The organism is Streptomyces sp. NBC_00012 (assembly GCF_045040875.1).
In the GTDB taxonomy this organism is placed as follows: Bacteria; Actinomycetota; Actinomycetes; order Streptomycetales; family Streptomycetaceae; genus Streptomyces.
In genome coordinates this window covers 8416362-8603417 of sequence record NZ_CP108309.1, presented here as the reverse complement: position 1 = coordinate 8603417, position 187056 = coordinate 8416362, and the positions used below count along the sequence as shown (strand labels likewise).

The following is a 187056-nucleotide window of genomic DNA, read 5'->3' as shown; positions in this document are numbered from 1 at the left end:
TTCGCAGACACGACGCGGTGCCGCTACGCGGCACTCTCCCGAGTTGCTTCGCAACTCGGGTTGCTGTGCCGCTCCGTGGCACAGGGTCATGGTCGGCGCTCCGCGCCACCCATGACGACCCGCCAAGGCGGATCAGGATCAGCCGCTCCGCGCCTGATCAGGGCCCGCTATGCGGGCGGCTGGCTAGGTGGCGGGGTAGCCTCGGTCGGAACGGAACGTAAGGAACGGGCCGGGCACCCACCCCTCCCCCACCATGCCCACTCAGACAGTGCGTCAAAATCTGACCCCAGATGAGATTGGGAATCAGCACGCACCACCTGAGCCACCTCACACACCCTCAAAAACCCCGCTCCCCCGAACTCACCCACCATCAGAAATGGCAACTCTTGGACACCCGGAAAAGCAACTGAATTCGGCTCCACCAACCAGCAATTCCGCTCCCGAAGGTGCGTCAAAAACCATCACCGATCCCTTTGGGAATCAGCGCCGCTCCCCTCTTCGATTACGTGATTTCACGAGTGCACGTTCAGGGGCACAGCCTGCGACACAGCGCAGGACACGGGAACACAGAACTAGTTACTCAACCAGTCGCGGCGCTTGTGGAGGGCGCCTGACGCCCAGAGCCGCTGTGCGCCGCCAGCGCTCCGGCTCCGCTTCAGAAACGGCCGGGCACCAGGCCCGGCCCGCGCGCGGCCCCGCCGACGCGCGAGAAGGGACTGGCCGGCCACCGATCCCCAAGGCGCTCCCGCCCACCCCGCCCCCACCCCACTGCGAGCCGAGGTCCGGAAGGATCCGGGCTGTGCACGCCCAGGGAGCACCGTGTTTTCGCACCCGCACTCGCCCTGCCCCTCTGGCGCAACGCCGCGCACGGGCGGCACCGGCTCCGCCCCAGAGGCGCTCTGCGGCGTCTCGAACCGGCGACAGCATCACCGTCAGTGCCCCTCGCAGTGGCCCTCAGTCCGTGAGGAAGGCTCCCTCGCGACAAGGGCGGCAGACGAAGACGTAGCCCAGCTGACCGCCGAGTTTCATCGCGGTCTCCCGGGTTATCCCCTCCTCCAGGTGTGCCGCGAACTCCATCGTGCCGGTGCAGGAGGGACACACGGGCAGGCGGTCGTCCTCAAGGTAGGAGGGACTGCCTCCGAGCGACCCGAGCACTTCGCGCTGCTTCCCGAATCCTTCTTCGGGTTCCCACTTCCATCCCGAGCGGGCAAGGTCGTAGGCGCCATCGATCCCTTCCTCGTCGCAGGCATCTTCGGGGTCGATCGTCACGACGTGGGTGCGGATGGCCGAGGTGGCCGGCAGCAGCGTCAATCCCGCCTCGGGTACGGCTACCGGCCGCAGTTCCTCCCGGGGAAACAGATAGACCCTGTTCGCGCTGGAGCTCGCGTCCCAGAACGCACACGCCCCGGGGTTGTTCTGGCACAGGAACACCGACAGGACACCGTCCTCGACGGGGAGATGGGCGAAGAACTGAAGCGGTCCCCCACAGCCGCACAGGGGCCAGGCGAATCCGGCAGGAGCCAGCGGCACGCCCCCGGTACGAGAGACGTCGGAATCGGCCGGTGCGGAGCCGTCGTAGATCATTAGCGCTATCTGCATGGCGAGAGGCTACTGGCCGCCTGTGACAGGCCCTGGGGAAGCGGGCGCCTTGCGCGGGACACCGCGGATCAGCCCTCGTCCTGGTCCTCGTCCGCAGGGTCGGCCTCGTCCGGGTCGCGCAGGGGCCGCAGGCCCTGGGCGGGCCCGCTGGCGGCGATGTTGAACCTGGGATCCCAGGTCGACGATGACGTCCTCCCAGGCGTCGTCCAGGCCCTGCTGGTCGCCGGCCGACCAGGCATCGACGATGCGGTCCCAGCGGCGGACGTTCATCGCGCGGTACTCCACCACCCGCTGGAGCGGACGCGGCACCTGCGACTGGTTCAGCGGATGGATCTCCACCCGCGTCCCGCCGCCGGCGTTCAGGCATCGCAGGAGGTGCCGGGCAACGTGTTCTGGCGGCGGACCTGGCGGTAGACCGCATCGATGCGCTCCAGGTTGGCGTTCGACGGCCGGCGCCGCCCCTCCAGCCACGCCTTCAACGTCCGGTCGGTCACCGTGAGCCCGGCGTCCCGGGCCGCCCGACGGCTGTGGTCGGTCCGGGGCAGGTAATGCAGCCGCGCCATCAGACCGCGCTTCACGGTCACGGGGGTGACGATGCCGTCCGCCAGGTCGTCGAGTTTCCCGCGACCAGCACGAGCATCCCGAACCGTACGCACACCAGACCCGTGACCTGCAGCTTCACGATGCGCAGTGCTCAGTGGTGGTCAAGTCGAAGAGGAAGGGGTAGGGCCCTTACCGACCACAGCTGTCATACGGGTGGAGGGTACGCATGGAAGCGGCTGACCTGGTCGTCGAATGCTCCCACGCCTGGGTCATGCACGCCCGCCGCCATGCCCGCGACTACGAACGGTCATCCAGCACTCGGAATCGCTCATCACCTGGGCCGCGATCACCCTCATGACCAGGCGTATCACCCGCCGGTCCTCTCGCCGCAGCGGACAACCGCCCTCCCGCGAAGGGCAACGGGACTGATCAATCCGGCGGTGGTCCCGGCCACCGCGACCATGAGCTCCGCGGCTCACCAGGGCATAGACCCCGCCCCACTCGGTCGGGAGTCTTCCCGTTTCTGCACCGCAAACGGAGTGGTGTCGGTCCGGACTACTGCTACCAGGGCGACGTCAGTACCAGGTCTGGACTGTACTGCTCTGCAAGATCGTGCTGGCGCTGCCGTTAACGCTGGCGATCGTAAAGTGGTACTTGCCCTTGGGCTGCCGTCCCCAATTCTGTGTGGACGAGTTGGTACAGTGGAAAGTCCTCTTGCCCCGGCTCTGATCAGGCCCGACGCGTTCCTTCGTGAGCACCATGACGACCGTGACACTCGCGGCATGCTTCACCCGGCAGGACGTGAGACGCAACGTAGTCCAGGTCCCGTCAGCATTGTTGTCTGTCCACGTGCGGCTCCTGTTCTGGGCCCACGCGTTGTTCCAGTAGCTCTTGAAATAGCCTTCAGCGTGCGCCTGCGGCACGGCCACGGTAAGCATCGCTACGGCGGCACCGGCAGCAGTGAGGGCGCGGGCTACGAATGAGGTACGCATCCAGAAGTCCTTTCGTTCCCCCTTGAGGATGCCTGCGAAAAGGTGGCGAATGAAGTCCATTTCCAGACGATTCGCTCCGCATGGAGCGGCTCAACGAGGTGCCGTAGGCAGGGCATCTAAAGAAATGTTCCCCGACCGGATACGCAAAGATCTTACTCTGCGCTGACGGCCCTTGATCTGCTGACGGGGGTTCAAAAACAGGCACTATTGATCCGAAACGCTTTGGGTGCAGGCCCGTTGACGGTGTGTGAGTGATCTGGTGGGGGATGCGCGGGCCTGGTCGCCGGACGCGCAGGAGGCCGTGCGGTTGCTGGCAGTGTCCGCGCTGGTGGAGGGCCGGGACCGGGTAGAGGTTGCCGCCCTGTTCAAGGTGTCGGTCAGGGCCGTGGACAACTGGTGGGCGAAGTGGCAGGCCGGCAGGCGGGGCGCACTGCTCTCCCGCGCGCGGGGTCGTCGCGTGGGTGAGCATCAGGTCCTGTCGGAGGCCGAGCAGGCCGCCGTGCGGCAGGCTGTCCTCGATCACATCCCCTCCGACCTGGGGCTTTCGGGTCAACTGCGGACACTGGGGCAGATAGGCGAGCTGATCTTCAAGCTGTACCGGGTCCGCTTCACCGAGCCCGGGGTGGGCAAGTACCTCAAGCGTTGGGGACTGACCTTCCAGCGTCCGGACAAGCGGGCGGTCGAGCAGGATCCGGAAGCGGTCCGCCTCTGGCACGAGGAGACCTGGCCGGCGATCCGGGCCAGGGCGAAGTCGGAGAACGCCGAGGTTCTCTTCGGCGACCAGGTCGGGATCCGCTCGGACCAGGTCACCGGCCGCACCTGGGGTGAGCAGGGGCGGACGCCGGTCGTCCGCCGCACCGGGAACCGGTTCTCCGTGAACGCAATGTCCGCGATCAGCACCCGCGGCCGGATGCACTTCATGGTCTTCACCGAGTCGTTCGACGCGAAGATCATGTGCCGCTTCCTCGCCCGGCTCGTCGGACACTTCGACCACAAGGTCCACCTGATCGTCGACCGGCACTCGGCCCACCGCTCGAAGAGCGTCCGGGCCTGGCTCGCCGGCCACAAGGACCAGATCGAGCTGCACTTCCTGCCTTCGTACTCACCCGAGCTGAACCCCGACGAGCTGGTCAACGCCGACCTCAAACGCAGCCTGCCCCACACCCACCGGGCCAGGAACCAGACCGAACTCGCCGCCGAAACCCGCAGGTTCTTCCATAGACGCCAGCGTCAACCACACATCGTCCGCGGCTACCTCGGCGGCCCGCACGTCCGCTACGTCCTGGACGAGAACCCTTTGAGTTTCTGATCAATAGGACAAACCGGCGCCCCGAGGTCTCCCCGGAGGGGGGATTCTCCCGCTGCGCCCTTTGTCGGGACCCCGCGGACTGGCAGGGCCCGTTCTGGTACGCAGGCCGGTCATCGCTGTCGCTCTACGCGCGCCGCCTGCAGGCCCATCTCACGCCGCGGTCGGTGTACTTCCAGAACGCCGTCCGGATCGCGCTGGCCCTGGCGGCCGGCCGGCTGATCGTGGGCGCGCTCGACCTGTCCCACGGCCTGTGGGCCCTGCTGGCCACTATCACCGTGATGGGGACCAGTGCCTCGGGCACCCGTACGGCGCTGTGGCCGGCGTTCGGCGGCACGCTCGCGGGGGCCGCCGTGACAGCTGTGATGCTGTACTCCGTGGGCGACCACCTGGCACGTGGCCCCGGCGGGCCGCATGGGGCCCACCGGGGAAGGTTCGGGGGCAGTTCGTAACCCGACCGTGTGAGGTGCCCGGTCGAAATACAGCTGCGTTGCGCGCCGGTCTACCCCGCCTACGGCCGAGGGTGCTTTCGTCTGAGGCAGGGTGTGCGACGGCTCCTGGATCTGTCCTGGCGGGCCCGCCGACACCTGGCCTTCCCCAGGAGCGACCATTCCCTGAGGGCGTGCCGTCCGAAACGCCGAGAGGAGAGATCGTGGTGGCAGGAAACTCCGACGAGAACCGTGGGGCGATGTCCGCGCAGCTGCTCAGGGGCCAGAAGGCGCTGGTGACCGGCGCCAACTCGGGTATCGGCAAGGCGACTGCCATTGCTTTGGGCCGGGCCGGAGCGGACGTGGTGGTGAATTACGTCGTCGGTGCGGAAGAGGCCGAGAAGGTCTGTGCGCAGATCGAGGGTTTCGGGGTTCGCGCCTACGCCCACGAGGCCGACGTGTCCAACGAGGACCAGGTGGTCGCCATAGTCGCCCGGATGGTCGAGGAGTTCGGAACCATCGACATCCTGGTGGCCAACGCCGGCCTCCAGCAGGACTCGGCCGTGACGGAGATGACTCTCGCCCAGTGGCAGAAGGTCATCGACGTCAACCTGACCGGGCAGTTCCTCTGTGCTCGGGAGGCCGCCAAGGAGTTCATGCGGCGCGGCGTGGTGGAAGAGGTGTCCCGGTCGGCAGGGAAGATCATCTGCATGAGCTCGGTCCACCAGATCATCCCCTGGTCGGGGCACGTGAACTACGCCTCCTCCAAGGGTGGTGTGGGAATGTTGATGCAGACCCTCGCCCAGGAGCTGGCCCCCCATCGGATCAGGGTCAACGCGGTTGCACCCGGCGCGATCCGCACACCGATCAATCGCGACGCCTGGTCAACCCCCGAGGCCGAGGCCGACCTGCTGCGGCTGATTCCGTACCGCCGCGTGGGCGACCCGGAAGACATCGCCAACGCCGTCGTCGCCGTGTCCTCAGACCTGCTCGACTACGTCGTCGGCAGCACGCTCTACGTCGACGGTGGCATGACTCTCTTCCCCGGCTTCGCCACCGGAGGCTGATCCCCTGTGCAAAACCACGTGACGCACCGGCGGGTGGTGATTTTCGGCCGCGGGTTCGCTGCTCGTGCGCTGCGGCTGTCACCGTCGCGGTGACCGTGGTAGACCGCCGCGCGCTGGCGGTGAGCGAGGGGTTCACCGCGCCGATGCTCGGTAAGAAGCCAAAGGTGCTTCCCGCACAGCCAGAAGTCGACGGCGTGGTGCGCCAGCATCTAGAACAGTATGTCGGGCGAGGCCGCACCGGCCCAGCGTGGCGCCTCGCCGTGGATCTGGTCGGCGTCCGACTTGCCGAGCATCTGGATGCCGCCGAGCGGGAAGTCCCAGTCGTCCGCTCCCAGATACCTGTCGTGCAGCGACCGGTTCTTCTGGAACCTGGTGGAGTTCGGTTCCTTCGACACCGCCATCAGCGCCAGGTTGTTGTGCCGCATGTAGTGGTGTCCCACTACTTCCGGGCTGTTGGCCAGGCCGCCGGGCTGCTTGTCGTTGGCCGAACGGAGCAGAAGGAGAGCCGAGTTGACCGTTCCGCAGGCGACCACGACGATTTCGGCGCTGTATGCCTCGGCCGTCCCCTTCCCGTACTCGGCCACGACGTTTGTGACGGTGCGTCCGGTTGGGTCGGTCTCCAGACGTCGCACATTGGCGCCCGTCACCATCGGCGTTGTCGTGCTTCAGCGCCGGGTCGACGCAGATCACCCGCGCGTCGGACTTGGCGCTCGGCGGCAGCTGAAGCTGCCGTCCTGTCCGGGAGGGGCACACCCCGTGCGCTGGCCGGCCGACCTCGCAGCCGGGTGGAGCGGTTGCTCCGCAGCCTGTGGCCCCGGTGGGGGAACGTGCCGGGCGATCGGGTCGGCAGGAACGTGTCGGGCTTGACCGGGCCGGTGCGGAGCCGCACGCTCCCAACGAGTGGGCCAAGACCGCAGGCCACCAAATTACGCCGCACGTCCGAGGACGTCGGCCGGGCGAACCGAGGAGGCCCCGCGTGCAGGAGAGCCGCACCGGTCGGCAGCTGACCCTGAGCTGCGGCGCGCAACGCGCGGTCGTCGTAGAGCTAGGCGCGGCGCTGCGGTCGTACTCGGTCGGTGAACGCGCCGTGGTCTACGGATTCGCTGCACAGGACCGGATCATCGCCGGGCGCGGCCAGATCCTGGTGCCGTGGCCCAACCGGATCCGGGACGGCCGGTACCGGTGGGACGCGCAGGACCTGCAGTTGCCGCTCACCGAGCCGGCCGGTGGCAACGCCATCCACGGACTGCTCCGGTGGACCTCGTGGCAGGTCGTGGAGGCGAGCAACAGCCGGGTCGTCCTGGACGCTTCGCTGTGGCCGCAGCCGGGCTACCCGTTCCATCTCCACGTCCGGGCCCAGTACGCCCTGGGTGAGGGCGGGCTCGAGGTAACTGTCACCGCGCGCAACCTCGACGAGAGCGCCGCGCCCTACGGCTTCGGCCAGCATCCCTATGTCACGGCGGGCACCGCGGTCGTCGACCAGTCGGTGCTGACCGTCCCCGCCCAGACGTGGCTGCGCACCGATGAACGCGGCCTGCCAGTGGCCGCCGAGCCGGTTGCCGGGACGCCGTACGACCTGCGTACGCCGCAGGCTGTCGGAGCGCGTCGACTGGACACCCCGTTCGCCGACCTCGACCGGGACACGGACGGGCGGGCCGTGGTTCGCCTGGCCCATCCGTCGGGTTCGTTCGGTACGGACGTGTGGCTCGGTGAGGGAGCCGACTACGTGCAGCTCTACACCGGCGACGCCCTCCCACCGGGGGAGCGCCGTCGCGCGATCGCCGTCGAACCGATGACCTGCCCGCCGGACGCCTTCCGCAGCGGCACGGCGCTCGTCAGCCTCAGCCCGGGCGAGCGGCACACCGTCCGGTGGGGGATCACGCCGTGGGGGGAATGACGGCGCAGCCATGGCCCTCGACCTGATACTCATCGGGCTGAGGACCACCTCACCCTTCGACGTGGCCATCGGAGGGACGCCTCACTCTCGTACAGCCCGGGTAGGCCTGATCGCCGCAGCTACGGCCGTCATTCGGTAGTCGCACGTCGTTCGGTAGACCTTCTTGCGGGCCCGCATAGGGGGCATGCTCGGCGGCGACCCGCAATTCCAGGTCCCCGGGAGTGCTTCCTGGATCGCAGTGGACAGCCCCTTCAGCAAGCCACATCCGCCCAGCTCAGAGGCATACTTCTCCTATTGGGTCAGCCCTCGGACGCCGGGGAGTATGGACGTCCGCACGTCCCTTTTTCCGGGGTGCGGACGCCGTGTGCGCGGGATAGGCTTTTGAGGGCAAGGTCAGGTTCTCCGGGTGGTTTTGCAGATGCCCGGTCCGCTTTCGCGGTGATCAATTCTGCCTGCGGAGACCTTTGACGTGCGTGGTGCACTCCTTCGTATTCGCAGGAGTGAGTATCAGCCGATTCCCTTCTTCGGAGGCGTGCCTCGCGCTTTGGGCGCCATGGTGGTGCTGCCTCAGGGTCCGCAGCTTCGTGTCCCTGAAATGGAGTTCGGGATGAGAGTTGTCGTTGATCTTTCCCGGTGTCAGGGGTATGCGCAGTGCGCGTTCCTGGCTCCGGACGCGTTCCGGATGCACGGTGAAGAAGCGCTGATGTACAACCCGAACCCCGACGATGCTCAGCGCGAGCAGGTGCTACGTGCCGCGGCAGCCTGCCCGCTCCAGGCGATTCTGGTCGACCAGTTGGAGGGGCGGGAGGCGCCGGTGGGGACGTCGCAGTCATGACCAGCGCCGATACCCTGAAGGGGTTCAAGCGCGACGGCCGCGTCGTGATCGTCGGGGCGTCGCTGGCGGGACTGCGAGCCGCGGAGGCTCTTCGCGATGAGGGGTTCACCGGATCCTTGACCATGATCGGTGACGAGTTGGGTGAGCCCTATGACCGTCCCCCGCTGTCCAAGCAGGTGCTGACCGGATGGGTGCCGGCCGGGGGCACCACGCTGCCGCGACGTCGTGACATCAATGCGGAATGGCTGCTGGGCGTGCCCGCCGACGGGCTGGACCTGGCAACCAACCATGTGCATCTCGCCGACGGCCGCGAGGTTCCCTTCGACCGAGTTCTGATCTCCACCGGGGTACGGGCCCGGCCTTGGTTCGTCGAGGCTGAGGCGGCCCTGGACGGAGTGTTCGTCGTGCGCACGCGCGAGGACGCCGACGGCCTGCAGCGAGCCCTCGCCGCCGGGCCCTCCCGCGTACTGGTCATCGGCGCGGGCTTCACCGGCTCCGAGATCGCCTCCATCTGCCGCGAGCGGGATATCCCTGTGACTGTCGCCGAGCTCGCGCCGGCCCCGCTGGTCGGGGCGCTCGGCGCCGTGATCGGTGATGTCGCGGCGGACATGCAGCGCGCCCACGGCGTGGACCTGCGCTGCGGTGTCAAGGTCACTCAACTGGAGGGCGACGCGCAGGGGCGCTTTCACCGCGCCCACTTCGACGACGGCAGCACCATCGACGCCGACGTGGCGGTGGTGGCGCTCGGCGGCATCCGCAACACCGAGTGGCTGCGCGACTCGGGACTGGCGGCAGGCCCATGGGGAATCGCCTGCGACACGGGTTGCCGCGCCCTCGATCTCAACGGCCTGATCACCGACGACATCTTCGTCGCCGGAGACGTGGCGCGCTGCCCGAACCCGATCTACGAGTACCGGCTCATCTCGCTGGAGCACTGGGTCAACGCCGTGGAGCAGGCCCAGGTAGCGGCGCACAACATGGTCAGCGCTCAGGCGGACCGCTGGCCGCACCTGTCCATCCCGACGTTCTGGTCGATCCAGTTCGGCGTCAACATCAAGTCCGTCGGTGTACCGACTTTCGCCGACGAGGTCGTCGTCACCCAGGGGTCGGTGCCCGACCACCGCTTCGTCGCCGCATACGGCTACCAGGGCCGCGTCACCGCGGCGGTCAGTTTCAACAACGCGAAGTGGCTGGACCACTACCGGCAGTTGATCGAGACGGCCGCGCCCTTCCCGCCCCCCTGCCCCACGCCCGACGAACCCGTCGACGCGAAGCCGGTGCCTGTCGACTTCCCCGGCCCCACTCTGCTCGCCCAGGGCGCCACGGTGGTCGTCACCGGCCACGACCCGAGCGAGCGGCGCGTCACGGCCGCGTGGCAGCACCGGTAGGAGGGAAAGCGACATGACCACGACCGAGTCGCCCGACATCCTGCGCCGGATCCTCGATTACTCGGCCCGGGCCGACCCGTATCCGCTGTACTCCGAGCTGCGCGAGACGCCGGTGGCCCTGCAGGAGGATGGCAGCTACGTCATCAGTACCTACCGCGAGCTCACCGGCATACTGCACGACCCGCACCTGAGCTCAGATGTCCGTAACCTGTCACGGCCGATGGCCGCGGCCGAGGCACGTACCACGCCGTCGTTCATCAACCTCGACCCGCCCGAGCACGACCGCCTGCGGCGCCTGGCGATGCGCCACTTCGGCCCCCCTCACACCCCTGGTCTGGTGACCGGCATGGAACCGGACCTGACCGCCACCGTCAGCGGCCTGATCGACGACTTCGCGGACAAACAGCAGATCGACATCGTCGACGACTTCGCCTACCCGTTCCCCGTCACCGTGATCTGCCACCTGCTCGGCGTGCCGCGCGAGGACGAACCGCAGTTCCACGTGTGGGTGAATGCCATCATCGACTCGCTCGACTACGACCCCAAGACCGACCCGAAGGAGAAACTGGACAACGGCATGCAGGCCACAACAGACCTGCGCGAGTACCTCGGCGGGCTGCTGGAACAACGTCATGGCCGGCCCGGCGACGACCTGCTGACACGGCTGGCCAACGACGACGGGCCCGACGGGCGGATGACCGACGACGAAATCGTCAGCACCGCGAACCTGCTGCTCATCGCCGGCCACGAGACCACCGTCAATCTCATCACCAACGGCATGCTGACGCTCCTGCGCCACCCGCAGGTGCTGCAACGACTGCGTGACGAACCGGACCTGATCGTGCCCCTGGTCGAGGAACTGCTGCGCTACGAACCTCCCGTGCACATCATTCCCTGGCGGGCGGCGTACAGCGACATCACCGTCGCCGACACCGTCATCCCCAAGGGCTCGCAGATCATGCTCATGCTGGCCTCGGGCAGCCGTGACCCGGACCGCTTCCACGATCCCGACCGCTTCGACCCCGATCGCCAGGACAACCAGCACCTGGGCTTCGGCAGCGGCATCCACCTGTGCTTCGGCGGCCCGCTGGCCCGGTTGGAAACCCAGATCGCACTGACCGAACTGGTACGCCGTCTGAACCGGCCCAGGCTGGTCGCCGACCCTCCACCGTACCGGCCCAGCCCCATCCTGCGAGGTCCCATCCATCTGCACATCGAACAGAGCTGATGGTGAACGCCGCAGCAGAGGGCGGCAGCAAATGCGTGCCGGCACGTCGCTCACCTCAGCGGTGACCTCTACCTGGAGAATTGATCCCTTCCGAGACTTCGGAGCCGCAATGGACCGCTACCCTCCCATCGCCGAGCACGGCCTGGTGGGCGACCTGCAGACCGCCGCGCTCGTCTCGTCGCAGGGCGTCGTCGACTGGTTCGCCGCTCCCAGGTTCGATTCGCCCAGCATCTTCGCGGCCCTGCTCGACCACGACCGCGGCGGGTACATGCGGCTGGCCCCCGAGCATTCCGACGGGACCTGCAAGCAGCTCTACTACCCCGACACCGCCATCCTCGTCACCCGATTCCTGTCGCCGGACGGCGTGGGCGAGGTGGTCGACTTCATGCCCCCGGACCGGACCCGCACCGCCACCGACCGGCACACCCTGGTCCGAGGCGTCCGTGCCGTTCGAGGGACCGTCGACTTCACCCTTGAGTGCCGGCCGCGCTTCGACTACGGCCGCGCCGAGCACGAACTCGAACTCGGAGAGAACAGCGCTCTGTTCCGGGCCCCCGGGATCGACGGGCATCTGCAGGCCACCTTTCCGCTGGAGCGGGATGGCCAGGACGTGCGCGGAAAGGTGACGCTGAGCGCCGGCGAGTCCGGCGGCGCCGTCTTCACCGTCTGCGCATCCGGCGGCGAGGCGCCCGCACCCCCCACGGTCGACGGGCTCAACGGGCAGTTCGCCGAAGTCGCCCTGTTCTGGCGGCACTGGCTGCGCCGGTCCCACTACCGGGGACGGTGGCCCGAGCTGGTGCACCGCTCGGCCATCACCCTCAAACTCCTCACCTACTCCCCCACCGGCGCACTGATCGCGGCGGCCACCACGGGCCTGCCCGAGCAGGTCGGCGGAGAGCGGAACTGGGACTACCGGTTCACCTGGATACGCGACGGCTCGCTGTCCGTGCGGGCCATGCTGGACCTCGGCTTCGTCGAGGAAGCCACCGCCTTCCTCCACTGGCTGACGGACAGGCTGCGTGAGCGCAAGGGGAAGGAGGGCGAGCCGCTCCAGACCATGTACCGGATCGACGGCAGCCCCGACCTGCCGGAAGAGACGCTCGATCACTTCGAGGGCTACCGCGGCTCCTTCCCCGTGCGCATCGGCAACGGCGCCGCAGACCAGCTCCAGCTGGACATCTACGGCGAAGCCCTCTACGCGGTGTCCCAGGGCGCCGAGATCGCGCAGCAGGCCAGCTTCGAGGGATGGCAGGCGCTCACCAGAACGCTGGACTGGTTCGCAGACGCCTGGGACCGGCCGGACGAGGGCATCTGGGAGACCCGCGGCGGTCGCCAGGACTTCACCTACAGCCGGGTGATGTCGTGGGTCGCCTTCGACCACGGGCTGCGCCTGGCCGAGAACTTCCGCAGGCCCGCCGACCTGGAGCGGTGGCGCAAGGCGAGGGACGTCGTATTCGAGCAGATCATGGAACGCGGCTGGAACGAGAAGGAGCACGCCTTCGTCCAGCACTACGACGGCGAGGTCCTGGACGCCTCGCTGCTGCTCATGCCCAGGGTCGGGTTCATCGCTCCCCGGGACCCGGCATGGCTCTCTACGCTCAACGCGATGGACCGCAAGCTTGTCTCCGACAGCCTTGTCTACCGCTACGACCCGGCAGCATCGCCGGACGGTCTCCGCGGCTCGGAGGGCACCTTCAGCCTGTGCACCTTCCTCTACGTCGACGCGCTGGCCCGGGCGGGGCGGCTGGACCAGGCCCGCTACACCTTCGAGAAGATGCAGACCTACGCCAACCACATAGGGCTGTTTGCCGAGGAGATCGGCCCGAGCGGGGAGCAACTGGGCAACTTCCCCCAGGCATTCACCCATCTGTCCCTGATCATGGCCGCGATCACCCTCGACGAGGCGCTCGACGCGGAGAACGGGCGCTGAACCATGGTCATGCACGCCCGGCCGGCAGGACCGCCACAGCTGACCGCGGCCGAGTTCCACGTGCTGTACCGGCGACTGCTCTCGTGGCCCGGGACTTCGCCGCGGCGAGCGGGCATAGGACGAGAAACGGGCCACCTTCAGCAGGCGGCAGAGGAAAGCAACACCGTGGGTGGTCTTCTCCGCCCCGATGAACGTGTACATCGCGTTCACCGATCGCTCTCCTTCGCGAAGAAGACCGCGGCTTTTCGCAGGACTCGATCGTCTTGGCCCGCTCGGCGTTCTGCCTGCGCAGCCGCTTGAGCTCCTCGCGCTCGGCAGTGGTGAGCTCACCCGGGGCTCCCTCGCCCCGGTCCGTCCTGGCCTGGCGGTACCAGCCGCGCAGGGACTTCGAGCTGATGCCGAGCTCCGAAACACCCTCGCCAACCACCCACCGGAAGCTGAGGCCCTGGAGTGACGGCACCCAGCCCGGATGGTGTCGTCGCAGCAGGACGTCGCGTTCGAGGAAGGCCTCGCCACTGCCCCTTCCCGGGGCGGCCGTCCACGGGCATCCGCTGCCGCCCGTGACTGCGGTCTGGGACGGGTACCCGGTCGGGGCCTGGACCAAGAACCAAGACGGGGGCACTGGCGGGATCTGGCCGTCGGGGTGAGCTCCTGACGCCGCCCCGGCACGAGACGGTTCTCGCCGAAAAGGCGCCCAAGACCGGACACCAAACTGAGAACCATCCTGGACACAGAAGCAGGAACTCCCACACGGACGCCTGTGCCACCTCGGTCCTCTCTCGCGAGACGCACGCGATCCCCGCCGGGCCGGACGTGCGTGCAGGCTCCGAACACGTGGAACCCGGCGGTCGACATAACCGGGCTGCGACCGACGCCTCCCCGGTCACGCCGTGACTGCCTCGACCTTGATGCGAGGGCCCACCGCTGTCCACACATAGCGCGCAGCTCCACGTCCCGAGGGGGCGGTTCGCCGTGCGGCACTCCCATGGGCGGACCGTGCCCACTCACGATGTCGTCCCTCATTGCCAAAACACTCGTGGCCCCATCGGTCACGGTCTTCCGGGCTTGGCGGGTTCAGGCGAGGACGTTGACGGCTCGGGCGATGATGAGTCCGAGGATGACCAGGGAGACGAGGGACTGGATGGCCATGACGATCTTGGCCCAAGGGGCCAGAGGCATGACGTCGGTAGGGCTGAACGCAGTGGAATTGGTCAATCCGAGGTAGAGGTAGTCGATGTAGCGGGGACGCCAGTGCGCGGGTTTCACTTCGGGGCTGAGGTGTTGAGGAAAGGCAAGGTCGGGGGTGGTGGGCATGTGATGGGCTCGGGCCGCTGCTCCGCCGCTGTCGAGTTCGAAGTACAGCAGGGAGAACGTGAGGACGCTGGAGATCCACACGCTGCCGCCGGCCTGCAGCAGGGCATCGGCGGAGTTGGTCTCTGTGCCACCGTGGATGAGATCGTCGATCAACTGGGCGGTCGACCAGATGGCGCCGCATGCCAACACGCTGACCAGGGCGATCGATACCGCGCGCATGGCAGCCGAGCGGCGGCTGATCCGAACCGGGTCGCCCGCGATCAACGCCACCAGGAGCAGTCCTTCGGCGAGAGGGAGCGCCCAGCGGGGTCCCAGCCGCAGGTCGTCGGGCAGCAGCAGGGTCAGCACCGCGGCGGCGATGACGGCTCCGGCCATCGGCCAGCGGGCCTCGGCGTACGCCGCCTGCCGCGGCTCCGGCCCGTGCGGACTGCTCGGATCGCCGGGATCGGTGGGATGACGTCCTGTCATGTTCGGCTGCCGCGCGTGGCGCCGTCATGCCCACTGGACAGGGGGCCGTCCGGCATTTCCTCACCCCAGTCTCCTCGGGGGCCGGGCGGCGCGTCCGCCCGCTCCGTCACTGAACGTACCTCGAAGCCAGGCGGGGGTATCTCTTGCCGGGCGCGTGTCCCGTACCCGACCGACGCGGGCCTGTCCGCCCCTGGTCTGGCCACCTCTTCTGGACCGCCCGGCGCACGTGCCGATACCCCGGCCACTCCCAGCTCAGAATGCCGATGTCCTCCCCGCCGACGCGGGGGCGTTCCGTTCCAGGCCGCGCTGACCGTCCATGCCGAGGCGTCACACTCAACTGTCTTTACCCGGGCGTGCCGGGTTGGGGGCGTCAGTAGCCGGTGCCGCGCTTGACCTGCGCCCGCTCGATCTCGGTGGTCGCACCCTTGTGATCCAAGGTGCCGCACGCGTCGGCGATGTCCTGGGTCAGGCGGTCGATCTGGTCGCGGCTCAGGGTCTCCTTGACCAGGGCACGAAGGATCTTCACCCGCTCCGCGTTGGGCGGGAGCGTGTACGCCGGCACCATCCAGCCGCGCTCGGCCGAGAGCTGCCAGGCAATGTCGGACTCGTCGTAGGCGTGCTTGCCGGCGAGGCGGAAGGCGACCAGCGGCAGCTGCTCGATGTCGCTGCCGATCACTTCGAAGCGGCCGCTGCTACGGAGGTTGTCTGCCAGCGCGCGGGCGTTCTCCTGCATCGTCTTCATGACGTAGGTGTAGCCCTGGCGCCCCAGCCTCACGAAGTTGTAGTACTGGGCGAGGACCATCGCCGCGCCGGTCGAGAAGTTCAGCGTGAACGTCGCGTCGGTCTTGCCCAGGTAGTTCTCGTAGAACACGAGGTTCTTGGGCAGGTCGGACTCCTCGCGGAAGACCAGCCAACCGATGCCGGGGTAGACCAGGCCGTACTTGTGTCCCGAGACGTTGATCGAGCGGACCTGCTCGAGCCGGAAGTCCCATTTCGAATCGGGGTACAGGAAGGGCCACACGAAGCCGCCGCTGGCGCCGTCAACGTGGATCGGGATGTCGAGGTCCCGCTCCTTGCGGACCTCCCGCAGGAGCTTGTCGATCCCGACGACGTCGTCCTTGTGGCCGGTGAACGTGGTGCCGACGACGGCGACGACGCCGATCGTGTTCTCGTCGAGGTGGGGCTCCACGTCCTCCGGGCCGATCGTGTACTTGTCCTCGGCAAGCGGCACGATCCGCGGCTCGACGTCGAAGTAGCGGCAGAACTTCTCCCACACGACGTGGACGTCGCCGCCGAAGACCAGGTTGGGCCGGTCGACCGACAGGTTGGCCGCCTGGCGCCGCTCCCGCCACTTCCACTTCAGCGACAGCGCGCCGAGCATGACCGCCTCGGACGAGCCCTGAGTCCGACATCCAATGGTCTTGCCCGGTGCGTGGAAGAGGTCGGCGAGCATGCGCACGCAGCGCTGCTCGATCTCGGCGGAGATGGGGTACTCCGCGTGGTCGATGAAGTTGCGGTGGAGGTTTTCGGCGATGATCCGTTGCGCCTCCGGCTCCATCCAGGTGGTGACGAACGTGGCGAGGTTGCGCTGCGGGTCGCCCTCCATGACGAGGTCCTCATCCAGCAGCCTCATGGCGTCCGTCGCGGTCATGCCCTCGTCGGGGAAGGTCTGCGAGGGAGCTGGCGCGGTCAGGAACCGGTTGCCGAACAGGGCCGCAACGTCTCTCTTGGTCATGCCGACGATTCAAACAGTCCCGGAGTATTCCTCGGCGAAGAACACGCCGCGGAAGGCCAGCCAGTCGCGTCTTCGTCGTATCCATCGTTATTGTCGCGCGGTCATCCCGAGATCAAAGCCCCGGGCGAGGGATTCGTCATAATGGCGGCCAAGAAGAATACCCGCTTGGGGCCGACGGCTATTCGGTCACCCACTGGAAGAGGTGCCGCTTTCAAGGATGCTGACAATGGAATAGAGCGAGAAGCAGATCGCTCCCAGCCCAACGAGCACCCGTGCGGCTATGAACGCGTTTGAGTCGACTACCGCTGCTTGGAACACGAACGCCGCCAGGAAGAGACACGCAAGTGCCGTGAGAATCGGGACCAAGGGCACCCGGTTGGCAAGGCTGAACGTCCGGCGCCACACGAGGGCGAGCAAACCCACCTTGCTGAGAATGCTGAAGCAGACGAGCCCCAAGCCGATCATTACGAAGCCAGGCGTCAAGTAGGACTCGTTGTCAACGGCGAGCACGACGATACCCCAGATCATGCTGAGCGATCCCATGGCGATCACGAGCCAGGGCCATATGATCCGATCCCGTTGATCGTACGTGTTTTGCACCTGGCGGAGGATGGTCAGGACCAAAGCGATCAGGCTCGTGCAGATTGCGGCCAGACCGGCGGTGATGTGGCCTACCGTGAACCGTCCTGGTGTGGTCGACATGGCCAAGTTGCCGATCGAGTAGTACCAAGCGACGATCGCCAGCACGACGGGTATGGCGCTCAGCACCAGCACGGTGGCCTGACGGAAGGCTGTCGGGGGAACCCGGTGTTGTCCTTCGGCTGACTGCGAGTTCTTCGGAATGAGCGAGAACTTGGTGGAGGCCGTTGCGACCGTCGCCACGCAACCGCTGATCAATCCCAGTCCGAAGACGACGTGACCGGCCACGTATCGCTCGTTCAGGCCGTTGCTCGGCGCTCCGATGAAAAGGTACGCGCCGTAGGCGGCCGTCCCTGCCGCCGCCACGTAGCCAATCGTCGGATAGACGACCCGATCAAGAGTGTTGTACCGGCCGATCAATTGACGAATGATGGTCGCTGCGGTGCAGAAGAGGCCTATGCAGATCGCACCAAGAAACGTGACCACCCGACCTGCGACAAAGTTCCCGGACGCCTCTCCTGCAGTCCAAACGTACAGACCAAACCCGACACAGACGGCCATCATGGCAAGGGGGATCGCCCGGAATATGACGCTCACCACGTAGTTCACAGCTCGGCATCCTTCAGCGATTCCATGAATTCACGGTCACGACCATGGGAAAATTTCAATAGATTACCGAGTGTCGATTGTCGGCTTACCGCGAAGACAGTGAAGCGTCGACCATTAAGTGCTCGTGCCGGTAGATTCATGCCTCGCTCCACTCACGGAGAGACTAAATAGCATGAGCCTGGTCAGCCAGGAGGCCGTGTGACGTCCAGTCGACTCATCCACCATTATCTCGCGGTGGTCAGGTTTCGCACTCCGGACGCCGACTCTCTGCAGCGCCGAGCCAACGGAACATCGGGCGTCGACACGTTCGTCGGCGGCACATTCGCGAGCACGAAGAGAATCGCCTTGCCGTTAGTACTCCAGCCGGACTTCTTCATTCGTGCTGGTCAGCGGCTTGGGTGTGGGGAGTGTAGCGGGCTGGAATGGGGGTGGGGCGGTCTTTGCCGGGCCGTCCCACGAAGGCATGGCCGCGCTGCCTGTAGTGGCAACGGCGGGCGCGTGCTTGGTGGCGGCGACGCCAGTGGGACCACGTCATCGCGTGGTCGCGGTCCGGAGCACGGCGGTAGGGTCCAACTGCCAGCAGACGTCGAATCTCGGCCGGTGTGAGGTCCACGAGGTCGGGTGTGTCCCGCTCACTGCCCCCTTTTCTCGTTCCTGGCTGGCCAGGACAGCGAGGAAAGCGTGCGCGAGCATGGCGAGTGTGATGTGCCGGTACCAGCCCACGTAGCGGCGGACTTCGTACTGGTCCAGGCCGCATTCGTTCTTCGCGCTCTGGAAGCATTCCTCGACCTTCCAGCGGCAGCCGGCGATGCGTACGAGGTCGGCGACGGTGGCTTCCAGGGGTGCGCTGGCGAGGTAGTAGGCGAGTTCGTCGGGCTTGGCGATGCTGCGGCGGGCCAGCATCCAGCGTTGCCGGGTGGGTTCGTCGCCGTCGAATTCCCACACAGCGGGCAGGCGGGCTGCGGCCCAGTCGTAGAAGCGCTCGCCCTTCGCGCCGCTTCCTGCGGATAGCCGCTGCCATGCTTCGGGCGGGGCCTGGCTGATGAGGTGGTCGATGCGCGGGCCGTGGACCTGCTGGGACTTCGGAACGGCCACGACGTAGGAGAGCTGGTGGTCTTCCAGGAAGCGGCGGAAGTGGGAGTCCTGGCCGTAGGCGGAGTCCGCGGTGACCCAGCCGACGGGCAGGGGTGAGGCGAGGGCCCGCAGGATGATGGCCCGCGCCAGTTCGCCCTTGGTGGCGAACACGCGGTCGTCGGGGACACGGGCGGCCCGACAGCGTTCGCGGTCCTCGGTCCAGGACTTGGGCAGGTAGAGCTCGCGGTCGACCAGGGTATGGCCGCGGAAGGTGGCGTAGGCGGCGAAGACCCCGATCTGGCAATTCTCGGTGCGGCCTGCGGTGCCGGAATACTGGCGCTGGACCCCGGCGGAAGTGGTGCCCTTCTTCACGAAGCCTGTGTCGTCAATGATCAGCACGCCGTTCTTCGCGCCGAGGTGCTCGGCGACGTAGGCGTGCAGGTCGTCGCGGACCTCGTCGGCCTCCCAGCGGCTCCGGGAGAGCAGGTGCTGCAGCCCGTCGGGGGTGGCGTGGCCGGCGTATTCGGCGAGCTGCCAGCCGTTCTTGCGGCCCACCGGGCCAAGGAGCCCACGGACGTAGTCCCGCATCCGTCGCCGGGATTCCACCCGGGCAAAACGTCCTCCGATCCGCAAGAGCAGCTCAGCAAGTCCCTCTTCCCACAGGCCCGTTGGTACATCACTCATGCGAGCGGCCTGCCCGGAAGGTTGCCACTACAAGCAGCGCGGCCACACGTTCGTGGGGCGACCCGGCAAAGACCGCCCCACCCCCATTCCAGCCCGCTACACTCCCCACACCCAAGCCGCTGACCAGCACGAATGAAGAAGTCCGGCTGGAGTATTAGCCTGCGCGTTTCACCTGCCGGGGCGTCCTGATCTTGATCGGAAAAGCGAAAGTTCCTTCTGAGCTGGGAAAATGAGACCTGTCGAAGATCTCTGTCATACCAGCAGACAGGCACTTTCTGCGTGCACACCCCGCCCTGCGCCCCAAGCTTCGTCTTCTCGTCCGGCGGCCACGGGGTGGTCAGCCACGCCGGGTGCCGTCTGCTGGCCGATTGCGGGGCGTCCGGGCTCACGAGGGTGCGTCGGTAGCTGTGTCGGGTAGCCGCCCTTGGCCGGTCCGGACTGCTCCGAAGAAAAGTCGAAAGCCAAGACCTAGGACGAGGAGATCGAGCAGTATCTGGACGGTGACGATCAGGTGGGCAGCTTCGCTGGTGGCGGTGATGTCGCCGAAGCCGACCGTGGTGAAGGTCGACACCGTGAAGTAGAGGGTGTCGGTGCGGGTGAGGGTGTGGGAACTGAAGTTCGCCGGGTCGTCTTGGGCGAGGATGTAGTACGCCGCAGCGAACAGCAGCAGGAATAGCGGTGTGGTGACCGAGAGTGCCTCGACCGCCCGGACGGCGGGGTAGTCGGCACGGGAGATCGAAAGGACCTGCCAGGCCACGGCTCCGGCAAGGACCAGCAGCGCGACGGACAATGACGCCGAGATCGGGACCGACATCTCCTCGAGTTGGTGCAGCGGGGCGAGGTAGTACAACGCGACCAGGCCCAGCAAGGTAGCCAGGATGCGCACGACCGCCAACAAGGTCAGGCGTCGCCGCTGTGCCGGGGCCAGGGAGCGGAGTGGTTTCGGGATACGCATCTAGCGGCCTCCGGTTCACACGGTCGCGTCCTCGGAGCGGTGTAAGAGGGCGTTTGATCTAGGCAGATTGCCCTTTCTGCCCTAGTAGGTTCCTCGCCAGGTAGGGGTGGCTTCGTCCGTTATGCGTTTGGCGAGGTTGTCGATCGAGGCGATGTGGATCATGGCTTCGGAGCTGGTGGTGAGGGTCTCGTAGTCGCGGGCGAGGCGGCGGTGCATCATGAGCCATCCGATGCTGCGCTCGACCACCCAGCGCCTTTTGACGACGTGGAAGCCGCGTTTCTCTGGGTTGCGGTTGACGACCTCGACGTCGATTCCGAGGGTGGCGCCGTGCTCGATGACGGCGTTCTTGAAGCCGGTGTCGACCCAGCTTTTCGCGATGGTCGGGTACGTCTTCTTGGCCTGGTCGAGGAGACGTATTCCCATGGCGTTCTCCGAGAGGCCGGCACCGGCGACGGTCACGGCGAGAATGAGGCCGATCGTGTCGGTCAGGATGCCGCGCTTTCTCCCGACGATCTTCTTGGCGGCGTCGGTTCCCTGGCTGGTCAGATGCACGTTGGTGGAGGTCTTGATGCTCTGGGTGTCGATTACGGAGGCGGTCGGTTCGGGCTTGCGTCCGTCCTTTACGCGCGCCAGTGCGGTGAGGTCGTAGTTGAGTTGGTTGAAGATTCCCTCGTCGCGCCAGGCGGCGTAGTAGAAGTAGACGGTGCGGTGTCCAGGGAAGTCGTGCGGGAGGTATTTCCAGGGTATTCCGGTGCGGTTGAGATAGAGGATCGCGTTGAACACGTCACGCAAGTCGACTTTCGCGGGCCTTCCGGTGGGTCTGCGTTCGAGTCGGGCATTTCGCCAGGCCGTCAACGTCGGCTCGATCAGGGCCCATCGGGCGTCGGACAGATCGCTCGGGTACGGCTTGCGCTCACTCACGACCCAGCGTGATCACGGCCGAGCCGGAAGGCTCCGTTCCGCAGGAGGTTGGGAGGTTCTGTTGAATTTCTACGTCAGACGGGTTTACGAGAACAGAAGCGGATGAGACGGGCGGCGAGGTTCGTGCCTTGCTGAGTGAAATTTAGCGCCTATAGGGCAAGCCATGCTGAAGTGGGGCACTCGCATAAGACGCATATGGGCCTTGACCTGCATAAACGCCCTCTAAGAGGGCGTTTGATCTAGGCGGATTGCCCTTTCTGCTCTAGTAGGTTCCTTGCCAGGTGGGGGTGGCTTCGTCCGTTATGCGTTTGGCGAGGTTGTCGATCGAGGCGATGTGGATCATGGCTTCGGAGCTGGTGGTGAGGGTCTCGTAGTCGCGGGCGAGGCGGCGGTGCATCATGAGCCATCCGATGCTGCGCTCGACCACCCAGCGCCTTTTGACGACGTGGAAGCCGCGTTTCTCTGGGTTGCGGTTGACGACCTCGACGTCGATTCCGAGGGTGGCGCCGTGCTCGATGACGGCGTTCTTGAAGCCGGTGTCGACCCAGCTTTTCGCGATGGTCGGGTACGTCTTCTTGGCCTGGTCGAGGAGACGTATTCCCATGGCGTTCTCCGAGAGGCCGGCACCGGCGACGGTCACGGCGAGAATGAGGCCGATCGTGTCGGTCAGGATGCCGCGCTTTCTCCCGACGATCTTCTTGGCGGCGTCGGTTCCCTGGCTGGTCAGATGCACGTTGGTGGAGGTCTTGATGCTCTGGGTGTCGATTACGGAGGCGGTCGGTTCGGGCTTGCGTCCGTCCTTTACGCGCGCCAGTGCGGTGAGGTCGTAGTTGAGTTGGTTGAAGATTCCCTCGTCGCGCCAGGCGGCGTAGTAGAAGTAGACGGTGCCGTGTCCAGGGAAGTCGTGCGGGAGGTATTTCCAGGGTATTCCGGTGCGGTTGAGATAGAGGATCGCGTTGAACACGTCACGCAAGTCGACTTTCGCGGGCCTTCCGGTGGGTCTGCGTTCGAGTCGGGCATTTCGCCAGGCCGTCAACGTCGGCTCGATCAGGGCCCATCGGGCGTCGGACAGATCGCTCGGGTACGGCTTGCGCTCACTCACGACCCAGCGTGATCACGGCCGAGCCGGAAGGCTCCGTTCCGCAGGAGGTTGGGAGGTTCTGTTGAATTTCTACGTCAGACGGGTTTACGAGAACAGAAGCGGATGAGACGGGCGGCGAGGTTCGTGCCTTGCTGAGTGAAATTTAGCGCCTATAGGGCAAGCCATGCTGAAGTGGGGCACTCGCATAAGACGCATATGGGCCTTGACCTGCATAAACGCCCTCTAAGAGGGCGGTTCGTGGCCATTTGGATGGTTTTGTGGTCGCCTGGCGGTGTGAGCGAGAGCGGAATCTGCTGGTCCGCTGGCCGTGGTCTGTTGGGGTGGCGTGGTGAGTGAACGCAAGCTGTACCCGTGCGATTTATCGGACGAGCAGTGGTTGTTGATCGAGCCGATGATCAGTGCATGGAAGGACCAGCACCGCTCGGTCAGCGGTCATCAGGGCGCCTACGCCATGCGGGAGATCGTGAACGCGATCCTCTACCAGGGTCGGACCGGCTGTCAGTGGGCCTATCTCCCGCACGACCTCCCGCAGAAGAGCGACGTACTACTACTTCGCGGCCTGGCGGGACGACGGGACCGACCAGTTCATTCATGAACTCCTGCGCTGCCAGGTGAGGGAGCGGGCCCGCCGATTAGAGGACCCGACCCTGGTGGTGCTGGACACGCAGAGTGTCCATGCGGCCGCCGGAGTCCCTGCCGCCACGACCGGCCTCGATCCGGCCAAGCGGGTGCCCGGCCGAAAGCGTGGACTGGCCATAGATGTGCCGGGCCTGGTCATCGCTGTGGTCGTCCTCGCCGCGAACACGCACGACAACGCCGCGGGCATCGCCCTGCTGGATCAGGTGGCCGAGCACGCCGGCGAAAATGTCGAGAAGGCACTGGTCGACCAAGGTTTCAAGAAGCAGGTCGTCGTGCACGGTGCAGCCTGGGCATCGACGTCGAGATCGTCGAACGTAACCCGCAGGACAAGGGCTTCGTGCCGCAGCCGAAGCGGTGGAGGCTCGAGCGGACCTACGGGATCCTAATCCTGCACCGGCGTACGGTCCGCGACTACGAGCACCATCCCTCCTCGTCCGCCTCCCGCGTCTACTGGGCGATGACCCACGTCATGATCCGCCGCCTCACCAGTGCGAACGCTCCCACCTGTCGCGACCGGCAGGCGGTGACCATGTGAGCATCCAACCCCTGCTCGAAGCGCTCGACGCCCAGGAGGACGCCGCCCGAACCCTGGCCGACGACCTCCGCACACAGATCGAGGAACTGCAGAGCCGGCTGAGGGACGCCGAGACCCATCTCGAACACCTCGCGATCGCCCGGAAGACCATCACCGCGCTCGCTGACCGGCTCCCTGCCCAGACCTCCGCGGCCGACCGGCCCGAACACCCGGACTACCCCCGCATTCTCGCCGTCTTCAACGAGGCCACCGGCGGCTCCGGGCCCGCGAAATGGGACTGTAAATCGTTCGGTGTAACTCCCGATCAAGGAGGATGCATCGATGACCAGTGAGAACGTGGCCGAGGCCCAGATAAGCGAGGCGGTAGAGCCGCAGCCGGCGAGGGTGGTGGATGACCGGCTGATCGACGAGCTGGTCTCCCGAGCTCAGGCCGAGGGACTGCAGCTGACCGGCGAGGGCGGACTGCTCCAGCAGCTGACGAAGCGGCTGCTGGAGTCCGCCCTGGAGGGCGAGATCACCGACCATCTCGGCTATGACAAGCACGATCCGGCCGGGAAGAACGGCGGGAACTCCCGCAACGGCACCCGGACGAAGACCGTGCTGACGGACGTCGGTCCGGTGGAGATATCCGTCCCTCGCGACCGGGACGGGGCGTTCGAGCCGAAGATCGTCAAGAAGCGGCAGAAGCGCCTGTCCGGGGTGGACGAGATGGTCATCTCCCTGTCGGCGAAGGGCCTGACCACGGGCGAGGTCCAGGCCCACCTCGCGGAGGTCTATGGCGCCGACGTCTCCCGCCAGACGATCTCCACGATCACCGACAAGGTCCTCGAGGGCATGGCCGAATGGCAGAACCGCCCGCTCGACCCGGTCTGTCCGGTCGTGTTCATCGACGCCATCCACGTGAAGATCCGCGACGGCGCCGTCGCCAACAGGCCGATCTACGTGGCCCTGGCCGTCACCGTCGAGGGCCGGCGCGAGATCCTCGGCTTGTGGGCCGGGGACGGCGGCGAGGGCGCCAAGCACTGGATGCACATCCTCACCGAGATCAAGAACCGCGGCGTCAACGACGTCCTCATGCTCGTCTGCGACGGGCTGAAGGGCCTGCCCGACGCGGTCGAGACCGTCTGGCCGAGGACGATCGTGCAGACCTGCGTGGTCCACCTGCTGCGGAACTCCTTCCGATATGCCGCCCGCCAGGACTGGGACAAGATCGCCAGGGCTCTCAAGCCGGTCTGTACGGCGCCGACCGAGGAGGCCGCGCTCGAACGATTCGCCGAGCTCGCCGACACGTGGGGCAGGAAGTATCCGGCGATCGTCAGACTCTGGGAGAACGCCTGGGAGGAGTTCACCCCGTTCCTCCGATTCGACACCGAGATCCGCCGCATCGTCTGCACGACCAACGCGATCGAATCGGTGAATGCCCGGATCCGGCGGGCGGTCAAGGCCCGCGGCCACTTCCCCAACGAGCAGGCCGCCCTGAAATGCGTCTACATGGCGATCATGTCCCTCGACCCCACCGGCAAGGGGCAAACCCGCTGGACCCTGCGCTGGAAGACCGCGCTGAACGCCTTCGACATCACCTTCGACCGCCGCCTCTCCGCACCCCGTCAGTAACCCCAAACACCCCTGATACACCGTTCGATTGACAGACCCCCGTTCGAAGCAGTGCGAGTGGCCGATGACGGAGAAGCCGCGACGCTCGTACCAGTGTCGTGGCCAGTCCGTCGCATCCGCGGTCAGGAACCGGGTACCGCAGTCCCTATCGGCCGCCAGGCGCAAGGCGGTGGTCAGGACGGCATCGGCGTAGCCGCGCCTGAGGTGGGCCTCTGAGGTGACCAGGTCCTCGATCTGGGCGGTGCCAGTTGCCGGGTCCAGATAGAGGTCGGCCCATGAGGCGACCTCGCCCTCCTCTGTGCGGGCACCGAGGAAATGAACGATGTCGGCCCCGCGGCGGCGAGCCTCACGTCGGTCGACGAGGTGGCGTATGACCTCGTCGACGACATCTGGAAGGAGGCCCCGCCATCGCCGGGCGAGTGGGATACGTATCGCGTCGAGGTCCACCTCCTCCGCAGGCCCGCCGACTGGCACTGGACCTGCGTGCAGCATGACCAGATAGGTGGAGTGGGTGTATCCAGCCCGGATCAGCGGCTCCGCGCACGCCATTCCGACTTCGTCGTGAAGGACGGAGATCAGTCGGTGTGGCAGATGCCCCAGTGCCTCCTCCGCGATGGCGGGCAGTGCCTCGGGATCAACGGCCGTGTCGATGATGACCTGGTTGTTCTCGTGGGAATGTGCGAAGGCGTCGTCATATACGGCGAACCCTCCCGGGAGGTCGACGATGCGCGCGGCCTGGCGGCGGGCGAAGGCCGACAGGAAGGAGTTGATCCGCTGTAGTTCTGAGTTTGGGATGGGGGGAGCGTAGGCAGCCGTGGACCATGGTCGCCTACGAATTACCCCCGGCGGGGCGAGGGTTCTCGGGGACCTTCAGGCCGCCACTTCCGCTTCGGGGCCCGCGTCGGGGTCGAGCTGGGGTGAACGACGTCGAGGTGCACTCTTCGTACCCCCCTCCGACCACCGCGGTGTGGGAGGGGCATCCGATCGGGGTGTGGGCGAAGAACGCGAGGGCGGCAGCCCGTAAGGCCGCGCAGGTCGCGGAGCTGCGCGCGGCCGGCCTCCCCGTCCCCTCGGCGGCCGGGGCGATGACCGAGGCCCGGCAGGATCAGCTGGACGCGATCGATCCGGGGTGGTGCCCTGCCTGGGAGACCGGGTGGCAGCGCTGCTACCGCCTCGTCCAGAACCACATCCAGGCCGGCGGCACACTCCCCACGCTCGACGGCGACGTCGTCGTCCAGGGCGAAGACCTCGGACGCTGGGTCACGGCGCAGCGGTTCGGGTGGGAGCAGCTCCTGCCCGTACAGCAGTGGATCCTGGAGAACACCCTCAAGGTCGCGCCGGCCGGGGAGGACGAACGGCCGGTGAAGCAGACACAGGACACCAAGTGGGCGGCCAACCTCGCCGCGGCACGACAGTTCCACGCCCGTGAAGGACACCTTCGAGTGCCCCGGAAGCACATCGAGCACCTGGAGACGGAGAACGGCCCGACAGGCCGTCAGGGCGGCGTTGATGGGAGTGTGGTGGTCAGGCTCGGCACCTGGCTCGACAACGCCCGCAAACGCGCCGCGAAACTTCCTGAGCAGCGCCGTGCGGATCTCGATGAGCTCAGCATGCGCTGGTAGACGGACACAGAGCGCGGGAAGGGCCCGGATCCCATGGGCCCTTCCCGCGGTCGTCGGCCCTATCGCTGCCAGTCACCCGGAACTGATTCCTGCCCTCGGTGTGGCGCTCGCCGCTTTCATGGCCCTCGCCGCCCTCCTGTTCCTTGTGACCTTCCAATGGGAAACGGGGGCGGAAACGACCGCTTACGCCCCCGGGTACCCATTGCTGCCTAGGGCGCTCCATCCTCACGCAGACGGCGGAACACCGTTCAGGTGTGCGCGGGCCGCCGTGACAAACGCGGGGATCGCGGCCTCGACCTCCCCGTACGCCCGTAGCAGGTGGTTGTTTCGCTCCCTGCGCTCCGCCGGTGTCCGTCCGCAATTGCTCCAGTTCCTGTAGGCGGCCAGTCGGAAAGCCTCCGCGCGTTGCTCGATGGCCTCAGCGAGCGGTACCAAGTGCTCAGGGCCCTCCAGCGACACGACTGCTACCGCATGACGCACAGGTTCCAGGTCCGCCTGGGCCCGGAAGCGCACGATTCGATCCTGCCGTTCGGAATTCGACAACTCCCGGAGGACGCCCTCAAGTCCGAGTTCGCGCGAGGCAGCGTTGTGCTCGGTCCTGCGTACGTACGCGCGCGCCGCGCTGAGCAGACCGGCGTAGGCATCCCTCTGGGCGCTACGACGGACCGAATCCACAGGCCCGCGGAGGGCAGCACGGGCCTGGGCCCCAGGGCCCCGGGGAGAGTCCTGTTCGCCCGGCTTGATCACGCGTCGGTGTGGCCCGGTCAGGTCCGGTTCAGGATCAGAGTTCAGCTGGTGGCAGGCCGAGGTGGTCGTGCAGTGCCCGGCGGCCGGCGGGTGTCACGAGGAGGGCGCGGGTGGTGCCGATGCGCGTCATCCACCCGGTGGCGAGTGCGTGGGCGGACAGGGCGGCGCCCACAGCGCCGGCCAGGTGGGGACGGCGCTCGGTCCAGTCGAGGCATGCGCGCACCGGTGGCCGGCGTGAGCCAGCGGGTACCGTGATGCCGACCTCGGCAAGCCAGAGGGCGCCCTTGCCAGTCAGGCCCGGCTCAGGTCCCCACTCCAGGAGTCCGCGTTCGACCATCGCGTCGGTGATGGCCAGAGCGGTGGTTCCGGCCAAATGGTCGTAGCACAGCCGGGCGCGGGCCAGTGCCTGCTGCCGGCCGGAGGCCGACAGCGAGCGTGGTGGGGCGCTGTGCTTCGGGGCCAGCGCGGCAAGGCTCTCGATCAGTTCGACCACTCTGCGGTCGGCCACCCGTACGTAGCGGTGGCGTCCGTGCCGCTCCTCGACGAGGAGCCCGCCGTTTACGAGCAGGTTCAGGTGCGAGGTCGCAGTGGACGGCGCGACTCCGGCATAGCGCGCGAGCTCGTTCGCCGTCCAGGCCCGGCCGTCGAGCAGCGCGAGGCAGAAGGCGGCCCGGGTGCCGTCGGCCAGCAGTCTGGCCACGCCCGCCAGGTCCACACCCACATCCTGGCCTGCGCGCTGAATGTCCACGGTGCCCATTGTCGCCGACGTCCCTTCGACGTCCGTCGAAGCGTCCCCGTCCTAGCGTCGGCCCGTGCGCCGGGCTCACCGGCCCCGCACCCGCATCCGCTCACGTACTGGAGCAACCATGCCTGCGTCCGACACTGCCGTCACCGTTTCCCGCCAGCCCGCCCCCCAGCCGGACTGCATGCTCACCGACGCCCCCAACCCGGAGGACGCCGCGGCAATCTCCGGCGCGCTGGACCGCTTCAACATCGAACACACGGGAATCGCCGACCGCAGACCTCTGGCTGTCCTGGTCCGTGATCCCGATACCCACCAGGTGGTCGGCGGACTGACCGGGCGTACCTCGCTCGGGCTGTTCTTCCTCGACCTCTTCTACCTGCCGACCCGGCTGCGTGGCAGCGGGCTGGGAACAGAGATCCTCCGGCAGGCCGAGGACGAGGCTCGTGCCCGTGGCTGCCGCACGGCCGTGCTCTACACCATCACCTTCCAGGCCCCCGGCTTCTACCAGAAACACGGGTGGAAGCGGCTGGGAGAGGTGCCCTGCGATCCGCCGGGCACCAGCCGCGTCTTCATGACCAAAGAACTCACCGCATCGACTGGTGAACCAGTCCGGTCCCGGTAAGGTCGCCGTGCTCGTTGCACCATCATCTGTTCCGTCCGCTATGCACCTGCCACAGGCCGCGTCCGGGGCGTCACGGCCCGAGGCGGTGGTGCCGTCCGGTCTGCTCGCCGCACTGTCCCTGGTGCCCGATCCGAGGAATCCGCGCGGCGTGCGGTTCCGGCTGGCAACGCTGCTCGCGGTCGGCGTGTGTGCACTCACCAGCGCCGGACACAACTCCCTGACCGCCATTGCCGAGTGGGTACGCCGCTGCGACCAGGATGTACTGGCCCGGCTGGGCTGCCCCTTCGATCCCTTTACCGGCCGGTTCAAGGCTCCGGGCGAGCGCACCCTGCGCGATGTATTCGCCCGCGTCGACCCCGCGCTACTCACCGCCGCCGGTTTCACCAGACTCACCACACTCCAGGCCCGCCCGGTGACCGCGACCGGCCCGGACGGGATCGTCGAGCGCGAACAGCGCCGCGCCCACCGGATCGCCCAGAACGAGACGGACCCGCCGCAACCGCGTCGTGCGGCCTTCGCCGTGGACGGCAAATGCCTGCGCGGAGCGGTCCGCGCGGACGGCAGCCGTGTCTTCGTCCTGTCCGCAGTGCGCCACCACGATGCGTTGACTGCTGCTCTGCGCGAGATCAGTGCGAAGACGAACGAGATACCCGAGTTCGCTCCGCTGCTGGACACCCTCGATGGTCAGGACCTGACCGGCTCCGTCGTCACCGTCGACGCCCTGCACGCCCAGACGAGCCACGCTCGCTACCTCGTCGAGGACCGACAGGCCCACTACCTGCTGTCGGTGAAGAACAACCAGCCCACCCTGGCCCGTCAGTTGACCAAACTGCCCTGGAAGCAGGTACCGGTCCTCGAGCAGTCCCGCGACCGCGGACACGGCCGTGAGGAGGTCCGCGAGGTGAAGGTGGTGAGCGTGAACGGTCTGCTGTTTCCCCACGCCCGCCAGGTTGTTCGCATCCACCGCAAACGCCGCCGAATCGGCACATCGAAGTGGCAGACCGAGACCGTCTACGCCGTCACCGATCTCGCGGCCCACCAGGCGTCTCCCGCTGAGATCGCTGCCTGGGCGCGCGGCCACTGGATCATCGAGAACACCGTCCACTGGACCAAAGACGTGACCTTCGCCGAAGACGCCAGTCAGATCCGCCGGCATCGCACCCCCGCCGTCATGAGCGCACTGCGCGACCTTGCCCGCGCCACCCTCCACCGCTCCGGATGGGCCAACATCGCCAGCGGCCGACGAGCCCACACGCACCCCGCAGCCACGCTCACCCTCCACGGGATTCCATGATCAAACCGGGCGAACGGGACTCTCCCCGGGGCCCTGGCCTGGGCCCGGCCGGCGAAAAAGGCTGCGCCCCCGGTGACGAGGACGGCAGGAGTGGCCACGAGAGCGGCAAGGACTTCGGCTTCCATCAGACGATCGTGCCTCGCCACTCGCCTGGGGGGGGGACCATTTCCGCCCCCTTGGGGCATGCGCGGACCGATGGGTTTGAGGCATAGCCGAAAAGGCGCTCTTCCACCTAGCGGGAGAACCCTGTTGCATTGAAGAGCTTGACTTGCACATCAAAATCGCCAGGCTCGGCAGCCCAGGGGGATGATCCCGGCATGGTGGTGAACACGACAAGCCGGATGCAACAGGTTCGATACCCGGCAACGCAGCTCATGAACCCACTACAGATAGGTGGAACGCCGTGAGATTGAGTGGTATGCCAGTAGTCACAGGTGTTGTTGGTGTGGTCCTAGCTCTGGGACTCTCCGTTGCCCCTGCACAGGCCGGAGAATCCTCTGCAGAGTCCTATTGTGGCTCTACCGGTGACTGGTCTTCAGACGGGGGGGCTTACGCCACTTTCACTCTGGATTGCTTCGTCGGCAGTGGTGGTCCCAGTACGGCAGGTGTTCTCGTAACCGGCACCCTGCACGACTACGCAAAGGACGGTCTGGGGCCCCGGCTTTACGGACAGGGGCTGACCTCCTCGGGTTCCTGGGGGGCGACTCAGGAAATGGCGAGGAACAGTAACGGCTATGACGGACCGCCGGCCTACTTCTCCTCCAGCATCGGTGCTTACGGGTTCAATGCCCGGTTCAAGGTGTGCAATGGTGGTGTTAACACCAACTGCTCTGGTTGGTTCGGGGGATAACGGACGGCCCCTCACAGAACGATAGGTGTCGTGCCGGACGGCGAGACAGAGCTCCTGTGAGTACGTCGCCAGGCGCCGAGCGGTGTCGGGTGTGTGCGGAGAACACAGTCGCTCCCGACCCGAAGTACGGGCACGCTTAGCCACGTCCGACCCAGACAGCACACGAGGGCGGCCCTGACGAACAGGGCCGCCCTCGACCGTTTCCGCCCCCACCGACCCATCGGACGCGAGACCTGTCGAGTGAGCTTTTCAGTCCAGCGGTTGAGCTATAGGGGCCCCGGGACGGCGAGCGGGTCTCGACTGGGACAAGAATGGTCGCGTACAGGACAAGTTCTGCCCGCTCGCCTTGTGGGTCGCGGTCAAGAACATAGGACCGTCCCCGCGCGTACGGGGTGCACGCTGATCACGAGAGGTGACGCAGCCAGTTGGAGGGACCGTCCCCCGCGCGTACGGGGTACACCGAGCGTGCCGCCCAGATGCAGCGTCGTCGTCAGGACCGTCCCCGCGCGTACGGGGTGCACAGCCCTTGCGTGCGGGGCCGGCACCATCCTCCGGGACCGTCCCCGCGCGTACGGGGTGCACAATACGGGCCGTGCTCTGCTCCTCCCGCCACTGGGACCGTCCCCGCGCGTACGGGGTGCACTCGTCATGCTCCGCTACTCCGTTCCGCCGACTGGGACCGTCCCCGCGCGTACGGGGTGCACCCAAAGCCCGCGCGCTGGTAAGCCGTGCCAGAGGGACCGTCCCCGCGCGTACGGGGTGCACTGCGGGGTCTGCGGGGCGGCCAGCAGGGGGGCTTGGGACCGTCCCCGCGCGTACGGGGTGCACCCTCGTCGACCTGCGTAGTTACCGGCCCGGTGGCAGTCTTTCAACCACTTCCGAGGATCCTGGCATTGCTCGCATATGTACGCGCTATGGATATGTGAGGACGGCTGGGAGGTTGCCCTCCCAGGGTGACCCGAAGGGTCTTCCCGCTTCGTCCTGCTGCCCCGGAGCTCTTGCGAGCTCTGGGGACTTCTGCAGTCCACGGGCGTTACAGCCCCTTTTCCAGGGGACTGGCCCGGCCTAGGGCCGGACAGGTGTCGCGTGGTTCTTGATGTTGCGGGCCGCGTTGGCGACCCGGTCGATGACCACTCGGCGAGCTCGCGGCAGGTGCGTCCGGCAGCCCGTTGATCGCGGAGCCAGTCGAGATCGATCTGACGCCAGCGGGTCGCTTTGCCCTCGCGGCTCATGCCGTACTCGCGGACCAGGACCTTGATGGCCTCCTCGTTCACGTCGACGTGCTTCGCGATCCACTTGAGCGTGCGGTACTCCCGCACCGCGGCCCGGCTCACGACGCGCTCCTCGGGGCGAAGTGCTGCGAAGTGACTGGTGCGGGTGCGGGCCCGGGGTGTGTCGGTGAGGTGGGCGTCGATGCGGACGAGGTTGATCGCGGCGCCGGTGAGCTGGTGCTGGAGGCTGGTCTTCGCGAGGCCGCGGTAGCGGGATCTGCGCAGGCCGCATCGCTGGACGCCCTGAGAGATGGTGCCCTCGACCCCGGCGCGGATCTTGTAACGGTCTTTCCAGGCATCGGTTTGCTGCTCGGCTCGGGCCGCCTGGACAACTTCGTGTTCATCCCGGTGCCGCAGGTTGAGCTCGCGGCGTTCGGCCTTGGGGGAGTTCACGCATGCGCGCAGGTGGGGGCAGCCACGGCAGTCGGCGGGGCTGAAACGGACCCGGATGACGGGTAGACCCTGCTGCGAGTGGCGGTGGTGCCACTGGGTACTGGTGGTCCCGTTCGGGCAGGTCACCTGCTCGCGGTCCCAGTCGATGGTGAACGCGTCCTGCCCGAAGGGGCCGCCGGCCGAAGCGGCGGTGTTGGCGGCCATCGGCCCGTGCAGAACGATCCCGTGGTCCCGGCGGGCGGCGACGACCTGGCCGGCGGTGGGGTATCCGGCATCAACCCAGTGCTCACCAGGCAGGCAGTCCCGTGCGGCCAGCGCGTCATGGATCTCAGGGACCGTCACGCTGTCGTGGACGGTGGCGACGGTGGTGGCCACGTTCGTGATCAGGTTCGGCGTGTCCGACTCGCAGGTCTCGGTCAGATGGACCTTGTATCCGTCCCACAGGGTGTCGCGTTTGACACTGCCGCGGGCCTCGGTGTCATAGGGGGTGACCAGGCGCGTCGCGCCCGGCGGACGGTCTTTTGGGCCCCGCCGCCTCATACGACGACGAGCCCACCGTCAGGGAATGGGCGGCAATCGCCCTGGCGAACCTGGAGATCGACGGAAGCTGTTCAGCTCCGCCTTCACCTACGCAGGAGTGGAGGGTGCGACCAAAACAGATGTCCGCGGGGAAAGCGCTGTTCCTGCGGTGACGGTCTGCCCATCATCACGCACTGGCTGCCCCCGGTCGGGCGCCGCAAAGTGGGTGTGCGCCAGATGTTCGCCTTGTTCGAAATCAGGTCCCGGCACCCACCCTTACGACGGACGAGCTACTTCCGCTGCGCCGCGTCATAACGTTCTCAGGGGTGCTGCGCGCACCGTGATAGGCCTGGCGGATGCTGAATCAGGAATCTCGCGCTGTGAGTGGACCGAAGACCGGGCTGACACGTCGAGGGCTACTGCGGGCATCTGCCGTCACGGGGCTTGTTCCACTTCTGGGAGCAGCTCCTGCACGCTCCCTGGCCACCCAGGGAACCCTTCTGCTGTGTGACCAGCGTTCGCAGTCGGTGATCCTCGTAGAGTCGCAGACGCTGCTGAGCACTCGGGGGCGATCGCTGGATCTGTCGCGGCTGTGGAGTTGGAATCCCGCGTCCGACCCCGGGCTTTCGGACCTCGCCCCGGCGCGGAGCTGGGTGAACGTCAGCGAGGCGACGCAAGCGGTGACGAGCAGGGGGGTGTTCCTCCTCGCCAGTGCGTCGGGGGGGCTGACGGTAGCTGTCAACCGGACCCGGGGCACCACGTACTGGGCGCAGGCCCTTCCGCGCGCCGACAACGTCCACAGCCTCGAGATGCTTCCGGACGGCAACGTCGCCATCGCTGCGAGCACCGGCGGGTACGTCCGTCTCTATGCGGCCTCGCAGGGGCCCCGGGCCAGCCGTTACGTGCAGTACAGGCTGGCCGGCGCTCACGCGGTTTCCTGGAGTGAGAGCCGGAACCTGCTGTGGGTCATCGGCACCAGCGAGCTCCACGGTCTGGCCCTCACCGGAACCGCCGCCCGGCCCGCCCTGACTCTGCGGTACCGCTACACGCTGCCCGCGACGGGGGGCCATGACCTGGCTCCGGTGCCGGGCAGCCCCGGCGACCGCTGGCTCAGTACGAGCAGGAACGTCTACCGTTTCTCGGTCGCCACGGGCACGTTCGCCAGGGCCACTCAGCCGCCCGGTCTCGACAGCTCCGGCGTCAAGAGCATCAGCCAGCATCCGGAGACCGGCCAGATCATCACGGTCAGGCCCGACGGACAGACCAGCTGCACCTGGTGCAGCTCGCAGGTCCGCTTCATCAACCCGGACCGCTACGACTCCCTGCCCTCGACGAGTATTTACAAAGCCCGTTGGTGGGTCTGACACTCCGGCCCGCGGCGGCACCTCCAACAGGCCGCCCTCAGGTGGTGGGTGCCTTGAAGATGTTCGGCGATCGTTCCATGCCGGTCAGGTAGACGGGTACCGCTCGATCGGACCGACGGAGCACATGTCCCTCCCCTCGTAGCGTGGAGTCCGTGATTGCAGGGGAAGTTGAGGTTCATGGGAACCGACAAGCGGACATACGACGCCGAGTTCCGTGAGGGTGCTGTACGCATCGTGATCGAGACGGGGAAGCCGATCCCGCAGGTCGCTGAGGAGCTCGGTGTCCATCCGGGCACGCTGCACAGCTGGGTCTCGCGGCGGCGCCGCAACGGGTCGGCATCGTCCGACCGGCCCGCGGCCGCGGAGAGTGGCGGGCGGGTGCGGGAGAGCGAGCGCGCGGAACTGGAGCGGCTGCGGCGGGAGATGGGCGAGAAGAACAAGCGCATCCGGGAGCTGGAGATGGAGCGTGATGTCTTCAAGCGATGCATGGCCCTCTGGGTGAAATGACCGAGTCCGATCCCGCGGCACTGGCCGCGTTCATCGGTAACCAGAGGGCCGAGCACCACGTCCCGCACCGCCTGGCCTGCCGGGTTCTTGGGGTGTCGGAGTCCTGGTTCTACAAGTGGCGCGGCAAGCCCATGACAACCCGCGAGGTCCGGCGCGGGAAGCTGGCCGAGGCCATCAAGCAGATCTTCGAGGGCTCGGGCGGCACCTATGGCTCACCGAAGGTCTGGATCAGGCTCCTGCGGGAAGGATGGCGCGTCTCGGTGAACACCGTCGCCAAGATCATGGCCGAGCTCGGCCTGGCCGGACGCAAGATCCGTCGGCGCCGCGGGCTGACCAGGCCCGGCAAACGGGCCGCGGCTCCGGACTTCGTGCGCCGGGACTTCACCGCGGACGCACCCGACCAGGTGTGGGCCGGCGACATGACGGAGATCGTCACCGGTGAGGGCAAGCTGTATCTGGCCACCGTGATCGATCTGTTCTCGCGGCGCCTGCTCGGCTATGCGATGGGCGAACGACACGACGCCGAGCTCGTCGTCGCGTCCATGAACATGGCTGCCGCCACCCGCGGTGGCGACGTGAAGGGCGTGCTCTTCCACTCGGATCGCGGCAGCGAATATGTGTCCCGGCGGTTCAAGCGCGCCTGCCGGCGCCTGGGCGTGACGCAGTCCATGGGCCGGGTCGGGTCATGTTTCGACTGTCAGTCTCTTCGTACCGGATCCCGCGAGGATCGGGTAGTCCCGGCCGTGACGGTCTGACTCTTGCTTACGACCGACCCCACGGGTGTCCTGGCGTTGATCTGTCGACCGTCCGGCCGGGCATGCAACAAGCGCTGCCGCCGGACGGACGTGACCTCATAGGAGCCTGGAGCCAACTCGTCAAAGCGTCCCCGTGACAGTCCTGTCCCTCCGGCCGGCGACAGCGTGCACCCCACGCTACCGACCGAAGGGAACGCGGTGGATAACAACGAGCAGCACAGGTCCGGGCACGTCGTGATCGGCGTCGACACACACAAGCATGTGCACGTCGCTGCAGTGATGGACACGATCGGCGGGATCCTGTCGACCTTGACGATCCCCACCGACACCGGCGGATTTCAGCAACTCCTGGACTGGGCAGGCTCATACGGCAGGATTCTGGCCTTCGGAATCGAGGGTACCGGCTCCTACGGCGCCACCCTGGCCTCGTTCCTTCGACGGGCCGGGCACAAGGTGGTCGAGGCCGGCCGCCCGGACCGGCGGCTGCGACGGATGAACGGCAAGTCCGACACCCTGGACGCCGAGAACGCCGCCCGAGCCGTCCTGGCAGGGTTCGCGACGGCCACGCCCAAGAGCGCCGACGGTGAAGCCGAGATGATCCGGCAGCTCAAGATCGCCCATGACCAGGCCGTCGAACAGCGCTCAGCGGCGATGGTCACCATGAAAGCGATGCTTGTCCACGCTCCTGATCTCTTGCGCAACGAGACCGCGGGCAAAACTCAAATCGCTCTGGCCCGGCGCCTGGCGGGCCTGCGTCCTCGACAGCTGGAGGGCCCCGAGGACGCACTGCGTCACGCCCTTCGAACACTGGCCAAACGGTGGCAGTACCTCGACGCCGAGGCCAGGGAACTGACGAAAATGATCGCTGAGCTGGTCCACCGTGCCGCCCCGCAACTACTCGAACCATTCGGCATCGGTGTGGACACCGCCGCGGAGATCCTCGTCGTGGCCGGCGACAACCCCGAACGCATCAAGTCCGAAGCCGCCCTCGCCAAGCTTGCGGGCATCGCTCCTGTGCCCACCGGCTCCGGCATGACCAGCGGCAGGCACCGCATCAACCACGGCGGCCACCGCCAGCTCAACGCCGCGATCTACCGCACCGTCATCGTCCGCATGCGATTCCACCAACCGACGATCGACTACGTCACCCGCCGCACCGCCGAGGGCAAGACGAAACGCGAGATCATCCGCTGCCTCAAACGCTACGTCATCCGCGAGGTCTACCACCTGATCCGACCCGCACCACGGACCGTCCCCACAGCGAGTTGACAACTATAGGAGCGTCAACGCCGATCACGACGTGCCCGGACCTGTGCTGCTCGTTGTTATCCACCGCGTTCCCTTCGGTCGGTAGCGTGGGGTGCACGCTGTCGCCGGCCGGAGGGACAGGACTGTCACGGGGACGCTTTGACGAGTTGGCTCCAGGCTCCTATGAGGTCACGTCCGTCCGGCGGCAGCGCTTGTTGCATGCCCGGCCGGACGGTCGACAGATCAACGCCAGGACACCCGTGGGGTCGGTCGTAAGCAAGAGTCAGACCGTCACGGCCGGGACTACCCGATCCTCGCGGGATCCGGTACGAAGAGACTGACAGTCGTAGGCGTCACCGACCGAGCCGATCGAAGCAGCGATGCCCACGGCGTCCAGATGCTCGGCAAGCCGGAAGCTCGTATATTGCGACCCGGCGTCGGAGTGATGTATCAACTCGCCTGCTGTGTGGGGGAATCCGTCCCGGTCGCGTTGCCACAGAGCCATCTCCAGGGCGTCCAGTACGAGCCTGGTCTCCTTCGATGTGGCGGCGGACCAGCCAACGATCCGGCGGGAGAAGGTGTCCACGACGAAGGCGACGTAGACGACTCCGGACCAAGACCTGACGTAGGTGAAGTCAGCGACCCAGCAGCGGTTCGGCGCCGGCGCGACGAACTTGCGGTCCAGCAGGTCCGGCGCCCGTTCGACTGAGCTGTCCGGGATCGTGGTGATGACCTTCTTTCCGCGGACGGCGCCGGTGATGCCGAGATCGCGCATCAGGCGTTCGACGGTGCACCGGGCTACTTCGTGGCCCTGGCGGTGCAGCTCACGCCAGACCTTCCTGGCGCCATAGACATGGAAGTTGGCCTCGTGGACCTCGTTGATCAGCTCCTTGAGGGCGGCATCCCGCACCTGCCTGGCCGAGGGGGTGACCGCGCGTTTCTCCGCCGCGTAGTAGGTGGACGGGGCGATCTTGAGCTCCGCTGGAAACTGTCCGCGGACTCCAAGGAACGGGCCGCACTGGACAAGCTCGCCACCGGCTCACCGTCGTGAAGTACCGCCTGACCAGTGGGCACGGCATCCTCACCGCATCCGGGTCACGGTGAGGGTGCCGTGCCGGCCGGACCCGGCCAGCACTTCCACGACCAGGTCCGTCTCCACTCGTGTGTACAGCTCGCCCTCCGCCAGACGTCCCCCCGCCACCGCCGCACCGCTCAAGGCCTCACCGACACGAGCCGCGAGGACAGGCTCCAGGCGCGCGGACACCCTGGCCGGCCCGCCCTCGTCCCCACCGCCAGGACCAGATGATGCGGTCTGAGCCGGGGACCGGTGAACCCCAGCACCAGGGTGTTGACCGTGTCCGCGTGCCGAACTTTCAACCTTACTGATTTCGGCGTTTCGGGGTCTGGATTTGTGTCGGGAGGGGTGACGCGGTCCGTTCGGGCTGGTACGCCGGAGGCATGCGGTATCCGGACGGGGGCGGGCTGACCGCCAAGCAGCGCAGGCGCCGGGAAGAGGTACGGATGCGGGCCGTTGACCTCTTCGATGAGGGCGTGGAAGTCCCGTGCATCACCCGGGAGTTACGGGTGAGTGAGAAGTCGGTCTACCAGTGGCGGCGCACCTGGAGGACGGGCGGACGCGAGGCGCTGCGTTCCAGAGGCCCCTGCGGCTACGGCTGTCGGCTCGGCCCACGGCTGCAGACCAAGCTCGCGATGTGGCTTGATGAGGGGCCGGCCGCGCACGGCTGGGCGGACGACCAGGTGTGGACCGCCGCGCGGGTACGCACGCTGATCGGGCGGAAGTTCCACCTCTCCTACAGCGTCTCCGGGGTCACTCGGCTGCTGCACCGCATGGGCTACAGCGTGCAGATGCCCGCCCGGCCCGCCGCCGAACGCGACGAGGACGCGATCACCGCATGGCGGGAGGCGACCTGGCAGGAGGTAAAACCCTCCGGGCGGCGACCGGCGCGTTCATCTGCTTCGAGGACGAAGCGGGCGTGACCGGTCGGCCGCCCAGGGGCCGCACCTGGGGCCGGCGCGGCATCACCCCGAGGGTCAAGGTGTCCGGCCGTAGCCGGGGACGTCTCTCGGTGGCCGGTCTGCTGTGCTTCCGGCCGGGCCTGCCCGCCCGTCTGTGCTACCGGCTGCGTCGGCATACCGGCCGCAAGGGCGAGCGTCGCTCGCTGGGCGAGGCGGACTGCATACGCCTGTTGGATGGCGCCCACCAACTGCGCTCGACCTCAACCCGGTCGAGGGCCTGTGGGCGCACATCAAGCGGAGCCTGGCCAACCTGGCCGCCCGCACCCTCAGCGAGCTGGAGACTCTGCTCCGCAGGCGGCTCAAAGCGCTGCAGTACCGGCACGGCATCCTCGGCGGATTCCTCGCCGGGACGGGCCTCGCTCTCGACAGACCGGACAGACCCTAATACGCCGAAGTCAGTAAGCAGCGATGACCGCAGATCTCAATCAGTAGCCAGAGCGTCCCGGAGGACCAGGTGGCCATTCAACGAAAGCCACAACAACGGCAACCGTGCATCAGCCATGCCTGGTCCTCCCGAACCACCACTAATTCTTAAGGGTGCGGTATGCGCATATCTGGCAAGGTCCGCTCTCAACTCACGGTGCGGTTTGAGGTGTTGTTCCCGCATCTGGACGAGCGGCAGCGCTGTCTGCTGTTGGGGGTCGAGGCCCGGATCCTGGGCCACGGCGGCGTCCGGGCGGTTGCCCGGGCAGCCGGGGTCAGCGAGACCACCATCCGCAAAGGCGTGGACGAGTTGGAGGCGGGGGCGAAGCCGCTGGGCAGGGTCCGCCGTCCCGGTGGCGGGCGCAAGCGGACGGCCGAGGTAGATCTGGGACTGCGGCCCGTGCTGTTGGCGCTGGTCGAGCCGGATGTGCGAGGGGATCCGATGTCGCCGCTGCGATGGACGACAATGTCCACGCGCAGACTCGCCGGCGAGCTCACCAGGCAGGGCCACCGTGTCTCGGCGGATACCGTCGCCGACCTGTTGTGGGAGGAAGGGTTCAGTCTGCAGGCCAACACCAAGACTCTCGAGGGCACTCAGCATCCTGACCGGGATGCTCGGTTTCGCTGCATCAACGACCGGGCCAAGGCACATATGAGTACCGGCGACCCGGGATCAGCGTGGACACCAAGAAGAAGGAGCTGGTCGGCCAGTACAAGAACGGAGGCCACGAGTGGCATCCGAAGGGAGCGCCGGCCCAGGTCAAGACCCATGACTTCCTTGCCCGGCAGGGATCGGGCAAGGCGATCCCGTACAGGATCTACGATGTCGCCGCGAATACCGGAAGGGTCAGGGTCAGACCGGTGCCTATGAGGCATCCGTCGATGCGGTGTGGTCGGCATTGGGTCTGCTCAAGGCTGCGCTTCACGGCGGTGGCGAGCTGGTCGAGGTTCGCGGCGACGAGGTTGCCGATGGTCCGCTTCACCAGGGACCAGATCGTGGGTATCCGCTCGGGCAGTGGATCGCCGAGCAGCGCCACGTCTACGGGGCCGGGGTCCTGGAAGCCGGGCGGGCGGCCGAGCTGGAGCAGTTCGGGATGGTGTGGTCGGAGCAGGAGGCGGCCTGGTCGGACGGGGTGGCCGTCGCCAAGGAGTACGCCGCAGTGCACGGCCACTTCCGGTCCCCGACCACCGCGATCCGGGAGGGGCATCCGATTGGGGTGTGTGGGCGAAGCTTGCGCGGCGGCCCGTACGGCGCGGGAGAACGAGGAACTGCGCGGGGTCGGCCGTCCCGTGCCTTCGGCGACCGGGGCGATGACCGAAGCGCGGCGCGATAAGCTGGACGCGATCGATCTGGGGTGGTGCCCTGCCTGGGGCACCGGGTGGTAGCGCTGCTACCGCCTCGTCCAGGCCGGCGGCCCGCTCCCCACGACCGCGGGCGACGTCGTCGTCCAGGGCGAAGACCTCTGACGCTGGGTCACTGCCCGCCGGTTCGGTTGGGAACAGCTGCTGCCTGTGCAGCAGTGGATCCTGGAGAACACCCTCAAGATCACACCGGCCGAGGAACATGCGCGGCCGGTGAAACGGACGCAGGACGCGAAGTGGGCGGTCAACCTCGCGGCGGCGCGGCAGTTCCACGCCCGGGAAGGACACCTGCGAGTGCCCCGGAAGCACGCTGAGCACCAGGAGTCGGCAGAGGCGCTGTCGGGCCGTCAGAACGGTACTGACGGGGCCGTGGTGGTCACGCTCGGCACCTGACTCGACAGCGCCCGCAACCGCGCCGGGAAACTCCCCGGACAGCACCGGGCCGACCTCGATGCCCTCGGCATGTGCTGGTAAACGCGGGTCTGGGAGGGCAGGTCTGGCCAGCGGCGTGGAGAGCAGTACTGCTAGTGCCGCATCAGGCAACGTTCGCCCGCTCTGTGCGTGTGGGGGCAAATGATGTGCTGGGTAAGGCCGTTGCTGGGTAACCTGCCTGGCTGTGGATATGGGACGCGCTGATCAACAGCTCCACGTGATCGCTGAGGCCGTGGAGGTTGCCAGAGCTCTTGGGATCCCGCTGTGGCTCCGAGGTGGATGGGCCATGGACTTCTTCCTCGGCGAGATCACGCGAGACCATGAGGACATCGACTGGTTCGCCTGGGCGGACGATGCCGGTGATCTGGCAGGAGGATTACTGAAACGCTGCTACGAACCGGTCCCGGGGTCGCCGCCTGACCTGCAGTTCGATTTCGTCAAGGACGGTCTGGAGAGCAGCTTTACGCTCCTGGACAGGGATACGGCCGGCCGTGTGGTGGTTGCCGGGGGCCCCTGGGCCGGTGCGCCCTGGCCCGAAGGAATGCTCGATGCCGGGCCGGGCCGTATCGGTGGTCTGCAGTGCGCGATCGTCAGTCCGCAGGCCCAGATCGAGATCAAACGAATGACGCCCGTCTGGGATCCTTCCCGGCCTCGGCGGGTCAAGGACACCAAAGACATCGCCCGTCTGGAGGCGGCCCTCCGCGCACAGGGCAAAGCGGTCTGAGTGAGGTTCTTGGGCATCGGCCGTCCGTTACCGTCCGACCGTGGCAGAACAAGTACGCGTCCGTGAGATCAACGACGACAAGGGGCGGCGGCTACTGCGGATCATCCGCAGGGGCACCGGGTCGGTGGTGACCTGGCGGCGGGCCCAGATGGTGCTGCTCTCCGCGCAGGGCATGCCGGTGGCGAAGATCGCCGAGGTGTCGTTCACCAGCGACGACCGGGTCCGGGATGTGATCCACAACTTCAACGCCGACGGCTTCGAGTCGCTGTATCCGAAGTACAAGGGCGGCCGCCCCAGGACGTTCACGCTGCCTGAGCGCCGCGAGATCAAGAAGATCGCCACGTCCAAGCCGACCGAACACGACCTGCCGTTCTCCACCTGGAGCCTGACCAAGTTGGCGGACTTCCTGGTCGCCGAGGGGGTGGTCGACGACATCAGCCACGAGGGCCTGCGCATCCTGCTCCGCGAGGAAGGCGTCTCGTTTCAACGCCTGAAGACCTGGAAGACCTCCCGCGATCCGGACTACGCGGCCAAGAAGGCCCGCGTCGAACACCTCTACGCGATCGCCGACGGCGAGGTGACACCCGAGGACGGCGAGCCGGAAGTCATCTTCTGCATGGACGAGTTCGGACCGCTCAATCTGATGCCCCACCCGGGCCGGCAATGGAGCGAGCGCGGCGGCAAGCACAAAGACCCCGACCGCGAGCCACGCCGACGACGGCGGGCGACCTACAACCGCTACGGCGGAGTGCGGCACCTGTTCGCCGCCCTGGACCTGGCCAAGGACAAGCTCTACGGCCACATCAAACCGGTCAAGAAGCGGACGCAGTTCCTGGAGTTCTGCCGCTACCTGCGCCGCCTCCACCCGGACAACGTCCGCATCGCGATCGTCTGCGACAACTTCTCCCCGCACCTGACCACGAAAAGGTGCCAGCGGGTCGGCACCTGGGCGGCCGCGAACAACGTCGAGATCGCCTACACCCCGACCAATAGCTCCTGGCTGAACCGCATCGAGGCCCAGTTCACCGCCCTGCGCTACTTCACCCTCGACGGCACCGACCATACCAACCACAAGGAACAGGGCAGCATGATCCGCCGCTACATCATCTGGCGAAACCGCCATGCCGACGACCGGCGCCTACGCGCCGTCGTCGACAGGGCAAACGTTGCCTGATGCGGCACTAGTTGACACGTCATGGTCACAGGGTGGGGGCGCGTGCTGCGCGTGGATCCGTTCCATGTCAGTACGGCTGTATACCGCCCTCTTCGGCGCCTCCGCGCGCTTCCGCGGTCTTGAGCTGGACGTTCAGAGAAGGGATATTCTTGGGCCGGGGGCCGGACGAGAATCCCGGCCCGATTACGGCGGGCCGGGATTCTCTGGCAAGCGCATCAGGTCGTTGCTGGTTTTAGTAGTCGCCGAATCCGCCGCCCTCGCCCTTCTCGTCGTGGTGGCGCTTGATGACGCGGAAGCTGGCGACGACTCCGTGCTTGACCTTCACTCCGTCATCCATCTTCTCGTGGTGCTTCTTCTCGTGGTGCTCGCCCTTCTCGCCCTTCTCGCAGTCCTCGTCCTCGTCCTCGTCCTCGTCCCTGCTGGGGAGGATGTTGTTGGCGGAGCTGTAGCGGCCGACGGTGGCGATGGGGGCACCGTTGTCGCACACGGCTCCGCGGAAGACCTCGACTTCGTTGCGGCTGTCGTTGCGGATGTTGATGCTCTTGGCGCCCAGGCCGCTGACGACGGTGATGCAGCCGTCGGGGCGGCCGGAGTATTCGCGCTCGTTGATGTGGATCCGGCCCTCCTCGTGATGGCGCTCGCCGCCGCGCTCGTTGCCGCCGCGCTCGTTTCCTTCATTGCCCTTGCCTTCATTGCCCTTGCCCGTGTTGCCACCCTCGCCACCCATGGGGGCCTGGGCGGGGAGGACGACCGGGGCCACCTGGGCCTGGGGGGCGGGGACCGCGGAGGCGTAGGTGATACCGGTCGCGGTCAGTGCCGCGGCGGCCGCGACGGCCGTGGCGATCGCGTGGGAACGGGTCATGATCATGTCGCTTGTTCTCCTTCTCGGACTCAGAGACAGTGCTCACTGTGACAGCCGGTGCGTGATCGAACGTACTAACACCCCCTAGTGCTGTCATATCGAGCAAATCGGGATCCCTGTTTTGGTAGGCCGATCGGGTCTGCAGAGCTCCCTTACGCCGCTCCGACGAGGAACTGATTAACCGTCAAAAATGCTTTGAGCATGGGTGATTGAAAGACAATTAGCCCTTGCAGGTGATCTTCTGACGCCTAGTCACCCGTTGGCAGTGGGAAGTGCCGGCAAGTCGCTGCTTGACATGTGGCTGCCTAGGTTCCAAGGAGGGGCCAGCCCAGAGTCATCTGAAGGAGCTCGTGGCGGCGGCCGTATCCGTTCGGGACCGGCCACGGGATCCCGAGGTCGCGCAGGCCGGTGAAGAGGTCGGTGAGGACATCGCCCGACCAGGCGACGACGGTCTTCCCGTCCAGCGCCGTACTGATCTCCTCGGTGGCCCGGAACGGGGCGACGACATCGTCGGGGATACCCCGGGAGCGGGGCGGGACGAGGCGCGGCCGGGTGTCGATCAGGTTTTCGCCGGTGGGGGCGAGCGCGATCACGTGTGCGGCTGAGGGTGAGCGGCACCGGCCGGAGTCGGTGGTGCCACGGTCGGTATAGGTGATGTGGAGAACGGCAAGGTCCTGGTCCAGGAGCTCCGCGGCCTGACGCTGGACGTGGGCGCGGCGGTCCGCGGCCTGGGGCTGGGCCAAGTCACCTGCCCGCCAACTGCCGATGACGACATGCCCAGCATCGGGTTATCCGATGGGCGTTCGCTGCTTCCGCCAGCGGGCCCGGTGAAAGATCGGCTCGACGGCGACGACGCAGAACGCGTGCATGGGCTGGTCCCTGCCCCTGGGGTCGAAGAAGCCAACCATGTCGCCGAGGAAGCTTTCGCCGTGCTGATGCACGTGGCGGTCTTGAGCGACGCGATCGCCGACGGCGGTGAGCCAGTCGCCAATCCAGAACAGAAGTTCGACACGGGCGGTGATGACGATAGTCGCGGCGTGCTCTGCGAAGCGGGCGGGGCAGCGATCGGCTCGGCGACGGACGTCGTCGGGACGGTCGGGAGACCGTGCCGCTGGGGCCGTCACCCTCAAAGGGGCCGAGGCGCGCCGCATCCTGTGCCGCAGATCCGGCCAGTCGGAAGGCCTCAGCCCCGTGTCCTCACGGGCCAGGAGCATAGGCAGCGGATGGGTGTCGCCGACGGCGGAGGCCATCGGTTGGGCACCCGGCCACTCGACCAGCTAACGGCCCGTGCCCCACACTCCTGTGCTCTTGTCGCTCACACCCGACCAGGTCGTGGCGTACCGCTCACGTGACAGGCGCCTGCTGTGCCACTCGTGCGCTCCGACGCCGGTCAGGTTCCCGACCGAGGCCCTGCCCGTGACCTCCGAGGAACTGGACGAGGGCGGGTTCTGCACCGAGTGCGATGTCGACGTGCTGATCGGCGGGACCAGCACTCGCCCCTGCCCCTCAACCGCAACGGCCGCAGGCCCGGGGGCCACCCGCCACGCGGAGGCAGCGGCCGTTGCCGGGGACGACGGCTGCCCGAGCGGTCAGGTCCAGGTCGAGACGGCAGCTCGCTGGCCAAGGGTGGGAGCGTCAAGGCGCCGAGGTCATGCGTGGTGGTCCGCCATGGGTCAGTTCGTCGGACCTCGCCCGTACGCTTCTGCCATCGCGCGGTCGGGAGATGGGGAGGGGTTCATGACACGGCAAAGGACATATGCACAGCGGCTCGCACTGATCAGTAAGACCCACCGGCAAATGGATCATTTGAGGCGTCGGGTGGTGGGGCGGCCGTCCCAGCGGTAGCGGCTCGTCGAGCGTCGAATGAGCATGCGGAGCGTGACAAGTGCGGCGGCGAGGTAGAGGTAGAGGTCCACGACATCGCCGCTCCTCTCGGTGCAGCGCCGCAGCTTGCCGTAGTCGTTCATCCACGAGTGTGTGCGCTCCACCACCCAGCGCTTGCCGGCCTGGATCGGGGCGGGCACGCCTTTGCGGGCGATCTCGGCCGAGAATCCCAACTCGCCGATCAACACACGTGACTTGGTGCTGTCGTACCCGCGGTCGAGGTTGACGTTGACAGCCTCCGGCATCGCACCAGCCTGCTCTTTGGCCGCTGCCAGGGTGGGGCCGAGCAGCGGCGAGTCGTGCCGGTTCGCCCCGGCGGATACGATCCCGAGTGGAACCCCGCACGCGTCGGAGGCGACCGAGCGCTTCAGTCCTTGCTTGCCCCGGTCGACAGGCGAGCGCCCCGCTTTCTCTCCGCCGCACGGCGCCTTGGTGATGCAGCCGTCGACCGAGATTTCATCGAGGTCAAGGCCGATCATGCGGTCGTACGCCTCCAGGGCGATCCGGTGCAGCGCTTGTGAGATCCCCATCTGAGCCCACAGCTTGACGCGGCGTGGGATCGTGCGGTCGGAGCATCCGGGCGAGGAGATGCGCTCGTATCCGGAGCCGTGGACCAGCGCTTGGACGACGTGGTCGAACACGACGCGGTCCGGTGTACGCCGCCGATGGCAGCCGAGCGGATGGTCGGGGTCAAACTCGGCCCGATCGGGCAGCAGGGCCCTGAACTGGTCCCAGGCGGGTTCAAGCAGGCATGATGGCAGCGCGGGCACAGTCGTCCTTCGCGGTCACAGAGCGTAGAGAACTCCATGATCACGCGGGCCTGTGCCCGTTCTGCTGCCACCCCTCATCGCGACCGTGCTCCACCACCTACTGCCGGTCGGTCTAAGTGGAAGAACCCTCCCGGGCCTTCTGAGCAGACCCGCTTGCAGAGGGCCGAGCGCATGGTGAAGGAGGCAGTCAGTCGGCACGAGCCGTTCCAGGGACTCGATATCACGGTCGCGGCGAAGGGCTCCTGCCCGAACAACACCAACGTCCGCGGTGACAGCGACGTGGACATCATGGTGCAGCTGAACGACCCTTTCCACGCCGATGGCGTGGCGACTTGGTGGTTTGGCCAGCCTGCCCGGTACACAGGACCGTGGACCAGGAGCTATCTCCGCAAGGAGGTCCACGTCGCTCCGACCGGCCATTTCGGGTGGGTGGACGCAGAACTGGCCCGTCGATTCGAGCCCGCGGGAGCTCGAATACGCGCTGTCCTACCTCTCGACCAGGATGGTCACCTACCCGGCGTTCGCCCAGCCAGTGATCCTCTTCGACGCCCACATGCGTCGGATCAACAACGCACTGATCTACTCCAGGACCGCCATGGTCGACCAGGCCGACGACAAGCCGATCCTCAGCATCTCCTTGGACGGACGCGGGCTGCGCCGCGCCAACCGGAACGCCCTGGAGATCCTCGCCGTCCTGGAAGCCGATCGCACACCTCTTGGCGCCATCGAAAGACGCGCTGACAACGAGAAGAAGCCCCTCGGCGACGCCAGGGAACGGGCGCAGAAGCCGTCCTTCATGATGCCTGCGCCCGGCATCGTCCGGCCCCTCGTCTCCAAGAAGCGCAGCTCCGCCGTCGGTGACGGGGCGGGCCTGCACCATCTGCGCATGCTCCTGGACCACGTGCAGTCCGTCTTTCAGGATGCCGCCGAGCCCTTCGTCCTCACGTCCGACGGGCACGTCTTCGCCAAGCGCCTCTTCGAAAAGCCCGACGAGGCAGCCGAGTTGGCGAAGAAGACTGCCAAGAGGCTGAAGAAGGAGAAGAAGGACGCGGCCGAATACAAGGCGCTGCCGTTCGTCGACATCTTCGGCCTCCCCTCCCCGCAGAGCGTACGCAACTCACTGAGCGCTGCCGGTTACGCCGGGGTGCGGTTCGTGTGCGGACCCTAAGTTCCAGACCTGGCGCGCCCTGTCCACCCAGCGTTCACCCTCGCAGTACCTCGTCGGTGTCAAGCGCCGCTACAAGAAGAAGGAGCAGCGTCAGGACGGCGAGCCGGCCTACGAGCTCAAGGCCATCAGCACACCGAAGGTGCCGTGGGAGGACCATCCGGTGTTCATGGGGCTGCTCGATCTGCACCGCTCCATCGGCGTCGTCGACGACCGCTTCGAAGAGGCCCTCTACGGCCCACAGGATGCCCGCCCGATCGCCCGCATGGCCTTCTGCGGCATCCACATCCGCAAACAGCAGGCCAACCGGCGCTTCCGTGGACAGCCCAAGCGCATACGCGGTACGGCCCACCGCGGCCGGCAGGTCGTGCGGGTGCCCACCGATGGTCAGCGTTGTCTCCAGGCCGGTCATTTGGAACTGTTTCACCAGCTGGGGGATGTGGTCGAGCCCGGGTGGCGGGGTGGTGTCGTCGTCGCGCAGTGCCTCAAGGGTCGCGCGCAGTTCCCGGCTCGCCTCTCTGCCGGCTTCCTGGATCGCGAGCAGGGCCTGCGACACCTCGCCCCGCCGCCGGGCCACGTGGACGGCGACCTCGGACTGCACTTTGATGACCGAGATCTGGTGGGTGAGCGAGTCGTGCAGCTGCCGCGCGATGCGCAGTCGCTCCTCGTCGGCCCGGCGCCTGGCAATTTCCTCGCGAGTGTGCTCGGCTTCGTCCGCCCTGCGTTCGGCCTGCCGCACCGCCTCGCCGGCGGAGAAGGCCGCGATCAGCCAGGCGATCTTCAGAGTGCTCCGGGCCTGTGTCACGGCCTCGCGCGCGGATCCGTCGTGCGAGACCAGGGCGGAGAGTTGCAGCACAGCCAGCAGGCCCACGGTTACGCCCAGTGTGGCGGAGCGGTGCCCGGCGCGTACGGCGCCGTAGACCGCGACCAGGTAGGAGACGGCGAGCACGTCGAACCCGGCCGCCTGGTAGCCCACCGCGGACAGCCCGCGGCGACGGCCAGGACCGCGAGCGGTGCCCGGCGACGTACGGCCAGCGCCAGCCCACCGACCCCCAGCAGCGCGGAGCCAAGCAGCTCCCGGCCCCCGGACGGATGGGGCCCGGACAGCCCGGAGCCCAGCAGCAGCGCCGCCACGCCCATGGCGATCAGCCAGTCGGTGACCCCGGCCGGAACAGCGAACCGCCCTTTGTCCATGGGCGCACCGTAGCCGGATGCTGCAGTGGGCGAGTCCGGCCCAGGGACGAGAGGTCACCTGCCGCGCGCGTGGTATCCGCGCGCCGCCTACCGCATCCGCAGTAGCCCGATGCCACAGCGGCGGCAGTGGAATGTGCCTGCGCCTGCCGGACGACTGGCAGGGGGCCGGGGCACATGCTCAAGGCGCGTCAGAGACCGCAATCAGCGACGGAGATGAGGGAGAACGGTACGAGTGCTTCAGCAGTACTGATGGCGGCAGCCGAGGGCGGGATCATCGGGGACGGACGGACCGGGTCCAACCTGGCCCTCGGGGCAGGACTGCTCGGCCTGGTGATCGGCTGGCTGGCCCTGACTCGCGCCGGCGGCCGGACCAGCACCGGCAACGTGCGCACCGGCGGTAGAGCGGCTATCGCGGTGGGGACGGCCGGCATGGTCCTTGCGGTGCTGCACCTGGCCACCTCCAATGGAGGTCCCGGGACCGGCAACGGGCTCGTCGGCGCCGTCGTGGCCGTCCCGTTGGGGCTGGGCGGCGTACTCGTCGGCCGTCGGGCACTGACCCGCTCCCGCGGAGCCGGGCAGCCGATCGGATGACCGGCTGGGCGACTCCGGGTCACGGCGTGCGCGCGGCCGCCGCGCGGCGCACGCCGTAGGCGGCGGCACCGACAGCCAGCACTGCGGCCCCGGCGACCGCCAAGGACAGCGGCAGGGCTAAGCGAAGAAGCAGCCTGAGAACCCTCCCCGTCGGGCAGGTCCTCGTCCGGAAGTGAGTCCGGGTTGTGCTGGCGCTGGTTCGGCAGGGCCGGGAAAGGCGCAGGCGAGGTGATTCCGCTCCGGGAAAGCACAAGGGTGTGAGGGGATACGCCGAGCGGCCCCCTGTCCGCGAAGCCGGACGACGCGGGGATCGCACCCACACGCACCACACTCTGTATGCACACCGTCACTCTCGTGTCACCATTGATCCCAAGAGATCAACCATTCAGCAGGGAGAGGACGCAACGGTGAATGCTTCCAAAGGCGACCGGCTCGTCGTACACGGTCGGGTCGTCGGGCAACAGGATCGCGTCGTTGAGATCGTCGAAGTTCTCGGCCCCGATGGAACGCCGCCATACCGCGTGCGCGCCGAGGACGGGCACGAGACCATCATGATGCCCGGACCCGATTCGGTGGTTGACCACCGCAAAGCGACCGACAACGCCTGACGCAGCGCACTCCCGCCTCATCAGGGCCCGCCACGGCGGGCCCTGATGCATGCCCGCGACGGCCACCAGGAGCGGCCCCACGGGCCTGCGGGAGCCGCCAAAGACGGAAGGGCCCCACCGCAACACCACACTCCCGCCAGGAGTGGGCCCAACACCGAACCAGGAGAGCGCCCACGAGCGAGAGGCCAGCAGGTCGACCCGGCAAACGAGCGGGCAGGACCCCACCGCCGAGCAGCCGAGCGGCGACCCGGCCACCGCGACCGGTGACGGACGGTAGAACGCCGCCGCAACGATCGCGCGACTCGAATCGGAACTGTCCACCGCCCGCAAGGACGCCGGGCACTCTCGCATCACCGCGAAGCAACAGGCCACCGACGAGGCGCGTTCGCGCCCCAGTCCCGGTGCGCGGTTCGCAGGACGGCGTGCTGTTGGACTCCGGGCTCGCCCTGCGGGCCAAGGCGCCGGACCAGCGGTGGGTACGGCGGGTCGGTTTTGGGCGTGCCGGGAAGGGCGAGGCGGTTCGGGAGGTGCCGGGGGTGGAGGTCAGTCCGGGTCCCTGATCAGGTATGCGAGTTGGCGCAGGCCGGGTGCGAACGCGGATTCGGGCGTGTTGCCGTATCCCAGGACGAGTCCGTTGTGGGCGGCGTCGGGGATCAGGGAGTGCGGGGACAGGGGCCGGGGGGCCATCCGGTGGCGGCGGGCGGCGCGGGCCAAGGGCTGGTCGGGGGCGTCCGGCGGCAGTCGTACGGTCAGGTGCATCCCGCTGTCCCCGCCGGTCACGGTGTGGGGCACGTCGAAGTGTTCGGTCAGTGCCGTCCTGAGCGCGTCGCGTCGACGGCGGTAGAGGCGGCGCATGCGGGCGAGGTGTCTGCTGTACTGGCCGCTCTCCATGAAGTGCGCGAGGGCGAGTTGTTCGTGGCGGTGCCCGCCGCGCAGCAGCTCGTCCACGACCGGTGCCGCCCGGTCGACCAGTTGCTCGGGCAAGACGAGGAACCCCAGGCGCAGGGAGGGGAAGAGGGTCTTACTGAAGGTGCCGACGTAGAACACGGGTGCGGCGGGTGTCAGGCCCTGCATGCAGGTGAGGGGTTCTCCGCTGTGGCGGAACTCGCTGTCGTAGTCGTCCTCGACGATCCAGGCGCCGTGTTGGCGGCACTTCTCGATCAGGTCGAGGCGTCTGGACGCGGTGAGGACGGCGCCCGTCGGGTACTGGTGCGCGGGGGTGGTGCACACCAGGCGGGGTGAGCGGTCCTCCCAGTCGGACGAGGAGGTCCGCAGGCCCTCCGCGTCGACCGGTACGGGCACCACGACCAGGTCGCCGCAGGCCAGCGCGGTCTGCGCGCCACGGTAGCCCGGGTCCTCGACCCAGGCAGTGTCCCCCGGGTCGGTGACCAGCCGGACGCACAGGGAGAGCGCCTCCTGCGCTCCTTCGGTGATGACGACCTGATCCGGGATGCAACGTATGCCGCGGGCGAGCGCGAGATGGCGCAGGACGGCTGTCCGCAGTTCCGGTTCGCCTTGTGGTGGGCCGTAGCCCAGCAGCTGGGTGCCGCCCTGTTGGAGCACCCGGTCCAAAGAACGGCGCCAGGCCGCCAGGGGGAACTGGGCCAGGGCGGGGACCCCGGGGGCGAAGGCGAAGGAGTCGGCGCCTCCCAGGTCGCGCTTGCGGATCCGCTCGGCGCGCCGGGCCAGCGTGGCCGGGGTCGGGTGCGCGCGGTTCTCCGGCTCGGGGCGGGCCAGCGCGGCGACGCGGGTGCCCTGTCTGCTGGGCTCGATGTAACCCTCCGTGCTCAGCACGTCGTACACGAGCGTCACGGTGTTGCGTGACACCCCGAGGCCCTCGGCCAGGGCGCGCGAGCCCGGCAGCCGGCTGCCCGCCGGGAGCCGGCCGTCGAGGACGGCGGCCCGGAGGCGGTGCAGGAGTTGCTTCTGCAGGGAGTCCCCGCCGCGGGCCCGGGACAGCGGCTCCTGGAGCAGGAAGTCGAACTGTGGCCCGAGGGCTTCGCTGCCAGCCGGCACCGCGCTGCTTTCTCTCACACGCCTATCCTCCATATGTACACGCTCCGTAACTGTGGCTCCATGGAATGACCCTATCGTGGACCTTATCGAGGAGCCACGCGGTGCCTAGCCTAGAAGGAACCGGCACACACCAGGAGAAGAGCATGTCCGCACGTCCCAACGAATACGGCCAGCCCGTCGGCCAGCCCCTGCCCGGTTGGACGGCGCGCCCGGCGCCCGCCCGGGTCGCCCTCGAGGGCCGCTTCTGCCAGGTGGAGCCCCTGGACGCGGACCGCCACGCCGACGACCTGTACGCCGCCTACGCCCTCGCGGCGGACGGCGGGGACTGGACCTACATGACGGCCGGCCCCTTCGAGTCCCCGGCCGACTACCGCGCCTACCTGACGGCGGCGACGCGGGTGGACGACCCTCTGCAGCACGCGGTCGTCGACCCGCGCACCGGCAAGGCCGTGGGCACCCTCGCCCTGATGCGCCAGGACCCGTCCAACGGCGTCGTCGAGGTCGGCAGCGTGGCCTTCTCACCGTTGCTGAAGCGGACCCCGGTGTCCACCGAGGCCCAGTTCCTGCTGATGTCCTACGCCTTCGACGAGCTCGGCTACCGCCGCTACGAGTGGAAGTGCGACAGCCTCAACGCGCCCTCGCGCAAGGCGGCCCTGCGGCTGGGCTTCACCTTCGAGGGGATCTTCCGCCAGGCCGTGGTCTACAAGAGCCGTAGCCGCGACACCGCCTGGTACTCCGTCATCGACTCCGAGTGGCCGCAGGTCGGCAAGGCACTGCGGGCGTGGCTCTCGCCCGACAACTTCGACGGGGAGGGCCGGCAGAAGCGGTCCCTGTCCGCCGTCCGCGCTTCCGAGGAGGAACCGGGACGCTGACGAACCGACACTGACGCGGCGTGTCCGGCGACAGCGGCAGTCAGCTCACCCACCCGGCGGCGCCCTCGCACCGCTGCGACCATGCCCGCATATGCGCTGGCCTCCGGGGCGACGCCCTGGCAGTGTGCCCACAAGGTGCTGGTCAGAGCACTTTTATCCACCCGAACCATTACCGAAGGACTGCATGAACACCCGTTTTGATGCCACGGCCTGGCGCTACGGACCACTGGCAACCCTGTTCTACGAACTCGACAAGCCGGTCGGCACCTCGTTCGGAGACGTCGAGTTCTACGCCGACCGCCTGCGGAACGTATCCGGCCCCGTACTGGAACCCGCCGTGGGCACCGGCCGCATCCTGATCCCCCTGCTCGAACGGGGACTGGCCGTGCGCGGCTACGACACCTCAGCCTCCATGCTGGAACAGTGCCGCGTCAACTGTGCCCGGCGAGGGCTGAAGGCCGATGTCTTCGAAAGCGACATGACCACGCACCGCGAACCCGGCGCCTTCAAAGCGATCGTGATCCCCACCGGTTCCTTCGCCCTGCTTCCCGACCGTGACAGCGCACAGACCGCGCTGTCCGCCATGTACGACTGCCTGGCTCCCGGAGGTCGGCTGATCGTCGACGTCGAACCGCCGTCCCTGGATACGGCCCCCGACACGGGACCGGTTCCGCAGCAGTGGAACGGCAACGAGCTGGTCACCCTCACCACCTGGCGCACGCACGTGGACCCGGTGGCCCAGCGCACCACCCGCTGGCTCCGCTACGAAGCCTGGACGGACGGCGCCCTGACGCGCACCGAACTCCAGATCTTCTCCCTGCTGTGGTTCGGGCTGGCCGAGTTCACCGCCATGCTGCACCAGGCGGGCTTCACCGACGTCACCGTCCACGGCGGCTACCGAGCAGACACCACACCAACAGCCGCAGACAACGTGTGGACCTTCGAGGCCACCCGCACATAGCGCGCCTGCCCTCACCGGAAAGCCGCCCGGGCAAACGTTGCTTGATACGGGGGCCGTGCGGCTTTGCGGCCCGCCGCGATGACCAGCTCCTTCACCGACCGGGCAGGAGTGGGGTACTTCGGCGCCGGCGGCCGTCCGGTCCCGGAGTACGGCTCGCACGTCGGCACCGCGTCGCCTGGCTGGGCCGACATGGTGGTGGAGATTCCCACCACGTAGCGCATGCCGCGGGCGTTCAGGCCGAGCCGGAAGGCCGCGGCGTCGCCGTATCCCGCCTCGCCGAAAGCGACCGCGGCTCGCAAGGTGGATTCAACTGATCGTCGCAACACCTCGACCCTGGAGGTGTTGGATGGGCCGGCCAGCGGGATGGGCCACGCGGCTGACGGGGCGTCCGGCAATGCGGTCGCCGGGGCGGCCCCCAATCCGTCGGGAGGTGGAGCGGGCTTTCTGGATGAAGATCGCCGAGGGGATGACCAGCGAGGCGGCGGCGGTCACGTGCGGCGTATCCCCAGTGGTGGGGTCCCGTTGGTTCCGTGAACGTGGCGGCATGCCGTCGATCCAGCTCAGCACGCCCTCGGGCAGATACCTGTCCTTCACGGAACGCGAAGAAATCGCGCTGCTCAACGCCCAGGGCCTGGGAGTCCGCGAGATTGCACGCCGCCTGGGCAGGGATCCGTCGACCATCTCGCGGGAGCTGCGACGCAACGCGGCCACCCGCGGCGGGCAGCTCGACTACCGGGCCTCGATCGCCCGGTGGAAGGCGGAACTGGCGGCACGGCGTCCGAAGACGCCGAAGCTCGTGGCCGATGAACGGCTGCGTGAGTATGTGCAGGACCGGCTCGCCGGGGATGTACGTCGTCCGGACGGAACACAGGTCACCGGGCCGAAGACGCCTCGGTGGAAGGGACGGAACAAGCCCCGCCGTCAGGACCGGCGGTGGGCGACGGCCTGGAGTCCCGAGCAGATCGCGGGCCGGCTCAGGACGGGTTTCCCCGATGATGAGTCCATGCGCATCTCGCACGAGGCGATCTACCAGGCGCTTTACATCCAAGGACGTGGAGCCCTCAAGCGTGAGCTGGTCGGCTGTCTGCGTACCGGGCGTGCGCTGCGGGTTCCCCGCGCCCGAGCCCGACGGCGGGCGAACGGGCACGTCACCCCCGAGGTGATGATCAGCCAACGACCGGCCGAGGCCGAGGACCGGGCAGTCCCGGGACACTGGGAAGGCGACCTCATCATCGGCACCGGCAAGTCCGCGATCGGCACTCTGGTCGAGCGCACGACCCGGTTTACCATGCTGCTGCACCTGCCCCGGATGGAAGGCTTTGGCACCGGGCCGAGGGTGAAGAACGGGCCGGCGCTGGCCGGTCTGGGTGCCGAGGCCGTCAGGGACGCGATCGCCTCCACGATCACCACGCTGCCCGAGCAGCTGCGTCGCTCGTTGACCTGGGACCGCGGCAAAGAACTGGCACAGCATGCCCGGCTCCGCGTCGACACCGGCCTCGAAATCTACTTCGCGGACCCGCACAGCCCGTGGCAACGCGGCACGAACGAGAATACGAATGGGTTGCTGCGGCAGTACTTTCCGAAGGGCACGGACTTGTCCCGATGGCAGACAGACGACCTCGCAGCCGTTGCACTCGCCCTCAACAGCCGCCCCCGCAAAACCCTCGGATGGAAGACACCCGCTGAAGCCCTCAACGAACACCTACTCTTGACTCAAGAAGCCGGTGTTGCGACAACCGATTGAGTCCGGGATTGAGTCCGGGTTGCGAGCCCGCGTCCGAGTGATGGACCAACTCGCCCGGCAGGGGCGGGTGTTGGTCGCGGTCGCGTTGCCACAGTCCCATGTCCAGGGCGTCCAGGACGAGCCGGGTCTGCTTCGTGGTCGAGGCGGACCAGCCGACGATCCGGCGGGAGAAGGTGTCCACGACGAAGGCGACGTAGACGACGCCGGAGAACGTGGCGACGTGGGTGAAGTCGGCGACCCAGCAGCGGTTCGGCGCGCTGGCGACGAAGTCGCGGTCGACCGGGTCCGGCGCCCTTGGCGAGGAGGGGTCCGGCATCGTGGTGATCACTCTCCTGCCGCGGACGGCGCCGGTGATGCCGAGCTCGCGCATGAGGCGTTCGACGGTGCAGCGGGCCACGGTCTGGCCCTGGCGGTTCAGGTGCCGCCAGATCTTCCTCGCGCCGTAGACACGGTAGTTGGCGTCGTATGCCTCCCGGATCAGGATCTTCAGTTCAGTGTCGCGGACGGTGCGGGCCGCCGGGGCGGCCTGGCGTTTGTGGTGTGCGTAGTAGGTGGACGGGGCGATCTTGCAGTCGTGGTCGGTCAGAACACGGCCCCCGCACCGCACGACGGCGCAGCTCAAGCGGGTACTGGGAAGGACGTGCGATGACTCGATCCTCTCAAATGATCGAGTCCCTACCGAACCCGGAACGGTTCACTTCCCAATCGGCGACCGAGTCGTCGTGGGGAGCCGGGCGGCCAAGCCACCAAAGCCACGGACGGCAGCGGCATGAAAGCCACACCCGGCTCCCCTGGGTGCCACAACCCTACGAATGGCTGGGGCGATCCCAGAAGGAAGGTAGAGCGGCATGACCGCACCGCCCGGCCGAGCTCTGCCTGGCACGGCTGGAGATCCGCCCCTCCGGCCCGCAGCCCTCGCGCCTGCCGATCAAACGACTCGCCGATCACTCATCAACGCGACGAAACGACCAAAGGTCTCGTCCCCGGCGCGACTGCCGCCGAGCTCCGCGCACAGCACAGGGAACTCGGCCCACGCCTCACCAGCGAGGGCCCACCGCACAAAGCTGCTCCGCCCGTCACGGATGCGCACCTCGTCAACCCACTGGTCGAGGCCGTCGCCCATCGAGTAGACGAAGAAGTGCGCGTCCTCCATGGCCGGTGCCAGGAGGTCGATGAGCTGGTGAAGGTTGCGTATGTCGATGTAGCAGATGTCCGCAAGCTGCTCCAGGCAGAGGTAGTCAGCCTCCGGTGGCCCCAGGTCGAATTCCCATCCTCTCCCGTGGACCTTCTGGTTGAGCAGATAGACCGGCCAGGTTTTCTGCCTGGGCACCTCGGTGGCCACCACCGAGAGCGTCTCCTCGACCAAAGACCGCCATCCCGGACGTACTCGAACAAACGTCGTGTACAGGTCGGACCACGGCGACACTTGAGGAAAACGCAACCGGAACCGCCCGTACCAACGATCATCGCGCCAACGATCATCACCTCTGGTGACAAACGTCCCGGATAGCTCGACCGGATGAGGCTCTATCATGGGCTGAGCATACGAGACACCGCCGTTGGCCCCCTGAAGCCCCGCGTCCCGTCGGCATGAGGTCGGCCGCGGCGATGTTCTTGGCGGCGCAGTCGGGGTTGTCCAAGCCGGGGATGAGGACGATGTAGTCCTTCTTCGCCAGCAGCCACGCCAGCGCCAGCTGTGCGAGGGCGGCGCTCTCGCTCTCGGCGAGCTCGGTCACCTTGTCCACGATGGCGACATTGGCGTCGAAGTTCTCCGGCTTCCACCAGGCCAGGTGCTGGCGGAAGTCGTCGGCGGTGTAATGGTTCGCGGGACTTCACCGCCCCGCTGAGAAAGCCGCGGGCGAGCGGGCTGCTACCCCGCGGCCTGGACTCTGTCGGCCTGCATACCCTTCTGCCCCTGGACCGCCTCGAAGGTGACCGCCTGGCCTTCCTTCAAAGACTTGAAGCCATTCCCCTCGATCGCACGGAAGTGGACGAAGAGATCAGGACCGGACTCCGGGGTGATGAAGCCGTAGCCCTTCTCGTCGTTGAACCACTTCACGGTGCCGTTCTGGCGCTCGGCCATATCTCCTCCTGATCGTGTACGGGTGACACGCACCCCAGAATCCTCCCACGCTACGCAACGACATCAATGCGAACAGTGATGATCTACCAGGCGGAACTCCGCGCGAACCGGGAACGCGGCACGGGAACAGGAGGCGGCCGGGTAGTGGCTGCGGGAGACCGGGAACAGTGTGCTGCGGGTGCCGTACACGGTCGTCACGCCCAAGGACTGGGGCGGGGTCGGCGGGTATCCGCTCGGGCAGTGGATCGCCGACCAGCGCCGCGCCTACACAGCCGGAACACTGGAAGCCGGACGGGTCACCGAGCTCGAAAAGCTGGGAATTGTGTGGTCCGAACAGGAAGCGGCCTGGGCGGACAGGGCCGCCGCCGCCCGCGGACACTTCTTTCCCCCTACCACCGCGACGTGGGAGGGGCATCCGATCGAGGTGTGGGCGAAGAACGCCCGCGGCAGCCCGAAAGGCGCGGGAGAACGCGAGCAGAGGCGGCCCCGGCCACCGCGCCCTGTCGTCGTCTACGACGAGTACGGGCCCGTCCGCATGATCCGTACCGCCGAGTGGAAGTACGTCCACCGCTACTCGCACGGTCCGCACGAGCTCTACCACTTGGCCACAGACCCCGGCGAACGCGACAACCTCGCCGCGGACGGTTCCCAGTCGAAGCGGATCGAGGAACTGCGCCGGCTGCTCGACAGCTGGTTCCAGGAGCACGGCGACCCAGCTCGGGACGGCAGCCGCCTGCCGGTCACCGGCGCCGGCCAGCGCGCCGCTCGACAGCGATCCGCTGGGCGCCTTCGACCAGCCCCCGGCGAGGGTGCGGCTGGCTGCTGTGACGCCGAGGTCCGCGTGGATTCGCCAGCCGCGGAACTGGTCCGGGAGTATGCCGAAGGCGTCGGGCGTGGGCGGCGGCGCGGGCCGACCTGGGATCAACAAGGCCCCTCGGAGCGGTCGAGACGGCTACCAGGTCACGAGCAGGTGCCTGGGGCTCCGGGTGAGAGCGCTCATGCGCCACTCAACGGCGTCGACCGGCACGGTCAACCGCAGGTTGGGGAGCCGGGCGGCCAGTCGGTGTAGAGCGAGGCGGAGTTCCGTACGGGCCAGAGAGGCACCCAGGCAGTAGTGCTGTCCACCGCCGAAGGCGAGGGTGGGGTGTTCCAACGGGGCGAACAGGTCGGCGAAGGGGTCACCGGGGAAGGCCGCGGGGTCACGGCTGGCCGCGCCTCGGTCGAGGGTGACGAGGTCTCCGGCCCGGATGGTCACCCCTCCGATCTCCACGTCTTCGGTGGCGCGCAGCGGGTTGAAGTGTTTCGCGGGGTCGTTGAGCGGGATCAGGTGGGTAAGGCGTTCGGCCAGTAAGCCGGCGGCCGTTTCGTCGGCGCCCAGGCGTGCCCAGTCCTCCGGGCATTCGTCCAGGAGGTAGAGAAGGGCGTTGCCCAGCATGGTCATGGTGGTGTCGTAGCCGGCCACCACGAGCGTACTGACGAAGTTCACGAGTTGGGGTTCGGGGATGCCGCCTTCGCGGTCGGCGGACTGTACGAGGGTGCTGATCAGGTCCGGGCCCGGGGTGCTTCGGCGGTCTGTCATGAGGCGGGATGCGAATTCAGTGAAGTCCTGGGTGGCCTTGGCGGTTTCGTTCTCGGGATCCGAGGAGTAGGGGAAGGCGAGTTCGGTCCAGCGCATGAGTCGGGTGTCGTCGACGTCGTGGATCCCCAAGAGCTTGTTCATGACTGTGATGGGCAGGGGCCGGGTGTAGTGGTCGACGAGGTCCATGGGCGGGCCGTGGTCGGCGAGGTTTTCGACCAGTTGGTCGGCGACCTCAGCGACCATGGGCGTAACGCGGTCGATCGCGTGAGGGTTGAAGACGCCCTTGGCGGTGCGGCGCAGCCGCATGTGTCCGGTGCCGTCCTGTTTAGCCATTGCGTCGGGGGTGTCGGTGAGCGGCGAGGTGGCCGTCGCGGGCAGGATGGCGCGGGTGAACCGGTCGTCGGCCAGTACCTGGCGGACGTGGTCGTAGCGGGTGAAGTGCCAGGCAGGGATGCCGCCGGGCAGCGTTGTGTGCCGGGGCCGGCCGGGGTCGGCGAACGTCAGCCGGTGCAGGGGAAGGGACTTCTCGTCGGCGGTCATGGTCCTCCTGGCCCTGGGGTACGCGGACGCCTCATCATCCTGACACCACTCGAACACACAGCGTGCAGATGACTACTGTCAGTGTGTCGCCGGTGCGGAGCGGCACCTCGTGTCCGTGAGTTGCGGCTCCGGTCCGCTTCTCACAACATCCGGAGCGCTGTGCCTGCAAGGCCATCCGGCAGCGTTTCACGGCGCCCAGCCAGGCCATCAGGGTCTGCAGGCGACGAACCGTACTCGAGTGGCAGATATCAGCGGAGCAGCCGTCAGCGCGGTCTCGAACTCTGTGGGCACTTGCCCCGACGCTGCCCGAACCGTTCAGTGCGTAAATACCCACGGATGGACGAGTCAGTGCCGCTAAGATCGTGGCCGTACGCGTGATACACGGCGTGCACGGGCACGGGGCTGCCGGACGCTGATCGAAGTGGTGAGGGTCTCGATCACGGTGTGCTGGTCGTTGTAGAGGCAGAACGCCTCCAGTGGCCACATGGTGCGCGGGACGCCGAACGGAATGATGCCGAGAGAGACAGAAGGCAGCGGCATCACCGCGAGCAGGTGCGCGAGTTGGCCGGCCATCGTGGCGGTGGTATCGATCTGGGTGCACCGGGCCCCCTCTTCGATCAGGACGACGAAGCGGTGGTCGCCCTCGTGGAGGAAGCGGGAACGGGCCAGGCGGGCGGCGACGGCTTCGGGGATGTCGTTGGGGGGCCTTCGGCATGGTGCAGGGTTCGACGCCTGCTTCGACGACAAGTTCAAGAGCCAGTCCCTCACCACGTCCGGCTCGGTCATTCCCAGCAATCTGGCACAGGCCAGCCAAGGCAACCGCATGTTCAGCGCCCAACAGCCCGAACTGTCGCAGGTGGCAGCCTAAGACCGACCGGCAGTAGGTGGTGGAGCACGGTCGCGATGAGGGGTGGCAGCAGAACGGGCACAGGCCCGCGTGATCATGGAGTTCTCTACGCTCTGTGACCGCGAAGGACGACTGTGCCCGCGCTGCCATCATGCCTGCTTGAACCCGCCTGGGACCAGTTCAGGGCCCTGCTGCCCGATCGGGCCGAGTTTGACCCCGACCATCCGCTCGGCTGCCATCGGCGGCGTACACCGGACCACGTCGTCCAAGCGCTGGTCCACGGCTCCGGATACGAGCGCATCTCCTCGCCCGGATGCTCCGACCGCACGATCCCACGCCGCGTCAAGCTGTGGGCTCAGATGGGGATCTCACAAGCGCTGCACCGGATCGCCCTGGAGGCGTACGACCGCATGATCGGCCTTGACCTCGATGAAATCTCGGTCGACGGCTGCATCACCAAGGCGCCGTGCGGCGGAGAGAAAGCGGGGCGCTCGCCTGTCGACCGGGGCAAGCAAGGACTGAAGCGCTCGGTCGCCTCCGACGCGTGCGGGGTTCCACTCGGGATCGTATCCGCCGGGGCGAACCGGCACGACTCGCCGCTGCTCGGCCCCACCCTGGCAGCGGCCAAAGAGCAGGCTGGTGCGATTCCGGAGGCTGTCAACGTCAACCTCGACCGCGGGTACGACAGCACCAAGTCACGTGTGTTGATCGGCGAGTTGGGATTCTCGGCCGAGATCGCCCGCAAAGGCGTGCCCGCCCCGATCCAGGCCGGCAAGCGCTGGGTGGTGGAGCGCACACACTCGTGGATGAACGACTACGGCAAGCTGCGGCGCTGCACCGAGAGGAGCGGCGATGTCGTGGACTTCTACCTCTACCTCGCCGCCGCACTCGTCACGCTCCGCATGCTCATTCGACGCTCGACGAGCCGCTACCGCTGGGACGGCCGCCCCACCACCCGACGCCTCAAATGATCCATTTGCCGGTGGGTCTAAGCCTCAATACCGTTCAGTTAAGTGCTTCTGGGTTATCGTGGGGGATGCCGCGTTCTGGTTGGGTGAAGCCGTCGTCTGATGTCCGGTTGTCGGATTTGGTGTCTGTGGGGTTGCTGACGCGGGTGTTTCCCGCGGATGTGGTTGACGCGGTGATCGAGGAGGCGGGGCGTACCGAGCGGCGTCACCGGTCGTTGCCCGCACGGGTGATGGCGTACTTCTCGATCGGGATGGCGCTGTATTCGGATGGCTCCTACGAGGATGTGTTCGCGCAGCTCACGGACGGGCTGTCGTGGGCGTCGGGGTGGTCGGAGTCGTTCACGCCGCCCTCGAAGTCGGCGATCTTCCAGGCCAGGTCTCGTCTGGGGTTCGAGCCGGTGCGGGATCTCTTCGCTCGGGTTGCGCGTCCGCTGGCGGGGCCTGGCACGCCGGGGTCGTGGCTGGCCGGGCGTCGCCTGGTGGCGATCGACGGGACGTGCCTGGATGTGGCAGACACGGCAGCCAACGCGGAGTTCTTCGGGCGGCCCGCTTCCAGCCGGGGGGAGCGGGCCGCGTTTCCGCAGGCCCGCCTGGTGGCATTGGCGGAATGCGGCACCCATGTGGTCTTCGACGCTGCCACCGGCCCGTGCAGCGTGTCGGAGATCGAGTTGTCCCGGCAGCTCGTCGGGCGGCTGGAGCCGGGCCAGCTGGTCCTGGCAGACCGGGGCTTCTACGGGTTCCGCCTCTGGCAGCAGGCCGCGGCCACGGGTGCGGATCTGCTCTGGCGAGTGAAGACGAACCTGCGGCCCCGGTATCTGGAAACCCTGGCCGATGGGTCCTGGCTGGCCCGGATCGTCCCGACGTCGGGCACGAACCGGGCCACGACGGAGCCGCTCACGGTCAGAGTGATCGACTACACGGTCGATGACGGCCGGGACAACGCCGAGGAGTACCGGCTGTTGACCACGATCCTCGACCCTGCCGAGGCCGGCGCCGAGGACCTCGCAGCCGCCTACGCCCAACGGTGGGAGATCGAGACCACCTTCGACGAGCTGAAAACCCACCAGCGCGGGCCCCGCGCGGTACTGAGCTCGAAAGCCCCCGACCTTGTCCAGCAAGAAATCTGGGGACACCTGTGCTGCCACTACGCCATCCGCACCCTGATGGCCGACACTGCCGCACTCTCCGGCCACGACCCCGACAGAGTTTCCTTCGTCAAAGCCCTCCGCATCGCTCGCCGTTCAGTCGCGCAGAGCGCATTTCCCCCCTCCGGGCGCTGACGCAGCCGACGCGATCTGGCATCACGCCATCCGATGGCTCACCCAACACCTCAACCCAACACGCCGAAAACGCTCACACCCCCGAGTCGTCAAACGCAAAGTCCTGAAATGGGCCGCGAAACGCTCCCACCACACACACTGGCCCCAGCCCAAACACAGCCCCCACATCACCATCCAAGCCACTAACTGAACGGTATTGGTCTAAGCCTGGATCCACCGGCTGTCCCGGGCCCTGTGGATAGAGAAATGAAGAGAGGTGCCTGCTGACCTGCGAAGATGGGAGTTACCACACCACCATCACGCACTATCAGCAAGGCACCTCGTAGATGAAAGTTTCCCATACTCCGGCGGCGGTCTCTGCTGCGTTCGATGACCGGAATCTGATCGCGTATGCGGGGCTGGTCCCGGTGATGCGGCTGGCCGAGCGGTGCGGTCCTTCGCGCCTGGTGGCCGAGAAGGTGAAGCTGCCCGGGGCGGGCAACGGTGCGGGTGCGGCGGCGGACGCCAAGGTCACCAGCATCGTGGGCGGTATGGCTGCAGGCGCGGACAGCATCGACGGCCTTCACCTGCTGCGGCACGGTGCGATGCCGGCCGTGTTCGACGGTATCCGTGCCCCGTCCACGCTGGGCACGTTCCTGCGCGCGTTCACCCACGGGCATGCGCTCCAACTCCACGCCGTGCACCGCAGGTTCCTCGGCGCGCTGGCCGCACACACGCCGCTGCTGCCGGGCGCTGGTGTGGTGGCGTTCATCGATGTCGACTCCATTCAACGGGTTTACGGGCGGGCCAAGCAGGGCGCGGAGTACGGCCGGTTCAAGGGCATCCGCACTCTGCACCCGTTGCTCGCCACGATCAGCACCCCTCACTCCCGGCCGGTGATCGCCGCGGTCCGGATGCGCCGCGGCAAGGCAGCCGACGCCCGCGGCGCCCCGAAACTCGTGAGCGAGGCCCTGGCCACCGCCGTCGAGGCGGGCTGCACCGGCATACGGATCCTGCGGGCGGACTCCCAGTTCTACAACGCCGGTGTGATCGCAGCCTGCCGCAGGGCCGGAGCCCGCTTCTCCATCACCACTGGCATGAACCCGTCCATCAAACGGGCCGTCCTCAGCATCCCCAACGATGCCTGGCAGAAGATCAGTTACCCGAACGCGGTGGAAGATCCAGACACCGGTGATCTCATCTCGGACGCCGAGGTCGCCGAGGTCGCCGAGATACCCGCATACACCGCGTTCGCCAGCCGCAAGAAGAGTGAGCACGTCACGGCCCGGCTGATCGTGCGCCGGGTCCGTGACCTGGCCAGACCCGCAGTCGTGGGAGAACAGGGCGAGCTGTTTCCCGTCTGGCGCTACCACCCCTTCTTCACCGACAACCCCGCCGGGACACTCCAAGCCGAACGGGAACACCGCCACCACGCGGTGGTGGAACAGGTCATCGCGGACAGCAAAGCCGGCGCTCTGGCCCACCTGCCCTCCGGGCACTTCCACGCCAACTCGGCCCGGCTCACCTTGTGGGCGATGGCCTACAACCTGCTGCGGGCCGCCGGAGCACACACCCCGGCCTTCCACGCGAAGGCGACCACCGCCACGATCCGTGCCCACCTGGTCCACGTCCCGGCCCGGATCGCCCGCTCCGCACGGCGCATCACCCTGCACCTGCCTCACAACTGGCCCTGGCAGCACGCCTGGACGCATATGTTCGCCATCACGCACGGCCCACCGGGACTGATCTGCCCCCCCTGTCCACCCCGCCCGCCAGGGCCCGACCGGAACCGAACCCGTGGAAAAGCTGGGCAGACCAGCAGATACCACGTGCCCCAAACCGAGCACCGACCCGGCACCAGCTCAGGAAACCGTTAGAAGATCCTTTTCAATCCAAGGCGGTGGATTCAGGCTTAGTTTGAGCGCATCCCCAAGTTCGTCCGGCACTGCTTCGTCATCGACACCGGGAGAGACACGAACGGATTGTGGGACCGTCGGAAGCCAGGTCAGCAACAGGGTCGCCGCAGCAGACGGGGGCCGCCGAGGAGGTCATGAGGAGAACAGCTGCCCCATGATGTATGGGCCGAAGTCATGGATCTAGGCTTCTCCGACCAGCAGGACAAACAAAAGGCACAGGGTGAAATCCTTGCCAGGGTCCGGGATGAGATGCGGGGCCTACTCGGGCTTCCCGACGACGCGGCATTCAGAATGGGGTTGAGGCGTGGCTGAGGAGCGCAACATCCGGATGGTGGTACGCCCTCCTGCGTGGCGGGAATCCGTGGAAATGGTGACGCGCGCCGGCGAATGGCAGCTCGTCGAGACCAACGAGGGCGAGGTGTCTGCTGCCTACATGGTCTTCAGGACCTGGGCACCGGCACCGGGCCTCTGGCTGAGTCTGGTGGAGGACACGACCACGCAGGCGTGCGTACTGATCGTCTTCGGTAACAACGACGAACAGGTCGCCGACCTCGCGCACCGTATGTCTGTCTTCGTGCCGGTCATGCCGAGAGAAGAGGTGGTGGCCGGACCCGGCACGGCCGAGGACCCGCAGAAGAGAATTCCGGCGGTCCTCCGCGTCGCGCTCGCGGCCGGGCCCGAGTTCGACGCCGAGCTCTTCCAGGTGCTGACCGACACGGCACAGGACCCCGACCCCTTCGTCAGGAACGCCACCGCCTGGTCGACCACCTACCTGGAGTGGCCGCAGTCGCTCGACCTGCTCCGCGACATGACGTCCCGGGATTCCGACGAACATGTACGGCAATCCGCCCGCGACCTGCTCAATGACTTCCAGAGCGGCGGCTCGTGACCCGCTACGCAGACATCCCCACAGCCATCTACTCCGCCCTGGACGCGCACTCCCCCGAGAACGGACGCGTCACCATCCACCCCTCCCCCGGCGCGTCCGCCCCGCCCGCTCTGGCCCAGGGCATCCTGTACGCGCTCGGCAAACGACTCCCGCCCCACGATATGGACGCGCCCCGGCACCGCGCCTTGTGGCAGATGTGGTGGGCCCCGCCTGGACCGCAGCCGCTTCCTGGATCAACGCCCACCGGACCCGACACCTGATCGTCCTGCGCACCCACACCCTCACCCCGACACGATGGGAACAACTCGACGCACTCCGAGCCCGCGCCGGAATCCACCTCACCCTCTTCTGGCACCGCGAACCAGCCACTCGTCTCACCGAACGCGCAGCCAGGCTCAGCACCGGCTACCAGAGGACCGACGACTTCGGCGCCGCCCGACGTACGCAAAGGCGCCCACAAACTCACCGAACAGCGCCGAACCGACCTCGACGCACTCCACATGCGCTGGTAACCGCGGGCGCGGCAGGAGAACGCGCAGGGGGCCGGGCCCGGCCCCGGGCTGGCCGCGGAGGCGGTTACACGCGTACGGGGAGGGTTTTCAGGTGCCAGTTGACAGGGTTGGTACCGCGTTGCAGGTGTTCGGGGTCGGTGGCCAGCCGCAGGTTGGGGACACGATTGAGCAGCGCGGTCAGAGCCACGGCGGTTTCTTCCTGGGCGAGATGCGCGCCCAGACAGCGGTGTGCGCCGTGCCCGAATCCGAGGTGAGGCTCCCTGCTGCTGCGGGTGCGGCCGAGGTCGAGGCGATCGGGGTCGGTGAAGGCGGCCGGGTCGCGGTTGGCCGCAGAAACGATCGGGAGGACGGCTTCCCCGGTATGTACAGGGGTGTTGCCGACAGTGGTGTCGCAGGTGGCGTATCGGGGCAGCGCACGTACGACGGGGCCGCAGTAGCGCATGAGTTCGTTGACGGCGTGTGGCATGAGGCTGGCGTCGTCGCGCAGCAGGGCAAGCTGGTCGGGGTGGGTGAGGAGTGCTGCGGTGCTGTTGGCGATGAGGTTGACGGTGGTGATGTGTCCCGCGACGACTAGGTTGGTGATGAGAGCGACCAACTCGTCGGTGCTCAGCGGGTCATGGTGATGGGGCGCGAGCAGTTCGGAGATGAGGTCGTTGCCGGGGTGGCCGGCATGGTGGTCGACGAGGGCGTGCGCGTCCTCGACCATGCCGGCGAGTGCGGCTCCCAGTTCGTCACCGCAGATACCGGCGGTCAGGGTGGCGCTCCGTGCCCGCCAGCGGTCCCGGTCGGCTTCGGGGACGGCGATGAGCTCACAGATGACGGTGATGGGCAACGGCCGGGCGAAGTGCCCGATGAGGTCGACGACTCCGTTCTCCGCGTGGCCCGGCAGACGGTCGAGCAGTTGGTCGGCGATTGCCTCGATCCTGGGGCGCAAGGCGGCCACACGGCCTGGGGAGAACGCCGCGGTGACCAGGCCTCGGAGACGTCGGTGATCGGCGCCATCCGCATCGAAGATTCCAGCGCGCAGGTATTTCTCGTGCCCCGGGTACATGCCGCGGGCCTGCCAGGTCTGTTCGGTGCGGTGAGCCACCGGCGCGCCGGGGACGGCCGCGGCGTCAATGGTGAAGCAAGAGCCGCTCATGACCATACGGATGTCGTCGTGGCGAGTGGCCACCCACATCGGGTCGACGCCTTGCACGCGCCCCCGCACCATCCGTTCCCGTTCACGGACGGGTGCGTAGGCGGTGAACGGATCACGAACCAACTCCTGATCGGCCAGGTCCAGTGGTTCTCCGTCGGTCTCGGTGCTGGCATGGTCCTGAGCAGTCACTTCGGAGCCTCCGAAGCACGTGATCGTCAGTGACGGCATCATGTGCAAGGACCGCCCTCCGCATTCCCCCAAGGGCACCAAACCCTCTGAACGAACGTAATTGCCGCAAGTGCACCATCTTGATCGACCTCGTCGGTCAGGGCCGCGATGGCCTGACAGCTGAAGTCGGCCGCCGGCCCGGGCAACGGGGTGAGCGAGGCGGCCCGAACCAGCGTCCCGCCGCATCTCACCCAACTCACCCGGCACGTCACCCTGACCCAGGCCCTTCGCTGCGCGCACCTGATGGTCGAGCACAGTGGCCTGCTCCCCGCCGTCGAGGCCGTACTGCCCGCACTCTGCCCGTGCGGCTGCCGCCACGAGCCGGTCTGCGTAAGCGGGTTCGCCGGGCGCTGCTGAACGCGTCCCTTCCCGAAGGCTTCCCTCTCACCGGGGTGATGGCGATCGACTCCACCGACTACGAGACTCGGGCGCGGCGCCGGGCCTGGACCCCAGAGCCCGACCTCGGCGCCGACCACGTTCCGGTCAAGCAACATGTCGCCGGCGCCCGCCGAACGAGCCCCGTTCGCCCCACGCCGAGGTGGAGGCCGGGTTGGCACCGTGGCGCATGACCTCCAGGCGCTCCAGGTGCTCCAGTCCGACGGCGGCGAGGGCAACCGGCCCTGGGACTGCACAACGCGTACGAGCACGACGTGTCCCTGCCCATCGCTCGCCTGACCCGTGGGAGGTCACCCCTGTCCCCGTGGGGAGTCGCCGTGGCAGGGACAGGTTTCCGGCCAGCTCACCGAAGCATCCCGGCCGCCGGAATATTCCGGCGCGACGCGTTCCAGGCCATGGCCCTCCTCAAACGCAAATTAGTTTTATGTTCAACTTTCTCGCAGTAGTGTCACAAATGCCCGATCCAAGGCAGCCCGCGACTCTGTCCATGCAGGTCACGGGGTAGGCAAGGAGGAAGAATCATGGCATTCACGTTTGCGCGTCGCGCTGCCGTCGCAATGACCTCTGTGGCAGTCGCGGTAGCCGGGCTCCTGGTCACCGGCGGTTCCGCCTCAGCCTCAGCCACAACCCCCACGACGGGCGACCGGCCGACCGCCGTCTCCCGCGCGTCGTCGCCCGCCGGCACCCACCACCAGGACGGGCCCGGCCGCTGGGACGAAGGATGGGGCAGGCTCGGCAGCGACCGTCACGCCTACCGCATCCGCCACGACGGCGGACATCACCACTGGGACCGGGACCACGACGACAACCGGTACGGGTACCGGACAAGTGATGACGACCTCCGCCGCCAGTGGGTCCTCGACCAGATCTACTGGATGCGGGACCACGACACCCGTCGCTGACAGGCACACGCACGCGATCCTCGTTCATACCCCGGCCCTGGGGAATCAGCTCCTGCACCGGTCCAACAGTCCGATGCAGGATCCACCGGCCTGGATGATCGCCGGTGGATGATCGGAGTACGGCTGGAGAAGCCGTACTCAACCGCGGGGCGGAATTCGCAGTCGCTTCAAGGGACGGCGGCGACTGGTACACCGGATACCGCCCTGCGGCTCCGACACACGAGGCCACGCGTGCCCCGCCGCAAGGCGTGAAGAACGCGGCACCCGCGCGACGTGCATCCCTCGGTCACTCCGAAGGCGTTCGACGCGCCCCCACCCGTCTCATTGCAGACGAGTGAACGCCGGCCCGCGGTCACGACCGCACGCCGGACAAGGAGCACGACCGTACGCCGGACAAGGAGAAGGACCATGGACCGGACCTCCGCTCACTGGGCGGCCACCACATCATCCGCGACGCAGGGCGGGCGACTGCCTGCGGGCGTCACGGCCTCCGTGATGGTTCCGGCCACCCGCCACGGCAAGGGCACCGCCGTTTCGGGCCACAGGACCGCCGGGCGCTCCTCGACGGGGGGCGCGTCGGCGGCTGCCGGTTCCATGAGGGGCATGTCGTCGTCGTGGATGGAGCGGGAGCCGGGAGCATGACCGCACACGCCCTCGCGCGAGGACAGGCCATCGCCGTGCGGCAGCGGAACGCGAGGCGGACCTGGTGGCTGCTGCGAGCCCTCCGGTCGGCACGGCCCGCAGCGGTACGGACCGCCAAGGCCCTGATCGCGGCCCTCCTGGCCTGGCAGACCGCCTCGTGGTGGCTTCCGGGCGAGCAGCGGTACCTCGCCGTGGCCACCGCGCTGGCCATGGTCAGCGCCCCCAGCGTCTACCGGTCCGTGACGCAGGCACTGCGCAACGTGGCGGCCCGGGCGACCGGACTTTCGGTGGCCGTGGCAGTCGTGTGGCTGCTCGGCCCGGCCGCGGGGAGCGCCGCCGCCATCCCGGCAATCGCACTTGTCGTCGCCGGCCGAAGGGGTTCCGACGGCCGTCTGCAGGTCGCCTCCACGGCAGTGCTCGCCCTGGCTGCGGCGACGGCCGTTCCGGCGGGCCACGTGGTCGCACTGACACTGGCGACGCTGACCGGTGCGGTGGTGGGCATCGTGGTGAACGCCCTCATCCTGCCTCCCGTGCACTTGAGCGCCTCCGACTCCGCGGTGCGCGGTCTCGCCGCGGCCACCGGGGAACTGCTCCTCGGCATGGGCAACGGGCTACGGGAACGGCAGCACGCGGACCGCGCGCAGACCTGGCTGGAGAAGGGCAGGCGTCTGGAGGACCTGGCGATGCGGGCGCACGAGGATGTCCGCGAGAGCCAGGAGAGCCTGCGCTGGAACACCCGGTGCGTCGTCGTCCGCGGACGGCACGAGCTGTCGGGCCATGGCACGGCACTGCACGCCCTGCACCGGATCACCTTCCAGGTTCGCGGCATCGCCCGGACACTGGCCGACACCGTCGACGACCAGGACACCAACCCCCGCCTGGGCCAGACGTTCCTCGACCGGTACGCGGCAACCCTGGAGGCGGCGGCCGAGGCGATGAAGTACTTCGCCGCCGCCGGACCGGCCGACGGCTCCACCGACGACGACGCCCGCCGGCGATTGCACAGGGCAATCGACGACGCTGCCGCGTGGCACACCATGATGACCGGCGATATCAAGCAGGGCACACTGCCCGAGCCGGGCGCGTGGCACGTGTACGGGTCGCTGATGACCGACGCCGAACGCCTGCTCGCCGACCTCGACCGCGCGGCCCGCTCCACCGCGCCCCCGCAGATCCCCCGCCCATAGACGAATGTGGCTCCGGGGCGCCACCGCCCGCTCCGACGAGCAGGCCTCCCCGAGCCGGAACAGTCCGGCGTGGTCCCAGTCGAATGCCGCACTGTTCAGGACGCTGCGACATTTCTGGCGGTCAGAGGCATCACTCGTACGCGCGGCCCGGCCCGAGGCTGCGAGAACACCCACAGTGTGCCGGACGTCCCGCTCCGTCACCGCCCGGGAGGGAGTGGCTACCTGCGCGGCCACCACCGCACCGAAGGGCGAGCCTTTCCTGCCAAAAATGTCTGGCCGTCTCAAGGCAACGGGGCCTCGAAACGGCACCCAGAGGCGCATGCCGCATAGATCCGACATGGTGTAAGGGGGTCTCACTGCGTCCAGGCGGGACAGTCATGAAGGAACCAGAAATCGACTACAGGGCAGTATTCCAGGCCCTTCCAGGAGCGGTCGCCCTCCTGACCCCACAGCTGTTCTTCGAGGACGCCAACGAGGAATGGCTGCACGTGATCAACCGCAGCCGCGAGCACGTGATCGGCCACTACATGCCCCATGACTACGCGGACAGGCCGAACCATCCCAACGCGGCCGTGGCGCGCAACATCGAGGAGTCTCTGCGCCGGGTCGCGAGGACCGGCAGGCCCGAGACCATGGAGTTGCAGCGATTCGATCCGACGGACACCACCGTCCGGCCCCGGGCGACGGAAGAGCGCTTCTGGAGCATGACCAACATCCCTGTCCCGGGCCCGGACGGACGGGTCGCGCTGCTGCTGCACCGGGTGGAGGAGGTCACTGAACTGATCCAGGCCCGTGTCGTCGCGTTGAGCCTGCAGGAGGCGATGCTGCCTGCGCCACGCGCGGTCGGACGCCATCCGGTGGCCGTGCGCTACCGGCCCGCCATCAGCGCACTGGAGGTGGGGGGCGACTGGTACGACCTGGTGGATGTGCCGGGCGACCGCCTCGGGGTCGCCGTGGGCGACGTGGTCGGTCACGGACTGTCCGCAGCCAGCGTCATGGGGCAACTGCGCAGCGCTCTCAGCGCCGCGTCGCGCTCCTGCGGCGGTCCAGCCCGCGCCCTGGAGATCCTGGAGCTGTACGCCCGCTCCGTCGTAGGAGCCGAGAACACGACAGTGGCCAACGCTCTCATCGACTGGAGCACCCACTGCATCACCTACAGCAGCGCCGGCCACCTGCCGCCGGCCCTGTTGCGGAGTGACGGCACCGTCGAGTTCCTGGACCAAGCCACCGATCCGCCACTCGGCGCCCGCCTCGAGCAAGGTCCCTGGTCGCAGGCCACGATGCCCTTCACCGAGGGCGCATTCCTTGTGCTGTACACCGATGGCCTGATCGAACGTCGGAGCGAGGACATCGACACGAGCCTTGCCCGGCTCGCCGACTCCCTGACCCGCCACTGCGGAGCCGAGGCCGAGAATCTCGCCGATGCCCTGCTGACGGAGCTGTTGTCATCGACAGGCATCAGGGATGACACCGCGCTCGTCATCGTGCCGCTGTAGGTGGCCCTCCTCCGCGAGGGGTACCAGGGCCCTTCGTCCAGGTCGTCGACTCCGCAGGCCGTGCACCAGGCTCGACGGCTTGCAGCCTGCGCCCGAAACGGGTTGCCGTCGCGTAGAGCTGGGTGTGTCGTTGGCATTGCCGATGGGGGCCATTCTCGCCACTTCGCTCTGTCCGTGCAGCGCCCGCAGGGGTATCGAGTCCTCTCAGCGGCTGGGCCGCCATCGTTGGACCGTTGAGCGGACGGTGTTGTGGCTGGGTGCCGCCGCCGCTACGAACGCAAGGCGGCTCACTTCCCTTCCCGGCCTCCGCCGGGATCGCCGCGACGCTCATCTGTTTCCGGCGCCCCTCGCGGCAGGTGTGCGGCAGCGGGCTGCCGCTACGAAACGTTCCATGCGGCGATGAAGGGCTGCTCGTCCTCGGTCGCCAGGAAGCTGAGCGTGCCCGGGTGCGGGTGGCCAAGCAGTCGGCTGGCAGACGCGTGGAGGCCGAGCCAGCGCACGGTGAGCACGCGCGCCAGATGACCGTGGGCGACGATGGCGACGTCTCCATCGTCCAACAGCGGCCGGATCCGGTCCAACACCGCGTCCGTGCGCGCGGCCACTTGCTGTAGCTCCTCGCCAGGATGGGCTGCGTCGCCGGGAATCACGCCGTCCCGCCACAGGTCCCAACCTGGCGTCGTCTCCTGGATCTGCGCCGCGGTCAGGCCCTCATACCCTCCGTAGTCCCACTCCATCAGGTCTGGATCGGGCTGGACGTCGGTCAGGCCGGCCAACTCGGCCGTCCGCATGGCGCGGCTCAGCGGGCTGCTGAACACGGCGACCGGATGACGTTGGGCAAGTCTTGGAGCAAGCGACGTGGCTGCGGCCTCGCCCGCGGCAGTCAGCGGGATGTCGGTACGTCCGGCGTGCTGGCCCGACAGGCTCCACTCGGTCTGGCCATGCCTGATCAATATCAGTTCACCCATGGCTGCGCACAGTACGTGATCACGCAAAACCGCCGAACGCTTCCTCGTCGCCATCGGCTGCCCCCTCGTCCACTACAGCCAACTCACCAAATGAGCTTGAGGACGTCTGAGCCCGGCTTCGCCCAAGAAGGGATCAGCCGTGCGGTCTGTCCCCATCACGGCCGCCGTCAGGGCCTTGCAGTGTTTCACTACTCCGTCCCGAAGGGGGAGAGCTGAACCGTCCTCGTACCTGGGACGCCTGGCCTGGGGACCGATGCGAAGAGCGTGGACTGTCGTCAGATCGAGTACTTCACGGCCGTCGTGGAGGCCGGTTCGGTTTCGCGGCTGCCAAGAACCCCAACATGACGCAGCCGCCGGTGAGTCATGCCGTCGCGAAGCTGGAGGGCGAGCTCGGGATTCGCCTCCTCGAACGCACGGCAAACTGCGCGTTGCCAGGCTCAAGCGGGCCGCGCGATTGCGGGTGGCGTGATTGGGGACCACACGCCGAACCACTGCTCGGCGCCCCACGCCTCGAAGCGTTGCACCTCTGTGAACCCCAGCTTCGCCGCGAGGCGCATCGAGCGGTCGTTGGCGGTCTGGGTGCAGAGCGCCACCGGCTCACCGGGAAGCGCGTCGGCGAACCATTCGAGCGCCGCCGCGCACGCCTCGGCGGCGTATCCGTGTCCCCATGCTTCTGGCAGGAGCAGGTAGCCCAGTTCGGCCTCCCCGGCATCCGGACGGACATGACTCCGATGCTCCGCGTCGCGCCGGTTGAGCTCGATGGTGCCGATCGCCGCTCCGTCGAGCTCGATCACGAAGAGGCCGGGGCGCCTCTCGGGCGTCTCGGGCAATGTGCGCTCGAGCTCATGACGTGGTCGAGGACCACCGAGGTAGGTGCCCACCTCGGGCGAGGTGAACAGTTCAATGAGCGCCGCACGGTCCCGGGCCTCGGACTCGCGGAGCACGAGCCGCTCGGTCCGTATCGGGGCAGGTGGCCAAGTGGCGGACCCTGGTTCGGTCATGGCGGGCAAGATATCGCACGCGCGCCGGGTCGGAGCCTCGGACGACCGACAGCGGCAGCGGCTTCCGGCCCCCTGCCGCCTTCTTCGACGCCAGGGGCCCACCGACAGCTGGCCAACTCGTTGAAGACCTACACCCCAGGCCGAACACGCAAGCTGAAAGCCCGGAATACCGCCCATCGCGCATGACACTCCCCTGCCAATCGAGGCCTCGAAGTGGGATGCGGACCGGCGAGAGCCGGTCGAGGCAGGTTGAGGCAAGGCCGCACCGGTCCATTTCGTCCTCACACGCGAATAACCTGTGCGGCCGCACCACATCATGCCCGAGGTGTTCGCCAGCCGATCCGGTCAGGTCAGCTCCTCGGCGAGCAGATCCATGAGCAGTGCGTCCTGCCAGGTGCCCGTCTGGTGGTCGCGCCCGTACGCTCGCATGATCCCCACGGGCTTGAATCCGACCTTGCGGTAACTGCAGATCGCCGCGGTGTTGGCCGCAGCGGGATCAATGGTCAGCCGGTGATAACCGCGTTCGCGCACCAACCACTTGGCCAGCGTGCGCACCGCGTCGGTACCCAGCCCCTTCCCGTGGTGTCGTGCTGTCAGGAAGATGTCGATGCCCGCACGGCGGAACTCCGGGTCGGTCTCTTCCTCGAACTGGACCGCTCCGATGACCTCCCCCTCGCAAACGACGGCGAGCATGCCCTCATAGTCGTCCGGGGGTGACCACCACGCCGCGACTTCCGGCTCTCTCACGATCCTGTCGAGGATCGCATCCTCACCGCTTGTCACGGGTCGCAGTACGACCTTGTCCCCGCTCAGCTCCATGCCCTCATTATCCCTTTGAGACGGAGGCCCTCTCAGAGACAGAACACGCCCGATGGCCGACCAGTTCGTAAGAGTCGTCCCCGCTGTGGATGAGCATGTCGTCGGTCAGGTCTTCATGGCTTCGCGAAGCTGTGCCGCGTTCCATACGTGCGGGGCGTGGTCAAGGTGTAGGTCGAGGCACAAGGTGCAGGACCGTGTTCGGAGTCCTCGTGACGGCACGGCTGCGCACCGGGCCAGGGCGCTGATCCGGGTCACAGGGGGCCTGGGCGCATGGCGTATAACCGGTGATGAACGAACCCAGCCGCGCCACACAGCACCGACTGGCCCTGCGGTCAGCCAGTTCCGGGGAGGTCCCGGTCTTCAGGAAGGTTGAACAGGCGCAGCGCCCGTCGTTTGTTCTCCTGTCGGAGCGCGGTGGTCCAAGGCCAAGGGTCTTCGGGCCTGAGATAGGGGCAGACCGTCCGGTGCGCGATCCGGCACCGGGTACCGGGGAGAGGTTCGGCGTCCCACAGGTTCATGGCGGCTCCGTCCGAGGTGATGATCCAGCGCCGGCGCGGGGGCACGGTATGGGCTGGGACGATGATGCGGGGTTCAAGGAGAACCCAGTGGCCTTCGTAGTGGGTGGAATAGCGGTCCTGCGGGAGGTCGCAGAACGGGCAGTCGGGTGGGGCGGGCGGTCGTGGAGCGGTGGCGCCTTCAAGGAGGGCGTGGAACGCGTTGTCGGTACTGTCCGGACCTGATGTGCTTTCGCTGTCCCCCATGCTTCTCAGGGTCCGGACGGGCCATCAGGGCGGGTAGGGCGCAATCCAGTCGTGCTGGGTGAGGCACAACTGGATCAATGTGATGTGGAGCGCCTTGTGAGGCACATATCGGCCCAGGATTTCCGCGGCGTCAGGCTGAACCGGTGTGCGCATGGGCCGCTGCGGTGAGCGTGCGGGTGACCGACGCGCCTGGTCCCTCTGCCGCTGGGGACCTCGTCCGCGAAGCGCCGTATCCGATGACCAGCTGGTGGGCGCCCTGGTTCCCCTGCTATGATGCGGATCACAACTCAAGCCTTCTCGGTGCGGACTCCGATCCGCCGGGGAGGCTTTTTTCGTGCCTGAGTCCAGCCCCGGCCCGGCACTGGTGGACCCGCTTCGAAGCTACCCACCTGCCAGGTACACGCCTGCCGGGCCACCTGAATCGTCACGACCCACCCGTTACACCTTCCGACCTGCAAGAGGAGATCCGTTTTCATGAGCTCGCAGACGAATACCGCGGCAGCCACGTATACACCTACTTGGCAACTCGGTGACCTGACCGTCAACCGTGTCGGTTTCGGCGCGATGCGCCTCACCGGTACAGCGCCCTTCGACCGCGGCGTGCCACGCGATCGCGAGCGGTCCATCGCCGTGCTCCGGCAGGCGGTCGAGCTCGGTGTCAACCACATCGACACCGCCGCGTTCTACTTCTCGGCGACGCGCTCCGCCAACGAGCTGATCAACCGCGCCCTGGCGCCGTACCCGGACGATCTGGTCATCACCACCAAGGTCTGGCCCGGCCGTGATGCCTCGGGCGCATGGTGGTGGGCCACCCCGGCGCAGTTGCGCGCCCAGGTCGAGGAGAACCTGCGCCAACTCGGTCGCGATCACCTGGATGTGGTGAACCTGCGCGTGCCGCCGAGTCGGCGGACCGGTTCGATCGGCGAGCACTTCGGCGCGTTGGCCGAACTCCGCGAAGCCGGGCTGATCCGCCACCTCGGCATCTCCAACGTCACGTCCGAGCAACTGGCCGAGGCCATGGCCATAGCCCCGGTTGTCTGCGTGCAGAACCCTTACGGGATAGGTGCGTCGAGCGAGGACCAGGCCCTCCTGCGGCACTGCGGTGAACTCGGCCTCGCTTTCGTCCCGTTCTTCGCCATCTCCGGTTCCGGGCGAGAGGTGGGTCCGGCTGCCCGTGACAGCGAGGAGGTGTGTGCCGTCGCCCGCGAGCACGGTGTGTCCGTCGCGCAGGTACGGCTGGCCTGGACCTTGCAGCAGGGGCCGCATGTGCTGGCGATCCCCGGCACCGGTGATCCGGACCACCTCGCGCAGAACGTGGCGGCCGGCAGGCTGCGGTTGTCGGAGGAGGAGATGGCACGCCTCACCTCGCTGGAACCGGCTGTGCGTAGTGGTCCGTCACCGGTCGGAACCGGTTCCACCGAACACCGCTCGGACTGAGGGGCCCGCCTGCCCCCGGCCGTTTGCCGGTTGCCAATGCCTCCTTCCGCATCCGGAACATGAGGAAGATGTTGCAGTCCACGCCGAGTACCACCAGGGACACAAATCCGTACAGCGGCACGGTGGTCGGCGCCACTTCGAGCAGCAGACCCGTCGATGGAGAGACACCGCTGCAGCTGACGGCGCCTGCCGTCCGTGACGCCGTCGCTGCGCGCTCAGGCGTAACCGTCCCCCTGGCAGAGATCTCTGACCGAATCGGCCTCGTGGCCGATTGTGGAACTCCGGTTGAGGGACGGCGTACTCGATGTCAGTGCTCTGCGATAGACACTCCGGCAGTAGCGTGAACGCGACATCGGAAGAGGCACCCCCCATGACAGACAGCGCAATCTCAGAAACCACACTGGGAGAAAACATGACGGATCCGGCGCGCGGGCTGACCGGCCGCATCGGCGTCGTCGGTGGTATCGAGTCGCTGCTCCTCGACGACCGCCGCCTTTGGTTCGGCTTCGATTTCACCTCCGACCAGGTGCTCTCCCCCCTGATCGGCGACGCAGAGGCCATGGCGCGGTACGCCGCACGGCACATGCGGCAGCGCACAGGTGCCCACGACGAGTCCTACTGGGCCCAGCTCGTCCAGGCCGCCGTGGAGAACTCAGATCTGGTGCGGTATGACGAGCAACGCACCTTCACCACGCAATCACTGGAAACAGGGGATGCCGGCCCCGCACAGGGACACCTGCTCTACCTCCTCGACGCGGCGACGGAGGACCCTGCTGACGGCGATCCCGCCCACACCGGAACCGGATCCCAGGAGCCGGTCACGCAGTCCGGCCTCCGGCCCGACAAGGCGACCCCCGATGACGAGGACGGGGAGTTGAGGGCGGCACTGGCCCGGACCACGGTCGGCAACTGGTCGCTGCTGTTCGCACCGTACGCCCGCAGCGCACAAACCACCTGACCCCGGCTCGGACCGCCGTTGGGACGGTCTGCGGACTCCGTAGAGGCAGTTTCGGCGCGCTCGACGCCCCCGTCGACCGTCCGGCGCGAACCCGGCGCGGGGCGGTCCTGCCTCTCAGCGGGCCGATGGCTGGACGGAACGGCCGCCCGGTACGCACCGTATGCCATGCCGGAGCACCCTGAACGCGGGGCCGGCTGCCACCTACCGGCATGCCAAGCCAGCGACTCCGGTCCGGCTCTCACGGTTCGACGCAGTCGACAGCCTGCATCATGCCGAGGTCCTCGTGGTGCGGTTGGTCGCAGTGGGCGATGGCACGACCGGTGAAGTCCTCGTACTTGACCAGGAAGGTGACGGAGTCTTCGGATACCATGTCGCGCCATGCGTTCTGCGGCATCTCGGCTCCGGGCGCATCCATGGCGCGGCGGAATCCTGACAGATCACTCGCAGCTACCCTCACCCGTATGACGACCGATTGGACAGCGGAAGACCAGCGCATGGCCCGGGGGCGGCGCACTGACCAGCTCAGCTGTCCACCCGCGAGGCAGGTCACCTCCCCACCGCCATTGTCCGAAGCGGAGATTTGCGAAGCGGAGGCGGCGCTTGGCATCACGTTCCCGGATCAGTACCGAGAGTATTTGCTCCGGCAGAGCGCCGGCGACGCGGTGAACCAACTATGCCGATCCGCGGCAGGCTGGGGCTGGCGTGGGGACTCGAGCACCAACTACGACCTGCTCACTACCGACTTCCCGCATCCCGACTCCTACCGCACTTACGAGGACGAACTGGACGCGCGCGAGCCGTTGCCACAGAACTTTCCGGACCACAACGCCTACCAAGCGGCATGGGAGCAGTGGGACGCCGAGTACGGAGTGTTTCAGGAACGCAAGACGTCCGGCGCTGTGTTCATCCAGGACAACGGCTGTGGCTTCTCGACCCTGCTCGTTGTCACCGGTCCGCACCGGGGCTCGCTGTGGTTCGACGGCCGGGCCACCTGCGACCAGATCCTTCCTCTGAACCTGGGCGGTCAGCCCGTGTCGTTCACGGACTGGCTCGCTCGCAGATCCATGGATCTGGTCGGCTGGTGAACGCTGCGGGGCCGACACCGGACGGAGCCGGTGCGGAGACGAGCGTCAGTCAGCCCGCGGGACGAAGGGCACCGGCCCCGATGCTCGCTCCTACGAAGACACCCCCGGCCGTCGGTACATCGCGGCCCTCCGCAACGACGCGAACCGGGCCGCTGGGAGGGAGTGGCAGAGCGCCCGGTCAGTACCGTGGAGAGGGCGGTATTCGGGGAGATCGCCGCGCCGCGTCCAGCAGCGTTGGCCGGGGCCCTCCCGCACTCGCTGCTCCGGCCGTCGGCCCGGTCGGTCGCGGACGGTCAGAACCTGCGGTGCACGGAAACGGCGTACTCCTCATCGGTGTAAGGATCTCGGGACCAGGTCGCGTATCTGGCTTCAAGGGTCAGTCCCGCCGCACGACAGTGAGCGTCGTAGTCGTCCAGCGTGTATCCGCGGTCCAGAGAGAACCCCGAAACGAGACGGCCGCGTGGGCGGACGTGGCCTGCCACCCCGGCCACCAGGGCCGGTTCCGTTCCCGGCGGGGTGAACAGGGGGACATTGCCCGCCATCACCACGACATCGAACGACAGCCCCAGATCAAGGCCGACCAGGTCGTGCTGGTGCCAGGAGATCTCCGGCGCCAGCCGCCGGGCGGTCGCGATCATCGACTCGTCGACGTCCACGCCGACCACGGCGATCCCGTAGCGGGCCAACTCGATGGCAACCCGGCCGGTGCCGCAGCCCGCATCGAGGACGGTGGCGGCCTCGAAGGAGCGGACCAGCGCGGCTTCGCCATGAACATCTCCGCCCTCTGCGGCGATGTGGTCGAACCGGGCCTGGTACTCATCACCGTTCCACGTCATGCGATCACCGTGGCACACCCGCCGCTCCGACCGCAGCCCGACATCCGAAGTCTGGCTGCTCCGCAGCGCATGCAGCACCGGTTCGGCCGGGCCAGGTGGGATGCCGGCACCCTGCGCGATGACGTGCGTGAGTACGTGTTGGAGCAGCTGCGCGACGAGGACGTGGTGCCGGCGGTCGACAAGAGCGGAAAGTGTCGTCTTCTCCCAGGGCGCGGCCGTTCGCCCTGACACGAAGGCCCTACCGCGTCACGGCGGGGGAATTCCAAAGCGCTGCGGGCGCACACGAATCGGACCGTCGGCCTTCGGTGGTCCGATTCGGTGGCCGGGTTCCGTGCGGTCAATGAGTGACGAAAGTGATCCGGCCCGGTGCCGGGGGAATGGCGGGGTTGTCGGCCGTCGTGGTCTTGAGTCCGTCGATCAGCGCTTCCAGTTCCGTGATGTCGCCCCCTTCTCGCGTGGTGATCTCGCCGAAGGAGGTGAAGCCATTGCCGCCGTTCGCCAGGAACTCGTTCAGGGCCACCTTGTACGTGGCGTCCCGGTCCACCGGCTGTCCGTTGACCCGCACGGTGTCCGCGAGGAGACGGTTTGCGCCGGTACGGCTCATGTCGACGGAGTAGTTGAGCTCCCGGGAGAGCTGGGAAGCGGGGGCTGTCCGCGTTCACGCCGGTGAACTGCTCCCGGAGCGCGGTAATGAGCTGTGCACCAGTCACCGGCAGGACATAGACCGGGCCTTCGAAGGGCTGGACCCGGTAGGCGTCCGCGTACGTGACGGCACCCCCGTCGTGGAAGGCGAGGTCGGCACGCATACTGCCGGGGTTCATGAGGGCGAGGCCGGCTCCATGGACCTTGCCCGCGGCGACCTGTGCGTCGGTGATAAAGCTGCCCAGCGGTGTCTCGGGCGGGGGTGAGCCACGGCCCGGCATGTCTACCGAGATGTGGCCGACGACCCGATTTGCCCGGTCAACTGCCGGCGGCGTCTGCCGGGCGATGTCCTTGATCCGGCCGCCGAGCCCGGCGCCGGGGGCACCGTCGTCGCGGCCCGCGCCGGCCTGACCGGGGACCGCCTCGCCCTCCCGTGCCTCAGCACCGCTCTTCTGACCTCGGCGTTGCTACTGACCCCCGCCCTGTCCGCCGAAGCCGTGGCGCCTGCCGCGTGCAAGGGGTCTTCGTGCACAGGGAAGAACCCTCAGAGCGAGGGGTGCGGCTCCGGGGCCAAGGTCATCGACCGGGTTCGGCCGGCGGGTGGCGGGCCGGAGGTGCAGTTGCGCAACTCGGCCCGGTGCAGTGCTGCCTGGGCGCGGATCGAAAAGGCGAACAGCTCCTGGCGGTTCAAGATTCAGATCCGGGGTGGTGCGTCGTACACGGCGAACGCCTCCCCCTCCTATGCCGCTTACACGCAGATGGTGGGGTCGAGCAACGCCTACCGTGCGTGCGTGGAGATCTATGACGGTCAAGGGGGCAGCTGGTCCTGTACCGGCTGGCACTGACCCGTAAGCCTCCTCCCCCGGCTTCGTGGCACCCCCATCACCCGCATCGCGGAAGTCTCCGGACCTCGGGGATGTCGTTGAGTGCGCAGCCGCGCCGGTGCGTTCGTTCACGAAGCCAGGATGACGAGACGGTCCTGCCGACCGGCGCACTGCCTTGTCGCACGGTGCCGGTCGGCAGGCCACGCATCCTCTCGCCACAACTCTTTCGGGCGGGCCGAGGAGCAGAGCTCACGCCTCCTCGTCGCGTCAGAGGTCGGGGTTCAGTACCGGGCTCTGCCGGCCCAGGATCATGTCCGTGCGCGAACGCAATGCCGCATCCACCATCTCCGGCTGCGGGAACACCCAGTAGCGTCCTTCGGCGATCTGCTCGAAGCATCGTCGTGCATGCTCCAGCGCCGTGATCCCGGCGGAGTCGGCCCGTGCCTGGAGCTGCGCGTTGAACGCGGCAACCTCCGGCTGGGCTGCCCGGCCGGGAGCGTCGACCCTGAAGATCTCGCTCTGGACGGAGTCCGGGAAGACGACCGATACCTGGATGTCCGACTGCTTCATCTGCAACTCGTATGCGAGCGACTCGGTCAGTGCCAGCGTGCCGAACTTCGTCACGCTGTAGGGCGCCATCAGCGGGCTCGGCAAGAACCCGCCGACGGACGACACGTTCACGACCCACGCCTTCCCACCCTCGGCGAGCATCCGCGGCACGAAGGCCCGGATGCCGTCGACGTAGCCGCCGATATTGATCCGCAGCGCGGCGTCCCACCGCTCGGCGGGGATCTCCCAGGAGTAGCCCATGGTCATGATCCCTGCATTGTTGAGCAACAGATCGACCGTGCCGAAGCGCTCGTACGCCTGCTCTGCGAGTGCCTCCACGGATGCCGGGTCGGCGACGTCGGTGACGACGCCCTCGACCTCGGCGCCGTCGGCGGCAAGTCCCTGCACCACGGCGGCCAGCCGGTCCTCGGCGATGTCGGCGAGGACCAGCTTCATTCCGAGGGAGGCGGCATGCTCGGCAAAGCCGGCGCCGATGCTCGCGGAGGCCCGGGTGATGACGGCTACCTCGCCTTGGAAGATGTCCTGTGAGGTGGTCATGAAAGGTCCTGTCCTGCGCAGAACCGAGGGCCGCGAACCTGCCGGAGCGCACACCCGTGAAAGTGCCGCGACGCCCGGAGCCGCGGCAGCCCCGCGCGAGTCCGGGGCGAGGCCGCGCCGGGGCGGCGGCCCTCAGGACGCATGTTCTGCACGGCCGCGAGTTCCTCGGTGTCCAGATCCCAGGTGATCGCCGCGGCGTTGGCAGCGACCTGCCGGGGTGTGGTGGCGCCGGCGATGACGGAGGCGACGCCGTCCTGTGCCAGGAGCCAGCCGAATGCGAGCTCGATGATGCTCCGCCCGTGTTCGCCCGCGAGCCGTGTCAGCTGTTCGACCTTGCGGTAGTTCTCCTCGGTCGCCACCTCGGCGAAGTACGGGATGAGCGCGAAGCCCGATCCTTCGGGGTAGGGCTTCCCTGCGGCGTACTTGCCTGTGAGCAGGCCGGAGGCGAGCGGGAGTAGGGCACGACGCCCATGCCCGCCGTCCTGGCCGCCGGAACGACACCGCGCCGCGTGAGAGCAGGTTCCACTCGGCCTGCACCCCGGTGAAGCGGGCGAGCCCGAGCTTCTCGGCAGCCCGGCGGGAGCCGTTGATGGTCCGGGTCGACGTTGGAGGTGGCCACGCGCAGCACCTTGCCGGCGCGCACCAGCTCGTCGAGTGTCTCCACAACCTCCTCGACCGGCGCCTCGGGGACCGGGTAGTGCTGGTAGTAGACGTCGATCCGGTCGGTGCCCAGGCGGCGCAGGCTCAACTCGCACGCCTCGCGGATGCGCGCCGCGAGAACGCCCGGCGTGTAGGCCTCGTCGTGGGGCCGCGGAAGGTACTTGGTGGCGATGACGGTCTCGTCGCGGTGCCCCGCGAGGGCGGCGCCGAGGTACTCCTCGGACTTGCCGTCGCCGTACATCTCAGCGGTGTCGAAGTGGGTGACACCCGCGTCCAGGGCGGCGGCTACCACCGCTCGGCTCGCTTCGGCGTCCAGCTTCATCCCGAAGTTGTTGCACCCCAGGCCCAGCACCGACAGCTTCGGGCCTCCGTCGCCGAACTCTGGAGGCCGTGCGCACCGCCTCCGACCCGCTCGAGGCCCTCGCCCGGCTCCGTAGCGAGGACCAGCGCAGCATGAACTGCGTACGTCTGGTCTCCTGGCTGTCGCTGAGCAACCGGACCACCCCTTCCTCGTTCCAGGAACGCTCGTCGGCGCTCGACGCCGTGGTGTCGCTGGGGGCGCGGGACACCACGGAAGTACGTGAGGCCTTTGCCATCGCCATCGCGCAGCTGCTGGGCTGGGAGCTGTTCGGGGCCTTCGCCCTCCGCGCTGCCGGCATCGACGGTGACCCGGCCCACCACCGCGAAGCGGTCCACCGAATCACCGACAACTACATGCGCTCTGCCATGGAGCGCCCCGACGACCGCTCCTGAAACGCCATACCCGCGAAGTCAGCGCTTTGGACGTACTCCAATGCTTTGACGAACTCCGGGTCACCGAGGCGAAGTTCCATCTCCTGAGGGCACGGCTCCGCAGCCGTCGGCCCCGCCCCGTCGGGCACTGCCTAGCGGCGACGTGCCGCAATCACCACTGAACTGTCCGGTGTCGTGAGTACCTCAGTGGCATCCAGGTCCGGATGACTCAGGTAGAACACGCGGAGCCCGTCGACCTCGCCCTCGAAACGAGGCGGCCAGTGGGGCGAGGGGGTGAAGTCGTCCAGGATGAGAATGCCGCCCGGAGCCAGCAGATCGACAACCCCCTGGGGGTCGTCGCGCTTGCCTCCGCCGTCGCAGAAGAAGACGTCGAAGGGGGCATGTTGCTTCAGCAGCCGCCAGTCCCCGGTGAGAACGCTGACGCGCTCGTCATCCGCGAACACACCGGCTGCCCGACGGGCCAGGTCCTCGTCGCGCTCCACCGTGACCAGGCGTGCGCCGTCGCCGAGGCCACTGTGCAGCCAGGCGGTGCCCACCCCCGAGCCGGTGCCGCTCTCCGCGATCGTCCCATGGGGTTTCGTGGCAGCGGTCAGCCTCAGCAGCCTTCCCACCTCAGGGACACAGCTCTTCTTGAACCCCGCCTCGGAGGCGTGACGCTCCGCCGCCACCACACGATCAGGAACAGCACGTTCAGCCATGGATGCACCTTTTCTTCGTCGTGGTCATGACCCTATTCGGGAGCAGAGGTCAGCGCACCGGCTTCCGGCCGACCTTTGGCTCGGGAAGCGCTGCGGGTCGCTCGGCCATCATGACGATCAAGACCTTCTCCCTCGGCGGAGACCTGACCGTCGACCGGTTCGGCTTCGGCGGGCAACACCAGATCAACACCGAGGCCCCGGGCGGTCCCGCCCGTCGCGACGGTGCAGAACCAGCACATCGGTGAGATCGCGCCGCTCGCGGAGTGCGAGGATGCGGGTATCGCGTACGTGCCGTGCATTCCGCTCGGCGGTGGCGGAATCCCACGCGACGCCGAACGGCTCGGCAAGGTCGCGAGGCGCCTGGGCGCGACCACGGCGAGGAGCAGATCGTCATCGCTGCCGGTGACGTCGCGGTCGGTGTCTGTGTCGGCGACATTGGACACCGGTTCTCGACCGGGCTGCGGTTCCCTGGACAACGCGCTTGCACGGGCTTCCGCCGGACGTCTAGCCTCATGTCCATCGGCGTGTAGCTCAGCAGCAGAGCACCGGGCTATGGACCCGGAGGGCGCAGGGGCGGAACCTGCCACGTCGGCCTATGAACGAAGACGCTGAACAGCAGCATTCTGCAGAGTCCAGGAATCCTGTGGCCTATCCCGAGGCCATGCAGGCCCAGGCTTTTCTGACCTGGCTGACCCATGGTGAAGCCGCTACCCGGACCCGTGCGGCGGATCGCGTCGAACGATGGCAGTCCGTGCTCTCGGGTATGGCCGACGGCCGCCTGACCATCGGCTCACGCGCCCCCGTGGCGGGACTGCCCGCCTGGGTGACCCCGGAAGTCGTACGCGGCGGGTACGTCACCTCCGCGGCAGGAGCCGAGGGCCCGCTCCAGCCGTACGAACGCGAGGCCGCGTCCCTGGCGGGGGTACCCGCCGATCGTCGGGCGCTGTTCGCGTACTGCCTCACCGAACCGGGTCTCGCCCGGCTGTACACGCTGCTCGACAGCGGACGTTACGAGATCCTCGTGCCCGAGGAGGCCGCGCTGCTTGTCGTGGCGTGGCTGGCGCGGGCCGGGGACGTGGCCGGTGCACTGGATCTCGTCGAGATCCTGGAGCCGTGGGCCGACCGGCTGCGCTTCCTGCCACGGCCGTCCGACCTACCTGCGCCCGACGTCCGGGCGGTCCACCGGCGCACGGTCGGCGACGTCGGCGCGTCCCTGTCCGCCCGACGACTCAACACCGCGGTGGAGACCCAGCGCGAGGCCCTCACCGTCTGGCTGCCCTTCGGCGACGAACTGCTCACCCATTGGCTGGAGACAGCAGGGACCGGCCGCGTGATGGACCACACGCCCGACGACGCGTGGCAGGAGCGCGGCGAGTTGCTCCTGCGCCGCTACCGCGACCTCGCGGCGGCCCACACACGGTGCACCAAGCACCGTGACCCGAAGGAGAACCTCGGCATCCTGCGCGCCGCCCTGGAGGAAACCGTCGAGGGCCGGCCGCTGGACGCGCGTCGGCTCGGGTTGCTGCGGCACTCGGTGGAGTCGATGGTCCGACGGCGCGGTCGTCCGGGCTCCGGGCAGCACGGCGAGTTGCGTGCCCGTCAGGCGGCGCAGGCTGCCCGTCCCTCGCACCACGCACTGGCCCAACTCGTTCTGCGCCGGCTCTCCGGACTCCCGCAGCAGACCGGTGCGTCCGATGTGGCACCACTGATCTCGGACGTCTCGCCCCGCGAGGCCGCCGAGACCGGGTTGCCGGCGGGGACGGTGGTCCCCGTAACGGTGCGACGTGTCGTGGAGGCGGCTCTGAGTGCCCCTGTCGGCACGCTTGTGGAACGTGGCGTGGTGCCCTCGGCCGAGGTCCTGGCCGAGTTGGTGCCGCAACTGGTCGCCGCAACCGGTTCGCAGGCGTATCAGAACCAGTCGCTGCGCACCCTGATGGCCGCGAACTACCGGGCGTTCCGCAACCGCCGCTCACTGCTGCTGCTCGACCTCGCCCGGCAGGTGCGGACGGAGGAGCTGCCCTGGGTGGGCGCAGTGGCCGGATACCGCGCCGCCGACCAGGAGCAGGAGGAGGTGGCACACACCGCGTTGCGTCAACTCGGCGAGCTGGCCGTGCAGGCCTTCCCCGGCACGCTCCTGCCCAACCCGCTGGTCCGGGAGCTCGGTGTGCTCGCTCGACAGGCCGATACCGGCGCTCCGTTCGTCGAGGAGCTGGCCTCGGACATCTTCATGGGCACCTTCACACCGAAGTTCCTTGCTGCGGCACGCGTCGCCGCCGAGTTGCTCGACGGCACTCTGTACGAGCGTTACTACGACATCGACTACGCGGCGGTCCGCAACCTCGCGATCATCGAGGCGAGCGACTCGCTGCGCCGTACCCGTCGGGCTCACACCTCGCCCGGCTTCGCGACGCTGTGCGCGGCGCGGGCCGGTGAGCCGGACGCCCGGACCTGGTCCGTAGCGGCCAACGGCAAGGTCATCGAACAGGCCCAGATCCTCACCACACACAATCTGGCCACCCTGGTCGGCCGGGTAGGCATCAGGCCCGAACCTGGATGGGCGGACCTGGCCCGGCGCTGCTTCACCACCGTGTGCCAGGCGACCGCCCGGACACAGGGCAATCCGAGGCCATTGTCGATGATCAAGGACGCGGCGTACGCATGGCGTCAGATGGTGTTCCACCTGTCGCTCTGCGGTCCTGCGGAACAGGCGCAGACGATCGCCTGCCTGGACGAGGAGACGGTCCGCCATCCAGCCCATGTCGCGGCCCGGCTCGCTCCGGCACTGACCGGCCTGCGCCAGGCCGCTGCCGGCGGCTCACCGGAAGCGGGCGAGGGACGCCGCCTCCTCGGCTGGACCACGGAGGCCCACTGGCTGGCCCGATGAGAAGCGGGACGGCGACGCCGCACAGGGGCCACCATCACGGGGCGGGCCGGGCAGGCAGGCCGCCGATCCGGTCGATCGGCAGTCGCCAACGTAGGGTGACGATGTGGACCGGCCGGAGGACCAGATGCGGGCTGTCCTGTGAATCTTCGTGGCAAACCGCTCACCTATGCTGAGGCGGCCGCTGTCGGCCTTTTCACCCCTCGAGGAACGACCAGTTGACTCCGCATTCCCTCGCGTTCTACGTCGATGTGATCACATCCGGAACGGTGCTCGGTGCCAAGCCGACGGACAGTCCCGACCGGGTGACCGCGATCCTGGGTTCCGACTTTGCCGAGAACTCCTTCGACGACCAGAGCATGTGGCGCGACTACGGATTGGTCGAGTTCTTCTGGGGTCGGGAATCGCGCGACCACCCGTGGGTGGGACACCACTTCACCCTGCAGGTGCATCGGCTCTCGTCCTGCTCGGGCGCCGGCATGGTCAACCGGACGATTCGCGAGCGGTACGGCCGCTTCGACCGTCATCTCCGGTTCGACAAGCTGGAGCGGCTGCTGGCCAAGCGCGGCGTACGTATGGAGGACGTCCCGGATTCCAACGCTCCGGCCTACACCCTGCACTGGCAACCTGTCTCTCAGGTGTCCGTCATGGCGTTCCGGGCTCATGAGAGGGGCAACCGTCTGCGTGGCGGCCAACGTATCGGCGACGTGCATGCCGTCGCTTCGTCCATGAGTGCCGAGCAGGTGGCCTGGTACAAATCCGTGGCCGGTCGTCGCACACCGTGACGGCGATGGCCGCGAGGGCACAGCAGTTGCTCTCCACCACCGGGCCTCACGCCGGCGGCGGAACGATCGCGAGGATGCGGCAATCGCCCGTGGTCGCGAGACGGGCCTCCTGTTCAGGTCCGGATCCGCGACAGCCTGGTCGATGACGCTCTGTACCGCGGTGAGCATCCCCACATCGATGCCATGACCGGTGGCAGTGTGGATGACGCTGCACCATGTCCCCTCGACGAACCGGGCTCGCCCGGAGACCTCGACCGGTCGTGCTGCGCTGAGCGATTTCAGCGGGGCCGAGTGCGCCCGCGCGGCCTGCCACGCAGGCCCGTTCGCATGGGTCGCCCCGGTGAGCGCACCCGCCTTGCACACCAGGGCCGCCAGACAGTGGGCCAGTCACAGTCGCGGCTGGACCACGGGTCCTGCTTCGGGCAGAAGAGCCGACGTGCACCGGCATCAGGATCCGGCGGTGGACACGTGGCGAACCAACTCGGTGGACAGGCGCCGCATGACCGTACGGTTGGCGCGCCGCATCGTGGCCCGGACGACGGGCGCCAGCAGGCGATCGGTGAGCGGCGCACGCGCCCAGGCGTACATGAACGACACGTGGCTTCCGCCGGTCCGCAGCGGCTCGACGGTATAGGTGCCGTGGGCCAGGCGTCGGCCGGCCGCGCTGACGTTCCGTTCGACGATGCGCCGCGGCGGGTCGGCCTCGACGACCTCGATGGTGACGTCGGTCTTCGTGCCGCCCAGCGCGGCTGTGACCGTGGCGCACGAACCGATGCCGCGCCCGGGACCGCTGTAACTCCATGCGGTCAGGTAGTGGTTGGTGAATCGCTCGTGGTGAGCCATGACATCGAGAAAGTCATAGACCTGCTCGGGCGTCTGCGGTACCTCGATCGACACGGTGACAGACTTCATGTACCACACGGTACGCAGCGCATGTACCAATTGGTACACTCACGACGTGGTGAATACGGGCGGCTCGCACCCTGAGGGCAAGGCCGCGCCCGGCATGGACGGAGACCGGCGCTCTCAGCTGGTGAACGCGGCCGTCGACCACGTCGCGGCATACGGCTTCGTGGACCTCAGCCTGCGCGTCCTGGGCGCCGCGATCGGCGTCAGCCACCGCATGCTGATCCATTATTTCGGCTCCAAGGAGCAGCTGCTCGTCGAGATCGTCCGGACGTCGGAGCAGCGCCAGCGTGATCTGCTGTCCCGGCTCCGTCCGGAACCCGGTCTCTCGCCCTCCGATGTCGCGAGGCTCCTCTGGCGGCAGCTGACAGATCCTCGACTGGCTGATCAGGAGCGTCTCTTCTTCGAAATCTGCGGGCAGGCGCTACGGGGCCGCCCCGAGGCCGCCCCGGTCCTCGACGGGCTCGTGAACGACTGGCTGGAGCCGCTCATGGCGGCAGAGGTCGCCGCAGGTGCGGACCCCGCCGTGGCCCGGAACCGCGCCAGACTGGGACTCGCCACCGTACGCGGGCTGCTGCTCGACCTGCTCGCCACCGGCGACCGCGCCGGCGTCGACGCGGCAATGGAGGAGTTCCTCCAGTTGTACTACGGCTCGAAGTGACGGCGCCGGTCAGGCCGAGTTCGGGTGGCAGCGCCATTCCCGCCTCGTCATCGGGTGACTTGTTCATGCGGTTGCATGTGCGTGGTGGAGGGCGTCCAGGACGGCCAGTTCGCCCTCGGAAAGGCGCAGCGAGCCTGCCGCCACGTTCTGGGCGAGGTGGTCGAGGTCGCCGGTGCCGGAATGGCCAGGACGTGCGGGCCGCGGTGCAGTGTCCACGCCAGCCGGACCCGGGCCGTGCTCACTCCGCGGACGCGGGCGATGGCGTGCACCTCACTGCTGTCGTCGGCAGGCGCGCCGGCCGTGCGTCCGCTGTCGGCGATCGAAGGAGTTCGCGTTGTCCCTGCGAACAAGGCCGCCGCGCAGATCCGTGACCACCTGGCCGATCCCCCGGCCGTCCCCGATGACGCGCTCGGCGCGACGCAGAAGGACTGGTCTTCCTGAGGTGTCCGTGCGATCGTGCCACCCGTTCCTCGACCGACGGACATCGGAGCACACATGCGTCGCCTCCTCACCGCCGCCGCCGCAACCGCCGCCTTGACCACGGCCCTGCTGGCCGGCCCCGGGACCATCACCCCGGCCCACGCGGACTCCGCGCCCGTCCCCGTCGTCCTCATCCACGGCCGCAACGCGGACTCCGGCGTATGGGACCGACTCAAGGCCTACCTCGTCCAGAACGGAGTCCCACAGAACGAGATCTTCACCTGGGACTACGACACCTCGCTGTCGACCAACGAGGTCCTGGCCGGGGAGCTCGCCGACTACGTGAACTCCATCGGTGCGGCCAAGGTGAACATCGTCGCTCACAGCCTGGGCAGCCTGCCGAGCCGCTGGTACATCAAGTACGGCGGCGGCAGCCAGAAGGTCGCCAAGTGGATTTCCCTCGCAGGCCCCAACAACGGCACCACCCTCGGGTACCTCTGCGCCCTGTGGGATCAAGGCTGCAAGGACATGACACCCAACTCATGGGTCATCAGCCACCTCAACCAGGACACCGCCACCCCGGGACCCACCCGCTACACGACTCTCTGGTCCCCCGACGACGAGCAGATCATCCCGGCCACCAGCACCAGACTGAGCGGCGCCACCAACATTGAGGTCGACGGGCTCAAGCACAACGACTTCCTGTCGAGCACGGTGGTCTTCAAGCAGATCGATGAGATCCTGACCCGCTGAGAGGCCGCTGCGGCTCCGCGCGCCGCCGGGAGCCGCTTGTGCTTCTCGATGATGTCGGCAGGGCTTCGTGGACGACGGCGGACGCCATCGCGCGAGATGCGCCGCCTTCGGCGTGGAGCACCTACGGCCGGTACTCAGGTGTCGCGCATACCGACCACGCAGGTGCCCTGACGTCCGCACCTCCTTCAACGGCACGATGTGGTCGATGCCGGTGCCAGAGGCGGAATCTACGATCCGGCGACCACCGGGGCGCCCGACAGTTCCACGCCCGCCTGCCGGAGCTCTTCGCATGCCTGCCTGATGGTGCCGTGGTTGACGCCGGCGGTCAGGTCCAGCAGGACACGAGTGGTGAAGCCTGCCGCGGCCGCGTCCAGGGCGGTGGCCTTCACACAGTGGTCGGTGGCGACACCCACCACATCCACCGCGGTGACGCCCCGCTCCCGAAGCCACGACGCGGTCCCTGTGCCTCCCTCGTCGGCACCCTCGAAGCCGCTGTAGGCAGCCGCGTAGGCGCCCTTGTAGAAGACCGCATCGACCGCGCCGGCTTCCACCGCGGGGATGAAGTCGGGATGGAAGTCAGAACCTTGGGTACCGGCCACGCAGTGCACCGGCCACGAGGTCTTGAAGTCGGGGGTGTCCGAGAAGTGGTCACCGGGATCGATGTGGTGGTCCCTCGTCGCCACCACATGCGTGTAGCCGGCCTCAGCTGCCCGCTGAACCAGGTCACACACCTTCACAGCGATCTCGGCGCCGCCGGCCACGGCGACACTGCCGCCCTCGCAGAAATCGTTCTGCACGTCTACCACGATCAGCGCATGTCCCATGGCGCTGCCTCCCGTTCCGCTCTCAGTGGGTGCACAGGGAAGAAAATCTGATGCCAGGTCACTCCAGCGATCGGTGACATTCGCACCAATGCGCACCTTACATTTTTCTTCATGGCCTTCCGGGGATCGACCTGCACGCCCGCGGGTCAGAGTGGTGGGGAAACCGGGCGCCCCCCGGCCGGCGGGGCTACGCCGATCGCCTACCTCGGAAGCACGGGCTGGGACACCTCCGCGAGCCAGGACGTCAGCAGGCGGTTGATCTCCTCAGGCCGTTCTTGCTGGAGCCAGTGGCCACAGCCGTCCAGGACGTGCGAGGAAACCAGCGCGGGAAGTGTGGCCGGGTAGGCGTTGATCGCGTCGGCCATCCAGGTCGTGGACGCGTCCAGGGCACCCCCGATGAACAGCGACGGCTGAGTGAGGGGGGAGCCGTTGAATTCGGCGAGGTCCTCCCAGTCGCGGTCCATGTTCCGGTAGCGGTTGAGGGCTCCGGTCATGCCGGTGCGCTCGAATTCTCCGGTGCAGTGGTCGAGGTCGGCTTCGGTGAGCCAGGAAGGCAGTTGACCTTTGGGGAATCGGTCGCGCAGCGTTCCACCGGTGCTGACGAAGTGCGGGTCGGGCTCGCCCTGCGCCGGCATGGTGTCGGCCGAGAGAGCCGCGTAGAAGCCGGAGAGCCAGCCCCGGACGTCGGGCTCGATCTCGGCCTCGGCGCGGCCCGGCTGCTGGAAGTACGAAACGTAGAACTCCTGGCCCCCGCCGTCCCCGCCCATCTGCGCAAAGACGTCGCTGGGGCGCGGTCCGCCGGGCGGGGTGTAGGGAACGCTCAGCAGGCCCACCGCGCGGAAGACCTCGGGGTGGAGCAGGGCAGAGGCAGCCGCGATGTTGGCGCCCCAGTCGTGTCCGATGATCACCGCCGTCTCCTCGCCCAGGGCCTGCACCAGGGCGAGGTTGTCCTCCACGAGGGCGCGCATCCGGTATTCCTGCGGTGCCGACGGCTTGGAGGACCGGCCGTAGCCCCGCACGTCGAAGGCGACTGCCCGGTATCCCGCCGCCGCGAGGGTCGGGAGCTGGTGGCGCCAGGAGTACCAGGACTCGGGGAAACCGTGGACGAGCAGGACCAGCGGCCCGGCTCCTTGCTCGACCAGGTGCAGCCGTCCGGCGGGTGCGTCGATGGTGCGGTGGCGCAGGTCTGCGGACTGTGCGGGCTGGTGCATGGCTTCTCCTCGGATTCCCTGGCTGGCCGCGGTACGCATCGATCATGCGTTGCGGCGGCCGGGGAGGCGACCAGCCTTGGCATTTTGGCAAACTGGCAGGACAGAGGCAGTGCGAGTGGATCTACAGAGGGGGAACGAGGCGAGATGACGGACGAGGGCATTGCCGATGCGCTGGCCGCCATGGGGCCCCGTCTGCGGGCCGTGCGCGAGCGGCACGGAAAATCGCTCACCGACGTCAGCCGGTCAGCCGGCATCTCCCTCAGCACGCTGTCACGGGTCGAGAACGGCCGACGCAAGCCGAACCTCGAGTTGCTGCTGCGCCTGGCCGAGGCATACGGCGCTTCCCTGGACGAGTTGGCCAGAACCACGCCCACAGGTGTCGAGGCACCGCACACCCCTCCTCCGGCCCACCCTCCGGTGGACGAAAAGACGGTGCTGCCTCTCACCCACTACGTCGGAGGCGTGCACGCCCACAAGCATGTCCTGCCCGCGACCGACGCCCCGCCGCCACGGCCACGCCAGGTGTCGCACGACGGGTACGAATGGCTCTGCGTGCTTTCCGGACGGCTCTGGCTGGCGCTCGGTGAGCACGACCTCGTCCTCACCGCCGGGGAAATCGCCGAGTTCGACACCCGTACCCCTCACGGAGTCGCCAACGCAAGCCCTGGCCGACCGGTCGAATACCTGGTCATGTTCGGGCCGCAGGGCGAACGCCTGCGCCACCGCGTCCGACCCACGGCCAACTGAGGCACCCTCACCATCCGGGCCGACTCGTGAAGGCCAGGATCAGCCCTCGCCGTCAGGCAGGTGGAAGTGGACGGTCCCCGACCGCCAGGGTCGGTGTGGCCGTCCATCGTGTACGCGGCGGCCGGATCAGGAGGCCTGCGCCGCGACCCCTGCAAAAGCCGTCACCGGGCGGCCAGTTCGTCGAGCGAGGGCATGCCCTCATCGGCCGCGGGACGCGCGAGATGCAGTGCGGTGTGGAATGGCCCGCCGATTCCTTGCCCGGCGTTGCGATACCCCCGTCCGTGAGGTCCTGGGGTGTCGCCGGCCAGGGTGCGGATCTGGATGCACTCGGGATGCGCCGGCAGAAGCGGGGCAAGGGCGGTTCGAACCCCGCCTAACAAGCACTTTATGTAATCGATCGAATACGCTTTGTGTCGTGCTGATGCGGACGGACCTTCGCGGCCCCCGGCCCGTGCTGTGGCGGCTGGTGCCGGTCATGGTGCTGGCCGGGCTGCTGCATCTGCTCGGTTGTGCCCATGGTGCGCAGGCTGCCGGTGCGCCGCGGGCCGATTCGCTGCCGGTCGTCACTGCCGTCCCCTTCTCACACCTGCGCCCTTCCGCGGCAGGCGTCTCGGCACTGTGCGATCACGGGATCACCGTGGAATGCGCGGCGGACGAACCTGCGGCCGTCGGTCCCCGGACGGATCCGCTCCTGCTCCCTGCGCTCGGCGGTGAGCCCCTCGGGGCCGACGCCGTCCGGGCATCACCGGTGCGAAGCCGAGCTCCGTGCTGCGGCAACTGCGGTGAGGGGCATGCGGAGCACGGTCGTACGCGTGCCGTGCTGGGGGTGTGGCGGACCTGAGCGGACCGTGCCGTCGGCCGCTACCCGCAAGGGCGTGCGACGGCGGCGTCGCGTCCCTCGACAGTTCCGTCCTCTCGAACATCCCGACTCGCCCCACCCTGCTCTGCTCTGCTCTGCTCCGAGCAGGAACGGTGACGGTCGGCAGGAGACCTGTGCGATGAACTCCATTCTCATGCCCTCTTCCGCCCCTGCCCCGGCGCAGCTGCTGAGCGGTGCCAGCCGCCGGGCCCATTGCCCGGCCTCCTTGGTCGGTGACACACCGGTGCTGTGGATCGGTGATCCCTTCGCAGAGGCGGGGCGCGGTTTCTGGGCCAAGCTCGAAGGCCACAATCCCGGCGGGATCAAGGACCGCACCGCTCTGTTCATGGTGGAACGCGCCCGGGAGCGGGGTGATCTGCTGCCCGGGGCGCGGATCGTGGAATCCACCTCCGGCACGCTGGGCCTGGGCCTGGCCCTGGCCGGGATCGTCCACGGGCACCCGGTCACCGTGGTCACCGACCCCGGGATGGAACCTCTGGTGTCGGGTCTGCTCACCGCCTACGGTGCCGATGTGCAGACCGTCGCGGAGCCTCATCCGGTCGGGGGCTGGCAGCAGGCCCGCCGTGACCGTGTCGGCGAACTCCTGTCGGGGCACCCGGGCGCATGGTGCCCGGACCAGTACCACAACCCCGACAATGTGTCCGCCTACGCGGGCCTGGCCCGGGAGCTGGTCGCCCAGCTCGGGCGGATCGACGCCCTGGTGGTCAGCGTGGGCACCGGGGGCCATTCCGCCGGGGTGGCCTCGGTACTACGCGGCTACTTCCCCACGTTGAAGGTGGTGGGTGTCGACACCTGCGGCTCCACCATCTTCGGGCAGAAGGCCACGCCACGGCTGATGCGGGGACTGGGCAGCAGCATCCACCCGCGCAACGTCGACCACGCCCTGTTCGACGAGGTGCACTGGGTCGCGGCCGGTGAGGCGGTGTGGGCGGCACGGGCGCTGGCCCGCGCCCGTTACGCCACCGGCGGGTGGAGCGTGGGAGCCGTTGCCCTGGTCGCCCGGCATCTCGCCGCGACCCTCCCGGCCGAGGCGCGGATCGCGGCCGTGTTCCCCGACGGTCCGCACCGCTACGCCGGCACCGTGTTCGACGACGCCTGGTGCCGGGAACACCGGCTGCTGGGCCGCGAACCAGCCGCCGTCCCCGACGAGATCGCCCACCCCGGGGAGAGGAGCGTCACCCGGTGGACGAAGTGCGAAACCGTCCTGGCCCCCGCCACGGCCGACGCGGGACGGTCCACCGGTGGCACGCGCCTGGCGGGAGCAGCCCTGTGAAGGCATTGCGGACCTCCACCCGGAGCTTTCCTCCGGCGGTGCGGCTGTTGATGGCCAACCAGTTCGCCATCAACCTCGCCTTCTACATGCTCATGCCCTACCTCGCCGCTCATCTCGCCGGTGAGCTCGGTCTGGCCGCGTGGGCGGTCGGCCTGGTCCTGGGCGTGCGCAACTTCTCCCAGCAGGGCATGTTCCTCCTCGGCGGCACGATCGCCGACCGCTACGGCTACAAGGCGCCGATCATGGCCGGATGTCTGCTGCGGACCGTGGGATTCGCCCTGCTGGGCATCGTGGACAGCCTGCCCGTCCTGGTCCTCGCCTCGGCGGCCACCGGATTCGCCGGTGCCCTGTTCAACCCGGCGGTGCGCGCCTACCTGGCCGCCGGGGCCGGGGAGCGGCGGGTGGAGGCGTTCGCAACGTTCAACGTCTACTACCAGGCCGGCATGCTGATCGGGCCGCTGGTCGGGCTGTCGCTGCTCGCTGCCGACTTCCGTCTGGTGTGCCTGGTGGCAGCGGGCATTTTCGCCGCCCTGACCGTCCTGCAGGGCCGAGCGCTGCCCGCCCGCGGGACCGCCGGACGGGAGGCAGAAGGGCGGAACAACGTGGCGGCGCAGTGGCGCACGGTGGTGACCAATCGGCCGTTCGTGCTGTTCTCCCTCGCGATGATCGGCTCGTATGTGCTGACCTTCCAGATCTATCTCGCGCTGCCGCTGGCCGCAGGGGAAGCGTTCGGCCCGGCGGGCACGAAGGCCACCAGCCTGCTGTTCGTACTCTCCGCGGCGGTGGCCGTGGCCGGGCAGTTGCGGCTGACCGGCTGGGCGGAGGCACGCTTCAGCGGCGACCGCGCCCTCATGCGCGGACTGGCCCTGATGGGCCTGGCGTTCGTACCGCTCGCCCTGGTCGCATTGAGCGGCAGGGCCGCACCGGCCGTTGCAGCGCCGGCCGCGCTGGCCATCGCCGTAATCGCTCTTTCGGCCAGCAGCGCGATCGTCTACCCCTTCGAGATGGACACCGTCGTAGCCCTCTCCGGGAACCGACTCATCGCCACCCACTACGGTCTCTACAACACCGTCTCCGGGCTCGGCATCACCCTGGGCAACCTGGCCATCGGCGCCCTGTGGGACTACGCCGCGCAGCACCACGCGCTGTGGCTGGTGTGGGCCGCCCTGGCCCTGACCGGGACCGCCTGCGCCGGGGCGGTGTTCGCGCTGTCCCGCACCGGGCGGCTGCACGCACCGCAGCAGCTGCAACAGCCCGTGATCGCCTGACCGTTCCCGTTCCGGTGGCAGCCGAGCGACCGGACGGCCGAACGGCCAGAATGCCCAGGTGCCCGGGTGCCGATCGTGACGGTCGCGCTCCTCGGCCTGGGCCTGTTGGTGGTCGGCCTCCGCTTCTCCCCGCCCTCACACCCACATCGACAGGGCGGGGAGAGAAGACCGGGGCGAACACTGTCGGCTCGGCCGGCTCTCCCTTTCCCATGCCACCACGGCGCCCCGGTCTCCCCACCACGGCGGCGGCCAGGAGTTGCATGGCCGGCCAAGGCAGGATGCGCCCCGGGAGGAAAGGACCGGGTGCGACCGGACAGGCAAAGGTCAAGCGAGCGCGAGAAAGAGTTTCTCCATCTCGTCCTGCGTCATGGGCGGGGTGTCGGAGTCGCCGGTGAGGCATTGACGCATTCCGCTGGCCACGATCTTGAAGCCGGCCCGGTCCAGAGCCTTGGAGACGGCGGCGAGCTGGGTGACGACGTCCTTGCAGTCCCGGCCGGACTCCACCATCGCGATCACGGCGCCCAGCTGCCCCTGCGCCCGCCTGAGACGGTTCAGGACCGGCTTCATCGATTCTTCGTCCACCTGCACGGAACTCTCCTTCACTCCCCCTGCCAAGAATACCCCAAGGGGTATAAATCACTTCGATGCCACGCTCGGCGAGGCGTATCAGGATCGGGACGGCCAGGACCGGACCGCCGCCAATGCCGCGGCTGACACCGATGAGCGGCGAGGCCTCGACGGCGAGGTGGTCACGGCGCGCTCCGCAGCTCGGCGATCACCGTGTTGATATCGATGCGGGGTCCGCGGTTGTAAGGCAGCTTGGAGAGCAGGACGCCCATGGCGCAGGAGTTGCTGAGCGCCGCGTAGGTCAGGCCCGCGCCGACCGCCGTACCGATGAGGTGTACACCCGGAACCAGGATGCCGATGAGACCGGTGGCGAGCACGATCGACCCGGCAACGAGGCGGACCTGGCGCTCCATGTCCCAGCGCTCGGTGCCCCGCTTCACAGGCGCGTCGGCCGCCTCCCAGGCATTCATGCCGCCGTCCAGTACGCGGAGGTTCGGAAGACCGACCCCCGCGAGCGCCTGTTCGGCCTGGGATGCGCGAGCTCCGGAGCGGCAGACGAGCACGATGTCCTCGTCCAGGTGGGACCGCAGTTCCGCGCAGTGCTCGCGCAGGGTGTGAAGCGGCACGTTGCAGGAGCCGGGGATGTGAGCGGTGCGGAACTCGGCCGGGGTCCGCACGTCGAGCAGGCGTGGGGCGCTTCCTTCGTCGGTGAGCTTGCGCAGTACGGCAGGGGTGATGGACCGAACGGTGTGCTTGGCACTCATGCATGACTCCAAGGCGAGGCATACCCATGGGGGTATAAGTGGGGTTGTGAAGGGCCCTGTCGTGCCCCCGATGGGGGGCGGTCAGGTGGAGACTCGGGGCCGTCGCGGACGAGGCGGTGCGACCCCGTCCAGCGAAGGACGCGGCCCGCAGTGGGCAGCACGGCTCCCGGCCCACCGAGGGCCGGCACTCTGTGGCGGGCGGGCCGTGCGGCTGCTGCCGATCGGCGGTTCGTGGGTGATCAGGCGCGGGTGGATTCCATGGCGAGGGCCCAGGCGGCGTAGCCACCGAGGATGTCGGAGACGTCCTCGGCACCGCGGTGGCGCAGCAGGCTGGCCGCGATGGAGGAACGGTGGCCGCCCGCGCAGTGCAGGACGATCGGCCGGTCCGTGGGGAGTTCGTCCGCCCGCGCGGGGAGTTCACTCAGCGGGATGTGCAGCGCCTCGGGAATGAAGCCGTTGGCCTCGCGCTCGCCGCAGGTGCGGACGTCCACGACGACGGGCGGATTGCTGCCTGCGAGGGCTGCCTTCAGGTGCGCCGCAGTGAGGCGGCTGGCGATGGCGACCTCGTCCTCCATGTCCTTGAGGGCATCCTCGGGGTTGCGCAGGTAGCCCACCACCCGGTCGAAGCCTATGCGGGCGAGACGCGTGACGACCTCCTCCTCACGGTTCTGCGGGGCCATGACGATCAGCTCGTCGGCCGGGTCGAGGACGGTGCCGGCCTGCTCGGCGAACCTGCCATCGGCGGGTACGTTCACCGCACCACGCAGGTGCCCGGCGGCGAACTCCTGCGGGTCACGGGCGTCGACGACGACCGCCTCGCCAGCACGCAGCTCGGCGAACTCGGCGAGCGCCAGCGGCCGGGCCGCAACCGTCGCGTCATAGCGGACGCGATCCTTGCGGTTCAGCTCCGCGTCGTAGGCGAAGTAGCCGGGTGCGGCGGACTGACCGGCGGTGACGAGCGCGACGAACTCCTCACGACTCATCGGCGTGCAGGCGTAGTTGGTGGCCCGCTGTTCACCGATGGTCGACTGCTTCTCGGTGGACAGGTTCTTGCCGCAGGCGGATCCGGCGCCATGCGCGGGGAAGACGCGGACCTCATCGGGCAGGCCCATGAGCCTGTGCTGGACACTGCCGTGGAGCATCGCGCCGAGCTCCTCGGCCGTCACGCCCACCGAGGCGAGCAGGTCGGGGCGGCCGACGTCGCCGATGAACAGGGCGTCCCCGGTGAGCACGCCGTACGGCACGGTGTCATCGGCGTGCCCGTACACGAGGACACTGATCGATTCCGGCGTGTGCCCCGGGGTCTCCATGACCTCCAGGACGACGTCGCCGAGCGCGATGCGCTCGCCGTCCGCGAGCTTGCGGATGGGGTACTCGGTCTCGGCGCGGCGGCCGTACCCGATCCAGGCACCGGTCTCATCGGCCATCTCCAGGTGGCCGGCGACAAAGTCGGCGTGGAAGTGGGTGTTGATCACACCGACGACTGTGAAGCCGTGGGCCCGGGCGTCGGCCAGGTACTCCGAGACGTCCCGGCGCGGGTCGACGACCACCGCCCGCCCGGTCTTCTCGTCGGCGATCATGTACGACGCCTGGGAGAGGCAGTCGAGGTAGTACTGGCTGAAGAACACAGCAGATCCTTTCCTGAGGAACGCACACCCACAGTGGGTGCGAAGGACTGGGTACGGGGCGGTTGTGCGCCCAATGGGTTGAGGCAAGGAGCGACCGGGGCCCGGTCGCTCAGGCGGCCGCGCCGCTCACCAGCGGTCACCGGCGGGCAGCCCGTCGACGACAGAGCTGAACGCGGACAGTGGCGCGCTGTGGACGCCGGGCACGTGGCCGGCCACGTACTCCTCGGGCTCTCGGACGTCGATGACGAACACGCCGACGGCCAAGCCGGAGGTAAGGCCTCCAGGTCTACTTCACGCATCGAGGTATCCCTCATTCTCTCAGGTACCCCCCGGGGTATCGATGCACTCGACGGTAAGCCGACCCCGCACGAGAAGTCAAATACCCCCATGGGTATTAAGCGCCACAGGTCGCGAACCATCCCACGCCTGGCGTCGCATACCGGTGGGGGTATGCTGACCTGTATCTATGCGTGCTCGCGCCGTGCATCCCACCGTGTTCCGCAGGCCGCGCATCCCACTGGCCCACATCACGCGCGGCGCAGCCGCCATGCCGCCGGCCGGCCCACCTCGTCCCAGGCCGTAAGGACACCCGCCCATGAACACCACCACGCACGCCATGCCCGGCCGCAGCTCCACCCGCCCCGTACAACTGGGTCTCAGGGAGAACTGGCTCCAGTTCTCCCTGCTGGTCGTGGTCAACGTGGCCGTGGGCGGTCTGGTAGGTCTGGAACGCACCACCGTGCCGCTCATCGGCTCCGAGACGTTCGGCCTGACCAGCGACCTGGCGGTCTTCTCGTTCATCATCGCCTTCGGCCTCACCAAGGCCCTCACCAACCTGGCCGCCGGGGCGCTGACCGCGCGCTTCCGCCGCAAGCAGCTCCTCGTGGCCGGCTGGCTGATCGGTGTCCCCGTCCCGTTCGCGCTCGCGTACGCGCCGTCGTGGGGCTGGATCGTCGGCGCGAACATCCTGCTCGGTCTCAATCAGGGCCTGACCTGGTCGATGACGGTCAACATGAAGATCGACCTCGTCGGCCCGTCCCGCCGCGGCTTCGCCACCGGCCTCAACGAGGCGGCCGGCTACACCGCCGTCGGCGTCACCGCCCTGCTCACCGGCTACCTCGCCACCGCCCACGGCCTGCGCCCGGCACCTGAACTCATCGGCGTTCTCTTCGTCGTCGCAGGCCTCGCGCTGGCGCTCGTGGTCCGTGACACCGCCGGTCACGTCGCCCTCGAACTGGCCCAGCACCCCAGCCCCCTGCCCGCGGGTAACACCGGTCTGCGGGCCGTCTTCGCCCGCACCTCGTGGCGCGACCGCTCGCTACGGGGCGTCAGTCAGGCCGGCCTGGTCAACAACCTCAATGACGGCCTGACCTGGGGCGTCTTCCCGCTCCTGTTCACCGATCACGGACTCGGACTGGCTGCCGTCGGCCTCATCAAGGGCCTCTACCCGATCCTGTGGGGCATCGGGCAGATCCCCACCGGGCACCTCGCCGACCGCATCGGCCGCAAACCTCTCATCGTCACCGGCATGCTGGTCCAGTCCGCCGGCTTCGTCCTCGCCCTCGCACTCCTCGACCGCCCCCTCCTGGCCGGCGTGCTCTCCGCCGTCGTCCTCGGACTCGGCACCGCGATGGTCTATCCCGCCCTCATCGCCTCCGTCTCCGACCACGCCCACCCCACCTGGCGTGCCAACGCGCTCGGCACGTATCGCTTCTGGCGCGACATCGGCTACGCCGCCGGTGCCCTCGTCGCCGGGGCCCTCGCCGACACCCTCGGCCTCGACGCCACCGTCATCGCCGCCGCCGCCCTGACCGCCGCCTCCGGACTCCTCGCCGCCCGCTGGATCACCGAACCCGCCAAGGCCGGATGACCGCCGGGTACGCGGCTCCCGGCCCCTGCTGACCAGCGAGGCGTCAGCGGGACTCCGAAGTCCGTCAGTTTCTCCGGGGCGCGGTCCCTGGTCTCGCCGACCATACGTCTACCGGATCAACGCGATGTCGGCCCAATACGAGCCGACCGCCGCGGCGCAGCGCGCATCGATGACATGGTCCAGCAAGACTGGCTCCCTCCAGCACGTACACCGGTCATGACCGAGCGGCCTACTGGATGCTCCAGCGATGCGGGTGACCGGGCACTTCAGGACAGGCGAAGATGTTGAGCTCGCCCCAGCGGCCCACGGTGACCCCGGTCGGTGCAGCATGCCGGTGTGCGGGAAGGTCCTGCTCTTCCAGTGGCTTCCACCTGCCGCTGCCCCCGTCCCATTCCGAACTGTCGATGGTGAGCAGGAGGTGCATCGGTGCCGAGCAGGTCCGGCAGTTCATGGGAGACGGGTCGGTGGTGTGCCAAAAGGCGAAACCACCGACGCGCCAGCCCGGCGGGATGGACAGGTCGGACTGGTAGCCGACCATTGCTGAGACATCCTCGTCCGCCGGCTTCTCGGCCTCTTCCTCCAGCGCTTCTTCCCAGACGTCGATCCGGGTGCACAGGTCCTCCGGGAGACGGCCGGCGAACGGGTAGGTGGCCACTTGCTCCGGGTGCAGCACACACGGTTCGGGCACGTACCCCTCGAAGCCGACGACCTGCGGCTGGGGCGGTGAATCCTGTACCTCGGTGACCTCCCACGACCGGCGCCAGCGCAGGTCGAGCAGCATGCCGTATCGGGTTGGGCCGTGCGCGTCGAAGGGCGTCGGCCGCGCGCGTGGCTGTGGGGCTCGGTGCACACCGGCCAGGGTTCGTTCGCCGGCCACAGCAGCGGACCGCCCACGGAACTTGCCGCCACGTCCGGTCGGCCCGGGGCGTGGATGGAGCCGGGTGGTGGTGCCCCGGTAGGCCGACAGGTCCGGGAACAGCGCCTCGACATCGAGCGGGCGCGGCGGTGTGGTCCGCGACATGCAAGTGACCTTGAACAGCCGTCGACCGCCATGACGCAGCGCCCCCATGGCGACCGCTTCACGTCAGTGTTGTCGGAACCCGTGAATTCGGAACCCGTGAATATCGCGATGTGCACGCGGGCGTCGACCGTCTTCCCGAACGGGTGCACAACTACTGCTCGTTCTTGGGCTCCAGCACAGGTTCTGGGAATCATGCAGGGAGTCCGAGTGATCGATGACGTCATGAAGACCTTCGTCGGGTAGCGACTCAGCGCAGAGTGGAGAGCGACGCGTGCCCTGGTGGTGGGGACCGCAGGTGCGCGCGGTCAGGGTAGACGGCGGGCGGGCGACGCGGTGACCGACACGTCCGGTCACCCGCCCGAACACCTCCCCCACCAAAGAGAGTTCGGCCCAGTGGGGCATCCCGACCACATCAACGCGGCATCCGGCACGCCCCTGTTCGAGGCCGCACTCGCCCGCCCCGGCCTCGGCGCCCGGGTCCGACTGCTCACCGGACAGACCTTCTGGCCGCTCCCCGTGTTCCCCGGGATCGGTCTCGACCCGCTCGTGATGCCCGACGGGCCTGGCGGGTGTGCGGGGCGCGACACGGAACGTCTGCACCCCCTCTCTCGCCCTGCCCAATCGGACCGGGCAGGCTGCCACCTGGGACCCGGAGCTCTCGCGCCGGCCACGCACACCTCCCGGAACAGTACGCATAACCCCTGACCTCACCGTTGGCCGTCCCCGCAGCCCGGTGATCACGATCCATTGCATTATGGCGCGCCTGCAACTATTGTTCTTGCATGTAAGACGCTTACGCATCTATCTTCGTCCTGCCCCGCTCATAACAGCGGACCGTCGTGCGTTCAGTGCCACGGCCCCGCCCAGCAGGGCGGGCATCCACAGAGACACCCGATTCCCCTCCCATGTCTCCCCCGCGTCGGGACGCCCCCGAAGCGGAGACATCGATCGAAAAGGCACTCTCATGTCCCTCAAGAACATCCTTCCCGGCCGGCTCGGCTTCGGTACGGCCCCTCTCGGCAACATGTTCCGCGCGATCCCCGACGAGGAGGCCGCCGCCACCGTCGAGGCCGCCTGGGACCAGGCCATCCGCTACTACGACACCGCCCCCTTCTACGGAGCCGGCCTCTCCGAGGAACGTCTGGGCCAGGTGCTCTCCACCAAGCCCCGCGATTCCTACGTGCTCTCGACCAAGGTCGGCCGGGTCATCCTCGACGAGGTGGAGGATGGGGCCCGTGACCTCGGGGAGAAGGGCGGGCTGTTCGAGCACGGCAACCCGAACAAGATGCTCCACGTGTGGACGGCCGAGGCCACCGAACGCTCCATCGAGGACAGCCTGAAGCGCCTGGGCACGGACCGGCTCGACATCGTCTGGGTCCACGACATCGCCCAGGACTTCCACGGCGATGTGTGGCTGAGCAAGTTCGAGGAGGCCCGCACCGGAGCCTTCCGCGTCCTGTCCCGGCTGCGCGACGAGGGCGTCATCAAGGCCTGGGGCCTGGGCGTCAACAAGACCGAACCCATCGAACTGACCCTCGCCCTCGATGAGCCGCAGCCCGACGGTTTCCTCCTCGCCGGCCGCTACACCCTCCTCGACCACGAGCACGCCCTCCAGCGCCTGCTGCCGATGGCCCAGGAACAGAACGTCGACATGGTCGTCGGCGGCCCCTACAGCTCCGGCGTCCTCGCCGGCGGCACCCACTTCGAGTACCAGCAGGCCCCGCCGCAGATCATCGAGCGCGTCGGAAAGCTCAAGGCCCTCGCCGAGAAGCACAACATCAGCATCAAGGCCGCCGCCCTCCAGTTCTCCCTCGCCCACCCGGTCTCCGCCGCCGCCGTCGCAGGCGCCACCCGGCCCAGCCGCATCGCCGAGGACACCGCCGCCCTGAACGAGACGGTCCCGGCCGCGTTCTGGCACGACCTGCGCACCGCCGGCCTGGTCAGCCAGGCCGCCCCGCTCCCCAACGGCGCCTGACCGCACACCCCGAAACCCCCACCACAGCACCAGGATCCAGGAGAAAGATCATGGCCTCCACCTCCGTCAGCCGCACAGTGCCCGCCTCCCCCGACAAGGTCTGGAACCTCATCGGCGGCTTCGACGCCCTGCCCGACTGGCTCCCCTACATCCCCGAGAGCACGCCGCTCGAAGGCGGGCGGGTCCGCCGCCTGAAGAACCCCGAGGGCGAAGTCATCATCGAGCGCCTCGTGGACTTCAACGAGACCGAGCGCCACTACAGCTACGCCATCCTCCAGACCCCGTTCCCCGTCAACGGCTACGTCTCCACCATCCGCGTCCACACCGTCCCCGGCCGCGACGACATCGCCGAGGTCCAGTGGTCCGGCCGCTTCAACCCCCACAACGCCACCGACGACGAAGTCACCGACCTCTTCACCGGCATCTACCGCGACGGCCTCGACGCACTCCACAACACACTCGCAGGCTGACCCGGGGCCACCCGCCGCAGGGCCACCGCGCAGCCCGGGCGCGCGCCCCGCGTGCCCGGACCCGTGGTGCGGAGTCCCGCGTTGCCGGCCGTCCTCACCGTCGGCGCCGACCTCGCGATCAGTCACCCCGCCATCGGTCATCTGTTGGGACCTCGCGTCGGCAGCCGGTCCGGTCCGGCCATGTGAATCCGGACCACCGCTGGTCAGCCGGTGGTCTCCATGGGTGCGCTGCTGCGTCCGTGGCGCCGACCGCTCAACTCGGCGTCGAGTGTTTCCTGAGCCACCCGCATGGCCCCGGCGTACACGGGGTCCTGCAACCGCTTCCACATCTCACCCTCAGGGATGTCCTCAACGCGGCTGACCGCCCACCAGATGTTGCCGAAAGGGTCCTTGATCCGCCCTCCACGCTGGCCGAAGGCGTCATCCGCCAGAGAAGTGACGACCTGACCGCCGGCTGCGACGGCCTGGGAGAACGCCTCGTCCGCATCGGCGACGAACACGCGCAACAGGCTCGGCATGACGGGCCAGTCCGCGTGTCGATCGAAGGCCAGCACGACGGTGTCGCCGACTCGGATCTCGCCATGGCCGATCAAGCCGTCCTCGGTCGGCACCCGGGCGAGCTCCTCACCGCCGAACGACCGGGTGACGAAGTCGAGGAACGCTCCCGTGTCATCGGTGACGACCCACGGCGCAACGGTGGTGTAGCCCTCTGGCGCGGTGTTGATCTGCTCAGGCATCGCGAACCTCTCGTTGCAGTTGCGTGTCGACAACGAAGGCAGGCGCCATACAGGTCTGACTCTGTCCTACTTGACGGCGGGCTCGGACGTGCCCGGCAACGTGCTTGCGAAATCGTCAGAACAGTCCTCGCCGGGCAGCGCGGCTCCTGGAGGCCATCGGCATCGTGCTGCTGCCACCGGAGCAGGAGCGTGACCGACCACCGGGCGTCCGGAGTCAGGCAGATCCCTGCACCGAGCATCGCCGGGGCGATGACGGCGCCGACCGTCAAGTCGGCACGGCAGGTACTCATGTCCGGTACGTCTGTCATCGGGCGTCGAAGTTGCTCCAGGCGGACTCGATCTGTCGATATTCGGGGTGGAAATGGCTCAGGCGGAGGCTATGCGCAGAACAAGGGCGACCACCGAGAGCAGCGTGAGCACGACGACCGGCGCCACGGCGTAGTCCTTCGCGCGCAGGTGGGCGATCACCGCGCCGACGAAGTAGAGGACCAGCCCCACGGCGGCAGCCATGCCGAGTGGCGGGACGACCAGGCCCGCGAGCAGCCCGAGAACGCCTGCCGTCTTCGCCGTCGCGAGCCAGGGCAGCCAGGAGTCGGGCACGCCCAGCTTGGTCGTGCTGCCCGCGACCTGCGGATTGCGGGTGAAGGTCATGAAGGCGGAGGCGGACAGGCCGAGCGCGAGCAGCGCAGCGACGACAGCGTAGCCGATGAACATCGTGAAACTCCAACGATCACAGGTAAACAACCATTGAAGAGTATCAACGATTTGGTGAGCTCCACAATGGAGCCGCTGTTACGGTGGACGACATGGCAGCTGCGCACCCGAACGATCGCCTCGGCTTCCTCCTCTCCTTCCGCGGGGAGCTCACCGGAGCACGCATCCGTGCCGCCCTGGCCGTCGCCGGGTTGCACCCTCGCAGCGCGATGACCCTGATGCGGCTCGCCCCCGGTGCCACCAGTCAGCGCGACCTGGCCACCACGATGGAAGTCGACCCCAGTCAACTGGTCTCGATCCTCAATGAGCTGGAGTCCTCGGGCCTGTGCGAGCGGCGCCGCGACCCGGCCGACCGGCGACGCCACATCGTGGAGATCACCCCGACCGGCCGGGAGGCCCTGGAGCGCATCGACGAAGCGGTGAGCGCGGCCGAGCGCGAGCTCTTCGGCGACCTCACCGAGGCCGAGCAGACCCTGCTTCGAGGTCTGCTCGACCGTGTCGTGGTGGATCCGGCCGCCCACGAGTGCGGCGAGTAGTCGCCACACCCGCCGGCCCACGCCCCGGTACGCCGCCCACTCCCGCACGGCGCCAGAAGCCCCTGGCCGGCCGCCCTGAGAGGCTCCCGCAACGGGGCTGCCAGGGGGACCTCCGACAGCCTCCATGTGTACGGCCTCGCGGCCGGCTCCAACGCCGGATCCCAGGGCTTCTACGCCCTTGCCTCTCAAGGCCCGTGAGCAGGGCTTCACCCAAATCCTGAGTCCGGGTCGTGGGGACGTGCAGCCAACGCGGTGCGGGCACGGCGGAGTCGGTGCGGCCGCAGGAGATCCGGGGGCCGAGCCGGCACGCGGGCGTGGCCGGGCGGTCATTGCCTTGGGCCTGACCAATGACCAGACGCGATTGGAGCAGGGGGCACGACGGTGTACTGACGGGCCGCCGCACCCCTCGGCCCCTCGGAGCGGCGCCGTTCGCGCGCCGACTGCCCGAAGGCCGACGGCAACGGCCGTCAGGTGCAGGCCGCCTCGGCTACGACGATGATCGCCGCCAGGGCCTCAGGGGCGCCATGCCGTCGTCAACCCCCGCCATCGAGCCGTCCCGGGAGAGGCGGAGCCGCCGCGGCAGGGGGTCGTACAGCTTGTGTGGATGAGTTCCTGATGCTCCGTCGAGTCAGCCGGTCCGGGTGTAGTGCTGCAGATAGAGAAAGATCGACTTCCAGCCCGATCCCACGTTGACGATGTGCAACTGCCCGCCGGATGGCCCGAAGTCCCAGGCGGCGATCCCCTGAACCTCGTCTCCGGACTCCACGTCCTGATGGAACTCGTAGGCAACTTGCCCGGAGCTGGTATCGATCGAGTAGACCGACTTCGCCGAGTCGTCCACCGAGGCATAGAGCTTGCCCTGCCACATCGCGGCACCCTGGATCCTGCTCAGGGGCTGCGACAGCGTCATCGTCTTCACCACGGGAAGCGTCGAGCCGGCCGGGAGGTTCAGCAGGTCGTTCAGGCTGTAGGCGACCAGTTTGTTCGTACCCTGCGCGGCATCCTGGTCCCAGGGCGCGGTGTAGACCAAGCCCGCCGCAGCATCCACCGCGACCCACGGCACCCCGCCCGGCATCTGCGCAAGAGGCAGTTGCACATAGCGACCCGTGTAGCTCAGGTCACTCGCGTTGTACAACGCCAGCAGCGGATGCTGGTAGCCACTGCCACCGTCCTCCATCGGTGCGATCACATAGCCGCCGTAGTACTCCACGTCCCCTATGTGATCGCTGCCGTACGTTCCGCTCAGCGCCCAGGGGATCGGGGCCACCGACGATGCGACCTCCGAGTCGTTGGCGACGGTGGCCTTCACCATTCCGCCGGGCCCGGCATAGTAGAAGTACGTCCCGTCCGTCGCCACGCCCTGCCCGCGCTCCAGCGCGTTGAACCCGGTCCACCGCTGATAGTCGGACGTCCGTGTCCAGCTCGCGGCCATTGCGGGAGACGCCGCACTCCCGATGAGTGTGGCGGCCACGAGTGCCGAGACCGCCGAGATCCTGCCCAGCTTCATCTGATTCCACCCTCCCTTTGTTCTGCAATGCAGAACGCTGTCTTTCAGGGGCCAGTGGATTACAGCAGCGGCGGACGGCCAACGTCAATGAGCCCTGGATGAAGGCCAGTTCACCTTCGAAGCGAGGCGGCGGCGGGCCCACCCCCGTCATATTTCGCAGTCCTGCAGCGGAGGCCGACCGGAAGTGTGTCCGGCCGTGGGCTCAGCTGCACATCGTCCGGTCGGCGTCCCACGGCCGCCGTCACGGAAACCGCAGGACCCGCAGAAGGATCCGATTCGCTGCCCCGACCAACACCACGGTCGAGTGGCCTCGGCCGGGACCGGAATGACGCCTGCCGGATGGGCTGACGATCCGCGGCGTCAACTCCACCGCCCCGTCGCGACGGTCGTACGTCCACAGAACGACGGGGCCGGCACTCATGACCTCAGATGCCCTGCCGGAGAATGACGCCGCCCTGGGCCGCACCAAAATTCATGGGAGGCTGCATCGGCCGTATGAACCTTTCCAGGTCTCGCTCCAACCGCTGAGCCACCCCGCGAACATCGGCAGGGACATCGCCCCTCTCCAGGATGAGACGGTTGTAGATCGGAGTCTCTTGAATCACGGGTGAACTCTACTTTCTCGGACTGGGCTGTAGGCGCGGCGGAGACCGTTCCACGGGCCAAGGCGCTGCCGCCATGGCCCGAAGCCGTGGTTGGAGGTTCGTTGCACCGCAGACGGTCCAGGGGCCTCCGCCGTGGCCTGCGGACCGCACTTCACTTGCGAGCGACGAACCCCCACTGGTCGACGGGCTCAGCATCATTTTCGCTCAGAGTCGGACGCCACAGGGAAATGGATCCGAACCCCGGAGCGACCAGCTCCATCCCGTCCGCGCTCGCAAGGATCTCCTCGGGCCGGCGCACCAGGTAGGGCGGAGTGTCCCCCGAGGCATACGCCTCCTGTGCAGCCAGCGTCTGTGGCGTGGCGATCGTGTCGCAGAGCACCAGATAGCTGCCCGCTGCGGTGCCGGCCATGTAACGGCGCATGAGGTCGATGCCGACTCGGGGAGCGACATGTCCCAGTGTGGACAGCACCACAACAGCCACAGGCTGCGTCATGTCCAGGGTGCCTCCGGCCTCCTGGAGTACATGGTCGGCGTCCAGCATGTCCGCGTGCACATAGTTCGTCATGCCGTCCGGTGCGCTCGTCAGGAGGGCGCGGGCATGGGTCAGCACCAATGGGTCGTTGTCCACGTACACGATGCGCGCCCTCGGCTCGACACTCTGGGCGACCTCATGGGTGCTGTTCTGGACGGGGAGACCGGTCCCGATGTCGAGGAACTGGGTGATCCCTGCTTCGCCTGCCAAATACTGCACGGCGCGGGCCTGGAAAGCCCGTGACGCCAACGCGAGCTCTCGCGTCTGCGGATAGGCTGCGATGACCTGGTCTCCCAATTCCTGGTCGACGGGGTAGTGGTCCTTGCCTCCGATCCAGTAGTTCCAGACTCGGGCCGAGTGGGGTACGCCACTGCGGATCCGGGCTTCGAGTTCAGGACTCGTGTTCACGCGAAACCTCGCCTCTTTCATGCGTGTCGCGGATCCGTGTCGGCGCGGGCAGGCCGGGTCATGCGGTGACGTCGGCTCTCTGTCCAGGGCGCCATGCCTGCCTGCGGCTTGGATCCGCACTTCCGGCGCAGGTTACCTCTACAGAATTTCGGTCCAGCGTCGTGGGTGGGCCCCGGCAGCCGCGCAGGCCGTCGGGGTGTCCGACGGGTCCGGGAGTACGGTCGCGGCAGTACCGGTCGAGCGGCGGTACGTTCCGGGCTCTGACGGCCGCCGCCACCTGATCGGACGAGCGGACAACCCCGGTTCCGCGGGGAGGGCTACCGATGCGGGACGCCGATCTTCCCTGGCGATCGAGTCGTACCGGCTGCCGTGCGAGGCCAGCTCCGGCCGTTGTCGCGTGTGCTGGAGGCGTTCGGCGCGGCTAGTGTCGAGTAGCGCGTTCACCACCCGAAGAGGCGTCGCACGTCCGACAGCGGTCATGGGTGCCGGTCCCAGCACAAAGAGGAGCGTGGTCGGTGTGGCCCGGAATCGTCGGCTCATCCTGAGCTCGCCGTCCAGAGTCTGGGACTTGCTGTCCGACGGCCGTCGCTACGGGGAATGGGTTTCCGGCACGCAACAGATCATCGCTGTGGACCCGCACTGGCCGGAAGCGGGGGCCCGTCTGCGAGTCCGTGTCGGCGTCGGCTCGTTGACCCTCGACGACACCTGCGTGGTGCGCATCTGCGAGCCGCGACAGCGCCTGGAGCTGGAAGCGAAGGCAGATCGCTTCGGGGCGGCCCGCATCGCCATGAACTTGATCCCCTGGGGCGAGAACACACTCTTCGTTCTCGAATGGCACCCCCTGCGAGGTCCTGGCACCCGAATGCACGGGCTCCCCGTGGACTACATCGTCTCGATCCGCAACGGCATGATGCTGACGAAGCTGGCCCGGATCGCGCTGCGTGAGTCGACGCCGTCGGCCATGTCCCCAGGCCCCTGACACCGGATCCCGCGTGCAGGATGACGGCGGCCTCGCCGATCCGCTCATCCAGGAACTCCTGACTCCCCGAATCCACTTCGGGGTTCTGGTCCGAGACGTCCGCACCCCGGACGTACACGCGGCTCAACCCCGAGACACACATCCCTGGTGTCGGGCTGCCGCGAGGCCGAGGATCTCCTGAAGCGGAGCAGAACCGGACAGGCCTCCCGGGGACGAACCCGGGAGGCCCGCAACGGCTCGCCCGTTCAGTCATTCAGTCGTTCAGTTCCGCCGGTCGTCGGCGCGGTCCTCGGCTGTGGCCTTCAGTTCGTGCAGCCATGTTTCGAGACCCCGGCGGAGGATCTCCGTCGCGGTCGGCACATTCGCGTCGACCTGGGGACCGGTGTGAGTTTCCTCGGTACTCACACGGACGCCGCCCTTGACCTCGGTGAAGTTCCATACATGGACGCCGTCGATGCGCAGCCCTTCACCGACCGCGGGGCCGGTCCAGCGTATGCACGAGTGGGGCCTGAGCTGCTCGACGGTCGAGGTGATCTCCAGCTCGGTCGCCGGAGTCGCGGGGTTGGGGGGCACCGGGGTCATCCACCGGAACGCCGAGCCCCTCCGGAAGGGGCCGTGGTCGAGGCGTTCCGCGGTCTTGACAGGGGCCTGCCAGGACGGCCAACGCGCCACGTCCGTCTGCAGTTTCCAGACGGTGCGCAGCGGAGCATGAATCAAGGTCTCGGTCCTGTGGCGAACACGCGCGTCGGGATCGACGCCATCCCCGCCGCAGGTGAGGGAAGCCTCGTGGGCGGCGGCTCCGGCGGGTGCGGCAGCGGTGCCGAGGACGGCGAGGACGAGCGGGACGGTGAACAGAGCGGTACGGATGCCGGGCACGGCGTTCTCCTTGTCAGTTGCCGGGCGGGAGCTGTCTGTCGAGTGCGCCCCGACTGCCGGGCGGACGTCTGTCGTCGGACGGTGCGGGCGAGCGGGACGGCCGCATGGCACACCCCGATCCAGCTAGAAGCTTGCATGTTCGTTAGAGGTTATAACTTGCAATGTGACAAGGGGTCAAGACATTGCGCGATAGGCTCTAACTAAATCTTGAGGATGTAGCTGTGCGAGCAGGGAAGGCGGCGGGCCATGGGGGAGCCGGATCCGAAGACCCCGCGGGAGCGCTACCGCGCCCAGGTCCGTGCGGAGATCAAGGAGCACGCCTGGGAACAGATCGCCGCGGCAGGAGTGCCCGCACTCTCCCTCAACGCGGTCGCCAAGCAGATGGGCGTGAGCGGCCCCGCGCTCTACCGTTACTTCGCCGGCCGCGACGAACTGCTCACCGAACTCATCCGGGACGCGTACCAGAGCCTCGCCGACACCTTTCGCACGGCCTTCGCCGCCGGCGCCGACGTGACCGGGCTGGCTCACGTTCTGCGTGACTGGGCCCTGGAGGATCCCCAGCGCTACTTCCTCATCTACGGCACCCCCGTGCCCGGCTATCACGCCCCCGAGGAGACCACCAGGATCTCCTCCCAGATCATGACCACTCTGCTCGACGCCTGTGCGGCCCTCATGCCGGACGGCCCCGCGACACCGTTCGGCACCCACCTGGAAGAACACCGGGACTGGGCCGACGGACACCCCGTCCCACCCGCCGCCCTTCACCTGGCCCTGACCTTCTGGACCAGGCTCCACGGCGTCATCTCCCTTGAACTCGCCGGTCACTTCACCGGAATGCGCCTCGACCCCGCCCTGCTTTTCGCAGCCGAACTCGACGGCCTGCTCGTACAACGGGCTTGATGTCACCCGCTGCTGCCCCGAAACCGGGCTGCGGCAGCGGCACCAGGTCGCCCGCCGTGCCGATGCGAGCGGGGCGGCGCGCGCCGGTGAGCAGCATCAGACCGCAAGCCGGTCGTTTCCGCGTCGTCGGGAAGCGGGTGGCGCAGCAGTCGGGTCCAGGCGTCAGGGGCCGCGTACGGGGAAGGTCCGCGTGCCGAGCGAAGTCGGTGAGAGACACCCGACATCACGGGCCTGGACATGGCCTTCGGTGAGGACCCCGATTCGGACGCGGCTCGCCTCACGTTGAGTCTGCGCATGACCACGACCCCCGCTACCGGCCGCGGACCAGTCGTCGGCGTCCTCGGCCTGGTCTCCGGCCATCAACCGCGGGGCACCGAACCGCGTCGGCTCGCAGAACTCTTCGCCCTCCTTGCCGCCCACGGAGTCCCCCTCGCCGACCCGGCGTTCGCCGACCGCCTCCTCGCCGCCCACGGGCTCCCCCCGCTCGCTCCCGGTCCGGACCGCCCGTAGGCCTCGTGGGAAAGCTTCCGCTCGACGCACGGTTCGGCTTGAGCCGGCCGCCGTTCCCTCTCGTACGGGCGTTCCGCGATGAGGCGGCCGATACGGTCCTCGGTTGTCTCGGAGGCGGCGGTGGCACACGGACGGAGGCCGGTCCGGTGAGCGGATCGCGGGTGGCGAGGCACCGGTGGGGCGACGTCGATCAAATGCTCTCCCGCCGGAGGATCGGCATTCCCCGGGGGCACCGCCGTGGTCACCCAGTGCTTGGTGCGCGTACTCCGCGAGAGGTGCAGGTGTGATCACATCTCCCCGGACCGTCGCCGGATTCTTCAGGGGCCACTGGGGTTCCCGTCGCCGAGTGCCCAGGCCTCGATGTCACGGTAGTGGATCGGTCCGCGGCTGCGGCCGACGTTGCTCCCGACCAGATGCAGACGTCCGGCATCCCATCGACGACCGGTGAATCCGGCGAGCCGCTCGGCGATTTCACCCACCGAGGACCGGTCCCCTCGACGGGCACGGGCCAGCGTCAGATGAGGTCGTAGGGGCCGTTCCTCGAACGCGACACCGCAGTTCCTGACGGCGGTACGCACATCGGCGGCAAGCGCGTACAGCCCGTCGAGGTCTCCGTCGATCCCGCTCCACAACACCCGGTCGTCGAAGTTCCCGTTGCCGCGCAGTGCCAGCCGGAGTGGTCGGTGGTCCGCCGCGAGGCCGGCGAGAGGAGGGCGCAGCAGAGGAACCGTCTCGACCGGGAGCTCCCCGAGGAACGCCAGGGTGATGTGCCAGTCCTCGATACGGTTCCACCGCATCTGAGGATGCGTGCCATAGGCGGGGCGCAGTTCCCGGGCCAGTTCGTCCTTCGCGTCGTCGGGCGGCGCGAGCGCGATGAACAGGCGAACAGTCGCCGGCTGAGTCTGATCGTTCACACCGGACTTCGTACCGCACCCGGTGGCGACCGCGATGACCGGGGTCGGTACAGCAGGAGGGCTCGCGGTCCCGATGCCGAGGAAGCCCGCACCCCCGGTCGGCCCGAGTCGCACGTCGTCGCTCCGCTGTACACCCCGTCGAGGGCGGCGCACGAGCCGTTCAGTGGACCTGCGTCCCCGGACACCGGGCTCTCGCGGTCACGATGTCTGCGAAGCGGTGGGCGACGGTGCGCCAGGTGTCGGTGGCCACCGGCTCGTCCCGCAGTGCCAGAGCGTGCAGGGTCTCCGGGACCGGAGCCCCGTTTCGCTTCAGCCGGTCGCGGTTCCAGCCGCGGATCCGCTCAGCGGTCGTCTCCGGATGAAACTGGACGCCCCATGCCGCGGAGCCGATTCGGAATCCCTGGTAGGGGCAGTGCTCGCTGCGGACCAGCCAGTGGGCGCCGGCGGGAAGCGCGGTGATGGCGTCGACGTGGTTCTCGATGGCCGGAGGGTGTGCCGGCAGCCCGTGAAACAGCGGGTCCCTGGCCGCCTCGGGGCGCAAGCTGAGCCGGGTGCTGCCGAACTCGGGTGGTCCGTGCTTCCCGCGTACTTCCCCGCCTGCGACGTGAGCGAGCATCTGGCCTCCGAGACAGATCCCGAACATCGGCGTCTCTTCGATGACGGCCTGACGTACAAGGGCCCGGGTCGCGGGCAGCCAGGGCGCGCGGGCATCGTCGTCAGGAAGGTAGGCGCCGCCGAGCACGATGAGCGCGGGGTGCTCCAGCCTGTCGGGAAGCGGAGCTCCCTCGTATGCCCTGAGCACGTGCGCCGTCACACCCCGCTCCGCCAGCCAGGCCGTCCAACGGCCCGGTCCCCCTCCGGAATGGTTCTGTACCACCAGTGCCGTAGCCATCACGCCGACGATACTCATTCCTCTGCCCCTTTTCGTCGTCCACGCCCCCAGTCGGCCGCAGCGAGCGCCCGGAGTCGTTGCCACTCGGCTTCTGCGAAATCACACTGCCCCAGGGCAACACCGACCACACCGGCCATGGGGTGACATACATCCGCTGCCGGCTGCCCCACCGGATGCCGGACCTCGCCGACGATCAGATCGAAGCCTCGCCGGTCGGCGAGGGCACGGAGTACGGACGGAGGACCATGAGCGAGTCTTCCAAGGTCGCCACCATGGCAAAGGGGAACCGGTCGAGATCGAGACAGAGTGGGACGTCATCAGGGTGGACTCCTTGGCGCACCCCCTCCGCCAGCTCGGCAGCGGCGCGCGACTCGGCGGCGCGGCGGAGGAACTCAGCTGCATTCGTCGCAGCCTCGGTGGCCCTCCGAGCGATGTACTGAGCGCACGCCAGATCTTCATCGGCCTGCCCGTCTTCGCCGGTGACCACGAACGTGACACTGTCACACTCGCGTGTTCGCAAGAGCCGAGCCGTCGCCTCCGCCACCACGAAGCCGGCGCACAGCACCAGCGACGCCTCCTTGACCGCAAGGGCGCCGACCGTTCCTGCAGTGGTTTTCTGCACAACGGTCCGTCCGCCAAGGTCAACGGACCGCAGCAGGCCCGGCGAGTTGACGGCGTCGAACCCGGGCGCGGACGGACCGTCCTTGAGCGCCACCCAATCCGGGTGGCGAGCCTTGAGCGCCAGGGCTTCGTCCAGCGACTCAGCAAGAACGATCTTTTCCGCCCCCTGGGCGAAGGCCCATGCAGCCACCGTGAAAGCACGCATGACGTCGACCACGACCGCCACGGAGGGGGCTTCTGCCAGCTCGGTGATGCCAAGGAAACGAGCGTCCATCCGGTCATGATCGCTCACGCCCGATCCGAAGCACCCGGATAGTGGCACGCATCACGTCTACGGTCCGGGAATGCAACACGCCCGGCCACCCGGATCGCGAAATCAGTGCGCATCGGCGCTGCTGACTTCCGTGGCGCAGGAACGCCGGACACGGGCCGCGCAGGGCGCGTGAGGATCGGCCCTTGTCTCGCGGTACGCAACCGGGCCCGAACGACGACGCTCCGAGGCACGTCCGCCCGGCATACGGAATATCCGTCCCCACAGGGGCAGTTGTGCTCGGGTATCAGGGTCAGGCAGGCCAGTACTGCACGCGGAAGTACTCGTCCACATCACGCAGGTCCTCCTCGTGCCCCTGGTACGCCCGTTGTATCCGGGCCTGCTCCCTGCGCAGCGGGAAGGGTGCCGTCTCCGGGGAGACGCAGAAGGCCACCCGCAGCCGGTAGGCGCCGGGCCCGGGCAGGGCGAACACGTCCTCTTCGAAGCCCGCTGCGATCACCTCGATACCGAGGACGCCGCTGGGCATCTCCACCTCGGTCACCTCCACCCGGGACCAGACGCCTTCTTGTGGCGGCTCGCTTGCCCAGCTCTCCAACCTCAGCCGAATGAAAGCCACGTTGGAGACCAGGTCGGGGTAGACCATGCCGACATCCGTGCGCAGCCAGGCTCCGGCCTCGGGATCGTCGAGGTTGTACGTACCGCCCGCGCACTCCATGTCGACAAGGCCGAACGTGCCGTAGTCGACCGTGACCTCCAGCGTGGTGGCATCCAGCATCCCCATGGTGAAGCCCCTCCTCGTAGATGCGATGGGCCGTGTCCTGCAGAGTGCTCATCACTTGGCGTGCCTGGTCCACAGGACCTGCGCCAGTGCCTCACCCGACTCGGTGCCGGATCAGGCCCCGTCAGGCGTGGTGCCGGCTCTGGTTGCTGATCACCGACATCAGTAGCCGGTGGGTTTCGTCGTCGGCGGCCACGACGAGGCCGCGGCCTGCCGGTCCGGTCGGGGCGCCGTCGATTCCGGTGACCACGCAGCCGGCTGCCCGGCACAGAGCGATGCCGGCGGCGAAATGGACGCTTCCGGACAGGTCGCCGCCGTCGGTGACGTATGCGGCGCGCTTACCGGCGGCGACCCAGGCCAACGCCAGTGTCGTGGATACGACTCGGGGCCGGAAACGTTCCACGAACCCGGGCCGGGCCAGCAATTCCACGGCCCTGAATCCGGGCGCGCCGGGGAACGGCGGGTCCAGATTGACATCCACGAGTCGGGTGCCGGGCGTGGGCACCAGTTGCGTGTCGACATCGTCGTGCCGCACCCAGGCGGTCTCCCCGTCGGTGAAGAAGACCTCACCGCTGAACGGGTCGGCCACCGCCGCCGCACCGTTTCGCAGCGCCACGTTGACGGCCACCAGCATGTTGCCTACGGCGTAGTTCAGCGTGCCGCACAAGGGATCGACCAACCACTGGCGCGCGGCCTGGGCGGCGCCCTGGTGTCCGCCCTCCTCGCCGAGCAGAGCGTCATCGGGCCGCGCGGCCCGGATGACACCGACAATCGCCTTCTTTCGGCCTCCACATCGGCGGTGGTAGCGAAGTCCCCGGCGCCCTTGTCGATGCGGGTGAGCCGCTGCCCGTACAGGTCGCGCACGACGTCCGCGCCGGCACGTGCCGCTGCTGTCGCAACCCCGGCATCGTCAAGGCTCGCATACGAGTTGATCACGTCACGCATGATATCGGCGGCAATTCGGATCAGCCAACGTTCGCCCTCCGGACACAATCCCCCGTTCTCTCGACTCAGGGCATGGATCGGTGCGTCAGGCACGGGATGCGGCCCCGCGGTGGGATGGCGTCCCGCGCGGAGCCACGTCTCCCTCGGGGGTTGAACGTCGCGGAGACGAGCCGGGTGACGAGCTCGAAGTCGTTGCCGCCGCCGGTGGTGGGGTTGAAGGAGTAGACGAGGCGGCGACGCAGGTCGCGGGTGGTGAACATGCCGTCGGTGTAGCCGAAGGTGCTGCCGGTCTTGCCCCAGACGGTCACTCCGTCGGGAAGGGTGACGCGCATCAGTCCCGCGCTGTAGTAGGCCCGGCCGTGGCCCGGATTCTCTGAATTGCCGCCGAGGTAGAGGACGTTGGGGACCGTGAACAGGTCGGCCATCCGGGAGGGCGGCAGGAGACGTCCTCGGAGGAGGGCGGTCAGGAAGCGGTCCAGGTCGCCCGTCGTGGAGATCATGCCGCCGGCGCCGGGGTTCTGTTCGGTGATGTCGACCAGCCGGGTTCCGCCGCCCGACTGGGGCACGGAGATATAGCCGTGGGAGTGGGGGCCGGGGATCGTGGTGTCGGTCTCCGGAGCGGTGGTGTGGCGCAGGTCCAGCGGGCGCAGGATCCTGTTGGTGATCTCCTGCTGATAGCGGTGGCCGGTGAGCTTCTCGATCAGCATCCCGGCGACGTAGTAACCGGTGGCCCCGTAGACCTGCCGATCGCCAGGGACCGGGAAGAGCCGGTCGTGCCGGACCGCCTTCGCGACCAGTTCGGCGAACGGGTGATCGTCGAAGCGGTGCTCGACGATCCCCTCCGGGGTGGTCGGCAGATCGTCTGCTGTCAGCTCAGGCAGGCTGCTGGTGAAGTCGAGCAGTGACCGTACGGGAATCGGTGGGTAGTCAGCGGGCAGCACGTCCGGGAGGTACCGCTGAACGGGCTCGTCGAGGTCGACCCGCTTCTCAGCAACCAGCTGCAGCACCACCGTGGCGATGAAGGTCTTGGTGACGCTGCCGAGTCGGAACCGGCCGTTCACCGCAACCGGCGCTCCCGTCACCGTGTCGGCGACCCCATATGTTCCGCTCCACTGCCCGGCCGGCCCGCTGACCTGTGCCAGTGCCCCCGTCACCCTGTCGGGCGCACTGGACATCGCACGCCGAAGGGCATCGGGGTCGAGTCCGGGAAGGGAGCTGTCGGCATGCTTGGCGACGACGGCGGTCGGCGCGGGGGAAGCGGCCGCAGCCAGCCCGGCCGTGCCGGTTACCACTGAGGCCACGGTCACGCAGGACAGCGCTATCAGCGTCATCCGCTTGCGACGCAGCCGTACGGCAGCCGAAGTGCGGTCGGAGAAATCGAGCGTGAAAGTCATGTCCTGAAGCCTGTCGCGCGTCGACTCCACGCACATCGGGGAATACCCCGCACGGGCCCCCGAGTGACCCCGACCAGCCCGTCATGGCCAACCCTGAGCCCGTCAGTATCGGGCTGTGGCCCCGGTGTTCACTTGGTGAGTGGGCGGTCGGCTCGGCGGTCGGAACACTCACTGTCGGCGTATCAGATCCGACATCACGGCGGGCGGCAGGGACGGGTTGGCCGCTGCTGCTTCCGCCACGTTCCGGTCCGCGTCGGTGAGCAGTTCCACGATGACCGGTGGCGGGAGGGCTGGGTGGCCGGCGGCCACAGGTCTCGCCCGTTCGTCCGTCAGGCAGACGAGCAGAGCCGAGGCCGTCGCGCCGCGATGCCGGGCAACCTCTCGGAACGCCTTCCGCGCCGCCGGCTCGTGCCGGACCAGATCCTCCAGCAGCGCCGGGGGCGCGTCCGGGTTGGTCGCCACCTTTGCCAGGACGCGGACGCCATGTCGGTCGATCATGGCGCGCAACCGCGCTTCGGTGAGGCCGGGGTGCGGAGCAATCGCCTTGACCACCTTCGCGTCGGCGTCGTCGGCCATCCGATCTCGTATCTCGGGTGCCAGATCGCGTCGTTGGGCCACGAGCATTCGCGCAGCCGGGTGCGGTGACAAGGCCAGCTCTTCGACCTCGGCGGGCGAGGCAGCGGCGATACGGGGCAGGAGAGTGGCGCCGGTCCTGGCATTCCGGGCCAGGTGGGTGAGCACGTCGAGCGGCACGCGGGGATGGCGCGCAAGCCTGCGGCGCACGTCGGGGTCGCGGTCGTCGGCCAGCACCCGGATCAGAACATCGTCGATCGCGGGATTCTCCGCAAGGTCGGCGCGGACACCGGGAACGGGGTCCACCGCCAGCCATGCGCACGCCTGCCGGGGCAGGTCCGTGCGGCCGGCGAGCGCCCAACGCAACAGCATCGACGGATGGTCCACGAAGCCGGCAGCGACTTCGATGGGGGTGGCAGGGTTACGGAGCGCCGCCCGGTGCATGTCGTGGACGGTGGACTCGTGGGAGCCGTCGCAGGAGGCGCCCGGCAGCAGATCGCAGTCGAGCCGCGGGCACCGCGGATCGTGAACGAAGGGGGTCTCCTCGCTGTCACAGACCAGACAGCGCCGCGCGGCGGGCAACCCCTCCCCGGTCACCAACGCTGCCAGTGCGGCAGGGGGTGTCGCCTCGTTGCCCGCCACCGCACGGCGGACCTCGGCGTGGGGATGCCTCGAGAGCCTCGCGGCCATGTCCGTGGTGGTCCACGACGCGAGCTCGGCGACGACGCGTACGTCGGGGTCGGCCGCGAGCGTATCCACCACGTCGGACGGGAGGCCGGGGCAGGCTGCCAGCTTCTGCCGACGCTCACTCACCGGATCCGCAGCGAGGCGACGCGCCCATTCCGGGTGGCCGGCACCCTGATCGAGGAGAGCGAGGGCGGCATCCGGCCGGACAGAGGGGTCGACGTCGGCAGCGGCCAGCCGGCCCTCGTACGCGAGCCGCACCGCGCTCTCGTCGACGCGCTCGGCCAACGCGACGGCCTGTGCGCGGCTGAGGTCCGCGCGGCAGGCAAGGTGCATGGCGATGTTGTCGTCCGCGACGGATATCAGCCGGTCGACCAGCTCGGACAACAGGGCAGGATTGGCGGCGAGCCCGCACAGGATGTGATGCACAGAGGCATCCTGCCCGACGTGTGGATCCCGCAGTTCACCCAGCCGGGACCAGGCAGGGGCGAACCACACCGTCCCCGAGTGCTCCCGGGGGCGCGACGCGGCCGGTCACCGGCACCGTGGCCCGAGGCCGGCCGCGTACGAGGCGTCGGCCTCACCCCCCTTGCCCCGGACACCGGGACAGTGCCAAAGGCCGGGCCGCTTCCGCCGCCCTTGCCGCGTCGAGATCGAAACCGCCCGGGCCGATCACTCCGTGCATCCGCGGTCGGTCGTTGCCGTTCGTCGTCGGTCATCTGCCGGGCGCCGGGACGGGGCCGCCCGGCCGGAACCGTTCCACCCCGACGACGTGCCGCACCTTGACGGGGCGCACGACCACCGCGACCCGCTGTTCCCCCGGCATGGTCCACTCGAAACGCTCGACCCCCAAATACTTGCGGGCCAGCCGGTCCATTCGGTCGTGCGCCTCCTCGCCCTCGATGAAGCGGGCCACCACACCACTGATCTGCACTCGGTCGAAGGGGTCGGCGGCGTCCGCGTGTGAGAGGTAGACGCGGGGGTCGCGGCGCAGGTTCTCCTCCTTCACCCGGCCGACCGACGTGTTGAACGTCAGCTCCGCTTCCCCCTCCAGATCCACCCACATCGGGCTGACCTGCGGTGCTCCGTCGGAGAACACGGTGCCGACGTACCAGATGTTGGGGGCTTGGAGTCGCGCGCGGACGGCTTCGCCGAAAGTTGCGGTCATCCCGGGAGGCTACCAACCGTGACGGGTAGGCGAGTTCGGGGAGACCGTGGAATCCGCCGGGTGAAGGCGATGCCGAGAACCCGTCCCGTCGCCCCGGCCGCCCACCTGACGGGCCTGTACCTGGGCGGCCTGCGGACGGCTCGGCGTCGGGCCCGTTTGCGCCCGGGGGTCAGCCGAGGATGGTTCGCATCTTGTCGCGGAGGTAGTCCCCAGCACGCACACCGCTGTAGGACCTGCGGCCGATGGGTGCCGGCAGCGAGGTGATGTCGGTGTGGGGGGGGGCACAGGCGTGAAAGTACACCAGTGAGGTGAGTTCTTCCTGCGGGGCCTCGGGGGGCGGCGGCAGAACGCGGTGCCGGCCGGAACGCCAGCGGTCTCCGCTCCAGCGAGCCATGAGGTCACCGATGTTGAGCATGTAGGTGCCGGGCTCGTAGGGCGCGTCCTGCCAGCCGGTCTCGTCGTCGTGGATCTGAAGGCCGCCCTTGCCGGGCTGCCGGTTTCAGGAGGGTGATGAGACCGAAGTCGGTGTGCGGTCCGACGCGGAACTGGCCGGGGGCGGCGGTTCCTGTTTCGTGGGCTGCCGGGTACCAGTTGATGGTGAAGTCCCAGTGCGGGCGCGTGGTGTGGCGGGTGAAGAAGTCGGCCGGCTGGCGCAGCGCGGTCGCCATGACTTCGAGGACCGTATCGGCCAGGGTTCGCATCCGGTCGGTATATGCGGTGACGAGCGGGTGCAGTGCGGGGACTTCGTCGGGCCAGTCGCAGGGCACCTGATGTGCATTGCCGGGCCGTGCGGAGGAATCGACCGCACAGGACCAGACCTCCAGCAGGTCCGGCGGCGTCCGGGTGCCTTCGGACCGGGCGCTGGTCACCCGTTCCCGGCCGATCCAGCCGCGCCGGTTCTGGTCGTAGTGCTCCTTGGCCGCCCGGGGCATGTGGAAGAAGTCGTGTGCCGCGGCGCGTACCTGGCCGGGCAGATCCGGTTCGACGCCGTGACCGGCCACCAGCAGGAAGCCGGTGGACTGCAGGGAGTGGTCGACCTGGGCGGTCCTCGAACTCGTCCGGTTGTGCCACCTGTCCGAGGAGCGGATGCGCTCCGGGGAGGCTCCCGGACTCGATCACTACTACGCCGAACCGCCCAGCGAGGACTGGGCCCTGGACTTCATCCGCCGCTCGGCCGATCACCTGACCGCACTCCAGACCGAAGCAACTGCCCCGAAGGAGATCTCTTGACCCCCCGCACCGCCCCACCCCCCGGGTGGTGGGCGGCATCGTACGGTCCCACGGCAAACGGCCCATGGCCTGGGACGAGGCCGCGCTCACCAGGCCCGGAGCCGTCGACTTGATCCAGGTGTGGTGGCCGCGCGGGCACGGCGGCACCGATGTCGACGAGGCCGTACGGGCCGCCGCGCGGCGCGGGGCCGGGCTGGTGATGTCTCCGGCCGATCACACGTACCTGGACATGAAGTACGACGCCGATACCCCGCTCGGTACGGACTGGGCCGGGACGGTGGGGCTGCTCGGCGCCTACGGCTGGGATCCCGCCGCGTATCTGCCCGGGCGTCCTTGGGGTCGAGGCGCCGCTCTGGACGGAGACCATCGCCGATCCTGCCGGTATGCAGCGCATGCTGCTGCCCCGGCTGCCCGCCGTCGCCGAGGTCGGCTGGTCACTCCTGTGCGGTCATGACTGGGATGACTTCGCCCGGCGGATCGCCGGGCACGGTCGGCGGTGGGCCGCAGAAGGAAGAGCGTGGACCGCTGTGGACGAGGTGGCCTGGGGGCTCTCCCCCAGGCCGGTCGATTAGCATTGCCGCAGGTCAAGCACGCAGGCATGCGTTGCCCGCATTCCCACGTGACGCAGGTCCTGACCGAAGCCCGTGTGGCGGGCGCCCTCACGACCCACCTCTCACACGACCAGCTCGGCCTGTTCCTGGTGAACGCATGGGAGGGCTCGGTGCTGCGGGCGAAAGTGACCCGGAGCCGGGCCCCTCTGGACGCCTTCTTCGATGTCTTCGACTCCCTCGTCGCCTGACCCCTGGACGAAGTCGGGACGGAGGGTTGCCATGGTGGATCCTCGGTGCGGGTGGTGCGGGTCGGCACGCTGGACCGTTCCTGGCAGCCCTGGGGCTGCCCGGAACGGTTCGTGGGGCTCGTCAGTTGAGCTGGTCCGGGTGCGGGCCGGTGCGCAGGTCGCGGTCGGTGGCGGCGATCGCGGCCATGTCCTCGTCGGTGAGCTGGAAGTCGGACACGTCGAGGTTCTGGCGGATGCGGGCCGGGGTGACCGACTTGGGGATGACGATGTTGCCGAGCTGAAGGTGCCAGCGAAGGACCACCTGGGCGGGGGACTTGCCGGTGCGCTCGGCGATCGCGGTGATCGCCGGGTCGCTCAGGACGGCGCCCTGGGCGAGCGGGCTCCACGCCTCGGTGGCGATGCCGTGCTCGGCGTGGAAGGCGCGCAGCTCGGCCTGCTGCAGGCCGGGGTGCAGCTCCACCTGGTTGACCGCCGGGACGAGCTCGCTGTTGTCCAGCAGCCGCTGGAGGTGGGCCGGCTGGAAGTTGGAGACGCCTGCCGCCCGGATGCGGCCATCGGCGGCCAGGCGCTCGATGGCCCGCCAGGAGTCCAGGTAGAGGTCGTTGGCCGGTGCGGGCCAGTGGATCAGGTAGAGGTCCGCGTGGTCCAGGCCCAGCTTGGCGAGGCTGGCGTCGAAGGCGCGCAGGGTGGCGTCGTACCCCTGATCGGCGTTCCACAGCTTCGTGGTGACGAACAGGTCCTCACGCGGCAGTCCGGAGGAGGCGAGGGCCCGGCCGACGCCGGCCTCGTTGCCGTAGATCGCCGCGGTGTCGATGCTGCGGTAGCCGGCCTCCAGAGCGGCGGAGACTGCGGCGGTGGTCTCGTCGTCGGGGACCTGGAAGACGCCGAAGCCGAGCTGGGGGATCTCGACGCCGTTGTTCAGCTTCACGGTGGGGATGGTCATGATGGTTCGCTTTCTCAGATGTCGCGGTGGGTGAGGTTGTAGCGGACGGTCTGGACGCTGATCCGGCCGTCACGGAAGACGAAGGTGTCGGTGCCGTCGGTGACCTGCCGGGTCTCGGTGGTGGCACTCCACTGCAGGAACAGGACGTTCCCTTCGAACTGAAGAAGGAGCCGCCAGTCAGCATCCGGGAGGTCGGCCAGCAGCCGGCCGATGACGCGCCGGACCCCGTCGTGTCCATGAAACGCGCCGGCAGGAGTGATCAGGACGGCGTCCTCGGTGTAGCTCTGAACGATCAGGTCGAGGTTCCCGGTGCCCAGACGCTTCCCGTGGTCGGCGAAGACCTTCTGCGGGGAGCGGGGCATCAGCCGAGTTCCTTGAGCGCGGCACCGGCGAAGGTGTGATCCTGCTCGGGCGCGCCGCCGCCGACACCCACGGCGCCGATCAGGCGGCCGTCGCGGTGGACGGGGATACCGCCGGCGATGAACAGCAGCGGCCGGTCGAGGGCGGTCGGCAGGGTGTGGAACGGTCCGTCGGGCTTGACAAGGTCGACCAGGTCGGCGGTCGGGGCGTTGAGCTGCAGCGCGGTGTATGCCTTGCGTGTGCTGGTCTCGCCCGAGATGAGGACGGCGCGGTCGTCGCGGCGGAAGGCGAGCAGGTGCCCGCCCGCGTCCAGAACGGTGGCGCTGACCGGGACCCCGGCCGCCTCGGCGGCGGCGCGGGCGGCCGTGATCAGTGTCTCGGCGTCGGCGGTGGTGAGCGGAGTGACGGTGGTGGTGCTCATGATGGCGCTTCTCCTGAGGGGCGGGGAGCTGGAACGGAGCGAGGTCAGTGGTGGACGGGGACGGGCGCTGCGCCGACGGGCTCACTCGCGGGGGCACGGCGCTCCAGGGCGGCGGACCAGAGGGCGAGGAGGAGAGCCGCGGCGGCGAGCACCGCGCCGACCCAGTTCGGAGCGGTGTATCCGAGGCCGGCGGCGATGACGATCCCACCGAGCCAGGCGGCGAGCGCGTTACCGAGGTTGAACGCGCCGATGTTGACGGCGGAGGCCAGGGTGGGTGCGCCGTGGGCCTGGTCCAGGACGCGCTTCTGGAGCGGCGGGACGGTGGCGAAGCCGAGGGCGCCCACCAGCATGATCGTGACGGCGGCGGCGATCTTGGTGTGTGCCGTCAGCGTGAACAGCGCCAGCACGACAGCCAGGCCGCCGAGGGTGCCGTACAGCATCGGCATCAGCTTTCGGTCGGCGTAGCGGCCGCCGAGCAGGTTGCCGAGGAACATGCCGATGCCGAACAGCACCAGCAGCCAGGTGACCGCGCCGTCGGAGTAGCCGGCGACGTGGGTCATCATCGGGGCGATGTAGGTGATCGCGGCGAAGACACCGCCGAAGCCGAGCACCGTCATAGCCATCGCGAGCAGCACCTGCGGGTTGCGGAACGCGGTCAGCTCGCGGCGCAGGTGGGCGCCCTCCGGGCGGGGCATGGCGGGAACCAGCTTCGCAATGCCGAGCAGGCCCACGACGCCGAGCGCTGCGACCACGACGAAGGTGGTGCGCCAGCCCACGGCCTGGCCGATGAAGGTGCCCAACGGCACGCCGACGATGTTGGCGACGGTGAGTCCGGTGAACATGGTGGCGATCGCGCCGGCCTTCTTGTCGGGAGCGACCAGGTCGGCGGCGACCACGGAGCCGATACCGAAGAACGCGCCGTGGGCCAGCGAGGCCACGATGCGGCCCGTGAGCATGACGCCGAAGCTCGGCGCCATCGCGGAGAGCAGGTTGCCGACGGTGAACAGACCCATGAGCAGCATGAGCATTGTCTTGCGGCTGATCTTGGTGCCGAGCACCGTCATCAGCGGTGCGCCGATGACGACGCCTATCGCGTATCCGGTGACGAGCAGTCCGGCGGTGGGGATGGACACGCCGTAGTCGCCGGCGATCTCGGGCAGCAGGCCCATGACCACGAACTCAGTGGTGCCGATCCCAAAGGCCCCGATGGCCAGGGCTAGGAGTGCGAGCGGCATGAAGCAACCCTCCGTGCTAATTGCTGGTGCGCCTTACGGGACCTAACAATAGTTGCACACGCGCTATAAACGCAAGAGCGGGCATTCGTCCATGGCCTTGGACCTTGGTGAGCCCGGTGCCTTCCACTGCCACGACTGCCGAATCCACCGGACGCCGGCGACGAGCAGACGGCCATCGCGCGGCGCCGACCGGACAGCCGGCGCTCCGCCGGCGCGGTTCAGCGAGGGCGGGCGACCGACATCGGGGCGGCATTCGGCGCCCGCCCGGGCCGGCCGTCGGCCCGGGCGGGCGAGCGCCGTGGACCACTATGGGCTCGACGATCTCCAGGTTCGCGCCGTCGGGGTCGCCGAAGCAGGCGCCCTTGACCCCAAGGGCCGCGTCGGGCGTCACCTCGCCCGCGAGGAACGCGCGATCGCCACCGCGGAAGTCGTACGACGATCGACTCCCGTCCGGCGAGCGCCCGGCGGAACGCGACCCGCAATTTACTTGCACGCGCCTCATGCCACCCCTAGCCCATATTTTGATACAGGGCTTATCCTGGGTTCCGTCTCACCCGGAAGGAGACCAGACCTCATGACCGCCACGGACCGCGCGCTCACCGCCCTCGCCAACGGATGGGCCGCCCTGTCCTTCCTGCACGGCAGGATCGAAGCGCACATCGAGCGGGCACTGCAGTCCGAGCACGACCTGAGCGTGCGGGAGTACTCGCTGCTCGACGTGCTCAGCCGCCAGCACGACGGCGAGGGCGGCCACCTGCAGATGAAGCAGGTGGCCGACGCGGTCGTCCTCAGCCAGAGCGCCACCACCCGCCTCGTGACCCGCCTGGAGGACCGCGGCCTGCTGTCCCGCTACCTCTGCCCGACCGACCGCCGAGGCATCTACACCAACGTGTCCGAGGACGGTCTGAAGCTCCTGGAAGAAGCCCGGCCGACCAACGATGCCGCCCTGCGGGAGGCACTCCACGAGGCCGCCAAGAACCCCGAACTCGCACCCCTGGTCAAGGTCGTGGAAGCGGTGAGCCCTCAACCGGCAGTCCAGCAGCCCTGAGCAGCCCTGAGCAGCCCGCGAGAGGACGGCCTGGACCGATCGGGCGAGGACAGGCCGGCCCGCGAAGCCTGAGCGAACTGCTCACGACACGTTCGACGCGACTCCCCCCGCCGTAACACTCGGCCGCGCGACGAGCCCGGGGGCGCCCGGCACGGTCGAACGGTGCGTCACGGGACCACAGCGGTGTCGAAATCTCTGTCGGTGTCGGTGTCGATATCGAGGCCAGCTGTCCGCAGGGCAGCGGCAAGCCGGGGGCCGGGTTCGGACGCCGGCTGGGGCAGCCTGGCCAGAAGCAGGCGCCTCACTTCCTGCGGCCCGCCGCGCACCGGCAGACGCGTACGCCGGGCGGCGCGGCGACAGCCATTGCGCGGGGCACGGTGGTCAGCCCGCATCCCGGGGCACCGCGCCGCAGCGCGACAATGGCGTGCGGCACCACCGTCGTACCGGCGCTCGACACCCAGCCCAGGCGCACGGTGCCGCCCGGCGCGGATTCTTTGCCGAGGCCGGCGTCCTGTTGCTGGTCGCGCACGCGGAATCGGACCTCTGCGAAGCTTCCGGCATCCCGCCTCGACCGGCCCGGGAACCGTTCCCCCGGATCCTGCGTGACCTCTTGACATGTTGTCGGCTGGTGAAGGGGACCGAATGAAGGCGCGGACGATCGTGAGCGTGGCGGTATCGGCCTGTGTGGCGCTGGTGGCGTGCGCGTGTGGTCCGGAGAAATCAAAGGTGGACGCGGAAGCGAAGTCTTCGCAGCCGTCCGCGACCTCGCGGGCCGAAGATCCGTCGGCCACGCCGTCCGTGTCAGCCGGGAGTAAGAAGCCGTCTGCCGAACCGGCCGACGGCCGGTCCATGCCCCGGACGAAGGAGGGTGCGATCCAGCGGTACGAGCAGTTCCTCCACGCCGTGGGCCGTGAGGACCTCGACACGGTCTGCGAAGTGGCCGGGCCGGCCGCGAAGAAGGCACAGGACGAGGGACTCGGCCCCTGCACGTCGACGTTCGTCGTCACGTTCCAGATGATCTCGCCCGCGCAGAAGAAGGCCCTGCAAACCGCGACGGTCGACCCGCAGCGCGTCGCCGTGCGTACACCCGCCAAGGTCGAGGTGCCGACCGAGGCGGTCAGGGCCTCCGCCTCCTTCTCCGAGGACGAACTCGGTAGCGGCACCCTGGAGTACCTCAAGGACAACTGGTACATCACAGACTGAGCCTGACGCACCATGCGCGCGGAGCCGCCCGGCGGACGGCCCCGCGCGCACGCCGACCGCGGTCGGCCGGGAGGACGGTGATCACCGGTCGTCGAGCAGAGATCGGTCGCGCGGCCGGACAGTTGGAACAGGCCATGAGGTTGTCAGGTTCCAGACATGCCGGTTTCAGACAGTGAACGACCGGTCCTGCTTCCGTAGTTGGGCCTACACACTGAGCGTCGCCCTTGGATGCCCCTACCGGGCACCCTCGAAAGGAGACCTCGTGAAGAAGACCCTGTCCGTGGTAGCGAGCCTGGCAATCGCCGCGACCTGCGGCCTCGGCATGGCGCTTCCCGCGCACGCCGCTGACGCAACCGGCGCCACGACCACGGCGAGCCGGTCGCTGCAGTCCTCCATCGATGCCTCTTCCATGGACCCGCAGCACCAGGCCGTCGTCGACCGGATCCTGGCCGAGCTGCCCGCCGACTGGGAGCCACGCCTCGACGCAGCCAAGGCCAAGTACGGTCTGAAGGGCGGGGAATGGCAGCAGATCCGCGACAGCGCGATCGACCCCGGCGACTACCAGTGCCAGACGACCGATCTGTCGCAGTACGCCAACTCCCTCCTCGACGGCGCCCAGGACCCGTGGACCATCTTCATCCTTTCGCTCTTCGGTGGTTTCGACATGCCCACCTACGACGCGCTCATCTACGGCAAGGAGTCGTCGTCGAACACGTTCGGCGTGACGGGTGAATACACCCAGCAGCTCAACTCCGAGATGAAGAACCTCAAGCGCTTCTGGGACATCGACTCGGCGCGCATCGAACTGATCCCCATGCACGGCGCGGACGTCTTCACCAGCCCGGACCGGCTCTCCCGCACGCTCTCCGTGCTGTATGGCGGCACGCCCGAGGAGAACCTCGACCTGGCCGGCATGCTCATCGAACTGGTCGACTCGGAGCCGGTCCTCCAGAGCGGCGCCAACCCGATCTTCACCTTCAACGCATTCGCCTACAGCGAGAAGGACGACCCGGCGCCGCTCGGCATCACGGACCGGATCATCATGGGTGACGGCATTCTGCAGGGCATGAACGCGGTGAACCTCGGCGACGTCGCGCCACGCGGCATCCTGGGCCACGAGTTCGGCCATCACGTCCAGTACCAGAAGAACCTCTTCGAGAGCGATCTGACCGGCCCGGAAGCCACCCGCCGCACCGAACTCATGGCGGACGCGTTCGGCACGTACTACCTGACCCACTCCCGTGGAGAGTCGCTGAACGCCGCCCGTGTCCTCAAGTCCGAGAAGTCCTTCTACCAGGTCGGCGACTGCAGCTTCACCAGCTCCGGCCACCACGGCACGCCCGACCAGCGGCTCAACTCGGCCACCTGGGCGGCGGGCGTGGCCAACGAGGCGCCGAACCAGGGTCACATACTGCCCGCCCTCACGTTCGACAAGCTCTTCGAAGCCAAACTGCCCGACCTGGTCAAGCCGGACAGCGAGTAACAGTCACCGTCGCACCGCGGGGCGATGAACGCCCGAGCGGCTGAGGACCCGCGGGGGCGGACCGGATCACACACCGGCCCGCCCCCGCGCCCACGCCGCGAGCCCGGCTGCGGCCCGGCGTCACAGCCAGCCGCGACGGCTGGCCTGGACGCCGAGCTGGAACCGGGTCTTGGCGCCGAGCATCTCCTGGAGGCGGGCGATGCGCCGGGCGACGGTGCGCTCGCTCACTCCGAGCTCACGGGCGATCGACTCGTCGGTCAGCCCCGTGCTGAGGTAGCTCAGAAGTTGCCGCCCCTCGGGAGTCGCCTCGCTCTTGACGGCATCACCGGCCGGCGGGAGCGGAACGGCGATCTGCCAGTACGACTCGAAGACGCCGATCAGCCCGTCCAGGAGCCCCGACGGCTGCACGACGACGCTGTGGTGTCCCGTACGGTTCGGGGCGGCGACCGAGACCACGGCGAAACGGTCGTCACAGACCAGTACGTTCAACGCGACATCGGGGAAGACCCGGGCCTGTTCTCCCCGGGCAACGCATTCGTACGCCACTTCCAGCGCCTTGGGGTCCTGCAGGATGTTGGCGCTGTACACCACCTGGTAGGCGATCCCACGGTCCAGTGCGTCCAGCGTGCCAGGGCCGACCTCCGGCATCCGGTCGCCCCCGCCCACCGGGCCGATCGACAGCGCGCGCACCTGGGAAACGGCCCCGTTGTGCACCCGCGACTGAATCTCCCCGCGCCGTTCCGAGGTGTCGACGACCTCGACGTAGCTCGCTCCTGCGGTGTGGTCGAGCCAGTACTGCGACAGGACCGTGGCACTCTCGTAGGCGATCCGGGCCTGACGCGCGCGCCGCTCGGCGACCGCCTCCAGCACCGCGCGGGGCGGCTGGGCGGTCAGCCTGCCGTCCGTACGGGACACCAGGCCGATGTCGTCGAGTTCGGCGACGGCTTCCTTGAGGCTGTCGGGCGGCGACCCGACCAGCGCCGGCCCGCCGGTGAGTTCGGTCAGGGTCTGCGGACCCCGTTCCACGAGCGCGAGGTAGGCGGTCTCCGCCGTCGCGGAGAGACCGAGAGCCTGCAACGGGCGCAGCGTGCGCATGTCCCCCCAACCCGGCGGCGCCGCACGGCACCACCCACCGGCCCCATCCCTGCGGTGGCTGTCATTCCGCCGGAGATCGTCAGCTTAACAGCGGCTTGATCATGCGGACCAGGACCGGACGGCGTGACAGCCGACGCTGGTGAAGCCCTGGTGAAAACGCTGGTGAAAGCGTCGGTGAGAGTGCCGACGGAGGCGCCGGGCCAGCGCCGGCAGTCGGTCCGCCCCTGTGCACGGAAGCCGGCGGACGTCCGGCTCGGCTGCGCCCGGCTGCCCGTGGTCGCGGAAGAGAGCATCGCCAGGCCTCGCGGACCGTGGTCGGCTCTGCCTCCAGACGGTTCGGCAGAGATCGCCTGCGGAACCAGAGAGGGGCACAGATGCGTGATGCATACGGGAACTGTCCTCAACTGCGGTGCGCCCCAAGGGAATTGACGCACCCGGAGAGCAGGTGCTGATCGGCCGCTCGTCAGGGCCGCCCCGGTGGACCCTGACGACGGACTGGCTGCGGCCGTACGGCTGACCGTCCGGGCTCGACGACGACATCCCGGGCAAATTGTTGTGGGCGCCTCGCTGGACGGCCGCTCACCATCGTCCAGGTCCACAGGGAGCGAGTCCTTCACCCCCTCTTTCAGGGCCCGCATGTTCACCCCGTTGAGCACGTCGGTACGGCGGGCCGGGCGGGCCCGGGCGCCTCGGCCTGGCGGTGATAGGCCTTGTTGGCGATGCGCCAGCTGTCGTCGACGCGAACCAGCAGAAAGATGTCGGTGAACGTGTCCACACCGTGCGAGAGCGTCATGGTTCGCGGTCGCGATGGTGCCGTGCACATCGGTGGCGTCGATGCGGCGGGAACGCTTCGGCTCGTCCGGGGCCGGCCGGCCGGGGAAGAGAGCGCAGTACTCCTCCACGCTCCACGAGACGAATGCGCCCTCGCGGAGTCCCTCGATGTGGGCGGTGAGAAGGAACGCGTCGCGGAAGTGGGCGGGTTCGCCGGTGGCATGTCCGCGGATGTAGGCGCGGAGCGGTTCGATCACGGCGTCCTCCACCGCGGGAACCCTGGCGGCGACGGCGATGTCCGCTTCAAGACCGGCAGGGGTGGCGGCCAGGCCCGCTGCGCTGCGCAGGGGGGGTGTGGGAGGCGGCGGCCAGCAGAGCCATGTCCTTGGCCAGCGCACCGATCGTGAATTCGGCTGAGGCCGCGCTCGGCCGATCGGCGAGGAAACGGCGTTTGCGGGTCACGAGGCCACCGAGCTGACCGAGTTCGAGGACGTCGAGTACCTGGGCACGGGGCAGGTCCAGTGCGTCGGCCTGCCGTAGTGAGTCGCGCAGCGCAAGGACGGCACCGGTGCGGCTGTGGTTGGCGATCAGCTTGAGCGCGGCGGCTGTGGGGACGTCATCGATGTGCCGGACGGTGCCCAGCGCTTCCAGAACGGGCCGCGCCCGGTGGAGCGCATCCTGATCCGCGAAGGCGAGGAATCTGCAGGGCTCCGGCGGCGGCGGCCGGTACAGAGCCGAGCACGGGCGCGTGGATGTAGGAGGGGCCGAGTTGCCGGGACAGCCTCGACGCTTCGGCGGGGGCGATGGTGCTGGTGTTCAGCACGATCGTGTCCGTGCGCAGCGAGTCGTGGATGTCGTCGAGGACCTGCCGGCGGGCCGGGCCGTCGAACAACGCCAGGAGCACGGGGTCGGCCCCGGCCACGGCGTCGTTCGGATCGCCGGTCGCCCTGACGGCGCCCGATGCACGCCCGGAGCGTGTCCAGCCGACGACGTCCCAGCCCTGGCAGGTCAGTCGTGTCGCGATCGTCTCGCCCATACGTCCGAGGCCGAGGACGGCAATCGTGTGCGGTGTGGTCATGCGCGCAAGAGTGGTCCACCGCAAGGGCTGCGACAAGCGCAGATTCCGCATGCCTGCCCTGCGGTACCCGCATACCGGAAGGGCATACTGGCGCCATGGAACAGGAACTCCCCTGCCTTCGTGGGCACGGAGATGGCTGCTGGCCCCGGTCCCACGTCGGCTGACCGGTTGCTGCTGCCCGCGACGGCTCAGCCTGCGTCCGCTGTGAAAGTCAGCTCCGCTGTGTCGACGGTCCCCGCGTGGCGTCCGGGTGCGCTCTGCCACTGCCAGTACAGGTTGGTGTGCGCAACCACCTGGCCCGGGGCCGGCGCACCGTACTTTGTGAGGTCCTGCGTCGTATGCGCGTCGCCGACCAGTGTCACGTCGTACCCACGGACGAAGGCCCCGTGAAGAGTCGAGCGGATGCACACATCGCTCTGGGCACCCGTCACGACCAGGCGCCCCACCCCGCGCTCGGCGAGCAGCGCCTCCAGAGCGGTGTCCTCGAACGAGTCGCCGTAGGTCTTGTGGACGAGGGGCTCCGCATCCCGGCGCACCAGTTCCGGCACATACCGCCAGGGCTCGCTGTCTCGCTCGAGATCCTCGTCGGAGTGCTGCACCCAGATCACGGGTACGTCCTCGACACGCGCCTTGCCCACCAGGGTGTTGATGTTCGCGATCACAGCGTCGCGTTCATGGGCGCCTGCCACCACCCCGTTCTGGACGTCGATGACGAGCAGCGCGGTGTTCGGCCGATCGGGCAGAGTCGTCAAGGGAAACTCCTGTTCATCGTCTTCATTGCCACGGTTCCGGTGTCGCTCCCTACAGTAGGCCGGGCCACTGACAGGCGTACCGGTCCCGGCAGACCCGCCAGATCCCCCAACATCCCGCTCGTACCGGCAGAAATCGCATCCGGAGAAGACGGAAGCGGACGCCACCGGACATCTGGCGCTCGAACGTTGATCCGGCGGCGTGTCTCTCGTCCTCAGCCCGCGGCCCTGGCCTTGGTGAGCGGGGCATCCCGCGTCAACTCCCGGAACCCGACGCCGTAGTACAACCCACGCGCCTGGGAATGCCCCGGCGCCCCCAGGCAGGCGACCGTCGTGTGAGGGGTCCCGGCCGCCCGCGCCAGATGCATCCCGTGCAGAAGCATCGCCCTCGCCAGCCCCAGACGCCGGTAGCGCGGATGCGTCCCGACCGGCTCGAACTCGGCCGTCCTGTTCGCTTCGTCGAGCCACATGATCGTCGAGCATGCCATCGTGCCGTCCGGCGCCTGCACCAGGATGTGCAGGTCATCGCGGTACGGCGCCGTCTGCCGTACACCTTGTAGCCCTCGGCCGTGTACGTCGAAGGAGCTCAGGCGTCCAGATGAGCCTGGACCGCGGCCTGCGGCCCGGCCTCGTCGGCGTTGCGGAACCGGAATCCGTCCGGCAGCACCGGCTGTTCCACATCCGTGAGATCCCGCTCGTTGAGCTGGGTCCAGAACCCGGTGTCGCCGAACGAGGCCGAGTCGGTCTCATAGCCGTGCGCCGCCCACCGCCGCAGGGCGAACGCATCGGAGGCACTCGGCATCACCGTACGCTCGATGCCCACCGCCGTGCCGTCGTACCAGTCGATCACTTCGTCGACCAGCCCGGCGTGGTCGGGATGGACCTGCTACGCGAGATAGGCGCCGGTAGCGTCCTTCACCGACCCGTCGCTCCGCCTCACTCGGTGCGGAAGCTGCGCCCAGCCCCAGGCCACCAACTCACCGCCCGAGAACCACAGGATCCCGCGAAGCCGTCGAGCCGTTTTCGCCACTCGACCCAACGCCTGGCGCGTAGTGATCCGGACCAGGCATGTTCGCCGGTATGTCGAGCAGGCCGACAGGCGAAACGCGGCCCGTCCCGGGGGCGAAGGCCACCGTCATGGCGGCGATCCGTCCGTCCTGCCCTCAGCGGAGGTTTCCTGTGAGCCAGGCCAGGAGTCGCGGCTTGTCCTCGCACCTTCGGGGCAGGTCGGCCGCCAAGTAGTTGCTGTAGCGCACGGGCTTCATCGGAGCCTCGCACTCCGGGAGCCGGACGGGTTGTCCCAGATACCAGCCGGATGCGAATACGGCAGCCAGGACGGCGGCGGCTCTCACTCTACGCGGGTTGATCCATGCGAATCTCGGTACGGGCATGGCCGACGAGTCTACCGGCCGGTCGACAGGAGGGGTCGGCCGAGGCTGACGAGGTCGACTGAGACAGAGCGCGACGGGGATGTCAGTGGTGATGGCGGCGTGGATGACGCGCGGTGGCTGTTGCTGCGATCAGACGAGGGAAGGCGTCGACTTCAGTCGTCCAGTTCAGTCGTCCAGGGCTGAACAATCAGCTCTCTTCTGCCACCCGGAAGGCCAGACAGACAACAACGGTGTGATCGTCGACCGGAGTGCCCGCACGGTCCCAGAAGCGCCGGTGCACATCGCACCAGGCCTCAAGGGACGCATCGCCCTCGCCCTCGGCCCTTGCATGTTCCCAGGTGACATCGCCGAAGGGCTTCACTTCCACGCTGATGAACTCCAGGGTGGCGACGCACCGGCCCTCGTTGTCCAGGAGAGCCTGCCGCTCACCGACATACTCCAGGCCTTCGGCCTCTTCGGCGTACTCGTCGAGCAGACAGGTAGTGGCGGTCTTGGCGCCTGTCAGAACCAAGGAATTGAGCTCGTCCCGCATGTCGCCGGGGAAGCCCAGTTCCAGCGCACGCATACCGTTGACTCGCGGCCACATCGTCCCGTCATCTCTCTCGGCGCAGCCCTTCGGTCCACAGGCGGCGTATATGTGATTGTCCACCATCGGTTCCGGGAGGACAGCCGTCGGCGGTCGGCCGACCTTGGCGGTTGCCTCGGCTCGGGCTTGATAGGGCCTCTGGGTGCCTGCACTGGCGGTCATATAAGGCACAGTGGCTGAGGTGGCAACTCCTTCCGCCCGGAGCTGCTGCGTTGCCGATGTTGCATTGCCGATGTTGCGTTGTGGAGAGCACTGGTGGACCGGACCATGTATGCCGAGAACTTCGACGAGCACCGTGACGGTGAGACGTCGGGGACGCTGCGGTGGCTTCCTGAAATGTACAGGGCCGCCGCGGCGCGGCTGGAGAAACTGGAGCGGAAGGCAGAGCAGAGGTATCCGGGGATCTTCGAGCGCCTGAACACGGAACGCGTGGCAGCCGGGGCTGCTATCCCCTCGTGGTGCTGGCTGCCGGTGGCCCGGGTTCAAGAGGTACTGGCACACCACTACACAAGTATCGGGTCGGGCATCGAAAACACCTCCCCGACAGCACAGAGGTCCGTCGATGCCGCGCGGCTGGCGTCGATCGGGGCGTGGCGGGCCGCAGGGCGGCACATGGTCCACCCGGACGACGGCCTCATCCCCTGGCCGCAGGAGGCGGAGTGCGAAGCGAGCGACGAACTGCCTGTCGACCTGCCCGGACGATGGCCGCTCTTCGGCCTGTACGTGGTCTTTCTGTCCCCGGACCCGACCGTCCAGGCCGAGGGAGGCTTTCTGCACCTGGAGTGGGACGAGCGGGAGCAGCGGGCCGCATTGCGCATCGCACCCGACACGGAGCCGATTGCCGACCTGGAGCGGCTGGATGTCCAGCGGCTCCACCTGGTGGGCGAGACGATCCTTGAGGCGGCCCGCGAGACTGTGCGCGCCATCCCGTCGGACACGGCCCCTGCTACGTCCTCGGGCAGTGACCCGGATTGGTCAGCGGTGCTACTGGCCGGCCAGTACCGGTTCTGGGTACGGGCAGCAGACAGGCTGACCTCACCACAGGTCGCCTTCGTGGACGCGGCACAGGTCCTGGGACGCGCCCCAGGGGCCCTGTGGCCCCCCGAGCAGCCGGACACGAAAGGCCGGGCGCCTTTGCTGTGGCTGGCGATGCCGCGATGCCGTACCGCTACGTCTCTGTGACGGTGCGAACGTCGGGTTCGCCCCAGGTGTCCGGCTGACCGAAGACGAACTCGCCGCCGTGCTCGGGTGGTTGACCGCCTTTCGGGTCGTAGGTCCTCGGCGGCGCGGGGCAGCGCATCACCGGGTCCGACCGCAGCCTGCCCGGCAGCTGGACCGGTAGGTCCGCCAGGAGACTCGGCTCCTCCGCATTCGCTACGGTCACGTGCGCTCCTCGGTGGGAGCACAGGATCGGGCGAAGGCCACCCGCATGTCCGCTGAACTGCGAAGACACGGCTCACGTTCGAGGGTCGATCGACACCGGGGCGATGGACGACAAGCCACGGGCTGCCCCGCAATCCCTGGTGGGCGTGGATCATGGTCGATGCTGGTGGTCTGGAAGAGGAGGAACAGTTGACGCAGAGGAACAAGGGTTCGCGTCTCAGCAACTGGTGCGAGGCCACGAGATGACGTTCGGCCTCGTCTTCACAGGTCTTGTCCTGGCCATCCCGGCAGGACTTGTCATGCTGCGCCGTGGCGCGAAACGGCCGCCACCGTGGCACAAGCAGTCTGTCGCACTGTTCGGTGCCGCTCTGATCTCCGCGAGTCTCGCGGCAATGGTGTGGGGCTTCGGCATCTTCTCAGGCGGTCTGGACGTTCAGGAAACCTGCGAGCTCACCCTCCACACCGCCTATGACCAGGCGTGGCGGGACCGTACAGGTGCGGATGGCACGTCGTACTTCCCGTTGTCCGACGCGTGCAACGAGCACGTCAGCCTCGTGCCCACATGGGTGAACCCAACGATCCTCATTCTCGCTGTCCTCGCCATCAGCGCTCTTGCTCTTGCCCTCTTCCGGATCGCTTCGGCGATCCTCCACAGAAGGGAGCTGGTCTCCTCGTGAGAGGTATGACCAGCCGAGGAGTCTGCGACATCGGGTACAGCCGTGGCGATTCAACCGATGCTCTACCCCCTGGGCGGTACGGCCGCCAATGGCCCGAGCGGGCCGGCGGTGACGGTGGTGGAGGACATCGTCGTGGCCGACCGGCTGCCGCTTGCTCGACCCCCGCTTCGGGCGGCCTCCAGGCGATTTCTGTGGACGTCGGTGGCCGCAGTGGCTACGATCCGCGAATGATCACGGCACTGGACGACCTGACTGTGGACCTGGTGCCCCACGCCCAGTCGGTCGCACGTGAGAGTTGGACGGGCGAAGAGTCGGCGCGCCCACTGAGCCCACAGGGCCTGAGCCAGGCCGACTCCCTGTCCGCGGTCATGCGGGACAACATCGATGCGATCTATTCCAGCCCGGCGAAACGGTGTGTGCAGACGGTTGAGCCGCTGGCCCGGTCCTTCGGCCTGAGCATTGCGACCGCTCCGGGCCTGGCTACCCCCGATGGCACCTACCAGCCGCGGGAATGGACCGAAGGGTTCTTCTCCCCGTTCCAGCGGGAGCTGGGCGGAGCCTGGATGGCCGGGGCAGCCCTTGCGGTACTGATCGCGATGAGCAACGCCCACCCCGGTGGCCACGTGGTGGCTTGCTCGCACGGTGACGTCATCCCTGTGCTTGTGGCCCAGGCGCTGGCCCTCTATGGCCGTGCGTCACCGCCCCCCGTCGTGGACCGGGGCGGCTGGCACCGGATGCGGTTCGGCACCGATGCGCTGACCGTCGAGTCCCACGGTCCCGTGGTGTCACTGCCGGACACGTGAGCTCATTCATGAACCTCAGCCCGTGGTCAGCCTGTGGTTGATCACGGGTCTTGACGTTCTGCCGAAGCCGCCTCAGGCGCCGGCCACCAATGGCCGCCCGCCCAAGCACGGGCCGGAGTTGACCCTGACCAGGGTCGGCCGTGGGTTCCGGAACATCCGCCCGGCGACCGCCCTGTCCGCTGGTGCACCCCAACCCGGCAGGCCCGGCCCCGGACACCCACCAGGCTCCAAGAACCGCAGGCCCGCAGCCCGCCACGACGTCGGAAAGACCGCCTAACGCGGCGTCACCCTGACCGACCATCAAGATCGGAAATGTTGAAGAACAAGCTGAAGGGATGTTCCGTAATCCGGCCCGCCAGGGATTACGGGGCAGCCCTCCCTTCAGGCGGATTCCTCGCCCGGCACCTCGGCGAGCTGCACACCGCGCAAGTTGAGCAGCACCAACGCAACGCATCCGCAGGCGAGCGCGATGTCGGCGACGTTACCCACGAACGGGCCGTAGTCGATGAAGTCCACAACATGCCCGCGGGCGGGCCCGGGCTCGCGGAAGAGTCGGTCGCCCAAGTGCGACACCGCACCGCCGAGCAGAGCTCCCAGCACGAGCGCCCAGCCCGATGAGGCGAGTCGGCGCGCGGTGTAGAGGATGCCCATCACCGCCGCTGCCGCCGCCAAGGTGAACACCCATGTCGCCCCGGTGCCCATGGAGAAAGCAGCGCCCGGGTTGTAGAGCAGTCGGAAGTGGATCAGAGGGGGGATCACGGCGACGCGCTCGCTGTCGTACAGTGCGGAGACCGCCCACAATTTGGTGAGCTGGTCCGCGAGCAGGACCACTGCCGCCAGCATGAGCATCAGGCCGTACAGCCGACTTGAACTCCGCTCCAACCGCATCATCGTGGCCTCCGTGCGTAGTCCGAACCAGGATTCCCCGAGCCTATCGGCCTCCCCCGACGCGTCGTCCCGTGCTCCGGACGTAGGTGGTCTGTGCGCTCTGCACGTGGCCACTGGACGAACTGGTGATGCCGGACCAGGACATGCGGAAGACATCACCCCGACGAGCGGCAGTCCGCGTCAGAACGGCGAGACGTCCGCTTGCCGAATGCGCGCTGACGCTGCCGGCTGCTCAACCATGTGGCCACATCCGCGACGACCGCTCCGTCGACGTGCTGGGGTGCCGCGTAGCCGGCGGGCGTCGACGGCCCGGTCCCGGGGAAGAAGAGGTGGTCGTCGGATTCGTGGACCTGGATGGTGACGTCCGGATGCCCGGTCAGTCCCGCCCGCCAGAGGGACAAGTCATGCTCGACGGTGACCTGGTAGTCGCGGCCACCCTGGAGGATCAGCAGCGGCTTGTCCAGGACGGCGGCAGTGGCAACCGGGTCGTAGGAGCGCAGGTCCAGCCAGTACGAGGCGGGGAGGCCGAAGGGCAGGTCTTCCCGGGGCGTACGGGGTGACAAGGCGGTCTCGACGATCGCGGCCTGGCGGGTGATCTCCGCAAGCGCTGCCTCGTAGTGCGGGCCGGGATCGAGGGCGGCCAGGTGGCCCACGACCCGGACCGCCGCCCGGTGCATGGGTTCGGCGTCACCCGCCAGGATCACGACACCCGCCACGGACGACTCGGCCTCTGCGACCCGTGGGGCGACCTTGCCTCCCATGCTGTGCCCGGCAACGAACACCCGGCCGGCATCGACGCACGGTTCTTCCTGGAGGAGACGCACAGCGGCCACGGCAAGAGGCACGTACTCACATGTCATCGTGAAGTCGTCCGCGGCCACCGTCTTCGCCGCGTGGGCGAAGGTCACCTTGTCGTGGCGCAGCACCGCCACGCCACGGCTGGCCAAACCCCAGGCGAGGTCCTTCAGGGGCTTGTTGGGCCCGCTGGTCGCGTCCCGGTCGAAAGGCCCTCCGCCGCTCAGCAGCACGACCCCGGGCCACGGTCCGTGACCGCGCGGAACGGTGACGGTGCCGGCCACCGCGAGGGCGCCGGATCCGACCGTGACCTCGTGCTCCTCAAAGGCCTCCGTATCCGCGTAGGAGGGCGCCACCCATGGTTCGCGGGCAGAGGCCGCGAGGCGTAGCCCGTTCAGCAGACCGGCGGAGTCGACCGACATGACAGCGGTGAACTCTCCCCGCTCGCAGACCACGGGAACGCTGACACGGACGAGGCCGGGCCTCAGGGACTCGCTCGACAGTTCGCCCAGTCCCGTGAACGGACCGGTGCCGGAGGTCTCGGCGAGCCAGGCGGCCTGGAGCGCCTCGGCGGTCAGCGCAGCGCGCAACGGCGGGGCGAACAGTACGGCGATCTCCTTGAAGCGGCCCTCGCGTGCCCACTCGACCACCAACACGGCGGTCCCCTCCGCGCTCTGCATGCTTTCACCTTTCTTAGATTTGAGAAAGGTAGCATGTATGAGAAAGTTGGGTCATGGACACCTTGGAACTCCTGGCGCACCCTGTCCGCCTACGTGTGGTCCACGCACTGCGCGGCGGACGGGTCCTGACCACCGGACAGCTGTGCGCTCTGATCCCGGACGCGTCCAAGGCGACCGTCTACCGGCACGTCGATCTCCTTGCCGAGGGCGGCATCCTCGACGTCGCCGACGAGCAGCGAGTCCGGGGCGCCGTCGAACGCCGCTACCGGCTGCGCCAGGAACGCGCGGGCATCGACGCGGAAACCGCACGTGCGCTCACCCCTCAGCACCACGAGCGGGCATTCGCTGCCGCCATGGCCGCCCTGGTCGCGGAGTTCGACGCCTACCTGAGGCGCCAGGACAGCGACCCCGTGGACGACCTCGTCGGCTATCGGCAGCACGCGATCTGGCTCGACAGGGACGAACTCGTAGCGCTGATCGGCGCGATGCAGGCCGCCATCGCCCCCCTTCTCGCCAACGAACCTTCGCCGGAACGCACCCGCTATGTCCTCAGCCCCATCCTGTTCCCCGCCGAGCAGGCCGAAGAGTCCGAACAGCAGGACCCTCTGTAGCGGGAATCGCCTGCGCCAGGTGCGGTCCGCGCCCGGAGGGGCCTTGAGGCGGCGCGGCACGTCCGTGATCGAGTGACCCTCGGCGCACTCCAGCGCAAGCCGCGACCGCGAGACCGGCCCCTGGCCGTCGACCGTCGACGCTCCGTCAAACACAGCCCGCCGTGGCCCCAGGCCGGCGCATGGACATCCTCGCCCGGAACCCCAGCGGCCGGCGAATACCGGCCGCGGGCACGGCCCTTGCGCAAGCGGCGGGCGACGGGCGGTGGCCGTGCGTACCGCCGCCCCGGCCGATCGACAAATCCGACCTCCCGCTCCCACGTGGCGCTCTGTCCGACGAGTGGTCCCGCAAGCGAAGGCGCGAATGGCTTCGCGTCACGTCGGGTAGGGATAGCTGCGGCGCTGCCGGTTGCTTCATTCGGTGACCTTGGCGATGAACGCGGCGAGGTTCGTGGTGGTCCGCTGGATCTTCTCCTCCAGGGTGAGCGACTCGTGGAGCCGCCCGCCGACGCCCGCGTCCTTCTCCCCCCGCACGTACAGCGGGCAGGCGAGGTCGCTGCATATGTAGGCACCCACCGAGTTGCCGTGCCGCCCGGCTCTGCCCGCCTTCGCGGCGACCATCAGAGAGACGCCGCCGGTGTGGGTCGTGATGCACATCGAGCACATGCTGCGCCGTGTCTGCCAGGAAGCGGCGGAGGGGCAGCGCAGCGCGAGCGCCACCAGGCGGCCGTCCAGTTCGGTGGCGAGGGGGTCCCGCAAGCCGAAGAAGTCCAGGTCGCCCCAGGAGCGTTCGCCCAGGTCATGGGGAACGAAGAGGCGCTTGGCCTCGCCCTTGGTGCAGTTCACGAACGCGGTACGGATCTCTTGCCGGTCGGTGGCTTCATGAACGGCAGGCCAATTTGCCTAAATCTATTAGGCAAATGCATAATGATTATCGCCGAACAGGAGGAAGGTTATGGTTCGAGTAGGCCTGACAACGGAGCGTCTGACCCGTGCGGGGGCGGAACTGGCCGACGAGGTCGGCTTCGACCAGGTGACCGTCTCGGCGCTCGCCCGGAGGTTCGACGTCAAGGTCGCAAGTCTGTATTCGCACCTGAAGAGCTCCCAGGACCTCAAGACCAGGATCGCCCTGTTCGCACTGGAAGAACTCGCCGATCGGGTCGCCGCCGCGCTGGCCGGGCGGGCCGGCAAGGACGCCCTGGCCGCCTTTGCGGATGCCTACCGCGATTACGCCCAGGAGCATCCCGGCCGCTACGACGCCGCCCGCCTCAGGCTCGACCCCGAGACCGCGGCCGCCAGCGCCGGCGTGCGGCACGCGCAGATGACGCGGGCGATCCTGCGCGGCTACGACCTGACGGAGCCGGACCAGACACACGCGGTCCGGATGCTGGGCAGTGTCTTCCACGGCTATGTCAGCCTGGAGATGGCCGGAGGCTTCAGCCACACCGCCGTCGACTCGCAGGAATCCTGGGCCTGGATCCTGGACTCGCTCGACGCTCTGCTGCGGAACCGGACCAGGCCTTGACCAGCGGGGCCGCGGCGCCGGAGGCGGCCCGCCGCACACCGGCGTACCCGAACAATCCGAAAAGCTTGATCAAAAGGCTGGGACAGTGAACACCGGACACGACTTGATCACCACACCTGTCACCGCGAACATCCTGCGCGGTTTCCTCGACCTGGAACCGACCGCGCACGGCCTGCTGCCGCATCGGCTGCCGGCTCGGGCTCGTCAGCAGATCCCTGACAACCAACTGGCCGTAGCCGAGGCCCAGCCCTCCGGCGTGCGGCTGGCCTTCCGTACCCGGGCCACCACCATCGAACTGGACACGCTGCCGACCAAGCGGGTCTACCGCGGTTTCCCGGCCCCGGCGGACGGCGTCTACGACCTGCTGGTCGACGGCCGGCTCGCTGCCCAGACCACCGTGGCCGGCGGCAATGTCCGCACGATCACCGACATGGTCACCCAGTCCGCCGAACTGCGTGAAGGGCCCGCCGGTACCGCCCGGTTCACCGATCTGCCGGCACATGACAAGGACATCGAGATCTGGCTTCCGCATACGGAGATCACCGAGCTCATCGCTCTGCGTACCGATGCCCCGGTCGAGCCGACGCCGGACAGCGGACGCAGGGTGTGGCTGCATCACGGCAGTTCCATCAGCCACGGCTCGAACGCCACCCACCCGACCGCGACCTGGCCTGCCCTGGCCGCGGCCCAGGGCGAAGTGGAGCTGGTCAACCTGGGGTTCAGCGGCAGCGCGCTGCTCGACCCGTTCACCGCTCGCGCGATGCGAAACACGCCTGCGGACCTGATCAGCGTCAAGATCGGCATCAATGTCGTCAACGCCGACGTGATGCGCCTGCGCGCCTTCACCCCCGCGGTCCACGGCTTCCTCGACACCATCCGCGAGGGGCACCCGACCACACCGTTGCTGGTCGTGTCCCCCGTCCTGTGCCCGGTCCAGGAGGACACTCCCGGCCCTCTCGCGCCCGACTTCGACGGCGGGACCTTGCGATTCAAAGCCACGGGCGATCCTGCCGAACGTGCTGCCGGGCGCCTGACGCTCAACGTCATCCGCGACGAACTCGCCCGGATCGTCGGACAGCGGGCGGCCGACGACCCGAACCTGCACCACCTCGACGGCCGTGACCTCTACGGCGAGAAGGACTACGCCGAGTTCCCGCTGCCCGACGAGGTCCATCCTGATCCCGCAGGGCACCGCCGCATCGGCGAGAACTTCGCACGGCTCGTGTTCGGCGACGGCGGCCCCTTCGCCACCGAGACCGGCTGACCGGCTGACCGGCTGACCGCGTCACGGTCGCGCGGGTCCTCACGGCAGCGGGCGACATCGAGGCCTGGTCGCTGGGCGACGGCGCGCCGCAGCGACTGCGCACGCTGGCCGCCCCGACCGGTACACAGGGCGTGTTGTGGGGCGCTGACAACGTGATCGTCGCGGCGGGCGAGACAGTCCTGCGGTTCCTGCGGGCCGACAGCGACGAAATCGTGGGCGACTATACATTTCTCCGGAAAGCGGACGCTGAGCTGCCGCTCCACCCGGAGGTCGTCTACGACCACTTCGACGGCAGAATCCTCGCACTCGACGAACACACCTGGTGCCTGCCCGTCGAACCGGACATGGCGATCGCGCCGCCCGAGCGCCGCGCCGACGTCGAAGCGCACTTGGCCTGGATCGTCGACCGGCGCTTCGCCCGGCCGCTTGGCTGGGGCCGGTTCGACCTCTGGCCGGACTCGGCAACCGCGGTCGCTCATCTCCGGACGACGTCACCGGACATCAAGGAACTGCAAAAAGTCATCAGGTGGGCGGAGGGATAAGAACTTCACAGCGCGCGCAGGCCTGTACGGGACGATCCAGTTGGCCAACTGGCGGAGGCCGACGGGGATGTCGATGAGCGGAGTGATGCACATCGCCCGAGCCAGCCCGGCGTCGGCGCACACATGGCTCCGGGTCAGCGCCCGTAACGCTTGCAACTCAGGTATTTCGGCGGGACCGACAGGGCGCCGTCGTCGAGGCAGATAGCCGTGGCCCCCGACAGTTCCCCGCGTGGGGGTTCTGATCAACCGGAAGGCCCGGCTGACTGCGTCGGCGTCGCCCCGTCGCCAGGAGGCAACCTGGTGCCCTGTGCCGTCGTCCTCAACGGCGGGTCGTCTCAAGGAGGTCATGCGGTGGGTAAGCACGCCGACATCGTCAAACCACTCCCGGAACTGCTCGGGCAGCACGCCCGGCGCCTCGGGGACAAGGTCTGTTTCGAGGACCGGCTGAGGCGTGTGACCTACCTGGAGCTGGAACGGAGGACCGCGCGGCTGGCCGGTCACCTGGCGGGACTCGGTCTGGAGCGCGGTGACCGGGTGGCCGTACTGCTCGGCAACCGCGTCGAGGCGGTCGAGAGCCTGCTCGCCGTCACCCGGGCGAGCGGTGTGGGCGTGCCCCTGGACCCCGGGAACTCGGAGGAGGAACTGACCCGCTTGCTGGACGACAGCGGGGCACGGGTGCTCATCACCGATGACGCCGGCCTGGCGCGGCGGCGGACGCCGCCGTTGCGACCCGGGTTGGTCGTGGTGGTGGCCGAAGGCGGTGCCGAGGACGAGTCCGGAGACCCGGCGTCGGGCGCGGAACACACCGAGCGGGCGGACCAGGCCGGGGGCCGTCCCGCCGGAGTGGCGGGCGCGGGCGGCGTTCTGCGGTTCGAGGAGTTGGCGGTCACGGAACCGCGGATGCCGGCCCGGGACGATCTCGCACTGGACGAAGTGGCCTGGCTGCTCTACACCTCGGGCTCCTCCGGCGCGCCCAAGGGCGTGCTGTCCACCCAGCGCAGCCGCCTCTCGCCGGTCGCGACCGGTCTGGCCGGTGTGCTGGGCCTGTCCGAACGGGACCGGGTGCTCTGGCCGTTGCCCCTCCATCACGCGATGAGTCAGATCGTGTGCTTCCTCGGGGTGACCGCGATGGGGGCGAGCGCGGTGCTGCTTCCCCGGTTCACAGTGGCGGGGGTGCTCGGCGAACTGCGCCGCCCGGATGCCTCGTTCACCTTGCTCGGCGGTGTTCCGACCACGTTCTCGGCGCTGCTCGACGCGGTCCGGGCCGAGGCGAACGGTAGCGACGGCGGCGGTCTGGGCGGCCCCGCGCTGCGGGGTTGCGTCAGTGGTGGGGCCGCGGCGGGGCCCGGGTTCCGCGAGTCCTTCGAGGCGATCTGCCGTGTGCCGTACCTGGAGCACTACGGAAGCACGGAGGCGGGCCCGGTCACCATGCCGGCGCCCGGCGGGGCGACGACGTCCGAGGGGTGCGGCCGGGTGCTGCCCGGCACCCGGGTCCGGGTCGGCGGGGGCCCCGACGGCCGGGACGCGGGCGAGGGCGAGTTGTGGGTCAGCGGGCCCGGGGTGATGGCCGGATACCACGGCAGGGCTGAAGCCACTGCGGAGGTACTGCGCGAAGGCTGGTTCCGCACGGGCGACCTGGCCAGGATCGATGGCTTCGGTGCACTGGCGATCACGGGCCGGGCGAGTGATCTGATCGTCCGGGGCGGGGTGAACATCCACCCTTCGGAAGTGGAGGCGGTGCTGCGGCGGTTGCCGGGGGTGTCGGACGCCGCCGTGGCCGGGCGTCCGCATCCCTCCTTCGGCGAGGTGCCGGTCGGCTATCTGGTTGCCGAGCCCGGCGGCGTGCTGGACCGGGGGCGCATCCTCGCCGCCTGCCGTACGGAACTGTCCGGCTTCAAGGTGCCCGTCGAGCTGTTCGAGGTGGCGGACCTTCCCCGTACCTCCTCCGGGAAGACCCTGCGGCGGAACCTCGCCGGCCTGCCCGCACGGGCGCTGGGCGCGGAAGGCACCGATAACGGAAAGCCGTCGCAGGACCTGCTCGCCCTGGTGCGCGGCGAGGTGGCGGCCGTGCTCGGCTGCACGGCTCAGGCGGTGGAGCCGAGCACGGCGTTGCGGGACCTGGGCATGGACTCCCTGACCGCGACGGTGCTGCGGGAGCGGTTGTCGGCGCTGACCGGCCTGCCGCTCTCCGAGGCCGTCGCCTTCGACTTCCCCACGGCCGCGGCACTCGCCGCCCACCTCGGCGAGCGGAACGCCGTCGCGCCGGCCGGCGCCGGGCCCGCGGACCGGAGTGCGGCCCGGTCGGACGACGATCCCGTGGTCATCGTGGGGATGGCTTGCCGCTATCCCGGAGACGTGACCTCTCCCGAGGAGCTGTGGCGGCTGGTGGCCGACGGCAGGGATGCCATCGGTCCCTTCCCCACCGACCGGGGCTGGGACGTCCATGCGCTGTACGACCCGAACCCCGGGCGGCCCGGAAGGACGTATGTGCGTGAGGGAGGTTTCCTCTCCGGTGCGGACCGCTTCGACCCCGGTTTCTTCGGCATCTCGCCCCGCGAGGCACTGGCCATGGACCCGCAGCACCGGCTGCTGCTCGAAGTGGCGTGGGAGGCGTTCGAGTACGCCGGTCTCGTCCCCGGCACTCTGCGCGGCTCGGCGACCGGGGTGTACGTCGGGCTGATGTACAGCGACTACGCGCGCCGCCTGGCAAGGACGCCCGAGCAGGTCGAGGGCTATCTCGGCCTCGGCAACGCCGGAAGCGTCGCATCCGGCCGTATCGCGTACGCCTTCGGCCTCGAGGGCCCGGCCATCACCGTGGACACGGCGTGTTCCTCGTCCCTGGTGGCCCTGCACCTGGCGGCCCAGGCCCTGCGCCGGGGTGAGTGCGCTTTCGCGCTGGCCGGTGGCGCCACGGTGATGTCGGGGCCCTCCTCGTTCGTGGAGTTCAGTCGGCAGCGGGCGCTGGCGCCGGACGGTCGCTGCAAGGCGTTCGGTGCGTCCGCCGACGGCACGGGGTGGGCCGAGGGCGCCGGAATGCTGCTGCTGAGCCGACTGTCCGAGGCACGCCGCGCCGGGCTTCCGGTGCTGGCCGTGGTGCGCGGCTCTGCGGTGAACCAGGACGGCGCGAGCAATGGGCTGACCGCACCGCACGGGCCCGCGCAGCAGCGGGTGATCCGGCAGGCGCTCGCCGACGCGGGGCTGAATCCCGGGGACATCGACGCGGTGGAGGCGCACGGCACCGGCACCCGGCTGGGGGACGTCATCGAGGCGGAGGCCTTCTTCGCCACGTATGGGCGGCAGGCTCGGGAGCGTCCCCTCCGATTGGGCTCGGTGAAGTCGAACATCGGTCACACCCAGGCCGCTGCCGGAGTGGCCGCTGTGATCAAGATGGTCCAGTCGATGCGGAACGATGTGCTGCCGCGTACATTGCACGCCGACGAACCGACGCCCCGTGTCGACTGGTCGTCGGGGCGGATCGCGCTGCTGACCCGGTCGGTGGAGTGGCCTGCGACGGACCGTCGGCGCCGGGTGGGGGTGTCGTCGTTCGGGATCAGTGGCACAAACGCCCATGTGGTGCTCGAAGAGCCTCCGGGCGACGGGGAGTTGTCCGCACCCCCGTGTGCCGTGGCGGACGGCGGGGCCGGGACGGGGCCGGGGTGTGCGACGGGTCCGGGTCGGACCACGGTGGCCCTTTTGGTGTCGGCGAGGAGCGTGCCGGGGCTGCGGGCCCAGGCACGACGGCTGCACGACCATGTGGCCGCCACTCCTGACGCGTCCCTGGTCGACATCGGGTACTCGCTCGCCACCACGCGTGCGGCCCTGGAGCACCGGGCCGTGGTGGTCGCGCGGGACCGTGCGGAGCTGCTCGGCTCCCTGCGGGCCGTGGCCGAGGGCGACGGCCGATCCGGAGTGCACACGGGTACGTCCCGCCGCCACGGCTCGCCGGCCTTCCTGTTCACCGGTCAGGGCAGTCAGCGCGTCGGCATGGGCCGTGAGCTGTACGAGTCGCGGGATCTGCATCCGGCCTTCGCCGGTGCGTTGGACGAGTGCTGTGCCCTGCTCGACCCGCTGCTGCCGGTGCCTCTGCGGGACGTCATGTTCGCCGGGCCCGGTACGGGGACGGGCGCGTTGCTGGACACGACCCGGTTCGCGCAGCCGGCGCTCTTCGCTCTGGAGACGGCGCTGTTCCGGCAGTTCGAGGCGTGGGGCGTACGCCCCGGACGGGTTGCCGGGCACTCGGTGGGCGAGGTGGCGGCGGCGCACGCCGCCGGGGTGTTGTCCCTCGCGGACGCATGCACTTTGGTGGCGGCCCGGGGCCGCCTGATGGACGCACTGCCTCCGGGCGGCGCGATGGCGGCTGTGGCCGCGGGCGCCGACGAGGTGGCGGCGCATCTCGCCGGGACCGGGTGCGCGGTGGAGATCGCCGCGGTCAACGGGCCTGCCTCGGTGGTTGTCTCCGGCGACGAATCGGCGGTGCGGGAGGTGGCCGCGTACTTCCGGGAGCGCGGCAGTTCGGTGACGCCGCTGCGGGTCGGTCATGCCTTCCATTCCGCTCGGATGGAGCCCGTGCTGGCCGAGTTCGCGGATGTGGTCCGGCGTCTGTCCTTCGCCTCGCCACGGCTTCCTCTGATCACCGCGGTGCAGGGCCGGGTGGCCACCACCGAGGAGGTGTGCACGCCGGAGTTCTGGGTGGACCATGTCCGCCGTCCGGTCCGCTTCGCCGATTCGGTGGCGTACCTCGACAAGCAGAGCGCGGCACACTACGTGGAACTGGGGCCGGACGGCGTGCTCACCGGCCTGGTGCGTGATTGCCTCGCCGCGTCCGGGCCGGACACGGACAACCAGGACACCGGCGAGGCGGACGGCGGCGAGCGGGGCCCGGTACCCCTCGTTCTGCCGACACTGCGCAAGGCGCGGCCGGAGGCGGACGCCTTGCTCGGCACGCTGGCCGCACTGCATGCCCACGGCGTTCCCGTCGACTGGCGTGCCGTATTCGCCGGGGGCGGGCGGCGCGTCGCACTGCCCACGTACGCCTTCCAGCGCCGCCGGTACTGGCTGGAGCCCGCCCCGGAGCTTCCGCCCGCGTCCCCGACGGCCGAAACCTCCCATCCGTTCCTGCGGTCGGGCACCCGCACGGCCGACGACGACGGGTTGCTGCTGAGCGGGTTGTTGTCGGTGCTGGACCAGCCGTGGCTTGCCGACCATGTGGTGGCCGGTGAGATCTTGCTGCCCGCGACCGCCTTCGTCGAAATGACTCTCCATGCCGGTGCGTTGACGGGTGCTGCCGTCCTGGACGAACTCGTTCTGACCGCGCCGCTGCCGTTGCCCCCGGAAGGTGCTGTCGACTTGCAGGTGAGGGTGGCGGGGGCCGACGAAGCGGGGCGGCGGACTGTGCTCTTCCACTCCCGGCCGCACACTCCGCCGGGCGACGGTCCCTGGCTCCGGAACGCCGTCGGCACTCTGTCGCCGACGCAGCCGCCCACGGACCGGGCAGCGGCCGCGGGCGAGACCGGCGACCTGCCCCTGCAGGACACGTCCTGGCCGCCGGAGGCGGCATCACCTCTGCATTCCGACGGCCCGGGGACGGGACCGTATGAGCGGCTGGCCGTCGACGGGCTGTGTTACGGCCCCGCTTTCCGGGGCATGCGCACCGCCTGGCGGCACGGGACGCAGTTGTACGCGGACGTCTCGCTGCCCGAATCGGCCCGGACTGCGCGCCGGGAAGCGGACGGACCGGAGTTCCTCCTGCATCCCGCGCTGCTCGACGCGGCGCTCCACGCCCTGGCCCTGGACGGCCTGGTCGCGAACGGTGCCGGGGCAGCCGGTCCGGCGGCCGACGCGTTGTCCTTGCCGTTCGCCTTCAGCGGGGTGCGCGTGCACACCGCCGGTGTGCAGCGTCTGCGGGTACGGGTGGTTCCGGGGCCGGACGGCCGGCCCGGAGTGGAGCTGGCCGACGAGGCGGGCTCACCGGTGGCGACGGTCCGTTCGCTGACGCTCCGGCCTCTTCCGCGTGCCGGCACCGACACCGGCTCAGCAGCTACGGATGCGGTCACCGGGGCTCTCCACCGGACGGACTGGGTGGCGATGACCGAGCCGCCCCGGCCCGTGGCGCCGCCCCGCTGGGCAGTTCTTGGCGCGGCGGGCACACAACTGGTGGATGCTCTCGCGCCACCCGGGTCCGGCGTCCCGGTGCACCCCGACCCGGCGGCGTGCGACGCGTCGGCGGATGTCGTCGTGGCACCGTGCCCGCTGCCGGACACGGACGGCGCCGGGCAGGACCGGGCTGCCAGTCTGCTGCGGGCGGCGGACCAGGCGCTGCGGCTCGTGCAGGAGTGGCTCGCCGAGCCGCGCCTGTCCCGCTCCCGTCTCGTCCTCGTGACGTCCGGTGCCGTCGCCTCGGCAGATGACGTTCTCCCCACGGACGATGCCGCCGGTCGCGGCGGTGACGGCCGGTCCGGCGGGACGGTGTCCGTACCGCTGCACGCCCCGGTGTGGGGTCTGGTCCGCTCGGCTCTGCGGGAGAATCCGGGCCGCTTCGCTCTGATCGACGTGGACGGACACCCCGAATCCTGGAGCGCCCTCCCCACCGTGCTGGCCACCTCGGCGCCGGAGACGGCCGTACGCCGGGGGACGGTGTACGTGCCGAAGCTGGTGCCACTGGCCGAGGCGGCACCGAGGCCACGGAAGAGGCGGACGCTCGACCCGGAGGGCACCGTACTGGTCACCGGCGGCACCGGTTCCCTGGGCATGCTGGTGGCGCGGCATCTGGTCACCACTCACGGCGTCCGGCATCTGCTGCTCGCCGGCCGACGCGGGCCGGACGCTCCGGGGGCGCGTGAACTCGTCGCGGAACTGTGCGAGACGGGCGCCCGGGTGACCGTTCACGCCTGTGACGTCGCGAACCGGACCGCGCTCGCGGCCCTGCTCGACGCGGTGCCTGCGGCCCACCCGCTGACCGGAGTCGTGCACACCGCGGGAGTGCTGGACGACGGTGTCGTCGCGGCGCTCACCACCGACCGGGTGAGGCGGGTGATGCGCCCCAAGGCGGACGCCGCTCTCGCTCTGCACGAGCTGACCGGGGATCACGACTTGGCGGTGTTCGCGCTGTTCTCCTCGGTGGCGGGAACCTTCGGCTCCGCGGGCCAGGCCAACTACGCCGCGGCCAATTGTGTGCTGGACGCACTGGCGCGGCACCGCGGGCGGCTCGGACTGCCCGGCACGTCGATCGTCTGGGGCCCCTGGCAGCAGAACAACGGCATGATGGCGCACCTCGGCGACGCGGACCGGCAGCGGATGGCCCGCTCCGGGTTCGGCCCGCTCGGGCCGGAGGAGGGCCTGGCTCTCTTCGACGCGGCCGTGGCCGGTGACGAACCCGTGGTGGTGGCGGCCCGCCTCGCCCCGGCCGCTCTCCGCAGCGGTGGCACGGCGGCGAACCGGCTCCGCACCGCTGCCCCGGACCTGGGCGACGAAGGAAGGGACCGACTCCGCCGGTTGCCGGCGGCTGCTTCCCCTGCCGAGACGGGCGGGGTGCTGCTCACGAAGGTCCGGACGCTGGCGGCCCGTGTCCTGGGCCATCGGGAGGAGGCGAGCGAGATCGCCGAGGACGTCCTGCTGGCGGATCTGGGGCTGGATTCCCTGGCCGCGGTCGATCTGCGCAATGAGCTCGCGGCGTGGACGGGGCTCGCACTGCCGTCCACGCTGCTGTTCGACTTCCCGACACCGCGCGCGCTCGCCGTCGAGCTGACGCGGCGGTATGCCGCCGAGGCGCCTTCCGCGGGTGCCGCGCCCGACGGCCGGACACGGCCTGAGGCCGTCGGCTCTCCGGGCTCCCCGGGCCGGACGGCGGACGACGCTCCGGGAAGCGGTCCGGGGGCGGGCGCTCCGCCGGACGTCCGGGAGGTCGCCGAAGCACCGCACACCGGGGAATCCCCGGACTCCCTGGGCGCGCTCTTCCGTACCGCATGCGCCCGGGGCCGGAGCTGGGACGGCATGGTGCTCCTCACCGTCGCGGCTCGCCTGCGCCCGGTCTTCGACAGGGCCGGAGCTCCCGGCGCGACACACGAGCCCGTCATGCTCGCGGCCGGCGGCACAGGTGCCCGGCTGGTCTGCTCCCCCGCGCTCAGCGCACTGTCCGGACCACAGGAGTACGCGCGCCTCGGTGCCGGCCTGCGAGGACTGCGGCCGGTTTCCGCAGTGCGCCACCCGGGGTTCGAGCCGCGAGAGGAGCTGCCCGCCACGCTCGACGCCCTCGTCACGGCTCACGTCGCCGCTGTGCGCGCGGCCGCCGTCGAAGGCCCCCCGGTACTGCTGGGGCGGTCGGCCGGTGGCTGGGTGGCCCATGCCGTGGCCGAGCGTCTGGAGTCCGAGGGTGCCGCCCCGGCGGCCGTCGTCCTGGTGGACACCTATCCCCCCGGTCACGGAGACCGGGGGGAGGCGCTCTCCGCGATGACGTCTGACATGCTGCGCCGGGCGGCGGAGTTCGCCTCCGCCAGTCCCGATCGGCTCACCGCCATGGCCGGATACTTCGAGCTCTTCAGCGACTGGAAACCCGCGCCGCTCGCCTGTCCCACCCTCTACGTGCGAGCCCGGGACCTCCTGCCCGGCGCCGCCCCCGCCCCGGGCTGGAGCCTGCCCCACACCGAGATCACCGTGCCCGGCGACCACTTCACCATGCTGGAGGAGCACGCCCGTACCACCGCGCTCGCCATCCACGAGTGGCTGGGCAGCCGGTTCTGAGGACGTCCCGGGACGGGCGGCGGATGCGGGAAGAACGCGACCATCCACCTGGCAGAACCATGTCTCAAAGGGGATTTCGCCCCTGCCCGAAACTCCTGGATGTCAATTTCGACGGCCCTTTAGTTTGAGTTGGTCAGCTCGTCAGGGGCTGCGCAGCTCACACCGGAGGAAAAAGTAATGGGAATCTCGAGAACGTCCGCGCTCAAGTGCGTCAGGGCCGCGGCTGTCGCGGCGGCCATGGCAGGCGTCGTATCGGTGGCAGGACCCGCGTCCACCGCCAGCGCAGGCGCGTCGTGCAACAACGGCTGCTCCCAGACCTGGAACGACTCCGGAACCGGGTTCTACGCCCTGAAGAACTGGTGCAAGTCGGGTGGGGGCAATGGGAGTTGGACAACCAAGAAGCCGACCTGCGGCCCCGACCAGAAGAGGGATTACCTCTACCCCGGCGATCGGACAAAGGGCACGCAGGACTGGGACGTGTTCCAGGTGGACGGCGGATTCTGCTACGACGTGGATTTCGAAGTCACTCCCCCGTGGGGGAATGACTTTCACAAGGCATTCGACCGCAGGGGCAAGTCGACCATCTGGGTCAAGGTCGCCAACAGCGGGTTCGCAAAGGTCAGGGATGTGAGTTCGAAGCACTGCTGAGGCTCACACCGGAACCACGGGTAGTCCCGTAGCCGGAATCCCGGGAGACAGTACGGTGCACGGGCGTGCGCCTCTACCGAAGGGCGGAGGCTCCGATCGGCCTCCAGGCGGACGCCCCCGCCGTCGCCCCGTACACCGCGGCCCGGCAGTGCGCCATCGCCCGGCACTGCACCGTACTGCTCCTGGAGGGCAGCGCCACGCCACTGTCGGCTGTGCGGTGTCCGCCCCGCACTCCGGGATCGATCTCCACCCCTTCGGCTTCGCCCTCGGACAGCCTTACCCGAAGGGTCACGTCGGCCGATGCCGCGTCCCCCGCGGGACGGCACATGCCCGGATCCGGTCCGTCACGAGCCGGTGGATCTCAGGGACATCCCCCAGGTCGACGCGATATGCTGATGCAGATAGTGCAAGCCATTTGCAAAATGAGGAGGGTCATGGCTACGCGGGCGACCGATGCCGGGACGAACCAGAGCGTCGAACGAGCGGTCTCGGTACTGCGCGCACTCGACGCCGGCCGCGCCGAACTACGCGTCTCCGACGTCGCCGAACTGACCGGGCTGGGATCTTCCACCACCTCTCGGCTACTGTCCACCCTCGAACGCCTCGACATGGTCGAACGCGACCCGGTCAGCAACCTCTACCGCCTCAGCCTCGGGATTCTCCCGCTCGCCGCCACCGCGACCAACCGCCACCCCGTCCACCGCGCGGCCCGCATGGTCCTCCAGGACCTCGCGACCCGCACCGGGCTGGGCGCCAATGTCGCCGTCCGCCGGGGCACCGAGCTGATGTTCCTGTGCAATTTCGAGGGGACCCGCGCCCCGAAGTCCTACACACAGGCAGGGCACACGGCTCCGCTGCACGCCACCAGCATCGGCAAATGCCTTCTCAGCGGCCTCACGCCCAAGGAGCGCCGCAAGCTGCTTCCGGAGCCGCTCGCGGCACACACCGACTACACGACCACCAGCCACGACCTCCTCGACACCGAGATCGACACGGTCCGCCGCACCGGCTACGCGATCGAAGCCGAGGAACGCGCCCTGGGCCGGGCGTCGCTCGCCGCGCCCGTCCGCGACGCCTCGGGGGACGTCGTGGCCGCCATTTCCGTGTGGGGACCGGCCTCCCTCCTCGGCAGCCACACCGAGGCCGACGGCCAGCGGCTCGCCCTCACCCGTGAGGTCATCGAGGCCGCCGACGCCATCAGCCAGGCACTCGGCGTCCTCTGAATCTCGCGGGTAGGGGCCCGGCCGAATCACACCGCGAAGGGGCCCGGTGAAGGTCGAACAACCTTCACCGGGCCCCTTCGCGGTGTCTCTACGCGCCGTACGCCTTGAACGCGATCACGTGCGCGTGTCGCGCCCCGTGCGTCGCATCCACCACGAGCCGCAGCGCATCGGTGCGCAGGGGCCCGCCGTCCGCACCGTTCAGCGGGTGCACTCGGTGACGGCGGCGGTTGCCCTCCACCGTGAGCAGCGTGCGCCAGCTGCCGTCGGACTCGCGGCTCTGGATGCGGTAGTCGCGGACCAGTTCCGGCATGACCTCGAACGGGGTGCGGTGGCGGTGCAGGTTGTTGAGGTACTCGTCGACGTCGTCGTCGAACACCACGCGCGTTTCGGTGAGCGGCTGCTCCTCGTCCCAGTCGAGGCGCAGCCACTGCTCGGCCCGGTCCGGGTCGGGCAGCAGCTCTGACGACCACATCTGCGGGCCGCCGTAGGCGCGCTGGAATCCGCCGACGGCCCGCTCGGGCAGGAAGGCGCCGGTGTCCGGGGTCGCACGGAAGCCGAAGGTCTGGCGGCGCAGGCCGCGGGCCTGCCATTCCAGGACCAGCTGGCCTTCCTCCTCCGGGATGTCGTGGTCGACGGCCGCGTCTCCTTCGACCCTGCTGCGCAGCGCGAGGACGCCGTCGGTGCGCTCGGGGACGAGGACCAGCGAGGCACCCGGGCAGGCGCGCACGATCAGGACGACGTTCTCCGGGGCGTCCGGGCGGTGGTCGAGGCGGGCCGTGACCCAGTGGGGGCCGTCGGCCGGAACGGTCACCGTGGTGGTGAGCAGGTGGTCGACGGGGACCGCGTTCTCGGGGCGGCCGGTGCTCCAGAGTTCCACGGTGAGTTCGCCCGCCGGCTCACCCGGGGCACCGTGGACGAGCAGGTCGACCGTGTCGAGGGCAGGGTCCGCCGGCAGCAGCAGTGCCAGGTCGCGGTCGAGCGGGTACGGCTCGCCGGGTGCGGCGGGCGTGGGCTCGGCGGCCAGGCGGCTCAGGTGCGAGGAGGCGCTGACGCGGGCCGTGCGCGCCAGGTTGCCGGGGTCGTCGTCGTACAGGCCGATGACCGAGGCGTCCTGCCGCAGCAGGGTCCGGCGCACCAGGTCGGGGTGGTCGGCGGCGAGTTCGCGCGGGGTGAGGTCCTCGGCGACGCACAGCGCGGCGGCCGTGCCCGCGGCCTCGCCGAGCGTGGCGCAGGTGGCCATGACACGGGTCGCGCCGAAGGCGATGTGGGTGGCAGAGATGTTGCGCCCGGCGAACAGGAGGTTCTTGACGTTCACCGAGTACAGCGAGCGCAGCGGGATGTGGAAGATGCCGTCCGCGTAGCGCTGGCGGGCACCGGGCTCGTCGGCGTACATGCCCTGCACCGGGTGGAGGTCGACGGACCAGCCGCCGAAGGCGACGCGGTCGGCGAACTGGCGCTGTTCGAGGATGTCCTGCTGGGTCAGCATGTGGTCGCCGAGGAATCGGCGGTACTCGCGCTTGCCCGGGAGGCTGCCGACCCATTCCAGGGTCAGGTTCGCGGCGTCCGGGAACTCGCCGGAGTTCTTGATGTGGTCCCAGATGCCCATGATCACGGCCTGGAGCTCGTCGCGGATACGCTCGTTGTCGTGGACGGTGTCGAGCTCGCCGCCCCACTCGATCCACCAGTAGTCACAGCCGTTGTCGCCGGTGCGCAGGACGCGGTTGCGCAGGATGGGCGTGGTGGTGAGGTCGCGGGCACTGGCGGGCGGCACGAACTTCACCGGCCGGCCCGTGTCCTTGGTGTGGAACAGGATCGTCGATCCGAGCAGCGCCTCGTCCTCCTCCTCGGGCGCCCAGGGCTCGCCGAACTCCGCGCGCGCCTCGCGGCCGATGCGGTGGATGGCGCCGGCGAGGTAGCCGAGCAGGCCGTCGCCGGTGCAGTCGAGGAACTGCCGCGCGTGGAAGGTGATGCGCCGCTCGGAGCCCATCATCCAGCCGGTGCAGGAGTGCACCTCGCGTGCGTCGTCCGGGCCGCTCGCCTCGACCTCCCGTACGTCGGTGTTGAGGTACAGGTCGATGTTCGGCTCGGCCCGGACGGCGTCGAGGACCACCTGGTCCCAGTAGTACGGGTTGCCTTCGGGGTTGCGGAACTGGTTCTCGGTGTACAGCTCGCCCATGATGCCGGTCTCCCGGGCCCAGCGGTGCACGCCGTGGGCCGTGGCGCCGCAGACCCAGACACGGACCTCGCTGCTGGCATTGCCGCCCAGGACGGGCCGGTTGTTGACCAGCGCGACGCGCCGGCCGAGCCGTGCTGCGGCGATGGCCGCACAGGTCCCCGCCAGGCCACCGCCGATGACGGCGATGTCGTAATGGACCTCTTCTTCCCGCACGGTGCGGCCTCCTTGGTGTGAAGCTCGGATTCTCTCCGTATCAACGGAGCGGCCTTGAACGTACATCACATCCATATTGTGCAACCACTGTTCAGTCAGTGGGATGTGTTGTAAGTTTCCAGCGCAGCCGACGACACCGTCGCCGCGGGCCGACAGCCCAGCTCATGTGCAAGTGCGGCGACTCCGCCGGTCCGGCACACAACCGGCGTCACTCACCAACAGGGTTGACGCCGTCGCAAGATATGGAGAACGATCCCGCATGCTGCAACTTGCGTTCAATGGAGCATGCAATGGCATTCACACAGGGCCTCGGGCGAGGCAGGAGGCGGGACGGCCCACCACTCGCACCCGGCCGCGTCGCATCCGGCCGCCGGTACACGGCCTTCCGTGCCACGCCCTGCAACACCGCTCCCGCCCCGTTTGAGAGGACACACCCATGAGTACGGCCGCACCTCCCCAGAAGGCCGCTCCACGCCGTGAGCGGGCCGGCGGGCGGCTCTCCAACGGCGCGTTCGCACTGCTGCTGACCGCCCCGGGGCTCGCCCTGTTCGCGACGATCATCATCTATCCGCTGGTCTCGGCGCTCTTCACCGGCTTCTTCAAGCAGGACCTGAGGCTGCCCGGCCGGGAATTCGTCGGCCTGGAGAACTTCGCCTACTGGCTGGACGGCGACTTCCTCACGATCCTCAAGCAGACGCTGGTCTTCACCGTCGGTGCGACGATCGTCCCCTTCGTGATCGGTTTCGCGCTCGCGCTCGCGCTCAACTCGGGCCTGAAGGGCAGCGGCTTCCTGCGCGGCCTGTTCCTCTTCCCGTGGGTGATCCCGGGCGTGGTCATCTCCTTCCTGTGGATGTGGATCTTCAACGCGAACTACGGCGTGCTGAACGGCATCCTCATGAAGGCCGGAATCATCGAGGAGTCCATCTCCTGGCTCGGCCAGCCCGGCACCGCCATGCTCGCCGTCATCATCACCAAGACCTGGGCGAGCTTCCCGTGGATGATGGTGATGCTGCTGGCCGGTCTGCAGACCGTGCCCAAGGAACTGCACGAGGCGGCCTCGATGGACGGGGCGGGCTCGATCCGGCGCTTCTTCGCCGTCACCTGGCCGCAGGTCCGCGGTGTCGCCTCGATCGTGCTGCTCCTGGAGTTCATCTGGAACTTCCAGCACTTCGACACCATCTACGTGCTCACCGGAGGCGGCCCGGCCGGCTCCACCGAGACCTTCGCGACCGCCGTGTACCAGACCGCCTTCAAGGGCTTCGACATCGGCCGGGCGACCGCGCTGGGCGGACTGTGGATGCTGCTCCTGCTCGTCCTCGTCGCCGTATACCTCAGGATCACCGAGCGGAAGGGCGACGCCCGATGACCTCCACGACCTCCACCCCGCTGTCCGGCACCGAGCGGCTGAGGCCGCGGACCGCGTCCGCCGGGCGCACCTCGCGGCGCCGCATGCGCAAGGACCTGCTGCGCTCGCGGATCGCCGCCTGGACCGCGGTGCTGGTGATCGGCGCCTTCGGAATGCTGCCGATCTACTGGCTGCTGGCCACCGCCCTGAGCAGTCCCGAGCAGACTTTCCAGTTCCCGCCGAAGCTCATCCCCACCGAGATCACCTTCAGCAACTTCACGGCCCTCGCCGAGAACGACCAGCTGATCAAGTACCTGGTCAACTCCCTCATCGTGGCCTCGATCACCGCAGTGCTGAGCGTGGTCGTCGCCACGTACATGGGCTACTCGTTCTCCAAGTTCCGCTACCGCGGGCGTCGCTCGCTGATGCACCTGGTGCTGGCCTCCCAGATGTTCCCCCAGGCGGTCCTGCTGGTGACGCTGTACGCCGTCTTCTCCAGCTTCGGTCTGCTGAACACGTACACCGCGCTGGTGCTGTCCTTCACCACGTTCACGATGCCGCTGTGCGTCTGGATGCTGAAGGGCATCTTCGACACCATCCCGGACGCCCTGCTGGAGGCCGCGTCCATCGACGGTGCGTCCCGGTGGCGGACGCTGCACTCCATCGTGGCGCCGCTGGCCGCGCCCGGAATGATCGCGGCCGGCCTGTTCGCCTTCGTCCGCGGCTGGAACGACTTCATCTTCGCGGTGACGCTGGCCGACAAGGAGAAGCAGACCCTGCCCCCCGGCCTCGTCTCCACCTACATCGGCGAGTTCCAGACCGCCTGGCCCGAGCTGATGGCGGCCTCGCTCATCGTGTCCGTCCCCGTGGTCATCGCCTTCATGTTCCTGCAGCGCTACCTGGTCGGCGGCATGACCGCCGGGTCGGTCAAGAGCTGAGCCCGCGGGAACCTCCCGCGCCCTCCCCCACACTCCTTCCCTTCCGCCCACTTCCCCATGGAGAGACCATGACCACCTCTGGCATCAGCCGTCGCGGCGCGCTGCGCATGTTCGGCATAGGCGCGCTCGGTGTGGCCGGCGCCGGTGCGCTGGGCGCCTGCGCTCCGTCCGGCGCCAGCACCTCCTCCAACGGAGGCGACACGAAGTCCAAGGACTTCGACTTCACCTCCTGGTCGCTCAACGAGGAAGCCGCCAAGCCCTCGATCGAGAAGATCATCAAGGCGTGGGAGAAGGCCGAGGGCTCCAAGATCCGCGCGGTCTCGTACCCGTACAACGAGTACCTGAGCCAGCTCACCCTCAAGCTCGGCGGCGGTGAGACGACCGGCGCGATTCACCTCGACATCGCCTGGCTCGCCGCCGTGGCGCAGATGGGCAAGCTCGCCGAACTCGACACCGTGGCCGTGAAGGGCGGCTACACGAACGTGGCGCTGGACAGCGGCATGTACGACGGCAAGCAGTACGGCCTGCCGTGGAACACCGGCTCGATCGGCGTGATCGCCAACTCCAAGCTCCTGGAGAAGGCCGGCATCAAGAAGCACCCCACGACCATCGAGGAGTTCGAGGGCGCGCTGCGGGAGCTGAAGGGGCTCGGCAACGGGATCGTGCCCTACGCCGCGGCCACCAAGGTCGCGCAGCTCAAGGACATCTTCCCGTGGATGCAGACCTTCGGCTGCAAGCTCATGGACGGCGAGAAGGTGACCATCGGCGACGACGCCTCCGTCGACGCGGTCACCTGGTACAAGAAGCTGCACGACGCGAAGCTGATCGCCGCGGACGTGGACCGCTTCGACGCGCGAGCCCTGTTCGGGCAGGGCAAGGCCGCCTTCTACGACGACGCCATCATCGGCAAGGGCGTGACCTCGGCGCAGTCCAAGGACAAGACGCTGGCCGACGCGATGCAGCCGATGAAGCGTCCGGTGCTGCGCTCCGGAGACACGCCGCAGGCGCTGCTGTGGGGCGGCGTGATCGCGATCGTCAAGGGCAAGGGGCAGGACGCGGCGACGCAGTTCGCGCTGCACGCCACTTCCGACCGCGACACCACCACCGAGTACTTCGCCGCCCGCGCCCTGCCGCCGTCCACCACGGCGGGTCTGGCCGACCCGAAGGTCGCCCAGGACACCTTCACCACCGAGTGGACCGAGAAGATCACCGACACGGCGACCGGCAGCCCGTTCTGGCAGTTCGCGCAGAACGCCCAGATCGAGGAGGCCGTGGCCAAGCAGGTCCAGGCGGTCCTGGTCGGCAAGTCGAAGCCGAAGGACGCGATGAAGAAGGCCGGCGAGGAGGTCACCGCCCTCATCAAGCGCTGATCCGGCGCGCGGCGCTCCGGGCCCGGTGAAGGTCGAAACGGCCATCACCGGGCCCTTTGCCATGCCGCACATGCCTTCCCTAGGACGTATCTCGGTTCCGCATTGTGCAACCTCTATTCATGATCTGGGAACTCATGTAAGTTCCGGGCGCAGCGGACGGGATGCACCGACCTGCGGGCCGCTCCCGTTCGCCTCACCTCCACACCCACGAAGGAGTTCACCTTGCGACGTCCCACGGCACGCGCGTACGCCGCCTCTGCCGCGGCCCTGGCCGCCCTGCTCACGCTCGTCCCGGCCGCCCAGGCCGACGGCACGGACGGTGCGGCAGCCGCGGCTGCCGCGGCGACGGTGATCGAGAAGGTCCCGTACGCGATGGACTCGTCGAACCAGGCCGCCTGGTGGACGCCGGTCGCCACGTACAAGGGGCGCGGTCAGTACACGTACTTCGCCTTCAACGAGCCCGGCTCGACGGCCGCCACGCACCGCCCGGCCATCGCGCGGCGCGACCCGGACGGGGTCTGGAGCCGTCTGCCGCTGCTCGACAAGAGCGGGCAGCAGGCCGAGTTCGCCGACGACAACGGTCACAACCAGTCGTCCGTCGCGCGCGACGGCAGCGGCCGTCTGCATGTGTTCGCCTCCATGCACGCCAACCCCTGGCGCTACTTCCGCACCGAAGCCGCCGGCGGGGACGTCACGGACCACGCGGCCGAACTGCCGGACCAGGGTGTGGGCATCACCTACCCGGTCGTGACCACCGCACCCAACGGCGATCTGTACCTGGCCGCCCGCGTCGGCTCCGGCTCCGACCAGCGCCCCGGCAAGCTGTACCGGTGGGACAACGCCGCCGCACGCTGGAGCGTGGTCGCCACCTTCGCCGGCGCGCTGAACCGCTCCGTGTACCCCGACGACCTGACGGTGGACGCCGCCGGCCGCGTACACCTCCTGTACGAGTGGGCCAAGGCCCCGGCGACCGGGTTCCGGCACCAGCTCTCCTACCTGCGCTACGACCCGTCGACCGGCGCCTTCGCGGACAGCGCGGGCGCGGCGGTCACCACCCCGGTGACGCCCGACACCTCCGACGTGATCCAGGAGTTGACCGCGGGCGAGGAGTGGAGCATCGACAACGCGTACACCGGTCCGGCGGTGCAGAGCGCCAAGCTCACCCTCGACGGCTCCACCCCGAAGGTCGCCTACCGCTACCGCTCGGCCGACAGCGGCGGCAACTTCCGCGTGTACTACGCGTATCCGAGCGGCACCGACTGGGTCAGCAAGACCGTGTACGCCGGTGGCCAGACCACCGCGGCCCTCGGCATCACCTGGGACGAGACGGACACCAAGCGGATCTACTACGTCACCGGCTCCGGCACCGACCGCGTCTTCGCCGCGACGCAGTCGGCGGACGGGACATGGACCGCACAGTCTGCCGCACCGGGCGTGAGCGCGGACCGGCTCGCGGTGCGACGGGACTCGGACGGCAACGACGTGCTGTACCTGCCGGACACGACACACAACTCGCTCTACTACGGAATTCGTTGAGGCCTTGAACCGTCGGCTGTCCCGGCGGCGGGGGTGAGAGGTGGCGGGCCGCAGTTCGCCCGCCACCCCTCCCCTCTGCTCAGCCCTGCGGATCGCGCCGCGCCCAGGCGTCCAGAGGCCATCTCATTTGGTTCCGCGGGCCCTCGAAACGAACAGGGCAAGTTGATGCAAGCTGGTAGTACCGACGGCCTGACGGGTCGCTGATCTGCGGAATCACTCGGTCCAGGTCTTCGACGCAGGTCTGCAAGATGCGTCTGCGCTCTGGATCGAGGGCGCCGCCGTTGTTGATCCACGTGTAGGTGCAGCCTGCGGTGTCTACATCGAGCCTCACCATGTCGATGTCTTCGCAGATGAGGGTGCAGGCGATGCTCGTGAAGGCGAGGAAGTGCTCAGCCTTGCGTTCGTAGCGGCGGTGGAGCCGGCGGCAGCCGGCGAGCCAGACCATGGTCCGTTCGACGGTCCAACGGTGTCGGCCAAGTCGCTGCGTGGTCTCGACGCAGGTAGCTGCTGCCACGTGCAGCCGGTCCCCTTGCATGCGAGTTGGCAGGTGGCAGGTGGCAGGTCTGTGATCTGCGGGGCTGCCGGGTAGCTCAAGAATCCATCTTGTACGTGAACCGTACCGGGGTGCAGTGGCGCTACCTGCCGCACGACTTCCCGATGCGGGTGATGGTCTCGGCCCGTGCTGGTGATCAGTAGGCTGGCAGTCTCATCCGCCGCACTGCGACGAGGATCAGCCCATGCGCAGCAGCACCGAGATCCGCCTGATCGAGCCCGCCGACGCCGCCTCGATCGCCGCGCATCGGGTGCGGGACTTCGAGGCTTTCCGGCCGTGGGAACCGGCCCAGCCGGCCAGGTTCTTCACCCCGGAGGGCCAGGCGGAGCGGATCGACGGCCTGCTGGCCGGACACCGGGCCGGCACGGTCTGGCCGGGCGTGGTGCTCGCCGACGACCAGGTGATCGGACAGGTCACCGTCACAGGCATCCTGCCGCAGCCGCACCTGCGCCGCGGCTCCCTCGGATACTGGATCACGGGCATCGCCCAGAACCAAGGGCACGCCGGGCGCGCCGTCGGGCTCGCACTCCGGGTGATGACCGACGAACTCGGGCTGCACCGCGCCGAAGCATCCACCAACCCCGAGAACCTGCCCTCGCAACGGGTGCTGCGCCGCAACGGGTTCAGCCCGTACGGCGTCGCGCACTCCTCGATCTTTCTCGACGGGAGCTGGCGGGACGGGCTGCTGTGGGAACGGACCCTCGACGACTAACCTCGCCGTTCCGGTCGAGATGAGGCCGGAAGCGGGGAGAGAATACGAAAGTGCCTTCTGAGCCGGGACGATGAACCTTGCCGAAGGGTTCTGCCGGCCCAAGCGGAAGGCACCTTCTGCGTGCAGGGCATCGCTTCTCGTCCCAAGCTCCATGTCTCCACCGACGGGTCCGGGGGGCCGGGCACACGAACGGTCTCCCAACTCCGCGACGCCTCCGGCTTCGTCGTCGCGCGGGTGGCTTTCGCAGGCGCAAGTACACCCTTCACCGATGAGAGGCCGCAGTCCGTTGCCAGCGGCCCGGTCATCGAGTCCGCACAGTTGCCGGGTCTGCTGCGAGCGAGGGGGTCTCAGCGCAGTCGGCGCGCGCGCAGCACCAGGTCGTCGGTATGGTGCGCGCCGGCACCGCTGTCGGGTGCCACCCGTGGCCGTTGTTCGTTCACCTCCACCTCCCAGTCGTCGTTGAGCAGGGCGACGACCATCGAGGGCCAGACGTAGTCGGCCGGGTCGAAGCCGCCGTCGTCGGCCTGCTGGGTGTCCATCCCCGCGTGGTGTACGAGCAGCAGTACGCCGCCGGGCGCGACGGCCGCGAGGAGTGCTCGCTCGGCCGCGGAGTCGGCGGTGCGCAACAGAGCCGGGTACTGCGCGGAGACCAGGTCGAAGGAGGCCGGCGGGAGCATCGCCTCCGTCAGTGCGGCGTGTACCCAGCGAACGGCGAGGCCGGCGTCCCGCGCGTGCCCGGCCGCCCGCTCCAGCGCCACGCCCGAGACCTCGAGCGCGGTCACGTCCCAGCCGTTGCGCGCGAGCCAGACGGCGTCCGCGCCCTCGCCGCAGCCGACATCGAGCACCCGCCCGGGGGTGAGCCCGGCGCTCTCGGCCACGAGTGCACCGTTGGGCCGGCCGCTCCACAGCTGTTGTCGGTCGGCGTACCGGCTGTCCCACTCCGCCCGCACTGCGGGGTCTCCGACGTATCCGTCGACGGGCGAGGGGGTGTCGGACATGGGCGATCCTGCTGCGATGTTGTCGGTCATGGGCCCACCGTTGTCCATCGCGTTCGGGTCACGCCACTCCTGTTGCCGGTCCGGCAAAACGGCCGAGGGACGGCCGACCTGTCGCAGCCAGCGCTGAGCACTTCTCATTGAAGGCCGAGTATCGACCGGGGCGTTGGCTCCCGAGGCGGAGGTGCGCTCAGAGGGGGCGAGCGGTACGAGCGGGCTGGGTTTGTTCCCGGTACACCGGAGCTGTGACTGTGATCAGGGGCGCCCGTAGCGCTTGCACAGCAGGGCTTTCGTGCCGTCGTCGAGGCAGATCCGCACAACCGCGGCCCCGCCGGGAACGCCTGTGGACGCGGGCCTTCGTCGGTGGCGGGGTCGGCCGGGCTGCCGAGATCGACGGGGGTCGGCTGTCCTGGCAGCTTCGCGGTGCGTTCCGGGCAGGCGGTGTCGTGGTGGCGCACGGCGGTCTGTTCGCTGGTACCGAAGATCCCCACAGCCCTTGCTCTCGGCCTGGTGACAAATGGCTTACGCCGACCCAAGAATGCGGGGAGTCGTTGATGGCGGGGACACAGGGGGAACAGAACGTGCCTCAGGCAGGGGATGTACTGGACGGGCGTTACAGGCTGGACTCCCAGCTGGGTGCCGGGGGGTTCGGCACCGTCTGGCAGGGCCGCGATCTGCGTATGAACCGCGACGTCGCGGTGAAGACCGGGGTTCCCGACACCGTCGAGGACGCGCGCCGGTTCGTACGGGAGGCGGAACTCGCCGGTTCTCTCGCACATCCCAACATCGTGACCGTGCACGACTTCGCCCACATCCACTGGGAGGGGAGGGAACTCGTCTATCTGGTGATGGAGCTGGTACGAGGAGAAAGTCTCGGAGAGGTTCTCCGGCGCGGCCTCCCCGACTTCCACGACTCCGTCCTCTGGGCAGGGCGGATCTGCTCGGCGCTGGAGGCGGCCCATTCGGCGGGGATCGTGCACCGCGACATCAAACCCGCGAACGTGATCATCGGAACGGCGGACACCCTCAAGGTCCTCGACTTCGGCATCGCTCGGCACCAGCTCTCCCGAACCGATCTCACCGGGAACGGTGTCATCGGCACCGCTCTGTACATGGCTCCGGAACGCTTCCGGGGCGCGGTGGACGCACGCTCGGACCTCTACTCGCTCGGCTGCCTGCTGATGGAGCTGTGGACCGGCCGGCTGCCGTTCCCGGGGACGTCGTGGCAGGAGTTGTACGCCCAGCACATGGGCGCACCGCCACCCCTGCCCAGCGCGTTCGCCCCCTCGCTCTCCGCCACCGCCGACCGGCTCGTCCTCGACCTCCTGGCCAAGGACGCGACCGGTCGGCCACCCCACGCGGCCGCTGTCGCGCAACGCCTGACATTGCTGGCGCAGGAGGCCGAGCACGCCGCACCGCGGCCGAGCACGCCGCCGCTGCCCCCCGCGTACACGCCCACGGTCCTCGACGAGGGTGCGGAGCCCGTGCGTGCCGCGCTGCGTCGTCGACTGGGCCAGATCACGGCGCTGCCCGATGATTCCGACATCGGCGAGCTCCAGGAGTTGCTGGGTGCGCTGATCCCCGAGGCCCAGCGGGAACTGGGCCCGGACGACCCACTGACCACGGAGGCCGTCCTCGTTCGTGCGCGGCGATTGTGGCACCGGGACCCGACCGACACTGCTCTGGCCCGAACCGTCCCGAAGCTGCGGAGAGTCTTCGGCGAACAGGACCGTCGGACGATCGAGGCACGGGCGCTGCTCCTCGGGCACCAGGTTCAGTCGGAGCACGCGGGCACGACGGCGGCGACGGCCGAACTCCGCGAGGTCATCAAAGCGGCACAGCACGTTCTGGGCCCCTTCGACCCGGTCACCCTGCACGCCCGCGCCGAGCTGGCCACGGGCCTGTGCAAGGGGCTGTCGCGGGACAGGTTCGAGGATGTGAAACGGCGAAGGACCATTCTGGAGCGCTTGCTGCCCGACCTCATCCGCGGGCTGCCTGCCGAGGACGGCCATCGCCGTCGCATCCACCTGACCGTGGCCGACGACGCCTACCTCATGAAGGATTACGCGACGGCAGGGCGGTACTACGACGAACTGGCGGCCCCCGGTCGTGGCGACGACCGGGAATGGCCCGCGAAGACCGTCTTCGCCCACGCCCACAGCCTCGGTGAGTCAGGCGAGTTCGAGCGCGCGGCTGCCATGATGGCGCAGCTGAGAAACACACTGACCGAAGAACCGGGAAACGCCAGGAGCTACCTTGCGGCCGAGGCGCGCCGACTGGAGTCCCGCTACAGGCGACGACTGCGGCGCCAGACGCATCAGCCCCGCGGCTGGTTCACGCGCGGCTGAGACGCCGTCGAACGGCCCGCCGAACGTGCTGCTCCCCTCGCTCCTCTCCCGGTCGACGTGCGGGAAGCCGGGAGACGGCGCCCCGGGCGGGGAGGCGTCCGTAGCCCGCGGCCTCCCGCCGCGGTTCGCTCGAAGCCTCCTGTGCCGTCCGGCAGTTCAAAGCGTCGTGGGCCGCGACACCACCGGTCCGCACGTCGAGCGACGGCCACGGCGACTCCTCGGCCGACAGGGCCTGGGGAAGCACGTGTCCCAGGTCGCCGTCCAGGCCGCCGGAGGCGTTCCATAGGATCCCAACGTGACGACGGGGACAGGGACGACGGAGACAGGGGCGCCGTACGCGGGCTGGGCGCCGCCGCCCGAGACGGAACGGCTGCTCCACGAGACGGTGACGGCCGGCAGCCGGGAGGCGTTGCTGGACGTCCTGGCCGGGAGCAGGCTCTTCGTGCTCGTCGCCCGGCTGCACGCGGACACTCCCGGCTTCACTCCGCCACTTGTCGCACAGCCGGACCCCGCGTCGGGCCGGACGTGTGTCACGGTGCTGACATCCGGCGCACTGCCGCCCTGGCACCCCGACTGGGTGTTCGAGGCGACGGGTCTCGACGAGCTCGTGCGCCGCTGGCCGGACGGAGTGCGGTGGCTGGGAATCAATCCGGGCACACCGTACGCCGTTGCTCTCGAGGCCGGTCCGGGACGTCGCCGGGCGTGGCTGAAGGCCCACGAGCGGTCGGGCGGTCCGCGGGCCGGCCTGCTGGTGGCCCATCGGGCCGGCCCGCTGCACGGGCCGGTCGCACACGGACTGGCTCTCGGAGCCCATCTTGCCGTGCACAACGGCCTCGTCTGGAACGATCTGGGCGCCGCCTACGAGGGGTACACCACGGATCGCGCCAGGCTCCGCAACCCCTGGTGCGTACAGGACCGCGCCGCCTACCGGGAGACTCTCGAAGCGCTGCTGGCCACCCGGCTCGTCGGCCGTACCTATGAGTCGGTGCTCGGGATCCGTCGCGCCCTCGCCGGGCGTCTGGGCCGCACCCCCACGGTCCCGGAGTGGTCCGCGGCGCTCACCGATGCGCTGGCGCGCCGCAGGTCCACACCCTCCGAGACGAACGAGGCACATGAGGCGCTGCGGCTGGCCGTCACGTACGAGGACAGGTTCCGCGCGGACGGCGCCCTCGGCACCGGCGAACGGGTCGACACCCTGGCAGCCTTCGACTACGGGCGGGCGGTCAACGTCGTACGGCTCGCGCTCGGTGCCCGCCTCTGCGACCCGCGCGAGGCCGAACAGGCCGTGCAGCGGATCCGCGCCCTGGCCGGGCAGGCGTACGGCTCCTGGGCACAGTTCTCCCTCGGCTATTCGCTGGCCCGTGTGATGCACTTCGGTGAGGACGATTCGTCCGGAGTGAAATACGGGCAGTCGCTCGCCCAGCACCGCGTCCTGACACAGGACCCCAACAGCCCCTACCGGAACATCGCCTGGTCATGAATTCACTGCCCCCGTACTCCAGCACCCCTGCCCTTGGCGTCCCCTGGGCCCCGCCGTCGATAACGGAGCACCTGCTGTACGAAGCGGGAGTACGCGGCGACACGGAGGCCCAACTGCGCGTACTGGCCGGCGAGGAGCTGTTCATCGCCGCCCCGAGGACCGAGGTGGACGCGGCTCCCGACATGGTCACCTGGCGCTCGTACCTGGACCAGGGCGGACGGAGCTGCCGTTCGGTGCTCACCCGGGGGATGCTGCCGCCCTGGCATCCCGAGTGGGTGTTCCACGCCGTCTCCCTCAAGTGGGTGGCGGAGTTCGACTGGCGCGACCCGTATCAGCTGCTGGCCGTCAACGCCGGCACTCCCGCCCAGGCGGCCTTCCCGGCCACTCCTGCGCATCGCGCGATGTGGATGCGCTACCACGCGGAGAACGACCGTCCCAGGAACGACCGGCTGATCGCGTTGCGGCACGGGGCGCTGCACGGTCCACTGGCCTACGGGCTGGCGTGCGGGGCGCACCTGGCGGTCGGCAACGGCGTGCCCTGGAACGAGGTGGGCACCGCCTACCACGACTACTCGCGCGAGCTGGAGCTGCTCCGCGACTCTTGGGGCATCACGGAACCGGCCGACTGGCGAAGGCAGTTGGACATTCTGCTGGACGCGCGCAACAGTCCGCCCGAGCCCGATTTCGTACTCCGGGTACGTGACCAGCTCGGGGCCGGGCTCGGCGAGCAGCCCTCCGCGGAGCTGTGGCGCGAGACGGCCGCCGGGCACGCGCAGGACATCGGGGCGGACCACGGCACGGTCAAGGACATCGAGGAGTTGGTGAGGCGCATCGTCAGGTACGAGGCCCGGTTCCGCGCCGACGGGCTGCTGCCGCCGGACGGCCGGATCACCACTACGGTCGCCTACGACTACGGGCGTGCCGTGAACATGGCGAGGTGGGGGCTGTCCGCCCGTTTCTGCGCCCCGCACGAGGCGGAGCAGGCCATCGTGCACGCCGGTGCGCTGAGCAGATCGGCCTACCGCTCCTGGGAGGAGTTCTCGGCGGGATACGCGCTGGGCCGTGTGCTGCGGTTCGACGGCGAGGAATACGGCGACTACTACAAGAGCAATGTCACGGCGCACCGGCTGCTGACGGAGAGCGAGGGCAGCCCGTGGCGGAACCTTTCCTGGCGCTGAACCCTGCCGCGCCGCTCTGGCGGGGCACGCGGTGCCTTCGGTGACTCGGAGGGGACGCAACGCGCATGGCTTGTATGATCACCAGCGGGACGGGGCCGTAGCGCAGAGGTTGTCGCGCCTTCACCGCGTGTGGGAGGACGCCGGTTCGAATCCGGTCAGCCCCGTCCCACCTCTCGTCGTCGCGCAAAGTCGCCTCGTCGCAGAGTGGCCACATCACAGCAGCCGACGACCGGCACGGCACCGTCGAGGCCGGGGAACCGACTGCTTCGTCGTCCCGCCGGGGATTGCGGGACAGCCCTTGGCTCAAAGGCTCAGCACTATGCCGGCGCCGATGCCGCCCACGAACAGCGCGAAAGCGGCTTCCGGCCAGCCGCCCCCACCCCAGCGGAACGGTCTGTCGAGGGCGAACCGGCCGGGTCCGATGGCAGCGACGGCCAGCGCCACGACCGCAATACACACATTGAACTCGACGCCGCCCTGCGATTCCCACAGACCATTTGCCGCGGTGACGGTCGCCATGGCGTTGATCATCACGCCGATCAGGGCAGCCGATGCCAGTGGGGTGAACAGCCCCAGGGCCAGCCCCAGGCCACCCAGGAACTCGGAACCACCGCCGATGACGGCGAAGACCGCTCCCGGGCGGTATCCCAGAGCGGCGAAACCCCTGCCCGTCGCGTCGAGACCTTCACCACCGAATATGCCGAAGAGCTTCTGGGACCCGTGCCCGGCCATCAGGAGGCCGAAGGTGATCCTGACAAGGAGCAGACCGCAGTCGCCGGCGGAGAACGCCGACTCTCCCGGCAGTCGGATCGCCCGCTGGGGCGGGGCACGCAATTTCTCATCGACGAATTTCATTGGAGGCTCCTTCGGCTGGACTGCCGCCCCTGAATCGAGCCGCCGCCCGCTCTCGCATCGAAGTGCGTGAGACCTGATTGCCTTTCCATCGTTACCCCTCCCCCGGCCGGTATCGACCCCGGAGCGGTGGAGTGCGCGCGGTATCAGCAGGTGGAGGCCGGTCGTCCGCCCTCTCGCTGCCCGGGCGATCGTCGTCGCAACCGTCACGCTCGTGACCGGTCTCCTCACCTCACGGCGCTTGGTAGGGTCCGCGGATGCGTTTTGACTGGGCCGGACTCGAAGCGGCGATACGGGAACAAGTCGTCGGTTTCGTCCGCCGCATGTGTGCCGGGCATCCCGACGAGCACGTCTACGGCGCGGCTGTCCATGAGTTCTACGCCGAGTCCGGCGGCACCATCGCCTGGACGCTCGTCGGCGTGGCGAGCGAGGAGAGGCTCGCAGCGGCCGCGTCCGACCCGATCGATGCTCAGGCCTTGCGATGGAGCCCGGCGGACTGGCCATGGCAACTCGACCCGGGAACGGCCGAGGAGGAGTGGGCCTGCCGACTGGAGGCAGCCGCGACGGCCGGTGACGGCCGGCACTGGGAAGCGGTCCACCAGCGCTATCTGCGTACCGCCGTCAAGGCCTGCGCGGCAGCGCGGAAGCAGTTGGTGGCCGACGGGGTCGTGGGCAAGGACTTCGTCGTCGTCGCGATGGACGAGGCGTGGGAGCTCGTACCTTTGAGTCTGTCGCGGGCGCAGGTACGTCAGCACTTCCCCGAGCTGGAAGCCGAGCTGCGCGAGGCGGACCGGCTGGCCGCCCTGCCTCCGGAACAGCGGGTGAACGAGCTCGTCGCCATCGTCGAGTCGCACGATTCGCCGTTGCCCTCCGAGCAGGCAGTGGAGTCGCTTCGGGCACTCGGTGCGCTCACCGAGCGCTCGCCGCACTGACTTCGGCTCTGCCCGTCGTACGGCGCCACGCGCTCGTCGTGCTGTTCGACGCACCGCTGAACGCGGAACAGTGTGAGCGCTACGGCACACGGCTGAGGCAGCTCGGTGACGACGATCCGGATCCGTTGGTACGCGACGCCGCGGCCACTCTCGGCGGGTGACCGAGCACGGTTGCCGCGCGACTCGGTCACCCGACGACCGGGCCCGTTCCGTCCGTCGTACCCGGGTGGAGCACCGCACCCGGGACGTTCGCCGCACATCGCGCGCACGTCAGCTTCTTCGTGAGCGGTGTCGACGCGGACTGCGCGCGGCAGTCCTCAGGACTCAGGACGCGCGAAGAGAACAGCTCCTGGAATGCTCTCGTCGAGATCGAGCAGCCATTGGGCCTCGACAGTGAATCCGGCATCGCGGAGCCAGTCCACCATTCGGGCGGGCCGGCGGCGATGGACATGGACGTTCATCGGGTGGCCGCCGTAGCCCTGGGTCTTCAGTCGCGACTCGTCGCCGACGTGAAAGCCGATCAGCAACGGTCCACCGGGGCGCATCACCCGTCGGAAGTTGCCGAGGACTGTGGGGATCTCGTCATCGGGAACATGGATCAGCGACCAGAAGGCGAGCAGAGCGGTGACGGACGCATCGTCGAGGCTGAGGTTCGTCATCGAACCCACCTCGAACCGCAGGCCGGGGTGGTCGCGCCGGGCCACGTCGATCATCGCGGGTGAAAGGTCGATCCCGAATGCGTCGACACCCAACCCATGCAGGTGAGCGGTGACATGCCCCGGCCCACAGCCCACGTCCGCCACCGGCCCGCCACCGGCCGCATGCACCATGTCGGCGAACAACGCCAGTGCTGCCCGAAGGTACGGCAACCCTCCGAGGGCCTCGCGCAGTTGGTCCGCGTAACTGACCGCGACCGTGTCGTAGGAACTCCGGGTGTCTGCCAACCAGCCGTCCACATTCATGTTCCGACACCGTAGTCGACGAGCTGCCCGATGTTGTTCCCGACGGCCTCCAAAGCGCGCAGCCCGACTGTTCTCGACCTCGCCGGGCCCTACCGGCATCACCGCAGTCACCGCTCCGCCGGAAGGGAAACCAGTGGATCGGGTGGGTCAAGCCGCACGGGCGAGGCCGACGAGGTGCCGGGCTGTCCCCGCGGGATCCACGATCTGATGGAGGTGCGCACCGGGCAGATGCGCCACGCGCCAGCCGCGTTCGCGCGCATCGGCGGCGCATTCCTCGTACGGAGGACCGAACAGCAAGTAGGAGCACGGGTGGTCGTCCCAGCCGGCGGAGACCGGAATGTGCTGCTCGTAGTAGGACAGCGGAAGGGACGGTTGCTCCTCGATGACCGCTTGTCTCACCGTCGGATCGGAGAACATGGGGGCGACGTCCGCCTCGTCCCACCAGTCCGTCCAGCGCGGCAGTCTGCCGTTCACCGCCATCGGGCGGAGGAACTCCAGAAATTCGGGGGAGGCGACCGGGGTCGGTCCGGTCCGGGCCGGCAGCGCGGCATCGACGAAGATGGAACCGGTCACCGGATGGCCGAGGCCCGAACGGATCGCCGGGAGGAACAAGCCCGCGTTGCTGTGTGCCACCAACGTGACAGGGCTGCCCACCGGAGCCTGCCGGAGGTCGTCGCGGACAGCGTCGGAAATCCGGGGCCAGAAGGGCGGAGCACCGGCACCGATGTGCAACAGGGACGGCACCCGCACCTGGTACCCCGCCGCCGTCAGGTGCTCTGCCACGGGGCTCCATGTCGACGGGCCCACGGACGGGCTGTGTACGAGAACGAAGATCGGCCGCATGTGACGATCCTGTCGCTCTTGCCCGCGGCGGCGCGACCGCGTCAGCCAACAGCGGAACGGACGTCGAGATGTCCCGGAGAACGTACGGTTGACGGCGAACGTCTTCAGGCCGGCACCACAGCAGACCCGTTCGAGCTCACCTCACCCTCGTTCCGCAGCCGCCCCGCCTCCCGCGGCCACAGCAAATCCGAATGGCGGCCGCCCTCCACGGACGTCGAGCCGGGATCCCGCCACCGAGCTCATCGCTCTGCTCGCCGCACCGCAAATCCCGGCTCGGCAGACCTCGGCGGCGGTCGGAGTCCGGCGCGTCGTAGCACGGGGACAGCCAGGCCGAGCATCGCGGCGAACAGGCAGATCGCACCGCATCCGGCGAAGAACACCTTTGCTCCCCACAGGGACACCGTGACACCAACGGCCGGGAAGAGCACGGGTGCGAGGCCCAGTGTGCACAGGGTCGTGACCGAGTTGACCCGGCCGAGGTATCGCGGATCGGTCTCCGTCTGGATCAGGGCGCTGGTCACGACCGTGGTCAGCCCGCTGGACAGGCCGATCAGGGCGCCGCACACCACGGCGGCGGGCAACGACGGCGCCTGTCCCAGCGCGACCGCGCCCGCAGCTGTCACGAGCAACGCCGCTGACATCGCCGGCCCGGCACGCGGAGTCCGGGGCGCCACGGTGAGCAACAACCCCGCGGCAGCACCTCCGAGGCTGAACGCGCCGGCGATCCAGCCCATGCCCGAAGCGCCCCAGCCGCGTTCGTCCGCCAGGAGCACCAGGCCGGTGGCCACCGGGCCGCTGAAGCACATCTCGCTCAGCCCGATCACCGTGACCAGGGGAGCGAGCAACCGGTGGCGGCGGACGTATCGCAACCCGTCGACCAACTCACGTCAGGCGGAGACGCGCTGAGGTGCCTCGGCCGGGGCCTCGGTCCACACGGTGAGCAGAACGGCGAGGGAGCCGGCAAAGAGAACCCCTGCGGCCGTGAACGCACCGGCCGCACCGCCGATCGCCAGCACCGCCCCCGCCAGGAGCGGGCCGACCGCGTTGCTAAGCCGGATCGACAGCCCTCGCATCCCCTGGACCCTGGCGAGTTGCTCGGGGGCTGTGATGCGTGGCGGCAGCGCACCCACCGCCGGCATGAACACCGCGTCCACCACGCCGAAGACCACCGCCACCACGACCAGCAGCCACACGTTCGGCGACACCGACATGACTGCCGCGGCCATGGCGAGGATCACCACGCAGCGGACCGCATCGCTGACCACGGCGACCCGACGCGGCCCGAACCGGTCGGCCACCACTCCCCCCGCCGAGCATGAACACCGCCCGGGGAAGTACCCCGGCCGCGACCACCAGGCCCGCCTGCGACGGCCCACCTGCTCGGGTGGCAGCCCAGGACATGGCGAGGAAGTACACGACGTCGCCCGTCACCGAGGCTGTGTACGCGGCAAGCCAGCGAAGGACATTGACGTCCCGGTGAGCGGGCCGTGCGGATGCGGCCGTGCCGGGCGCGCTCACCCGTCACCGGTCGGCGGCAGGGCCGCGGCACCCACCGGAAACGCCTGCACTTGCAGCACCACCGGAGCGGAGCCTTCGGGCGCTTCGCCCGCTCCGTGGCGGTAGCGGGCGATCACCTCGAAGAGTTCGGCCCTCATCCGGTGCCCACTCGAACGACATCCTCGGGTCGCTCGACGGGGATGTCAGCCGCCTCTCCGGTATGCACCAGCCCCACGAAGCCGTCCCCGGGTCCTCGATGCGGACGAAGATCCCGAACGGCACGATGTTCGTCACCGGCCCGGTTACCACTTGCCCGATCCGCTGCGCCACCTGCGGCCACGGGTCCTCCTGCACCGCTCTGAGCGACAGCGCACCTCGTTCCCGGACCATGTCGACGTCGAGCACTTCGGCGGTGATCTCCTGTCCGACTCCGACGACGTCGGAGGGATGGTTGACGCGACGCCAAGCGCTGCAAGGCAGCGGAGAGCGAGCCTCACGTGATCTCTCCCGGTGTCAGCTGTTCATTCAAGGGCCACGTACTCGGCCGACGACACCGCCAGCTCGGGACGCTCCACCGTGTACCGGTCTCCATGAATGGCCAGCATCGCCCAGTGCCACGCCTCGTCATGGAATATGAGCCCGCGGTACGGCGCATCGCTCGGCTCATAGGGGTAGCGGTCCAAGGCCGCCGCCCAGGCTTCTGCCGGTGCCAGATCGCCGTGCCGCCGCATCACCCACGCGTAGGAACGCCGCTCGGCCTGCAGGTACTCGACGTACTCCGTCTCCATCTCGCTCCAGGCCATCCAGCGACCATAACCGAGGCTGCGGGGACCGGGCTCACGGGTCCGTGGCCATGACCAGAGCTTCGCGTCTTCGGGCATTCCTTGCTCTATGGCAGGCACGCGGTGATCATGGAGACTCCAGGCGCTCGGCCGTACGGCTCGGTCCCCTTCGCACCGCTCGCCGATCGCCACTGTCATTCGGTCAACGGAAGGTCGTCCATGCGCAAGCTCGTGTATTACATCGCATCCACTCTCGACGGTTTCATCGCAGGACCGGACGGTTCCGACCCCACCGGTCCGGACGGCTTCTGGCCGATCCCCGAGGACTACATCCAGCACCTCGTCACCGAGTACCCGGAGACCCTCCCCGGCCCGGGCCGTGCCGCGCTCTCCGTCACAGCCGACGGTACGCATTTCGACACCGTCGTCGAAGGCCGGCGCTCCTACGAGATCGGCCTCAAGGCCGGGCTGGCGAACGCCTACCCGCACCTTCGCCATCTGGTGTTCTCCCGGACGCTGACCGAGAGCCCGGACCCGGACGTGGAACTGGTCGCCGATGATCCTGCTGCGACAGTACGGCAGTTGAAGCAGCAGGACGGCAAGGACATCTGGTTGGTCGGCGGTGCCGAGCTGGCCGGAGCTCTGTATTCCGAGATAGACAGGCTGATCATCAAATTGAGCCCCATGACCATCGGTTCGGGGATTCCGCTCTTCTCCCACAAGGCGGTGTTCGACCCCCGCGCCTGGGAACTCACCGACCACACCGTTCTGAAGTCCGGGGCAGCATTCCTCACCTACGCCCGCAAAAACCCCACCGCGTAACGGCGGGTCACGACGGCTCGAACGCAGGTACATCCCTGGCCCGCCCCACTTGAGGACCAGCTGATGACCGGCCCGCCGCACCTGCACGCTCAGGGGCGAGCGGCGCACCACTGCGCAGTCAGGCTCCGCAGAACGGCATGGTTCGGACGTAGCCGCCGAGGTTCTCGTCATCGGTGCCCAGGAGAGTGCCGGAGGAGCCGGGCAGGCATTCCACTGCCTCGATCTTGTACCGCGGGAACGTCCCCAGCACGGTCGGGTGCGTCGCGAGCACGACCCGTACCAGGCCGGTGGCCGACACGGTCACCCGGCCCGCGTCGCTCACCGCAGAGTCGAACGGGCCGTCGTCACCGGCGTCCGTCGCCGAGCTCACGATGATCCGGCCGGAGCCGGTCACCGAAATATCGGAGATGTGCCGAGTCCCCTCCCCGGTCGGGTACGCCGCCACGTAGGACCGACGCGTCACGGCACCGAACTGCGGCTGCCCCCACGGAGCGAACGACAGCGGCGACACGTTCAGCGTGGCGGGACGAGCCGCACCGGCTCCCCGGTCCGCCCACAGGGCGGCAAGCTTCCCGCCCCTGGCGACAAGCGCGAAGCTCTCGAAATCATCACCCTCGCCGATCCCGGGCAGTGGCGTGTAGTCGACGACTTCCGCCGCGGAGCCGGTGACCTTCAAGCGGTAGACAATGCCACGGCTGGCGAGCGCCAGGTACTCCCCGGGCATTTGGGGGATGGCCTCGATGGCCTCCAGGTCGACGGGTTCCGGCCCGTGCCAGGTGATCGGGGAGACGTCGTCGTACTCCTCCCGGTGGGTGATCCGGGACAGGCGCTGCTCGCCGGTCCGCTTGTTGTCGTGCACAGCCAGCGCGAACACCCCTTCTCCGTCCGCGGCTCGGCCTTCGTACGCGAGACCGCTGACTCCGCTACGGGCGTCATCTCCGACCTTCTGCCAGTCGCCACCGTCCGCACCGGCCGCGGCAGTACCGAGCGCCGTCAGCAGCGCGGCCGCCGCGGTGACACAAGCCATGCGCTGCAACATCGGGAGTTCCATCGGGAATCGCTCGCCTTCTCTGTCCGACCGGCGCGAGGTCACGCGCCGGGCGTCAGGTTATTGATCATCAAAGGCGCGGCCCAACGACGGTTACGCCATTTGCCGGAGCGCGCTTTCCGGCTTGTGCGGCAGGGCCCGCCGGAGTACGGAAACGACGTGGCCGACCGACTTGCCGTGCGGGTATCGTCCGTTCCCACGACCAGCCGTTCCGGCGGCCGCCGAACCCCCGGAGAGCGATTCCCATGACCAGCCGGCAGGCAACGACGACCTTGTGGCGCCCGACCGGCCCCAAGGAGCTGGATCTGGTACGGGAGTTGAACTGGCGTGCGTGGCCGCCCCGGCTTCCCGAGCAGCCCATCTTCTACCCGGTTCTCAACGAGGACTATGCGATCCGGATCGCCAGGGACTGGAACGTGAAGCATGACGGAGCGGGGTTCGTCACGCGTTTCGATGTGGAGTCGGAGTTCCTGCGCCGCTACCCCGTACAGCAGGCCGGCGGGCGGACGATCCTCGAATTGTGGGTCCCTGCCGAGGAACTCGACGAACTCAACACCCATATCGTCGGCAAGATCCGACTCGTCCACGAATTCCGCTAGCGCGTCGGCCCCAAAGCGCCTCCGGGGCTGGGCGGGCGGGTCGCAGGCGGCGGACGGCGTGGCATGCGGGCGGCGGGTGCGCTGCGCCCGTTGTGCGCGCGGTCCGCCCGCCCGCTGCGAGGCCCGACGTCCATGTCGGATTCTCGCCAGAAGGCGGGCGACATCCGCTGTTTGATTGCGGCCATGACCATCGCACAGCAGGACAGGGCACAGCTCTTCCGTTCCTTGCACACTCCGCCCGCACCCCTCGCCCTCGCCAACGCCTGGGACGTGGCGAGCTCCCGTGTCGTCGAAGCCGCCGGCGCCCCCGCGATCGCCACCACCAGTGCCGGTGTCGCCTGGTCGCTGGGGGCTCCGGACGGCGACGTCCTCGCTCGCGAACAGGCCCTGGATCTCATCGCCCGCATCGTCGCTGCCGTCGACGTTCCGGTCACCGCCGATATCGAGGGCGGGTACGGGAAGGACGCCGCCGACGTCGCCGGGACCGTCGCCGGAGTGATCGCGGCGGGCGCCGTCGGCATCAACATCGAGGACGGCACCCGTCCCCCGGCGGAGCTCGCGGCGCGGCTGGCCGCAGCCCGGCAAGCCACCGTCCGGGCAGGCGCGGGGCTGTTCCTCAACGCCCGTATCGACACCTTCCTGTTCGGGCTCGGCACCCCGGACACCCGGCTCGAGGAAACTCTTGCCCGGGCACGCCTGTACGTCGATGCGGGCGCGGACGGCATCTTCGTCCCCGGTGTCACCGACACCGCCACCATCGCTGCGCTGGCAGAGGGCATCTCCGTGCCGCTGAACGTCATGGCCGGCCCCGGCGCCCCGACCGTCGCCGAATTCGGCGCCCTCGGAGTGGCCCGCGTCAGCCTCGGCTCGGGCGTGGCGCAGGCCGCCTACGCTGTCGCCCGCCGCGCCGCGCAGGAACTCTTCGGCTCAGGCGACTACGGCGCCCTCGCCGACGGCATCGATTTCCCCGAGATCAACACACTGCTCGCCGGGCACCACTGACCGATCCACCGGCCGGGAGCGGGGCCGGGTGTCCGCGCCGGGGCTCGCCACGGTCCGGTTTAACCCCGGTGCGAGGATTGCAGCATGAACGATCTGTGCTTCCGCCTCGCCGACGACACCGACGCCCCCGCCCTCGTCCGCCTGCGCGACGACGCCGCTCGCTGGATGCTCGCCGAGGGCATCAACGGCCAGTGGCAGCCCGGCGAGCTGGACGAGGACCACTTCCGCCGGATCATGGCGAGTGGTGAGGTCTGGATCGCCGAGGCCGACGGCCGTGCGGCCGGGGCCTGGGAGTTGTGGTGGGAGGACGAGGTCGCCTGGGGTCGGCAGCCGCCGGTGGCCGGCTACGTGCACCGGCTGATGGTGAATCGCGGCAGTGCGCGTCCGGGTACGGGGCGACTGCTGCTCCGGGCCGCGGAGCAGCGGGTGGCCGAGGCGGGACGGGCGTTCGTCCGTCTGGACTGCCTGGCCGGGAATGCCCGGCTGGGCGCCTATTACGTGAACGACGGCTACCGGATCGTCGGCCACAAGGAAGGCAAGCAGCAGCCGGGCGGCGTTCCCAAGTCGTTCACGCTTCTCGAGAAGGCCCTGCAGGCCGGCCCCGCGCCCTCCGGGCAGCCGGGTCCTACCCGCTGAGGACGACCTTGGCGGGCACCGCCGGAACGTGGTCGGCGCCGGGACGACTGCTTGCGACAGGCGGGCAACCGCCCGGCCGATCACCTCGTCCACGAGCCGGTCAGCGGCGCAGGACATAGCGAGTGAGGCGGGAGCGTGCGGTCCGCCGGCTGACGCCGAGCGCCTGGGCCACGGTGTCCCACTCCGGCCCGTCCACGGTGGCGAGGTTGTACACGGCATCCGCCGCAACGCGTTGGGTCATGCGTTCCAGGGGGGCGGCCGCCCGGATCGCGGCCAGTGGTTCGTCGGCGATCAGGGTGGTGAGACGTGTCTCGACCTGGTCGAGGAGCGCGGTGAGGTCCACCGGCAGGGAAACGGTGCGGGACGGCGTGCCATGCTCCCCTGAGGGGCTCGTCCGAATCGCGGCCGGTCATTGCTGCCGCAGTCGGCCGGTGCCAACGCAGTCGGTCGGTGCTGTTGAAGGATGCTGCCGGGGATGAGAATGGGGATGAGCATGGGGATTGCTGTCGAGATAGACCTGCCGCTCGGTGAGAACGCCGTTGCCGATGCCCATGCCGCCCGGCTCGCCTCCGAGCTCACCGAACTGGGCAACGAACGCTTCCTGCAGGCGGCACTGCCCGGCACGGCACGCTTCCACCACCGCAGCACCGACCGGCTCGTGGGTTGGCCGACGACCGCTCCGGAGGCCGGTGAACCCGCCTCCAGCCTCCTGTTGCGCGCCATCCACCTTTGTTTCACGGCCCACTTGCCGCTGAGCCTGTCACCCGACGTGCTCTGGTACGCCGTCGTGCACGAGACGGCCGTGCACATCCGCCTGAACTCCCGTACGTACGAGGGCGTTTTCACCGACACGCCGGGGAAGCAGCAGCTCATCACGGTTCGCGACGACCTGGCGGCGCTGGACTGGGAGAGCTCGATCAACCTGGTCCAGCAGCCGCTGCGGGCCCGGATCGGCGACGACGTGGCCGATCTGTTCCAGCCCACGTTCTCCACCACCACTCCCGGCGACGCCACGGCCGCACTGGTGGCGCTGATGGACGTGGTCAGCCCGTACTACCGCTACCAGTGGGTCTCGCTCTGCGGGATCCCCCGGATCAGGCTGGAGGGCTCAGGCCGGGACTGGCGCCTTCTGGCCGCCCGCGTACGTGAACTGGAGGGGTGGTTCGAAGGTCTGCGACCGTGGTTCAAAGCCCTGCACCCCGTGCTGGACGCGATCTGCGCGACAGCCTCGGGGTGGGGAGCGGACCGGGACTTCTGGCGTTCGCTGTACAAGTGGGAGTCGGCGTCCGGCGGCGATCGCGTCACGGGGTGGATCACCACCTTCTTCGCCCACCGGTACACCGACGACGGCCCCGTTCCCAAGAAGTCGTTCGGCCCGGGGACCAGTGCGGAGGAGGATTTTCCGGCACATCTCTCACACGTCCCGTTCCGCTGGGAGACTCCGGCCGGCGAATTCCGGATGGCCTTTCTGGGGGGCGTACTCGGCATCACCCGCGACGGCGAGTGGATCCGCCCCCGGCTCGGTCATGCCGTGGTGGAACTGACCACCGATCACGCGGTGTGACCCGGCGTACGGTTCACTGCCGGCCGAGGGTGAGGTTCTCCCGTACCCGCAGCGGCCGCTGGGCGAAGATCTGCGGGACCAGCCCTGTGTGCCGCCGGACGGAGACCGGGTCGGCCTCGGCGAGATCCGTTCCGTTCCAGGTCGCTCCGCCCTTGTCGGGCAGGTTGATCCCGGTGAGCAACGGAGCGTGCCGGATGCGCCGACCGTTGCTGTGTACGGGGGCGGCCCGGAGCAATGCCGGCCGAAACGCCGTCGACCTCTGCAAGAGCCCGGGGAAAGTGATGTCACACTCATCATGACAGGCCAGAAGGTGTTTTCGTAGGACGAACGGCACAGGTGACCGGCCTTGTTCGGCCCTCTCGGTGGCACCCAGAATCTCCGCTATGAATCACTCGGGGAAAGTCGATCAGGACGACATCGTTCGGGCGCGGAATATCCTGCTCGCTTCGGGACTCCGTACTCCTCGCGAGGAAGTGGACGCCTACCGGGTTCTCGCCCGGGTCAGCCCCGCCTCGTATCTGCCGCTCCTGGCCAGGTCGCTGCAACGCCTGGCCTACGACCCCGGTTCCGGCGGGAAGCATGTGGATTCTCTCGCGCTGTGCGAAGAGGCGGTGGCCGTGGCACGGTCCATCGATCCGGCCGAAACCGCCCGCGCGAAGGTTCTGTACGGGGCCCTCGACAGGTGCCAGAAGGAGTTCTACTTCCTGGGTCGGCGCACCGAAGGTCTCGCCATGCGTGCCGAGATGCTCGCCATCAGCCGTGCACAAGCAGAACTGTCCGGAGACCCCGTGGTCAAGGGGCTGCGTGAGTGGGCCGCCGGTCTTTCCGAGGAAGGCCGGTACGACGAGGCGGCCGACGCCATGACCGAGTTGATCACGGCGATCCTGCCCGACGGGCCGCGAGGCGGCACTCTCGCCCGGTCACTCCTGAAGTGGATCGCCGCCCTCCAGGACGCCGGCCGGTCCGGCGAGGCCCTCGCCGCGTTCGAGACGCTCGTCGCCATGGAAGCGTCCGAGGCCGCGAACGACCGCGGCCCGATGGCCTGCCATCTCTACGCGCTCCTCGGGTACGCACAGATGCTCGACACCCACGGCCGGGAGGAGCAGGCGGCCGCCGTGCGGCAGGAGGCGCTCGCCCTGCTGACGGAATTGGCCGATACCGGCGAGCGGAAAAGCTGGAGCGGCTATCAGGCGTCGTTCTGGGCGGCGCTGCTGTCCTTCTCCGACGCCGAGAGCGACCGGCTCGCGTCCGGTGGACCACGTACTCCATCGGGGGCGGCACCCGTCCAGCGGTCACCCGACGCCGGGCGGAGCCACTTCGACAGCAGCGCTCATGCCCTCCGTGAAGCGGTGGACGCCCTTGCTCCCCGAGCCGCCGAGGATCCGGACCGTCATCTGGCCGAACTGGCCCGGCTGCACCGGGTCCTCACCGTCCGCTCCGTCGTACACTGGGAACACCGCACCCACCTGTTCGCGGAACGGGTGCGCTCCCTGTTCGACGACGGGGTGGTCCTGGCCCATCGGCTGTCCCGGCACGACCCGGCGGACGGAACACGAACACTGACCAGGGCCCTGATCGACAGATCGACCTTCCACACCGCCGCCCGCGAGTACGGGCCCGCCCTCGACGACTTCCGTCAGGCCCTTAGCCACCTGGGAGAGGCCTGCTGATCCGAGCCGGCCGGCCCTGCGCGCCGCGGCGCCTCCCCGCGACCACGCGGTCCCGGTCCTCCTCGCCGACCGCGTGGTCACCGCCGTGGCCGCACCTCTTCCCCGGTCCGCCGCGGTGGACGACACTCGTCGCAAGATCACAGCACTCTGCGACGGGGGAGATCGGGGTGGGCACATGCGGGGTCTCGTGCTGCGGCTGGCCGGGCTCAATGCCGGGGCGGAGAGCGCCATGCGGCTCATACGCTTCTTCGACACGCTCGTCGAGCAACGGCTCGGCCTCGACGGGGTACTGGGCATGGCGGCCCGGGTCGCCGAGTGTCCGGTCGGTCTGTCCGGGCCCGGTCGCGACGGCCTGACGGCCGGTCCGGACGGCAGTACCCGGCCGGGCGGGCCTCCCCCTGGTGCGACCGTACGGGAGCTGCGCGGCGGGCAGTACGTCTGGCTGGTGCGCGAGGGCGGAGCGCAGCCCTTCGACGAACTGCTGCTGGAGCGGCTGGCCCTGGCCTGCGACGCCGTGCTGAGCCGTCGTGGCAGCGAGGCGGTACCGCTCGACCCCGCGCTGCTGGAGACCGTCATCAGTTCCACCGCCCCGCTCCCCGAACGGGCGCGCGCACTGCGGCTGCTGGGCTTCGCCCCCTCGGCCCCGCTCACCCTCCTGGCCGTCGACGGCGGGCGGGGCCCGCAGGGGATGGCGCCGGTCCTCGAACGGCTCCCTCCCGCCCCGGCGGGCCGACGCCGGACGGCCGCGCTCGGCTCGGTGCACGCGGTGGCCGTGGCGGGCCCGCTGCCCGAGCGGCTGCTCGCCCCGGCGGGCTTCCGAATCGGGGTCGGTCCCGAGGTCACCGCGACCGAGGCGCCGCGCTCCTGGGAGGGTGCGGTGCGGGCGCTGCGGTTCGCGGGGACGTCCCGCTCGGATGTGGGACTGGCCCCGGTCGCGGAGGAGCCCGCGATCTACCACTCCTCGCTCGGAGCCTTCGAGGTGCTCGCCAGGGAACTGTCCGGCCCGGCCATCGCCGGCATCGGCGACCTCGACGTCCTGGACGCGCTCGCGGCGGAGCCGGGCAGCGGCACGGAGATGCTGACCACACTCGAAGTCCTGGTGCAGGCGGGTTCGCTGCGCGCGGCGGCGCGGGAGCTGCACCTGCACCACAACTCGGTGGCGGTGCGGGTCGCGCGGGCGGAGGCGGCGCTGGGCTACGAACTCGGCGAGACGGTGGGCCGTTTCCGGCTCGCGCTCGCCCTTGCCCTGCGCCGCCTGCGGGACAACCCGGCGTGACACCGGCTGCACGCACGGCGGCGCGGGCGGGCCGCGCAGGGGGCGAGGGGCGCTGCCGAACGGACAGGGCCCTCTTCTCCCGCGTCCGCCGGACGAGTCACGCCCTGTCCCCTCCGCAGGCGGGGCGCAAGCCGCCAACCGGCGCGGACGGGGGCCGATCGCGCGCCACCCGGCTCATGACCCGGTCGGGGGCGCGGACACAGACTGACGACGTCAGCAGCGGTTCTCCCGGGCGGACTTGTTCCGTCCGTGGCCGCTCCGTGTCGTCCGCCGGAGGCCCACGTGCCCCTTCCCCTGCCCGTCGATCCCGAACTCTCCCCGTGGCTGGCCCTGTTGCCGGCCCTCGATGTCGGTGACGCCGCCGCCGCGCGGGCCACCGTCGAGGCGATGGGCGCCGCCGCGCCGCCCTTCGTTCTCCCCGAGGGCGTCGAGTCCGGCGAGCACCTCGTTCCGGGGGCCCCGGGCGCCCCCGAGGTTCCGGTGGCGGTCTTCCGTCCGGCGGGGGCCGGGACCGCGCTGCCCGCCGTGATGTACGTGCACGGCGGGGGGTTCATCCTGGAGGAGGGGGACGGGGACCGGGCCCTCGCCGCGCGCTGGGCGGCCGGACTCGGCGCCGTCGTGGTCTCCGTGCGATACCGGCTGGCCCCCGAGCACCCGTACCCGGCCGCCACCGACGACTGCTACGCGGCCCTGGAGTGGCTGGCGGCGAACGCCGACGGCCTGGGG

Annotated in this window: 172 protein-coding genes, 2 tRNA genes and 21 pseudogenes (1 of these 195 cut by a window edge); 99 read left to right on the top strand and 96 right to left on the bottom strand. The window is 68.8% G+C overall.

The window, feature by feature from the left end; translation table 11 throughout:
- Nucleotides 1-954: 954 nt before the first annotated feature.
- From OHA19_RS38855 to OHA19_RS38845, 3 genes and pseudogenes are all read right to left on the bottom strand, one after another.
- Nucleotides 955-1599, bottom strand: coding sequence for a hypothetical protein (locus OHA19_RS38855; RefSeq protein ID WP_405707943.1), 645 nt, complete (start codon nucleotides 1597-1599; stop codon nucleotides 955-957).
- A 68-nt stretch (nucleotides 1600-1667) separates the two neighbouring features.
- On the bottom strand, nucleotides 1668-1838 hold the full coding sequence (locus OHA19_RS38850) for a hypothetical protein (protein WP_405722171.1): 171 nt from the start codon (nucleotides 1836-1838) through the stop codon (nucleotides 1668-1670).
- Nucleotides 1765-2255 (bottom strand): annotated as a pseudogene (locus tag OHA19_RS38845) (transcriptional regulator); the annotation flags it as partial. The pseudogene OHA19_RS38845 and the gene OHA19_RS38850, both read right to left, overlap by 74 nt.
- 128 nt (nucleotides 2256-2383) lie before the next feature.
- Between OHA19_RS38845 and OHA19_RS38840 the strand changes: the two are divergent.
- A pseudogene (locus tag OHA19_RS38840) lies at nucleotides 2384-2525 on the top strand (IS5/IS1182 family transposase); the annotation flags it as partial.
- Nucleotides 2526-2717: 192 nt separating this feature from the next.
- On the opposite strand, the gene OHA19_RS38835 reads toward OHA19_RS38840, so the two are convergent.
- Nucleotides 2718-3194, bottom strand: coding sequence for a hypothetical protein (locus OHA19_RS38835; protein WP_405707945.1), 477 nt, complete (start codon nucleotides 3192-3194; stop codon nucleotides 2718-2720).
- 187 nt (nucleotides 3195-3381) lie between these two features.
- Between OHA19_RS38835 and OHA19_RS38830 the strand changes: the two genes are divergently transcribed.
- The 3 genes from OHA19_RS38830 (at nucleotide 3382) to OHA19_RS38820 (ending at nucleotide 5935) form a co-directional block, all read left to right on the top strand.
- Nucleotides 3382-4443 (top strand): IS630 family transposase, encoded by a 1062-nt coding sequence (locus tag OHA19_RS38830; RefSeq protein WP_405707948.1) that lies wholly within the window; start codon nucleotides 3382-3384, stop codon nucleotides 4441-4443.
- Between the two features lie 164 nt (nucleotides 4444-4607).
- Complete coding sequence (locus OHA19_RS38825; RefSeq protein ID WP_266695222.1) at nucleotides 4608-4892, top strand: FUSC family protein; 285 nt, start codon at nucleotides 4608-4610, stop codon at nucleotides 4890-4892.
- Nucleotides 4893-5128: 236 nt separating this feature from the next.
- Nucleotides 5129-5935, top strand: a complete 807-nt coding sequence (locus tag OHA19_RS38820; RefSeq protein ID WP_405721154.1) for an SDR family oxidoreductase — start codon at nucleotides 5129-5131, stop codon at nucleotides 5933-5935.
- 212 nt (nucleotides 5936-6147) lie between these two features.
- Here the strand turns inward: OHA19_RS38820 and OHA19_RS38815 are convergent.
- A pseudogene (locus OHA19_RS38815) lies at nucleotides 6148-6643 on the bottom strand (GMC family oxidoreductase N-terminal domain-containing protein); the annotation flags it as partial.
- Nucleotides 6644-6911: 268 nt separating this feature from the next.
- Here OHA19_RS38815 and OHA19_RS38810 point away from each other — a divergent pair.
- The 5 genes from OHA19_RS38810 to OHA19_RS38790 all read left to right on the top strand — a co-directional run bounded on the left by OHA19_RS38810 (nucleotide 6912) and on the right by OHA19_RS38790 (nucleotide 13213).
- Nucleotides 6912-7832: an aldose 1-epimerase family protein gene (locus OHA19_RS38810; protein WP_266487898.1), complete on the top strand. Its 921-nt coding sequence runs from the start codon at nucleotides 6912-6914 to the stop codon at nucleotides 7830-7832.
- A 607-nt stretch (nucleotides 7833-8439) separates the two neighbouring features.
- Nucleotides 8440-8667 (top strand): ferredoxin, encoded by a 228-nt coding sequence (locus OHA19_RS38805; RefSeq protein ID WP_405721157.1) that lies wholly within the window; start codon nucleotides 8440-8442, stop codon nucleotides 8665-8667.
- Nucleotides 8664-10055 (top strand): FAD-dependent oxidoreductase, encoded by a 1392-nt coding sequence (locus OHA19_RS38800; protein ID WP_317861611.1) that lies wholly within the window; start codon nucleotides 8664-8666, stop codon nucleotides 10053-10055. The genes OHA19_RS38805 and OHA19_RS38800 overlap by 4 nt, the downstream gene beginning before the upstream one ends.
- A gap of 13 nt (nucleotides 10056-10068) precedes the next feature.
- A complete protein-coding gene (locus OHA19_RS38795; protein ID WP_266695219.1) occupies nucleotides 10069-11283 on the top strand; it encodes a cytochrome P450 in 1215 nt (404 codons plus the stop codon).
- A 109-nt stretch (nucleotides 11284-11392) separates the two neighbouring features.
- The gene (locus OHA19_RS38790; protein WP_405707954.1) at nucleotides 11393-13213 is read left to right on the top strand and encodes a glycoside hydrolase family 15 protein; all 1821 of its coding nucleotides are present in this window, start codon (nucleotides 11393-11395) and stop codon (nucleotides 13211-13213) included.
- A gap of 1074 nt (nucleotides 13214-14287) precedes the next feature.
- Here the strand turns inward: OHA19_RS38790 and OHA19_RS38785 are convergent.
- From OHA19_RS38785 to OHA19_RS38755, 7 genes are all read right to left on the bottom strand, one after another.
- On the bottom strand, nucleotides 14288-14995 hold the full coding sequence (locus OHA19_RS38785; RefSeq protein WP_405707956.1) for a hypothetical protein: 708 nt from the start codon (nucleotides 14993-14995) through the stop codon (nucleotides 14288-14290).
- A 370-nt stretch (nucleotides 14996-15365) separates the two neighbouring features.
- The gene (locus tag OHA19_RS38780; RefSeq protein WP_405707959.1) at nucleotides 15366-16730 is read right to left on the bottom strand and encodes a glutamate decarboxylase; all 1365 of its coding nucleotides are present in this window, start codon (nucleotides 16728-16730) and stop codon (nucleotides 15366-15368) included.
- A gap of 186 nt (nucleotides 16731-16916) precedes the next feature.
- On the bottom strand, nucleotides 16917-17978 hold the full coding sequence (locus OHA19_RS38775) for a DUF2776 family protein (protein WP_405707962.1): 1062 nt from the start codon (nucleotides 17976-17978) through the stop codon (nucleotides 16917-16919).
- Between the two features lie 531 nt (nucleotides 17979-18509).
- Entirely contained in the window at nucleotides 18510-19736 is a 1227-nt protein-coding gene (locus tag OHA19_RS38770; protein WP_405707965.1) for an IS701 family transposase, read from the bottom strand.
- Between the two features lie 385 nt (nucleotides 19737-20121).
- Nucleotides 20122-20691 carry a potassium channel family protein gene (locus tag OHA19_RS38765; protein ID WP_405753177.1) on the bottom strand — a complete coding sequence of 190 codons (570 nt, stop codon included), beginning with the start codon at nucleotides 20689-20691 and terminating at the stop codon, nucleotides 20122-20124.
- An 81-nt stretch (nucleotides 20692-20772) separates the two neighbouring features.
- Nucleotides 20773-21612: an IS5 family transposase gene (locus OHA19_RS38760; RefSeq protein WP_405707971.1), complete on the bottom strand. Its 840-nt coding sequence runs from the start codon at nucleotides 21610-21612 to the stop codon at nucleotides 20773-20775.
- 262 nt (nucleotides 21613-21874) lie between these two features.
- Nucleotides 21875-22714 carry an IS5 family transposase gene (locus tag OHA19_RS38755; RefSeq protein ID WP_405708033.1) on the bottom strand — a complete coding sequence of 280 codons (840 nt, stop codon included), beginning with the start codon at nucleotides 22712-22714 and terminating at the stop codon, nucleotides 21875-21877.
- A 328-nt stretch (nucleotides 22715-23042) separates the two neighbouring features.
- Between OHA19_RS38755 and OHA19_RS38750 the strand changes: the two are divergent.
- From OHA19_RS38750 to OHA19_RS38740, 3 genes and pseudogenes are all read left to right on the top strand, one after another.
- Nucleotides 23043-23888: pseudogene (locus OHA19_RS38750) on the top strand (IS5 family transposase).
- On the top strand, nucleotides 23885-24220 hold the full coding sequence (locus OHA19_RS38745; RefSeq protein WP_405707974.1) for a hypothetical protein: 336 nt from the start codon (nucleotides 23885-23887) through the stop codon (nucleotides 24218-24220). The pseudogene OHA19_RS38750 and the gene OHA19_RS38745 overlap by 4 nt, the downstream one beginning before the upstream one ends.
- Nucleotides 24210-25502, top strand: a complete 1293-nt coding sequence (locus OHA19_RS38740; RefSeq protein ID WP_331763221.1) for an IS256 family transposase — start codon at nucleotides 24210-24212, stop codon at nucleotides 25500-25502. The genes OHA19_RS38745 and OHA19_RS38740 overlap by 11 nt, the downstream gene beginning before the upstream one ends.
- A 36-nt stretch (nucleotides 25503-25538) precedes the next feature.
- Here the strand turns inward: OHA19_RS38740 and OHA19_RS38735 are convergent.
- Nucleotides 25539-26297 (bottom strand): annotated as a pseudogene (locus OHA19_RS38735) (GNAT family N-acetyltransferase); the annotation flags it as partial.
- A gap of 122 nt (nucleotides 26298-26419) precedes the next feature.
- Between OHA19_RS38735 and OHA19_RS38730 the strand changes: the two are divergent.
- Nucleotides 26420-27124 carry a helicase associated domain-containing protein gene (locus OHA19_RS38730; RefSeq protein WP_405707979.1) on the top strand — a complete coding sequence of 235 codons (705 nt, stop codon included), beginning with the start codon at nucleotides 26420-26422 and terminating at the stop codon, nucleotides 27122-27124.
- A 781-nt stretch (nucleotides 27125-27905) separates the two neighbouring features.
- Here the strand turns inward: OHA19_RS38730 and OHA19_RS38725 are convergent.
- Nucleotides 27906-28628 (bottom strand): helix-turn-helix transcriptional regulator, encoded by a 723-nt coding sequence (locus OHA19_RS38725; protein ID WP_266366128.1) that lies wholly within the window; start codon nucleotides 28626-28628, stop codon nucleotides 27906-27908.
- 109 nt (nucleotides 28629-28737) lie between these two features.
- On the opposite strand from OHA19_RS38725, the gene OHA19_RS38720 reads away from it, so the two are divergent.
- A complete protein-coding gene (locus tag OHA19_RS38720; protein ID WP_266366130.1) occupies nucleotides 28738-29238 on the top strand; it encodes a GNAT family N-acetyltransferase in 501 nt (166 codons plus the stop codon).
- Nucleotides 29239-29245: 7 nt separating this feature from the next.
- On the top strand, nucleotides 29246-30532 hold the full coding sequence (locus OHA19_RS38715) for an ISAs1 family transposase (RefSeq protein WP_405720889.1): 1287 nt from the start codon (nucleotides 29246-29248) through the stop codon (nucleotides 30530-30532).
- A gap of 2172 nt (nucleotides 30533-32704) precedes the next feature.
- On the opposite strand, the pseudogene OHA19_RS38710 reads toward OHA19_RS38715, so the two are convergent.
- Nucleotides 32705-33580 (bottom strand): annotated as a pseudogene (locus OHA19_RS38710) (transposase); the annotation flags it as partial.
- A 341-nt stretch (nucleotides 33581-33921) separates the two neighbouring features.
- On the opposite strand from OHA19_RS38710, the gene OHA19_RS38705 reads away from it, so the two are divergent.
- The 4 genes from OHA19_RS38705 (at nucleotide 33922) to OHA19_RS38690 (ending at nucleotide 37460) form a co-directional block, all read left to right on the top strand.
- Nucleotides 33922-34929 (top strand): DUF6528 family protein, encoded by a 1008-nt coding sequence (locus OHA19_RS38705; protein WP_405707986.1) that lies wholly within the window; start codon nucleotides 33922-33924, stop codon nucleotides 34927-34929.
- Nucleotides 34930-35106: 177 nt separating this feature from the next.
- Nucleotides 35107-35436, top strand: coding sequence for a transposase (locus OHA19_RS38700; RefSeq protein ID WP_405707989.1), 330 nt, complete (start codon nucleotides 35107-35109; stop codon nucleotides 35434-35436).
- On the top strand, nucleotides 35433-36191 hold the full coding sequence (locus OHA19_RS38695; RefSeq protein WP_405707992.1) for an IS3 family transposase: 759 nt from the start codon (nucleotides 35433-35435) through the stop codon (nucleotides 36189-36191). Before OHA19_RS38700 ends, OHA19_RS38695 begins: the two co-directional genes overlap by 4 nt.
- Nucleotides 36192-36389: 198 nt before the next feature.
- Nucleotides 36390-37460 carry an IS110 family transposase gene (locus tag OHA19_RS38690; RefSeq protein WP_405753175.1) on the top strand — a complete coding sequence of 357 codons (1071 nt, stop codon included), beginning with the start codon at nucleotides 36390-36392 and terminating at the stop codon, nucleotides 37458-37460.
- A gap of 262 nt (nucleotides 37461-37722) precedes the next feature.
- Here the strand turns inward: OHA19_RS38690 and OHA19_RS38685 are convergent, their stop codons facing one another.
- Nucleotides 37723-38409 carry an IS3 family transposase gene (locus tag OHA19_RS38685; RefSeq protein ID WP_405721160.1) on the bottom strand — a complete coding sequence of 229 codons (687 nt, stop codon included), beginning with the start codon at nucleotides 38407-38409 and terminating at the stop codon, nucleotides 37723-37725.
- Between the two features lie 488 nt (nucleotides 38410-38897).
- Here OHA19_RS38685 and OHA19_RS38680 point away from each other — a divergent pair, with 488 nt between their 5' ends.
- Together OHA19_RS38680 and OHA19_RS38675 are read left to right on the top strand one after the other, a co-directional pair.
- Complete coding sequence (locus OHA19_RS38680; protein ID WP_405708006.1) at nucleotides 38898-39437, top strand: winged helix-turn-helix domain-containing protein; 540 nt, start codon at nucleotides 38898-38900, stop codon at nucleotides 39435-39437.
- Between the two features lie 583 nt (nucleotides 39438-40020).
- Nucleotides 40021-40754 (top strand): annotated as a pseudogene (locus tag OHA19_RS38675) (ISAzo13 family transposase); the annotation flags it as partial.
- Here the strand turns inward: OHA19_RS38675 and OHA19_RS38670 are convergent.
- Entirely contained in the window at nucleotides 40718-41071 is a 354-nt protein-coding gene (locus tag OHA19_RS38670) for a hypothetical protein (protein ID WP_405708009.1), read from the bottom strand. The pseudogene OHA19_RS38675 and the gene OHA19_RS38670 overlap by 37 nt on opposite strands.
- 340 nt (nucleotides 41072-41411) lie before the next feature.
- Between OHA19_RS38670 and OHA19_RS38665 the strand changes: the two genes are divergently transcribed.
- From OHA19_RS38665 to OHA19_RS38655, 3 genes are all read left to right on the top strand, one after another.
- Nucleotides 41412-41654, top strand: coding sequence for a helicase associated domain-containing protein (locus tag OHA19_RS38665; protein WP_405708012.1), 243 nt, complete (start codon nucleotides 41412-41414; stop codon nucleotides 41652-41654).
- Between the two features lie 229 nt (nucleotides 41655-41883).
- The gene (locus OHA19_RS38660; RefSeq protein WP_331750582.1) at nucleotides 41884-42417 is read left to right on the top strand and encodes a nucleotidyltransferase domain-containing protein; all 534 of its coding nucleotides are present in this window, start codon (nucleotides 41884-41886) and stop codon (nucleotides 42415-42417) included.
- Nucleotides 42418-42457: 40 nt separating this feature from the next.
- Nucleotides 42458-43591, top strand: a complete 1134-nt coding sequence (locus OHA19_RS38655) for an IS630 family transposase (RefSeq protein ID WP_331754066.1) — start codon at nucleotides 42458-42460, stop codon at nucleotides 43589-43591.
- Nucleotides 43592-43823: 232 nt separating this feature from the next.
- Here the strand turns inward: OHA19_RS38655 and OHA19_RS38650 are convergent, their stop codons facing one another.
- From OHA19_RS38650 to OHA19_RS38635, 4 genes are all read right to left on the bottom strand, one after another.
- Complete coding sequence (locus OHA19_RS38650) at nucleotides 43824-44459, bottom strand: hypothetical protein (RefSeq protein ID WP_405708015.1); 636 nt, start codon at nucleotides 44457-44459, stop codon at nucleotides 43824-43826.
- Nucleotides 44460-44758: 299 nt separating this feature from the next.
- Nucleotides 44759-45196: a hypothetical protein gene (locus OHA19_RS38645; RefSeq protein ID WP_405708018.1), complete on the bottom strand. Its 438-nt coding sequence runs from the start codon at nucleotides 45194-45196 to the stop codon at nucleotides 44759-44761.
- Nucleotides 45197-45241: 45 nt separating this feature from the next.
- Complete coding sequence (locus OHA19_RS38640) at nucleotides 45242-45703, bottom strand: hypothetical protein (protein WP_405708021.1); 462 nt, start codon at nucleotides 45701-45703, stop codon at nucleotides 45242-45244.
- A 552-nt stretch (nucleotides 45704-46255) separates the two neighbouring features.
- Nucleotides 46256-47107 (bottom strand): IS5 family transposase, encoded by an 852-nt coding sequence (locus OHA19_RS38635; RefSeq protein WP_405753173.1) that lies wholly within the window; start codon nucleotides 47105-47107, stop codon nucleotides 46256-46258.
- A 319-nt stretch (nucleotides 47108-47426) separates the two neighbouring features.
- Between OHA19_RS38635 and OHA19_RS38630 the strand changes: the two genes are divergently transcribed.
- Nucleotides 47427-48275, top strand: coding sequence for a pPIWI_RE module domain-containing protein (locus tag OHA19_RS38630; protein WP_405708027.1), 849 nt, complete (start codon nucleotides 47427-47429; stop codon nucleotides 48273-48275).
- 325 nt (nucleotides 48276-48600) lie between these two features.
- Here OHA19_RS38630 and OHA19_RS38625 read toward each other — a convergent pair.
- A pseudogene (locus OHA19_RS38625) lies at nucleotides 48601-49466 on the bottom strand (sensor histidine kinase); the annotation flags it as partial.
- A 249-nt stretch (nucleotides 49467-49715) separates the two neighbouring features.
- On the opposite strand from OHA19_RS38625, the gene OHA19_RS38620 reads away from it, so the two are divergent.
- Both OHA19_RS38620 and OHA19_RS38615 read left to right on the top strand, forming a co-directional pair.
- Nucleotides 49716-50057 (top strand): DUF6223 family protein, encoded by a 342-nt coding sequence (locus OHA19_RS38620; protein ID WP_405708030.1) that lies wholly within the window; start codon nucleotides 49716-49718, stop codon nucleotides 50055-50057.
- 407 nt (nucleotides 50058-50464) lie between these two features.
- The gene (locus OHA19_RS38615) at nucleotides 50465-50665 is read left to right on the top strand and encodes a DUF1918 domain-containing protein (RefSeq protein WP_405708039.1); all 201 of its coding nucleotides are present in this window, start codon (nucleotides 50465-50467) and stop codon (nucleotides 50663-50665) included.
- 543 nt (nucleotides 50666-51208) lie between these two features.
- On the opposite strand, the gene OHA19_RS38610 is transcribed toward OHA19_RS38615, so the two are convergent.
- Nucleotides 51209-52699, bottom strand: a complete 1491-nt coding sequence (locus OHA19_RS38610; protein WP_405708042.1) for a PLP-dependent aminotransferase family protein — start codon at nucleotides 52697-52699, stop codon at nucleotides 51209-51211.
- Nucleotides 52700-52824: 125 nt separating this feature from the next.
- Between OHA19_RS38610 and OHA19_RS38605 the strand changes: the two genes are divergently transcribed.
- Together OHA19_RS38605 and OHA19_RS38600 are read left to right on the top strand one after the other, a co-directional pair.
- On the top strand, nucleotides 52825-53553 hold the full coding sequence (locus OHA19_RS38605) for a GNAT family N-acetyltransferase (protein ID WP_405708046.1): 729 nt from the start codon (nucleotides 52825-52827) through the stop codon (nucleotides 53551-53553).
- Between the two features lie 184 nt (nucleotides 53554-53737).
- Nucleotides 53738-54514 (top strand): class I SAM-dependent methyltransferase, encoded by a 777-nt coding sequence (locus OHA19_RS38600; RefSeq protein ID WP_405753172.1) that lies wholly within the window; start codon nucleotides 53738-53740, stop codon nucleotides 54512-54514.
- 11 nt (nucleotides 54515-54525) lie between these two features.
- Here the strand turns inward: OHA19_RS38600 and OHA19_RS38595 are convergent, their stop codons facing one another.
- Nucleotides 54526-54909, bottom strand: coding sequence for a transposase (locus OHA19_RS38595; protein ID WP_405753171.1), 384 nt, complete (start codon nucleotides 54907-54909; stop codon nucleotides 54526-54528).
- Between OHA19_RS38595 and OHA19_RS38590 the strand changes: the two genes are divergently transcribed.
- Nucleotides 54861-56258, top strand: a complete 1398-nt coding sequence (locus tag OHA19_RS38590; protein ID WP_405753170.1) for an IS30 family transposase — start codon at nucleotides 54861-54863, stop codon at nucleotides 56256-56258. The two genes, OHA19_RS38595 and OHA19_RS38590, sit on opposite strands and share 49 nt — an antisense overlap.
- On the opposite strand, the gene OHA19_RS38585 is transcribed toward OHA19_RS38590, so the two are convergent.
- From OHA19_RS38585 to OHA19_RS38570, 4 genes are all read right to left on the bottom strand, one after another.
- On the bottom strand, nucleotides 56206-56880 hold the full coding sequence (locus OHA19_RS38585) for an IS3 family transposase (protein WP_405753169.1): 675 nt from the start codon (nucleotides 56878-56880) through the stop codon (nucleotides 56206-56208). The genes OHA19_RS38590 and OHA19_RS38585 overlap by 53 nt on opposite strands.
- A gap of 306 nt (nucleotides 56881-57186) precedes the next feature.
- Nucleotides 57187-57603, bottom strand: a complete 417-nt coding sequence (locus OHA19_RS38580) for a hypothetical protein (RefSeq protein ID WP_405753167.1) — start codon at nucleotides 57601-57603, stop codon at nucleotides 57187-57189.
- 136 nt (nucleotides 57604-57739) lie between these two features.
- Complete coding sequence (locus OHA19_RS38575; protein ID WP_405753165.1) at nucleotides 57740-58003, bottom strand: aldo/keto reductase; 264 nt, start codon at nucleotides 58001-58003, stop codon at nucleotides 57740-57742.
- 125 nt (nucleotides 58004-58128) lie between these two features.
- On the bottom strand, nucleotides 58129-58341 hold the full coding sequence (locus OHA19_RS38570; RefSeq protein WP_405708063.1) for a cold-shock protein: 213 nt from the start codon (nucleotides 58339-58341) through the stop codon (nucleotides 58129-58131).
- Between the two features lie 178 nt (nucleotides 58342-58519).
- On the opposite strand from OHA19_RS38570, the gene OHA19_RS38565 reads away from it, so the two are divergent.
- A complete protein-coding gene (locus OHA19_RS38565; RefSeq protein WP_405753164.1) occupies nucleotides 58520-59410 on the top strand; it encodes a Helicase associated domain protein in 891 nt (296 codons plus the stop codon).
- Here the strand turns inward: OHA19_RS38565 and OHA19_RS38560 are convergent.
- Together OHA19_RS38560 and OHA19_RS38555 are read right to left on the bottom strand one after the other, a co-directional pair.
- Nucleotides 59294-60460 carry a cytochrome P450 gene (locus tag OHA19_RS38560; RefSeq protein WP_405708068.1) on the bottom strand — a complete coding sequence of 389 codons (1167 nt, stop codon included), beginning with the start codon at nucleotides 60458-60460 and terminating at the stop codon, nucleotides 59294-59296. The genes OHA19_RS38565 and OHA19_RS38560 overlap by 117 nt on opposite strands.
- A 354-nt stretch (nucleotides 60461-60814) precedes the next feature.
- Nucleotides 60815-61246, bottom strand: a complete 432-nt coding sequence (locus tag OHA19_RS38555; protein ID WP_405753163.1) for a Scr1 family TA system antitoxin-like transcriptional regulator — start codon at nucleotides 61244-61246, stop codon at nucleotides 60815-60817.
- A 195-nt stretch (nucleotides 61247-61441) separates the two neighbouring features.
- Between OHA19_RS38555 and OHA19_RS38550 the strand changes: the two genes are divergently transcribed.
- The 5 genes and pseudogenes from OHA19_RS38550 (at nucleotide 61442) to OHA19_RS38530 (ending at nucleotide 66599) form a co-directional block, all read left to right on the top strand.
- The gene (locus tag OHA19_RS38550) at nucleotides 61442-62278 is read left to right on the top strand and encodes an IS5 family transposase (protein WP_405753161.1); all 837 of its coding nucleotides are present in this window, start codon (nucleotides 61442-61444) and stop codon (nucleotides 62276-62278) included.
- A 65-nt stretch (nucleotides 62279-62343) separates the two neighbouring features.
- A complete protein-coding gene (locus tag OHA19_RS38545; protein WP_405752759.1) occupies nucleotides 62344-63555 on the top strand; it encodes an IS4 family transposase in 1212 nt (403 codons plus the stop codon).
- A gap of 326 nt (nucleotides 63556-63881) precedes the next feature.
- Nucleotides 63882-65273 (top strand): annotated as a pseudogene (locus OHA19_RS38540) (IS1380 family transposase); the annotation flags it as partial.
- A 544-nt stretch (nucleotides 65274-65817) separates the two neighbouring features.
- Nucleotides 65818-66339: a HEAT repeat domain-containing protein gene (locus OHA19_RS38535; RefSeq protein ID WP_405753160.1), complete on the top strand. Its 522-nt coding sequence runs from the start codon at nucleotides 65818-65820 to the stop codon at nucleotides 66337-66339.
- Complete coding sequence (locus OHA19_RS38530; protein ID WP_405708077.1) at nucleotides 66336-66599, top strand: hypothetical protein; 264 nt, start codon at nucleotides 66336-66338, stop codon at nucleotides 66597-66599. Before OHA19_RS38535 ends, OHA19_RS38530 begins: the two co-directional genes overlap by 4 nt.
- 316 nt (nucleotides 66600-66915) lie before the next feature.
- Here the strand turns inward: OHA19_RS38530 and OHA19_RS38525 are convergent, their stop codons facing one another.
- Nucleotides 66916-68181 (bottom strand): cytochrome P450, encoded by a 1266-nt coding sequence (locus OHA19_RS38525; RefSeq protein WP_405708080.1) that lies wholly within the window; start codon nucleotides 68179-68181, stop codon nucleotides 66916-66918.
- 189 nt (nucleotides 68182-68370) lie between these two features.
- Here OHA19_RS38525 and OHA19_RS38520 point away from each other — a divergent pair, with 189 nt between their 5' ends.
- Together OHA19_RS38520 and OHA19_RS38515 are read left to right on the top strand one after the other, a co-directional pair.
- Nucleotides 68371-68577, top strand: a complete 207-nt coding sequence (locus OHA19_RS38520) for a hypothetical protein (protein ID WP_405708083.1) — start codon at nucleotides 68371-68373, stop codon at nucleotides 68575-68577.
- Between the two features lie 560 nt (nucleotides 68578-69137).
- Nucleotides 69138-69518: a hypothetical protein gene (locus tag OHA19_RS38515; RefSeq protein ID WP_405753159.1), complete on the top strand. Its 381-nt coding sequence runs from the start codon at nucleotides 69138-69140 to the stop codon at nucleotides 69516-69518.
- A 425-nt stretch (nucleotides 69519-69943) separates the two neighbouring features.
- On the opposite strand, the gene OHA19_RS38510 is transcribed toward OHA19_RS38515, so the two are convergent.
- Nucleotides 69944-70123, bottom strand: a complete 180-nt coding sequence (locus OHA19_RS38510) for a hypothetical protein (protein WP_405753157.1) — start codon at nucleotides 70121-70123, stop codon at nucleotides 69944-69946.
- A 33-nt stretch (nucleotides 70124-70156) separates the two neighbouring features.
- On the opposite strand from OHA19_RS38510, the gene OHA19_RS38505 reads away from it, so the two are divergent.
- The 3 genes and pseudogenes from OHA19_RS38505 to OHA19_RS38495 form a co-directional block, all read left to right on the top strand.
- Nucleotides 70157-71347, top strand: a complete 1191-nt coding sequence (locus OHA19_RS38505) for a hypothetical protein (RefSeq protein ID WP_405753155.1) — start codon at nucleotides 70157-70159, stop codon at nucleotides 71345-71347.
- 377 nt (nucleotides 71348-71724) lie between these two features.
- On the top strand, nucleotides 71725-72843 hold the full coding sequence (locus tag OHA19_RS38500) for a PP2C family protein-serine/threonine phosphatase (RefSeq protein WP_405708092.1): 1119 nt from the start codon (nucleotides 71725-71727) through the stop codon (nucleotides 72841-72843).
- A gap of 157 nt (nucleotides 72844-73000) precedes the next feature.
- Nucleotides 73001-73105: pseudogene (locus OHA19_RS38495) on the top strand (IS5/IS1182 family transposase); the annotation flags it as partial.
- A gap of 115 nt (nucleotides 73106-73220) precedes the next feature.
- Here OHA19_RS38495 and OHA19_RS38490 read toward each other — a convergent pair.
- The 4 genes from OHA19_RS38490 to OHA19_RS38475 form a co-directional block, all read right to left on the bottom strand.
- Nucleotides 73221-73808 (bottom strand): histidine phosphatase family protein, encoded by a 588-nt coding sequence (locus tag OHA19_RS38490; RefSeq protein ID WP_405708095.1) that lies wholly within the window; start codon nucleotides 73806-73808, stop codon nucleotides 73221-73223.
- Nucleotides 73809-74245: 437 nt separating this feature from the next.
- Nucleotides 74246-74809: a GNAT family N-acetyltransferase gene (locus tag OHA19_RS38485; RefSeq protein WP_405708098.1), complete on the bottom strand. Its 564-nt coding sequence runs from the start codon at nucleotides 74807-74809 to the stop codon at nucleotides 74246-74248.
- Nucleotides 74810-75154: 345 nt separating this feature from the next.
- Nucleotides 75155-75628, bottom strand: coding sequence for an aminoglycoside 6'-N-acetyltransferase (aac(6'), locus tag OHA19_RS38480; RefSeq protein WP_405753153.1), 474 nt, complete (start codon nucleotides 75626-75628; stop codon nucleotides 75155-75157).
- A 332-nt stretch (nucleotides 75629-75960) separates the two neighbouring features.
- Nucleotides 75961-76389 carry a DUF6083 domain-containing protein gene (locus tag OHA19_RS38475; RefSeq protein WP_405708104.1) on the bottom strand — a complete coding sequence of 143 codons (429 nt, stop codon included), beginning with the start codon at nucleotides 76387-76389 and terminating at the stop codon, nucleotides 75961-75963.
- A gap of 474 nt (nucleotides 76390-76863) precedes the next feature.
- Here OHA19_RS38475 and OHA19_RS38470 point away from each other — a divergent pair, with 474 nt between their 5' ends.
- Together OHA19_RS38470 and OHA19_RS38465 are read left to right on the top strand one after the other, a co-directional pair.
- Nucleotides 76864-77826, top strand: a complete 963-nt coding sequence (locus OHA19_RS38470) for an oxidoreductase (RefSeq protein ID WP_405708106.1) — start codon at nucleotides 76864-76866, stop codon at nucleotides 77824-77826.
- Between the two features lie 412 nt (nucleotides 77827-78238).
- Nucleotides 78239-78784 (top strand): hypothetical protein, encoded by a 546-nt coding sequence (locus tag OHA19_RS38465; RefSeq protein WP_405708109.1) that lies wholly within the window; start codon nucleotides 78239-78241, stop codon nucleotides 78782-78784.
- A 238-nt stretch (nucleotides 78785-79022) separates the two neighbouring features.
- Here the strand turns inward: OHA19_RS38465 and OHA19_RS38460 are convergent, their stop codons facing one another.
- Nucleotides 79023-79199, bottom strand: coding sequence for a hypothetical protein (locus tag OHA19_RS38460; protein ID WP_405708111.1), 177 nt, complete (start codon nucleotides 79197-79199; stop codon nucleotides 79023-79025).
- Nucleotides 79200-79245: 46 nt separating this feature from the next.
- On the opposite strand from OHA19_RS38460, the gene OHA19_RS38455 reads away from it, so the two are divergent.
- Complete coding sequence (locus tag OHA19_RS38455) at nucleotides 79246-79869, top strand: SMI1/KNR4 family protein (RefSeq protein ID WP_405708114.1); 624 nt, start codon at nucleotides 79246-79248, stop codon at nucleotides 79867-79869.
- A 293-nt stretch (nucleotides 79870-80162) separates the two neighbouring features.
- On the opposite strand, the gene OHA19_RS38450 is transcribed toward OHA19_RS38455, so the two are convergent.
- The 3 genes and pseudogenes from OHA19_RS38450 to OHA19_RS38440 form a co-directional block, all read right to left on the bottom strand.
- Entirely contained in the window at nucleotides 80163-80705 is a 543-nt protein-coding gene (locus tag OHA19_RS38450; RefSeq protein WP_405708117.1) for a class I SAM-dependent DNA methyltransferase, read from the bottom strand.
- 337 nt (nucleotides 80706-81042) lie between these two features.
- Nucleotides 81043-81333, bottom strand: a pseudogene (locus OHA19_RS38445) (5'-nucleotidase C-terminal domain-containing protein); the annotation flags it as partial.
- 79 nt (nucleotides 81334-81412) lie between these two features.
- Nucleotides 81413-81628, bottom strand: a pseudogene (locus OHA19_RS38440) (5'-nucleotidase C-terminal domain-containing protein); the annotation flags it as partial.
- A 12-nt stretch (nucleotides 81629-81640) separates the two neighbouring features.
- Between OHA19_RS38440 and OHA19_RS38435 the strand changes: the two are divergent.
- Nucleotides 81641-82192, top strand: a complete 552-nt coding sequence (locus OHA19_RS38435; protein ID WP_405708121.1) for a DUF2690 domain-containing protein — start codon at nucleotides 81641-81643, stop codon at nucleotides 82190-82192.
- Nucleotides 82193-82438: 246 nt separating this feature from the next.
- Here the strand turns inward: OHA19_RS38435 and OHA19_RS38430 are convergent, their stop codons facing one another.
- Nucleotides 82439-83278: an SDR family NAD(P)-dependent oxidoreductase gene (locus OHA19_RS38430; protein WP_405708123.1), complete on the bottom strand. Its 840-nt coding sequence runs from the start codon at nucleotides 83276-83278 to the stop codon at nucleotides 82439-82441.
- A pseudogene (locus tag OHA19_RS38425) lies at nucleotides 83275-84260 on the bottom strand (aldo/keto reductase). The gene OHA19_RS38430 and the pseudogene OHA19_RS38425 overlap by 4 nt, the downstream one beginning before the upstream one ends.
- A gap of 68 nt (nucleotides 84261-84328) precedes the next feature.
- Here OHA19_RS38425 and OHA19_RS38420 point away from each other — a divergent pair.
- Nucleotides 84329-84691 (top strand): hypothetical protein, encoded by a 363-nt coding sequence (locus tag OHA19_RS38420; RefSeq protein WP_405708126.1) that lies wholly within the window; start codon nucleotides 84329-84331, stop codon nucleotides 84689-84691.
- A 131-nt stretch (nucleotides 84692-84822) separates the two neighbouring features.
- Here the strand turns inward: OHA19_RS38420 and OHA19_RS38415 are convergent, their stop codons facing one another.
- Both OHA19_RS38415 and OHA19_RS38410 read right to left on the bottom strand, forming a co-directional pair.
- The gene (locus tag OHA19_RS38415) at nucleotides 84823-85389 is read right to left on the bottom strand and encodes an O-methyltransferase (protein WP_405708129.1); all 567 of its coding nucleotides are present in this window, start codon (nucleotides 85387-85389) and stop codon (nucleotides 84823-84825) included.
- Nucleotides 85390-85421: 32 nt separating this feature from the next.
- Nucleotides 85422-85832 (bottom strand): hypothetical protein, encoded by a 411-nt coding sequence (locus OHA19_RS38410; RefSeq protein WP_405708132.1) that lies wholly within the window; start codon nucleotides 85830-85832, stop codon nucleotides 85422-85424.
- Nucleotides 85833-85909: 77 nt separating this feature from the next.
- Here OHA19_RS38410 and OHA19_RS38405 point away from each other — a divergent pair.
- The 3 genes from OHA19_RS38405 (at nucleotide 85910) to OHA19_RS38395 (ending at nucleotide 89055) form a co-directional block, all read left to right on the top strand.
- A tRNA-His gene (locus tag OHA19_RS38405) sits at nucleotides 85910-85981 on the top strand.
- 3 nt (nucleotides 85982-85984) lie between these two features.
- Nucleotides 85985-88273, top strand: a complete 2289-nt coding sequence (locus OHA19_RS38400; RefSeq protein WP_405708135.1) for a hypothetical protein — start codon at nucleotides 85985-85987, stop codon at nucleotides 88271-88273.
- A gap of 215 nt (nucleotides 88274-88488) precedes the next feature.
- Nucleotides 88489-89055 carry a hypothetical protein gene (locus OHA19_RS38395; protein WP_405753152.1) on the top strand — a complete coding sequence of 189 codons (567 nt, stop codon included), beginning with the start codon at nucleotides 88489-88491 and terminating at the stop codon, nucleotides 89053-89055.
- Between the two features lie 447 nt (nucleotides 89056-89502).
- On the opposite strand, the gene OHA19_RS38390 is transcribed toward OHA19_RS38395, so the two are convergent.
- Nucleotides 89503-89967 (bottom strand): SRPBCC family protein, encoded by a 465-nt coding sequence (locus OHA19_RS38390; RefSeq protein ID WP_405708140.1) that lies wholly within the window; start codon nucleotides 89965-89967, stop codon nucleotides 89503-89505.
- 46 nt (nucleotides 89968-90013) lie between these two features.
- Between OHA19_RS38390 and OHA19_RS38385 the strand changes: the two genes are divergently transcribed.
- Entirely contained in the window at nucleotides 90014-90622 is a 609-nt protein-coding gene (locus OHA19_RS38385; RefSeq protein WP_405708143.1) for a TetR/AcrR family transcriptional regulator, read from the top strand.
- A 63-nt stretch (nucleotides 90623-90685) separates the two neighbouring features.
- Here the strand turns inward: OHA19_RS38385 and OHA19_RS38380 are convergent, their stop codons facing one another.
- Nucleotides 90686-90838 carry a hypothetical protein gene (locus OHA19_RS38380; protein WP_405753150.1) on the bottom strand — a complete coding sequence of 51 codons (153 nt, stop codon included), beginning with the start codon at nucleotides 90836-90838 and terminating at the stop codon, nucleotides 90686-90688.
- A 42-nt stretch (nucleotides 90839-90880) separates the two neighbouring features.
- Between OHA19_RS38380 and OHA19_RS38375 the strand changes: the two genes are divergently transcribed.
- Both OHA19_RS38375 and OHA19_RS38370 read left to right on the top strand, forming a co-directional pair.
- Nucleotides 90881-91063 (top strand): hypothetical protein, encoded by a 183-nt coding sequence (locus OHA19_RS38375; protein WP_405753149.1) that lies wholly within the window; start codon nucleotides 90881-90883, stop codon nucleotides 91061-91063.
- Between the two features lie 54 nt (nucleotides 91064-91117).
- Nucleotides 91118-91795, top strand: coding sequence for an esterase/lipase family protein (locus tag OHA19_RS38370; protein ID WP_405708149.1), 678 nt, complete (start codon nucleotides 91118-91120; stop codon nucleotides 91793-91795).
- A gap of 227 nt (nucleotides 91796-92022) precedes the next feature.
- Here OHA19_RS38370 and OHA19_RS38365 read toward each other — a convergent pair whose 3' ends face one another.
- Nucleotides 92023-92619, bottom strand: coding sequence for an isochorismatase family protein (locus OHA19_RS38365; RefSeq protein ID WP_405708152.1), 597 nt, complete (start codon nucleotides 92617-92619; stop codon nucleotides 92023-92025).
- Between the two features lie 200 nt (nucleotides 92620-92819).
- Nucleotides 92820-93830, bottom strand: coding sequence for an alpha/beta fold hydrolase (locus OHA19_RS38360; RefSeq protein ID WP_405708155.1), 1011 nt, complete (start codon nucleotides 93828-93830; stop codon nucleotides 92820-92822).
- Nucleotides 93831-93974: 144 nt separating this feature from the next.
- Here OHA19_RS38360 and OHA19_RS38355 point away from each other — a divergent pair, with 144 nt between their 5' ends.
- The 4 genes from OHA19_RS38355 (at nucleotide 93975) to OHA19_RS38340 (ending at nucleotide 97998) form a co-directional block, all read left to right on the top strand.
- Complete coding sequence (locus OHA19_RS38355) at nucleotides 93975-94577, top strand: helix-turn-helix domain-containing protein (RefSeq protein ID WP_405708158.1); 603 nt, start codon at nucleotides 93975-93977, stop codon at nucleotides 94575-94577.
- A gap of 415 nt (nucleotides 94578-94992) precedes the next feature.
- Nucleotides 94993-95418, top strand: a complete 426-nt coding sequence (locus tag OHA19_RS38350; protein WP_405708161.1) for a hypothetical protein — start codon at nucleotides 94993-94995, stop codon at nucleotides 95416-95418.
- A gap of 157 nt (nucleotides 95419-95575) precedes the next feature.
- Nucleotides 95576-96730, top strand: coding sequence for a PLP-dependent cysteine synthase family protein (locus OHA19_RS38345; RefSeq protein ID WP_405708164.1), 1155 nt, complete (start codon nucleotides 95576-95578; stop codon nucleotides 96728-96730).
- Nucleotides 96727-97998, top strand: a complete 1272-nt coding sequence (locus OHA19_RS38340; protein ID WP_405708166.1) for an MFS transporter — start codon at nucleotides 96727-96729, stop codon at nucleotides 97996-97998. Before OHA19_RS38345 ends, OHA19_RS38340 begins: the two co-directional genes overlap by 4 nt.
- A gap of 324 nt (nucleotides 97999-98322) precedes the next feature.
- Here OHA19_RS38340 and OHA19_RS38335 read toward each other — a convergent pair whose 3' ends face one another.
- The 4 genes from OHA19_RS38335 to OHA19_RS38320 form a co-directional block, all read right to left on the bottom strand.
- The gene (locus tag OHA19_RS38335; protein ID WP_405721166.1) at nucleotides 98323-98565 is read right to left on the bottom strand and encodes a metal-sensitive transcriptional regulator; all 243 of its coding nucleotides are present in this window, start codon (nucleotides 98563-98565) and stop codon (nucleotides 98323-98325) included.
- Nucleotides 98566-98747: 182 nt separating this feature from the next.
- Nucleotides 98748-99329, bottom strand: a complete 582-nt coding sequence (locus tag OHA19_RS38330; protein WP_405708169.1) for a rhodanese-like domain-containing protein — start codon at nucleotides 99327-99329, stop codon at nucleotides 98748-98750.
- 239 nt (nucleotides 99330-99568) lie between these two features.
- Nucleotides 99569-100957, bottom strand: a complete 1389-nt coding sequence (locus OHA19_RS38325) for a rhodanese-like domain-containing protein (protein ID WP_405708172.1) — start codon at nucleotides 100955-100957, stop codon at nucleotides 99569-99571.
- A gap of 126 nt (nucleotides 100958-101083) precedes the next feature.
- Nucleotides 101084-101221 (bottom strand): rhodanese-like domain-containing protein, encoded by a 138-nt coding sequence (locus OHA19_RS38320; RefSeq protein ID WP_405708175.1) that lies wholly within the window; start codon nucleotides 101219-101221, stop codon nucleotides 101084-101086.
- A 331-nt stretch (nucleotides 101222-101552) separates the two neighbouring features.
- Between OHA19_RS38320 and OHA19_RS38315 the strand changes: the two genes are divergently transcribed.
- Nucleotides 101553-102827 (top strand): MFS transporter, encoded by a 1275-nt coding sequence (locus OHA19_RS38315; RefSeq protein ID WP_405708178.1) that lies wholly within the window; start codon nucleotides 101553-101555, stop codon nucleotides 102825-102827.
- Between the two features lie 229 nt (nucleotides 102828-103056).
- Here the strand turns inward: OHA19_RS38315 and OHA19_RS38310 are convergent, their stop codons facing one another.
- Complete coding sequence (locus OHA19_RS38310) at nucleotides 103057-103848, bottom strand: hypothetical protein (RefSeq protein ID WP_405708181.1); 792 nt, start codon at nucleotides 103846-103848, stop codon at nucleotides 103057-103059.
- A gap of 964 nt (nucleotides 103849-104812) precedes the next feature.
- On the opposite strand from OHA19_RS38310, the gene OHA19_RS38305 reads away from it, so the two are divergent.
- Complete coding sequence (locus tag OHA19_RS38305; protein ID WP_405708184.1) at nucleotides 104813-105823, top strand: aldo/keto reductase; 1011 nt, start codon at nucleotides 104813-104815, stop codon at nucleotides 105821-105823.
- A gap of 50 nt (nucleotides 105824-105873) precedes the next feature.
- The gene (locus tag OHA19_RS38300) at nucleotides 105874-106293 is read left to right on the top strand and encodes an SRPBCC family protein (RefSeq protein WP_405708187.1); all 420 of its coding nucleotides are present in this window, start codon (nucleotides 105874-105876) and stop codon (nucleotides 106291-106293) included.
- A gap of 203 nt (nucleotides 106294-106496) precedes the next feature.
- On the opposite strand, the gene OHA19_RS38295 is transcribed toward OHA19_RS38300, so the two are convergent.
- A complete protein-coding gene (locus tag OHA19_RS38295; protein ID WP_405708190.1) occupies nucleotides 106497-107030 on the bottom strand; it encodes a VOC family protein in 534 nt (177 codons plus the stop codon).
- A gap of 366 nt (nucleotides 107031-107396) precedes the next feature.
- Nucleotides 107397-107744 (bottom strand): DoxX family protein, encoded by a 348-nt coding sequence (locus tag OHA19_RS38290; RefSeq protein WP_405708193.1) that lies wholly within the window; start codon nucleotides 107742-107744, stop codon nucleotides 107397-107399.
- Between the two features lie 92 nt (nucleotides 107745-107836).
- Here OHA19_RS38290 and OHA19_RS38285 point away from each other — a divergent pair, with 92 nt between their 5' ends.
- Nucleotides 107837-108280, top strand: coding sequence for a MarR family winged helix-turn-helix transcriptional regulator (locus tag OHA19_RS38285; RefSeq protein WP_405708196.1), 444 nt, complete (start codon nucleotides 107837-107839; stop codon nucleotides 108278-108280).
- Nucleotides 108281-108908: 628 nt separating this feature from the next.
- Here OHA19_RS38285 and OHA19_RS38280 read toward each other — a convergent pair.
- Complete coding sequence (locus OHA19_RS38280) at nucleotides 108909-109787, bottom strand: hypothetical protein (RefSeq protein WP_405708199.1); 879 nt, start codon at nucleotides 109785-109787, stop codon at nucleotides 108909-108911.
- 756 nt (nucleotides 109788-110543) lie between these two features.
- Nucleotides 110544-111332, bottom strand: coding sequence for an SAM-dependent methyltransferase (locus OHA19_RS38275; RefSeq protein WP_405708202.1), 789 nt, complete (start codon nucleotides 111330-111332; stop codon nucleotides 110544-110546).
- Nucleotides 111333-111849: 517 nt separating this feature from the next.
- On the opposite strand from OHA19_RS38275, the gene OHA19_RS38270 reads away from it, so the two are divergent.
- Entirely contained in the window at nucleotides 111850-112311 is a 462-nt protein-coding gene (locus OHA19_RS38270) for an SRPBCC family protein (protein WP_405753145.1), read from the top strand.
- Nucleotides 112312-112572: 261 nt separating this feature from the next.
- Here OHA19_RS38270 and OHA19_RS38265 read toward each other — a convergent pair whose 3' ends face one another.
- Entirely contained in the window at nucleotides 112573-113187 is a 615-nt protein-coding gene (locus tag OHA19_RS38265) for an SRPBCC family protein (RefSeq protein ID WP_405708208.1), read from the bottom strand.
- Nucleotides 113188-113433: 246 nt separating this feature from the next.
- Between OHA19_RS38265 and OHA19_RS38260 the strand changes: the two genes are divergently transcribed.
- Together OHA19_RS38260 and OHA19_RS38255 are read left to right on the top strand one after the other, a co-directional pair.
- Nucleotides 113434-114087 (top strand): TetR/AcrR family transcriptional regulator, encoded by a 654-nt coding sequence (locus OHA19_RS38260; protein ID WP_405708211.1) that lies wholly within the window; start codon nucleotides 113434-113436, stop codon nucleotides 114085-114087.
- A 294-nt stretch (nucleotides 114088-114381) separates the two neighbouring features.
- The gene (locus OHA19_RS38255; RefSeq protein WP_405708214.1) at nucleotides 114382-114597 is read left to right on the top strand and encodes a hypothetical protein; all 216 of its coding nucleotides are present in this window, start codon (nucleotides 114382-114384) and stop codon (nucleotides 114595-114597) included.
- A gap of 317 nt (nucleotides 114598-114914) precedes the next feature.
- Here OHA19_RS38255 and thpR read toward each other — a convergent pair whose 3' ends face one another.
- The 10 genes and pseudogenes from thpR to OHA19_RS38205 all read right to left on the bottom strand — a co-directional run bounded on the left by thpR (nucleotide 114915) and on the right by OHA19_RS38205 (nucleotide 123838).
- A complete protein-coding gene (gene thpR / locus OHA19_RS38250; RefSeq protein ID WP_405708217.1) occupies nucleotides 114915-115511 on the bottom strand; it encodes an RNA 2',3'-cyclic phosphodiesterase in 597 nt (198 codons plus the stop codon).
- A gap of 160 nt (nucleotides 115512-115671) precedes the next feature.
- Nucleotides 115672-116421, bottom strand: coding sequence for a type 1 glutamine amidotransferase (locus tag OHA19_RS38245; RefSeq protein WP_405708220.1), 750 nt, complete (start codon nucleotides 116419-116421; stop codon nucleotides 115672-115674).
- 175 nt (nucleotides 116422-116596) lie between these two features.
- Nucleotides 116597-117298 (bottom strand): 2-phosphosulfolactate phosphatase, encoded by a 702-nt coding sequence (locus OHA19_RS38240; RefSeq protein ID WP_405721169.1) that lies wholly within the window; start codon nucleotides 117296-117298, stop codon nucleotides 116597-116599.
- A gap of 289 nt (nucleotides 117299-117587) precedes the next feature.
- Nucleotides 117588-118076, bottom strand: a complete 489-nt coding sequence (locus OHA19_RS38235; RefSeq protein WP_405708223.1) for a hypothetical protein — start codon at nucleotides 118074-118076, stop codon at nucleotides 117588-117590.
- A 121-nt stretch (nucleotides 118077-118197) separates the two neighbouring features.
- Nucleotides 118198-119018, bottom strand: a pseudogene (locus tag OHA19_RS38230) (inositol monophosphatase family protein).
- A 65-nt stretch (nucleotides 119019-119083) separates the two neighbouring features.
- The gene (locus OHA19_RS38225) at nucleotides 119084-120412 is read right to left on the bottom strand and encodes a serine hydrolase domain-containing protein (protein WP_405708225.1); all 1329 of its coding nucleotides are present in this window, start codon (nucleotides 120410-120412) and stop codon (nucleotides 119084-119086) included.
- A 168-nt stretch (nucleotides 120413-120580) separates the two neighbouring features.
- The gene (locus OHA19_RS38220; protein ID WP_405708228.1) at nucleotides 120581-122098 is read right to left on the bottom strand and encodes a hypothetical protein; all 1518 of its coding nucleotides are present in this window, start codon (nucleotides 122096-122098) and stop codon (nucleotides 120581-120583) included.
- A 286-nt stretch (nucleotides 122099-122384) separates the two neighbouring features.
- Entirely contained in the window at nucleotides 122385-122837 is a 453-nt protein-coding gene (locus tag OHA19_RS38215; RefSeq protein ID WP_405708231.1) for a TIGR03618 family F420-dependent PPOX class oxidoreductase, read from the bottom strand.
- A 169-nt stretch (nucleotides 122838-123006) separates the two neighbouring features.
- Entirely contained in the window at nucleotides 123007-123306 is a 300-nt protein-coding gene (locus OHA19_RS38210; RefSeq protein ID WP_405753374.1) for a 2OG-Fe(II) oxygenase family protein, read from the bottom strand.
- Nucleotides 123236-123838: a 2-oxoglutarate and iron-dependent oxygenase domain-containing protein gene (locus OHA19_RS38205; protein WP_405708234.1), complete on the bottom strand. Its 603-nt coding sequence runs from the start codon at nucleotides 123836-123838 to the stop codon at nucleotides 123236-123238. The genes OHA19_RS38210 and OHA19_RS38205 overlap by 71 nt, the downstream gene beginning before the upstream one ends.
- 13 nt (nucleotides 123839-123851) lie before the next feature.
- Between OHA19_RS38205 and OHA19_RS38200 the strand changes: the two genes are divergently transcribed.
- Genes OHA19_RS38200 through OHA19_RS38185 form a run of 4 tightly spaced genes read left to right on the top strand, consistent with a single transcriptional unit; the run spans nucleotide 123852 to nucleotide 124866 of the window.
- A complete protein-coding gene (locus tag OHA19_RS38200; RefSeq protein WP_405708237.1) occupies nucleotides 123852-124067 on the top strand; it encodes a hypothetical protein in 216 nt (71 codons plus the stop codon).
- Between the two features lie 28 nt (nucleotides 124068-124095).
- On the top strand, nucleotides 124096-124521 hold the full coding sequence (locus OHA19_RS38195) for a family 20 glycosylhydrolase (RefSeq protein ID WP_405708240.1): 426 nt from the start codon (nucleotides 124096-124098) through the stop codon (nucleotides 124519-124521).
- Nucleotides 124433-124639 carry a hypothetical protein gene (locus tag OHA19_RS38190; RefSeq protein WP_405721175.1) on the top strand — a complete coding sequence of 69 codons (207 nt, stop codon included), beginning with the start codon at nucleotides 124433-124435 and terminating at the stop codon, nucleotides 124637-124639. Before OHA19_RS38195 ends, OHA19_RS38190 begins: the two co-directional genes overlap by 89 nt.
- Before the next feature lie 47 nt (nucleotides 124640-124686).
- The gene (locus tag OHA19_RS38185; RefSeq protein ID WP_405708243.1) at nucleotides 124687-124866 is read left to right on the top strand and encodes a hypothetical protein; all 180 of its coding nucleotides are present in this window, start codon (nucleotides 124687-124689) and stop codon (nucleotides 124864-124866) included.
- A gap of 121 nt (nucleotides 124867-124987) precedes the next feature.
- Here the strand turns inward: OHA19_RS38185 and OHA19_RS38180 are convergent, their stop codons facing one another.
- The 4 genes from OHA19_RS38180 to OHA19_RS38165 are packed head-to-tail and all read right to left on the bottom strand — an operon-like array spanning nucleotide 124988 to nucleotide 127825.
- On the bottom strand, nucleotides 124988-125812 hold the full coding sequence (locus OHA19_RS38180; RefSeq protein WP_405721177.1) for an aldo/keto reductase: 825 nt from the start codon (nucleotides 125810-125812) through the stop codon (nucleotides 124988-124990).
- A gap of 11 nt (nucleotides 125813-125823) precedes the next feature.
- Complete coding sequence (locus OHA19_RS38175; RefSeq protein WP_405708246.1) at nucleotides 125824-126171, bottom strand: nuclear transport factor 2 family protein; 348 nt, start codon at nucleotides 126169-126171, stop codon at nucleotides 125824-125826.
- Complete coding sequence (locus tag OHA19_RS38170) at nucleotides 126171-126590, bottom strand: heme-binding protein (RefSeq protein WP_405708249.1); 420 nt, start codon at nucleotides 126588-126590, stop codon at nucleotides 126171-126173. Before OHA19_RS38170 ends, OHA19_RS38175 begins: the two co-directional genes overlap by 1 nt.
- Before the next feature lie 44 nt (nucleotides 126591-126634).
- The gene (locus OHA19_RS38165) at nucleotides 126635-127825 is read right to left on the bottom strand and encodes an MFS transporter (protein ID WP_405708251.1); all 1191 of its coding nucleotides are present in this window, start codon (nucleotides 127823-127825) and stop codon (nucleotides 126635-126637) included.
- A gap of 574 nt (nucleotides 127826-128399) precedes the next feature.
- On the opposite strand from OHA19_RS38165, the gene OHA19_RS38160 reads away from it, so the two are divergent.
- The gene (locus OHA19_RS38160) at nucleotides 128400-128873 is read left to right on the top strand and encodes a MarR family winged helix-turn-helix transcriptional regulator (protein WP_405708254.1); all 474 of its coding nucleotides are present in this window, start codon (nucleotides 128400-128402) and stop codon (nucleotides 128871-128873) included.
- A 167-nt stretch (nucleotides 128874-129040) separates the two neighbouring features.
- Here OHA19_RS38160 and OHA19_RS38155 read toward each other — a convergent pair.
- A pseudogene (locus tag OHA19_RS38155) lies at nucleotides 129041-129273 on the bottom strand (hypothetical protein); the annotation flags it as partial.
- A 449-nt stretch (nucleotides 129274-129722) separates the two neighbouring features.
- On the opposite strand from OHA19_RS38155, the gene OHA19_RS38150 reads away from it, so the two are divergent.
- Together OHA19_RS38150 and OHA19_RS38145 are read left to right on the top strand one after the other, a co-directional pair.
- Nucleotides 129723-130076, top strand: coding sequence for a hypothetical protein (locus OHA19_RS38150; protein ID WP_405708257.1), 354 nt, complete (start codon nucleotides 129723-129725; stop codon nucleotides 130074-130076).
- A gap of 262 nt (nucleotides 130077-130338) precedes the next feature.
- The gene (locus tag OHA19_RS38145; RefSeq protein WP_405708259.1) at nucleotides 130339-131559 is read left to right on the top strand and encodes a hypothetical protein; all 1221 of its coding nucleotides are present in this window, start codon (nucleotides 130339-130341) and stop codon (nucleotides 131557-131559) included.
- 120 nt (nucleotides 131560-131679) lie between these two features.
- Here the strand turns inward: OHA19_RS38145 and OHA19_RS38140 are convergent, their stop codons facing one another.
- The 6 genes and pseudogenes from OHA19_RS38140 to OHA19_RS38115 form a co-directional block, all read right to left on the bottom strand.
- Nucleotides 131680-132654, bottom strand: coding sequence for a LuxR C-terminal-related transcriptional regulator (locus OHA19_RS38140; RefSeq protein ID WP_405708262.1), 975 nt, complete (start codon nucleotides 132652-132654; stop codon nucleotides 131680-131682).
- Between the two features lie 640 nt (nucleotides 132655-133294).
- Nucleotides 133295-134503: pseudogene (locus tag OHA19_RS38135) on the bottom strand (nuclear transport factor 2 family protein).
- A 188-nt stretch (nucleotides 134504-134691) separates the two neighbouring features.
- On the bottom strand, nucleotides 134692-135255 hold the full coding sequence (locus OHA19_RS38130; RefSeq protein WP_405708265.1) for an isochorismatase family protein: 564 nt from the start codon (nucleotides 135253-135255) through the stop codon (nucleotides 134692-134694).
- 212 nt (nucleotides 135256-135467) lie between these two features.
- The gene (locus OHA19_RS38125; RefSeq protein WP_405708267.1) at nucleotides 135468-135722 is read right to left on the bottom strand and encodes a GNAT family N-acetyltransferase; all 255 of its coding nucleotides are present in this window, start codon (nucleotides 135720-135722) and stop codon (nucleotides 135468-135470) included.
- A 116-nt stretch (nucleotides 135723-135838) separates the two neighbouring features.
- On the bottom strand, nucleotides 135839-136102 hold the full coding sequence (locus OHA19_RS38120; protein WP_405708270.1) for a hypothetical protein: 264 nt from the start codon (nucleotides 136100-136102) through the stop codon (nucleotides 135839-135841).
- Nucleotides 136103-136830: 728 nt separating this feature from the next.
- The gene (locus OHA19_RS38115) at nucleotides 136831-137208 is read right to left on the bottom strand and encodes an ASCH domain-containing protein (RefSeq protein WP_405708273.1); all 378 of its coding nucleotides are present in this window, start codon (nucleotides 137206-137208) and stop codon (nucleotides 136831-136833) included.
- 276 nt (nucleotides 137209-137484) lie between these two features.
- Between OHA19_RS38115 and OHA19_RS38110 the strand changes: the two genes are divergently transcribed.
- Nucleotides 137485-138411, top strand: a complete 927-nt coding sequence (locus OHA19_RS38110) for a hypothetical protein (protein ID WP_405708275.1) — start codon at nucleotides 137485-137487, stop codon at nucleotides 138409-138411.
- Here the strand turns inward: OHA19_RS38110 and OHA19_RS38105 are convergent.
- Nucleotides 138401-138583 (bottom strand): annotated as a pseudogene (locus OHA19_RS38105) (transposase); the annotation flags it as partial. The gene OHA19_RS38110 and the pseudogene OHA19_RS38105 overlap by 11 nt on opposite strands.
- 271 nt (nucleotides 138584-138854) lie before the next feature.
- Between OHA19_RS38105 and OHA19_RS38100 the strand changes: the two are divergent.
- Entirely contained in the window at nucleotides 138855-139289 is a 435-nt protein-coding gene (locus OHA19_RS38100; RefSeq protein WP_405708278.1) for a hypothetical protein, read from the top strand.
- 227 nt (nucleotides 139290-139516) lie between these two features.
- On the top strand, nucleotides 139517-140092 hold the full coding sequence (locus OHA19_RS38095; protein WP_405708281.1) for a histidine phosphatase family protein: 576 nt from the start codon (nucleotides 139517-139519) through the stop codon (nucleotides 140090-140092).
- 381 nt (nucleotides 140093-140473) lie between these two features.
- Here the strand turns inward: OHA19_RS38095 and OHA19_RS38090 are convergent, their stop codons facing one another.
- Both OHA19_RS38090 and OHA19_RS38085 read right to left on the bottom strand, forming a co-directional pair.
- On the bottom strand, nucleotides 140474-140983 hold the full coding sequence (locus OHA19_RS38090) for a signal peptidase II (RefSeq protein ID WP_405708284.1): 510 nt from the start codon (nucleotides 140981-140983) through the stop codon (nucleotides 140474-140476).
- A 152-nt stretch (nucleotides 140984-141135) separates the two neighbouring features.
- Nucleotides 141136-142455, bottom strand: a complete 1320-nt coding sequence (locus tag OHA19_RS38085) for an alpha/beta hydrolase (RefSeq protein ID WP_405753142.1) — start codon at nucleotides 142453-142455, stop codon at nucleotides 141136-141138.
- Nucleotides 142456-142508: 53 nt separating this feature from the next.
- On the opposite strand from OHA19_RS38085, the gene OHA19_RS38080 reads away from it, so the two are divergent.
- On the top strand, nucleotides 142509-143066 hold the full coding sequence (locus tag OHA19_RS38080) for a helix-turn-helix domain-containing protein (protein WP_405708290.1): 558 nt from the start codon (nucleotides 142509-142511) through the stop codon (nucleotides 143064-143066).
- A gap of 411 nt (nucleotides 143067-143477) precedes the next feature.
- Here OHA19_RS38080 and OHA19_RS38075 read toward each other — a convergent pair whose 3' ends face one another.
- Nucleotides 143478-143909 (bottom strand): FBP domain-containing protein, encoded by a 432-nt coding sequence (locus OHA19_RS38075; protein WP_405753140.1) that lies wholly within the window; start codon nucleotides 143907-143909, stop codon nucleotides 143478-143480.
- Nucleotides 143910-144018: 109 nt separating this feature from the next.
- Here OHA19_RS38075 and OHA19_RS38070 point away from each other — a divergent pair, with 109 nt between their 5' ends.
- The 6 genes from OHA19_RS38070 to OHA19_RS38045 all read left to right on the top strand — a co-directional run bounded on the left by OHA19_RS38070 (nucleotide 144019) and on the right by OHA19_RS38045 (nucleotide 157001).
- On the top strand, nucleotides 144019-144588 hold the full coding sequence (locus tag OHA19_RS38070; RefSeq protein ID WP_405708293.1) for a TetR/AcrR family transcriptional regulator: 570 nt from the start codon (nucleotides 144019-144021) through the stop codon (nucleotides 144586-144588).
- 85 nt (nucleotides 144589-144673) lie between these two features.
- Nucleotides 144674-145852 carry a GDSL-type esterase/lipase family protein gene (locus OHA19_RS38065; protein ID WP_405708296.1) on the top strand — a complete coding sequence of 393 codons (1179 nt, stop codon included), beginning with the start codon at nucleotides 144674-144676 and terminating at the stop codon, nucleotides 145850-145852.
- 152 nt (nucleotides 145853-146004) lie between these two features.
- Entirely contained in the window at nucleotides 146005-146394 is a 390-nt protein-coding gene (locus tag OHA19_RS38060; RefSeq protein WP_405708299.1) for a hypothetical protein, read from the top strand.
- Between the two features lie 351 nt (nucleotides 146395-146745).
- Entirely contained in the window at nucleotides 146746-155130 is an 8385-nt protein-coding gene (locus OHA19_RS38055; protein WP_405753137.1) for a type I polyketide synthase, read from the top strand.
- Between the two features lie 177 nt (nucleotides 155131-155307).
- Nucleotides 155308-155778 carry a hypothetical protein gene (locus OHA19_RS38050; protein ID WP_405753135.1) on the top strand — a complete coding sequence of 157 codons (471 nt, stop codon included), beginning with the start codon at nucleotides 155308-155310 and terminating at the stop codon, nucleotides 155776-155778.
- 434 nt (nucleotides 155779-156212) lie between these two features.
- On the top strand, nucleotides 156213-157001 hold the full coding sequence (locus tag OHA19_RS38045) for an IclR family transcriptional regulator (RefSeq protein ID WP_405708308.1): 789 nt from the start codon (nucleotides 156213-156215) through the stop codon (nucleotides 156999-157001).
- A gap of 88 nt (nucleotides 157002-157089) precedes the next feature.
- On the opposite strand, the gene OHA19_RS38040 is transcribed toward OHA19_RS38045, so the two are convergent.
- Nucleotides 157090-159390 carry an FAD-dependent oxidoreductase gene (locus OHA19_RS38040; RefSeq protein ID WP_405753132.1) on the bottom strand — a complete coding sequence of 767 codons (2301 nt, stop codon included), beginning with the start codon at nucleotides 159388-159390 and terminating at the stop codon, nucleotides 157090-157092.
- Between the two features lie 436 nt (nucleotides 159391-159826).
- Here OHA19_RS38040 and OHA19_RS38035 point away from each other — a divergent pair, with 436 nt between their 5' ends.
- The 4 genes from OHA19_RS38035 (at nucleotide 159827) to OHA19_RS38020 (ending at nucleotide 164579) form a co-directional block, all read left to right on the top strand.
- Nucleotides 159827-160756, top strand: coding sequence for a carbohydrate ABC transporter permease (locus OHA19_RS38035; protein WP_405708314.1), 930 nt, complete (start codon nucleotides 159827-159829; stop codon nucleotides 160754-160756).
- Nucleotides 160753-161673, top strand: a complete 921-nt coding sequence (locus tag OHA19_RS38030) for a carbohydrate ABC transporter permease (RefSeq protein WP_405708317.1) — start codon at nucleotides 160753-160755, stop codon at nucleotides 161671-161673. The genes OHA19_RS38035 and OHA19_RS38030 overlap by 4 nt, the downstream gene beginning before the upstream one ends.
- A gap of 68 nt (nucleotides 161674-161741) precedes the next feature.
- Nucleotides 161742-163043 (top strand): extracellular solute-binding protein, encoded by a 1302-nt coding sequence (locus OHA19_RS38025; RefSeq protein ID WP_405708319.1) that lies wholly within the window; start codon nucleotides 161742-161744, stop codon nucleotides 163041-163043.
- Nucleotides 163044-163265: 222 nt separating this feature from the next.
- Nucleotides 163266-164579: a BNR-4 repeat-containing protein gene (locus OHA19_RS38020; protein WP_405708322.1), complete on the top strand. Its 1314-nt coding sequence runs from the start codon at nucleotides 163266-163268 to the stop codon at nucleotides 164577-164579.
- 346 nt (nucleotides 164580-164925) lie between these two features.
- Here OHA19_RS38020 and OHA19_RS38015 read toward each other — a convergent pair.
- Nucleotides 164926-165075: pseudogene (locus OHA19_RS38015) on the bottom strand (transposase); the annotation flags it as partial.
- Nucleotides 165076-165125: 50 nt separating this feature from the next.
- On the opposite strand from OHA19_RS38015, the pseudogene OHA19_RS38010 reads away from it, so the two are divergent.
- Together OHA19_RS38010 and OHA19_RS38005 are read left to right on the top strand one after the other, a co-directional pair.
- Nucleotides 165126-165236: pseudogene (locus OHA19_RS38010) on the top strand (IS5/IS1182 family transposase); the annotation flags it as partial.
- An 80-nt stretch (nucleotides 165237-165316) separates the two neighbouring features.
- Nucleotides 165317-165844, top strand: a complete 528-nt coding sequence (locus OHA19_RS38005) for a GNAT family N-acetyltransferase (protein WP_405708324.1) — start codon at nucleotides 165317-165319, stop codon at nucleotides 165842-165844.
- Between the two features lie 347 nt (nucleotides 165845-166191).
- Here OHA19_RS38005 and OHA19_RS38000 read toward each other — a convergent pair whose 3' ends face one another.
- Nucleotides 166192-166872 (bottom strand): class I SAM-dependent methyltransferase, encoded by a 681-nt coding sequence (locus OHA19_RS38000; protein ID WP_405708326.1) that lies wholly within the window; start codon nucleotides 166870-166872, stop codon nucleotides 166192-166194.
- A gap of 548 nt (nucleotides 166873-167420) precedes the next feature.
- Here OHA19_RS38000 and OHA19_RS37995 point away from each other — a divergent pair.
- The 4 genes from OHA19_RS37995 to OHA19_RS37980 all read left to right on the top strand — a co-directional run bounded on the left by OHA19_RS37995 (nucleotide 167421) and on the right by OHA19_RS37980 (nucleotide 172009).
- Nucleotides 167421-169187, top strand: coding sequence for a protein kinase domain-containing protein (locus OHA19_RS37995; RefSeq protein ID WP_405708328.1), 1767 nt, complete (start codon nucleotides 167421-167423; stop codon nucleotides 169185-169187).
- A gap of 295 nt (nucleotides 169188-169482) precedes the next feature.
- Nucleotides 169483-170667, top strand: a complete 1185-nt coding sequence (locus OHA19_RS37990) for a DUF1266 domain-containing protein (protein ID WP_405708331.1) — start codon at nucleotides 169483-169485, stop codon at nucleotides 170665-170667.
- Nucleotides 170664-171845, top strand: coding sequence for a DUF1266 domain-containing protein (locus tag OHA19_RS37985; protein ID WP_405708333.1), 1182 nt, complete (start codon nucleotides 170664-170666; stop codon nucleotides 171843-171845). Before OHA19_RS37990 ends, OHA19_RS37985 begins: the two co-directional genes overlap by 4 nt.
- 91 nt (nucleotides 171846-171936) lie before the next feature.
- A tRNA-OTHER gene (locus tag OHA19_RS37980) sits at nucleotides 171937-172009 on the top strand.
- Between the two features lie 139 nt (nucleotides 172010-172148).
- Here the strand turns inward: OHA19_RS37980 and OHA19_RS37975 are convergent.
- Nucleotides 172149-172700, bottom strand: a complete 552-nt coding sequence (locus OHA19_RS37975; RefSeq protein WP_405708336.1) for a DoxX family protein — start codon at nucleotides 172698-172700, stop codon at nucleotides 172149-172151.
- Nucleotides 172701-172954: 254 nt separating this feature from the next.
- On the opposite strand from OHA19_RS37975, the gene OHA19_RS37970 reads away from it, so the two are divergent.
- Entirely contained in the window at nucleotides 172955-173629 is a 675-nt protein-coding gene (locus OHA19_RS37970; protein WP_405708338.1) for a DUF4303 domain-containing protein, read from the top strand.
- A 317-nt stretch (nucleotides 173630-173946) separates the two neighbouring features.
- Here OHA19_RS37970 and OHA19_RS37965 read toward each other — a convergent pair whose 3' ends face one another.
- From OHA19_RS37965 to OHA19_RS37940, 6 genes and pseudogenes are all read right to left on the bottom strand, one after another.
- A complete protein-coding gene (locus OHA19_RS37965) occupies nucleotides 173947-174591 on the bottom strand; it encodes a class I SAM-dependent DNA methyltransferase (protein ID WP_405708341.1) in 645 nt (214 codons plus the stop codon).
- 147 nt (nucleotides 174592-174738) lie between these two features.
- Nucleotides 174739-175374 carry an alpha/beta hydrolase gene (locus tag OHA19_RS37960; RefSeq protein ID WP_405708344.1) on the bottom strand — a complete coding sequence of 212 codons (636 nt, stop codon included), beginning with the start codon at nucleotides 175372-175374 and terminating at the stop codon, nucleotides 174739-174741.
- Nucleotides 175375-175673: 299 nt separating this feature from the next.
- Nucleotides 175674-176952: pseudogene (locus OHA19_RS37955) on the bottom strand (MFS transporter).
- The gene (locus OHA19_RS37950; RefSeq protein WP_405708347.1) at nucleotides 176949-177089 is read right to left on the bottom strand and encodes a hypothetical protein; all 141 of its coding nucleotides are present in this window, start codon (nucleotides 177087-177089) and stop codon (nucleotides 176949-176951) included. The pseudogene OHA19_RS37955 and the gene OHA19_RS37950 overlap by 4 nt, the downstream one beginning before the upstream one ends.
- An 8-nt stretch (nucleotides 177090-177097) precedes the next feature.
- Nucleotides 177098-177387, bottom strand: a pseudogene (locus tag OHA19_RS37945) (S1 RNA-binding domain-containing protein); the annotation flags it as partial.
- Between the two features lie 65 nt (nucleotides 177388-177452).
- The gene (locus OHA19_RS37940) at nucleotides 177453-177734 is read right to left on the bottom strand and encodes a hypothetical protein (RefSeq protein WP_405708350.1); all 282 of its coding nucleotides are present in this window, start codon (nucleotides 177732-177734) and stop codon (nucleotides 177453-177455) included.
- A 198-nt stretch (nucleotides 177735-177932) separates the two neighbouring features.
- Between OHA19_RS37940 and OHA19_RS37935 the strand changes: the two genes are divergently transcribed.
- Entirely contained in the window at nucleotides 177933-178535 is a 603-nt protein-coding gene (locus tag OHA19_RS37935) for a dihydrofolate reductase family protein (protein WP_405708353.1), read from the top strand.
- 118 nt (nucleotides 178536-178653) lie between these two features.
- On the opposite strand, the gene OHA19_RS37930 is transcribed toward OHA19_RS37935, so the two are convergent.
- Entirely contained in the window at nucleotides 178654-179574 is a 921-nt protein-coding gene (locus OHA19_RS37930; protein WP_405708356.1) for a hypothetical protein, read from the bottom strand.
- Between the two features lie 254 nt (nucleotides 179575-179828).
- Here OHA19_RS37930 and OHA19_RS37925 point away from each other — a divergent pair, with 254 nt between their 5' ends.
- From OHA19_RS37925 to OHA19_RS37915, 3 genes are all read left to right on the top strand, one after another.
- A complete protein-coding gene (locus tag OHA19_RS37925; protein ID WP_405708359.1) occupies nucleotides 179829-180182 on the top strand; it encodes a hypothetical protein in 354 nt (117 codons plus the stop codon).
- A 183-nt stretch (nucleotides 180183-180365) separates the two neighbouring features.
- On the top strand, nucleotides 180366-181184 hold the full coding sequence (locus tag OHA19_RS37920) for an isocitrate lyase/phosphoenolpyruvate mutase family protein (RefSeq protein WP_405708362.1): 819 nt from the start codon (nucleotides 180366-180368) through the stop codon (nucleotides 181182-181184).
- An 84-nt stretch (nucleotides 181185-181268) separates the two neighbouring features.
- The gene (locus OHA19_RS37915; protein ID WP_405753129.1) at nucleotides 181269-181820 is read left to right on the top strand and encodes a GNAT family N-acetyltransferase; all 552 of its coding nucleotides are present in this window, start codon (nucleotides 181269-181271) and stop codon (nucleotides 181818-181820) included.
- A gap of 100 nt (nucleotides 181821-181920) precedes the next feature.
- Here the strand turns inward: OHA19_RS37915 and OHA19_RS37910 are convergent, their stop codons facing one another.
- Complete coding sequence (locus tag OHA19_RS37910) at nucleotides 181921-182163, bottom strand: hypothetical protein (RefSeq protein WP_405708369.1); 243 nt, start codon at nucleotides 182161-182163, stop codon at nucleotides 181921-181923.
- 150 nt (nucleotides 182164-182313) lie between these two features.
- On the opposite strand from OHA19_RS37910, the gene OHA19_RS37905 reads away from it, so the two are divergent.
- Entirely contained in the window at nucleotides 182314-183384 is a 1071-nt protein-coding gene (locus tag OHA19_RS37905; protein WP_405708372.1) for a DUF4419 domain-containing protein, read from the top strand.
- Nucleotides 183385-183397: 13 nt separating this feature from the next.
- Here the strand turns inward: OHA19_RS37905 and OHA19_RS37900 are convergent, their stop codons facing one another.
- A complete protein-coding gene (locus tag OHA19_RS37900; protein ID WP_405722173.1) occupies nucleotides 183398-183565 on the bottom strand; it encodes a hypothetical protein in 168 nt (55 codons plus the stop codon).
- 202 nt (nucleotides 183566-183767) lie between these two features.
- Between OHA19_RS37900 and OHA19_RS37895 the strand changes: the two genes are divergently transcribed.
- The 3 genes from OHA19_RS37895 to OHA19_RS37885 form a co-directional block, all read left to right on the top strand.
- A complete protein-coding gene (locus OHA19_RS37895) occupies nucleotides 183768-185054 on the top strand; it encodes a hypothetical protein (RefSeq protein WP_405708374.1) in 1287 nt (428 codons plus the stop codon).
- Nucleotides 185055-185229: 175 nt separating this feature from the next.
- Nucleotides 185230-186330 carry a helix-turn-helix domain-containing protein gene (locus OHA19_RS37890; protein ID WP_405708377.1) on the top strand — a complete coding sequence of 367 codons (1101 nt, stop codon included), beginning with the start codon at nucleotides 185230-185232 and terminating at the stop codon, nucleotides 186328-186330.
- A gap of 282 nt (nucleotides 186331-186612) precedes the next feature.
- Nucleotides 186613-187056: the start of an alpha/beta hydrolase gene (locus OHA19_RS37885; protein WP_405708380.1), read on the top strand. It continues 510 nt past the right edge of the window; only the first 444 of its 954 coding nucleotides appear in the window; the start codon lies at nucleotides 186613-186615; its stop codon lies off the right edge, out of view.

Excerpts from the sequence above, each read along its gene's own strand:
- OHA19_RS38855 (WP_405707943.1), bottom strand. The coding sequence starts at position 1,599 with ATGCAGATAGCGCTAATGATCTACGACGGCTCCGCACCGGCCGATTCC.
- OHA19_RS38850 (WP_405722171.1), bottom strand. The coding sequence starts at position 1,838 with ATGCCTGGTCGGCCGGCGACCAGCAGGGCCTGGACGACGCCTGGGAGG.
- OHA19_RS38835 (WP_405707945.1), bottom strand. The coding sequence starts at position 3,194 with ATGGACTTCATTCGCCACCTTTTCGCAGGCATCCTCAAGGGGGAACGA.
- OHA19_RS38820 (WP_405721154.1), top strand. The coding sequence starts at position 5,129 with ATGTCCGCGCAGCTGCTCAGGGGCCAGAAGGCGCTGGTGACCGGCGCC.
- OHA19_RS38805 (WP_405721157.1), top strand. The coding sequence starts at position 8,440 with ATGAGAGTTGTCGTTGATCTTTCCCGGTGTCAGGGGTATGCGCAGTGC.
- OHA19_RS38800 (WP_317861611.1), top strand. The coding sequence starts at position 8,664 with ATGACCAGCGCCGATACCCTGAAGGGGTTCAAGCGCGACGGCCGCGTC.
- OHA19_RS38795 (WP_266695219.1), top strand. The coding sequence starts at position 10,069 with ATGACCACGACCGAGTCGCCCGACATCCTGCGCCGGATCCTCGATTAC.
- OHA19_RS38790 (WP_405707954.1), top strand. The coding sequence starts at position 11,393 with ATGGACCGCTACCCTCCCATCGCCGAGCACGGCCTGGTGGGCGACCTG.
- OHA19_RS38785 (WP_405707956.1), bottom strand. The coding sequence starts at position 14,995 with ATGACAGGACGTCATCCCACCGATCCCGGCGATCCGAGCAGTCCGCAC.
- OHA19_RS38780 (WP_405707959.1), bottom strand. The coding sequence starts at position 16,730 with ATGACCAAGAGAGACGTTGCGGCCCTGTTCGGCAACCGGTTCCTGACC.
- OHA19_RS38770 (WP_405707965.1), bottom strand. The coding sequence starts at position 19,736 with ATGAGTGATGTACCAACGGGCCTGTGGGAAGAGGGACTTGCTGAGCTG.
- OHA19_RS38765 (WP_405753177.1), bottom strand. The coding sequence starts at position 20,691 with ATGCGTATCCCGAAACCACTCCGCTCCCTGGCCCCGGCACAGCGGCGA.
- OHA19_RS38740 (WP_331763221.1), top strand. The coding sequence starts at position 24,210 with ATGACCAGTGAGAACGTGGCCGAGGCCCAGATAAGCGAGGCGGTAGAG.
- OHA19_RS38725 (WP_266366128.1), bottom strand. The coding sequence starts at position 28,628 with ATGGGCACCGTGGACATTCAGCGCGCAGGCCAGGATGTGGGTGTGGAC.
- OHA19_RS38720 (WP_266366130.1), top strand. The coding sequence starts at position 28,738 with ATGCCTGCGTCCGACACTGCCGTCACCGTTTCCCGCCAGCCCGCCCCC.
- OHA19_RS38705 (WP_405707986.1), top strand. The coding sequence starts at position 33,922 with ATGCTGAATCAGGAATCTCGCGCTGTGAGTGGACCGAAGACCGGGCTG.
- OHA19_RS38700 (WP_405707989.1), top strand. The coding sequence starts at position 35,107 with ATGGGAACCGACAAGCGGACATACGACGCCGAGTTCCGTGAGGGTGCT.
- OHA19_RS38695 (WP_405707992.1), top strand. The coding sequence starts at position 35,433 with ATGACCGAGTCCGATCCCGCGGCACTGGCCGCGTTCATCGGTAACCAG.
- OHA19_RS38680 (WP_405708006.1), top strand. The coding sequence starts at position 38,898 with ATGCGGTATCCGGACGGGGGCGGGCTGACCGCCAAGCAGCGCAGGCGC.
- OHA19_RS38660 (WP_331750582.1), top strand. The coding sequence starts at position 41,884 with ATGGGACGCGCTGATCAACAGCTCCACGTGATCGCTGAGGCCGTGGAG.
- OHA19_RS38650 (WP_405708015.1), bottom strand. The coding sequence starts at position 44,459 with ATGATCATGACCCGTTCCCACGCGATCGCCACGGCCGTCGCGGCCGCC.
- OHA19_RS38640 (WP_405708021.1), bottom strand. The coding sequence starts at position 45,703 with ATGGCCTCCGCCGTCGGCGACACCCATCCGCTGCCTATGCTCCTGGCC.
- OHA19_RS38630 (WP_405708027.1), top strand. The coding sequence starts at position 47,427 with ATGGCGTGGCGACTTGGTGGTTTGGCCAGCCTGCCCGGTACACAGGAC.
- OHA19_RS38620 (WP_405708030.1), top strand. The coding sequence starts at position 49,716 with ATGGCGGCAGCCGAGGGCGGGATCATCGGGGACGGACGGACCGGGTCC.
- OHA19_RS38605 (WP_405708046.1), top strand. The coding sequence starts at position 52,825 with ATGTCCGCACGTCCCAACGAATACGGCCAGCCCGTCGGCCAGCCCCTG.
- OHA19_RS38600 (WP_405753172.1), top strand. The coding sequence starts at position 53,738 with ATGAACACCCGTTTTGATGCCACGGCCTGGCGCTACGGACCACTGGCA.
- OHA19_RS38590 (WP_405753170.1), top strand. The coding sequence starts at position 54,861 with ATGGGCCGGCCAGCGGGATGGGCCACGCGGCTGACGGGGCGTCCGGCA.
- OHA19_RS38570 (WP_405708063.1), bottom strand. The coding sequence starts at position 58,341 with ATGGCCGAGCGCCAGAACGGCACCGTGAAGTGGTTCAACGACGAGAAG.
- OHA19_RS38560 (WP_405708068.1), bottom strand. The coding sequence starts at position 60,460 with ATGACCGCCGACGAGAAGTCCCTTCCCCTGCACCGGCTGACGTTCGCC.
- OHA19_RS38555 (WP_405753163.1), bottom strand. The coding sequence starts at position 61,246 with ATGACCGAGCCGGACGTGGTGAGGGACTGGCTCTTGAACTTGTCGTCG.
- OHA19_RS38545 (WP_405752759.1), top strand. The coding sequence starts at position 62,344 with ATGCCGCGTTCTGGTTGGGTGAAGCCGTCGTCTGATGTCCGGTTGTCG.
- OHA19_RS38535 (WP_405753160.1), top strand. The coding sequence starts at position 65,818 with ATGGTGACGCGCGCCGGCGAATGGCAGCTCGTCGAGACCAACGAGGGC.
- OHA19_RS38515 (WP_405753159.1), top strand. The coding sequence starts at position 69,138 with ATGGCATTCACGTTTGCGCGTCGCGCTGCCGTCGCAATGACCTCTGTG.
- OHA19_RS38510 (WP_405753157.1), bottom strand. The coding sequence starts at position 70,123 with ATGCCCCTCATGGAACCGGCAGCCGCCGACGCGCCCCCCGTCGAGGAG.
- OHA19_RS38505 (WP_405753155.1), top strand. The coding sequence starts at position 70,157 with ATGACCGCACACGCCCTCGCGCGAGGACAGGCCATCGCCGTGCGGCAG.
- OHA19_RS38500 (WP_405708092.1), top strand. The coding sequence starts at position 71,725 with ATGAAGGAACCAGAAATCGACTACAGGGCAGTATTCCAGGCCCTTCCA.
- OHA19_RS38490 (WP_405708095.1), bottom strand. The coding sequence starts at position 73,808 with ATGGGTGAACTGATATTGATCAGGCATGGCCAGACCGAGTGGAGCCTG.
- OHA19_RS38485 (WP_405708098.1), bottom strand. The coding sequence starts at position 74,809 with ATGACCGAACCAGGGTCCGCCACTTGGCCACCTGCCCCGATACGGACC.
- OHA19_RS38475 (WP_405708104.1), bottom strand. The coding sequence starts at position 76,389 with ATGGGGGACAGCGAAAGCACATCAGGTCCGGACAGTACCGACAACGCG.
- OHA19_RS38470 (WP_405708106.1), top strand. The coding sequence starts at position 76,864 with ATGAGCTCGCAGACGAATACCGCGGCAGCCACGTATACACCTACTTGG.
- OHA19_RS38465 (WP_405708109.1), top strand. The coding sequence starts at position 78,239 with ATGACGGATCCGGCGCGCGGGCTGACCGGCCGCATCGGCGTCGTCGGT.
- OHA19_RS38460 (WP_405708111.1), bottom strand. The coding sequence starts at position 79,199 with ATGGATGCGCCCGGAGCCGAGATGCCGCAGAACGCATGGCGCGACATG.
- OHA19_RS38455 (WP_405708114.1), top strand. The coding sequence starts at position 79,246 with ATGACGACCGATTGGACAGCGGAAGACCAGCGCATGGCCCGGGGGCGG.
- OHA19_RS38450 (WP_405708117.1), bottom strand. The coding sequence starts at position 80,705 with ATGACGTGGAACGGTGATGAGTACCAGGCCCGGTTCGACCACATCGCC.
- OHA19_RS38430 (WP_405708123.1), bottom strand. The coding sequence starts at position 83,278 with ATGACCACCTCACAGGACATCTTCCAAGGCGAGGTAGCCGTCATCACC.
- OHA19_RS38415 (WP_405708129.1), bottom strand. The coding sequence starts at position 85,389 with ATGGCTGAACGTGCTGTTCCTGATCGTGTGGTGGCGGCGGAGCGTCAC.
- OHA19_RS38400 (WP_405708135.1), top strand. The coding sequence starts at position 85,985 with ATGAACGAAGACGCTGAACAGCAGCATTCTGCAGAGTCCAGGAATCCT.
- OHA19_RS38390 (WP_405708140.1), bottom strand. The coding sequence starts at position 89,967 with ATGAAGTCTGTCACCGTGTCGATCGAGGTACCGCAGACGCCCGAGCAG.
- OHA19_RS38375 (WP_405753149.1), top strand. The coding sequence starts at position 90,881 with ATGGCGTGCACCTCACTGCTGTCGTCGGCAGGCGCGCCGGCCGTGCGT.
- OHA19_RS38370 (WP_405708149.1), top strand. The coding sequence starts at position 91,118 with ATGCGTCGCCTCCTCACCGCCGCCGCCGCAACCGCCGCCTTGACCACG.
- OHA19_RS38365 (WP_405708152.1), bottom strand. The coding sequence starts at position 92,619 with ATGGGACATGCGCTGATCGTGGTAGACGTGCAGAACGATTTCTGCGAG.
- OHA19_RS38360 (WP_405708155.1), bottom strand. The coding sequence starts at position 93,830 with ATGCACCAGCCCGCACAGTCCGCAGACCTGCGCCACCGCACCATCGAC.
- OHA19_RS38355 (WP_405708158.1), top strand. The coding sequence starts at position 93,975 with ATGACGGACGAGGGCATTGCCGATGCGCTGGCCGCCATGGGGCCCCGT.
- OHA19_RS38345 (WP_405708164.1), top strand. The coding sequence starts at position 95,576 with ATGAACTCCATTCTCATGCCCTCTTCCGCCCCTGCCCCGGCGCAGCTG.
- OHA19_RS38335 (WP_405721166.1), bottom strand. The coding sequence starts at position 98,565 with ATGAAGCCGGTCCTGAACCGTCTCAGGCGGGCGCAGGGGCAGCTGGGC.
- OHA19_RS38330 (WP_405708169.1), bottom strand. The coding sequence starts at position 99,329 with ATGAGTGCCAAGCACACCGTTCGGTCCATCACCCCTGCCGTACTGCGC.
- OHA19_RS38315 (WP_405708178.1), top strand. The coding sequence starts at position 101,553 with ATGAACACCACCACGCACGCCATGCCCGGCCGCAGCTCCACCCGCCCC.
- OHA19_RS38310 (WP_405708181.1), bottom strand. The coding sequence starts at position 103,848 with ATGTCGCGGACCACACCGCCGCGCCCGCTCGATGTCGAGGCGCTGTTC.
- OHA19_RS38305 (WP_405708184.1), top strand. The coding sequence starts at position 104,813 with ATGTCCCTCAAGAACATCCTTCCCGGCCGGCTCGGCTTCGGTACGGCC.
- OHA19_RS38300 (WP_405708187.1), top strand. The coding sequence starts at position 105,874 with ATGGCCTCCACCTCCGTCAGCCGCACAGTGCCCGCCTCCCCCGACAAG.
- OHA19_RS38295 (WP_405708190.1), bottom strand. The coding sequence starts at position 107,030 with ATGCCTGAGCAGATCAACACCGCGCCAGAGGGCTACACCACCGTTGCG.
- OHA19_RS38290 (WP_405708193.1), bottom strand. The coding sequence starts at position 107,744 with ATGTTCATCGGCTACGCTGTCGTCGCTGCGCTGCTCGCGCTCGGCCTG.
- OHA19_RS38285 (WP_405708196.1), top strand. The coding sequence starts at position 107,837 with ATGGCAGCTGCGCACCCGAACGATCGCCTCGGCTTCCTCCTCTCCTTC.
- OHA19_RS38280 (WP_405708199.1), bottom strand. The coding sequence starts at position 109,787 with ATGAAGCTGGGCAGGATCTCGGCGGTCTCGGCACTCGTGGCCGCCACA.
- OHA19_RS38260 (WP_405708211.1), top strand. The coding sequence starts at position 113,434 with ATGGGGGAGCCGGATCCGAAGACCCCGCGGGAGCGCTACCGCGCCCAG.
- OHA19_RS38255 (WP_405708214.1), top strand. The coding sequence starts at position 114,382 with ATGACCACGACCCCCGCTACCGGCCGCGGACCAGTCGTCGGCGTCCTC.
- OHA19_RS38245 (WP_405708220.1), bottom strand. The coding sequence starts at position 116,421 with ATGAGTATCGTCGGCGTGATGGCTACGGCACTGGTGGTACAGAACCAT.
- OHA19_RS38240 (WP_405721169.1), bottom strand. The coding sequence starts at position 117,298 with ATGGACGCTCGTTTCCTTGGCATCACCGAGCTGGCAGAAGCCCCCTCC.
- OHA19_RS38235 (WP_405708223.1), bottom strand. The coding sequence starts at position 118,076 with ATGGGGATGCTGGATGCCACCACGCTGGAGGTCACGGTCGACTACGGC.
- OHA19_RS38225 (WP_405708225.1), bottom strand. The coding sequence starts at position 120,412 with ATGACTTTCACGCTCGATTTCTCCGACCGCACTTCGGCTGCCGTACGG.
- OHA19_RS38215 (WP_405708231.1), bottom strand. The coding sequence starts at position 122,837 with ATGACCGCAACTTTCGGCGAAGCCGTCCGCGCGCGACTCCAAGCCCCC.
- OHA19_RS38175 (WP_405708246.1), bottom strand. The coding sequence starts at position 126,171 with ATGCCCCGCTCCCCGCAGAAGGTCTTCGCCGACCACGGGAAGCGTCTG.
- OHA19_RS38170 (WP_405708249.1), bottom strand. The coding sequence starts at position 126,590 with ATGAGCACCACCACCGTCACTCCGCTCACCACCGCCGACGCCGAGACA.
- OHA19_RS38165 (WP_405708251.1), bottom strand. The coding sequence starts at position 127,825 with ATGCCGCTCGCACTCCTAGCCCTGGCCATCGGGGCCTTTGGGATCGGC.
- OHA19_RS38160 (WP_405708254.1), top strand. The coding sequence starts at position 128,400 with ATGACCGCCACGGACCGCGCGCTCACCGCCCTCGCCAACGGATGGGCC.
- OHA19_RS38150 (WP_405708257.1), top strand. The coding sequence starts at position 129,723 with ATGCCCCGGACGAAGGAGGGTGCGATCCAGCGGTACGAGCAGTTCCTC.
- OHA19_RS38140 (WP_405708262.1), bottom strand. The coding sequence starts at position 132,654 with ATGCGCACGCTGCGCCCGTTGCAGGCTCTCGGTCTCTCCGCGACGGCG.
- OHA19_RS38125 (WP_405708267.1), bottom strand. The coding sequence starts at position 135,722 with ATGTGGCTCGACGAAGCGAACAGGACGGCCGAGTTCGAGCCGGTCGGG.
- OHA19_RS38115 (WP_405708273.1), bottom strand. The coding sequence starts at position 137,208 with ATGCGTGCGCTGGAACTGGGCTTCCCCGGCGACATGCGGGACGAGCTC.
- OHA19_RS38100 (WP_405708278.1), top strand. The coding sequence starts at position 138,855 with ATGACGTTCGGCCTCGTCTTCACAGGTCTTGTCCTGGCCATCCCGGCA.
- OHA19_RS38095 (WP_405708281.1), top strand. The coding sequence starts at position 139,517 with ATGATCACGGCACTGGACGACCTGACTGTGGACCTGGTGCCCCACGCC.
- OHA19_RS38090 (WP_405708284.1), bottom strand. The coding sequence starts at position 140,983 with ATGATGCGGTTGGAGCGGAGTTCAAGTCGGCTGTACGGCCTGATGCTC.
- OHA19_RS38085 (WP_405753142.1), bottom strand. The coding sequence starts at position 142,455 with ATGCAGAGCGCGGAGGGGACCGCCGTGTTGGTGGTCGAGTGGGCACGC.
- OHA19_RS38080 (WP_405708290.1), top strand. The coding sequence starts at position 142,509 with ATGGACACCTTGGAACTCCTGGCGCACCCTGTCCGCCTACGTGTGGTC.
- OHA19_RS38070 (WP_405708293.1), top strand. The coding sequence starts at position 144,019 with ATGGTTCGAGTAGGCCTGACAACGGAGCGTCTGACCCGTGCGGGGGCG.
- OHA19_RS38050 (WP_405753135.1), top strand. The coding sequence starts at position 155,308 with ATGGGAATCTCGAGAACGTCCGCGCTCAAGTGCGTCAGGGCCGCGGCT.
- OHA19_RS38045 (WP_405708308.1), top strand. The coding sequence starts at position 156,213 with ATGGCTACGCGGGCGACCGATGCCGGGACGAACCAGAGCGTCGAACGA.
- OHA19_RS38035 (WP_405708314.1), top strand. The coding sequence starts at position 159,827 with ATGAGTACGGCCGCACCTCCCCAGAAGGCCGCTCCACGCCGTGAGCGG.
- OHA19_RS38030 (WP_405708317.1), top strand. The coding sequence starts at position 160,753 with ATGACCTCCACGACCTCCACCCCGCTGTCCGGCACCGAGCGGCTGAGG.
- OHA19_RS38025 (WP_405708319.1), top strand. The coding sequence starts at position 161,742 with ATGACCACCTCTGGCATCAGCCGTCGCGGCGCGCTGCGCATGTTCGGC.
- OHA19_RS38005 (WP_405708324.1), top strand. The coding sequence starts at position 165,317 with ATGCGCAGCAGCACCGAGATCCGCCTGATCGAGCCCGCCGACGCCGCC.
- OHA19_RS38000 (WP_405708326.1), bottom strand. The coding sequence starts at position 166,872 with ATGACCGACAACATCGCAGCAGGATCGCCCATGTCCGACACCCCCTCG.
- OHA19_RS37985 (WP_405708333.1), top strand. The coding sequence starts at position 170,664 with ATGAATTCACTGCCCCCGTACTCCAGCACCCCTGCCCTTGGCGTCCCC.
- OHA19_RS37975 (WP_405708336.1), bottom strand. The coding sequence starts at position 172,700 with ATGAAATTCGTCGATGAGAAATTGCGTGCCCCGCCCCAGCGGGCGATC.
- OHA19_RS37970 (WP_405708338.1), top strand. The coding sequence starts at position 172,955 with ATGCGTTTTGACTGGGCCGGACTCGAAGCGGCGATACGGGAACAAGTC.
- OHA19_RS37965 (WP_405708341.1), bottom strand. The coding sequence starts at position 174,591 with ATGAATGTGGACGGCTGGTTGGCAGACACCCGGAGTTCCTACGACACG.
- OHA19_RS37950 (WP_405708347.1), bottom strand. The coding sequence starts at position 177,089 with ATGAGGGCCGAACTCTTCGAGGTGATCGCCCGCTACCGCCACGGAGCG.
- OHA19_RS37940 (WP_405708350.1), bottom strand. The coding sequence starts at position 177,734 with ATGGCCTGGAGCGAGATGGAGACGGAGTACGTCGAGTACCTGCAGGCC.
- OHA19_RS37935 (WP_405708353.1), top strand. The coding sequence starts at position 177,933 with ATGCGCAAGCTCGTGTATTACATCGCATCCACTCTCGACGGTTTCATC.
- OHA19_RS37930 (WP_405708356.1), bottom strand. The coding sequence starts at position 179,574 with ATGTTGCAGCGCATGGCTTGTGTCACCGCGGCGGCCGCGCTGCTGACG.
- OHA19_RS37925 (WP_405708359.1), top strand. The coding sequence starts at position 179,829 with ATGACCAGCCGGCAGGCAACGACGACCTTGTGGCGCCCGACCGGCCCC.
- OHA19_RS37920 (WP_405708362.1), top strand. The coding sequence starts at position 180,366 with ATGACCATCGCACAGCAGGACAGGGCACAGCTCTTCCGTTCCTTGCAC.
- OHA19_RS37915 (WP_405753129.1), top strand. The coding sequence starts at position 181,269 with ATGAACGATCTGTGCTTCCGCCTCGCCGACGACACCGACGCCCCCGCC.
- OHA19_RS37905 (WP_405708372.1), top strand. The coding sequence starts at position 182,314 with ATGGGGATTGCTGTCGAGATAGACCTGCCGCTCGGTGAGAACGCCGTT.
- OHA19_RS37895 (WP_405708374.1), top strand. The coding sequence starts at position 183,768 with ATGAATCACTCGGGGAAAGTCGATCAGGACGACATCGTTCGGGCGCGG.
- OHA19_RS37890 (WP_405708377.1), top strand. The coding sequence starts at position 185,230 with ATGCGGGGTCTCGTGCTGCGGCTGGCCGGGCTCAATGCCGGGGCGGAG.